This is a genomic window from Streptomyces rimosus, assembly GCF_008704655.1.
Lineage (GTDB): Bacteria > Actinomycetota > Actinomycetes > Streptomycetales > Streptomycetaceae > Streptomyces > Streptomyces rimosus.
In genome coordinates this window covers 2,582,831-2,813,516 of record NZ_CP023688.1, presented here as the reverse complement: position 1 = coordinate 2,813,516, position 230,686 = coordinate 2,582,831, and the positions used below count along the sequence as shown (strand labels likewise).

Here is a 230,686-nt window from a genome sequence, read left to right as displayed (position 1 = left end):
CGGCGAGTTCGCCGCGGTCGGACAGGACGTGCGCGGCCTCTCCTCGACCCTGCGCGCCAAGAAGTCGTGGTTCTTCGCCGCGGACTGCGTGGTCTGCCTGGGCGCCGGCATCACTTCCCGCGACGGCGTGCCCGCCGAGACGGTCGTGGACAACCGCAACCTGGGCCCGGACGGGGCGCCCGTACTGACCGTGGACGGCGTACGGCGGTCCGCGGAGCCCGGTCGGCGGCTGTCCTTCCCGCGCGCCCGCTGGATCCACCTCGCCGGGCACGGCGGATACGTCTTCCCCCGCCTCCCCGGCGGCGCCGACCAGGTTCCGTACGCGCTGCGCGACACCCGGACCGGAGCCTGGAGCGACATCAACACCGGCGGCTCGCCCGAACCCTTCACCCGCCGCTACCTGACCCTCTGGCTCGACCACGGCACCGACCCGGCGGACGCCGCGTACGCGTACCTGCTGATGCCCGGCGCGGGGCCGCGCGCCCTGGCCGCACGGGCCGCCGACCGCCGCTGGCTGACCGTCCTGGCCAACACCGGCGAGCGGCAGGCGGTCGCGGTCCCGTCGCTCGGCCTGACCGCCGCGAACTTCTGGCAGGCCGGTTCGGCGGGCGGCCTGACCGTCTCGGCGCCCGCGAGCGTCCTGCTGCGCGAGCGCCCGGCGCACGCCGCGCAGGGCAGGCACGGCGGGCGGACGGCGTCACTGTGCGTGGCCGAGCCGCCGCGTACCGGCAAGCCGTTCGAGGTGGTCTGGGACCGCCCGGTCCGCGCCGTGCTCGCCGCCGACCCCTCCGTCACGGTCCTCGCGATCACGCCGGCGCTACGGCTGCGCGTCACCCCGGGCACCGCCTGCACCACCCACACCTGTACGGTCGCCCCGCGCTGACCGGCCGTTCTCCCTGATCAAGGCAGGTTCCGGGGTGCGGCCGTGCCCCGCCGGGGCGTGGTCAAGCATCGGAGGACCACAACGTCGCCCGGGCGCGCTTTGTCGGGCCCATACATACCGACCGGGCCTTCCGGCGTGCCCATCAGGCCGGATGCGGGCCACGTACAGGCGGCTTCTGTTCTGCTTGCCCACCAAATCGCTTCCGACGTTGTACGAAACCGACATCGGTTCCGAGGGCCCGGGCCACGTACCGTCGATACATGACCACTGTCGAAGATGTGCCCGCCGAGGCGAACGATGCCCGCGGGCGGGTCGCCGAGCTGCACGCCATCCGTGAGCAGGCCCGGCGCGGCCCCAGCGAACGGGCGACCGAGGCGCAGCACGCCAAGGGCAAGCTCACCGCGCGTGAGCGGATCGAGCTGCTGTTGGACGAGGGCTCCTTCCGGGAGGTCGAGCCGCTGCGCCGGCACCGGGCGACCGGGTTCGGCCTGGAGGCGAAGAAGCCCTACACCGACGGTGTGATCACCGGCTGGGGTCTGGTGCACGGGCGGACGGTGTTCGTCTACGCGCATGACTTCCGTATCTTCGGCGGGGCGCTGGGCGAGGCCCACGCCACCAAGATCCACAAGATCATGGACATGGCCATCGCGGCGGGTGCGCCGCTGGTGTCGCTGAACGACGGGGCCGGGGCGCGCATCCAGGAGGGTGTCTCGGCGCTGGCCGGCTACGGCGGCATCTTCCAGCGCAACACCAAGGCGTCGGGCGTGATCCCGCAGATCTCGGTGATGCTCGGCCCGTGCGCGGGCGGCGCGGCCTACAGCCCGGCGCTGACGGACTTCGTGTTCATGGTCCGCGAGACCTCGCAGATGTTCATCACCGGCCCGGACGTGGTGCGCGCGGTGACCGGCGAGGAGATCACCCAGAACGGACTGGGCGGTGCGGATGTGCACGCCGAGACCTCCGGGGTGTGCCACTTCGCCTACGACGACGAGCAGACGTGCCTGGAGGAGGTGCGCTTCCTGCTGTCGCTGCTGCCGCAGAACAACCGGGAGCAGCCGCCGTCGGTGGCCTGTGAGGACCCCGCCGACCGCAGCGGCGACGCGCTGCTGGACCTGGTGCCGGCGGACGGCAACCGGCCCTACGACATGCGGGCGGTGATCGAGGAGCTGGTCGACGACGGCGAGTTCCTGGAGGTCCACGAGCGCTGGGCCACCAACATCATCGTGGCGCTGGCCCGGCTGGACGGCGAGGTCGTCGGCCTGATCGCCAATCAGCCGCAGTCGCTGGCCGGGGTGCTGGACATCGAGGCGTCCGAGAAGGCCGCCCGCTTCGTGCAGATGTGCGACGCGTTCAACATCCCGATCGTCACGCTGCTGGACGTGCCGGGCTTTTTGCCGGGTGTGGACCAGGAGCACGGCGGCATCATCCGGCATGGCGCCAAGCTGCTGTACGCGTACTGCAACGCCACGGTGCCGCGGATCTCGGTGGTGCTGCGCAAGGCGTACGGCGGTGCGTACATCGTCATGGACTCGCAGTCCATCGGCGCGGACCTGACCTACGCCTGGCCGACCAACGAGATCGCCGTGATGGGCGCCGAGGGCGCGGCCAACGTGATCTTCCGTAAGCAGATCGCGGAGGCGGACGATCCGGAGGCGATGCGGGCCCGGATGGTCAAGGAGTACAAGTCCGAGCTGATGCATCCGTACTACGCGGCCGAGCGCGGTCTGGTCGACGACGTGATCGACCCCGCCGAGACCCGCGAGGTGCTCATCCGCTCGCTGGAGATGCTGCGCAACAAGCACGCCGACCTGCCCGCCCGCAAGCACGGCAACCCGCCCCAGTAGGGGCGGACGGCGACCACCGATACCGACCGGACCTTTCGCAGACCGGAGAAGATGTGACCACTCCCGTTCAGACCAGCCCCATCCGCGTGGAGAAGGGTGACGCCAGCGAGGAGGAGCTGGCGGCGCTGACCGCCGTCCTGCTCGCCCGCGCCGCGCACCGGCCCGCCGCGGTCCCGGGCCGCCGGCGCGCCACCAGCGCCCGCTGGCGCCGCCTGGAGCGCCAGCACGGCTTCCAGGGCGCCGGCAGCTGGCAGCGCTGAACAACGGCCGACGCCTCGGGCCCGGTACTCCCCGCGAGTACCGGGCCCGAGGCGTCGGCCGTCCGCTTTGTTCGCCCCTTTCGCTCCGTTGCTGCGACGGCCGAATCAAGGCGTAGGTTCGCACCGACTCCGGTGCCGGGAGCTGTCCATTCGGTGATCCCCGTGCTGACATGCGCTCGTCATGGCGCTCCCGGCGTCCCCGTACCGCCGACCCGGGAGCGGTCCCCGGACGACCGGAAGGAAGACCCATGTTCCGCACCCTGGGTGCCGGCGCCGCCGCGGCATCGCTGCTGATCCTCGCCGGCGCGGCGTCCCCCGCCTCCGCTCAGGCATCCCGGATCGGCGACGCGCCGCCGGACGGCAAGATCACGATCAATGTCGCCACCGTCAACGGCTCCGGCTGCCGCCCCGGCAGCGCCGCGGTCGCCGTCGCGCCCGACAACACCGCGTTCACCGTGACGTACAGCGAATACCTCGCCCAGGCGGGCAAGGACAGCAGACCCACGGACTCCCGCAAGAACTGCCAGATCGCCCTGAACGTCCAGGTGCCGCAGGGCTTCACCTACGCCATCGCCCGCGCCGACTACCGCGGCTACGCCCAGCTCGCGCCCGGCGCCATCGGCCTCCAGCAGGCGGGCTACTACTTCCAGGGCAGCGCCCAGACCGACCGCAAGAGCCACCGCTTCACCGGCCCGTACGACGCCAACTGGCAGAGCTCGGACGACACCGAGATCGACGCGCTGGTCTACGCCCCCTGCGGCGAGAAGCGCTACTTCAACATCAACACCGAGCTGCGGGTGGACGCCAAGGGCTCCGACCCCAAGCTGACCAGCTTCATGGCGATGGACTCCACGGACGGCAGCATCAACACCAAGTACCACTTCGCGTGGAAGCAGTGCCCCAAGCCGTAGCCGTCACGGAAGCCGGGCCCCGCCGCCGGGCCCGGCTTCCGCGTACGGCGGTGCGGGGGCAGCCGCGACGGCCGGGGCCACCGTGTCGCCGTCCCCGCCCTGCCCGGCGGTGGGCTCCGGCAGCTTCAGGTACAGCGTCAGGCCGGCGGAGAGCACGTACAGCGCGGCGAAGACGATCACGACGCCCGCCGGGCCGAACGGGCCGAGGAGGACGCTCACGATGGCCGGGCCGACGAAGGCCGCGCCGCCCGCGCCCAGGTTGAGCAGGGCCATAGCGCCGCCCTTGTTGTCCGGCGCGAGGGCCGGGATCAGCGCGGAGATCGGCACGAACCCGGCCAGCGTGATGCCGTAGAGCATGCCGACGGCGATGGCCACCCAGTAGTGCCCGCCGACGGCCTTCGGCACGAAGTAGAGGGTGAGGGTGGTGACCGCGCAGCCGAGGCCGCCGAAGGTGGCGATGGTGCGCCGCCAGCCGATCCGGTCGCCGATCGCCCCGAACAGCAGGTTGCACAGCACGTTGGTGCCGTAGATGACGGCCAGCAGGGTCAGCCAGCGGCCCTGCCCGAAGCCCAGCTCCTCGCCGAAGAACGTCGGCAGGAACACCAGGAAGCCGAACTCCGGCGCCGTGTTGATGACGCGCACCACACAGCCGACGGCGACCTTCGGGTGCGTCCAGGCGATGGACAGGCTGGACATCAGCGACTGCACGGGCCGCACCTCCGGCGGCGCGAGCCGGGCGAAGCCGGTGCGCTCGCGGACGCCGAGCAGACAGCAGACGCCGCCCAGGACGATGATGCCGAGCGCCACCCACAGGGTGCCGAACTGGCCGAACCACGGGTTGGTGGCGCCCGCGACGAGCGAGCCGAGGGTGGGCAGGCCGCCGGTGAAGGCCACGTAGAACCACCCGACCGCGGTGCCCATCCGGGCCGCCGGCGCGGTGGCGGTGATCCACACCAGGAAGCCGAAGGCGAAGAGCGGGTAGCCGAAGCCGCGCAGGCCGTAGAAGACCAGCATCAGCGGGTAGTTGCCCGGCCCCAGCGCCAGGACCAGGAAGAGCACGTCGAAGACGACCCACACGGCCAGGCCCAGCTGCATGACGCGGCGCGGGCCCCACAGGTCCGACAGCGCGCCGGAGAGCCAGGACGCGAGCATGACGGTCACGCCGTACGCGGTGATCACATACGAGGCGTGCACCTCGGTGCCCGCGCCGTGTCCGGCCATGTACGGGGCGATGAAACCGGATTCGACACCGTCACCGACCATGAACAGCAGCACGCCGAGGTAGCCGAGGACCAGTGGCCGGGGGATGCCCAGCCGGTCGGGGAGCGAGAGCTGCGGTGGGGCCATGGCTGCCTCCGGGCGGTGCGGTCCGATGTGATGCAGGCAGCATGAACCTTGTTAACTTCACATGCAAGGTGTGATGCGGGGGCTTCTCCAGGAGTTTCTTCGCAACGAGTGGGGGAGATTTGGCCAGGAGGGGTGACGGATATGTGATGCGGGTGTTAAATCCAACAAGGGACGAAACAAAGGAGTGAGCCCGATGACGACCACCCCAGCCGCCGGCCCCGGCCACGACCCCGGGACCTTCCGTGAGGACTGGCTGGAGGGCCTGGCCGACGCCTACGCCCGCACGGTGCGCCGGGTCCCGGACACCTACGGGGTCGTCGGGCGGCACGCGCCGCGCCCCGGCAAGGTCGCGGTCGTCATCGGCGGCGGCTCCGGGCACTACCCCGCCTTCGCCGGGCTGGTCGGCCCCGGCCTCGCCGACGCGGCGGCCGTCGGCGACGTCTTCGCCAGCCCCAGCGCCGAACAGGTCTACCGCACCGCGCGGGCCGCGGACGGCGGCGCGGGCGTGCTCTTCAGCTACGGCAACTACGCCGGCGACGTGATGCACTTCGGCCTCGCCGCGCGCCGCCTGGCCGCCGAGGGCGTCGACGTCCGTACGGTCCTGGTCACCGACGACGTGGCCAGCGGGCCGCCGCCGGTCGAAGGGCAGCCGGTCGACCCGTCCCGCGACCGGCGCGGGGTGGCCGGTGACTTCTTCGTCTTCAAGGTGGCGGGCGCGGCCGCCGAACGCGGCGACGACCTGGCGGGCGTGGCCCGGCTCGCGGCCCGCGCCAACGCGATGACCCGCACCTTCGGCGCCGCCTTCGCCGGCTGCACGCTGCCGGGCGCGAACGAGCCGCTGTTCACCGTCGACGCCGGAACGACCGAACTCGGCATGGGCATACACGGCGAACCCGGCCTGCGCACCACCCGCCACCTCACCGCGTCCGAACTCGCCGACGCGCTCGTCGACAACCTCCTGCGCGAACTCCCGGAGCCGCCCGCCGGGGGAGACGGGCGCGTCGCCGTCCTCCTCAACGGCCTCGGCCGCACCAAGTACGAGGAGATGTTCGTCGTCTACCGCCAGGTCAACCGCCGGCTGCGCGCCGCCGGACTGCACCCGCACCGCCCCGAGGTCGGCGAGTTCGTCACGTCCTTCGACATGGCGGGCGTCTCGCTGTCCGTGATGCTCCTGGACGACGAACTCGCCGAGCTGTACGACGCGCCCTGCGACACCCCGGCGTTCCGCAGCGTGCCGGGGCGCCACGACGACCAGCGGCCTGCGGAGTCCGTACCCGCCGCATCGGCCGCCCCCGTCCGTACGACCCCTGCCACCGACCTGCCGGCCACCGCCGCCCTCCAGGCCGCACTCGACCTGATCGCCGCCAACGAGGACGAACTCGGCCGGCTGGACGCCGTCGCCGGGGACGGCGACCACGGCATCGGGATCGTACGGGGCCTGCGCGCCGCCGTCGCCGCGGCCCGCGCGTCCGAACCGGGACCGGCCGCCGACCCCCGCTCGGCAGGCGCCGCGCTGCTCGCCGCCGGCCTCGCCCTGGCCGACGCCTCGGGCGGCGCGTCCGGGGCCCTGTACGGCACGCTGCTGGCCGAGACCGGCGCCGTACTCGCCAAGGCGGACACCTACTCCACCGCACTGCTCGCGGACGCCGCCGAGGCCGCGCAGCGGGCCGTCTCGGACCTGGGCGGCGCGCAGGTGGGCGACAAGACGATGCTCGACGCGCTGGACCCGTTCCGTACCGAACTCCACGCCCGCGCCGCCGAACCCCTCCCCGGCGCCTGGAAGGCCGCCGCCCAGTCCGCCACCCGCGCCGCCTCGGCCACCGCCGGCCTCACCCCCTCCCGTGGCCGCGCGGCCCGCATGGGCACCCTCGGACACGGCCATCCGGACGCCGGGGCGGTGTCGCTGTCGCTGCTGGTGACGGCGGTTGGCGATTATCTGAACGGTTAGCGCGCCCACACCCAAAAACCCCCGCACTCGAGGTGCGGGGGTTGTCGCGTCGAGGGGCCGGTCAGCGCAGGCGGGCCATGAGGGCGTGTTCGACGAGGGTGATGAGGGCGCTCTTGGCTTCGCTGCGGTGGCGGGCGTCGGTGGTGATGATCGGTGCGTCGGGGCCGATCTGGAGTGCTTCGCGTACTTCGTCGGGGGTGTAGGGCTGGTGTCCGTCGAAGCCGTTGAGGGCGATGACGAAGGGCAGGCCGCTGTTTTCGAAGTAGTCGACGGCGGGGAAGCAGTCGGCGAGGCGGCGGGTGTCGACCAGGACGACGGCGCCGATGGCGCCGCGGACGAGGTCGTCCCACATGAACCAGAAGCGGTCCTGGCCGGGGGTGCCGAACAGGTACAGGATCAGGTCCTGGTCCAGCGTGATGCGGCCGAAGTCCATCGCCACCGTGGTGGTGGTCTTGTCCGGCGCGTGCGTGAGGTCGTCGATGCCGGCCGACGCCGAGGTCATCACGGCTTCGGTGCGCAGCGGGTTGATCTCTGAGACGGCCCCGACGAACGTGGTCTTGCCCACGCCGAAGCCGCCCGCCACCACGATCTTCGCGGAGGTGGTGGAGCGGGCTGCACCGCTAGAGCTTGCGAAGTCCACTGAGCACCCTTTCGAGCAGTGTCACATCTGGCTGTCCGCCGGCGGTCTCGTCCCCGCCGGGCTGATGGATGGCGACGAGTCCGGCCTCCGCCAGGTCGGCGACGAGGATTCGGGCGACGCCGAGGGGGATGGAGAGGAGGGCCGAGATCTCGGCCACTGACTTGATCTCGCGGCAGAGGTGGCAGATGCGCTGGTGCTCCGGCAGTTGGCCCTGCAGCCGGGCGGGATCGGCGGTCGTGCTGACCAGTGCCTCGATGGCGAGCTGGTAGCGCGGCCGGGTCCGGCCCCCGGTCATCGCGTACGGGCGCACAAGCGGGTTGTGCGCGCCCCCCGTGGGGGCCGACGGCCCGTTGCGCCGCTGCCGGGGCGGTACCGGCTGGACGCGCGGTGCCCGCGGCTGCTCGTACGGCGACGGCTCGTACGGCTGCCGGGAGTCGTACGGCCGCTGCTGGTACGGCTGCTGGGGCTGCGGCGGCTGCTGCTGCCGACGGCTGGGCGCGGAAGGAAAGTTGAAGGGGTTGTGCCGGTGCTCGCCCTGGGGCCCGGACTGCTGTCCGGAGCCGTACGGGTATCCGCTCGGGGGCGTTGCCACGTCTCCTCCTTCAACTTGCCAATCTGACGCCGGTCGCGCCACCGCACCCTACGGCGCGGTGGCGGGAAACGCACTGCCTGTCTGCTAGTTGAGAAGGCTGCCCTGCAGTTCCGCGCGCAGGTCCGGTGTGAGCACCGTGCCCGCGCGGTCGACCAGCAGGGCCATCTCGTAACCGACGAGGCCGATGTCGCACTCCGGGTGCGCCAGTACGGCCAGCGACGATCCGTCGGAGACGGACATGATGAAGAGGAAGCCGCGCTCCATCTCCACCACGGTCTGATTGACGCTCCCGCCTTCGAAGATGCGGGAGGCGCCGGAGGTCAGCGAGGTGAGGCCGGAGGCCACCGCCGCCAACTGATCGGCTCTGTCCCGAGGGAAGCCCTCGGACATGGCGAGGAGGAGACCGTCCGCGGAGACCACGACCGTGTGGGACACACCGGGGGTGTTGTCCACGAAGTTGGTGATCAACCAGTTCAGGTTCTGCGCCGCCTGGCTCATCGGGCTCACACTAACGCTCCTGATCGTAGGTGCTGCCGGGGCCGAAGCCCTGTTGGTCATTCTGGGGGACCTCCTGGTCCGTGCCCACGTTGCGTCCCTGCTGGACCCCGCGCCGCAGGTTGCTCAGCCGGCCGCGGACGTCCTCCGGAGCGCGGGAGACCTGCGGGCCGCCCTGCGGGCTCTGCTCCGCCGTGCCCTCGACCAGGTTGGCCTTGGGCACCCGCCGGGGCAGACCGGAGGAAGTGACTCCGCCCGCCTTCGGCTCGCGCAGCCGCTCCGCCCGCTGCCAGCGCTCGTCGTTGGCCGAGCGCCACTCGGAGCCGTCCGAACCGGACTCCGGCGCGTTCCCCTGCGGGGCGGCCGCCGGGTCCTCCTGGGCCCGGGGCCTGGAGGACGCCTCCTCGAACGGCTGCCACTGCTGCTGAGCCTGCGGCTGGCCGGCTCCGCGGCGCGGAAGGCCGGCGTCGGTCAGCGACGGGGCGTCGTTCGGGGTGGGATCCGGACGCTCGAATGCTACGCGGTCCGGGCTGTCCGCGGGAGCGGCCGACGGATTCCGGTCCGATTCCGTTTCCGGGCCCGAATAGCCGGTGTACGCTCCGTTTTCGGGCCAGTCGTCCCGCGGCCGCGTCTCGTACGGCACGTACGGCTGCTGGCCGGCGGCCTCGTCGCGACCGACTTCGGCAAGTCCCTGGCCCAGCGGCTGCCCGGCGTCGTACGCCCCGTGCCCAGGTTCCGCATACGGCTGTCCCGGCTGGTTCCCGTACCCCGCGCCACCGTGCTGCGCCGGGTCCTGGAACAGCTGTGCCGACGGATCCTGGTACGGCTGTCCCGACAGGTCCTGGTACGGCTGCTGCGCGGGATCGTGCGCCCGGTTCTGGGCGCCCGCGCCACCGGCCTGCGCCTCCAGCGCCGCCCGGCGCTCCTCGCGCAGCAGCGAGCGGTTGACCGGGTCGAGCGGCGTGGCGCCGCCCTGCTGCCCGAAACCGGACTCGTCGAAGCCGAGTTCCGCGGCCGAGCGGCCGTCGCCGGCGTATCCGCCCTGCTCGTGCTCGGGGACGATCCGGGAGACCGTGAAGTCGTCGTCGTAGCCCTCCTCGCCGCCACCGCCGTGGGTGATGGCCTCGGGGAGCATGACGAGGGAGGTGGTGCCGGCCTGCTCGCCGGACGGGCGCAGCTGGACGCGGATGCCGTGCCGGTCGGCGAGGCGGCCGACCACGAACAGGCCCATGCGCTGGGAGACCGAGGCGTCCACGGTCGGCGGGTTGGCCAGCTTGTGGTTGATGTCCGCGAAGTCCTCGGGGGTCAGCCCGATGCCCTTGTCGTGGATCTCGATCATGACCCGGCCGTCCGGCAGCCGGGTGGCGGCGACCCGCACCTTGGTCTGCGGCGAGGAGAACGTGGTGGCGTTCTCCAGTAGCTCGGAGAGCAGGTGCACGAGGTCGGTCACGGCGGTGCCGTGGATGTCGCCGTCCGGCACGCCGGACAGCTCTATTCGCTCGTACGACTCGACCTCGGAGGTCGCCGCGCGCAGCACGTCGATCAGCGGCACCGGCTGGTTCCAGCGCTGGCCCGGCTCCTCGCCCGCGAGAATGAGGAGGTTCTCGCCGTTGCGCCGCATACGGGTGGCCAGGTGGTCCATCCGGAAGAGGTTCTCCAGCTGGTCCGGGTCGGCCTCGTTGTTCTCCAGCTCGGTGATCAGGGTGAGCTGGCGCTCGATCAGGCCCTGGTTGCGCTGCGAGAGGTTGGTGAAGATCGCGTTGACGTTGCCGCGCAGCAGCGCCTGCTCGGCGGCGAGCCGGACCGCCTCCCGGTGCACCTGGTCGAAGGCGCGGGCCACCTCGCCGATCTCGTCGGTGGTGTGGATCGGGATGGGCTGTACGCGGGTGTCCACGCGGCCCGGGTCCGTACGGGAGAGCTGGTCGACCAGGCTCGGCAGCCGCTGCTCGGCGATGCCGAAGGCCGCCGTGCGCAGCCGGCTCATGTTCCGGCTCATCCGCCGCGCCATCATGCCCGCCACCAGGAAGGCGATGACCAGCGCGGCGATCACGATCGCGGAGTCGACGAAGGTGGACCGCTGGGCGTCCGAGGAGATCGCGGCCGCCTCGTCCACCGCCTTGTCGGCGAGGTCCTTCTCGATGGCCCGGTACATGTCGAACGTGCCGGTGGCCGCGGTGAACCAGCTCTCCGGCGTGATGCCCTGCGCCGCGAGCTGCTGCGGCGAGGCGCCGGAGGCGATGGCGTTCACCATCGCGTCGAAGGCCGGCGGCGCCTTGAACGGCCGGCCCGCGGTCTCCGCGCGCTCGCGCGCCTTGGCGACCTCCTGCGCGCCCCGCTGCTTGAGCTTGGCCGCGTCGTCCTTCAGCCGCTGGACGTCCTCGGGGGTACCGCCGGAGGTGTATTCGCCGATGGCGATGTTCTCCAGGTACTTGTACGAGGCGAACGCGGTCAGCTGCTTCTTGTGCTCCTTGCCGCCCTGCGGGGACGCCGGGTCGACCAGCAGGTGGGTGCCGATGGAGCGGGTGAGCGACTCGGCGGCCTTGGCCAGCGAGACGGCGTAGACCGTGCGGCCGTAGGAGGTGATGTTGCCGGTGCCCAGGCCCAGCTCGTTGGCGAACTCCATCAGCGGGTGCTGGATGGCGACGTAGCCCTCTTCGGTCTGCACACCGGGCAGCTGCGGGGTGTAGGCGGCCTCGCGCAGCTTCTGCAGGCCCGGCTCGGCCTTCTGGAAGGCGGCCAGGCGGCGCTTGAGGCCGTCCTTGTCGGGCATCTCCTTGACCGCGGCGTGGAACGCCTGCGCCGCGGTGTCGGTCGCCGTGCGTGCCTCGCGTACGGCCGCGTCGTCGCGCTTGCCGGAGAGCAGCGGCTCGGCGGTGCGGTCGCGCTCGTCGATGATGGCGTGGCTGTAGGCGGCGGCGGCCCGTACCAGCTTCGCGGTGTTCTCGGCGTCCCGGGCTTCCTGCCAGGTCTCGACCGAGCTGTTGACGCGCAGGCCGCCGAAGACCAGGGCGACGAGTACGGGGATGAGCAGGATCGCGTTGAGCCGGGTGGCCACGCGCCAGTTGCGCGGGCGGAACCGTCCGCCGCTCACCGGGGCGGTGGCGACCTGGCTCTCGGCCGTGCCGGGGGCCGGCGCCGCGCTGTGCGACGGTGGCGTGAAGTTGCCCCGCCGCGGTTCCTGCGGCTCGGGGCTCGACCTGCTTCGCCTCACTCGACCAACAACCTCTCGGCGCCGGCACCGCGCTCTTTTGCACCGTGCCGTTTTCTTCGGGGCCTTACTACTCCGGAGTTCAGCGAATTTCAGCACGTCAGGACCGTGCGTTCCAAACACTGGGCAAAAGCGGAGCAACGCGCTGAGCGGCGCAGATAAAAGGGGCGTTAAGGGCGAGCGGCGGCAAAAGGCGAGAGAAATGTGCGCACAGCGGAGCCGCGTGTGCGCGCCGGGTGTCCGCGGCGGGCGAATTCTCTGTCGAAACGTTATGAACGCGCGGGGCGGCGTGGCCAAGGACACAGATCCCGTGACGGCGTACGGGAACCGGTGTGCGCCCGCGACCTTTCCGGCGCCCGGGGGCGCCGGTCCGGTCTTCTCGTCGCCCGGGGCAACTTACCCGTGGGCGAGGCGACTTCGGAAGGTCACTTCAGGCGGGCCATGAGGGCGTGTTCGACGAGGGTGATGAGGGCGCTCTTGGCTTCGCTGCGGTGGCGTGCGTCGGTGGTGATGATCGGTGCATCGGGGCCGATCTGGAGTGCTTCGCGTACTTCGTCGGGGGTGTAGGGCTGGTGTCCGTCGAAGCCGTTGAGGGCGATGACGAAGGGCAGGCCGCTGTTTTCGAAGTAGTCGACGGCGGGGAAGCAGTCGGCGAGGCGGCGGGTGTCGACCAGGACGACGGCGCCGATGGCGCCGCGGACGAGGTCGTCCCACATGAACCAGAAGCGGTCCTGGCCGGGGGTGCCGAACAGGTACAGGATCAGGTCCTGGTCCAGCGTGATGCGGCCGAAGTCCATCGCCACGGTCGTCGTGGTCTTGTCCTGGACATGGCTCAGGTCGTCGATCCCCGCCGAGGCGGAGGTCATCACGGCCTCCGTACGCAGCGGGTTGATCTCCGAGACGGCCCCGACGAACGTGGTCTTGCCCACGCCGAAGCCGCCCGCCACCACGATCTTCGCGGAGGTGGTGGACCCGCCGCCCTGACCGGTGGCGGGCCCGGCTCCGTCAGAGCTTGCGAAGTCCACTGAGCACCCTTTCCAGCAGCGTCACGTCGGGCGTACCGCCGGCCTCGGTGCTGCCGCCCGGCTGGTGGATCGCCACCATGCCGGCCTCCGCCAGGTCCGCGACCAGGATCCGGGCCACTCCCAGCGGGATGTGCAGCAGCGCCGAGACCTCGGCGACCGACTTCACCTCGCGGGTCAGGTGGCAGATGCGCTGGTGCTCCGGCAGCAGGCCGGGCAGCTGGGACGGGTCGGCGGTCGTGCTGACCAGCGCCTCGATGGCGAGCTGGTAGCGCGGCCGGGTCCGTCCCCCGGTCATGGCGTACGGGCGGACCAGCGGCTGGTCACCTTCGCCCCCGTACGGCGCTTGGCTGTAGGCGCCGTACGGGCCGGGCGAGGCAGGTGGCGGGGTCATGGGGTCCTCCGGACGGGACAACTGACTGTCGTCGGGTTGGGCCGGTGGGGGGTGCGGCACGGTGGGCGGTGGGTCGGGTCGTGACGTTCGGCGGGACTCAGTGCAGCAGGCTGCCCTGGAGCTCGGCGCGCAGGTCCGGTGTGAGCACCGTGCCTGCGCGGTCGACCAGCAGGGCCATCTCGTAACCGACGAGGCCGATGTCGCACTCCGGGTGCGCCAGTACGGCCAGCGACGATCCGTCCGAGATGGACATGATGAAGAGGAAACCGCGCTCCATCTCCACCACGGTCTGGTTGACCGCGCCGCCCTCGAAGATGCGGGACGCACCGGAGGTCAGCGAGGTCAGCCCGGACGCCACCGCGGCCAGCTGGTCGGCCCGGTCGCGCGGGAAGCCCTCGGACATGGCGAGGAGCAGTCCGTCCGCGGAGACCACCACCGTGTGGGACACCCCGGGGGTGTTGTCCACGAAGTTGGTGATCAACCAGTTCAGATTCTGCGCCGCCTGGCTCATCGGACTCAACTAACGCTCCTGCTGGTGAGTGGGGTCGACAACGCCGTGGTTGCCGGTGGAGGCGTTCTCCTCGGCCCGGTAACGGCCTTGCTGGATACCCCGGCGAAGGTTGGTCAGACGGCCGCGTACGTCGTCGGGCGCACGCGAGACCTGCGGACCGGTCTGGTTCGACTGCTGCTGCGCGGTGCCGGCGACCAGGTTGGCGCGCGGCACGCGGCGGGGCAGCCCGGAGGTGGTGACGCCGCCCGCGGCGGGCTGGCGGATCTGCTCCGCCTGCCGCCAGCGCTCGTCGTTGGGCGAGGCGCGCCACTGGCCGCGGTCGTCGGCGCCGGCCCCGTTCAGGCTCAGGCCCGCGCCGGACGTACCGCCGGACGCGGCACCGGTCGCGGCGCCGGGCTCGCGGCGCGGCAGCGGCGGTGCCTCGGAGTGCTCCGCCGTCGGGGCCGCCGGCTCGTCACCGGCCTGCTGCGGCACGGAGGCGCCGGACGCCGGGTGGCTGAACCAGTTCGACTCGATGGTGTCGAAGATCGGCGTACGGCCGTCGCCCGGACCGGCCGGCGAACCGCCGCCGAGCAGGTCGCCGGAGCCGTCGGCCGGGCGCTCCCGCTCCTGGGGCGGCATCGCGAACTCGCCGGTGCCCTGCGGCGACCCGCTCTGCAGGTCGGCGGGCAGGGCGAACTCGCCGGTGGTCCCGGCGCCCTGCTGCTGCGGCGCGCCGCCGAAGGCGCTGCCCGCGTTGGCGTCGTACCCGTTGTTCTCGTACGAGCGGTCGCCGAACCCGGCCTCCGGGCGGGCGAACTGCCCGGTGTCGCCGGGACCCTGCGGGGACTCGCTGCGCAGGTCGGCGGGGAGTGCGTACTCACCGGTGGTCTGCTCGCCGTGCTGCGGAGCGCCGGTACCGAAGGCGTCCGGCCGCGCGAACTCGCCGGTGTCGCCGGGGCCGCGGCCCTGCGTACCGCCGACGGCGGGCGGCGGGGCGTCGAAGTCGGGACGGGCGAACTCGGCCGTGTCGCCGGGGCCGCCGGCCGCCGGCCGGGCGAAGGCGCCGGTCTCCGGCTCCTCGTGGCCCCGCGGCCGGTCCTGCTCCTGGCGGGGCGCCATCGGCCAGTCGTCCGCGGCGCCGCGCTCGCGGCGGGCGCCCCAGCTCGTGGTGCCGGGCTGCGGGGCGTCACCCGCGTCGGCACCGCCGGTCAGCTCCGCCGCCGCGCCGCGCTGCGGCAGCTGCGGGCGCTCGTCGTGGCGGGGCGCGCCGGTGGGTGGCGCGACCGTCGGCATCTGGGAGGTGTCACCGGCACCCGCGCCCGCGTTCGCGCCGGCCGGCGCGCCACGGGTCGGCAGCGCCGGACGCCCGTCGCCCATCTGACCAGTGTTGGGAGTGCTCTTCGCGGGGCCCGCGGGCGGGTTGCCCGTACGGCCGCCCGGGGCGCCGAACGCGCCGGCACCCGGACCGCCCTGGCCACCGGGGCCGCCCGGACCGCCGCGGCCCGGCAGCGCCGGACGCGCGCCGCCCGCGCCGACCTGGCCGCGCGGCTGGAGGCCGGCGAGGCGGTTGGCGGAGGCGTTCGGGGTGCTGGGCTTGCCCTCGCCGTGCCCGGCGCCCGGACCGCCCTTGCCCGGCTGCGGCTTCTTGCCGCCCTGGGCGACATCGACCGGCAGCATGACCAGCGCCGTCGTACCGCCCGAGTCGGACGGCCGCAGCTGGATACGGATGCCGTGCCGCAGCGACAGGCGGCCGACCACGAACAGACCCATGCGGCGGGAGACCGAGACGTCCACCGTCGGCGGGCTGGCCAGCCGCTCGTTGATCGCGGACAGGTCCTCGGGCGACAGGCCGATGCCGGTGTCGTGGATCTCGACCAGGACGCGGCCGTCGGGCAGCGCGTGACCGGTCACCTTGACCTTGGTCTGCGGCGAGGAGAAGGAGGTGGCGTTCTCCAGCAGCTCGGCGAGGAGGTGGACGAGGTCGTTGACGACCCGGCCGGCGACCTCGGTCTGCGGGACAGCGCTCAGTTCGATGCGCTCGTACTGCTCCACCTCGGAGGCGGCGGCACGCAGCACGTCGACCAGCGGGACCGGGCGCGTCCAGCGGCGGCCCGGCTCCTCGCCCGCGAGGACGAGGAGGTTTTCGCCGTTACGGCGCATACGGGTCGCGAGGTGGTCCAGCTTGAACAGCGAGGACAGCTGGTCCGGGTCGGCCTCGCGGGACTCCAGTTCGGAGATCAGCGACAGCTGGCGCTGGATCAGGCCCTGGCTGCGGCGCGAGAGGTTGGTGAACATCGCGTTGACGTTGCCCCGCAGCAGCGCCTGCTCGGACGCCAGCCGGACGGCTTCGCGGTGCACGTCGTCGAACGCCGCGGCCACCTTGCCGATCTCGTCGCGGCTGTGCACGCCGACCGACTCCACGGAGGTGTCCACGTCCTGCGGGTCCGACTCGGACAGCTGCTTGACCAGCTCGGGCAGGCGCTCCTGGGAGACCTTCTGCGCGGTGTCCTGGAGGCGGCGCAGCGAGCGCACCATGGACCGGGACACGACGAACGCGCCGACCAGCGAGATGCCGAGGACCAGCAGGATCAGCGCACCGTTGATGATCGCTTCGCGCGTCGCGTCGTTGCGCAGCTCGCGGGATGTCTGCTCCATCTGCGAGAGCAGCGAGCTCTCGATCTTCGACATCTCTTCGATCTTGACGGTGTCGGTGTCGTACCAGTCGAGGTACTTGTAGTCCTCACTGCGGATGCCGTTGTCGCTGGCAAACGCCCGGTGCGCGAAGGCGACGGCCGCCTTGATGTCGTCGTTGTTGCCGTCCAGGCCCTTGGTGAGGTCGCTGGCGCCCTCGGAGATCTGGGAGAAGCGGTCACGGGCCGCCTTCTCGTTGTCCTCGGCGGTACGGCCGGCCAGCCGGTCGTTGGAGGACAGCTGCGCGCCGCCCTTGTGCGCGAGACCGGCGCTGACGATGGCGCGCTGCATCGACGCGTACTCCTTGGCGGAGGAGAACGCCGCCAGCGCACGGGTCGAGCGGATCATCTCGGGGTTGCTGGTCGCCTGCGCCATGTCCTGGGACAGCGCGAGCAGCGAAGTGATCAGCTGGTTGTAGCTGCTGACCGTACGGGCCGAGTTGTCGGCGTCCTTGTACGCGTTGTTGCGGATCTCGTTGAGCGTGTTGAGCTGACGCCCGATGTCCAGCAGGGTCGCCTGCACGCCGGCCATCGCCGGGTCGTCGCGCTGGACGCTGCCGGTGGCCTTGTTGAACGCCAGCTTGGCGCGGTCGGTGGCCTCGCGCGGCGCGACGACGTTGGCGTCGTCCTTGATGTTGCCGCTGCCCGCGATCGGACCGGCCGACTTGTCCCGCTCGACCTGGAGCGCACTGGCCAGCTCGGTGGCCTGCCGCGTCATCTCGGTGAGCAGCTGCATCTTGTCGAGCTGGTCGATGTTCTCCAGCGACGTGTTGATGCGCATGCCGCCCAGCGTGGTCGCGGCGATGACGGGGAGCGCCAGCAGGGAGACCAGGCGGGTGCTGATGCGCCAGTTGCGCATGGCGATGCGCGCCCCGGGGCCGCTCGGCTCCTTGGCGTCCTTGGCCGGCTTGGGCGCGGCGCCGTCGGCGGAGTCGCCGCCGGCCGCCGGGCCGGTGCGCGGGCCATGCTGGGGCGAGGAGGCGCGGTCGCTTCCGCCGCGCAGCTCCGGGTCCGCCGCAGCTTCCCCTTGGCCCTGGCGGGCCTGGGGAGACCCATCCCTCTTGAAACGTCCCTGCACTAGCGTCGCAACCTCTGGACCAGGCGTCCCTCCGCGTCAACGGCGGGACGGTTGTCGAGTCGTAGGGGACCGGAGCCCCCGTTTGGCGGTCGTGAGTGACCGGCGAGCTGCCCTCTCTGGCCGAGAGAGCGGCACCACCGCGCGGCGCTTCGCTGCGCCCCCTGCGCGCCGTCCGGCGGATACCTGCGGCGGTCCGTGGAATTCCAGCACAGTGCCGGATCTCCAACAAGGGCGGTGCGGCCCCATGGGACATGCGTGACGCAATGTACGGGACACGTCACCGCACGTAGAGAGTGACGCGGCCGATAACGGACTTATGCCCGCGAGTCGCTCACGCGTGCCCCCTGTCCCAGGTGCGGTGATCGGGAGCGGAACGTGGGCTTCAATCCAGCAATGTCCGTTTCGCCCGTGGATGTTGATCATGAGAAATGCGGCATTTGTCACACACTTCGTGAGCAAACTCACAGGCGCCCTGTCGACTTTCCCGAAGCGCCGCGGGGAATAGCGCGCATAGCCTGACGCTTTACACAGTTGCCCGAAATGACAAGGCCGCAATCCCGGAACTTTCCCGGACGGCCCTGTTTCCCGACGTCCCTACGCGAGGCCGAAGCAGTGAAGACCACGATGATGTTCCGCAACATAGCCAACCCGCGGCGCACCACCCTCGCGCATCTCAAGGATGCCGACGAGCTGCAGAGCGCCACGGCCGAGGCGCCGGAGCACGCCGTCGAACTGCCCACGCAGACCGCCAACCCGCGCCGCACCGTCCTGAAGGTCGCCCCCGCGCCGCACACCGTTCCCGCGCAGGCCGCCGCGCCGGAAACGGCCGTGGACGCGGCCGTGTGACAAAGGGGACGCGGGCCGGCCGCGCCCCCGCGATAGCCTGGAGTGTCAACTCCGGCCAGTGATCAATGAGGGGCAGCGGCAACCCGTGCGCATCGCCAGATTCTCCATCGACGGCAACGTCGGCTTCGGCGTCCTCGACGGCGACGAGATCGACGTCATCAAGGGACACCCTTTCGCCGAATTCGAGCGCTCGGGCCACAAGGTCCCCTTGGACAAGGTCCGCCTGCTGCCCCCGGTCCTGCCCAACAAGGTCGTCGCGGTCGGCCGCAACTACGCCGCCCACGCCCGTGAGCTGGGCAACGAGGTCCCGGATGTGCCGGTCACCTTCTTCAAGCCCTCCACCTCGGTGATCGGCCCCGGCGACCCGGTGCTCTACCCCTCCTTCTCCCAGGAGGTCCACCACGAGGCCGAGCTCGCCGTCGTCATCGGCCGGATGTGCCGCGAGGTCCCGCGCGAGCGCGTCAAGGACGTCATCCTCGGCTACACCTGCGCCAACGACATCACCGCGCGCGACGTACAGCAGCGCGAGTCCCAGTGGGCGCGGGCCAAGGGCTTCGACACCTCCTGCCCGCTCGGCCCCTGGGTCGAGACGGAGCTGGACCCGGGCGACCTGACGATCATGTGCACCGTCAACGGCGAACAACGTCAGCTCGGCCGCACGAGCGAGATGGTCCGCTCCGTCGAAGACCTGATCGTGCACATCACCGAGGCGATGACGCTGCTCCCCGGCGACGTCGTCCTCACGGGCACCCCGGCCGGGGTCGGCCCCCTCCAGGACGGCGACGAGGTCGCCGTCCACATCGAAGGCATCGGCACTCTCACCAACAAGGTGATCAAGCGTGGCTAACGCGACCCCCGTCCGCGTCCGTTTCTGTCCCTCCCCGACCGGCAACCCCCACGTGGGCCTGGTCCGCACCGCCCTGTTCAACTGGGCCTTCGCCCGGCACACCCAGGGCACCATGGTCTTCCGCATCGAGGACACCGACGCGGCCCGTGACTCCGAGGAGTCCTACAACCAGCTGCTCGACTCGATGCGCTGGCTGGGCCTGGACTGGGACGAGGGCCCCGAGATCGGCGGCCCCCACGCGCCGTACCGGCAGTCCCAGCGCATGGACCTCTACAAGGACGTCGCGCAGAAGCTGCTCGACGCCGGCCACGCCTACAAGTGCTACTGCTCCACCGAGGAGCTGGACGCCCGCCGCGAGGCCGCCCGCGCGGCCGGCAAGCCCTCCGGGTACGACGGCAAGTGCCGCGCGCTGACCGCCGACGAGATCACCGCGTACGAGGCCGAGGGCCGCGAGCCGATCGTCCGCTTCCGGATGCCGGACGAGCCGATCACCTTCACCGACCTGGTCCGCGGCGAGCTGACCTTCACCCCGGAGAACGTGCCCGACTACGGCATCCTCCGCGCCAACGGTGCCCCCCTCTACACGCTCGTCAACCCGGTCGACGACGCCCTGATGGAGATCACCCACGTCCTGCGCGGCGAGGACCTGCTGTCCTCCACCCCCCGCCAGGTGGCCCTGTACAAGGCCCTGATCGACCTGGGCATCGCCAAGTCGATCCCCCTCTTCGGCCACCTCCCGTACGTCATGGGCGAGGGCAACAAGAAGCTCTCCAAGCGCGACCCGCAGGCGTCCCTCAACCTCTACCGCGAGCGCGGTTTCCTCCCCGAGGGCCTCCTGAACTACCTCTCCCTCCTCGGCTGGTCCTTCTCCGCCGACCAGGACGTCTTCTCCATCGACGAGATGGTCGCGGCCTTCGACATCGCCGACGTCAACGCCAACCCGGCCCGCTTCGACCTGAAGAAGGCCGAGGCGATCAACGCCGACCACATCCGCCGCCTGGACGTGAAGGCGTTCGCCGAGGCCTGCCGCCCCTGGCTCCAGGCCCCCCACGCCAACTGGGACCCGGCCGACTTCGACGAGGCCGCCTGGCAGGCCATCGCCCCCCACGCGCAGACCCGCCTGACGGTCCTCTCCGACATCACCGCCAACGTCGACTTCCTGTTCCGCAAGGAGCCGGTCGAGGACGAGGCGTCCTGGAACAAGGCGATGAAGGGCGACCCGGTGGCCCTGCTCACCACCGCCCGCGAAAAGCTCTCGGCCGCCGACTGGTCCAGCGCCGAATCCCTCAAGCAGGCCGTCCTGGCGGCAGGCGAGGAACACGGCCTCAAGCTCGGCAAGGCCCAGGCCCCGGTCCGCGTGGCCGTAACCGGCCGCACCGTCGGCCTCCCGCTCTTCGAGTCCCTGGAAATCCTGGGCAAGGAGCGGACGCTGGCGCGCATCGACGCGGCGCTGGCGAAGCTGGGCGCGTAACGCGCGGCTTGTGCCGTACGCCGAAGGGGCGGCCACCGGGTGCCGGTGGTCGCCCCTTCGTATGTGGCGGGGCTGGATCACGCGGTCACCAGATCGATGACGTTGATCACGACGTGCCTGTTGGACACCACGTACTGGACGAAGCCTCCCTCGAACGTGGCCGACCAGCTGTCGTCCCGATGCCTTTTGGCGGGCGCGCCGAACGGATTCAGGCTGAGCCGTTTCTCCAACTCCTCCAAAGAGGCCCGCTGCGCGGCGCCCAGGGCCGCCTTGCACCGTGCGGCGCGGTCCGCGTACCTGATCACGTAAGCGGTCATGGGCACCTGCCGACGTCGATGGGACGGTTCTCGGCGTCGTACGCGTTGCCCTCGGCGTCCCGGAAGACCATGCCTTCCGTGTCCCCTCCCGCCAGGCGCTTGGCCATCTGCTCCACCTGATCCAGGTAGCCGGGCGTCGCGCACGCGCACGCGAAGGGGAACCATTTGTCGACGACCCGGTCCAGCTCCGCACGATCGAAATCCGCCGCCGCGCTGAGCCAGTCCTGCTCGAAGTACTGCAGCCAGTCCGGGCGCCGCTGCAACGCCGTGCGGATGGCGTCCGGAGTCCGCTCGCAGGCGGCCCGATCCACTTCGATCTCTCTGTCCATGGCCGGCGACCTCCGGTACGTGTAGGCAAGGCGGGACCCACGGTAGGCGGCGGTGGGGCACGCATCCGGGAGATCCGGGCTTCCGTGTCCCGACGGACGCGTCATGACCGGCGACGACCGAACCGTTCCGTTCCGCCCGTCGCCCTCAGGCCCCCGGCCATACGACGCTCCCCACCACGCCCGGCCGCAACGAGGCGAACCGTGCCGCGCGCTCCGGCGCCGTCACCGACATCCGGAACCCGCAGCTCACGGCGGCCACATCCGCCCGCCCGTCCTCATAGGCGAGCCCCCACGCAGCAACCCGCGCGTCCCGCAGCCCGCCGACGTCGTACTCCTCGACAACGGCGAAGAGACGGGGCGCGCTGGCGTCGACCAGGTCTTGGACCTCTTGGGCGAACCCCTCGGGAGGGTCGGGGAGGGGTGGGGGTGGGGATACGGTGGCCATGTGAAGTCTCCTAGCTGTTAGCGGAGTTGGCGTCTGGTATAGCTATATCTGAAAGCGCATAGGTCTATGCGGAATCGGCGGAAGGTATCCGTATTTCACTCGTGTGAGGGATAGAGGAGAGCGGTCTGTGGCTGCAACTGGACCGCCGACGCTGCGCCAGCGTCGGCTGGGTATCGAACTGCGTCGACTGCGTGAACGAGCGGGCATGAGTTCGACGGACGCCGCCGCAATGATCGGTATCCAACAAGCACGCATGAGCATGATCGAGGCTGGTCGGCATGGAGTCAGCGCCGACCGTGTGCGTGCGATGGCGCGTGGTTACTCCTGCGACGACGGCGACTTGGTCGAGGCTTTGGTGTCCATGACGGGGCGCCGTGAGCGGGGCTGGTGGGACGAGTACCGGGAGCTACTGCCCGCATCTGTTGTCGAAGTGGCGGAGTTCGAGCACCATGCTTCCGCGATCCGTGTGGCGGTGGTGGCGTCGATGCCGGGGCTGCTGCAGACGTCCGAGCACGCCCGAGCCATGTTCCGGCGCCGTGTGCCCACGCTCCGCCCTCATGAGGTAGAGCATCGGGCGACCTTCCGCATGAAGCGACAGGCGGTTCTGTATGACGATCCGCCGAAGCCGTACACCGCTGTGGTCCACGAGGCGGCACTGCGGTTGGAGTATGCCGGTGCCGACATCTCTCGACAGCAGCTCCTCTACCTCGTCGAGATGAGCGAGCGGCCCAATGTGTCCGTCCTGGTCATCCCCTTCGGCGCGAACGACTTCCCCGCCGTCGGGCAGCCGATCACCTACGCGGCCGGCCCAATCCCGCAGCTCAGCACGGTCGCTCTGGATGCTGACCATGGCTGCGAACACCTCACCGCGGAGGCGCAACTCGACCGCTACCGCGCAGTGTTGGACCGGATGGAAGAGGCCGCGCTTCCGCAAGGAAAGAGTCGCGACTTCATTCGCCGAATCGCCAAGAACATCTGAGAAGGGCAGAGACATGTACGCATGGCAGAAGTCATCGTTCAGCACCGACGCCGTCAACTGCGTCAACATCGCCGCCGCCCCCGACGGCACCGTGCGCCTCCGGGAGAGCGACGATCCACAAGTGGTCCTGTCGGCCACCCGCGACGGGCTGGCCGCGTTCCTGGCGGCGATCAAGGAGAGCGGTGTGGGGCGAACTGCGAGGGGGTGAAGCCCGACACGTCCCGCCTGACCTGGCAGAAGTCCTCGTACAGCAACGAGGGCGGGGACTGCATATACGTCGCCGCCGCGCCCGACGGCACCGTACGCCTCCGGGAGAGCGATGACCCGGAGGTGATCGTGTCGGCCACCCGTCACGGGTTGACTGCGTTCCTGGCGGTGACCAAGGAGAGCGGCGTGGAACGGACGATGAAGGGGTGGAGCCCAGCATGTCACGCCTGACCTGGCAGAAGTCCTCGTACAGCAACGCGGCGGTGAACTGCGTGAACATCGCTGTCGCACCTGGCGGCACCGTATGCCTCCGGGAGAGCGACGACCCGGAGGTGATCCTGTCGACCACCCGTGAGGGCCTGGCCGGGCTCGTGGCGGCGATCAAGAGGAGGTGAGGCGCAGCATGAACTGGCAGAAGTCCTCGTACAGCAACGAGGGCGTCAACTGCGTGGACATCGCCGCCGCCCCCGACGGCACCCTCCGCCTCCGCGAGAGCGATGCCCCGGAGACGGTCCTGCCGGTCACCCGCGACGGCCTCGCCGCATTCCTGGTCGCGATCAAAGGGCATGGGGCGCGCCCGCCCGTACGTAACCGCTGAGCCCGACCGGGGCCCGGTAAGCCGACCGCCGGCCCCGGACCCCCACGCCACCCCCGGCGCGCCCGCGCGCCCCCGTCTCAGCAGACTTCGACGCGCTTGTACTTGCCCCAGTCGCTGTGGTGTCGGTAGCTCGCGCCGTGCCTCAGCGTGTGGCAGTCGAAGGGGCCGAACGAGCCGACCACGCGGACGCGCATCGTGCGGCCGCAGGTGTTCTCTACGCGGGCTTCCCAGTAGCGGCCCACCACGGTGAAGACGTTGCGCTTGACGCAGGCGGGCGCCGTTCCGTTCGCGGAGGCCGGGGCGGCGGTCACCAGGCTGCCGAGGCCCAGGCCGGCCACGGCCATCCCCACCACGGCGGCACGCTTCATATCGATCACTGGCCGATCACTCCCCGTTGTAACGCGGCGGAGCGCGGACCGCGCCCCGCAGGGCGACAGGATGCCATGACCTTGACGTGCGCAGGGCAAAAGCGAAGGTCCCGCGCGGTTCGCCCCGGTACGGTCGATGCCATGACCATCGATGCCGTCCTCTGGGACGTGGACGACACCCTCTTCGACTACACGGGTTCCGACCGCGCGGGGGCGCTGCGGCACATCGAGGCCGAGGGGCTGCTCGGGGCGTACGCGGACGCGGAGTGCGCGCTCGGGCGGTGGCGGGAGTGCATGGAGGTCGCCTTCGCCCGCTTCCTCGCGGGGGAGGTGGGATTTCTGGAGCATCGCCGGGAGCGGGCTCGGTCCTTCCTCGGGAAGCCGTTGAGTGATGACGAGGCCGATGCCTGGTTCGGGCGGTACGTCGCGCTCTACGAGGCGGCCTGGACGCTCTTCCCGGACTCCGTCCAGGCCCTCGAAGCGCTCGCCCCGCTGGCCCGGCAGGGCGTGCTGTCGAACTCCTCCGTCGCCAATCAGGACCGCAAGCTGCGGGCGCTGGGCATTCGTGATCACTTCGAGGTGGTGCTGTGCGCCGACGAGGTGGGGTACGCGAAGCCGGCGGCCGCGGCGTTCCGGGCGGCCTGTGATGCGCTGGTGCTGGCGCCCGAGCGGGTCGTCTACGTAGGGGACAAGCTGGACGTGGACGCCATCGGCGCCCGGGACGCCGGGCTGGGCGCGGTGTGGGTGGACCGGACCGGGGAGCGGGGCGAGGTGCCGGACGGCGTCACGCGGATCGGAGGGCTGGCCGAGCTGCCCGCGCTGGTGCGCGGCCTTATCGGTTTTGGAGCGTCGTCCACCTTCGGGTAATGTTCTTTCTGCGCCGCCCGGGCGGGCCGAAAGGCCGGGCCGGGAAGCGCAAGCCGAACAAGACTCCGCAGGGAGTTGCGTTTTGGTGGGCTATGGTGTAATTGGCAGCACGACTGATTCTGGTTCAGTTAGTCTAGGTTCGAGTCCTGGTAGCCCAGCAAGAGATCTTCTGAAGTTCTCTTGATCGCGCAGTGCAAGCCCCCGTTGTGTAGCGGCCTAGCACGCCGCCCTCTCAAGGCGGTAGCGCCGGTTCGAATCCGGTCGGGGGTACAGATCCTTTCTCTCCGTCGCCTTCGGGTCGCTCCCGGATGCGACGATGCAAGGATCGCTAGGGCCCCCGTTGTGTAGCGGCCTAGCACGCCGCCCTCTCAAGGCGGTAGCGCCGGTTCGAATCCGGTCGGGGGTACTGGTCTAAACCACCATGGGCTATGGTGTAATTGGCAGCACGAGTGATTCTGGTTCATTTAGTCTAGGTTCGAGTCCTGGTAGCCCAGCGCGAAACCGCAGGTCAACTGCGGTTCTGCAGAGCGAGCCCCCGTTGTGTAGCGGCCTAGCACGCCGCCCTCTCAAGGCGGTAGCGCCGGTTCGAATCCGGTCGGGGGTACGCATACGGAAGGCCCTTCCCGGCAGGGAGGGGCCTTTCCGCATGGGGCCGATGGCCCCGGCTCACGCGTCGCTGCCGAAGCGGCGGTGCGACTCCTCCGCCTCCGCGAGCCGCCGCAGGCTCAGCAGCACCGGCTCCAGCAGTACGGTCAGCGCCACCGCGGCCTCCACCTGCTCGGCCGGCGTCTCGTACTCCTCCACCAAGTCCAGGTCGGCGACGGCCAGTTCGCCCGCGATCCGGGCGTACGGCAGTACGTTCTCGACGGCGTGCGGATAGCCGAGCCGGGCCAGCGCGGCCAGGGCGTTCACCAGCATCCCGTACGCGGGGGAGGCCGGGCCCGTCTCCAGCCCGTACCGCCAGCCCAGGCGGTGCAGCAGCTCGTCCGCCGTCCGGCGCGCGGCGGCGGTCTCCGGGGTCTCCGTCTCGGGGCCCGGGTCGTGCGGCAGGGCCCAGACGGCCGCGCCGAGGCGCATGTGGTGGTCCAGCGACTCGTCCTCGACCGCGGCCAGGACCTCGCGCGCGGTGGCCACCGGCATCTTCCCGACCTGGACCAGCGCCCGCACCAGGCGCAGCCGGCGCAGATGGGCGTCCCCGTACTCGGCCGTGGTGGCGGTGATCCGCTCGCCCGGCGGAAGCAGCCGTTCCCGCAGGTAGTACTTGATCGTCGCGGTGGGCACCCCGCTGCGTTCGCTCAGTTCCGCCAGTCGCATCCCTTGCACCCTTCCTTGGAGAGTGTCACTATCCAACCATGGATAGTGCCGCTATCCAAAGAAGTGGAGAGGCAGGAGATCGCCATGGGGGACAAGGTCGTGCCGGGGAGCGCGGTGGCGGACGTCGACGGGGAAGTGGTCGTCTTCATGATCGGGATGCGCATCAACCGGCTGTGGGCGGTGCGCAGTTGGCTGCCGGCGCTGCTCGCGATGCCGCCCATGCTCAAGGAGCTGGCGGCCGATCGGAGTTCGGGGCTGCTCGGGTACCGGGCGCTGGGCGGCGGGTCGCGCCTCTTCGGCGTCGTCCAATACTGGGAGTCGCGGGAGAAGTTGTACGCGTACGCCTCCGACCCGGACCGGCGGCACCGCCCCGCGTGGGCGGCGTTCAACCGCCGCGCGCGGCGCGGCGGCGGGGGAGTCGGCATCTGGCACGAGACGTACGTCGTGCCGGCGGGCGCGTACAGCACGTTCTACAGCTCGATGCCGCCGACCGGGCTCGGCGCCGCGTACGGTGTCACGTCCGGCCGGCGTGGGGCGCACGGCGCCGCCGTGAGCGTGGCGTAGACGGGGTGCGATACGGCCGACCGGCCGGTGCGGGCGTCGTGCCCGCACCGGCCGGTCGGCGTTTTAGCAGGTCGGCAGGTGTCCCGGCAGCTCAGCCGGTACGGCGCAGCGCCTCGCTGAGCCGGGCGGCGGCGTCGATGACCGCCTGGGCGTGCATCCGGCCCGGGTGCCGGGTCAGCCGCTCGATCGGTCCGGAGACCGAGACGGCGGCGACCACGCGGTTCGAGGGGCCGCGTACGGGGGCGGAGACCGAGGCCACGCCCGGCTCGCGCTCGCCGATCGACTGGGCCCAGCCCCGGCGCCGTACGCCGGACAGGGCCGTGGCCGTGAAACGCGCGCCCTGGAGGCCGCGGTGCAGCCGCTCCGGCTCCTCCCAGGCCATCAGGATCTGCGCCGCCGAGCCGGCCTTCATGGGGAGCGTGGAGCCGACCGGGACGGTGTCCCGCAGTCCGGACAGCCGTTCCGCCGCGGCCACGCAGATGCGCATGTCGCCCTGGCGCCGGTAGAGCTGCGCGCTCTCGCCCGTCACATCGCGCAGGTGGGTGAGCACCGGTCCGGCCGTGGCCAGCAGGCGGTCCTCGCCGGCCGCCGCGGCCAGCTCGGAGAGCCGCGGGCCGAGGATGAACCGGCCCTGCATGTCCCTGGCCACCATCCGGTGGTGTTCCAGTGCCACGGCCAGCCGGTGGGCCGTGGGCCGTGCGAGCCCGGTCGCCGTGACCAGCCCGGCGAGGGTGGCCGGACCGGACTCCAGAGCGCTCAGTACCAGAGCTGCCTTGTCGAGAACGCCGACGCCGCTAGAGTTGTCCATGCAACGATACTCGCGTCTCACAGTGTGAAACGCAAGTTCAAAGTTCCGGCGAACCCGCCAATCTGTATCCACGGCCCCCGACCAGGGCCCGGCACGACGTCCGGTGCAGGGGGACGGGCGCTGCGCACACAGTCGAGTTGGGCCGGCGATGCGGCCGGCCGGAGGGAAAGCGATGGGACGGACACTCGCGGAGAAGGTCTGGGACGACCACGTCGTCCGGCGCGCGGAAGGCGAGCCCGACCTCCTCTTCATCGATCTGCACCTGCTGCACGAGGTCACCAGCCCGCAGGCGTTCGACGGCCTGCGCAAGGCCGGCCGCTCGGTGCGGCGCACCGACCTGACCATCGCCACCGAGGATCACAACACCCCCACCCTCGACATCGACAAGCCCATCGCCGACCCGGTCTCCCGCACCCAGCTGGAGACGCTGCGCAAGAACTGCGCGGACTTCGGGGTGCGGCTGCACCCGCTGGGCGACGTGGAGCAGGGAGTCGTCCACGTGGTGGGACCGCAGTTGGGACTGACCCAGCCGGGCACCACCGTGGTCTGCGGCGACAGCCACACCTCCACCCACGGCGCGTTCGGCGCGCTGGCCTTCGGCATCGGCACCAGCCAGGTCGAGCACGTGCTGGCCACCCAGACGCTGCCGATGGCGCCGTTCAGGACCATGGCCGTCACCGTCGAGGGCGAGCTGCCCGAGAGCGTCACCGCCAAGGACCTGATCCTGGCCGTCATCGCCCGGATCGGCACCGGCGGCGGCCAGGGCTATGTCATCGAGTACCGCGGCGAGGCCATCGAGAAGCTCTCGATGGAGGCCCGGATGACCATCTGCAACATGTCCATCGAGGCGGGCGCCCGGGCCGGGATGATCGCCCCCGACGAGACCACCTTCGCGTACCTGAAGGGGCGCCCGCACGCCCCCGAGGGTGCCGACTGGGACGCCGCCGTCGCGTACTGGAAGACGCTGCGCACCGACGACGACGCGGCCTTCGACCACGAGGTCGTCATCGACGCCGCGGAGCTGGCGCCGTTCGTCACCTGGGGCACCAACCCGGGGCAGGGCGCGCCGCTTTCGGAACGCGTCCCCGACCCCGCTTCGTACGAAGACGCATCGGAGCGTCACGCCGCCGAAAAGGCTCTGGAATACATGGGGTTGACGGCGGGTCAGGCGCTGCGCGACATCCGGGTGGACACCGTCTTCGTAGGTTCGTGCACCAACGGGCGGATCGAGGATCTGCGCTCCGCGGCCGAGGTCGTACGGGGCCGCCGGATCGCCGACGGGGTGCGGATGCTCGTCGTCCCCGGCTCGGTACGGGTCGCCCTCCAGGCGGTCGAGGAGGGGCTCGACAAGGTCTTCACCGAGGCCGGTGCCGAGTGGCGGCACGCCGGCTGCTCGATGTGCCTGGGCATGAACCCGGACCAGCTGGCCCCCGGCGAGCGCTCCGCCTCCACCTCCAACCGCAACTTCGAGGGACGGCAGGGCAAGGGCGGCCGCACCCACCTGGTCTCGCCCCAGGTCGCCGCCGCAACGGCGGTTCTCGGCCATCTCGCATCGCCGGCCGACCTGTCCGACGCCGACGTACGCACGCCCGCGGGAGTCTGAACCATGGAAGCTTTCACCACGCACACCGGCCGGGCCGTCCCGCTGCGCCGCAGCAACGTGGACACCGACCAGATCATCCCCGCGCACTGGCTCAAGAAGGTCACCCGCGACGGCTTCGAGGACGGGCTCTTCGAGGCGTGGCGCAAGGATCCGGAGTTCGTGCTGAACCAGGAGGCGTACCGCGGGGCGACGGTCCTGGTCGCCGGTCCCGACTTCGGCACCGGCTCCTCGCGCGAGCACGCGGTGTGGGCGCTGCAGAACTACGGCTTCAAGGCCGTCATCTCATCGCGTTTCGCGGACATCTTCCGGGGCAACTCGCTGAAGAACGGACTGCTGACCGTGGTGCTGCCGCAGGAGACCGTCGAGGCGCTGCAGAAGCTCGCCGAGGCGGACCCCGCGGCCGAGGTCACCGTCGACCTCGTCGGCCGGCAGGTCCGGGCACCGGGCATCACCGCAGGGTTCGAGCTGGACGAGAACGCGCGTTGGAGGCTGCTGGAGGGCCTGGACGACATCAGCCTCACTCTTCGGGAGGAGGAGGCCATCGCCCGGTACGAGGCGAACAGGCCGTCGTTCAAGCCGCGTACGGTAGTAGTCTGACCTCGGGTTTTTTGGCTCAAAGCCTTATTGCGTACGATGCGCCCCTTGCTGGTTGGCAGGGGGCGCATCGGCGTGTGGAGGCGTCTGTTGAGGCCCCGTGAAGCGACAACTCGCCGCAGATGGCACAATTAGCGCATGGAACGCGACGACCAACTCGAGCTCTACGGTCTCGTCGCCGACCGACTCAAGGACGCACACACACGAGTGCGGACACTGCAAGTCCCGGAGGGCGTACGCATGGCGCTGACCCGGAAGCTGCTCGTCATCACGGCGGCGGCGAAACACGATCTGGCGGACGCGGCAAGGCGTCTGGAGTGGTTCATGAACGACCTCGACGAGGGTCGCTTTCCCGAAGACGTGCACGCCGACGGAACTCCGTGAAGGTCGAGTTCGTTGCGGCACAAGGGTGATTAGCCCGTTTCGTGTTTGATTTGCGGTATATATCTGCCTAACGTGCGAAAAGGCTTGAACACTTTCGTTCCAGCAATGTCTCCGAAGGGGAAGACGTGAACAAGGCGCAGCTCGTAGAAGCCATTGCCGACAAGCTCGGCGGCCGTCAGAACGCCGCGGACGCGGTGGACGCGGTACTGGACGCAATCGTCCGTGCAGTTGTCTCCGGCGACCGCGTATCGGTCACCGGTTTCGGTTCGTTCGAGAAGGTGGACCGTCCGGCCCGCTACGCCCGCAACCCGCAGACGGGTGAGCGGGTCCGGGTCAAGAAGACCTCGGTGCCCCGTTTCCGTGCCGGTCAGGGCTTCAAGGACCTGGTCAGCGGCTCGAAGAAGCTCCCGAAGAACGACGTGGCCGTCAAGAAGGCCCCCAAGGGCAGCCTTTCCGGTGGTACTTCCACCCGCTCGACCGTGAAGAAGGCCGCGGCCAAGAAGGCCACCGCCAAGAAGACGGCGACGAAGACCACCGCCACCGCCAAGAAGGCCACGCCGGCGAAGAAGACGACGGCCGCGGCGAAGAAGGCCACGCCGGCGAAGAAGACCACCGCCACGGCGAAGAAGGCGACGGCCAAGAAGACCACGGCCACCGCCAAGAAGGCCACCACGGCCGCGAAGAAGGCCACCCCGGCCAAGAAGGCCACCACCACCGCCAAGAAGGCGACGGCCAAGAAGACCGCGCCCGCGACCAAGGCGACGGCGAAGAAGGCCCCGGCCAAGAAGACCACGGCCCGCAAGACCACCGCCAAGAAGACCACCGCCCGCAAGCGGTAATCAGCAGCGGCGACGCCACGCGTCGGGCCGGACTCCCCCCGGGGAGCCCGGCCCGCGGTGCGTCGTACCCGCGTGTCCAGGGCGCGTACCGGCGCCGTCCAGGGCGATCGGCCCGCGGGCGCCGTTTAGGGTGGCCCCATGCAGGCCACCGCGTACACCTACGACGCCCAGACCCGTTGCGGCAGCGTGCTGCTCGACGACGGCACGCCGCTGCCCTTCGACGCGGCAGCCTTCGACGCGGGCGGCCTGCGGCTGCTGCGGCCCGGTCAGCGGGTGCGCATCGAGGTCGAGGGCGAGGCCGGCAGCGGTACGGAAACCGACGGGCGCCGCATCGTGCTCGTCACGCTCCAGACGTTCTGACGCCTTCCAGGCCCGCGCGGTCCCGTATCCCCGGCACACAGCGGGCGGTGTACGGCCCCACGCCCAGTTCCAGCGCGGCCAGCAGATCCGCTCCGGTGTCCACGTCCCGGCGTACGGATTCGGTGCCCGGCAGCAGGATCTCGTGCGCCCCCGATTCGCGGTGCCGCGCCCGGGACGGCCCCCCGAAAGCGGGCGCCAATTCCACTCCGGGGGCCGCGGACAGCAGCGTCGTACCGATTTTCGCCGCATCCGCGAGAAATGCCCGGGGAAATGCGGCGGCGGCCGTCAGCACCCGGCTCAGTTCCCCCGGGCGCAACGCCGGGAGATCCGCGTTCAGCGCCGCCACGGCGGCCCCGGCGCGCCGTCGGCGCACCTGTGCCGCCCCATGGGCCAGCGCCGCGTTCAAGCCACGGCCCGGAACGTCCGCGAGGACGTGAGCGCCGAGGGCCGCGAGCCGTTCCCCGGCCGCCGGATCGTCCGTGACAACCGCCACATCCACGACGTCTTCGCAGGCCAGCACGGCCGTCACGGTGTCCAGCGCGAACGCCAGTGCCAACTGCGGCCGCAGCCGTTCCCCCACCGCCCCGGACAGCCTGCTCTTCGCCCGTACCAGGGGTTTCAGCGGGACGACCAGGCTCCATCCGGCGTCCGCTCCTTCACTTCGCATCGCCCTCATTCTCACCTGCCGTCACCGCCATCCGTGAGCGGCGGGGTTACGGTGTTCTCGACATAGCGGGTACCTGGGGCGACACTTGTGCGGCTGCCGGGTCGCAGCAGCTCAGCAGATCCCCACAAGGAGGGTGTCCCAGTGTCCCGCCGCAGAATCGGCTTCTGGTACCGCTTGGCCGCGGTCATCTGCAAACCGCCGCTCCTGGTTCTGTTCAAGCGGGACTGGCAGGGAATGGAGCACATTCCCGCCGACGGCGGATTTATCACCGTGGTCAACCACAACTCGTATCTGGACCCGCTGTCGTACGCGCACTACCAGTACAACACCGGCCGGGTCCCGCGATTCCTCGCCAAGTCCGGGCTCTTCAAGGGCGGCTTTGTCGGCGCGGTGATGCGCGGCACCGGCCAGATCCCCGTCTACCGGGAATCCGCCGACGCGGCGGTCGCCTTCCGCGCCGCCGTGGCCGCCATCAACAAGGGCGAATGCGTCGCCTTCTACCCCGAGGGCACCCTCACCCGCGACCCCGACCTGTGGCCCATGCAGGGCAAGACCGGGGCCGCCCGGGTGGCGTTGCTCACCAAGGCGCCGGTCGTCCCGGTGGCCCAGTGGGGCGCCAACGAGGTGATGCCGCCCTACGCCAAGGAGAAGAAGCTGCGCCTGTTCCCGCGCAAGACCCTGCGGGTCAAGGCGGGGGAGCCGGTCGACCTCAGCGAGTTCTACGGCAAGGAGCCGACCGCCGACGTGCTGCGCGCGGTGACCGAGAAGGTCATGGCCGCCGTCACCGAACTGCTGGCCGAACTGCGCGGCGAGCCGGCCCCTGCCGAGCCGTACGACCACCGCAAGGACGCCGTCCGGCGCAGCCGGGCCCGCCGCGAGCAGCAGAAGGCCGAGCGGGCGCGCCAGCTGGACGAGCGGGGCGTGAAACTGGACGACCAGGCACCGAAGACACAGGAGGATGAAGGCAAGTGACGCGCTGCGCCGTCTACGGCACGGGGTCCTGGGGCACCGCATTCGCGATGGTGCTCGGCGACGCGGGCTGCGAGGTGACGATGTGGGGCCGCAGAGCGGGCCTGGTCGACGCCATCAACACCGGCCGGACCAACCCCGACTACCTGCCGGACGCACAGCTGCCGGAGTCCGTACGGGCCACCACCGACCCCGCCGAGGCCGCGCGCGGCGCCGATTTCACCGTCCTGGCCGTCCCCTCCCAGACCCTGCGCGGCAACCTCGCCGAATGGGCACCGCTGCTGCCCGCCGACACCGTCCTGGTCTCCCTGATGAAGGGCGTCGAACTGGGCACCGCCAAGCGGATGAGCGAGGTCATCGAAGAGGTCGCCAAGGCGCCCGCCGAGCGCGTCGCGGTGCTGACCGGCCCCAACCTCGCCAAGGAGATCGCCGCCCGGCAGCCCGCCGCCGCGGTCGTCGCCTGCGCGGACGAGGCCGTCGCCCGGCGCCTCCAGGCCGCCTGCCACACCCCGTACTTCCGCCCGTACACCAACACCGACGTGGTCGGAGCGGAGCTGGGCGGCGCGGTCAAGAACGTCATCGCGCTGGCGGTCGGCATGGCCGGCGGCATGGGCCTGGGCGACAACGCCAAGGCCTCCCTGATCACCCGCGGCCTCGCCGAAACCACCCGGCTGGGCCTGGCGATGGGCGCCGACGCGCACACCTTCGCCGGGCTCGCCGGAATGGGCGACCTGGTCGCCACCTGCTCCTCGCCGCTCTCCCGCAACAACACCTTCGGGGCCAACCTCGGCCGCGGCATGTCGCTGGAGGAGACCATCGCGGTCACCAAGCAGACCGCCGAGGGCGTCAAGTCCTGCGAGTCGGTACTGGATCTGGCCCGCCGGCACGGCGTCGACATGCCGATCACCGAGACGGTCGTGGACATCGTCCACGAGGGCAAGCCGCCGCTGGTGGCCCTCAAGGAGCTGATGTCGCGCAGCGCCAAGCCCGAGCGCCACTGAGGCCCCGGCCCGTGCCCGGTGCCGCTGTGCCCCGGCCCGCGCCCGGCGCCCCGGCGGCTCCGGGCGTGCCGCACCGGCCCGCGGCATCGGCTCCCCCTGGGGCAGCAGGTACCCTCAACCCGATATGAGCAGCCAGACCCCTCCCCAGAAGCCCCGCGTCGCCGTCGTGTTCGGTGGCCGCAGCTCCGAGCACGCCGTCTCCGTGGTGACCGCGGGCGCCGTGCTCTCGGCCATCGACCGCGAGAAGTACGACGTGCTGCCCATCGGCATCACCGCCGAAGGCCGTTGGGCGCTGACCGCCGACGACCCCGCGCGGATGGTCATCACCGACCGGAAGCTGCCGAGCGTCGCGGAACTGGCCGAGACCGCCGAGGGGGCCGTCCAGCTCCCCGTGGACCCGACCAGCCGTGAGGTCGTCTACAGCGAACCCGGCTCGGTGCCCAAGGCGCTGGGCGGCGTCGACGTCGTCTTCCCCGTACTGCACGGCCCGTACGGCGAGGACGGCACGATCCAGGGCCTCCTGGAGCTCTCCGGCGTGCCCTACGTCGGCTCGGGCGTGCTCGCCTCGGCCGCCGGCATGGACAAGGAGTACATGAAGCGGGTGTTCGTCTCCTACGGGCTGCCGGTCGGCCCGTACGAGGTCGTCCGCCCCCGCGAGTGGGAGCAGCCCGACGGCGGCGCCGCCGCCCGCCGGCGGATCGTGGACTTCGCCGCCGAACACGGCTGGCCGATCTTCGTCAAGCCCGCCCGCGCCGGGTCCTCCATGGGCATCAGCAAGGTCGACGACATCTCCGGGCTGGACGCGGCCATCGAGGAGGCCCGCCGCCACGACCCGAAGATCCTGGTGGAGGCCCTGCTCACCGGCCGCGAGATCGAGTGCGGCGTGCTGGAGTTCGCGGACGGGCCGCGCGGCAGCCTCCCGGCCGAGATCCCGCCCGTCAGCGACCACACCTTCTACGACTTCGAGGCCAAGTACATCGACTCGGCCACCGGCCTGGTGCCCGCCCCGCTGACCGTGGAGCAGACCGCCGAGGTCCAGGAGCTGGCCGTCCGCGCCTTCGAGGCGCTGTCCTGCGAGGGCCTGGCCCGGGTGGACTTCTTCCTCCAGGACGACGGCACCTACGTCATCAACGAGATCAACACGATGCCCGGCTTCACGCCCATCTCGATGTACCCGCGGATGTGGCAGGAGAGCGGTGTGAGCTACCCGGAGCTGATCGACCGGCTGGTCCAGTCGGCCCTGCGGCGCCCGACGGGCCTGCGCTGAGGCGCCCGGAGCACAGGGACCGCGCCCGGCCGGAGGGCTCAGACTCCGGCCGGCACCGTCTTCTTGACCGCGGCCGCGAGGTCGGTCAGCACATCGACCTCGGGGGCGTACTTCTCGGGGACGCTCACCTCTACGTACGTCTTGCGCAGTACGGTCGTGAAGCGGTACCCCTCGTCCCCCTGCTTCTCGAAGAGCCACTCGACGCCGTTGACTTCCGCCGCGTCCGCACCGGGGTTGTAATGTTCACTTCCAGGTGTCAGCACGGCGGGCTTGTCCACCCCGCAGCGCAGCCGGACGGCGGGATCGCCCCACACGGCGGTGAAGTCCGAGACCGGATCGGCGGTGCCGCGCTCCAGCCCGTCCACGGTCCGCGGCAACTCCTCGTGGAGCGCCCGGCACTGCCGCGCGGACGCACCCTCGGGCGAGGGGGCGGCGACGGGGACCGAGGACGAGCAGCCCACCGCGGCGAAGGCCACGGTGAGCAGGGCCGGTACGAGCAGCCGGCGCGACGAGGAGATCACCCGGCCGAGCATACGGGGAGCTAGAGATGGACCACCGGGCAGGTCAGGGTGCGGGTGATGCCGTCCACCTGCTGGACCTTGGCGACCACGATGCGGCCGAGCTCGTCTACCGTCTCGGCCTGCGCCCGCACGATCACGTCGTACGGACCGGTGACGTCCTCGGCCTGGAGCACGCCGGGGATCTTGGCGATCACTTCCGCGACGGCCGACGCCTTGCCCACCTCGGTCTGGATCAGGATGTACGCCTGTACCACGGGACCTCCAGGGCGGCTTCGAGGATCATGTGGGAAGAAGGGACGCCACGGTACCGCGTCGGTGCGCGCGCCGGGGAGACCCGCGCCGCCGGGAACGCGTCGTGCGGTAGGACCAGGGGGAGCACGACGGCCGTCCGCCCGGGAGAAGCACGGGCCGGGCGCGCGGTGGTGGAGTACGGATCGGCAGCGCAGTACGGATCGTCCGTACGCGTCGGAAGGGCAGCAGCATGAAGGGCACCGTGGGCGAGCTGGGCGAGTTCGGGCTGATCAGGGAGCTGACCTCCCGGCTCACCGCCACCCCGGCCGTACGGATCGGGCCGGGCGACGACGCCGCGGTGATCACCGCGCCGGACCGCCGGGTCGTGGCCAGCACCGACGTCCTCCTCGAAGGGCGGCACTTCCGCCGCGACTGGTCCACCGCCTACGACGTGGGCCGCAAGGCCGCCGCGCAGAACCTGGCCGACATCGCCGCGATGGGCGCGGTGCCCACCGCCATCCTGCTCGGCCTGGTCGTCCCCGCCGAACTGCCCGCGACCTGGGCGAGCGAGCTGATGGACGGGCTGCGCGACGAGTGCCAGGTGGCGGGCGCCGCGGTGGTCGGCGGCGATGTGGTGCGCGGCGACACGATCACCGTCGCGATCACCGCCCTGGGCGACCTGCGCAACCAGGAGCCGGTCACCCGTTCCGGTGCCCAGCCCGGCGATGTGGTCGCCGTCACCGGCTGGCTGGGCTGGTCCGCTGCCGGATACGCGGTCCTCACCCGCGGCTTCCGCTCCCCGCGCGCCTTCGTGGAGGCGCACCGCCGCCCCGAGCCGCCGTACCACGCGGGCCCGGCGGCGGCCGGCCTCGGCGCCACCGCCATGACGGACGTCAGCGACGGCCTGGTCGCCGACCTCGGCCATATCGCCGAGGCCAGCAAGGTCCGTATCGACCTGCGCTCGGGCCAGATCGACATCCCCTCGCAGATGTCCGACATCGGTACGGCCGTCGGCGTGGACCCGATGCAGTGGGTGCTCAGCGGGGGCGAGGACCACGCGATCGTGGCGACGTTCCCGCCGGACGTGAAGCTGCCGGCCCGCTGGAAGGTGATCGGCGAGGTGCTGCACCCGTCGGCGCTGCCGCAGGTCACGGTGGACGGGGCGCCCTGGGTCAACGCGGGGTGGGACCACTTCGGCGGGGAGCCGGACGGCGAGCCGACCGGCCTCTGAGGGACCGTGGGCGGGCCCCGCGCGGGGCCCCGGTAGATTCGGCCGCATGCCTACACCTCCACGCGTCCTGACCGTCGCCGGGTCCGACTCCGGCGGCGGTGCGGGCATCCAGGCCGACCTGAAGACGATGCTGGCGCTCGGTACGCACGGCATGAGCGTGCTGACCGCCGTCACCGCGCAGAATTCACTCGGCGTGCAGGGCGCGTGGGAACTGCCCGCCGAAGCCGTACGGGCCCAGTTCCGCAGCGTCGTGGACGACATCGGCGTCCAGGCCGTCAAAACCGGCATGCTCTCGTCGCCGGAGCTGGTCGAGACGGTCGCGGACCTGCTCGCCGGGCTCTCCGCACCGGTCGTCGTGGACCCGGTCGGCGTCTCCAAGCACGGCGACGCGCTGCTCGCCGCCTCCGCCCTGGACGCGGTCCGCACGAAGCTGCTGCCCACGGCCACCCTCGCCACCCCCAACCTCGACGAGGTGGCCCAGCTGACGGGCGTACGGGTCCAGGAGGAGGCCGATATGCGGCGCGCCGCCGCCGCGGTCCTCGGCTTCGGGCCGCGCTGGGCACTGATCAAGGGCGGCCACCTGGAGGGCGACGCGGTCGACCTGCTCACCGACGGCGCCGAGGAGCACTGGCTGCGCGCGCCGCGGCACGACAACCGGCACACCCACGGCACCGGCTGCACGCTCGCCAGCGCCGTCGCCGCGCGGCTGGCCCGGGGGGACACCGTCCCGGAGGCCGTCGCGGCGGCCAAGGAGTACGTCACCGGCGCCATCGCGGGCGGCTTCCGCCTGGGCGCGGGGATCGGGCCGGTGGATCACGGGTGGCGGCTGCGGGGGTAGCGCCGTTCGCGGGGCTTCGCGCGCGTACGGCACGCGGGTACGGCAAAAAGCCGGTCCACCGAGGTGGACCGGCTTTCAGGCAACCGGCGGGGGCTGCGCTACGACTATGACGTCAGCGCGAGACCTTGCCGGCCTTGATGCACGAGGTGCAGACGTTGAGCCGCTTCGGCGTGCGCCCGATGACCGCGCGCACCGTCTGGATGTTGGGGTTCCAACGACGGTTGGTACGGCGGTGCGAGTGGGAAACGCTCTTGCCGAAGCCCGGCCCCTTGCCGCAGACGTCGCAGTTGGCAGCCACGGGTCACTCCAAAGACTTCAGATGCACTTACGGTGAAATCCCGACGAGCGGAGTGCATTGAACCGACCGGCTTCGCCAGGAGTAGGAATGGCCCGATTCGCATCGGGCAACCGGAGCAGCATACAACGACCGCTCCCGTGACACGAAACTACCACGATCGCCGCGGGCCCCGCCCCGGTGGACCGCCCCGACCGCGGCTACTGTGCGGTGGATCGCATGACCGAGCCGAGCCCGCCACGGGCCGCTGGCCGAGGAGGACGACGGTGCCGCACCCGCTCGACGCCGCTGCGGTACGCACCTGGTGCGCCCTGGCGCTCCAGGCCCTGGGGCGCGAACGCGAGCGGATCGACGCGATCAACGTCTACCCGGTGGCCGACGGCGACACCGGCACCAACCTCTACCTGACCGCGGAATCCGCGGCCCGCGCGGTCGAGGCCGCCTTCGACGGGCACGGCGCCTCGGGCACCGAACCTGGCCTGGCCGACGCCGTCGGCGCGATGGCGCACGGAGCCCTGATCGGCGCGCGCGGCAATTCCGGCACGATCCTCGCCCAGCTGCTGCGCGGCATGGCGGAGGTGCTGGGGGAGGGGAGCGTGGACGGGGATCCCGGCGCGGCGGCAGCGCTGAAGCGGGCGCTGCGGCGGGCCGCCGAGTCCACGTATGAGGCCGTGGCGCATCCGGTGGAGGGCACCGTCCTGACGGTCGCCACGGTGGCCGCCGAGGCGGCCGGGCGGGCCGACGGGAGTCCGGCGGCGGTGGCGCGGGCCGCTTACGAGGGCGCTCGTACGGCCCTGGAGGCCACGCCGGGCCAGCTGGCGGTCCTGGGCCGGGCGGGCGTCGTGGACGCGGGCGGCTGCGGCCTGGTCGCCGTGCTGGGCGCGCTGGCGGGGGCGCTGTCCGGGGAGGTGCCGACGGCGGCTATCGCGGTGCGGCCGGAGGCTTCCGTGCGGGCTTCCGTAGGGCCTGACGCCCCCGTACGGCCTGACGCCCCCGTACGGCTTGATGCCTCCGCGCCCGTGCCAGGCGGCTGCCCGGCCGCTGACGGGCACGCTCCGGAGCCGGAGGGGCCGCACGGCGGCGACGGCGGCCCGGACGGCCCCGCCTTCGAAGTGATCTACCTGCTGGAGGCCGACTACGACGCCGTGGCCCGGCTGCGCGCGCGGCTGGACGGCCTCGGGGACTCCCTGGTGGTGGTCGGCGGGGACGGCCTGTGGAACGTGCACGTCCACGTGGACGACGCCGGCGCCGCCGTCGAGGCGGGCATCGAGGCGGGCCGCCCGTACCGCATCCGCATCACCCACTTCGGGACGGCCGACGGGGGCCGGGCCGCGCGCCGCCGCGAGGCGGAGCCGGCGGCGCGCGCCGTGGTGGCCGTGGTGCCGGGCGACGGCCTGGCCGGGCTGTGCGCCGAGGCGGGCGCGACCGCGGTGACCGTACGCCCCGGAGAGCCGCCCGCCAGTGGCGAGCTGGTCCAGGCGATCCGGCAGGCGCACGCCCGCGAGGTGATGCTGCTGCCCAACGACCCCGAGCTGCAGCACACCGCGGCGGCCGCGGCCGAGCAGGCCCGTACCGAAGGCGTACGGGTCGCGCTGATCCCCACCCGCGCCGCCGTCCAGGGCATCGCCGCGCTGGCCGTGCACGAGCCCGCCCGCAGCTTCGACGAGGACGTGGTGGCCATGACCTCGGCCGCGGGCGCCACCCGCTACGCGGAGCTGGCCGTCGCGGAACGGCAGTCCTGGACGATGGCCGGCGTCTGCCAGGCCGGGGACGTGCTCGGCCTGATCGACGGGGACGTGGCGGTGATCGGCTCGGACCTGGCCGCGACCGCGGCGACCGTCCTGGACCGGATGCTCTCCGCCGGCGGGGAAATGGTGACGTTCGTTCTGGGCGCGGAATTCCCCGCCGCTCTCGCGGAACGCCTGGAAAAGCACGTACGGGAGCGCCACCTGGCCGTGGACACCGTCGTCTACGAAGGCGGGCAGCGCGGGGCGCCACTGCTCATCGGGGTCGAATGACCCCGGGCCGGAGCGGCGGAAACCGGCGGAGGTCCGGCGGAAAACCGGTGGAAACCTGGTGGAAAGCCGACGGGAAAACGGTGGGAAATCGGCGGGAAGAATCGGTTCGGCCCCGGCGTATTCCGGGGCGTGCCGCCCGCTGTCAGTGCCGTGGTGTGCAATGGACATGTGTCCGCGCTCGACGAACCCCTGAAGAAGATTCTCGGTGGCACCACCGCCAAGGTGATGGCCGAGCAGCTCGGCCTGAACACGGTCGGCGATCTGCTGCACCACTATCCGCGCAGATACGCGGAGCGCGGTGAGCTGACCCGCCTCTCCGACCTGCCGCTGGACGAACACGTCACGGTCGTCGCGCGCGTCGCCGACGCCCGGGTCCTGAAGTTCAACAACGGCCGCGGCCAGCGCCTGGAGGTGACCCTCACCGACGGCAGCGGCCGCCTCCAGCTCGTCTTCTTCGGCAAGGGCATCCACAAACCGCACAAGGAACTGCTGCCCGGCCGCCGCGCCATGTTCGCGGGCAAGGTCTCGGTCTTCAACCGCAAGCTGCAACTGGCCCACCCCGAATACGCGCTGCTGGACGGCGAGGACGGCGAGGCGGCCGTGGACGCCTTCGCGGGCCGGCTCATGCCGATCTACCCGGCCTGCCAGCAGATGGCCTCCTGGAAGATCGCCAAGGCGGTCGACGCGGTGCTGCCCAGCGCGCGCGAGGCGCTCGACCCGCTCCCCGAGGCGCTGCGCGCAGGCCGGGCCCTGCTGCCGCTCCCGGAGGCCCTGGAGAAGGTCCACCGGCCGCGCACGAAGGCCGACATCGAGGACGCGCGCTCGCGCCTGAAGTGGGACGAGGCGTTCGTCCTCCAGGTGGCGCTGGCCCGCCGCCGGATGGCCGAGACCCAACTCCCCGCCACGCCTCGCCCGTTGACACCCGGCGGGTTGCTCGACGCCTTCGACGCGAAGCTGCCCTTCACGCTCACCGAAGGCCAGCAGAAGGTCAGCCGCGAGATCTTCGACGACCTGGCCACCGACCACCCGATGCACCGCCTCCTCCAGGGCGAGGTCGGTTCCGGCAAGACGATGGTCGCCCTGCGCGCCATGCTCGCCGTCGTGGACACCGGCGGCCAGGCGGCGATGCTCGCGCCCACCGAGGTGCTGGCCCAGCAGCACCATCGGTCCATCACGGAAATGATGGGGGAGTTGGCCGAGGGAGGGATGTTGGGCGGCGCCGAGCAGGGCACCAAAGTGGTGCTGCTGACGGGCTCGATGGGCGCCGCCGCCCGCCGCCAGGCGCTGCTGGACCTCGTCACGGGCGAGGCCGGGATCGTCATCGGCACCCACGCCCTCATCGAGGACAAGGTCCAGTTCCACGACCTGGGCCTGGTGGTGGTCGACGAACAGCACCGCTTCGGCGTCGAGCAGCGCGACGCGCTGCGCGGCAAGGGCAAGCAGCCGCCGCACCTGCTGGTCATGACGGCCACCCCCATTCCGCGTACGGTCGCGATGACCGTCTTCGGCGACCTGGAGACGTCCGTACTGGACCAGCTCCCCGCCGGCCGCTCGCCCATCGCCAGCCACGTCGTGCCCGCCAAGGACAAGCCGCACTTCCTCGCGCGCGCCTGGGAGCGGGTGCGCGAGGAGGTCGAGGCCGGCCACCAGGCGTATGTGGTCTGCCCCCGGATCGGCGACGAGGAGGACGCGCCGAAGGGCAAGGGCACCAAGAAGAAGTCCGGGGAGTCCGGGGGAGAGGCCGCCGCGGGCGACGACAAACGGCCCCCGCTGGCCGTCCTGGAGGTCGCCGACCAGCTCGCGAAGGGCCCCCTCGCCGGGCTGCGCGTCGAGGTGCTGCACGGCCGGATGCACCCGGACGACAAGGACGCGGTGATGCGCCGGTTCGCGGCCGGCGAGGTGGACGCGCTGGTGGCGACCACCGTCATCGAGGTCGGCGTGAACGTCCCCAACGCCACTGCCATGGTGATCATGGACGCGGACCGCTTCGGCGTCTCCCAGCTGCACCAGCTGCGCGGCCGGGTCGGCCGCGGATCAGCGCCCGGCCTGTGCCTGCTGGTCAGCGAGATGCCCGAGGCCAGCCCCGCACGCGCCCGGCTCGCCGCCGTGGCCGGCACCCTCGACGGCTTCGAACTGTCCCGTATCGACCTGGAGCAGCGCCGCGAGGGCGACGTCCTCGGCCAGGCCCAGTCCGGCGTCCGCACATCCCTGCGGATGCTCGCCGTCATCGAGGACGAACAGGTCATCGAGGCCGCCCGCGAGGAGGCCACCGCGCTGGTCACCACCGACCCCGAACTGACCGGCTACCCGGAACTGCGTACGGCCCTCCAGGCCCTGCTGGACGCGGAGCGGGAGCAGTATTTGGACAAGGGGTGAGGGCCCGGCCCGGGCGCTGGGCGGCGGGTGGCGCGGGCCCTGGGCCGGCTCCTGGGGCACCCGTCCCCGGTCCGTGTACCGGTTTCCACACGGGCTCCAAGCCCCGGCCCCGGGCGGCGCGGCCCCGGGCCCCGCGCCGGCTCCCAGCACGACCCGCCCCCTGGCCCTGTACCGGCTCCCGGCGTGCCCCGCCCCCGATCCCCGCACCCCGGCCCCCCGGCGCGCCCCGCCCCGGCCCCCTCCGCCCCCGTACGGACCGGACCCAGCCCTCAAGACCACCCCACCCCCAGCCGGCGCGGCCCCCGCCCCCGTGACGCCATATCGTGGGGGAGTGGCCCGCGCAGGCGGGCCGCTTCCATCCGCAGCGCGAAGGACCTAGCACCATGACCCGCGTGATCGCCGGCACGGCCGGCGGCCGGCGCCTGGCCGTGCCTCCCGGCAACGGCACCCGTCCGACCTCCGACCGGGCGCGCGAGGGCCTGTTCTCCACCTGGGAGTCGCTGGACGGGCCGCTGGCCGGCGCCCGGGTGCTGGACCTGTACGCGGGGTCCGGCGCCGTGGGCCTGGAGGCGCTGTCCCGTGGCGCCGCGCACGTCCTGCTGGTCGAGGCCGACGCCCGCGCCGTACGCACCATCCGCGACAACGTCCGCACCCTCGGGATGCCCGGCGCGGAGGTCCGGCCCGGCAAGGCCGAACAGATCGTCGCGGGCGCGGCCCCGGCCGACCCGTACGACGTGCTCTTCCTCGACCCGCCGTACGCCGTCACCGACGACGATCTTGGGGAGATCCTGCTCACACTCCGCCAGGGGGGCTGGTGTGCCGAGGAGGCACTCGTCACCGTGGAGCGGAGCACCAGAGGCGGTCCGTTCCCCTGGCCGGACGGTTTCGCACCCATCCGGTCCCGGCGCTACGGCGAGGGAACGCTTTGGTACGGTCGCGCCGCTTCGACGTGCGACAACGCGTCATGACCGGACCGGAGAGCGAGGAAACTCACGTGCGCCGCGCAGTCTGTCCGGGGTCGTTCGACCCCATCACCAACGGGCACCTGGACATCATTGCCCGGGCCTCCAGGCTCTACGACGTCGTCCACGTCACCGTGATGATCAACAAGGCCAAGCAGGGCCTGTTCTCGATCGACGAGCGGATCGACCTGATCCGCCGCGCCACCGCCGAGTACGGCAACGTCGAGGTCGAGTCCTTCCACGGCCTGCTCGTCGACTTCTGCAAGCAGCGTGACATTCCGGCCATCGTCAAGGGGCTGCGCGCGGTCAGCGACTTCGACTACGAGCTCCAGATGGCGCAGATGAACAACGGCCTCTCCGGCGTCGAGACCCTCTTCATCCCCACCAGCCCCACCTACAGCTTCCTCTCCTCCAGCCTGGTCAAGGAGGTCGCGGCCTGGGGCGGCGACGTCTCCCACCTGGTGCCGCCCTTCGTCCTGGAAGAGCTGACCGCGCGGCTGGGCGCCAAGTGATCCGCTGACGCCTCGTCAGCAGGTGTCGGTGCGGGGCTCTGTGGACGTACAGTCGTCCCCGTTCCGTCGTACCGACCCGGAGAGTGGCGAGTCCAAGGTGGACGTGCAGAAAAAGCTCGACGAGATCGTCAGGACCGTCGGCAGCGCCCGGTCCGTGCCCATGTCGGCCTCGTGCGTGGTCAACCGCGCCGAGCTGCTCGCCATGCTGGAGGAGGTGCGCTCCGCCCTGCCCGGGTCGCTCGCCGAGGCCCAGGAGCTGCTCGGCGGCCGCGAGCAGATGGTCGAGGAGGCCCGCGCCGAGGCGGAGCGGATCATCGAGTCCGCCAACGCCCACCGCGGCTCGCTGATCTCCGACACCGAGGTCGCCCGGCAGTCCCAGGCCGAGGCCGACCGCATCCTGGCCGAGGCCCGCCGCGAGGCCGAGGAGATCCGCGCCGAGGCCGACGACTACGTGGACAGCAAACTGGCCAACTTCGAGGTCGTCCTCACCAAGACCATCGGCTCGGTCGACCGCGGCCGCGAGAAGCTGCTCGGCCGCGCGCCGGGCGAGGGCGGCCACGCGGACGAGGACGGCATCCAGGTTCCCGAGCCCACCGCCGACCCGCAGACCCTCAGGGAGCGCGCCGACCGGTACGTGGACGCCAAATTCGGCGCCTTCGAGGCCGTACTGACCAAGACCCTGGAGGCGGTCGGCCGCGGGCGGCTCAAGCTCCAGGGCGCCCGGCCGGCGGACGAGCTGGGCGGCCTCGCCGCGCAGCCCGACGGCCGGCACCCGGGCCACACCGGCGACGCCGAGTACCTCGCCGGCCTCGCCGAGCTGGCCGACCCCGTACCCCCGCAGCCGCAGGCCCCGCCGCAGCCCACCGTGCCGCCCCAGGCGCAGCCCGACCCCCAGCAGGGGTACTACACCGACCCGGCCTACCAGCAGCAGGACGCCTACGGCTATCCGCAGGCCCCGTACGCGCAGCAGGACCCGTACGGCTACGGCTGGACGGACCCGCAGGCCCAGCAGCAGCACCAGCAGCCCTACGACCCGAACACGGGCTACCTCCAGCCGCAGGAGCAGGCCCAGGTCCCCGGGCAGGCCCCGGGCGGCCGGGCGCCGCAGCCCGCCGCGCTCGACGAGACCAGCCTCTTCGACACGAGCATGATCGATCTCGACCGGCTGCGACAGTACGAGGAGGGGCGGCAGTAGCGGATTGGGCCTATCGGGACCGTTCCAGTATCCTGGCTCTTCGGTCGCGTGTACGTCCGCGATCTCTGCTGCCCGCTTCGCCCCGGTGAACGGGCGGCCCGTACGTCAGCGTAGAAAGCAGGAAGCCATCAACGCCCGCCTCGACCACCGTTCCCCGCTCGTGTTCGACACGCGCGATCTGGGACGTCGTCCCGGCGCGCTGCAGCGGCTCTCCCGCACCGTCGAGGCCCCCCGGGACCTCGGCAACGAGGTCATCGGAGTGCCCGAGGGCGCGCCGGTGGAACTCGACTTCCGCCTGGAGTCCGTCATGGACGGGGTGCTTGTCACAGGTACCGGCCGTGCATCGGTCCAGGGGGAGTGCGTAAGGTGTCTGGAGCCGCTGGAGCGCGAGCTCGTAGCGGACTTCCAGGAGATGTTCTCCTACCCCGACGCCGACGCCAGGACCCGCACCGCGGAGCCCGGCGACGACGCCGAGGAAGAGGAGGACACTCTCTTCCTCGAGGACGACCTGTTCGACCTCGAACCCGTGCTGCGTGATGCGGTGGTGCTCGCACTGCCGATGCAGCCGGTGTGCCGGGACGACTGCCCGGGCCTGTGCTCCCAGTGCGGAGAGCGGCTCGCGGACGACCCGGACCACCACCACGACGCCGTCGACATCCGTTGGGCGGCACTGCAGGGACTCGCCACCGACCCGGACGGCGAGAAGGACGAAAACATGAGCGGCGACGGGCCTGATTCAGCGCGCGCCGCCGAGAAGCAGGAGAAGTAGCCGTGGCTGTTCCGAAGCGGAAGATGTCGCGCAGCAACACGCGCCACCGCCGGTCGCAGTGGAAGGCTGCGGTCCCCACCCTGGTGGCGTGCGAGCGCTGCCACGAGCCGAAGCAGCAGCACATCGCGTGCCCGAGCTGCGGCACCTACAACAAGCGACAGGTCCTCGAGGTCTGATCGGCTGGTGACAGGCTCTATGTCAGACGCCCATACGTCTCCCCGCAAGCGCGCGGCTGAAACGGCACCGGCGGACACGGCCTCGTCCCACACGCTTCTGGAAGGGCGGCTCGGGTACCACCTCGAGTCCGCCCTTCTGGTGCGTGCGCTGACGCACCGCTCGTACGCATATGAGAACGGCGGCCTGCCCACCAACGAGCGGCTGGAGTTCCTCGGGGACTCGGTGCTCGGCCTGGTGGTCACGGACACGCTGTACCGCACCCACCCCGACCTGCCCGAAGGCCAGCTGGCCAAGCTGCGGGCCGCGGTGGTCAACTCGCGGGCGCTCGCCGAGGTGGGCCGCGGCCTCGACCTCGGCGCCTTCATCCGCCTCGGCCGGGGCGAAGAGGGCACCGGCGGCCGCAACAAGGCATCCATCCTGGCCGACACCCTGGAAGCGGTGATCGGCGCGGTCTATCTCGACCAGGGTCTCGACGCGGCGGCCGAGCTGGTGCACCGGCTCTTCGACCCGCTCATCGAGAAGTCCGCCGGTCTCGGCGCCGGCCTGGACTGGAAGACCAGCCTCCAGGAGCTGACCGCGACCGAAGGTCTCGGCGTGCCGGAGTACATGGTCAGCGAGACCGGTCCGGACCACGAGAAGACCTTCACTGCTGCTGCCCGCGTCGGTGGTGTCTCGTACGGCACCGGCACCGGCCGCAGCAAGAAGGAAGCCGAACAGCAGGCGGCCGAGTCCGCCTGGCGGGCGATCCGCGCGGCGGCGGACGAAGCGGCCGAGCGGGCCGTGGACGCGCCGCCGGCCGGTGAGCCGGTGGTTCCCCCGGCCGGGGAACCACCCGTCGTCGGCTGAGGTTCACGCACTGCCGGTCGTCCGTCCTGTGGGGTTTCCCCGCACGAAGGGCGGCCGGATAGTGCTATACGGGGCCGTGCGTGCGCTGCACGGGTTCGCCGGGGCTCGTGCTGTACGGGCTCGTGGGGCGTTCGCGTGCGCCTGCCCGGGCCCCTGCGCGCCCCGGTGCAGGGCGCGCCGCCGTACCCTTCCGCACCATCCGTACCGCGTCCGCCGTTCGCGCGGACGCTCCCTGACGAGGAGAGCCGTGCCCGAGCTGCCCGAGGTCGAGGTCGTACGCCGCGGACTGGAGCGTTGGGTACGGGGGCGAACCGTCGCCGAGGTCGAGGTGCGGCACCCGCGCGCGGTCCGCCGGCACACCGCGGGCGCCGTGGACTTCGCCACACGCCTGAAGGGGCAGCGCATCGGCGAGGCCCGGCGGCGCGGCAAGTACCTGTGGCTGCCGGTCACCGACGGCCTGTCCGTCCTGGCCCACCTGGGCATGAGCGGACAGCTCCTGGTCCAGCCGCAGGACGCCCCGGACGAGAAGCACCTGCGGATCCGCTTCACCTTCGACGACGACGCCGGCACCGAACTGCGCTTCGTCGACCAGCGGACCTTCGGCGGACTGTCGCTGCACGACGCGGTGCCCGGCGACCCCGAGGGGCTGCCCGACGTCATCGCCCACATCGCGCGCGACCCGCTCGACCCGGCCTTCGACGACGCCGCCTTCCACGAGGCGCTGCGCCGCCGCCGCACCACCGTCAAGCGCGCGCTGCTGGACCAGTCGCTGATCAGCGGTGTCGGCAACATCTACGCCGACGAGGCCCTGTGGCGCTCCCGGCTGCACTACGACCGGCCGACCGCCACCTTCACCCGCCCCCGTACCGCCGAGCTGCTCGGGCACATCCGGGACGTGATGAGCGCGGCGCTCGCCGTCGGCGGCACCAGCTTCGACAGCCTCTACGTGAACGTCAACGGGGAGTCGGGCTACTTCGAACGGTCGCTGGACGCCTACGGGCGCGAGGACGAGCCCTGCCGCCGCTGCGGCACGGCGATGCGCCGCCGCCCCTGGATGAACCGGTCCAGCTACTTCTGCCCGCGCTGCCAGCGGCCGCCGCGGCCGTAGTGGGGCTTTAGCAGCAGGGCTTTATAGGGGGCGTTGTGTCTACTGCGGGGGGCCGGCCTCAGGCGTCCGCGCGCGCCGAGTCGTACTGCTCCCGTGCCGCCAGCACTGCCGGCATCCGGCTTTCCACCAGGTCGATGAGCCCCAGCAGCCGCTCGGCCACCTCCCGCCCCAACGGGGTCAGTTCGTAGTCCACCCGCGGCGGGTTGGTCTGCTGGGCCTCGCGGCGCACCAGTCCGTCGCGCTCCAGGGCGTGCAGCGTCTGCGACAGCATCTTCTCGCTGACGCCGTCCACCCGCCGCCGCAGCTCGTTGAAGCGGAACGTGCCGTCGTGCAGCGCGCCCAGCGTCAGGCTGCCCCAGCGGTCGGTGACGTGCTTGAGCGTGTCGCGGGACGGACACGTCCGCGCGAAGACGTCGAACGCCACGTCCGTCGCCAGGTCCGTCCCGACGTCCGGGACCTGCGACACCTGCTGCAAGCTGCCCTGATGCGTCATACCACCAGCGTACTCCCGCACAGCGCTCACCAGCCCATTGCGCTTTCTAGAAGTTAGTGCTTTCCTTTGGTTAGTTGACCGCGCCGCTCGGCGTGGCACGAACGTCAGGAGTTCCGCCATGACCACGCCCGCCCCGTCCGCTTCTTCCGCCGCCTCTCCTTCCCCCGCTTCTCCGGCCGTTGCCGTCCCGCCCGTCGTCGCCGTCGCCTACCACTCGGGGTTCGGCCACACCGCGGTGCTCGCCGAGGCGGTGCGCGACGGTGCCGCCGATGCCGGGGCGACCGTCCACCTGGTCAAGGTCGATGAGATCACCGAGGAGCAGTGGGGCCTGCTCGACGCCGCCGACGCGATCGTCTTCGGCTCGCCGACCTACATGGGCACCGCGTCCGGCGCCTTCCATGTCTTCGCCGAGGCCACCTCGAAGCGCTGGGCGACCCGCGCCTGGCAGGACAAGCTCGCGGCGGGCTTCACCAACTCCGGCTCCAAGAGCGGCGACAAGCTGCACACCCTGCAGTTCTTCACCGTGCTGGCCGCCCAGCACGGCATGCACTGGGTCAGCCTCGGCCTGCTGCCCGGCTGGAACTCCTCCACCGCTTCGGAGAACGACCTCAACCGTCTCGGCATCTTCCTGGGCGCCGGCGCGCAGACCGACAGTGACCGTGGTCCGGACGGCGTCCACAAGGCCGACATAGCCACCGCCGACCACCTCGGCCGCCGGGTCGCCGCCCAGGCCGCGGTCTACGCCGCCGGCCGAGCCGCGGTCGCCGCCTGATCCGCCACCCGCCGGTGCCGGGCGCCCGCGGGCGAGGTTCGCGCCCGGCCCGCGCGCCCCGTTCCGCGCGTGCCACTCGTACGCGGGGACCTGTACACGCCGACCCACCCGCATACGCGTGCTTTCGTACGGATGGAGATGCGACCCTGTAGCCAGGGGGCCATACCTTCGGAGGTTGGGATCCGATGGCGACGAGCATGCATCTGGTCTGGAGCTCGACGGCGCCCGGCAGCGTCGTGTACGAGACACACGCGATCGAGGTGGTCGAAGAAGGCGGCGTACACGGAGAGGTGGTCAGCGAGCGGCACGAGGTCACCGTGCGCAGCCGCGCCCACGCGGAGGAGATCGCCGCCGAGCACGACTACGAGCTCTACCGCGACGGGCCGGAGTGGGAGAGCCTGCCCGAGTCCGCGGAGGACTGACCCGCCGCCGGACACCCGGCCGGAGAGGTCGGCCCGCGGCTGCCCGCCCCGGCCGGAGAAGGACGGTCCGCCGCTGCCTGCCCAGGCCGGATCAGAACCCGAAGTCCTGCGTCCACCAAGGGCCGCCGGAGCCGAAGTGGGCGCCGACTCCCAGGGTCTTGTACTCACAGTTGAGGATGTTGGCGCGGTGCCCGGAGCTGTGCATCCAGGTGTCCATCACCGCGCGGGCGTCGGCCTGGCCGCGGGCTATGTTCTCGCCGCCGAGACCGTCTATGCCCGCGGCCTTGGCCCGGTCCCACGGGCTGCGGCCGTCCGGGTCGGTGTGGTCGAAGAAGTCGCGGCGTGCCATGTCGGCACTGAAGTCGCGGGCCAGATCGCCCAGTTGGCGGTCGGCGGTCAGCGGGGAGCAGCCGGCCTTGGCGCGCTCCTGGTTGACCAGCGTCAGCACCTGGGATTCGGCGGTCGCGGGCTTGGCGCCCGGCGCGGCGGTGGCGCTCGCGGTGCTTTTCGGGGGCGCGGCGGAGGACGGGACCGTACGGCCCGGCCGTTCCGTACGGTCCCGGTCGGCGCCGGTGCCGGTGCCCGCGCCGGGGCCACTGCTGGTGTCGGGGGGCTCGGAGGGCTGCCGGGAGGTTTGGGGAGCCGACGGGGTGGCGGCGGGTGTGGGGCGTTCCCGCTCCGGGATACCGGGGCGGTCCTCGCCGCGGCTGGCCTGGCCGGTGCCGCGGTCCGAGGGCGTCACGGACGCCGCGTCGCGCGTCGGCGCGGTCGGCAGGGAGCCCGCGCGTACGCGTTCCCCGGCACCGCCGTTGCCGCTCCAGTCGTACTGGCTGCCGCCGGGCAGCAGCCCCGAGGCGACGGCGACGGCACCCATCGCCACGGCGGCCGAGGCGCCGAGCAGTCCGGTGCGCACCGGAGCGGTGCGCCGGTCGCGCGCGGAGCGGTGGCCGCGGTGGCGGCCGGCGGACGCGGGGTGCGCGGCGGCCGGGGTCCCGGTTCGTTCCGCGGCTCCGGATTCAGCGGCTCCGGCGGCTTCGGGCGATGCGGGAGCGGAGCGTCGATGGCGGCCCATCCACTGCCTTCCTTCTGTCCACACGAGCGTCAACGAGCCTCACCCGTAAGGGTGAGCCCGTTGCCGGGCGACTGTACGCCATGCCGTGCGGGGCGGATGTGCTCGCCGGGCAATTGGCCGGTTAACGTGCAGACATGAACGAAGATGTCCGCCTGACGGCCTGGGTGCGCGGCCGGGTCCAAGGTGTCGGCTTCCGGTGGTTCACCCGGGCCAACGCCCTGCGCATCGGCGGCCTTGCCGGTTTCGCCTCCAACCTCGGCGACGGCCGGGTGCAGGTCGTCGCCGAGGGTGCGCGCGAGCGCTGCGAAGAGCTTCTGGAGTGGCTGCGGAACGGCGACACGCCCGGGCGTGTCGAAGGGGTGACTGAGATCTGGGACACTCCGCGCGGCGGTTACGACGGCTTCGCGATCCGCTGACCCGCTGCGGCGCCGGGGATACGCGAACCGGCCCGCGGGTCGGTTTCGCGTGTCCCCGTCACATGCACAATGCAGTCATGACCTGGTGGTTGCCAACTGGGCCGACCCATGGAAGGCTGCCGCTGTAAGGATGATCTCCACGCCCCCGAGGCGCTTTTCTGGGGAGCCGGTCCGGCGTTGCCGTGACCGTGGGCTCCCGGGCGCCCAAGGATACGGGGCGTGATCGTGTTGACCCTCAAACCTTTTGGTGAGACTCTGGAAGCCCCGCGCACCTTAGCTGTTTGGCATTGAGCTCGCAGGATAATGACAAGCACCGCGGGTGCGAATCCCTCACGACCCACACCGCTTCGGTCGGTCACTCAGTGTGGAGGACCATCCATCATGGCAAAGGCGCTTCTCGGTTACGTCGGCGGCTCCGACCCCCGAGTCCTCTCCGAGATGCGACGGCTTCAGCAGCGCGTCCAGGACCTGGAATCCGAGCTCTTCCGGATGCAGGCCGAGAACGACATGCTGTCCGCTGCCGCACGTCACGACGACTCGATGCTGGAGAGCATCGACGTACCCCAGGCGGAGCCCGCGCTCACCTGACCCCATCCCCCGGGGCCGACGGGCTGTTCGCCAGCCGCTTGAGGCACCGCTAGCAAGATCTTCAAGGGACGCTTCGGCGTCCCTTCGTCGTTTGCGCCGTTTTCTCTTCCGTCCCGCGGCACCCTCATCGTCTGATGTGCCCTGCGCCTTCAGCGGCGAAACCGAAATCGAATAGGTGTGAGGGGAGCGGACGTACCGTCCGCGGCGCGCGGACCGCGCCGGACGCGCCTCCCGGACCGGTCGCCGACGGGCCCTCGTGCCGGGCGTTATCCGGCGGCGACCGGCCGGTAGAGTCCAACGGCGTGCATCTCAAGAGCCTGACACTGCGGGGATTCAAGTCCTTCGCCTCCGCCACGACACTGCGTTTCGAACCCGGCATCACCTGTGTCGTGGGCCCCAACGGCTCGGGCAAGTCCAATGTCGTCGACGCGCTGTCCTGGGTCATGGGCGAGCAGGGCGCCAAGTCGCTGCGCGGCGGCAAGATGGAGGACGTGATCTTCGCCGGGACCACCGGCCGGCCGCCGCTGGGCCGCGCCGAGGTCTCGCTGACCATCGACAACGCCGACGGCGCGCTGCCGATCGAGTACGCCGAGGTCACCATCACCCGCACGATGTTCCGCAACGGCGGCAGCGAGTACCAGATCAACGGCGACACCTGCCGCCTGCTGGACATCCAGGAGCTGCTGTCGGACTCCGGCATCGGCCGGGAGATGCACGTCATCGTCGGACAGGGCCAGCTCGACTCCGTCCTGCACGCCGACCCGATGGGCCGCCGCGCCTTCATCGAGGAGGCCGCCGGCGTCCTCAAGCACCGCAAGCGCAAGGAGAAGGCGCTGCGCAAGCTGGAGGCGATGAAGGCGAACCTGGCGCGGGTCCAGGACCTCACCGACGAGCTGCGCCGCCAGCTCAAGCCGCTGGGCCGGCAGGCCGCGGTGGCCCGCCGCGCCGCCGTCATCCAGGCCGACCTGCGCGACGCCCGGCTGCGGCTGCTCGCGGACGACCTGGTGACGCTGCGCGAGGCGCTGCGCGCGGAGATCGCCGACGAGGCCGCGCTCAAGCAGCGCAAGGACGCCGCCGAGGAACGGCTCAAGGAGGCTGCGCGACGCGAGGCCGCCCTGGAGGAAGAGGTGCGTACGCTCACGCCCCGGCTCCAGCGGGCCCAGCAGACGTACTACGAACTGTCGCAGCTCGCCGAACGGGTGCGCGGCACGGTCTCGCTGGCCGACGCACGGGTCAAGAGCGCGACGACCGCCCCGCCCGAGGAGCGGCGCGGCCGGGACCCGGAGGACCTGGAGCGGGAGGCGGCCCGGGTCCGCGAGCAGGAAGCCGAGTTGGAAGCCGCCCTGGAGGCGGCGAGCCGCGCGCTGGAGGACACCGCCGAGCACCGCGCCGAGCTGGAGCGGCAGCTCCAGGACGAGGAGCGGCGGCTGCGGGACGCGGCGCGCGCCCTGGCGGACCGGCGGGAGGGCCTGGCGCGGCTGCACGGGCAGGTCACCGCGGCGCGTGGCCGGGCCGCGTCCGCCCAGGCCGAGATCGGCCGGCTGGCCGCCGCCCGGGACGAGGCGCAGCAGCGCGCCGCACAGGCCCAGGAGCAGTACGAGGCGTTGAAGGCCGAGGTCGACGGGCTGGACGCGGGCGACGCCGACCTGTCGCGGCAGCACGACCACGCGAAGCGGGACCTGGCCGATGCGGAGGCCGCGCTGACCGCCGCCCGGGAGGCGCTGACGGCCGCGGAGCGGCAGCGCGCCGCGGTCTCGGCCCGGCACGACGCCCTGGCCCTCGGGCTGCGCCGCAAGGACGGGACCGGCGCGCTGCTCGGCTCGGCTGGCCGGTTGACCGGCCTGCTCGGCCCGGCCGCCGAGCTGCTGACCGTGGTGCCCGGCCACGAAGTGGCGGTGGCGGCGGCGCTCGGCGCGGCGGCGGACGCCGTGGCGGTGGCCGACCCGGCCACGGCAGCCGAAGCGATTCGCCTGCTCCGGAAGGAGGACGCGGGGCGTGCGGCCATGGTGCTGGGGGCGGGCCCGGTGTCCGAGGAGGTACGGACCCCGGACACCGGAGGCCCGCCCCTCGCGGCCGAACTGGTGCAAGGCCCCGAGGAGTTGCTGCGCTCCGTGCGGTGGCTGCTGCGGGACACCGTGGTCGTCGCCACGTTGGAGGACGCCGAGGAACTGGTGGCGTCCCGGCCGTATCTGACGGCCGTAACCTCCGAAGGCGACGTCCTCGGAGCGCATTTCGCGCAGGGCGGTTCGGCCGGCGCGCCGAGCCTGCTGGAGGTGCAGGCGTCCGTCGACGAGGCGGCGGCCGAGGCGGCCGAACTGGGCGAGCGTTGCGCCGAGCTGACAGCCGCTCAGGAAGCCGCCCGGCAGCGGCGCGACGCGTGCGCGGCACTGGCCGAGGAACTGGGGGAGCGGCGGACCGCGGCGGACCGCGAGAAGTCCCGGGTCGCGGGCGACCTGGGCCGCCTCGGCGGGCAGGCGCGCGGCGCCGCCGACGAGGCGGAGCGCTCGGCCGCCGCCGTGGCCAAGGCCGAGGAGGCGCTCGTCAGGGCGACCGAGGAGGCCGAGGAGCTGGCCGCGCGGCTGGAGGTGGCCGAGGAGGAGCCCGGCGACGAGGAGCCGGACACCTCCGTACGGGACCGGCTGGCCGCGGACGGCGCCAACGCGCGGCAGACGGAGATGGAGGCGCGCCTCCAGGTCCGTACGCACGAGGAGCGGGTCAAGGGGCTCGCGGGGCGGGCCGACGGCCTGGACCGGGCGGCGCGGGCCGAACGCGAGGCGCGCGCCCGGGCCGAGCAGCGGCGCGCGCGGGCCCGGCACGAGGCCGCGGTGGCCTCCGCGGTCGCCTCCGGGGCGCGGCAGCTGCTGGCGCATGTCGAGGTCTCGGTCGTCCGGGCCGAGGAGGAGCGGCTGGCCGCCGAGCTGGCCAAGCAGGAGCGCGAACAGGCCCTGGTGGCCGAGCGCAACGCGAGCCGGGAGCTGAAGGCGGAGCTGGACAAGCTCACCGACTCGGTGCACCGGGGCGAGGTGCTGGGCGCGGAGAAGCGCATGCGCATCGAGCAGCTGGAGGTAAAGGCGCTGGAGGAGCTGGGCGTGGAGCCCGCCGCGCTGGCCGCCGAGTACGGCCCCGACCAGCCCGTACCGCCGTCCCCCGCCGCGCAGGGCGAGGAGCTGCCCGAGGACCCGGAGCACCCGCGCAACCGGCCGGTGGCCTACGTGCGGGCCGAGCAGGAGAAGCGGCTCAAGGCCGCCGAGCGGGCGTATCAGCAGCTCGGGAAGGTGAACCCGCTCGCGCTGGAGGAGTTCGCCGCCCTGGAGGAGCGCCACCAGTTCCTCAGTGAGCAGCTTGAAGACTTGAAGAAGACCCGCGCCGACCTGCTCCGGGTGGTCAAGGAGGTCGACGAGCGCGTGGAGCAGGTCTTCACGGAGGCGTTCCGGGACACCGCGCGGGAGTTCGAGGGCGTCTTCGCGCGGCTGTTCCCGGGCGGCGAGGGGCGGCTCGTGCTGACCGACCCGGACAACATGCTCACCACCGGCCTGGACGTGGAGGCCCGCCCGCCGGGCAAGAAGGTCAAGCGGCTGTCGCTGCTGTCCGGCGGCGAGCGGTCGCTGACCGCGGTGGCCCTGCTGGTCTCGATCTTCAAGGCGCGCCCCAGCCCGTTCTACGTGATGGACGAGGTCGAGGCGGCGCTGGACGACACCAACCTGCAGCGGCTGATCGGGATCATGGAGGAGCTCCAGGAGAGCTCCCAGCTGATCGTGATCACGCACCAGAAGCGGACCATGGAGGTCGCCGACGCGCTGTACGGGGTGTCCATGCAGGGCGACGGAGTCTCGAAGGTCATCAGCCAGCGGCTGCGCTGAGCGCGGGGCGGGTAGCCGGCGCGGCGCCGGGTACTCGGTGTGACATACACGATTACTACGGCCCGCTACGGTTCATAACTTGAACGCATTGCCCCGGAAGTCGCGCCGAAACAAATTCATCACGACCTATTGACTTCGAAACTTGAAGGCATAGGGTCTGCAACGTTGCTTTTACCTTCAAGTGGTGGGTACCCCCAACCTATGCGCCACTGGAAGGGCCAGCCCCCTACGCCCGGCAGCGCAGCCGGGCACTGGAGTACACGTTGACCAGCACCGCGCCGCCGACGATTCCGGAGGGCCGCAAGGCCCAGCCGGACCACCTCGGCCACGTCATCTTCATCACCGCGGCTGCCGCGATGGGCGGCTTCCTCTTCGGCTACGACAGCTCCGTGATCAACGGCGCGGTCGAGGCGATCCGCGGCCGTTACGAGGTGGGCTCCGCGGGGCTCGCCCAGGTGATCGCCATCGCGCTGATCGGCTGCGCCATCGGTGCCGCCACGGCGGGCCGGATCGCCGACCGCATCGGCCGCATCCGGGTCATGCAGATCGCCGCGGCGCTGTTCACCGTCAGCGCGGTCGGCTCCGCGCTGCCGTTCGCCCTGTGGGACCTGGCCATGTGGCGCGTCCTGGGCGGCATCGCGATCGGTATGGCCTCGGTCATCGGCCCGGCCTACATCGCCGAGGTCGCGCCGCCCGCGTACCGGGGCCGGCTGGGCTCCTTCCAGCAGGCCGCGATCGTCATCGGCATCGCCGTCTCCCAGCTGGTGAACTGGGGCATCCTCAACCTCGCCGACGGCGACCAGCGCGGCAAGCTGGCGGGCCTGGAAGCCTGGCAGTGGATGCTCGGCGTGATGGTCGTGCCCGCCCTGCTCTACGGTCTGCTCTCGTTCGCGATCCCCGAGTCGCCCCGCTTCCTGATCTCCGTCGGCAAGACCGACAAGGCCAAGGAGGTGCTGGCCGAGGTCGAGGGCCAGGCCGTCGACCTGGATCACCGGGTCGCGGAGATCAAGGACGCGATGCGCCGGGAGCACAAGTCCAGCTTCAAGGACCTGCTCGGCGGCAAGGCCGGCTTCCTGCCGATCGTCTGGGTCGGTATCGGCCTGTCGGTCTTCCAGCAGCTCGTCGGCATCAACGTGGCGTTCTACTACTCCTCGACGCTGTGGCAGTCCGTCGGCATCAACCCGAGCAGCTCGTTCTTCTACAGCTTCACCACCTCGATCATCAACATCATCGGCACCGTGATCGCGATGATCTTCGTGGACAAGATCGGCCGCCGTCCGCTGGCGCTGATCGGCTCCGCCGGTATGGCCGTCTCGCTCGCCCTGGAGGCATGGGCCTTCGCGTCGAAGACGGGCGACACGCTGCCGACCGCGCAGGGCACCGTCGCCCTGATCGCCGCCCACTCCTTCGTGCTCTTCTTCGCCCTGTCCTGGGGTGTCGTGGTGTGGGTCTTCCTCGGCGAGATGTTCCCGAACAAGATCCGCGCCGCCGCGCTCGGTGTCGCCGCCTGCGCGCAGTGGATCGCCAACTGGGCCATCACGGCCAGCTTCCCGAGCCTTTCCGACTGGAACCTTTCGGGTACGTACGTGATCTACACGGTCTTCGCTCTGCTCTCGATCCCCTTCGTGCTGAAATTCGTGAAGGAGACCAAGGGCAAGGCGTTGGAGGAGATGGGCTAACACCCCCCGCCAGCCCTTCTCCTCAGTTGTGGGCAGCTGCCCCGGTCCGTCCTGCGGATCGGGGCAGCTCCTTCATTACGGGGGCTTTTCCGCGGCGCTCCCTTTTCCCGCCGCGCGGCGTTCCGTACCGCAATCGTGGAGCGGTGGACGCTTCAACCTTTTCCCGGGTGCCGCCCGCGCCCGCTCCGATCGTTCCCGGCGTGCCGCCTCAGCCGCCCGTCAGACGCGGAACCACCCGCTCCGCGAACAGGTGTACGGAACGCCAGCCTTCGTCCACCGGCATCCCGCCGCACAACGGATGCAGGATCAGCGACCCCGACGGCCCCGCTTCCGCGGCCAGCCGCACGCATTCCTCCGGCGTCACGATCTGGTAGATCCCCTCCTGGCGCAGCGCCTCGGCGTCCCCGGCGGCGGACCGCACGGCCGACCGGGCACCGGCGGCCTGCCAGGATGTGTACGTACGCGCCTCATGGAGCAGATGCGCGCCGTACAAGGCCCACGCCCGGTCCGGATCCTCGGACACATGCAGCAGACACGTCCGCTCGGCGGGCTGGAGCACCCAGCCCTCGGTCCCGTACGCGGCGCGCCGCGCGTGGTAGTAGGCCTCCAGCTCCGGCAGATGCGCGCTGGGGAACAGTGGCAGGCCCAGCCGCGCGGCCCGGCGCGCGGCGGCCCGGGAGGCGCCGCCGACCAGCAGGAGCGGGTGCGGCTGCGTGTACGGGCGCGGGGTGATCCGTACCGTACGGCCCCGATAGCGGAACGGTTCCCCCGTCCAGGCGGCCAGCAGCGTCTCCAGCACCTCGTCCTGGAGCTTGCCGCGCCACTGCCAGTCCCGGCCGTGCGCGGCGTACTCCTCGGGCCGGTAGCCGATGCCCGCGACGGTGACCAGCCGGCCCTCGCTCAGCAGGTCCAGTACGGCGATCTCCTCGGCCAGCCGCAGCGGGTCGTGCAGCGGCGTGATCAGCGCGGAGACGGTGACCGTGATCCGCCGGGTGGCGCCGAGGACGGCGCCGGCGAAGGCCAGCGGCGCGGGCATCCAGCCGTTGTCCGTGGCGTGGTGCTCCTCGGTCTGGACGGTGCTCAGGCCCCGCTCGTCGGCGAAGACGGCCATCTCCACGGCGGCCCGGTAGCGGGCGGCGAGCGAGGCGGGGGTGGGGGAGGGGTCGGCGAGATTGAAGCGCAGGACCGTTACGGGCATGGCGAACGTCCCCTTCACCGAGGGCCGTGGCCCGGTTGGCGAAGGGGACGTTAGCTGACGTCACATCAGGTGAGAAGGGTGCGGGGGCCGAATCAGCCGACCGGCGCAGGCTCCTTCTCCAGGGTGGCGGCGCCCGCGGGCACCGTCTCCTTCGGCTTCGGCAGCACCGCGAAGACCACCGCGGCGATCAGGATCGTGGCCGCCCAGCCCAGGCCGTGCTTGCCCGGCCAGGTCTCGGCCAGCGGACCGGTGAACCAGGTGACCTTGGTCAGGCACAGGCCCACCACCAGCGCCGCGCCCCAGGCGGTCAGCGCCTGCCAGCAGAAGCCGCCCGCGTACCAGTAGCGGCTGGTGCGTGTGGTGTCCATCAGGCTGTCGCCGTCGTAGCGGACCGCCATGTTCCGGCGGCGCGCCATGTCGACGGCGTACACGCCGATCCACGCGGAGAAGGACACCGCCAGCAGGGTCAGGAAGGTGATGAACTGGCCGATGAAGTCCTTGGCCACCAGCATCATGAACGCGCCGCCGACCAGGCTGATGATCGCGTTGATGCTCACCGCCAGGGCGCGCGGCAGCTTGACGCCCATGGTCTGCGCGGTGAAACCGGCCGAGTACATCGACAGGCTGTTGATCAGCAGCATCCCGACCAGCGCGGTGATCAGGTACGGCACCGCCAGCCAGGTCGGCAGCACCTCGCCGAGGAAGGACATCGGGTCGGTGTTCTGGTTGGCCAGGTCCGGCTTGGAGACGGCCATGATGCCGCCCATCAGCACCATCGGCACGAGCACCAGGGCCGCGCCGGAGATGGTGGTGCCGACGATCTTCTTGCCGGAGGCGGAGTGCGGCAGGTAGCGCGCGAAGTCCGGACCGGTGGGCACCCAGCTGATGCCGCCCGCCGCGATGGTGCCGATACCGGCGATCATCAGGGCGGTGCTGCCCGCCGACTGGGAGAAGATCTTCCCCCACGGCATCTCGGCGATCAGGTACACCAGCACCATGACGCTGAAGATGCTGAACAGGTACGTCGAGTACTTGTTGCAGATGTTCAGCGCCTTCCGGCCCATGCCGCTGACCAGGAACGTCGTGGCGACGAAGAGCAGCAGCGTGATGACGGTGAGGACGTTGTTGGCCTCGATGCCGAACAGCAGCTTCAGAACGGTGAGCACCGCGTACGCGCCGCTGACCGCGTTGATCGTCTCCCAGCCGAACCGGGCCACCCACAGGATCGCGCCGGGGAAGTAGTTGCCCCGCACACCGAAGGCGGCGCGGGAGAGCATCGCGCCCGGGGCGCCGCCCCACTTGCCGGAGACCGACAGCACACCGACCATGCCGAAGGAGACGACGGAGGCGATGGCGGCCACGATCAGGACCTGCCAGAAGTTCAGGCCGTTGGTGATCACCAGGGAGGCACCCATGGTGAGCAGCAGCACGCTGATGTTGGCGGCGACCCAGGTGGGGAAGAGCTCGCGGACGCGGCCGTGGCGTTCGTGGTCGGGGACGGGCTCGATGCCTCGTTGCTCGACGGCGCCTTCGGTTTCAGGAGCGGACAGGGTGTCCGTGGACGTGGTGCCCATGGTGCAGGTGTCTCCGTGCGGGTTCAGGCAGCGGCTGTGATGCCTGGCGAAGGGGAGGGGGTTGCCAGGACTCTACGCGCGTTGCGCAGCCGAGAGCTATCGTACTTTGATCCAACTTCGGTCATTGCGCCTTGTTGTGTCCACTGATGACCGGTGACCGTCCCCCATCTCGTCCGAGTATCCGGGCCGATCGGCCCTGGCGCAGGTCAGGCGGTGCGCCCGGCGCTGGGCGCGGGCGCTTCGACCACCGGCCCGCGCTGGGAGACACGGAAGTCCGCGAGCCGTGGAAACGCGTCCGCGTCGTCGGTCGGCGGTCGGATCCACGTCTCGTTGATCTCCCGCTTGAGCGCCTTGGCGAAACCTGCGGGCGCCTGCCGCAGCGCGCGCTCCCGGCCGGTCGTGGACGCTGCTCCAGTGCTTCCCAGGTCGAGGCAGGTCGTGTACGGGGCGGGCGCGAAGCGGGCCGGCGGCAGTCCGAGCAGCTCGGCCGCCACGTTGTGACCGGCGAACTTACCCTGCGGTACGGCGTGCTGGCAGCACTTACCTTGCGGTACTGCGCGGTGGCAGCTCTGCGTGACGGTACGGCCGTCCTCCGCCGGGCCCGCCGCGGTGTCCCCGGCCGCGTACACATCAGGCACACCGGCCACCCGCAGGTACGTGTCCGCCACGAGCCGCTCCAGCCCGTCGCATGCGGCGGGGATCTGCCGCCGCCAGCGGGTCGGCCGGTACGCCCCGCGGTCCACGCGGCCGTACGGGCGGCGATCTTCGAACCGTCGGAAAGGCGGGCGGTCTGCTCGCTCGCCCCTGGGGCACGATGACGCCGAGGCGGCGTTCGACGCCCAGCTCGTCCAGTGCGCGGACGATCACGGGTCGGGGCGGGGCGGGTCGGGCCGGGCCGGGCCGCGTCGCCGAGCCTCGTGCCGACCACCGGGGCGCGCTCGGCCGGGGCTACGCGCACCTCGTGCGGCGCACCGTGCGGCGGCGATGGCCCGTAGGCGGCCTCGGGGAACGCCGGGCGGACGAGCCGGCTGCCGGTGGCCAGCGCCGGACGCCCGTACGGGATCTCCGTACGGGCCCCGTCCGCGAGCGTGGCCGTGACACGGTGCCGCGCGGTGTCGACCGCGATGGCGGTGGCGCCGATCCGCCGTACGCCCGCCGGGCCGAGGGCCGGTCGAGGGGGCGCGCATCCGCCCTGGCCCCGGCTCGTACAGGCGCGGGCGCAGCACCAGGTCGGAGCCCGGGAGAGCAGGGCGACCGAGCGGTTCGCGCCATGCTCGCGCAGCAGCCGTACGGCACCGGCCGCGCACCAGGCCGGCGAACCCGCCGCCCAAAATCGGGACGTAAGACGTCCGGATTCCCCACCCCGGTGCCCCGAGGACGGACCCGCGGCGAATGAACCTGGATATGACGCATCCAGGTTCGGCGTGTGCGGTCCCGCACGGCGGGGTGTGACCGATACTGGACGGGTTATGGAAATCGTCATCCTTGCTGTAGTCATCGCTGTGGTCGCGCTCGGCGCGATCAGCGGGCTCGTCGTCAGCAGCCGCAGAAAGAAGCAGCAGCTGCCGCCGGCCCCGCCGACCACCCCGTCCGTCACCGCGCCTCCTGCGGAACCGCAGGTCGGTGAGGACGCCGAGACCCCCCGCGACGAAAGCCGTCGCACCATAGAGGAAGTCGACCTGCCGCCCGCCGAGGCGCCCGTCGAGGAGCCGGCGACCGAGGCGCCGCCCGCCCCCGCGGCACCCGAGGTGGAGGTCCCGGAGCCGACCGCCGGCCGCCTGGTGCGGCTGCGCGCCCGGCTCTCCCGCTCCCAGAACTCGCTGGGCAAGGGCCTGCTGACGCTGCTGTCCCGCGAGCACCTCGACGAGGACACCTGGGAGGAGATCGAGGACACCCTGCTCACCGCCGACGTGGGCGTCGCGCCCACGCAGGAGCTGGTCGAGCGGCTGCGCGAGCGAGTGAAGGTGCTCGGCACCCGTACCCCCGAGGAACTGCGCGGCCTGCTGCGCGAGGAACTGCTCAAGCTGATCGGCACGGACGCCGACCGCGCGGTCGCCACCGACAACGCGATCGGCAAGGACGGCCAGGAGATCCCCGGCGTCGTCATGGTCGTCGGCGTCAACGGCACCGGCAAGACCACCACCACCGGCAAGCTGGCCCGGGTCCTGGTCGCCGACGGCAAGTCGGTCGTCCTGGGCGCCGCGGACACCTTCCGCGCCGCAGCGGCCGACCAGCTCCAGACCTGGGGCGAGCGGGTCGGCGCCCGTACCGTCCGCGGCCCGGAGGGCGGCGACCCCGCCTCGATCGCCTTCGACGCGGTGAAGGAAGGTATCGCCGAAAGCGCCGACGTGGTCCTCATCGACACGGCGGGCCGTCTGCACACCAAGACCGGCCTGATGGACGAGCTGGGCAAGGTCAAGCGGGTCGTCGAGAAGCACGGCCCGGTCGGCGAGATCCTCCTCGTCCTGGACGCCACCACCGGCCAGAACGGCCTGGTGCAGGCCCGTGTCTTCGCTGAGGTCGTGGACATCACCGGCGTCGTGCTGACCAAGCTGGACGGCACGGCCAAGGGCGGCATCATCGTCGCGGTCCAGCGCGAACTGGGCGTACCGGTCAAGCTGGTCGGCCTCGGCGAGGGCGCGGACGATCTCGCGCCGTTCGAGCCGGAGGCTTTCGTGGACGCCCTGATCGGCGACTAGGCCGCATCGATGGCCTTACGGGCATGGTCGGCCTTACGGACAGGGTCCGGAAGGCCCGGAAGAAGAGCCCCGCAGCGCGCTTGTGCGCTGCGGGGCTTCTTTGTGGGTGGGGGAGCGGGGTGCGGGTTTGGGGCCGGGGCGGGGCTCCGGTAGGGGCCCCGAATTCCCTCCGTTACGCGGCCGACCGGTGACACACGTACGCGAGCGTGCCCAGCAGCAGCCGGGCCTGCGGCGGCTGCCCGGCCGTGTCCAGGGTGGGTGGGCGCAGCCACCGCATCGGGCCGAGCCCGCCGAGGTCGGACGGCGGCGCGGTGACGTGGTCGCCGGGGCCGCGCGAGCACAGGTCGAGGGCGGCGTCGTCCCAGCCCATCCGGTAGAGCAGGCCGGGCAGACCGGTGGCGGCGCCGGGCGCCACGAAGAACAGTGCGCGCCCCGTCGGCGTGGCGGCCACCGGGCCGAGCGGCAGCCCCATCCGCTCCAGCCGTACGAGCGCGCTGCGCCCCGCAGCCTCCGGCACTTCGAGCACGTCGAACGTCCGGCCCACCGGGAGCAGTACGGCCGCGCCGGGCGTCCTGGCCCATGCGGCGACGGCCTCTTCGAGCGTCGCGCCGGCCTTCAGGCCGTCCGCGAAGGGCAGCGGGTGGTCGCCGGGGGAGGGGCAGTCGTCCGCACCGCACGAACAGACCGTGCGCCCGCTGCCGGCGCGGGCCGCACGGGCGCCGGGCACCACGTCCCACCCCCACAGCCCCGTGTACTCCGCCACCGCCGTGCTCTCGGTCGAGCGGGCGCGACGCCGTGAACCGGACCGAATGTCGCGGATGCCGCCGATCGTGAAGCCCATGCCTCCTCCAACGGGTGGTGTCTGCCAGTGGTTACGTGCCGGAGCGCGTTCGTGACACTCGGTCAGGAAGGTGGCGGGGTTGTGGTGCAGTGTGATGCGGCGGGTGGTGCGACGCGCGACGCGCGCCTCCGCGTGCTCCTTTCCGTCCGTCCCCTCTCGACCTGTGTCAAGTCAATCGCGAGGACCGGTCGGGGAGTTCATTCAAAGGGGTGGCGAATGGTGGCGTTTAGCGGATCGCCCTCGCCGCGGGCGTGATCGTAGGATTACTTTCAGTGCACGACCTGGGGTGAAGTGCCGAGGGCGTGGTTATGCCGGGGGCAACGCACCGGCGGGTGAACCCTCCCGATTCGGGTTGGCCGGATTCCGTGTTCGGGTAGATCCACCCCGTACCGGTCGCCGCAACGGACGGCATCCTGTGGGAGATTCACGGGACACGGCCGCGACGCACAGCGGCAATATGGCCGTGCGGAGCGGTGCGGCGGCCCGGTGGGCCACGCGCACGGTGCCACGTACGGCGGTGGAGTGACGACCGGCGAAGTGTCACGAAGAGCAGCGACGACGAACAGCGGACGCCAGGACAAGCGACGGCAGGACGAGCGGCCCCGGACATACGGGCAGCGCGCGGCACCACAGCAGAGGCAGCACAAACGGAAACGAACGTACCGGCGCGATCCGTAGGACAAGCGGAAGAAGCGCGGCACGCGCGCGAGAAGCGCGGGGCGCGCACAGGCAGTGCAGGTCGAGCAGGAGAAGCAGGACGGAGCAGCGAACCGGCGCCGCGCAGGGAACCGGGGCCGGGCGGAGAACGAATACCGGGCAGCGAAACCAGGAACGGCCCGAAGAAGCGGCCGGCGCGAGAAGGAGACCCGGCGGAAGAGACGCGGACGAGGCGGTGCCGGTAAGCGGAAGAAGCGGCACCCGTTAGTACGGACAGCAGAAGACGAAGGCACAACGCCGGCAGGACCACCGGAACGAACAGCGGCAGCCGGACCGAGCAGTACCGGCACCGGAAACGGCACCACAACGAAGGGCGCGGCGGCGGAAGAAGACCGCCGCGGCCCCGGCGCGGCCGGGGCACCGACGGCGCGGCACATTCCGTACCGCACCGCTCGGGGCGGCGACCACGGCAGCCACACCGCACCGGCGCAGCGCGGCGCCAGGGCGGCAGCACCGTAAACAGCACACCAGTTCACGAAAACCGGAAGCAACGAAGAGCGGCGATGCGAAGCGATGACGCGACGCAGTGAAGCAAGGCAGCAATCGGAATGGGGGCGTTCCAGTGGGCGGCAGTGGCGGCACCGGCGCTGACAAGCGCCCCAACGAACCGTTGGGCTCATGGTTCGTGCGCAGCGGCTGGTCGAAGGGCGAGCTGGCACGACAGGTCAACCGGCGCGCACGCCAGATGGGCGCGCACCACATCAGCACCGACACCTCGCGCGTACGGCGCTGGCTGGACGGCGAGCAGCCGCGCGAGCCGATCCCGCGCATCCTCTCCGAGCTGTTCTCGGAACGGTTCGGCTGCGTGGTCGGCATCGAGGACCTCGGGCTGCGCTCGGCGCACCAGTCCCCTTCCGTGTCCGGCGTCGACCTGCCCTGGGCAGGCCCGCAGACGGTCTCCCTGATCAGCGAGTTCTCCCGCAGCGACCTGATGCTGGCGCGGCGCGGCTTCCTGGGCACCTCCCTGGCGCTGGCCGCCGGGCCCGCCCTCATCGAGCCGATGCAGCGCTGGCTGGTGCCGGTCTCCCCGGGCCAGGCGGCCGCCGCCCAGCAGGCCGCGCAGGAGCGCTCCCGGCGCTCCAACCGGCTGTCGAAACCGGAACTGGACCTGCTGGAGTCGACGACCGTGATGTTCCGCCAGTGGGACGCCCAGTGCGGTGGCGGCCTGCGCCGCAAGGCGGTGGTCGGCCAGCTCCACGAGGTCACCGACCTGCTCCAGGAACCGCAGAGCGAAGAAGTCTCCAAGCGGCTTTTCAAGGTCGCCGCCGAACTGGCCGAACTGGCCGGCTGGATGAGCTACGACATCGGACTGCAGCCCACAGCTCAGAAGTACTTCGTGCTCGCGCTGCACGCCTCCAAGGAAGCCGGCGACCGCCCGCTCGGCTCGTACATCCTCTCCAGCATGAGCCGCCAGATGATCCACCTCGACCGCCCCGACGACGCCCTGGAGCTCATCCACCTCGCGCAGTACGGCAGCCGCGAATCGGCTACGCCCCGCACCCAGGCGATGTTGTATGCGATGGAGGCGCGGGCGTACGCGAGCATGGGCCAGCCGGGCAAGGTCAAGCGGGCCGTGCGGATGGCCGAGGACACCTACTCCGACGTGGCGCCCGGCGAGCCCGAGCCGGACTGGATCCGCTTCTTCTCGGAGGCCGAGCTGAACGCGGAGAACGCCCACTCCTACCGCGACCTCGCCTACGTCGCCGGGCGCAGCCCCACGTACGCCTCCCTCGCCAATCCGGTGATGCAGCGGGCGGTGGAGCTCTTCGCCAAGGACGCGGAGCACCAGCGTTCCTACGCCCTCAACCTGATCGGGATGGCGACCGTGCACCTGCTCCAGAAGGAGCCGGAACAGTGCGCGGTCCTGGCGCAGCAGGCCATACCCCTGGCGAAGAAGGTCCGCTCGGAGCGGGTCAACACCCGGCTGCGCAAGACCGTGGACACCGCCGCGCGCAACTTCGAGAACGTCTCCGAGGTGATCCAGCTCAGCGAGGAACTGGCCGAGCAACTGCCGGAGACCGGCGCGGAGGCCGTCTGACAGCACTCCCACAGACCCCGGCCGCGGCCCGTCACCCCGTACAGCTCGACTCGGCTCCCCCACGCCAGGTCACATGGGTGATGGCCGCGGTCGGCTGTGTGAGTGGGGGGTGTGGGTGGGGTGGCTGGGGAATCGGCGTGTGGGTAGGGGCACGGTCCGGTGGCGTCTCGGCGTACGGGCGCGGTCCGGTCGGCGTCTCGGTGTACGGGTACGGGCACGGTCCGGTCGGGGTGGCTGGGGGCGGTGCCCGGAGTGGTCGTTTCGGCTGGTTGCTGAGGGGCGCCGGGCGTGGCGGGCCGATCTCGCTATTCACCGGGGCGTAACACTGACGCAGGCTTCGTCACCGGGGAGAAACACCGGTGGGTCATGGCCGAAACGGTGCTGCGAAAGCCTCGTGGCGAAAGTCGGCCCACCCGAACCCCACCCGCACGGGCCGCATCGACGACAGGAGGCGCCGATGCCCCCAGGCATCATGACGCTCGCAGCAGACAAGGCCACCCTGAGTCCGGCCAACACCGGATTCATGCTGATCTGCACCGCACTGGTGATGCTCATGACCCCCGCGCTCGCCTTCTTCTACGGCGGCATGGTCCGGGTCAAGAGCGTCCTGAACATGCTGATGATGAGCTTCATCAGCCTGGGCATCGTCACCGTCCTATGGGTCCTTTACGGCTTCGGGCTGGCCTTCGGCCAGGACAACGGCGGCTTCCTCGGCTGGACCGGCGACTTCGCCGGGCTCGGCGGCATCGGCCTGACCGAACTGTGGGGCACCACCACCATCCCGGTCTACGTCTTCGCGGTCTTCCAGCTGATGTTCGCGGTGATCACACCCGCGCTGATCAGCGGCGCCCTCGCGGACCGGGTGAAGTTCACCGCCTGGGCGCTGTTCATCGCCCTGTGGGCCACCGTCGTCTACTTCCCCGTCGCGCACTGGGTGTGGGCCGAGGGCGGCTGGCTCTTCGACCTGGGCGTCATCGACTTCGCCGGCGGCACGGCCGTCCACATCAACGCGGGCGCCGCGGCACTCGGCGTGATCCTCGTGGTCGGCAAGCGCATCGGTTTCAAGAAGGACCCGATGCGGCCGCACAGCCTGCCGCTGGTGATGCTCGGCGCCGGACTCCTGTGGTTCGGCTGGTTCGGCTTCAACGCGGGCTCCTGGCTCAACAACGACGACGGGGTGGGCGCGGTCGCCTTCGTCGACACCCAGGTCGCCACGGCCGCCGCGATGCTCGGCTGGCTCGGCTACGAAAAGCTGCGGCATGGCTCCTTCACCACCCTGGGCGCGGCGTCCGGCGCGGTGGCAGGACTGGTCGCGATCACTCCGGCGTGCGGCGCGGTCAGCCCGCTCGGCGCCATCGCGGTCGGCGTGATCGCCGGTGTGCTGTGCGCGATGGCGGTCGGGCTGAAGTACCGCTTCGGATACGACGACTCCCTCGACGTGGTGGGCGTCCACCTCGTCGGCGGCGTCGTCGGCTCCCTGCTCATCGGCCTGTTCGCGACCGGCGGCGTGCAGAGCGACGCCAAGGGCCTCTTCTACGGCGGCGGTCTCGAACAGCTGGGCAAGCAGGCCGTGGGCGTCGTCTGCGTCCTGTCGTACTCCTTGGTCGTCTCCTTCCTCCTGGCCAAGATCATCGACTGGGTGATGGGCTTCCGGGTCTCCGAGGACGAGGAGGTCGCGGGCGTCGACCAGGCCGCGCACGCGGAGACGGCGTACGACTTCGGCGGTACGGGCGGAGGCGCGGTGGCGCGCCCGGGAGCGGGGGCGGCCGCGGGCGGCGCTCCGTCCCACGGCGACGGCCCGGGCCGGTCGAAGCACCAGGACACGGCCGCGGCTTCCGGTAAGGCACCGGCCTCCGGAGAAACGTCGGCTTCCGGCAAGGAAAAGAGTGTGGACGCGTGAAGCTCATCACGGCAGTGATCAAGCCGTACCGGCTCGACGAGGTGAAGGAGGCCCTGCAGTCGTTCGGCGTACAGGGCCTGACCGTCACCGAGGCCAGCGGATACGGCCGGCAGCGCGGCCACACGGAGGTGTACCGGGGCGCGGAGTACACCGTCGACCTGGTGCCGAAGGTCCGCATCGAGGTGCTGGTGGACGACGCGGACGCCGCAGAACTGATGGACATCGTGGTCAAGGCGGCCCGCACCGGCAAGATCGGCGACGGAAAGGTGTGGAGCGTCCCCGTCGAGGAGGCGGTCCGCGTGCGCACGGGGGAGCGGGGGCCGGACGCGTTGTAGGGGTGGGGTGGCGGCGGGGCCGGGGCGGTACGCCGACGTCGCGTGGCCGCCGTCCGCAGGTGAAGGGGACCGCGAGGGAGGGGGCCGGACCAGGGGTGGGGCCCGAGGACCGACGCGACCAAGGAGCGCCTGAGTTGAGGGAGAGCGTGGAGAAGATGGCTGAGAGCGAGGGTGATAGGTCGGAGGGGGAAGGGGGAGCGTTTGGTGCCCGTATGGGCGCGGGCCCTGGCCCCGGTGCTGGTACTTCGGAGGCTGGCCGAGCCGGTACGGGTGCGGCGGCGGCCGACGGGGCCGGTGCCGACGCGACGACTGACGGGGAGGTGTCGCCTGGGCTCCTTGGTACCGAGGGCAGCTACCTCGGTACCGAGGAAGGTCGCGGTGGCGAGGGCGGTCGCACTGAGCTGAAGCCCGAACCCGACTTCGGCTCCGGCTACGGCCCCGAAGATGGTCGCTCCGACACCGTGCCCGGCCCCGGCCCCAAGGATGGCCGCCCCGGCTCCGGCTCCGAGGATGGTCGCCCTGACACCGAGCCCGGCTCCGGCCCCGAGGGTGGTCGCCCCGGTTCAGGCTCCGGCTCCGAGGATCGTCGCCCCGGTTCCGGCTCCGAGGATGGTCGCCCTGTCATCGAGCCCGGCTCCGGCCCCGAGGGTGGGCGCCCTGACACCGAGCCCGGCCCCGGCTTCGGCCCCGGCCCTGGCCCTGGCCCCGAGGATGGTCGTCCCGGCTCCGGCTCCGAGGATCGTCGCCCCGACACCGAGCCTGGCCCCGTCCCCAAAGGCGATCGCCATGGCACCAAAGGCGATCGCCCCGGCACCAACGGCGGCCACCATCCGGCCCCCGAAGGCAGCCGCCCCGCCCCCGAGAGCGGCTACTCTGCCGACCGGCTGCGGCTCCTCCAGGCCCCCGGGCCGGGTGGCCCCGAGCGCCGGTCCGCCCTCGCCCGCCTCACCGACGACTGGCTGGCCCGTCTCTTCCGCAGCGCGGCAGGCGGAGCCGAGGCCGGCTCCGGCCTCGCGCTCGTCGCCGTCGGTGGCTACGGCCGCGGTGAACTCTCCCCCCGCAGCGACCTCGACCTGCTCCTGCTGCACGACGGCAAAGCCGGTGCCCGTACGGTGGCCGCCCTCGCCGACCAGCTCTGGTACCCGGTCTGGGACCTGAACCTCGCCCTGGACCACTCGGTACGCACGCCCTCCGAAGCGCGCAAGGCCGCTCGCGATGACCTCAAGGTCCAACTCGGTCTCCTGGACGCCCGCCACCTGGCCGGTGACCCGAACCTGACGAGCGCCCTGCGCGGCACCGCCCTGGCCGACTGGCGTGAACAGGCCCCCAAACGCCTGCCGGAGCTGCACGAGATGTGCCGCGAACGCGCGTCCCGCCAGGGCGAGTTGCAGTACCTGCTGGAACCGGACCTGAAGGAGGCCAGGGGCGGGCTGCGGGACGCCACCGCACTCCGCGCGGTGGCCGCCTCCTGGCTGGCCGACGCGCCGCGCGAGGGCTTGGAGGCGGCCCACACCCGCCTGCTGGACGTCCGCGACGCCCTGCACCTGACGACCGGCCGCGCCACCGACCGGCTCGCACTCCAGGAACAGGACCAGGTGGCCGAGGCGCTCGGTGTGCTGGACGCGGACGTACTGCTGCGGCAGGTCTACGAATCCGCGCGCACCATCTCGTACGCGAGTGACATCACCTGGCGCGAAGTCGGGCGGGTGCTGCGGTCCCGCTCCGTCCGCCCCGTTCTGCGCGGACTGCTGAAGGGCCGTACGGCCGGTGGTGGTACGGGCCGGGGCGAACGGTCGCCGCTCGCCGAGGGCGTGGTCGAGCTGGACGGCGAAGCCGTACTGGCCCGTACGGCGCGACCCGAACACGACCCGGTCCTTCCACTGCGCGCCGCCGCTGCCGCGGCACAGGCCGGGCTGCCGCTGTCCCGGCACGCCGTACGCCGGCTGCGCACGGCCGCCACCACCCGCCCCCTGCCCGTGCCGTGGCCGGCCGAGGCGCGGGAACAACTGATCACCTTGCTGGGCGCGGGCGCCCAGACCGTCCCCGTATGGGAGGCGCTGGAGGCGGAGGGAATCGTCAGCCGGCTGCTGCCCGACTGGGAGCGGGTGCGCTGCCGGCCCCAGCGCAACGCCGTGCACCGGTGGACCGTGGACCGGCACCTGATCGAGACGGCCGTCCGCGCCTCGGCGCTCACCCGCCGCGTGCACCGCCCCGACCTCCTGCTGATCGCGGCCCTGCTGCACGACATCGGCAAGGGCTGGCCCGGCGACCACTCCGTCTCCGGCGAGACCATCGCCCGGGACATGGCGGCCCGGATCGGTTTCGACGCCCGCGACGTGGCGGTGATCGCCACGCTCGTACGGCATCATCTGCTGCTCATCGAGACCGCCACCCGCCGGGACCTGGGCGATCCGGCGACGGTGGAGGCGGTCGCGGACACGGTGGGCACCATCGGCACGCTGGAACTGCTGCACGCCCTCACCGAGGCCGACGCGCTGGCCACTGGCCCGGCGGCCTGGAGCACCTGGCGCGGGTCGCTCGTCGCGGACCTGGTGAAACGTGTCACGGCGCGACTGGCGGGAGAGGCCGTGCCGGAGGGGCGCACGATGGATGAGCCGACCGCCGAGCAGGAACGCCTGGCCGTCGAGGCGTGGCGCAGTGGCGGCCCGGTGCTGGCCCTGCACACACGGGCGGAGGGCCAGGGGGAAACGGAGTATGCCTCCAAGGCCGCTGGTGCGGACGGAGACGTCGTCGTGGATATGGGCACGGGGCCGGACGTCGCGCCCGAGCCGGAGCCGGTGGGCGTCGAGCTGCTGATGGCCGTACCGGATCAGCCCGGCGTGCTCCCCACCGCCGCGGGCGTCCTGGCCATGCACCGCCTCACCGTCCGCGCCGCCGACCTGCGCAGCGTGGACCCCATCGGCGAGGGCCCGGTCCTGCTGCTGAGCTGGCGGGTGGCCGCCGAATACGGCTCGCTCCCGCAGACCGTACGGCTCAGGGCGGACCTCGTACGGGCCCTGGACGGCTCGCTGGACGTACCGGCCCGGCTGGCGGAGCGCGAGCAGGCATACGCACGCCGCTCGCGTGGTGTGCAGGCCCCGCCGCCCCGGGTGACCGTCGCCCCCGGAAGCTCGCAGTCGGCAACCGTGATCGAGGTAAGGGCCCAGGACGCGCAGGGCCTGTTGCATCGCATCGGCCGCGCACTGGAGGCCGCGGGCGTCACCGTACGCAGCGCCCACGTGAGCACGCTGGGAGCGAACGCGGTGGATGCGTTCTATGTCACCACCGAGAAGGGCGAACCACTGCCGGACGCGGCGGCCACAGAGGTGGCCCAGGCGGTGGAGCGCGCATTGAAGCAGTGAGGCTTGCTTGTCCGAGGGATGCGGCGGACACGTGGTGGCCCTTTTCCGGGCGGGAGGGCTCGGTGGGTTGGGAGAGGCAGGCTCTGCTGATCGGCCTGCTTGGGCGGATCGGCTGGGGGCTGCCGCGGGAGAGCCCATCGAGCCTGAGGGCGGGGAGGCTCTCGGCGGCTGTACGGCCTTGGGCGGAGCCGGGGTCGGCGGCGGGCTCGGAGGCGGCGGGCGATTCGCCGAGGGGGTGGGGCCTGGGGGCGGGGTGGCCGGAGGGGCCACAGCTTTCACGGACGGGACGGTGCCCGGAGGAGCGGCGCCTGGAGGGGCGGGGTCTGGAGGGGCGGGGTCTGGAGGGGCGGCGCCCGGAGGGACGGGGCCTGGAGGGGCGGCGCCCCTTCGGGGGAGGGGCCCCGAGGCGTGAGGGTTCCTCGGAAGCGAGGGTTCCCCGAGGCGCGACGGCCCCCGTACGCGGCGTACGGCTCTGGCGTCGACAGGGGCCCCAGGCGCGAGGCCGCCTCCTGATGCGAGGCTCCCTGTCTCAAGAAAACCCGCTGCGTCAACGCGGCTCCCAGCCCCAACGAAGCTCTCTGCGCCGACGACGCTCCCCGCCCCAACGCCAACGCGGCTCCCCGCCCCAACGAGGCTCTTTGCGCCAACGCGGCTCCCAGCTCCAACAAAGCCCTCCGCACCACCAAGGCGAGCCGCGATCCCCGAGCGCCCTCCCGTTCTCGCCTTGCTTTCCGGTCTCGTCCCGCTACCCGATCTTGGGTCCCCTTCCAGACCTGGGCCCTCTTCCAGACCTGGGCTCCTTTCAAGGCCCGGGGCCCTGGTTCGGTCCAAGCCCGGACCCTCGGTTCGGCCCAGACCCGGACTCCTGGCTTGGACCAGACCCGGACTCCCGGCCCGCCCCAGGCCCGATCCCCCGCCTCAGCCGAAGCCCCCCTCCCCCCGAAAACCCCCACCAGCCCGCAGCCCCCCCCGCCCACCACCCCTCTCCCGCTCCAACCCCCTTCTCCGCCCCACCCTGCCCGCCCCGGCCCATCCATCCGGACCGTCCGCCCCCGACCACCCACTCCCCAGCCCCAGGAACCACCCCCGTCCCCGTCCCGTCTCCAAAGTCGGCACGGGCTGCCCGCCCACCCCACCCCCGTGAGACGGTGGAGGCGGTACCCGTGGCAGGCGTCCACGCCCTGTGCGGACCGCCCTCGCAGTCGCGCGCAGCCCCGTCCCGGCGGCCCTCCCCGGCGGGCAGGGACACGTTGCCTGCCCGTGCGGATACCCTAGAAGCCGACTTGACCCTGCCCCCGACCCCGAGGATCGACGACCGCCGTGTTCGATACGCTTTCCGACCGCTTGGCGAGTACTTTCAAAAACCTCCGGGGCAAAGGCCGCTTGAGCGAGGCGGACATCGACGCCACGGCGCGCGAGATCCGTATCGCCCTGCTGGAGGCCGACGTCGCGCTGCCCGTCGTCCGGGCCTTCATCAAGCAGGTCAAGGAGCGGGCGACCGGCGCCGAGGTCTCCCAGGCGCTCAACCCCGCCCAGCAGGTCATCAAGATCGTCAACGAGGAGCTCGTCGGCATCCTCGGCGGCGAGACCCGCCGGCTGCGGTTCGCCAAGAACCCCCCGACGGTCATCATGCTCGCCGGTCTGCAGGGTGCCGGTAAGACGACCCTCGCCGGAAAGCTCGGCGCCTGGCTCAAGCAGCAGGGCCACGCGCCGCTGCTCGTCGCCTGTGACCTCCAGCGCCCCAACGCCGTCAACCAGCTCTCGGTCGTCGCCGAGCGCGCCAACGTCGCGATCTTCGCGCCCGAGCCGGGCAACGGCGTCGGCGACCCGGTCAAGGTCGCTCAGGACTCGATCGAGTTCGCCCGTGCCAAGCAGCACGACGTGGTCATCGTCGACACCGCGGGCCGCCTCGGCATCGACCAGGAACTGATGCAGCAGGCCGCGGACATCCGCGACGCGGTCAAGCCGGACGAGGTCCTGTTCGTCGTCGACGCCATGATCGGCCAGGACGCGGTCAACACCGCTGAGGCGTTCCGCGACGGCGTCGGCTTCGACGGCGTCGTGCTCTCCAAGCTGGACGGCGACGCCCGCGGTGGTGCCGCGCTCTCCATCGCGCACGTCACCGGCAAGCAGATCATGTTCGCCTCCAACGGCGAGAAGCTGGACGACTTCGACGCGTTCCACCCGGACCGCATGGCGTCCCGCATCCTCGGCATGGGCGACATGCTCACGCTGATCGAGAAGGCGGAGCAGACCTTCAGCCAGCAAGAGGCCGAGAAGATGGCCTCCAAGCTGGCGAGCAGCAAGGGCAAGGACTTCACCCTCGACGACTTCCTGGCCCAGATGGAGCAGGTCCGCAAGATGGGCTCCATCTCCAAGCTGCTCGGCATGCTGCCCGGTATGGGGCAGATGAAGGAGCAGATCAACAACCTGGACGAGCGTGAGGTCGACCGTACGGCCGCGATCATCAAGTCGATGACGCCCGGCGAGCGCCAGGACCCGACGATCATCAACGGCTCGCGCCGGGCCCGTATCGCCAAGGGCTCCGGTGTCGATGTCAGCGCGGTCAAGAACCTGGTCGAGCGCTTCTTCGACGCCCGCAAGATGATGTCCAAGATGGCCCAGGGCGGCGGTATGCCGGGAATGCCCGGCATGCCCGGGATGCCGGGCATGGGCGGCGGTGCCAAGAAGAAGAAGCAGCAGAAGCAGGCCAAGGGCAAGCGCAAGAGCGGCAACCCCATGAAGCGGAAGGCTGAGGAGGAGGCCGCTGCCGCACGCCGCGAGGCCGCACAGTCCGGCAACCCGCTGGGCCTGCCGCAGGGCGACGACGCGAAGAACTTCGAACTCCCCGACGAGTTCAAGAAGTTCATGGGCTAGCGCTCCCTTCGGCTCCTGGTCGGCCCACGCCGCCCCGGGAACCGCACCCGGCGCCCAGCAGTCTGAACGAGCCCCTGGCCGGACCCCCGGTCGGGGGCTCGTCTGCGTACTCATCGCGGCACACCCGCCGATCCGCCCACCGGCCGCAGCAGAGGCGTGCCCTTCCCCAACTCGGCAGCTCGCAGCCCGAGCGCGGCCGCCGCCGTGGCGCCCACGTCCGCCAAGGTCCGGGCCGTCGGCAGACGGTCGAACCCCCTGGCCTCGAGGCGGTGGATCAGCACCGGTACGTACTCACGGGTGTGGTGAGCATGCCCGATGACCGGGTCGTTGCCGTGATCACCCGTAACGATCAAGCGATCGCCCGGCGAGGAAAGGAGCCCCAGCAGCCTGCCCAGTCCCGCATCGGCCTGCCGGAGCACGTCGGCGTAACGCGGGGCGTCCTGCTGGTGCCCCGCCAGATCCGTCTCCTGGACGTTGCTGACGATCAGGGCGGTGTCCGGCGCCCGGCGTACGGCGTCGAAGGTGAGCCCGAGCACCTCGGTGGTGCCGACGGCGGGGCAGCACAGTGCGGCGTCGCAGGCCAGGACGTCCGCGGCCTTGCCCACGAGAGTCACGGGGACACCGGCCCCGGCCGCCAGCTCCGGCAGCCGACGGGAATGATCGAGCGGCGCCCCGAGGTGCTGCACCGCCAGCCCGCCGTTCCGGTAGAAACCGCACGCCGGGGTGTCCAGCCCGACCGTGCCGAGGTCACCGTCGCGTACGAAGGTGTCCAGCGGGCCGTCGGCACGGCCGCCCACGGCGATCACCCGGGCGACGGGCGCCACCGAACGCACCACCCGTGCGATGTCGAGGATCTCCGTGAAGGGGCTGTCCTCCAGCAGGCCGGAGACGTTCCAGTTGACGCCCGGGTCCGCTTCGAGGTTGTCGTGGACGAGAATCCCCCCGCCCACGACCAGCAGGGGACGCCCGGCGAGCAACTCCGTACGGCGCCCGCTCGCCCGGAGGGCCGCCGCGACCTCGCCGAGATGGTCGGCGAGCCGGGCCACGGCCACCCGGCTGAAGTCGGCTCCCACCATCGTCTGGTGCCCGGCGTACGTATCGGCGCCCGGGTAGCCGAGCTCGGCACGGCCCCCGGCCACCGGGAGGGACGGCGTCGATGCGAGGTCCGGATGCGGGTGCACGAGACCGAGGCCGAAAGCTTCCAGGACGGGCAGCGGGAGCCGGCGACCGGTGGCCGCACGATGATCGTCGAGAAGGTGGCCCAGCGTATCGGCGGCAGCGTCACCGGGCCGCGAAACCGCCGCATCGGGCATCGCGCCGACCCCGAAGCCGTCGATGACGAGAATGACGATCCTGCTCATGGTCCACCCGCCCCTTTCCCGCCCGCGGCCTCCGGAAGCGGCCGGCCGAGCGCGTCGTAGCAGCCGGTCAACCGCGGGCTGCCGGCGCCAAGGCCGGCGACGACGGCGACGGTGCTACGGGTGACGAAGATCTGCGTACGGAACGCCAGGACGGCGGTGTCACCGGGACGGGCATCCCCGGAAGCCAGCAGTCGGTAGTAGTCGATGTTCTCGGCAGGAGCCGTCTGGACGGCGAGCCGGGCGCCGGTCCGGGGGATCAACGCCGACTTGACGCCGGAACGGGGGTAGAAGCCGCCGCCGTGGAGTGCGGGCCGACCGTCGGCGAGGAGGTGCGCGACCTCGGTGACGTATACATACGCGGGCCGCTCCGGCTGCTGCGGGTCGATGGCGTGCAGAGGGGTGGTGCCGGTGAGGGCGTGGCCGGGTTCGCCATGCGTGGCGCCCAGCCCCGCGAGCATGGGCAAGGTGGCCGCGCAGGTGACGCCGGGCGCGCTCAGCTTCAGTTCTGTGTGTCCGCGTTCGGTCAGCAAGGCTTGGGCCTGACGGGCCAGTTCGAAGGTGGCGGTGGGACGCGGCTGCCCAGACCCGGGTTCGCACTGGACGCACGGGAACGCGGTGGCTCCGGCCAGGCGGATGCCGGGCATTCGCTCCGCCTCGGCCGCGAAGCCCTCCAGACCACTGAGCGGCACGCCACCTTCCTGTCCCGGATGGACCGTGCCGGGCGCGCCCTCGATCCGTACCAGAACGTCCTGTACGCAGCCCAGTTTGTGCGCGGCATCCGAGACGGCACGGGCGTTGGCCAGATCGAATACGGTGACCGCCTCGGGGCACCAGGCAAGCATCTCGGGCAGCGCACGGTGGGGAGTCTGCACCAGGTGGCCCACATTTCCGGCCTGCGCGCCCGCCGCGTGCAGAGTGCGGGCTTCGCGCACGTCGATGGCGGCGAAACGGGGGAGATGCAGCGCGACGGCCTGGACCAGCTCGGGGTTGCGCCCGATCTGCTTGGCCACAAACCACAGGCCGAGGCCCTGCCGCCTCGCCGCCTTCGCCAGCAACGCGGCATTGGCCTCGACGGCGTCCAGATCCACGACGTACGTGTCGGGCTCCACCGCGCCGGTGCGGTGCAGCTCGGCTGCGCAGTCGACCAGCCGCAGGTTGCGTGCGAGAACGGTGTCGAGGAACACGGTGAGTCAGCCTCCTTCCTGTTGATCGCGGGAGCCGTGCGCGCTGTGCACGGGGCGTGGGGTGCTGGAGGAGGCGGCATCGGACACTGGCGTCGGCACGAGACCGCGTGCACGTACGGGAGCGGCGGCGGCCGGACGGCCGTTCCCGTCAACGTCGCGCAGATCGTGCAGGGCACGCCGGAGGATGTCGATCACCAGGTCCGCGCCCGCTCGCATCGGGTTGATCCGCACCGTCCAGTCGGCCAGCTCCGGCGCGTCCTCCAGGGCGGACCGGGACATCCGGTAGAAGAGCGGTGCGATCTCGTAGCGGGAGTTGGCGCCTACGGGGTACGGGGCGGCGCCGTACCGGGCTGCGGCGTCCGGCACCGCGCGGGCGACCGGCCGGTCCAGCCGGACCAGTAGACAACGGTCCTGGACATTGGCGATCCGCACCTCGGCGACCCCGGGCACCTCCCCCGCCGCCAGCCGCTCGGCGATCTCCGTACCCACCCTGGACTGCACCGACCACATCACCGGTACGTGGCTGAGCGCCCGCAGCGCATCCAGTGCCTGGTGGCCTTGCACCTGGCCGCCGCCGGAGTAGTTGGCGTCATGCACCCGCCCCACCAGATCCCGCGCTCCGACCACAAGGCCCACCCCCTCCGGGCCGTGCAGCTTGAACAGTGAGAAACAGGAAGCGTCCGCGCCCAGTTCCACACCGCATCGCGGCACCCGGAAGACCGCGTAGTTGTCGTCCACGATGGTGCGCACACCGGCGGCCCGGCAGGCGGCGAGCACCTCGCCCGGGTCGTGGGAATCCGCCACCCGCTGCCGGCTGTGCTGGACGAACGCCCACCGGAACCGTCCGGACGCCAGCGCCCGGTCCAATGCGGCACGGTCGTTGAAATCCGCCTCGACCGTCTCCACCCCCAGCCCGCGCAAGGTGACACCGGTGGTGCGGTAGACCGGCGCGCGGTGCACGAGCAGCGGATCGCCCGCATCGAGCACGGCGCCGAGCGCGGCCCGGATGGCGCCCGTGCCCGCGCCCTGCACCAGCGCCGCGGCCGGAGCTCCTAAGAACTCCGCGAGAACGGTCTCGACCCGCGCGGTGGTACGTGGACGCCCCAGCCCCGGCACCACCCCCGCATCCGCCTCAAAGAGCTGTCGGCCCTCAAAATGCCGGGCGACGCATTCCATCAGCCGGAACTGGTTCGCCACCGCGTCCTCCAACGCGACCGTCGGCAACGGAAACGTCCGGGGCAATCGCACGCTCATGTCGGCGCCTCCCTATCTGCCAAGCCGCTTTCCGGGAGCGGAACCGTGGCCCCGCGCCGAACCGGCTGCCCGGCCGCCCCATCCCCGCCCGTGAGGAAGCGCAACGGATTGCGGCGGGTCAGAAGATCGATCAGCTCGTCGTCGGCTCCGGCCATCCGTAGGCGCGGCAGAAACGACCGGAACAGATGCCCGTACCCATGACCGCCCTCGCCGACCAGATAGCTGTGCCGCGAGATGTCGCAGCTGAGCAGTACGCGGTCGGCGTGCCCGGCCTCCAGCAATGCGAGCAGCAGCCGCAGCCGGGTCGCGTCGCTCTGATAGCTCTCCTTCCCGACGGTGTCGAAGGCGACGTACGCGCCCGCCGCCGCCAGCTCCCGATGGACCGTGGCGTCGTCGAACAGATCCTGGTGACCGACACTGATTCGGCGCGGCTCCAGACCGGCCGCGGTCAGCACCTCCAACTGGGCGAGGCCGCCGCGCCCCAGCTGTGCGTGGGTGGCCAGCGACAGACCCGTGGCCACGGCGGCGCGGGCGGCCGCGGTGAGCGTACGGACCTCCGGCTCGCTCGGCCGGTCCCCGTGGCTGCCGACCTCCCCGATGACACCGGGGGAGGGCCCATCGGCGCCCATGCCGCCTTCGATCTCCTCGACCAGCCTGTCCGCCAGCTCCTCGACGCTCGCGCCCGCCACCTCGGCCGGATGGAAGGCTTCGTGATACCACCCGGTGCCTGCCACGACCGCGACCCCGGACGCCCAGGAAATACGAGCCAGCGCAGCGGGGTCCCGCCCCATGCCCCGACAGGTCAGCTCGACTACGAGCGACAGCCCGAACTGGCGACGCAGACCGGCCAGTTCGTCGGCCACCGCTAGGGCATGCCGGGCCGTCAGCGAAGCCGTACGGTCGGTGGGGCGGGAAAGGTCGAGGGCCAGGTGCTCGTGGGCGAGCACGGGGCCCCGCACGGCGGTTACGGACAGCGGGCCGGTGACGGTCCTCAGGAGAGAGTTCATGACGCGCTGCCTTCCCGGCGTACCCACACGCCTGCTCAGGTCTTGATCGGGGTGAAGAGGCCCAGCCAGTAGAAAACGTTGAGGACGATGCCGGTCACCACGACCGCGGCGGGTGCGGCAGCCATCCGGACCACCACCCGGCCCGTGGCCTCGTTCAGCAGGTAGAGGCCGCTGGCTATGAGAATCCCGAGCCCGCCGCCCATGGCATGGGCCGCCAACATGGAACCGAAGAGAATCGCCAGGTGCAGGGTGTCGCCGATGGCGCCGCGCAGATGCTCCGAGGAGTCGCGCACCGACGGCAGCCTGCCCAGCGCCTTGCCGATCCAGCTCAGCGCCAGCACCTCGGCGGCGAAGACCAGGGCACCGCAGACCAAGGCCGGCCAGGGGCTCGGCAGCAGATAGCCGATGGGGTAGACGAGGGTGAAGCCGACGATGCCGTACGCGCCGGAAGCCAGCGCGGTGGTGGCGATCAACGGAATGAACCCGAGGGACCGGTAGAGGTCGACCTGTGCGGCCTCCGCGTACTGCCCCTTGGCGACCAGGAAGCTGGTCGCCTCCCCGCCGCCGAACACATGTAGCTGGCTCAGCAGACAGATCCCCGCGCCCAGCACCATGAACAACGGCAGGTGTCGGCGCAGCCGGGCCGCACTGGCCCCGAACAACGACGCCATGGGATCCACGTCTTCGGACGGTCTGCCGGCCGTGACCACCGGGGCCTCTTCGCCTGTTGGTGACACCATGCCCGCGACGGCCCGCTCCGCCGCCCGGCGCTGCCTTACGTCCCTGGCCACCGCGAAGCCGATGAGGAGCAACACACCGACCGCCATGGCCGGCGCCCCCGCGAACACGTCGGGCCACACCTTCATCGTCAGCACGACCAGTGCCAGCTCCACCACACCGGCCAGGCCGCCGAGCAGCTTCCCGAACTGCTTGGTGATCGCCAGTACCGGAAACAGCGTGAAGAGAAAGAGGATTGGCGTCGCCATCTGTTGCAGGGCTGTCAGGAAGTCGACCGGGAGATCGTGCGCGAGGTTGTTGGCGCCCCTCAGACCGAACACGACCACGCCGCCCCATGCGCCGCCCAACAGCGGGGCGAGCCACTTCTTCGGCGCGAGGAGCCCCAAAATGTCGGTGGGCAGAAACAGCAGCCAGGGGTTGAGCACCCCGGAGGCGAGCGCCATCGGCGCGCCCAGCCCGAAGATGAACCCGGCGGAGAGTCCGAAGGACACCGCCGTGGTGGCGCTCCGGGTCGTACGGCCCTGGACGAAGTCGAGCAGGAAGGGCCGGACACCGTCGTTGAAGACGGCCAGTGCCAGGTGCGCGAGAAAGGCGGTCAGGGCGCACAGCGCTATGACGGCCAGTTGCTGCGCGAGCGAGAAGTCGAGCCCGGTGCTCGCGGCGAGGGCGGTGCTGCTCACGGGTCACTCCTTTGTGCCCTGGCATGTCATCGGAACGTACGGCTTGCGGGGCCGACGCCGGCCGGAACCCGCGGGGAGGCCGACGCGGTCAGGCTCGGGCGGTTATGGCCCCGACCAGCGCCGGCGTGATCACATCGACCTGGTCCACGGCGAAGCCGAACACTCTCTTGCCTTGGTCCAGCAAGGTGTTGATTTCTTCCCCGGAGGGGACGGAGCGGCCGAAGGTGTGACAGGTGGCGGCGCCCATCAGCCCGACCAGCACGCCCAGCGACGCCCCGGCCCCGGTCTGGCAGGTGCCCAGGAAGTAGTCGGCCCGGCCGGCCCGCAACAGTGCCACGGCATCCATGTCGTTGCTGACCGCGACCTCGACGCCGGGCGGCGCCAGCCGCCGTACCGCGTCCGCGACCTCGGTCTTGCCGACACCGCCGGTGAGGATGGTCGTCATGGTGTGTCCCTTCGCAGTACGGCGAAGTGCATCGCCAGGAAATTGAGCTCGGACTCGGGAAGCGGGACGCCGAGGGCGCGCTCGGCCCGTATGGAGACGGCACGGGCCCGCCGGACGGCTCGGGGATGGTCCGCCAGCTCCGCGGCAGCCACGTCATCGGTGCGGAATTCCTCCACCGGCTCGCCGTCCTGCAACCGGGTCAGCGCCATCAGCAGATGGCTGGTGAGCATGCCCGCGGAGTCCTCGGTGACCGCGCACCCCTCGGCGGCCAGTACTTCCAGTTCGGCCCGGACGAACGCGGCGACCTCGGGCCGTACCTGACCGCTCTCCACGAAGAGCTGGATCCGTCGCGCGAGCAAGGCTTCCATGACCGCCCCTCACCTCCCATCAGCCAACAGACAGGTCTTGTCTTCTCGAACCGCGTGCGAAACGCGGAGGTGTCACCGGCGATCGGGCCTGAGTGGTGCGGACAGGCCCAGTGCCGCAGCCGGACCGTGTGCCGGGCAGGCCCGGTGCCAAGAGCAGATGCGGAGTCGAGGGCAGACCTGGTGCCGTGGTCCGACCGGTGCCTCAGCTCTCACCGGGTCGGGCCGGGCGTGCGGCCTGGGCAACCCCGACCAGGTCCGGCCCCCTCGGCCGATCGGCAATCTCAGTAGGAAGGCATGCGCTCCCCTCGCAGCACCTCGGTCTGCAAGCTGGTGACCGCCTCCAGGTCGAGCGCCCCGCTCACCGCTGTCAGCGCCTCGCTGCCCTCCTTCCGGGCTATCAGTGCCGCGCTGGAACTACGGGGTGAGAAATCGCCGGTGATCTCGACGTCGAGCGGCAGCACATCCACCTCTCCGGCCAGCTGCCCTGGTACCTCGTCGAGGTTCCAGACAGTGGCGTCGGCGCGGTCCAGCGCGAACAGGTCGTACAACTGCATGAACGAACTCTCCAGCCAGGTCACGTCCGTCCGGCCCGCGAACGCCCGCTCGGCCAGGGCCCGTTGATCTTCCGATGTGTTGTCCACCGCGACCCGCAGACCCTCGCTGTCGGGCTGGACGCCGTGCCGCAGCAGCAGCCCGTGGGCTCCGGCGTAGGTGGCCGGCCCAAGATCAGCGATCAAGTCGATCGGATGCTGCTCCATCAGTGCGTCGGCGGCGAAGCGGGACAGCACCGCCAGGTCGACCTTCCCGTCCAGCAGAGCTCCCACGCGGGTCGCCGCACCGCGCATGAAGGTGATCGCGAAAGGCGCGCCGGTCTTCTCGAACGCGCCGCGCAAGCCGGTCGCCAGGCCCTCGCGACGACGCGAGTGGGGCAACGGCATCGCGGCGAGGACGGTGCCCAGCCCCGCGAGGCGCCACAGTATGGCGCGGTCGGCACGGACCAGGAAGGTGCCGAGATGTCCGCGGGCCACCGTGTCCATCGCCCCTGATTCCTCCAGGAGTTGGAGCGCGGCCTGCACCGTGCCGTTGCCGACCCCGAGCTCCGCGGCCAGGTCGCGTACGCGGGGGAGTCGTGCGCCCTCGCCCTCGGTGGGCTGATTGATCAGGAGGGCGGCGAGCCGTCGGGCGGCGTGTCCGTTGCGGGTCAGGAACCGTTCGTCGATGCTGTTCATGGAAATGACAGTAACCAGAATTCTGGATATTGGGTATCGCTCGCGAGGGTGAACGAGTGAGGCGCCGCGGTGACGCGCTCGGCGTGCTCGCGGCTTGGGGAAGAGGCGGAGGCGGAAGAGAGGTGTGTCGCCACATTTCGCCGCATCGATCGCCCGCGCCGCGCGCCGTAACGGCGTAAGGATGGATGCGGAGCGCGGCACGGGCAGCATGCGGCACGGCGTGGGCCGGCCGTTCCGGAAGCCCGCGCCACGGCGGGCGAAGCCTCGGCCGGAGTGGGGCGAACCGTACGGACAGTGGCGGGTCTCGGAGATCAGGGTGTCAGGTCATCGGCAGGATCGGCGGGATGGGCAGGACCGGCAGCGTCGGCGGGAACCGCGGAAGTCACGTGCGGGCGATGAGATAGCGGAACACATTCGGCATCCAGACCGTGCCGTCCGGACGCTGGTGCGGATGCAGCGCCTCGCTCAGCTCCTTCTCCACCTGGGCCTGGTCGGTGACCTCCAGCGCCGCGTCGAACAGCCCCGTGGACAGCAGCCCGCGTACCGCGCTCGGCAGGTCGCCGTAGCCGAACGGGCAAGCCACCCGCCCCGAACCATCGGGCCGCAGCCCCACCCTGCCGGCCAGTTCCTCAAGGTCGTCCCGGCCGCTGGGCCGCCAGCCGCCCGCCGTGCGCAAGGGATCGGCCAGCCGCTGGGCCACCCGCAGCACGCTCGCCGTGGCGCACCTCTCCACCGGCCCCCAGCCGCCCAGCACCACGGGACTGCCGCGTTCCGTGAGCCCGGCCGCCGTCACCAGGGAAGCGGTCAGGCCCTCGATACTGCTGACGCAGCCCACCGGGTGAAAGGCCGTCACGATGTTGAACGCGCCGCCGCCGGGGTCCGCCGTCCGCTCCGGGCCGCCGCACGCCAGCACGGTGGCGCGCGTCGCGCTGGCCCGGGCCTCACGCGCGGGGTCGGGCGCCAGCCGTTCCCGCGCGAGATCCAGTCGTTGCTCGTCCAGGTCCACGCCGCAGACCTGCGCGCCGCGGGCGGCGGCGATCAGCAGCGCGAGCCCGGAACCACAGCCCAGGCCCAGCAGTTTGGTGTGCGGCCCGACATCCATCCGGTCGTAGACGGCCTCGTACAGCGGCACCAGCATCCGTTCCTGGATCTCGGCCCAGTCACGGGCGCGAGTGCAGGGGTCGGCCGGTGCGATGGAGCCGTACGAACCGGGAGAGCCGGACTGCCGGAGGTGATGCCGTACGAGCGTGGGTGTCATCGAAAGCGCCCCAATCCGCCGAGAACCCGAAGCTGTCAGTGATCGATCGCCCCCGTGCCCCGCCCCTGTGTTCGCGTCGTGCGCCCCCGCATTCCAGACAACTCCCCATCCGTGCCAGAGTCCAGGGGTGCGCCGGGGTTGTCTCCCGCGCGCCCCTCAGTGCGCCGGGGTGCTTTTCGGGACGGCGATGCAAACTGTCGCGCCCGTACCACGTGCGTCAGAGCGAAGGCACCCGAGCTCACATCTCAGGCGGACGGTATTTCCCGCGGACAACAGGCGTTTCGGGCCGTCGGCGTACTGCGGTGGCGGGCGTCCCGGCAGGGTCGTGAGCGGAGACGGCGGCGCGTACCCCGGGTCCGGTGCCCGCGGAGAGGCTCACCGGGGCGGCGGTCGGACCGGGTGCGCGCTCCGGCAGGACCCGCCCGCGGAGCGCACCCGCCGGGTGTACGACAGCCGTACCGTGTCTGCAAACAGACGGCGGGGCGGTGCCGGGCGCGAACGCGCCTCCCGATAGCATCGCGATCGTCGCGCACGCCGCCGAGTCCCACCGGGCTCCACCGGTGCCACGCCGCGACCCATGGGCCACGGATGCCCCGGCGCGTACACATCTCTTACGCGCCGGGGCGTACGCGCGGGTACGCCCCGGCTTGCCACCCGACGCGCGCCTTCTCCGCAGTTCTGCGCACACGCCGTCCTCGAAACCCATGACCAGAAACTGACCGGTACGTGCAAATTATTTGAGATGCCCCGTAATCGGAACACTGGATGGGCCCGGCTCGTTGTCACGACGTGAGCACGACACCGCCTGTTCTCGCCGCCGAGCTGGCGCTCGCGTGGGCCGACATTCAACGGCACCACCCCGAGCTGCCGGATCTGGCCGCGCCCGAGTCCTTGATCGGGGAGTCGTCGTCCGCCTGTGGCGCCGAGCTCTCCTTCGAACGGCTGCTGCATGAGGCAGTCCACGGCATCGCCGCCGCCCGCGGCGTCCGCGACACCTCACGCGCAGGCCGCTACCACAACCGTCGATTCCTCGCGATCGCCGAGGAGTTGGGCCTCGACCACGTGGACGAGCCGCACCCGAGCAGCGGCTTCTCGCTGGTCACGCTCAACCCCGAGGCCCGGAGGCGCTACCGTCCCACCATCGAGCGGCTCGCCAGAGCCCTCAAGGCGCACTCCGCCGCGACCACGGCCGACAGCGCCCGCAGCTTCCGGGGGCCGGCCGCGCGGCACGGCTCGTCCGGTGGCGGGGTCCGCGTCAAGGCTGTCTGTGATTGCGGCAGGAATGTCCGGGTCGTCCCGTCCGTGCTGGCGCAGGCGCCCATCGTCTGCGGCGGCTGCGGCAAGCCGTTCCGGATTCCCGAGGTGGCCGCGGTCGGCTGACCTGGAGTGGTGTGGCACAATGGCTAGCTGTACTCGACAGTCGCACAGGACCCCTCTCTCCTCCGGCTGGCGCGTCCATCGGGCACTCCGAGTACCGCAACCCCACGTGGCATCCCGTTGTGCCCAACCACGTCAAGACCAGGAGACACCACTCCCGTGGCAGTCAAGATCAAGCTGAAGCGTCTGGGCAAGATCCGCGCGCCTCACTACCGCATCATCATCGCCGACTCCCGTACCCGCCGTGACGGCCGGGCCATCGAGGAGATCGGTCTGTACCACCCGGTGCAGAACCCCTCGCGCATCGAGGTCGACTCCGAGCGTGTCCAGTACTGGCTGGGTGTCGGCGCGCAGCCGACCGAGCCCGTTCTGGCCATCCTCAAGGTCACCGGCGACTGGCAGAAGTTCAAGGGCCTGCCGGCCCCGGCGCCGATGAAGGTCGCGGAGCCGAAGGCTGACAAGAGCGCCCTGTTCGAGGCCCTGGCCAAGGACGCCGGCGACGAGCCGAAGGGTGAGGCGATCACCCCGAAGGCGAAGAAGGCTGACAAGAAGGCGGACGAGGCCGAGGCCGAGTCCACCTCCGAGTCGACCGAGTCCTGATCATGCTCGAGGAGGCCCTCGAGCACCTCGTAAAGGGCATCGTCGACAACCCCGACGACGTGCAGGTCGCCTCGCGCACCCTGCGCCGCGGGCGCGTGCTGGAGGTCCGGGTCCACCCCGACGACCTCGGCAAGGTGATCGGCCGCAACGGCCGCACCGCGCGTGCCCTGCGGACGGTCGTAGGCGCCATCGGCGGGCGTGGCATCCGGGTCGACCTCGTCGACGTGGACCAGGTCCGCTGAGCAGAACCGGGGCAGGCCCCGGATCAGGCAGTACCGGCACGGGCCGGGGAGGGCTACGGCTCACCCCGGCCCGTTGTCATAGGCATCTGCGACGATGCCTGTATGACCGAAATCACCGATCGATGAACCACGACGGCGAGCACCGCCACCGCACCAGCGGCGGCGGCCGCCGCGAAGAGGGGCCACTGTGCAGCTGGTAGTCGCGCGGATCGGCCGCGCCCACGGCATCAAGGGCGAGGTCACCGTCGAGGTGCGGACCGACGAGCCGGAACTGCGGCTCGCGCCCGGCGCCGTACTCGCCACGGACCCGCCCACCACCGGCCCGCTCACCATCGAGACCGGCCGGGTGCACAGCGGGCGCCTGCTGCTGCGCTTCGAGGGCGTCCACGACCGTACGGGCGCCGAGGCGCTGCGCAACACGCTGCTGATCGCGGAGGTCGACCCCGAAGAGGTCCCCGAGGACCCCGAAGAGTTCTACGACCACCAGCTCATCGACCTCGACGTGGTCACCACCGACGGCACACCCGTCGGGCGCATCGCCGAGATCTCCCACCTGCCCTATCAGGACCTGCTGATCGTCCGCCGCCCGGACGGCGGCGAGATCATGATCCCGTTCGTCTCGGAGATCGTGCCGGAGATCGACCTGGCGGAGCAGAAGGCGGTCGTCGACCCGCCGGTCGGCCTGCTCGACGACCGCCAGGCCGAGGTGGCCTCGGCCCGTGACGCGGGCGAGGACGTGTGATGCGGCTCGACATCATCACGATCTTCCCGGAGTACCTGGAACCGCTCAACGTCTCCCTGGTCGGCAAGGCACGCGCCCGCGGCCAGCTGGACGTGCGCATCCACGACCTGCGGGACTGGGCCCACGACAAGCACAACACCGTCGACGACACCCCGTACGGCGGCGGCCCCGGCATGGTCATGAAGCCCGAGCCGTGGGGCGAGGCGCTGGACTCGGTCATCGACTCCCAAGAGGGCGAGCCGGTCATCGTCGTCCCCACGCCGAGCGGCCGGCCCTTCACCCAGCAGCTCGCCGTCGAGCTCTCCGAGAAGCCCTGGCTGGTCTTCACCCCGGCGCGCTACGAGGGCATCGACCGCCGCGTCATCGAGGAGTACGGCGACCGCGTCGACGTCCGCGAGGTCTCCATCGGCGACTACGTCCTCGCGGGCGGCGAGGCCCCGGTGCTGGTCATGGTCGAGGCCATCGCCCGGCTGCTGCCCGGCGTGCTGGGCAATTCGGCCTCCCACCAGGACGACTCCTTCGCACCCGGCGCGATGGCGGACCTCCTGGAGGGGCCGGTTTACACGAAGCCGCCCGAGTGGCGCGGCCGCGGCATCCCCGAGGTGCTGCTCAGCGGCCACCACGGCAAGATCGCCCGCTGGCGCCGCGACGAGGCGTTCCGCCGTACCGACCGCAACCGCCCCGACCTCATCGAGCGCGCCGACCCGGCCGCCTTCGACAAGAAGGACCGCGAAACCCTCTCGATCCTGGGCTGGGCCGAGGGAACGGACGGTCGATTTGGGCGTACGCACGACGCCGTGGAAGAATAGGCCGCTGCTGTGTGCGTCCGGCGCGCGCCCCTGCCACAGGGGGAACGACGCCCGCCCGGCGGAACGGCAACCTCATCGTCATTTCCGGTTCCGTTGATGACCTGTGGCATCAACGAAGAAAGCAGTGGGTCATGAACCTCCTCGACTCCGTCGACTCCGCGTCGCTGCGCAGCGACATCCCGGCCTTCCGCCCGGGTGACACCGTCAACGTCCACGTGCGCGTCATCGAGGGCAACCGCTCCCGTGTGCAGCAGTTCAAGGGCGTTGTCATCCGCCGCCAGGGCGCCGGCGTGCGCGAGACCTTCACGGTCCGCAAGGTCAGCTTCTCCGTCGGCGTCGAGCGCACCTTCCCCGTGCACACCCCGATCGTCGAGAAGATCGAGCTGGTGACCCGCGGTGACGTGCGTCGCGCCAAGCTGTACTACCTCCGTGAGCTGCGCGGCAAGGCCGCGAAGATCAAGGAGAAGCGCGACAGCTGAACAGACGTCCGGCGTCCTGGACCGGCCGGATAGGCTCAGGGTCCGATGGACACCGACGCACAGCTTTCGGAGCGCGACCGCTCTCCGGCCCCCGCGCAGGGGCCGGAGCAGGGGTCGCGCTCCGCGTGTTTTTCCGCACGCCCCTCCTCCGAAAAGGAGGCCGAGGCAGAACGGCCCGCCTCTGAGGAGCAGCCGGCCCAGGACGCGGCTGCCCAGGAAGAGGCCGCGCGCCGCCGGGCGCCCCGCCTCCGGCGGCTCGCATCCCGGCCGGCGGCGGTCCTGGTGGCTCTGTGGCACCGGCCCGTCCTGTTGCTGGCGGTCTGCGTGACGTTCGTACTGCTGCTCAGCGCCTTCGTCGTACAGCCCTTCCTGATCCCCAGCTCGTCCATGGAGAACACTCTGCGGATCGGCGACCGGGTGCTGGTGAACAAGCTGGCGTACCGCTTCGGCGGCGAGCCGCGCCGGGGCGACGTGATCGTCTTCGACGGCACCGGTTCGTTCCTGCGGGACGAACCGTCGGAGAACCCGGTCACCGGGCTGATCAGAGGAGCGGGCGCGGCGCTGGGCCTGGCCGAGCCCCCGGCCACCGACTACATCAAGCGCGTCATCGGCGTCGGCGGGGACCGGGTGACCTGCTGCGACAAACGCGGGCGGATCAAGGTGAACGGCGAGCCGGTGGCCGAGGGCTATCTCTATCCGGGGGACGCGCCGTCCTCCGACGCGTTCGACATCGTGGTGCCGGAGGGGAAACTGTGGGTCATGGGAGACCATCGCGGCAGATCACGTGACTCACGGGACCACCTCGGCGAACCGGGCGGGGGCACCGTTCCGGTCGGCAAGGTGATCGGCCGCGCCGACTGGATCGCCTGGCCGGTGGGCCACTGGACGACCCTGCACCGCCCGCCTGCCTTCGACGGCATACCGGGCCCGGCAGGCAGCCATGGGTAACCGGGGGCGGCCCAAACGCGGGCAGCGAGGGGTTACGGAGGCGGATGCGGGCGCGGTGGGCGCCGAGGGGGCGTACGGGGAGGGTTCGTACGGGACGTACGAGGCTGGAGCGCACGGGAGGTACGACGAGTACGCCGACGGGCCGAACGGAAGGTACGACGGGTACGCGGACGGGCCGTACGGAACCGGGGGGCACGGGGCCGGGGCGTATGCAGGCGGAGGCGCAGGGGGTGACGCCGGCGGAGCGTACGGCCTCGGGACCGCGGAGAACGACGGTGACCCCGGCGTCGTCACACGTACGATCAAGCCCGCCAGAGGAGGGCGCGCCGAGCGGCGGCGCCAGGCGCGCCGCATCAAACGCCGCAGGCGTCGCTCCTACCTCAAGGAAATACCGATCCTCATCGGCGTGGCCCTGGCCATCGCGCTGGTGCTCAAGACCTTTCTCGTTCAGGCGTTCGTGATTCCCTCGGGCTCGATGGAGCAGACCATCCGGATCGGCGACCGGGTGCTGGTCGACAAGCTGACCCCCTGGTTCGGCTCCGAGCCCGAGCGCGGTGACGTGGTCGTCTTCAAGGACCCCGGGGGCTGGCTCAAGGGCGAGCAGGTCAAGCCCGCCGACGACCCCGTCGTGGTCAAGCAGATCAAGGAATTCCTGACCTTCATCGGACTGCTTCCGTCCGCCGACGAGCAGGATCTGATCAAGCGGGTGGTGGGCGTCGGGGGTGACACGGTCAAGTGCTGCGACAAGCAGGGGCGCGTCACGGTCAACGGCACGCCCCTGGACGAACCGTACATACATCCGGGCAATCCGCCCTCGCAGTTCACCTTCGAGGTCAAGGTTCCCGCCGGGCGGATCTTCGTGATGGGCGACCACCGCTCCAATTCGGCGGACTCGCGGTATCACCTGGACGAGCCGTACCGTGGGACGATCTCGGTCGACAGCGTGGTGGGCCGGGCGGTGGTCATCGCCTGGCCGGTGGGGCACTGGCGCCGCCTGGAGGAGCCGGAGACCTACGCGACCGTACGCGACGCGCCGGGTGCGAGGGCGACGTCGGGGCACGTGCCGCATAGGGTGTCCTCCGACAGTTTGTCCGTACTCCCGACCCCTGCGGAACTCCCGCTCGTTATGGGAGTGGTGGGCCTGCACCGACGATCGGGCGGGCGGTGGCGTGGAGTAAGGAGTGGATGTGGGGGACTTGGCGGTCGGCGCACGGTCCGGAACCGAAGAGCCCGAAGAGCCGGCAGGGAGCGGTGAGTCCTCACAGGCCGCCGCATCCGGCGGACCGGCGCGGTCGGCGGGACCCGGACAGCCGGCGGGCCCCGGGCAGCCGCCCGGTCCGGGAGTCTCGATGGACAAGGAACAGTCGGGGGACGAGGAGGAGAGCGGCAGCGTGAAGAAGGGCAAGAAGCCGCGTGCCTTCTGGAAAGAGCTGCCGATTCTCATCGGAATCGCGCTGGTCCTGGCGCTGGTCATCAAGACGTTCCTGGTGCAGGCGTTCTCCATCCCGTCGGACTCGATGCAGGACACCCTGCAGCGCGGTGACCGGGTCCTGGTGGACAAGCTCACCCCCTGGTTCGGTTCGGAGCCGGAGCGCGGCGAGGTCGTCGTCTTCCACGACCCGGGCGGCTGGCTGAACGAGGTGTCCACCCCCGAGCCCAACGCGCTGCAGCAGGTCCTCAGCTTCATCGGCCTGATGCCGTCGGCGGAGGAGAAGGACCTGATCAAGCGGGTCATCGCGGTCGGCGGCGACACGGTGGAGTGCCACGGCAACGGCCCGGTCAAGGTCAACGGCACGCCGCTGAAGGAGGACTCGTACCTCTTCCCCGGCAACACGCCCTGCGGCGACAAGAACATCGACAAGTTGACGGTGCCCAAGGGCAGCATCTGGGTCATGGGCGACCACCGCCAGGATTCCCTCGACTCGCGCTACCACACGAACCTCAAGGGCAACGGCACGGTCGAGACCAAGCAGGTCGTGGGCCGCGCCTTCACGATCGCCTGGCCGATCAACCGCTGGTCGTGGCTGTCGGTGCCGGACACGTTCGACCAGCCCGCGCTGAACAAGGCCATGGCGGCGACCCCGGCGGCGCTGGGATTCGTGGGCGCGGTGCCGATCGTGCTGTGGCGGCGGCGCAGGCGGGCCGCTCGGGCCGAGGCGCAGACGTCGGACTGAACGGGTGACCGGGCGCGTACGAGGTGCGCGGTCCGGTAGTCGGCTGAACTCGAACACCGGGTACGCATCCGCGCGTACCCGGTGTTTCGCTGTCTGGACGGCTCATGCTGCTGACTGGGGAACGTACCCCCGGGTAGGGTGCCGTCGCAGATCTTCGACGCGGGTCGGGCTCGCGGGGCGGGAGCTGGGATGAGCAGCAGAGGGCGGACGGGCGACGACCGCGGCCGTACGACGGGCAGTGTGCTGTCCGGAGTGGTCATGGCCGTCGGCTGTGTGCTGTTCCTGGGCGGCTTCGTATGGGGAGCGCTGACCTACCGCCCCTACACGGTGCCGACCGATTCGATGGCACCGACGATCGGGGTGGGGGACCGGGTTCTGGCCGAGCAGGTGGACGGCGCGGAGGTGCGGCGGGGCGACGTCGTGGTCTTCCGGGACTCCGTCTGGGGCGATCTGCCGATGGTCAAGCGGGTCGTCGGGGTCGGCGGTGACACGGTCGCCTGCTGCAGTAAGGATGGACGGCTGACGATCAACGGCAAGCCCGTCGAAGAACCGTATCTCCACGCCAAGGGCCCGGCCTCGCCGACCGGCTTCAGCTCGAAGGTCCCGGTGGGCCAGCTCTTCCTGCTCGGCGACCACCGCAACGACTCGCTGGACTCCCGTACACACCTCCAGGACGCCGATCACGGCACGGTTTCGCGCACCGCGGTGGATGCCCGGGTGGACGCCCGGGCGTGGCCGCTCGGCAGCATGGGCATGGTGGAACGCCCGACCGGGTTCGCGGCGATGCCCGGCGGGACATCGCAGCCCGGCCCGGTAAAGATCATCGTCGGCGCGGTCATCCTCGGCGCGGTCATGATCCTGGGCGGCGCGGCGTACGGGCCGGTGGCGCGACGCAGGAGGCGGAGGAGTGGCTGAGGTGACGGAAGAGGCGAGCGGGGTGTCGGAGCGGGGCGCAGGGGGCGAGAGTGTGCCAGATGGGGAAGTAGCCGCTGGTGGGGGTATTGCCTCGGCAGAGGTCCCTGCCGAGGGAGCTGGGGCGAACGGGGGATGCTCGGGCACGGGTCCCCTGCCGACGGAGGTACGGCAGGTCTCACGCGTGGTGTTGCTCGACCCGGACAACCGGGTCCTACTGCTGCACGGCTACGAGCCGGGCGATCCGTCCAGTACGTGGTGGTTCACTCCGGGGGGCGGCCTGGAGGGTACGGAGACCCGCGAGGAGGCGGCCCGCAGGGAGCTGGCCGAGGAGACCGGGATCACCGACGTGGAGCTGGGCCCGGTGCTGTGGAAACGGCACTGCTCGTTCCCTTTCGACGGGCGGCGCTGGGATCAGGACGAGTGGTACTACCTGGGCCGTACGCATTGGACTGCAACCGAGATGTCGGGGCAGACAGATCTTGAGCGGCGCAGCGTCTCGGGACTGAGGTGGTGGACTTCGGAAGAACTTTCCGCGTCGCATGAGACGGTGTATCCGACGACATTCGCCGAGCTGCTGCGCAGGCTGCTCGACGAGGGGCCCCCTGGCGCGCCGGTGCTGCTGGCTACCGAGAGCGTCTGACGCACAATGGGGGGACGCACGGCTGAAGGGGATCTGCGATGAGCGCCGAGGACCTCGAAAAGTACGAGACCGAGATGGAGCTGAAGCTCTACCGGGAGTACCGCGATGTCGTCGGGCTGTTCAAGTACGTGATCGAGACTGAGCGCCGCTTCTACCTCACGAATGACTACGAGATGCAGGTGCACTCCGTGCAGGGCGAGGTCTTCTTCGAGGTCTCGATGGCGGACGCCTGGGTCTGGGACATGTACCGACCGGCTCGCTTCGTGAAGCAGGTCCGGGTGTTGACGTTCAAGGACGTGAACATCGAAGAGCTGAACAAGAGCGATCTGGACCTTCCGGGTAGCTGAGACGGGGGCGGGGCCTGGCCGGCCGGGGCCTGGTCGCCTCCGCCGTGCTGCTGCCTCTACCCCCTGTCGTGGCCTCCCATCCCGAATGGCGTCTTCCGTCACCGGGGCGAGTGACGGAGTTTTCCACAACCGGCTGGTTGTCCACCAAGATCCAATAAGTCTGGGCTGAAGCGTCACAGTCGGTGCCGGAGGTGGTGCCGAGTGAACGCCACGAACAATCCCACCCATGACCCCGCGCACATCGCTGCGAACGGGGGAGAGCCCCAGGTAACCGCAGGCGGAGGCGGGCGCGGCAGCCCGGAGGAGGACCGGCCGGCCCCTGCCGCGTCACGGGTCCGGGGCGCCCGAACGATCATGAGCCGCGGGAGCGGCCCCCCGTGCGCTCAGAGGAGCCTCGTAGGCCCCCAAGCCCGGCGTCGGCCCCGACGCCTTGCCATCGAGGTCCCCGACCCCAGTGCTCCACGCGTCACCAGCGCGCGGCGGGCGCTCGGGCGGTACGGCGAAGACCTGGCCGCACGGCACCTCACCGCCGTCGGTATGCGCATCCTCGACCGGAACTGGCGCTGCCAGGAGGGCGAGGTCGACATCGTGGCCGCCGACGGTGACGCGCTGGTGCTCTGCGAGGTCAAGGCCCGCCGAGCGGGAGCGTACGAACACCCGATGGCCGCCGTACGCCCCGAGAAGGCCGCCCGTCTCCGCCGCCTGGCCGAACGCTGGCTGGAACAGCACGGCGGTCCGCCGCCCGGCGGAGTGCGCATCGATGTGATCGGCGTGGTCCTGCCCTCGCGCGGCGCCCCGCTCGTGGAGCACGTACGGGGGGTGACCTGAGATGGGATTCGCCCGGACGTGCTCGGTCGCGCTGGTCGGGGTCGAGGGTGTGGTCGTGGAGGTCCAGGCTGACCTGGAACCGGGGGTGGCGGCCTTCACCCTGGTCGGACTGCCCGACAAGAGCTTGATCGAATCGCGTGACAGGGTGCGGGCCGCCGTGGTCAACTCCGGCAGCGAGTGGCCGCAGAAGAAGCTCACGGTCGGGCTCAGCCCGGCATCGGTCCCCAAGAGCGGAAGCGGATTCGATCTCGCGGTGGCCTGTGCGGTCCTCGGCGCCGCGGAGCGTATCGACCCGCGCGAGCTGGCCGACCTCGTCATGATCGGCGAACTGGGGCTGGACGGCCGTGTCCGGCCGGTGCGGGGAGTGCTTCCGGCGGTCCTGGCCGCGGCCGACGCGGGCTATCGCCAGGTCGTCGTGCCGGAGAGGGCGGTGGCCGAAGCGTCGCTCGTCCCGGGAGTTGCGGTTCTCGGTGTCCGCAGCCTCCGACAGCTGATCGCCGTGCTCACCGACGAGCCGGTACCGGAAGAGGAGGACACAGATCCGGCGGCCGAGGGGCGCCCGGACCCGCTGCTGGCGGGGCTGGCCGTGCCCGGCAGCGGCATCGGCGCGGAGCGCATGCAGGGGGACCGGGTACCGGACCTCTCGGACGTCGCCGGACAGCACGGTGCTAGAAGAGCCCTGGAAGTGGCGGCAGCCGGACGCCACCACATCTTCTTCATGGGCCCACCGGGAGCCGGAAAGACCCTCTTGGCCGAACGGCTGCCCGGCCTTCTGCCTCGTCTCTCCCCGAAAGAGTCCCTGGAGGTGACGGCGGTGCATTCGGTGGCCGGTGCGTTGCCGCCGGGGCAACCATTGGTGGATCGCCCGCCGTACTGCGCGCCGCACCACAGCGCGACGATGGCCTCACTCGTGGGCGGCGGCAGCGGCCTGCCCCGTCCGGGAGCCGTGTCGCTGGCGCACAACGGCGTACTTTTCATCGACGAGGCCGCGGAATGTAACGCCCGCGTTCTGGACGCACTGCGACAGCCGCTCGAATGCGGATATGTCGTGGTCGCACGGGCCGCCGGGATGATGCGGATGCCGGCGAAGTTCCTGCTCGCCCTGGCAGCGAATCCCTGTCCTTGCGGACGCCACGGCACGCTCGGCGGCGGCTGCGAATGCCGTCCATCCACGATCCGGCGTTACCGGGCTCGCTTGTCGGGCCCGCTGATGGACCGCGTCGATCTTCGGGTGATGGTCGAGCCGGTGGCGCGTTCCGAATTGCTCGCGCCTACTCAGGGAGCCGAATCCACCGCCGAAGTGGCCGAACGCGTACGAACCGCCCGCGATCGCGCCACCGTCCGCTTCGCCGACACGCCGTGGAACACCAACAGCGAGGTTCCGGGGCACGAACTACGAACCCGCTGGCGAGTGGCCCCCGGCGCCACGGCCCAAGCAGAACGAGACCTGGAAACGGGCCTGCTGACGGCCCGCGGCATGGACCGCGTACTCCGCGTCGCCTGGACCTCCGCCGACTTGGCCGGCCGCGACTGCCCCACGGCAGAAGACATCAATTGGGCGCTGGAATTGCGCACGGGGATCAGGAGGGGGGTGGCGGTGGTGGCGGGGTGAGGTGCGCCTGAGCGAGTTGGGCGGAGCTGGCTGGGACTGCTTCGCGGAGCTTGGCCAGGGCGGAGGCGAAGGCGGAGAGGCCGGTGGACTGCGTCTGGAGTGGTCTGGCGCTGAGTTTGCCTCGCTCTGCCTCGCCCACGCGGTAGGAAGCGGTTCGGGGCTTGGCGGGGCGGGGGCGTGATTGACGGGAGGTTGTGCGCCTGCCTGCCAGCGGTCTGAGGAGGCTGGTGCTCTGCGACCGGGGGCTGGTGTGCGGCCGGGCTTCTGCTGACTTCCGGCGGTCCGCGTGCGGTGGGGCGGCGCCCTGCCCTGCGGGATGTGCGGCTGCGTCGGAAGCGCGGAGCGCGAGGCGCGCTGAGCTGGTTGGAGGGGGGACAGCCAGGGAGCGGGCTGGAGCGGAATGGAATGGGGCGGGTGGCGTGGGGTGGGTGGGCGGGGGGAGGGAGAAGGGGCAGTTCGAGGGCGTAGGAACTCGACTCACCTACATCGGCACGCGATCCAGGCCGCGCCTCCATGCCAGGCCAGCCCCGGTCCGGGCCGAGCAAGGGTGGCAGCGCCCATGCTCCACGCCGTAGCGCCAGTCAGAAAGGTGCCAGCGGGCTGGCGACGGGCGCCAGGTCGGCAGCGCGCGACTCAATTACCACTTTCGGCTACACAGCGCTGCCCCGAGTGGCGTGGGAGCGCGAACGGAGAGGAGCAGGGACATGCGGGGGAACGAGGGCTTCTGGGCGACGAGCAAGGGAGTGGAAGCACATGCGTGAAGTGGGAGAGGAGGAGAGGAAGGCGCGCGCGGCGTTGACGCGCATCGTCGAGCCTGGAGACGAGACGGTGGGGCGTTGGTTACGACGGACGACGCCTGTACAGCTCGTACAGTCCCTGGTCGGCGAGCGGGAGATGCCGACGGGGGTGTCGGAGGAGAAGTTCGAGGGGCTACGCCTGCGGGCGACCCGGCTGGACGTGGTGAACAAGCCGGCCGAGGATCTCGCAGCCGTCGCCGCGCTCGGCGGCCGGTTCGTGTGTCCCGGGGACGATGAGTGGCCGCAGCAATTGGAAGACTTGGAGGACGGCAGACCGATCGGCCTGTGGGTACGCGGAAGGGCGAACCTACGGTTGTGGGCGCTGCGATCCGTGGCGGTCGTCGGCTCCAGGGCCTGCACCGAGTACGGCGCGCATATGGCGGCCACGCTGGGCGCGAGCCTGGCCGACCGGGGTTGGACCGTGGTGTCCGGAGCCGCGTACGGAGTGGACGGAGCAGCCCACAGAGGCGCCCTGGCCGCGGAAGGCGCCACAGTCGCGGTACTCGCCTCCGGCGTCGACCATGCCTACCCACGGGGACACACCGAGTTGATCGGGCGGGTGGCGGAACAGGGGTTGGTGATCGCGGAGTTGCCGCCGGGTGACCACCCCACCCGGAGCCGATTCATCCTGCGGAACCGACTTATCGCGGCCCTCACCAGGGGAACGGTTGTCGTGGAGGCCGAACTGCGCAGCGGATCGCTGGTCACCGCGCGGCGGGCGGCGGGGCTGGGCCGGTTCACCATGGGGGTGCCAGGACCGGTCACCAGCGGGCTGTCGGCCGGTGTTCACCAATTGCTGCGGGGCGAAGCCGTCGTGGTCACCAACGCTGCCGAGATCATCGAGCTGGTCGGCAGCATCGGCGATCTCGCCCCCGTCCAGCGCGGCCCTGTGCTCGCCCGCGATCTGCTGGACCCGGTGGCGAGTCGGGTGCTCGAAGCGGTCCCCGCGCGGGGCGGTGCGGACTTGCGACGACTGGCGCGGGATTCGGGAATGGCAGAGGAAGTGACGCAAGGCAAGCTCTTCGAGTTGCAGTCGCTGGGGTTCGTTCAAAGGGGTGGAGCTGTCTGGGAGTTGGCGCGGATGTCCACAGCCGCTTCGACTGGCCGGCAAGGGGGCCCTTGACCTGGGCGAACGAGTGAAAGGGGGGAGAGGAGCGACCGCAGAATCCGGGTGTGTCGTGCTTCCGTTCGTGGCGCTCCTTGACGGGCTGCGTCATCGCTGGACGGTGGCGGAGCCCGTCGGCCGCCGACACGCCGGACGGGTGGCGAGGTCGCGTACGGGGGAGCGTGCGCCGGGCGCTCGTAACGCTGCTGCCACCCCCTTGGGAGTGGAATCGGTGCCGCCTCCTGTAACCCAGGGGTGCGGGCAGCGGAACGTATCTGCGCACTCCCGAACGACCCTTCATCGCGCATCGCAACACTGCAGTCACGCTACGCTCACGAGTAATCCCACCCTCACGCACGTGTTCCCCAGTGTTTCGGCAGAACGGCTCAAGGCGACGAATGCCCCAGCACACCTCCGGGTCCGACCGCGCGGCCGCGCCCCCCGCCGCGCGCGGTAGCGTGCGCCCCGCCGCGCCCACCTCACTGGAGGAGCTGTGGCGCGCTTATAAGACCTCGGGCGACGGGCGGCTGCGCGAGCAGCTGATCCTGCACTACTCACCCCTGGTGAAGTACGTCGCCGGCCGGGTCAGTGTCGGCCTGCCGCCCAACGTCGAGCAGGCCGACTTCGTGTCCTCCGGGGTCTTCGGGCTCATCGACGCCATCGAGAAGTTCGAACCCGAGCGTTCGATCAAGTTCGAGACGTACGCCATCACCCGCATCCGGGGCGCGATGATCGACGAACTGCGGGCGCTGGACTGGATTCCGCGGTCCGTACGGCAGAAGGCCAGGGCGGTCGAGCGCGCGTACGCCACCCTGGAGGCCAAACTCCGGCGTACTCCGTCCGAAGCCGAGGTGGCGTCGGAGATGGGTATCGCGCTGGAGGAACTCCACGGGGTGTTCAGCCAGTTGTCGCTGGCCAATGTCGTCGCCCTTGAGGAGCTGCTGCATGCCGGCGGCGAGGGGGGCGATCGGCTGAGCCTGATGGACACGCTGGAGGACACGGCTGCCGACAATCCGGTCGAGGTGGCCGAGGATCGCGAGCTGCGGCGGCTGCTGGCCCGTGCCATCAACACGCTTCCCGAACGGGAGAAGACCGTCGTCACGCTCTATTACTACGAGGGCCTCACGCTCGCCGAAATCGGCAACGTCCTGGGCGTCACGGAGAGCCGGGTCAGTCAGATCCACACCAAATCCGTCTTGCAGTTGCGTGCGAAGCTGGCTGATGTGGGGCGCTGAGCTGGGGGCGTGAGGTTCGGCGGTGGTGTTTTTGCGGCTGTGGTGTTGCGGGCGGGCACGTTCAATCGAGAGATGGTGGGGGCGGCTGGTGTGGTCCGCGACCGTATTGGTCTGGCCGGGGTGTGAGACGGGTTGCGACTGGGCTGACCGTCCGCACCTGGTTACCGGTTTGCAGCCGGCCGCACTTTTGCCCGGCCGCTCGGTTGGCCTTTCATTCGCCCCTTCTCTGTCCCTCTCCCCCCGCCCACCCGCCGCCACCTCTACCAGCACTCGCTGAGGTCTTCTGCTTCCGTACGCAGCGTCTGACCTCGTCCACCGCATGCGAGCACCGTCGCGCTCGCGTCCGCAGGCCGGGCTGTGACCCACGAGCGCTCCCGACACCCCGCGGGTGAGCCCGTCGACCTGCCCGGCTCCAGCACGCGACGCGGTTCGTCCGGTCACCGCACCTCGCCCCACCCGGCGACCACACCCGGCTCTCGCGATCAGCCCCGTGCACTGCCCATCGCACTCGGCAGCGCGCCACGCGCTCCCACCGGATGGCCGGCTCTCGGCGCACGCCGAGACGGGCTCGGCCTCGGTGCCGGCGTCCATTCCGCAAGGGCAGCCCCGCCCCATTGCGCCAGCCACCAGCCCACGGCCCCACTCACCGCTCCCACCATGCGCAGGCCCACACGCCTGGAGCAGCGCATCCACCGTCCGGCCTCTCGCCGTGGGCTCCTGTCGAAACGGTGAAGCCCCCTCATCGCCGCGTTCGCCTCACCTCCGTGTGCGTTGTTCAGCCCAGGTTCTGGGCGCGTCGGCATGGACACATCGTGATGCGGAGTGCCGTGCCAGGCGTGCCATCCGTACAGTGGTGACGTGCCCAGGATTCGAGCGGCCTCAGTGGCCGAGCACAGGACGATGCAGCGTGGCGCCCTTCTGGACGCTGCCCGCACCCTGCTGTCCGAAGGCGGGACCGAGGCGTTGACCTTCCCCGCCCTCGCCGAGCGCACGGGACTCGCGCGCTCCTCCGTCTACGAGTACTTCCGGTCCCGCGCGGCTGTCGTCGAGGAGCTGTGTGCTGTCGACTTCCCCGTGTGGGCGGCTGAGGTCGAGGCGGCGATGGACCGGGTCGAGACGCCTGAGGACAAGATCGAGGCTTACGTACGCCAACAGCTCGCGTTGGTCGGTGACCGCCGGCACCGGGCCGTGGTCGCGATCTCGGCAGGTGAGCTGGACGCCGGTGCGCGGGAGAAGATCCGGGCAGCGCACGGCGGACTCATCGCGATGATCGTGGAGGCCTTGGCCGGCCTCGGTCACGAGCAGCCGCGTCTCGCCGCCATGCTGCTTCAGGGGGTCGTCGACGCCGCGGTTCGCCGTATCGAGCTCGGTGCCGCGGAAGATCCGACTCAGATCACGGAGGCTGCGGTCGCCATGGTCCTGGGGGGCGTACGAGGCTGATCGGCGCAGCAAGCGTTGATCAGCTGGTCGGCCTCCGGTACAGGCTCATGGCCCCTGGCCACGACGTCTGAGCCGTGGCCGCCTGCCCTGTCCGCCCACAGCTTGCCTGCCCACCGCCTCCCGGCCCGGGCCCCCTCTCATGGTTCTCCCGCCATCGTTCTCCCGCCCTGACGCGGACGGCGTCAGGCTTTGCGCGTCGGCGCTCTGCTTGCCGGTCGCTGGTTTCCGGTTGCCAAGCCTCCAACGTCGCTTCGCCTGCAACGTCGCCGTTGAGCGCGTCTGCACCACGCGCGCAGACTTCCTCGCAGATCCCGTACCCCGCGAGTAAGACGGCGATGATCCGTCGCGCTGCCCCGATTCATCCCTCGGCTCCCGTACGACCGGGACCGGGACCGGGAGAAGCCGCGATGGCGCGGAGTGCCGTATCGACGGCGGGAGCAGGGAGAGCGGGTCCAGGTAGAGCTTGCCGCGGAGCAGGCCCCAGTGCAGGCATGGGGCGGAGCAGTGGAAAGGGCCTGGGGCGATGGTGGCTACTGGTTGGCCCGCGGTGACGTGATCGCCCTTTCGGACGGTGGGGTGGACCGGTTCGTACGTGGTACGAAGCGGTGGCGTTCCGGACCCCGACACCTCGATGGACAGGACGCCCTTGCCCGCTACCTTGCCGGCGAAGAGGACGCGGCCCGGGGCGGCGGCTCGTACCGTCGCGTTCTCGGCCGCCAGGAGGTCTACACCCCGATGGCCGGGCGCCCACGGGGCGGGTGGAGGCTCCCAGCCGCGCGCGACAGTGGGCCGCGCGCCGGCCGGCCCGACGACCGGCCACGCACGTTCGCCGACCGTTGCAGGCGGCGGGCGGCCCGGTCCGGAATCGGCGGAGCCGTCGTGCGCCGGTGCCGGTCGGCGCTGGAGGAACCTTGTCGCCTCCTCAGGGCCCGGTGACCCGGCTCCTGCCCCGGTGAGGAGCCCACCGGATGCTGCCGCCCCGGCGAGCAGCACGGCCAATGCCGCGCCCGCCGCGCACCAAGGCAGGAGGCGGACGGTGGAGGGACAGGTCCGCGCATGCCCACCCACCCGTCTGCGGCTCCTGCCCGCCGACCTCCGGTGAGTGGTGCGTGCGGGCTCGAAGATCGCCCGGTGGGGGCTCGGCTGTTGAGGGACACGTCGCAGGCCACATACGCGGCGTACAGCGGGCGCCAGCCGCCCCGCGATCGCCCTGGGCACCGGCCGCCACGCGGTCATGGTGCGTACTGACTCGGAAACGGTTCGGATTCGTGAGTACATGCCGCGACGGTGACGTGTTCCGTCCCAGCTAGGGGATCTTGAACCGGATCAGTGGATTACCGACGGGTTGTGTACAACCCCGTCACCCGTCCGATACCGCACCCACGCCCCATCCTGCGCGCCCAGGCCCCACGCCCCCACGCCCCGCCCCACGAGCCCAACCTCCTCCCCTCAAATCGACCCTCCACCCTCGCAATCTGCCCCCGCCCCCACATGGCCGAAAGGAGCGTGTCGCCCGCCCCTTCGGCGGTCCCGTACACTTCTTGTGGCGATCCGGGTCACCGGGTCGACTTCGCACGCCCCGCCACCGGCGCAACAGTCCCTTTTCGGGCAGCACGGTGGCCGCGCCCCTCGGTCCTCGGAAGACCCGCAAGGTCTCTTCCCCGGCAGAGCGCGCCGGGGCGTCAGGCACCGCGGCCGACCGGCCGCAGTGGAACCGAGTAACACGAGGAGTACGGCCATGGCCGTCGTCACGATGCGGGAGCTGCTGGAGAGCGGCGTCCACTTCGGGCACCAGACCCGCCGTTGGAACCCGAAGATGAAGCGCTTCATCTTCACGGAGCGCAACGGCATCTACATCATCGACCTGCTCCAGTCGCTGTCGTACATCGACCGCGCCTACGAGTTCGTCAAGGAGACCGTCGCCCACGGCGGCTCGGTGATGTTCGTCGGCACCAAGAAGCAGGCCCAGGAGGCCATTGCCGAGCAGGCGACCCGCGTGGGCATGCCTTACGTGAACCAGCGCTGGCTCGGCGGCATGCTGACCAACTTCTCGACCGTCTACAAGCGCCTGCAGCGCCTGAAGGAGCTCGAGCAGATCGACTTCGAGGATGTGGCCGCCTCCGGCCTCACCAAGAAGGAGCTCCTGGTTCTCTCCCGCGAGAAGGCCAAGCTGGAGAAGACCCTCGGTGGTATCCGCGAGATGCAGAAGGTGCCCAGCGCCGTCTGGATCGTGGACACCAAGAAGGAGCACATCGCCGTCGGCGAGGCGCGCAAGCTTAACATCCCGGTCGTGGCGATCCTGGACACGAACTGCGACCCGGACGAGGTCGACTACAAGATCCCGGGCAACGACGACGCGATCCGCTCCGTCACCCTGCTCACCCGCGTGATCGCCGACGCCGTCGCCGAGGGCCTCATCGCCCGCTCCGGCGCCGCCACCGGCGACCAGAAGCCGGGCGAGAAGGCCGGCGAGCCGCTCGCCGAGTGGGAGCGCGACCTGCTCGAGGGTGACAAGAAGGCCGACTCCGAGGACGCCGCCAAGGCCGAGGACAAGCCCGCCGAGGCCCCCGCCGCCGAGGCTGCCCCCGAGGCCGAGAAGCCGGCCGCCGAGCAGGCCTGACGCCGCACGACTGGTTGATGACGGCGGGGGAGAGCGCCTAGGCGCTGCCCCCGCCGTCCACCCGTAGATCTTTCGACTGTCGAGATTTCGAGAAGAGATTCACAGACCATGGCGAACTACACCGCCGCGGACGTCAAGAAGCTCCGTGAGCTGACCGGCGCCGGCATGATGGACTGCAAGAAGGCCCTGGACGAGGCCGAGGGCAGCGTCGACAAGGCCGTGGAGATCCTCCGCGTCAAGGGCCAGAAGGGCGTCGCCAAGCGCGAGGGCCGTTCGGCCGAGAACGGCGCCGTCGTCTCCCTCATCTCCGAGGACAAGACCTCCGGCGTCCTGCTGGAGCTGAAGTGCGAGACGGACTTCGTCGCCAAGGGTGACAAGTTCCTGACCGTCGCCAATGCGCTGGCCGCGCACGTCGCCAAGACTTCCCCGGCCGACATCGAGGCGCTGCTCGCCTCCGAGATCGAGGCCGGCAAGACCGTCCAGGCGTACGTCGACGAGGCCAACGCCACCCTCGGCGAGAAGATCGTCCTGGACCGCTTCGCGCAGTTCTCCGGTGGCTACGTGGCCGCCTACATGCACCGCACCATGCCCGACCTCCCGCCGCAGGTCGGCGTCCTGGTCGAGCTGGACAAGGAGAACGCCGAGGTCGCCAAGGACGTCGCGCAGCACATCGCCGCGTTCGCGCCGAAGTACCTCACCCGTGAGGACGTCCCGGCCGACATCGTCGAGAACGAGCGCCGCGTCGCCGAGGCCACCTCGCGCGAGGAGGGCAAGCCCGAGGCCGCCCTCCCGAAGATCGTCGAGGGTCGCGTCAACGGCTTCTTCAAGGAGAACACGCTGCTGGCGCAGCCCTTCGCGAAGGACAACAAGAAGTCCGTCGAGAAGGTCCTGAACGAGGCCGGTGTCTCGCTGAAGCGCTTCGCGCGCATCCGCGTCGGCGCCTGAGCCCAGCCGTGGGCCTTGTCGCCAAGGCCAGCGAATGACCTACGGCCCCGCTAGGGTCGTACGCAGTCGGCCGCGTACCGGCCGGCCGCAGATGTGACGAGGAGGCCATTGCCGTACAGGGATCTGAACCAGACCCCCGGCAATGGCCTTCTTCGTATGTGCACGAGGAGAGCGTGATGAATCAGGGTGCCGACGGCGCGGACACAGCCCACAAAGCCGACAGCGAAGGGAAGGGACGCTTCCTGCTGAAGCTGTCGGGCGAAGCGTTCGCCGGCGGCGGCGGACTGGGTGTCGACCCCGATGTCGTGCACGCCATCGCTCGCGAGATCGCGGCCGTGGTCCGGGACGGCTACGAGATCGCCATCGTGATCGGCGGCGGCAATTTCTTCCGCGGCGCCGAGCTCCAGCAGCGCGGCATGGACCGGGCCCGCTCCGACTATATGGGCATGCTCGGCACGGTCATGAACTGCCTGGCCCTCCAGGACTTCCTGGAGAAGGAGGGCATCGACTGCCGCGTCCAGACCGCCATCACCATGGGGCAGGTCGCGGAGCCCTACATTCCGCTGCGCGCCGTGCGGCACATGGAAAAGGGCCGCGTGGTCATCTTCGGGGCCGGCATGGGTATGCCGTACTTCTCCACCGACACCACCGCCGCCCAGCGCGCCCTGGAGGTCGGTGCCGAGGCCATGCTGATGGGCAAGAACGGGGTGGACGGGGTCTACGACGCCGACCCCAAGAAGTTCCCGGACGCGGTGAAGTTCGACGCTCTCGAATACGGCGAGGTCATCACCCGCGACCTCAAGGTCGCCGACGCCACCGCCATCACGCTCTGCCGTGACAACAAGCTTCCGATCCTCGTCTTCGAGCTGCTCGCCGAGGGCAACATCGCGCGCGCGGTGAAGGGTGAGAAGATCGGCACGCTCGTCAGCGATCAGGGCACCCGGGCCTGACGGCCCCAACTGCCGTATTGCCGTACGGGCAGCGCGCCGTACGGGCGGCAACCCCGGGTCGGGGGAAGACCCCGGCACGGGGATGGACAACTGCCTGCCGGTCGGACACCGTGCAGGAGAAGACGCGCGGCAGGGGCGAGGCTCTGCTTCTTACCGAAAAGACCAGGAGCAAGTGGTGATCGAAGAGATCCTCCTCGAGGCCGAGGAGAAGATGGAGAAGGCCGTCGTGGTCGCCAAGGAGGACTTCGCCGCGATTCGCACCGGGCGTGCGCACCCGGCGATGTTCAACAAGATCGTGGCGGACTACTACGGTGCCATGACGCCGATCAACCAGCTGGCGTCGTTCTCGGTGCCCGAACCGCGGATGGCCGTGGTGACCCCGTTCGACAAGAGCGCCCTGCGCAACATCGAGCAGGCGATCCGGGACTCCGACCTGGGCGTCAACCCGAGCAACGACGGCCACATCATCCGTGTGAACTTCCCGGAGCTCACCGAGGAGCGCCGCCGGGAGTTCATCAAGGTCGCCAAGAACAAGGCCGAGGACTCGAAGATCTCGATCCGCAGCATCCGGCGCAAGGCCAAGGAAGCCCTCGACAAGCTCGTCAAGGACAAGGAGTCCGGCGAGGACGAGGTGCGCCGGGCGGAGAAGGAGCTCGACGACACCACCGCGAAGTACGTCGCGCAGGTGGACGAGCTCCTCAAGCACAAGGAATCCGAGCTCCTCGAGGTCTGATGAACGAGTCATCCTGGGGGGCCCCGCCTGGCGTCGGCCGAGCCGGTCAATGGGGACCACCCGACCAGGGACCCGTCGGTTCGGCGGGTCCCGCGCATGACTGGGGCGCGGCGGCGCAGACTCGCCCCATGCCCATCGTGCCCGACGCAGGCGGACACCAGGACGACGACCGGAATCCTCTGGACGACGACCGGGACCACCGGGACGACCCGGGGGCCGCTCGGCTGAGCGGCCCCCTGTTCCGCGATGAACAGCCGCAGGAGCCCATGCCCACCTCTTTGCCGGGGTCCGACAGCTCGGAGCAGCCCCACAAACCGCAGAAGAAGAGCGCGGGACGCAATCTCCGGGCCGCCATAGGCGTCGGCCTCGGCCTCGGCGCCGTCATCCTGTTCTCGCTCTTCGTCTACAAGCCGCTGTTCGTGGGCGTGATAGTCATCGCGGTGGTCGTGGGCCTGTGGGAGCTGACCTCGCGGCTGTCGGAACGCAAGGACATCAAGGTGCCGCTGGTGCCGCTCGCGCTCGGCGGTACGGCGATGGTGGTCGCCGGCTACGTGCGCGGCGCGGAAGGCGCCTGGGTGGCGATGGCGCTCACCGCGCTCGCCGTCCTGGTGTGGCGCATGACCGAGGCTCCCGAGAACTATCTGCGGGACGTCACGGCGGGCGTCTTCGCGACGTTCTACGTGCCCTTCTTGGCGACGTTCGTGGCGATGATGCTCGCCGCCGACGACGGACCGCAGCGCGTCCTGACGTTCCTGCTGCTGACCGTTGTCAGCGACACGGGCGCGTACGCGGTCGGCTGGCGCTTCGGCAAGCACAAGCTCGCGCCGCGCATCAGCCCCGGCAAGACCCGCGAGGGCCTGTTCGGCGCGGTGCTGTTCGCCATGGTCGCGGGCGCGCTGAGCATGGAGCTGATCATCGACAACGGGGCCTGGTGGCAGGGCCTGCTGCTGGGCATCGCGGTCGCCGCCAGCGCGACGCTCGGCGACCTCGGCGAGTCCATGATCAAGCGGGACCTCGGCATCAAGGACATGGGCACGCTGCTGCCCGGCCATGGCGGCATCATGGACCGCCTGGACTCCCTCCTGCCGACCGCCCCGATCGTCTGGCTGCTGTACGTCATCTTCGTCGGCTCCGGCTGACCAGCGGTTTCCCGTACGTACGAGGGGCCCGCCACACCGAGTGGCGGGCCTTTTCGTACGCCTGGACCGGCCCCGATCCGCGTCGGCGATCGTCACTTCGTACGTCTGCGACACTGGAAGAACCATGCCTAAGCCCGGAGAACTCACTTTCGTCGCGCCGCGCGGGGCCAAGAAGCCCCCGCGGCACCTTGCTGATCTCACCCCCGCCGAACGGCGCGAAGCCGTGGCCGCGGCCGGTGAGAAGCCGTTCCGCGCCAAGCAGCTGTCGCAGCACTACTTCGCGCGGTACGCGCACGACCCGGCGGAGTGGACCGACATCCCGGCCGCGGCGCGCGAGAAGCTGGCGGCGGAGCTGCTGCCCGAGCTGATGAGTGTGGTGCGCCACATCTCCTGTGACGACGACACCACGCGCAAGACGCTGTGGAAGCTGCACGACGGCACCCTCGTGGAGTCCGTGCTGATGCGCTACCCGGACCGGGTCACGATGTGCATCTCGTCGCAGGCCGGATGCGGCATGAACTGCCCGTTCTGCGCGACGGGGCAGGCGGGGCTGGACCGGAACCTGTCCACCGCCGAGATTGTTCACCAGATCGTCGACGGCATGCGTGCGCTGCGTGACGGCGAGGTTCCGGGTGGTCCGGCCCGGCTGTCCAACATCGTCTTCATGGGCATGGGCGAGCCGCTGGCGAACTACAAGCGGGTCGTGGGGGCGATCCGCCGGCTGACCGACCCCGAGCCCGACGGCGTGGGGCTGTCCCAGCGGGGCATCACGGTCTCTACGGTCGGCCTCGTCCCGGCGATGCTGCGGTTCGCGGACGAAGGTTTCAAGTGCCGGCTCGCGGTGTCGCTGCACGCCCCCGACGACGAGCTGCGCGACACGCTCGTGCCGGTCAACACGCGCTGGAAGGTGCGTGAGGTGCTGGACGCGGCCTGGGAGTACGCCGAGAAGTCCGGCCGCCGGATCTCGATCGAGTACGCCCTGATCCGGGACATCAACGACCAGGCGTGGCGCGGCGACCTGCTGGGCCGCCTGCTCAAGGGCAAGCGCGTCCACGTGAACCTGATCCCGCTGAACCCGACCCCCGGCTCGAAGTGGACCGCCTCGCGCCCCGAGGACGAGAAGGCGTTCGTCGAGGCCATCGCCGCGCACGGCGTGCCGGTGACCGTCCGTGACACGCGCGGGCAGGAGATCGACGGCGCCTGCGGGCAGCTCGCCGCCGCGGAGCGCTGAGCGCCCGCTGGTACTGTGTGATCGAACAAATGCACATTCCGACAGGGGAGCGCCACAGCGCTGAGAGTGCGGCAGTGTCACGGACCGAGCGTCACGGACACCGGGTGCCGCAGACCCTTGAACCTCGCCCGGGTCATTCCGGGTAGGAAGTTCGGTCGTCACTCATGCTGTTGCGCCCCACCCGGCCTTCGTCCGACGAAGCGGCGGGTGGGGCCGCGTCTCTTCCTGGCCAGCCAGGAGGAAAACCAGTGAGCACCACCAGAAGGACCACCGTCGTCGCGCTGGCCGTCGCGGCCGGCCTGACGGCGCTCGTCGCCTGCGGCTCGGGCGGCGGCGGGAAGAGCACAGATCCCAAGACGGTCACGCTCGTCAGCCACGACTCCTTCAATGCCTCCAAGTCCGTGCTGGAGGAGTTCACGAAGCAGACCGGCTACAAGGTCAACGTGCTCAAGGGCGGGGACGCGGGCAAGGCCGTCAACCAGGCGATCCTGTCGAAGGACAACCCCCAGGGCGACGTCTTCTTCGGCATCGACAACACGCTGTTGTCGCGGGGGCTGAAGGCGGGGATCTTCAGCCCGTACCAGGCCAAGGGGCTGGAGAGGGTCCCCGAGGAGCTTCAGCTCGACAAGGCGGAGCACCGGGTGACACCGGTGGACTACGGCGACACCTGCGTCAACTACGACCGCGCCTACTTCGCCGAGCACAAGATCGCGCCGCCCCGGACCTTCGACGACCTGCTCAAGCCTGAGTACAAGGGGCTGCTGGTCACCGAGAACTCCGCCACGTCGTCGCCCGGGCTGGCCTTCCAGCTCGGCACCATCGCCAAGTACGGCGAGTCCGGCTGGCAGGACTACTGGAAGAAGCTCAAGGCCAACGGCGTGGAGGTCGTGGACGGCTGGGAGCAGGCGTACAACGAGCGCTTCTCGGGTTCGGCAGCCGGCAAGGGCAAGGGTGACAAGCCCCTGGTGGTCTCGTACGCCTCCAGCCCGCCCGTCGAGGTGCTCGGCAAGAAGCCCGAGCCCAAGGAGGCGCCGACCGGCGTCGCGACCGGCACCTGCTTCCGGCAGACCGAGTTCGCGGGTCTGCTGAAGGGCGCCGGGAACGAGAAGGGCGGCAAGGCGCTGCTGGACTTCCTGCTGAGCAAGAAGTTCCAGGAGGACGTGCCGCTCCAGATGTTCGTCAACCCGGCGCGTACGGACGCCAAGGTGCCGGAGCTGTTCACCAAGTACGGCGAGAAGATCGACAAGCCGGGGACGGTGGCCCCGGAGGCGATCACTGAGAACCGCGAAAAGTGGATCAAGCAGTGGTCCTCGCTCGTCCTGAAGTGACCGGCCGCGCGGGGCGGGCGCGCACGTCGCGGCGTACGGCCTCGCGGCTGGCGCTGATGGTACTGCCGCTCGCCTTCTTCGCACTCTTCTTCGCCTATCCCGTCGTCGCGATCGTCGGACGGGGGCTGAAGGACGGCGGACAGTGGCAGCTGGCCCGGGCCGGGGAGGTGCTCTCTGACCCGGACGTGCTGCACGTCCTGTGGTTCACCGTCTGGCAGGCGGCGGCCTCGACCGGGCTCACGCTCCTGATTGCGCTCCCCGGCGCGTATGTCTTCGCACGCTTCGAATTCCCCGGAAAGAAGCTGCTGCGGTCCGTCGTCGCGGTGCCGTTCGTCCTGCCGACAGTGGTCGTCGGTTCGGCATTCCTGGCGCTGGTCGGGCGTGGCGGAGTGCTGGACGACCTGTGGGGCGTACGGCTGGACACATCCGTATGGGCGATCCTGCTGGCGCACGTGTTCTTCAACTACGCCGTGGTCGTACGGACCGTCGCCGGTCTCTGGAGCCAGCTCGACCCGCGGCAGGAGGAAGCCGCCCGGGTGCTGGGGGCCTCCCGCTGGCAGGCATGGCGCCGGGTGACGCTGCCCGCCCTCGCACCGGCCGTCGCGGCCGCCGCGCTGATGGTCTTCCTCTTCACCTTCACCTCCTTCGGGGTGGTGCAGATCCTGGGCGGGCCGACGTTCTCCACGCTCGAAGTGGAGATCTACCGGCAGACCGCCGACTTCCTGGACCTCCCCACGGCCGCCGTCCTCACGCTGCTGCAGTTCGCCGCCGTACTGGCCCTGCTGGCCCTGCACGCCTGGACCGTACGGCGGCGGGAGGCCACCCTCACACTGGTCGACCCCACGCAGACGGCACGGCGCCCCCGGGGCATGGGGCAGTGGGCGCTGCTGTGGGGCACGCTCGTCGTGATCACGCTGCTGTTGGTGGTGCCGCTGGCCGTACTGATCGAACGGTCCTTCGCCGGGCCGGATGGCTACGGGCTCACGTTCTACCGGGCGCTGCAGTCCGCCGCCTCCACGGACAGCACCTTCGCCGTCGCCCCGCTGAACGCCCTGTGGAACTCGCTCGCCTACGGGGCTGCCGCCACGCTGATCGCCCTGGTGGTGGGCGGCCTGGCGGCGGCCGCGCTGACGAGGCGGGGCGGCAGGCTGGTGCGGGGGTTCGACGCGCTCTTGATGCTGCCGCTCGGAGTTTCCGCCGTGACCGTGGGCTTCGGCTTTCTGATCACTCTCGACAAGCCGCCGCTCGATCTGCGGTCGTCCTGGTGGCTGGTACCGCTGGCACAGGCGCTGGTCGGGGTGCCCTTCGTCGTACGCACCATGCTGCCCGTGCTGCGCGCGGTGGACGAGCGGCTGCGGGAGGCCGCGGCGGTGCTCGGGGCCTCGCCGTGGCGGGTGTGGCGCGAGGTCGACCTGCCACTGGTACGGCGGGCGCTGCTGATCGCCGCGGGCTTCGCCTTCGCCGTGTCGCTGGGAGAGTTCGGCGCGACGGTCTTCATCGCCCGGCCGGACAACCCGACCCTCCCGGTCGCCGTGGCGCGGCTGCTGGGGCGCGCCGGGGAACTCAACTACGGGCAGGCGATGGCCCTGTCGACGATCTTGATGGTGGTGTGCGCGGGCGCTCTGCTGACGCTGGAGCGCGTCCGCACCGATCAGGCCGGAGAGTTTTAGATGGCGGAACACGCTGACACGGTGGCGGACAAGGCACTGCTGCGCCTGGAGGACGTCACCGTCCGCTTCCGGGACGGGCAGCCGCCGGCCCTGGACGCGGTGGACCTGAGCGTCGCCGCGCAGGAGATCGTCTGTGTGCTGGGGCCCAGCGGCAGCGGCAAGTCCACTCTGCTGCGGGTCGTGGCGGGACTGCAGGCCGCCGACGCGGGACGGGTGTTCCTGGAAGGCCGCGACCAGTCGGGCGTCCCCACGCACCGACGTGGCGTCGGGCTGATGTTCCAGGACCACCAGCTCTTCCCGCAGCGAGACGTCGGCGGCAATGTGGCCTTCGGCCTGCGCATGCACGGGGCGCCCCGCGCCGTGCAGGACCGTACGGTGACCGAACTCCTGGACCTCGTCGGCCTGCCTGGCGCCCAGCGGCGCGCCGTGGCGGCCCTCTCAGGCGGCGAACAGCAGCGCGTGGCGCTGGCCCGCGCCCTCGCGCCCCGGCCCCGGCTGCTGATGCTGGACGAGCCTCTCGGCCAGCTCGACCGCGGCCTGCGCGAGCGCCTGGTGGTGGAGCTACGGCGGGTCTTCGGCGAGTTGGGTACGACCGTGCTGGCCGTGACGCACGACCAGGGCGAGGCGTTCGCGCTGGCCGACCGGGTGGTGATCATGCAGGAGGGCCGCATCGCGCAGAGCGGCACACCGCTGGAGGTCTGGCAGCGCCCCGCCACCGAGTTCGTCGCCCGCTTCCTCGGCTTCGACAACGTGGTGACGGCGACCGTACGGGGCGAATCGGCCGACACCCCATGGGGCAAGCTCCCCGTCCCGGAGGGGACGCCGGACGGGGCGTGCCGCCTGCTCGTACGTCCGGCCGGCGTACGGCTCACGAGCGCCACGCAGGGCCTGCCCTGCACCGTCACGGCCCGCACCTTCCGCGGCACCCACGTCACACTCCTTCTCCAGCCCGAAGACGGCCCACAACTGGAGGCGGCATGCGCGCTGCGCGACGCCCCGGAGGACGGGGCGAGGGTGGGCGTCGCATTCCTTGCCGAGGAGGTTGTGGTTCTGGAGCGCTGAGGGGCGTCCCTATGAGGAAGAGGAACTGGCGCGGGGCGCTCGCCATGGGGCGCCCCGCCCCATGGCGAGCGCCCCGGCGTCAGCTTCCAGCGGCGGCCCTGTCCGGTGCCCGCGTGTCGTCCTCGGTGGCTTTCGCGGCCCCGGCCGCGTGCACGGGGGCCGACGAGCCGTCGTCGGGCGCCGTACCCGTACCTTCGGCGCCGCCCTCCGGCTCGCCGAACCAGGCGACCGCGACGGCACCGGCCACCGCGACGACGAACCCGAGTATGGCCATCCAGGCGAAGCCCGGACGGGAGGAGTCGCCGAGCCACAGCACCCCGAGGATGCCGGGGACCACCGTCTCGCCCACCACCAGCGCCGCCGTGGCGCCGTTGACCGAACCGATCTGGAGGGCCACCGTGTGCAGGTACATGCCGCCGACGCCGGCGACGAGGATGGCGTAGAGCGCCGGGTCGGCCAGGAGCGTGGGCAGGTGGAACGGGTCGATGCCGTTCAGTACGCGTACGCCGACGCCGAGCGCGCCGAAGCCCAGGCCGGACAGCAGGCCGGCGAGGATCGCGGCGCGGCTGCCGAGCAGCCGGACGATCAGCGTGCCGCCGCCGATCACCAGGACCGAGGCGACCAGGAGCCACCAGTGGGTGGCGGTCGAGGCGTCACCGCCGCCCTCCGGGCCCGCGGCGGTGGCCAGGAGGACCAGCGCCGTGCAGACCACGCCGATGGAGACCCACTCGCGCGCGTTCAGCCGGATGCCGAGCAGTTTGATGCTGAGCACGGCGGTGATCACGAGGTTGGCGCTGATGACGGTCTGCGAGAGGAACAGCGGCAGCAGTCGGGCGGCCAGCGCGCCGAGCCCGAACCCTATGAAGTCCAGCACCGTGCCGACCAAGAACTCCCACGTCACGGCGGCTTTGGCGGTGGACGAGAGGCTGGGGCCGCCGTGCTGGGTGAGGCCGGTCGTGGACGCGGCGGCCGCTTCCCGACGCGCGGACTTGCGCGATCCCACCGCTTGCAGGACCGACCCCGTGCCGTAGCAGGCCGAGGCCGCTACCGCCGTCAGAAGACCGATGAGCACCAAGAACTCCGTTCACGCACTGCCTGGATTTACCAGTTCATTACCTGGCTAGGCAGACGTGGATTCGGGGGCGGGAGTTGCCTCGGGCGCGCCATCAGATGGCGCGGGGCTGATCGGACGGGGCGCCGTCCACGAGGGCGGCCAGCGCGTCCGGCGCCTCTTCCACCGAGTCGACCAGAGCGATCTTCGCGGACATGGGGCGCTCGGCGGCGAGTGCCCGCAGCAGTGGCCAGGCGGGCAGCTTCTCGGTCCAGTGGGTGCGGTCGACGAGGACCATGGGGGTCGGTTCGCCCCGCGACCCGTAGTAGTTCGGGGTGGCGTTGTCGAAGATCTCCTGTACGGTCCCCGCCGCGCCGGGCAGGAAGACGACTCCCGCGTTGGAGCGCGCCAGGAGGCCGTCCTCGCGGATCGCGTTGACGAAGTACTTGGCGATGTGGGCCGCGAAGGCGTTGGGCGGCTCGTGGCCGTAGAACCAGGTGGGGATGCCGACCGAAGCGCCGCCGTCCGGCCACCGTTCGCGTACCTCGAAGGCGGCCCGCGCCCAGTCGGTCACCGAAGGGGTGAAGTGCGGCACCTTGGCGAGGAGGGCCAGGCTCTCGTCGAGCATGGCGTCGTCGAAGGGGGCGGCGTACGCGCCGAGGTTCGCGGCCTCCATGGCGCCCGGGCCGCCGCCTGTGGCGACCGTCAGGCCCGCGCGGGCGAGCCGCCGTCCGAGCCGGGCCGCGCCTTCGTACGCACCGGACCCGCGTTCCAGCGCGTGCCCGCCCATGACCCCGACGACGCGGGCGCCGGTGAGGTGCTCGTCCAGGGCGTCCGAGATGGCGTCGTCGTGGATGCTGCGCAGCATCGAGGCGAAGACGTCGCCGTCCGACATGGTGCGCTGGTACCAGTCGTAGGCCAGGGCGTCGGGGGTGGCGGAGTAGCCGGCGTCGGTGGCGAGGGACTCGAAGAGCTCGTCGGGGGAGTAGAGGCTGCCGCGGTACGGGTCGAAGGGCAGGTCCGGTATCGGCGGGAAGACCAGCGCGCCGCCTGCCCGGACGCTCGCGGCGGCCTCCGGCTCCATGCGGCAGCCGAGGAAGACGGCCTCGGAGGTCGGCGTACCGAGCAGCGCGGTGGTGCGGCCGGTCAGGTCGACGGACTGGACGCGGTAGCCGGAAAGGGTGCCTGTCTCCAGTACGCGGTCGAATTCGGCGAGCGTCTCGATCTCGCGGTCGGCGCCGTGGCGTTGGGACCGCTCGATGGGGCGGTGGGGCGCGGGGGGCTCGGGGTTCGGCTGCACGGTCGTCATCGTAGGCGGGCGGCGCATGGAGCCGGGCGGGGGCTGGTGGAGTGCGGCTCAGTGGAGCAGGGGAAGCGCCGCCAGTTCCGCGATGGCCCAGGTCAAAGGGCCGAGGACGACGAGGAGGGCCAGGACGCGCAGGACGGAGGCGCGGAAGAGGACGGAGCGCGGGGTGCCGAGACGGCGGAGCGCGGCGGTGGTGTGGGTACGGGCCCAGCGGGCTTCGAGGGCCGCCGTCAGGGCGCTGGCCGTGACGCAGGCCAGGACGAGGGCCGCACCCAGGCCGGTGAGCGGACCGAACGGGCGGGTGGGGGCCGCTTCGTACACCTTCACCGCCGCGTACGCGCCGGAGGCGACGGCGCAGAGTACGCCCAGGGGACGGCCGATGCGCCGGGACTCCTCCTGGAGTACGCGGCCGGCGAGCAGGCGGATGGCCCCGGGGCGCCCGGCGGCCAGGAGACGGCCGGACAGCCGCGCCAGGCCGGGGCCGGCCAGGACGAGGCCGAGTGTGGACAGCGCCCAGCCCGCCAGGACCCCCGGCGGGCTGCCGATGAGGCGTCCGGGCAACGGGAGGAGCGTGTCGGCGTTGGCGGGGCCCCGGCTGACGTAGGTCTCCAGGGCGAGCCCGGCCGCCGTCAGCGCCATGCCCCAGGGGAGCGCGGCGGGCACGGCGGAGGCGGTGCTGTGGGTGTCCATGGCGGTCAGGGGCTCGCCGGCACCGGCGCCGGCGGAAGCTCCCGTACGGCGTCCGGCGCCACGGGCGTTCCTGCGAGGGCGCAGGACGACCGCGGTGGCGGTGGCCGCCGTCACCGGTACGACGGCGAGGAGCATCAGCGCACCGGCGAGCGGAAGGGAGTGGCCCGCGCCGAGGAGTTGGGCGGCGGAGTCGGCGGCGGTCGCATCGACGAGGTCGCCGCGCACCATGAGGAAGGCGAGCAGCGCGACGAAGCTGCCCAGCACGCACGACACGGCCGTGGAGGTGGCGGCGATCACCGTCAGCCGTACGGGGCCCAGTCCGGCAGCGGACATGCCCCGTTGGGGGCGGCAGGCGGGGTCCGTGCGCGCCGCGGACACCGCGAGCTGGATGGTGGCCGCGACCGGGACGGCGCACCACAGGAGGCGTACGAACGAGTCGGCGGCCGTCGCCGGGTGGGCCGCGGCGTGGCCGAGCGCGGCCAGCAGGAGGAAGCCGGTGCCGCCGGACGCGGCGGCGACGAGCAGGCGGCGCAGCAGGACGAGGGGGTGGGCCCCACGGGCTAGACGGAGAGCGAGCACTCTGCCCTGCTTTCCTTGTCGGGGGCGGGGGCCTTGGCGCCGGTACGGCGGCCGTCGAGGAGTGCCACGGTACGGTCCGCGAGGGTGTCGGCCTCGGGCTCGTGGGTGGCGAGGACGACCGTGATCTCGTGCGAGCGGGCGGCCGTGGTGATGGTGCGCAGGACCTGCGCGGCGTCCGCACGGTGCAGGGGCGCCGTGGGCTCGTCGGCGAACAGGACCTGCGGCGCGCAGGCCAGGGCGCGGGCGATGGCGATGCGCTGGCGCTGCGACTGGTCGAGCCGGCCCGGGCGTTGGCGGGCGCACATGCCCACGTCCAGACGCTCCAGCCACTCGCACGCGGTCTGCTTGGCGGCGCGGTGGCCGGTACCGCGCAGGAGCAGCGGGAGGGCGGCGTTCTCCCAGGCGGTCAGTTCGGGGACGAGGTGGGGTTCGGTGTCCACCCAGCCGAAGCGGTCCAGGCGCAGCCGTTCCCGGCCGGCCGGTGAGAGCGTGTGCACTGGTGAACTGTTGAACCAGATTTCGCCGCTGTCCGGCGCAAGTTGGCCGGAAAGACACCGCAGGAGGGTCGTCTTGCCGCAGCCGCGGGGCCCCGTGACGGCGAGGATCTCGCCCTCGCGGACACCGAGGGAGACCCCCGTCAGCGCGGGGGAGCCGGCGTATGTGTGGTGCAGGCCGCGCGCCCAGAGAACGTCGTTGTCAGGTGGGGCCACCATCTGCGCACCTCATGCTCGTCGCGTCCGATCGTTCCCCCGACCGGGTGAACGACCATGGAGGGTATCGGTCACTGGCACGGTAAGGAGTGGCGACCCTCGGTATTCGGCGCTCGGCGCGCACCACGGCCCAGGTTCACTCAAATGGAGGCTTATATGAAGAATCTGGGTGGAGGGGCGGAGAAGAAGGGCTGAAGGGGGCAGCACGGGGCCGGGAGGGGGCGCGGCCGCGGGCTGCGGGGCGGGCCGCGCCCACCCGGCAGGCGCGCAAGCCCGTACGCCCACGAACCCGCTCGCTCCACGGGCGGGCGCGCGAGCCGAGGAAGCCGCTCGCACGGCTGGTGGGCGTACGCCTACGGGGCTCACGCCGGTACTGCGAGAGGGGCGCACGGGGCCGCACCCCCGAACGCCCCTCACCTCACGAAGTACGCCTCACAGCTTGCCCCATGCCTCCTCCAGCGTCCCCCGCAGTATCTGCTCGATCTCGTCGAAGACCGGCTGGTCGGCGATGAGCGGCGGGGCGAGCTGGATCACCGGGTCGCCGCGGTCGTCGGCGCGGCAGTACAGGCCGTTGTCGTACAGGGCCTTGGAGAGGAAGCCGTACAGGACGCGTTCGGTCTCCTCCTCGTTGAAGGACTCCTTGGTGGTCTTGTCCTTGACGAGTTCGATGCCGTAGAAGAAGCCGTTGCCGCGGACGTCGCCGACGATGGGCAGGTCGTGGAGCTTCTTCAGGGTGGAGAAGAAAGCTTCTTCCTTGTCCAGTACGTGCTGGTTGAGGTTCTCGCGCTCGAAGATGTCGAGGTTGGCGCAGGCGACGGCGGCGGAGACCGGGTGGCCGCCGAAGGTGTAGCCGTGCAGGAAGGTGTTGTCGCCCTTGTAGAACGGCTCGGCCAGCCGGTCGGAGATGACGCACGCGCCGATGGGGGAGTAGCCCGAGGTCATGCCCTTGGCACAGGTGATCATGTCGGGTATGTAGCCGAACTTGTCGCAGGCGAACATCGTGCCCAGGCGGCCGAAGGCGCAGATGACCTCGTCCGAGACGAGCAGCACGTCGTGGCGGTCGCAGATCTCGCGGACGCGCTGGAAGTAGCCGGGCGGGGGCGGGAAGCAGCCGCCCGCGTTCTGCACCGGCTCCAGGAAGACGGCGGCGACGGTGTCCGGGCCCTCGAAGAGGATCTGCTGCTCGATCTGGTCGGCGGCCCAGCGGCCGAACGCCTCCGGGTCGTCGCCGAAGAGCGGCGCGCGGTAGATGTTGGTGTTCGGGACCTTGTGCGCGCCGGGGACCAGCGGCTCGAACGGGGCCTTAAGGCCCGGCAGGCCGGTGATGGACAACGCGCCCTGCGGGGTGCCGTGGTAGGCCACCGCGCGCGAAATGACCTTGTGCTTGGTGGGCTTGCCGGTGAGCTTGAAGTACTGCTTCGCCAGCTTCCACGCGGTCTCGACGGCCTCACCGCCGCCGGTGGTGAAGAAGACCTTGTTCAGGTCGCCCGGCGCATGGTGCGCGAGCCGCTCGGCGAGCTCCACGGCCTTGGGGTGGGCGTACGACCAGATGGGGAAGAACGCCAGGTCCTGCGCCTGCTTGAGCGCGGTCTCGGCGAGTTCGGCGCGGCCGTGCCCGGCCTGTACGACGAACAGGCCGGCCAGGCCGTCGATGTAGCGCTTGCCCTTGTCGTCGTAGATGTTGGTGCCCTCGCCGCGCACGATCGTCGGCACGGGGGCGTTCTCGTACGACGACATGCGGGTGAAGTGCATCCACAGGTGGTCGTAGGCCGTCTTCGAGAGGTCAGCGGTCATGGCTATCTGGTTCCCCAGGTGTAGGTCTGCTTGCGGAGCTTGAGATAGACGAAGCTCTCCGTGGTCCGGACGCCGGGCAGCGTGCGGATGCGCTTGTTGATCATTTCCAGCAGGTGGTCGTCGTCCTCGCAGACGATCTCGATGAGGAGGTCGAAGGAGCCCGCGGTCATGACGACGTACTCGACCTCCTCCATGGCCGTCAGGGCGTCGGCCACCGGGTCGAGGTCGCCCTCGACGTTGATCCCGACCATCGCCTGCCGCCGGAAGCCGACCGTGAGGGGGTCGGTGACCGCGACGATCTGCATCACGCCTTGGTCGAGCAGTTTCTGTACGCGTTGCCGCACCGCCGCCTCGGACAGGCCCACGGCCTTGCCGATCGCGGCGTACGGACGGCGGCCGTCCTCCTGGAGCTGCTCGATGATCGCCAGGGAGACGGAGTCGATCGACTGGGTGCCGTTTCTGTCACGAGTGGCCACAGCCCTCACTGTGCACGAGCCTCGTCAGTCCCGCAACCCCGATTCAATGAAATCGGTTGCCCAGAGAAGTCGACGCCACTGATTTCGTCGTTCATCCGTTGTGGGTATGTCGAAAACGTTGCCTCCCTGGCTAGGGTGGGCATCTCAACCAATGGACACCTGACAGGAGGGGTCGCTCGTGACCACCGAACTGCGTCGGCTGCGCAACTACATCGACGGGGAGTTCCGGGACGCCGCCGACGGGCGGACCACGGAGGTGGTCAACCCGGCCACGGGTGAGGCGTACGCCACCGCTCCGCTGTCCGCCGCCGCGGACGTGGACGCGGCGATGGCCGCCGCCGAGGCCGCGTTCCCCGCCTGGCGCGACCTGGTGCCGGCCGAGCGCCAGAAGGTACTGCTCAAGATCGCCGACCGCTTCGAGGAGCGGGCCGAGGAGCTGATCGCCGCCGAGTCGGAGAACTGCGGCAAGCCGATCGCGCTCGTGCGCTCGGAGGAGATCCCGCCGATGGTGGACCAGATCCGCTTCTTCGCGGGGGCCGCCCGGATGCTGGAGGGCCGCGCGGCGGGCGAGTACATGGACGGCTTCACGTCCATCATCCGCCGCGAGCCGGTCGGCGTCTGCGCGCAGGTCGCGCCGTGGAACTACCCGATGATGATGGCGGTGTGGAAGTTCGCCCCGGCGCTGGCCGCGGGCAACACCGTCGTCCTCAAGCCCTCCGACACCACCCCCGCCTCCACCGTGCTGATCGCCGAGATCATCGGCGGCGTGCTGGACGAGCTGGGCCACAGCCGCGGCGTGTTCAACGTCATCTGCGGCGACCGCGACACCGGCCGCCTGATGGTCGAGCACCCGACCCCGGCGATGGCCTCCATCACCGGCTCCGTACGGGCCGGCATGCAGGTCGCCGAGTCCGCCTCCAAGGACCTCAAGCGGGTCCACCTGGAGCTGGGCGGCAAGGCCCCGGTCGTGGTCTTCGAGGACACCGACATCGCCAAGGCCGTCGAGGACATCTCGGTGGCGGGCTACTTCAACGCCGGCCAGGACTGTACGGCCGCGACCCGCGTGCTCGTCCACGAGTCCATCCACGACGAGTTCGTGACCGCGCTCGCCAAGGCCGCCGCCGACACCAAGACCGGCCCGGTCGACGACGAGGACGTGCTCTACGGGCCGCTGAACAACGCCAACCAGCTGGCGCAGGTCAAGCGCTTCATCGACGGCCTGCCCGCGCACGCCAAGATCGAGGCGGGCGGCCACCAGGTCGGCGAGAAGGGCTACTTCTACGCGCCCACCGTCGTCTCCGGCCTCAAGCAGGACGACGAGATCATCCAGAAGGAGGTCTTCGGGCCGGTCATCACCGTCCAGTCCTTCCGGGACGAGGACCAGGCCGTCGAGTGGTCCAACGGCGTGGAGTACGCGCTGGCGTCCTCGGTGTGGACCAAGGACCACGCGCGCGCCATGCGGATGTCCAAGAAGCTGGACTTCGGGTGCGTGTGGATCAACACCCACATCCCGCTGGTCGCCGAGATGCCGCACGGCGGCTTCAAGAAGTCCGGTTACGGCAAGGACCTGTCGGGCTACGGCTTCGAGGACTACACGCGCGTCAAGCACGTGATGACGTCGCTGGACGGCTGAGCCCGCCCCGCCGGATGACGGGGCCCCGCATGGTGCCCCGCCGCCCGGCACACCGTCGTGGGCGGCGGCCCGGCAGCCGACGTTCTGCCGGGTTGCCGTCGCCGCCCCCGGCGCGTGAGAGTGCTCGCCATGCCTGAACTTTCGCGGCGTTCGCTGCTACGGAGCACCGTCGGTACGGGAGCGGCCGGGGCCCTGGCCCTGCTGGCGGCCGGATGCGGGGTGCCCGCCGCGTACGTCGCCCCGGCCGACCGCGGCGCCCCCGACCGCTCGGCCCGGGACCGGCGCCTGACCTTCGCCAACTGGCCGCTCTACATCGACGTGGACGAGCGGGACCCGCGGCGGCGGCCGACGCTGGAGGCGTTCGAGAAGCACACCGGCATCTCCGTGACGTACACCGAAGAGATCAACGACAACGACGAATTCTTCGGCAAGATCAGCCCCGCGCTGATGAACCACCAGCCCACGGGGCGCGACCTGATCGTCATCAGCGACTGGATGTGCGGCCGGTACGTACGCCTCGGCTGGGTGCAGGAGATGGACCGCGCGCGGCAGCCGAACGTCGCGCGCCACCTCGACCCGCTGCTGCGCGCCCCGCACTTCGACCCGGGGCGCAGGCACTCCGTGCCGTGGCAGTCGGGCATCACCGGCATCGCGTACAACCGCAGGAAGCTCGGACGGGAGATCCAGCACACCGCGGACCTGTGGAAGGACGATCTGCGCGGGCGGGTGACGCTGCTGTCCGGGATGGACGAGTCCTTCGCGATGCTCATGCAGGGCGACGGTGTGGACATCACACGCTGGAAAGAGGACGACTTCTATCGGATGACGGACCGCATCCGCCGTCTGGTGGCGAAGAAGCACATCCGGCGCTTCACCGGCAACGACTACATCAAGGACCTCGCCTCGGGCGACGTGCTCGCGGCGCAGGCGTACTCGGGCGATGTCATCCAGCTCAAGGAGGACAACCCGGACATCGAGTTCGTGGTGCCGCAGGAAGGCGCCGAACTGTGGGCGGAGAGCCTGATGATCCCCGACCGCGCCGAGCACAAGCGCAACGCGGAACGGCTGATCGACTTCTACTACCGGCCGGAGATCGCCGCCGAACTGGCCGTCTGGGTCAACTACGTCTGCCCCGTGCCGGCCGCGCGGGACGTCCTCGCCTCCTCCAAGGACGAGGAACGCGCCGCGCTGGCCGAGGACCCGCTCGTCTTCCCGGACGACTCCCTGCGCAAGCGCCTGGCCATAGCCCGTGACATCACCTCCAAGGAACGCCCGGCGTTCGCCAAGGAGTGGAACGGGATCGTCGGGCTGTGAGGCGGCGGGCCGGCGCGTGGGTCAGCCCGGCATGCCCCGCGCGACGGATTCCTCCAGTGCCGTACGCAGCGCCCCGTACGTAGGGGCCAGCCGCCGCAGTCCGGCTTCCAGCGCGCGGTCGTCTCCCGAGACGACGGGGCGTTGCAGGCCGCCGACCATGCGGGACTGCTCGGCCAGAAGGGCGGCCGGGGTACCGAGGTTCAGTGAGGCGAGGCAGGCCGCCGCGTCGTTGAGGCGGCGGGCGCCGAGGCGGATGGCGAAGACGCTGAGCAGGTCGCGGATCTCCGGGGACAGGCCCTTGGCCACCTGGTCCGCCAGCGCTTCGGCGGCGGCCGTGCCGCCGAGCGACCCCGGCGGCATGGGCAGGTCGTCGCGTCCGGCCAGCCACCGTACGGCGTCGGGCAGCGACCGTCGCAGGGCCTTGGCCGGGTCGGCTGCCCGCTCCTGCACGAAGGCGGAGCGCATCACGTACGGGGCGTCCGTGTACGTGACCGACTCCGCGCGCCATGCGGCGGCGAAGGCCGGGGCGGACAGCGTCGCGTACGGGTGTCCGTGCGGGTCGTGGAGGAGGACGGTGCCGTCCTCGACCGCCAGCACCACTACGTAGTGATCGGCGCCGACCGCGGTGCCGGAGCCGGGCTGGTACAGCAGCAGGCCCATCTCCACCGGGCCGACCAGAACGGGGCCCTCCGCGCAGTCGGCCCCGAGCCGCGCCAGCGCCTCGTCCTGGGTGCCGCCCGCGCTGCGTACACAGCGCAGACCGAGCGCTGACACGGCGGCGTCCAGACCGGTTTCCGGGTCCCAGCCGTACGGGTCGAACCACGGCAGGGTGCCACCGACGAGCTGCATGCCGAAGGGCGAGCCGGTGAGGGTTTCGATGACGGCGGGGGATGGGGCGGCGTCGGGGCCGAGCACCATGGCCAGGGAATGGCTGTAGCAGTACGGGCCGGAGCCGGTGTAGGTGAGCATGCTTGTCCTCGGGTGCGGGTGCGGGTGCGGGTGCGGGTGCGGGCGGCGTCTGCCGGGTGGTGTTCACCAGTGCACGGTCTGACACGGTGACAAGGTCAAGTGGCGACGGTAAGTGACTGGTTGCGAGCGGTTTTTGGGCCGTGGTTAGCCCGTGGCCCCCTCATGGGCGGCCTTTGCCGCCGTGCCAGACTCACCGCTCATGTCGCAGAAAACACAGGACCTGAGCCCCGCCGTCACGTTCGGACTGCTCGCCGCCTGGGCGTTGCATGACGCGGAGGAGGTGGCCTTCGGGCCGCGGTGGATCCGGGACCACCTGCCGGAGCTGCGGAAGCGGTTCCCTGGTGCGCCTGAACGGCTCTGGCGGGCGCTGGAAGGCGTCGACCAGCGGGAGTTCACGGTCGCGGTGGGCGCCATGGCGGTGATCGTGGCCGCCGCCTCGGTGCGCGGACACCGCACCGGCGGCCGCTCGGCCTTCTTCCAGGGCGCCGTGGACGGATTCGGGCTGCACGGCCTCATGCACCTCGCGCAGGCCGCCGCCGTACGCGGCTACACCCCCGGCTCGGCCACCTCGCCGTTCATCGTCGTCCCGTACGCGCTGTGGGCGCGCGGGCGGCTACGGCGCGCCGGGCGGCTCCGGCCGACGGACGCACGGGGCGTGGCGAGCGGGCTGACTGCCGCCGGGGCGGCCACCGTGCTGTCTCACCTCGTGGCGCGGCGGCTGGTGCGGCACTGAGGCGCACGGGGCCGGTACGCCTCAGAGCACCGCGCGGACGGCGGCCACCCGGTTGGTCGTGACGGCGTCGACGCCCGCGCGCTTGAGGCGGCGCGTGGCGCGGGGCGTGTCGATGGTCCAGGCGGCGAACAAGTAACCGTCGCCGTGGGCTCGTTCGACCAGCTCCCTGGTCACCAGACCGAAGTGGTAGTTGAGCCAGCGGGGACGGACGCGGGCCAGCAGTTCGGGACGGGGCGGGGCCGTACGGCACCAGGAGAGGGCGAGTTCGGCGGCCGGGTCGGCGGCGCGGACGGCGAGCATGGACAGGCCGCCACCGCAGTAGTACGTACGGGCCTCGGCGTCGGACTCGCGGACCTCGGTGACGGCGGCCGCCGCGGCCGCGGGGTCAGGGAGGTCGATCAGGGCGCGGGCGGACGGGTACTTGGCCGTGAGCGCGAGGGCGTCGCGCAGAGTCGGAACGCCGCCCGCGGTGAGCTCGGCGACCAGGCCGTACGTGAGTGAGGCCAGCGAACGGTCGTGGCCCCACAGGCGTTCCAGCGTGGCGTCGTGCAGCAGCACCGGGACGCGGTCGGCGGTCAGCCGTACGTCGATCTCGACCGCGTCCGCGCCCGCTTCGAGCGCGGCGCGCAGCGAGGCGAGAGTGTTTTCGCGCGCCTCGTACGGGGCGCCGCGATGGCCGATGACCGCCACCTGTCCGCGCGTGGGAATCGGGTCCGTCAGCCGGGCAGCCGGCGGTGCCTGCCCGGCCGGCGTGCGCTCCGCCGGGGCGGGCACTGGCGCCGGATCCGCTGCGCGCCGTGCGGGCCTCATCGCGGCCACGCCGCCGTGTAGTCGTCGATCTCGGCGGTCAGCGCGGCCTTCGCGGCGGAGTCCATGAAGGACGCCTCGACGGCGTTCTTCGCCAGGGCGGCTACCCCGGCCGCGTCGAGATCCAGCAGGCGCGCGGCCACGCCGTACTCCACGCACAGGTCCGTACCGAACATCGGCGGGTCGTCACTGTTGATCGTCACCAGCACACCCGCGTCGACCATTTGCTTCAGCGGATGCTCGTCGAGGGTGCGCACGGCGCGGGTGGCGATGTTCGAGGTCGGGCAGACCTCCAGCGGGATACGGTGCTCGGCGAGGTGGGCCAGCAGCTTCGGGTCCTGGGCGGAGCTGGTGCCGTGGCCGATCCGCTCGGCACGCAACTCGGTCAGCGCGTCCCAGACGGTCTGCGGGCCGGTGGTCTCCCCGGCGTGCGGAACGGAGTGCAGGCCGGCGGCGATCGCCCGGTCGAAGTACGGCTTGAACTGCCCGCGCGGCACGCCGATCTCCGGGCCGCCGAGCCCGAAGGAAACCAGGCCCTCCGGCCGCAGGTCACAGGCGATACGCGTGGTCTCCTCGGCGGCCGTCAACCCCGCCTCGCCCGGAATGTCGAAGCACCAGCGCAGCACCACGCCCAGCTCGGTCTCCGCGGCCTTGCGCGCGTCCTCGATGGCTTCGACGAAGGCGGCGTCCGGGATACCGCGGCGGGTGGAGCTGTACGGGGTGACGGTCAGTTCGGCGTAGCGGATGTTCTGCCGCGCCATGTCCCGGGCCACCTCGTACGTCAGCAGCCGCACGTCCTGCGCGTCGCGGATCAGATCCACGACGGAGAGGTAGACCTGGATGAAGTGCGCGAAGTCCCGGAAGGTGAAGTAGTCGGTGAGCGCCTCCGGGTCGGTGGGGACCGCGGAGTCCGGGTGGCGGGCGGCCAGCTCGGCGACGATACGCGGGGACGCCGATCCGACGTGGTGGACGTGCAGCTCGGCCTTGGGCAGTCCGGCGATGAAGGCGTCGAGATCGGACAACGGGTCCTCCTGGTCGAGGGGCGAGCTGGCGTGCCGCGGACGGGAATCATCGTAGGCGGGGAGCGCCATGCGGAACGGCGCAGGTCTTAGCATGGGCGCAAGCGAAACGTGGGGCGAATGTGGGGGTGTCGATGTCCGGCAGTCAGCAGCCCGAACCGCGCGAGGCGTGGGCGCCGGCGGGGGGCCGGGAGGCGTCGGGCGCGACGAGGTCGGCTGCGCCGAAGTCGGGCGTGTCGAGGCCGGGTGGGCCAGCGGCGGACGTGCCGGAACCCACTGCCGCCGTGGCCGGGGCAGCGGCGCAGCCCGAATTGCGTGAGCCGTGGGCGCCGGTGGAGGGGCGGGAGGCGTCGGCTGGGACCGGGACGGCGGTGACGGAGACGGCCGTGTCTACGGCGGGTGTGTCGGAGCCAGCCGTGCCGAAGCGGGGCGCATCGACGTCGGACGTGCCGGACCCCATCGCCGCTGCGGGGGCTGCGGCGCAGCCTGAACCGCACGGCGTGTGGGCGCCGCCGGAGGGTGGGAAGTCGTCGGCCGCAACCGAGATGACTGTGTCGGATCCGACGGTGACCGAGTCGGTTATGTCGACGGCGGGCGCGTCGACGGCAGATGTGCCGGAACCCGCCGTCGCCGGTGCTGTGGCGCAGCCTGAACCTGGCGACCCGTGGGCGCCTCCGGGGAGCCGCCGGCCGTCGGCCGTGTCCGGGGTGGTCATGTCGAAGTCGGCCGCGACCAGGACGGCGGCGCCGAAGCAGGGTGGGTCGACCGCAGACGTGTCGGAACCCACAGACACCGGGACCGCCCCGCAGTCCGAACCTCGCGACCCGTGGGCGCCGCCGGGGGACCACCGGCCGTCGGCCGCGACCGGGACGGTCACGCCGAAGTCGGCCGCGACCAAGACGGCGGCGCCGAAGCAGGGTGGACCGACCGCAGAGATGCCGGACCCCGCCACCACCGAGACCGCCCCACAGTCCGAACCGCACGACCCGTGGGCGCCCCCGGAGGACCGCCAACCGTCGGCCGCGACCAGAACGGTCACGCCGAAGTCAGCCGCGACCAGAACGGCCGCACCGACGACGGCCATCCCGAATACGTCCACCCCAACCGCGAACCTGCCCGCCCCCAACGGAACCGCACCCAACCCCCCAGCTGGCCGGTACGACGTCCCCCCGCCGCCACCCGCGCCAGGCTCGGCAGGGGCCTACGCGCCGCCCGGGTCCGGTACTCCGCCGATATCTGGGGCCGGGGCGGACGGGCAGCGGGGCGCAGCCCCGAACGGCAGCGGCGGGCGGCCGGACGGTGACGGCGGCTTCCCTCCGGCGGACGGCAACGGCGGTTTCCCGTCGGGCACCGCGCCCTTTCCCCACGGCGCCTCCACGTCTCCGTACGGTGGTTCCGCCCCCGGCGGCTGGGGCCCGGGCGGCCAGCTGGGGCAGCACGTGCCGCCCGCCTACCAGCCCTACTGGATGCCGATCGCGTTGAACAACGGGTTCGGTACCGCCGCTCTCGTTCTCGGGATCGTGGGTACTGTCCTCTTCTTCACCGTGGCTTTCGGGCTCCTCCTCGGTTTGCTCGCGATCATTTTTGGTGCCATCGGGCGCAGCAAGGCGGACCGGGGCGAGGCGGACAACGGCGGGAGTGCGCTGGCCGGATTGATCATGGGCGGTGTGGCGATGCTGCTGAGCGTGCTCATGGTCTGCTACGTCGTGGTGGCCAACGCGACCTATGTGGACGACGACCCGTGGGGCCCCGGCTACTCCGACGATTCGGGCTTCGGCGACCCGACTTCCGGCGGTTCCGGCTCCGGCACCGATGACGACGGCGCAGATACGGACCGCGGTCCTGACGACGACGGCCCGGGCACGTACGAAGCCGCGCCCGCCCCCGGCCCCCGTACGGCCTCCGACTCCCGTACGTACGAAGCCGCGCCCGCGTCCGCCGTACCTGGGCCGACCGCCATCCCGGACCTCCGGAACCTCCCGGCGGCCCGTACCGGCACCCAGACCATCGTCCTCACCCAGCTCTGAAGCCCGCCCCGGCCCAGCAGCCCTAAGCCCCCAGCCGCTGCCGAGCCTCCATCAGCGCGAACCCCAGCAAGTTCAAGCCCTGCCACCGCGCCGGATCCTGCGCGCGCTCGTCGTCGGCGGCCAGTCCGATTCCCCATATGCGGTCCAGCGGGCTGGCTTCCACCAGGACGCGGGAGCCCGTCCCCAGGAGATACGCGCGCAGGGCGTCGTCCTGGCCGAACTTGTGCACATTGCCCTCGACGACGTACGCGAAGCGGTGCCGCTCCCACAGCGCGCCGTCGAAGCCGCGTACCGTGCGGCCCGCGTCCTTGGCCTGCTTGGGGTGGACGGCGGCTATCGCTCGCCGCTCCGCTTCCGCGTCCTCGAACAGCCGGGCCTTGCAGGCCATCATCCAGTGCTCGGCGGTGGCGTACCGCACGCCGTCGACCGTGAACGGCGACGGCCACCACTGGCTGAAGCAGCTCGCGCCCAGTTCGCCGTCGCGGCGAGGTGTGTGGCCCCAGAAATAGACGTATTTGTACTGCTCGCCGGCGGCCGTCCGCGCGGTCAGCTCCTCCACCGAGCGTGGCCCGTCCGCCGTCGGTACGGCCGCTGCCGACGCGGCCCCGGCCGTGTCCGCCGCGCCGCTGTGTGGCTCGTTCATCCCCCTGCCCCCCGTGCTGTCGTGCATCATGCCGGGATTCTGTCAGCGGGCACTGACAACGTGTCGGGGTGCCGTACGACGGAAATCGCAGAATCCGTCGCGTAACCAAAAGGCAACAACGGAATCCCTTGTTGGGGCCCTGCTCCTCTGTCACGATCAGCCATCAATTCCGGAAAGAGCTACGCCTGGGGTGCCGCTGAGCGGCCCCGGCGTCCGGCGGAGGAGAGCACCATGATCCAGCGATTCGACGTGCGGGACCGATTCGCCGAGGGCGCCCAGTACCTCGCCGGCGGCCTCCGGGACGGCAGCTCCGGCCGCACCCAGTACGTGGTCGATGCGGCCACCGGCGAGCAGGTGTACGGCTACCGGCTGGCCTCGACGGCGGACGTGGACGCGGCGGTGGACGCCGCGGCGCGCGCCTTCCCCGCGTGGGCCGGGGCGACCCCGGGCGAGCGCTCCGACGCCCTGCACCGGTTCGCCACCGTCCTCGGCGAGCGGGCCGGAGAGCTGGCCTACGCGGAGTCGCTCCAGTGCGGCAAGCCCATCAAGCTCAGTGCGGAGTTCGACGTACCGGGGTCGGTCGACAACGCGGCCTTCTTCGCGGGCGCCGCCCGGCACCTGGAGGGGCGTTCGGCGGGGGAGTACAGCCCGGACCACACCTCGGTGATCCGCCGCGAGCCCATCGGCGTCATCGGCTCCATCGCGCCCTGGAACTACCCGCTCCAGATGGCTGCCTGGAAGGTGTTGCCAGCCATCGCGGCAGGCAACACGGTCGTCCTCAAGCCCGCCGAGATCACCCCGTTGACCTCACTGATGTTCGCGCAGGCGGCGACCGAGGCGGGCATCCCGGACGGCGTGCTCAACATCGTCTCCGGCGCGGGCCGGGAGGCCGGTGAGCACCTGGTGGCCCACCCGGGCGTCGCCATGGCCTCCTTCACCGGTTCGACGGCGGTCGGCAAGCGGGTCGCCGAGATCGCCACCAGTACCGTCAAGCGGATGCATCTCGAACTCGGCGGCAAGGCCCCGTTCGTGGTCTTCGACGACGCCGACCTGGAGGCCGCGGTGCACGGGGCGGTGGCCGGCGCACTGATCAACACCGGGCAGGACTGCACCGCCGCCACCCGCGCCTATGTGCAGCGGCCGCTCTACGACGCCTTCGTCGGCGGCGTGGCCGACCTGATGGCGACCGTACGGCTCGGCGATCCGTTCGACCCGGCCACCGATCTAGGCCCGCTGATCTCGTACACCCAGCGCGACCGGGTCGCCGGGTTCGTCGACCGGGCCCGGTCGTACGCCACCGTCGTCACGGGCGGCGCGGTGCCGCAGGGCGAGCTGGCGAAGGGCGCGTACTACCTGCCCACGTTGATCACGGGCGCCGCGCAGGACAGCGAGGTGGTCCAGAGCGAGATTTTCGGGCCGGTGCTGGTTGTGCTGCCCTTCGACAGCGACGACGAGGGGATCGCGCTGGCCAACGACACCCCGTACGGCCTGGCGGCCTCCGCATGGAGCCGGGACGTCTACCGCACCGGCCGCGCCACCCGCGAGATCAAGGCGGGCTGTGTCTGGGTCAACGACCACATCCCGATCCTCAGCGAGATGCCGCACGGCGGCTACAAGGCCAGTGGCTTCGGCAAGGACATGTCCGCCTATTCCTTCGAGGAGTACACGCAGGTCAAGCACGTCATGTTCGACAACACCGGCACCGCCAGGAAGGACTGGCACCGGACCGTCTTCGGGGACCGCACCTGAGAGCGGGGCGGCAGTCGCCGCACACGGCCGCACCGGCTGACCACCGGGCTCATCCTGAAAGGGCACCGCGTATGGAGGACACCCAGCAGCCCGGGAGCCTGTCCGCGCCCGAGCTCGCCGCCGTACGGCGCAGCCTCACCGACGGCCGGATGGCCATGACCCGGCGGTCGCTGCTGCGCGCGGGCGGGGCGGGCGCGCTGGCGCTCGGCGGTCTCGGCGCGCTGTCGGCCTGCGGCATTCCGCCCGCGGGCCGTACGGACGCGGGGCGGTCGGTGGACCGCTCCGGGCAGGAGAAACGTGTCAGCTTCTCCAACTGGACGGAGTACCTGGACGTCAGCGACGACGGCAAGCGCCGGCCGACGCTCGACGCCTTCACCCGGCGCACCGGAATAGCGGTGAAATACACCGAGGACGTCAACGACAACGACGAATTCTTCGGCAAGATCCAGGCGCAGCTGGCGGCCGGGCAGGACACCGGCCGGGACCTGATCGTGCTCACCGACTGGATGTGCGCGCGGATGATCGGGCTCGGCTGGGTGCAGAAACTGGACGCCGCGTCCCTGCCCCATGCGCGCGCCAATCTCTCGGAACAGTTCCGCGATCCGGACTGGGACCCGGGGCGCGCCCATTCCTATCCCTGGACGGGAATCCCGGCCGTCATCGCGTACAACGTGAAGGCCACCGGCGGGCGTACGGTCGATTCCGTCAGCCAATTGCTGGACGACCCGAAGCTCAAGGGCCGGGTCGGATTCCTGTCGGAAATGCGGGACAGTGTCGGGCTGACCCTGCTGGACATGGGAAAGCGCCCCGAGGACTGTACGGCGGACGATTTCGACGCCGCGATCGCCCGGCTCCAGAAGGGCGTGGACAGCAAGCAGATCCGGCGCTTCACCGGCAACGACTACATCAACGACCTGAGCAAGGGCGATCTCGCGGCGTGCGTGGCCTGGGCCGGGGACGTGGTCCAGCTCCAGCACGACAACCCGGACATCAAATACGCCGTGCCGCGCGCGGGTTACATGACGTCCACGGACAATCTGCTGGTTCCTGATCAGGCCCGCCACAAGAAGAACGCCGAACGCCTCATCGACTACTGCTACGAGCCGAAGGTGGCGGCGCGGATCGCGGCGTACATCAACTATGTGTGCCCGGTCGACGGCGTACGCGAGGAACTGGCGAAGATCGACCGGGACCTGGCGGACAACCCGCTGATCCTCCCGGACCGGGAGATGGCCGCCCGGTCGCATTCCTTCCGTGCTCTGCACGGCGAGGAGAGCAAGGACTTCGCCCGGAAATTCGCCGATCTCACGGGTGCCTGAGACCGTAACGCCCGGCCACGCACCGGCCCCGACCGCCCTCCGACCCACGGGACCACCCATGACACAGACCTCCGGTGGCGACGTCCGCCTCTCCGGGATCAGCAAGACCTACGGCTCCTTCACCGCCGTCCACCCGCTCGACCTGACGGTCCCGGCCGGCTCCTTCTTCGCGCTGCTGGGCGCCTCCGGCTGCGGCAAGACCACCACCCTGCGCATGATCGCGGGCCTGGAGGACCCGTCCACCGGGACCGTCGAGCTGGACGGGAAGGACGTCACCGCGCTGCCCCCGTACAAGCGCCCGGTCAACACCGTCTTCCAGAACTACGCCCTGTTCCCGCACCTGGACATCTACGAGAACATCGCGTTCGGTTTGCGCCGCCGGGGAATCAAATCCGTGAAGAAGCAGGTCGAGGAGATGCTCGACCTGGTCGAACTCGGTCCCATGGCGCGCCGTAAACCGCAGCAGCTCTCCGGCGGCCAGCAGCAGCGCGTCGCGGTCGCCCGCGCGCTGATCAACCACCCGCGGGTGCTCCTCCTGGACGAGCCGCTGGGCGCCCTCGACCTCAAACTGCGCCGCCAGATGCAGCTCGAACTCAAGCGCATCCAGACCGAGGTCGGCATCACCTTCGTGCACGTCACCCACGACCAGGAGGAGGCCCTGACGATGGCCGACACGGTCGCGGTGATGAACGGCGGGCGCGTAGAGCAGCTCGGCGCGCCCGCCGACCTGTACGAGAACCCGGCCACCACCTTTGTCGCTAACTTCCTGGGCACCTCCAACCTCATCGAGGCCGAGGTGGTGGCGGCCGGCGGCGACGACCTGCTGCTCACCGCCGGGGAGACCAAGCTGCGGCTGCCCGCCGGGCGATGTCGCACCACGGTCCGCACCGGTGGCAAGGTCCTGGCGGGCGTACGGCCCGAGAAGATCAGCCTCGCGCACGCCGACGACGCGGGCGGCGTCGCCGAGGGCCGCAACCGGCTGACGGGGCGCATCCGGGACGCCGGTTTCCTCGGCGTCAGCACGCAGTACGTGATCGAGTCCCCGGGTGCCGGGCGCCTCGCCGTCTACGAGCAGAACGTCGAGCGCGACCCCCGCCTGGTGCCCGGCGCCGAGGTGATCCTCCACTGGAGCCCCGCGCACACCTTCGGCCTGGACGCCGCCCAGGACATCGAGGCCGGCGCGGACACCGGCGAGGAGGCGGCATGACGACGACCGCCGAAGCGCCGCCGCCCGCCGCCCCCGAGGACGCACCGAAGGCCCGCGGGCGCGCGACGCGCAAGCGCCTCGTGCCGTACTGGCTGCTGCTCCCCGGCATCCTCTGGCTGGTCGTCTTCTTCGCCGCACCGCTGGTCTACCAGGCGTCCACGTCCGTACAGACCGGCTCCCTCGAAGAGGGCTTCAAGCTCACCTGGCACTTCGCCACCTACTGGGACGCGCTGGGGGAGTACTGGCCCCAGTTCCTGCGCTCGGTCGGCTACGCGGCCACCGCGACGGCGCTCTGCCTGGTGCTGGGCTACCCGCTCGCGTACCTCATCGCCTTCAAGGCGGGCCGCTGGCGCAACGTCGTGATGATCCTGGTCGTCGCCCCGTTCTTCACCAGCTTCCTGATCCGCACGCTGGCCTGGAAGACGATCCTGGCGGACGGCGGCCCGGTGGTCGGCGTACTGAACTCGCTGCACGTCCTGGACGTGACGAGCTGGCTGGGGCTGACCGAGGGGCAGCGGCTGCTGGCCACGCCGCTGGCAGTGGTGTGCGGCCTGACGTACAACTTCCTGCCGTTCATGGTGCTGCCGCTGTACACCTCGCTGGAGCGCATCGACCCGCGGCTGCACGAGGCCGCCGGCGACCTGTACGCCCGCCCCGTCACCACCTTCCGCCGGGTGACGTTTCCGCTGTCCATGCCGGGCGTGGTGGCCGGCACGCTGCTGACCTTCATTCCGGCCGCCGGTGACTACATCAACGCCGAACTGCTCGGCTCCACCGACCAGAAGATGATCGGCAACGTCATCCAGTCGCAGTTCCTGCGCGTCCTGGACTACCCGACGGCCGCCGCGCTCTCCTTCATCCTCATGGCGGCCATCCTCGCCATGGTCACCATCTACATCCGCAAGTCCGGGACGGAGGGCCTGGTGTGAGGGCCGTACTCCGGTGGCTGCGCCGCCACCTAGTCGTGCTCGCGGGCCTGGCCACGCTCGCGTACCTGCTGCTGCCCAACCTCGTCGTGCTGGTCTTCTCGTTCAACAAGCCCAACGGGCGCTTCAACTACGAGTGGCAGCGCTTCGCCACGGACGCCTGGACCGACCCGTGCGGCGTCGCCGACCTGTGCGGCTCGCTGGGCCTGAGCCTGCAGATCGCCGTCTGGTCGACGGTCGGCGCGACCGTCCTCGGCACCATGATCGCGTTCGCCCTGGCCCGCTACCGCTTCCGCGCCCGGCCCGCCGTCAACACCCTGATCTTCCTGCCGATGGCGATGCCCGAGGTGGTGATGGCCGCCTCGCTGGCCACCCTGTTCCTCAACATGGGCATCCGGTTCGGCTTCTGGACGATCCTGATCGCGCACGTCATGTTCTGCCTGAGCTTTGTCGTCACGGCGGTCAAGGCCCGCGTCATGAGCATGGACCCGCGCCTGGAACAGGCGGCCCAGGACCTCTACGCCTCGCCCGCGCAGACGTTCCTGCGCGTGACCCTGCCGATCGCCGCGCCCGGCATCGCGGCCGGCGCGCTGCTCTCCTTCGCGCTGTCCTTCGACGACTTCATCATCACCAACTTCAACGCCGGCTCGACTGTGACGTTCCCCATGTTCGTCTGGGGATCGGCGCAGCGTGGCACACCCGTTCAGATCAATGTCATCGGAACGGCGATGTTCCTGATCGCCGTGCTCTGCGTCCTGGGGGCACAGCTGCTCTCCGGACGCCGGAAGAGGAGCTGAGAACCATGGCACGAGCTGCCATGACCACCCCCGTCCACGCCCTCGCGGACGCCGCCCCGATCTCCTTCTGGCTGGACGACGAGAACCGTCCGGCCGCCCTCCCCGCCCTCGTCGGCGACGAGCACACCGACCTGCTCGTCGTCGGCGGCGGCTACTCGGGCCTGTGGACCGCCCTGATCGCCAAGGAACGCGACCCCGCACGCGACGTCGTCCTCGTCGAGGGCCAGGAGGTCGGCTGGGCCGCCTCCGGCCGCAACGGCGGCTTCTGCGCCGCCTCCCTGACCCACGGCCTCGGCAACGGCCTGGACCGCTGGCCGGGCGAGCTGAGGAAACTCGAAGAACTCGGCGCCCGCAACCTCGACGCCATCGAGGACACCATCGCCCGCCACGGCATCGACTGCGCCTTCGAGCGCACCGGCGAGATCGACGTCGCCACCGAACCCCACCAGGTCGCCGAGCTGAAGGAGAGCGCCCAACAGGCCGAACGGCTGGGCCTGACCGGCATCGAGTACCTCGACCGCGAGGCGCTGCGCGCGCAGGTCGACTCGCCGACCTTCCTGGCCGGCCTCTGGAACCGTACGGGCGTCGCCATGCTCCACCCCGCGCGGCTGGCCTGGGGCCTGAAGAAGGCGTGCCAGGACCTCGGCGTACGGATCTACGAGCACACCCCCGCCACCGCCCTGGCCGCCGACGGCCTCGGCATGGCGGCCCGCACGCCGTACGGCCGGGTCTTCGCCCGCCGGGTCGCGCTGGGTACCAACGTCTTCCCGTCCCTGGTGCGCCGCGTGCGCCCCTACGTCGTCCCGGTCTACGACCACGCGCTGATGACCGAGCCGCTGTCGGACGGGCAGCTGGCCGCCATCGGGTGGCGGGGCCGCCAGGGCCTGTCGGACAGCAACCACCACTTCCACTACTTCCGCCTGACCACCGACCACTGCATCCTGTGGGGCGGCTACGACGCCGTCTACCGCTTCGGCGCGTCGGTCCGCGCCGAGTACGACCACCGCCCGGCCACGTACGAGAAGCTGGCCCGGCACTTCTTCCAGTGCTTCCCGCAGCTGGCGGGGCTGCGCTTCACCCACGCATGGGGCGGCGCCATCGATACCTGCTCGCGCTTCTCGGCCTTCTTCGGCACCGCGCACGCCGGACGGGTCGCCTACGCGGCCGGCTACACGGGGCTGGGCGTGGGCGCCACCCGCTTCGGCGCGGAGGTCATGCTCGACTTCCTGGCGGGCGAGCGCACGGAGCGCACCGAGCTGGAGATGGTCCGTACGAAGCCGCTGCCGTTCCCGCCGGAGCCGCTGCGCTGGGCCGGGATCGGCCTCACGCAGTGGTCCATGACGAGGGCCGACACCCACGGCGGGCGCCGCAACCTGTGGCTGCGGGCGATGGACAGGGCCGGGCTCGGCTTCGACAGCTGACCGCACCGGCCGTACGGCGGGCGCGATTCCCCGGCGCGTCGGTCCCCTCGCGGGCGCGCTCGTACCTCCTCGGGCGCGCCCGCCGTCCAAAGCCCCCGTACGCGCCACTCCACGCCCCCCGCTGCTTCCGTCCACCGCGAAAAACCCCGGCAAACCCGTGTAAGGATGCCGCCGCCGCGGTCTCTCACCGGGCGGACAGCGGTCCGAGCGGACCGCGGAAGCGAGGGGACATGGACGCCGCGGGGGCTAAAAACGCAGTGGAGTGGCTGGTGACGGCGGCAGCGGACCCCGACGCCTGCCGGTGGGAGTGGGAGCGCAACCCCCTCGGGGTCGCGCTCCTCCCGGCCGGCCGGCTCTGGGACGTACTGATCGTGCCCGGCGCGCTGGGACGCCCGACGCTGGACGTGCTGACGCGGGTGACGGAGCGGCCGGGGCCGGTGCTCGGGGACTTCGGGGACGCCCGTACGGGCTTCTTCGTGCCGCCGGGCACGGCCGCGCGCTGGCTGGGCACCGGGGTGCGCGGCGCGGGGAGCGGCAGCTGGATCGTGGTTCCCTATCCGGGCCGGGCGACGGGCGGCGTGCGCTGGCTCGTCATCCCCGACGGCACGGGGCGGCTCACCGAACCGGCGGTGCTCGAACTGGCGATGCACGAGGCCGCCGCCTCACTCGCGACCGGGCCGTGAGAGGGACACGAACCGGCCATTCACGGCGCCGCGCTGAGTCGTGCGGGTCCGGCATCCGTGATTCCGGACGGGGGCCGTTCGCAGGGGCTCCCCGATTGGGCCGGGCGCAGGGGGCGCCCGGTGCCCGCATCAGGTGCCGCATTTCCAGGGGGGAAGAGTTGTGCGCACGTCGGAACACGTTCTCGGGAGGCTCGGCGTCGAGCCGGAGACGGAAACGGTCTACCGGGCCCTGCTGGCCCGGCCGTACGCCACGCCGGCCACTTTGGCGGACCATACGGGAATGACCGGGCGGGAAGTCGAACGGGCCTTGGGCCGCCTGGCCGAACTGGCGCTGGTACGCCCTTCGGCGGAGCACTCCGGCCGGCTGTACGCGGTTAGCCCGCGGCTGGGCATGGATATCCTGCTCGCCCGGCAGCAGGCCGAACTCGCCGCGCAACAGCAGCGTGTGGAGGAAAGCCGGGCCGCCGCCGCCCGGCTCGTCTCCGAATTCGCCGTGCCCCAGCAATCCGCCGCCGACCACGGCGTGCTCCGGCTGGCCGGCGCCGACCGGATATCCGACCACCTGGCGGAAATGGGCGCGGCCGCCGAAGAGGAATTGCAGGTGTTCGCGGGCGGGCCGCCCGGCACGTTGCCCGAACTGCCGCCGCTGCGGCCGCTGTACGAGAAGCTGCTGGCCCGTGGAATGCGTGTGCGCACCGTCTGCCTGGACAGCGCCCGGCACGATCCGGCGGCCGTGGCCCACGCCGAGTGGCTGGCGTCGGCGGGGGCGGAAGTCCGTACGGCCGCCGTGCTGCCCACCCGTATGGTCGTCGTGGACCGCCGCTCCGCGCTCGTCTGCGCCTCCGCCGAGGACACCGCGCAGACTGCCGTCTCCGTACGGGTGCACGGCGTGGTCACCGCGCTGAGCACGCTGTTCGACGCTGTGTGGGCAGCGGCCGAGCGGCTGGGGCCGCCGCCGTCCCGGCGCGCGGCGGACGGCTTCACCCGGCAGCATCTGGCCGCGCTGCAACTGCTCGCCGAGGGGCACACGGACGCCACCGTCGCCCGGCGGCTGGGTGTCTCGGCCCGTACGGCCCGCCGGATCGCGACCGACGCGATGGCGGGCATGAAGGCGCGCAGTCGGTTCCAGGCAGGCGTGCTCGCCGCCCAGTTGGGGTATCTCCCGGCATCCTCCGCCTGACGCGCCGCACCGCACGAGCAGGGAATGTCCGGCCGGTCCACCACGACCGGCCGGAATTCCGCGCGCCTTTCACTGGCGGCCGGCGTGTGGACCGAAAGGGACATGGCCGGTTCGGTCCACCGGCAGCCCCTTCTTTCGTACGGCGGGCGCGCCGACACTCCTTTGGCATGAAGGCTCTGGTGCTGTCCGGCGGAACGGGAACCCGACTCCGCCCTTTCACGTATGCGATGCCCAAGCAACTGATCCCCGTCGCGGGCAAGCCGGTACTGCGGCATGTCCTGGAAAACCTGCGGGAGCTGGGCGTCACGGATATCGGCATTGTCGTCGACGCACGGGACCGGCGCATCGCGGCGGCTCTCGGAGACGGCGCGGACCTCGGCGTACGGCTCACCTTTCTCCACCAGGAGCAGCCGCTGGGGCTGGCGCATTGCGTGGTCCTCGGCCGGGATTTCCTGGGCGCCGAGAATTTCGTGCTCCACCTCGGTGACAATGTGCTGCCCGAGGGGATCGGCGCGCTCGCCGCGCGATTCGCCGCCCGCCGCCCCGCCGCACAGCTGGTCGTCCAGAAGGTGCCCGACCCGCGCCGCTTCGGCGTCGCGGAGCTGGACGCGGACGGCGCCGTGCTGCGGGTGACGGAGAAGCCGGACCGGCCGCGCAGTGATCTCGCGCTGGTCGGCGTCTACTTCTTCACCGCCGAGGTGCACCGTGCGGTGGCCGCCATCGCGCCGGGCCGCCGCGGCGAACTGGAGATCACCGACGCCGTGCAGTGGCTGATCGACGCGGGCGCGGAGGTCCGGGCGGGGGAGTACGGCGGCTACTGGCGCGACATCGGGTGCGCCGAGGACGTGCTCGCCTGCAACCGCAGGCTCCTGGAGGGCATCCGGCCCGCGCTGGCGGGCGGCGTGGACGCCGCGAGTCGGCTCACCGGGCCCGTCGTGATCGAGGCCGGTGCCCGGGTGACCGGATCGGTGATCGAGGGACCGGTCCTGATCGGCGCGGGCACCGTCGTCGAGGACAGCCACGTCGGCCCGTACACCGCCCTGGGGCGCGACTGCGTTCTGCGCCATGCCGGGATCGCGGACTCCGTCACCCTCGACGGCGTGACGATCGACCGGGTCGGCGGCCTGACCGGCTCGCTGATCGGCCGTGCCGCCCGCATCGGCCGGGCCCGCCCCGGCGACGGGCGGCACCGGCTGCTGGTGGGCGACGACACCCGGATCGAGGTGGCGGCGTGAGGCTCCTGGTCACCGGCGGCGCCGGGTTCATCGGCTCGCACTACGTCCGTACGCTCCTGGACGGCGGCTTCGGGGAGCGGCCCGACGCGGACACCCGCGTCACCGTCCTGGACCTGCTCACCTACGCGGGCAACCGCGCCAACCTGCCCGCGCACCACCCCCGCATGGAGTTCGTACGCGGCGACATCGGCGACCTGTCGCTGCTGCTGGCGCTGCTGCCCGGCCACGACGCCGTGGTGCACTTCGCGGCCGAGACGCATGTCGACCGCTCGCTCGCCCCGGACGCCGCGCCCGAGTTCGTACGGACCAACGTCCTCGGCACCCAGACGCTCCTCGACGCCTGCTTGCGCACCGGTGTCGGCCGCATGGTGCAGATTTCCACCGACGAGGTCTACGGCTCGATCGCGCACGGCGCGTGGACCGAGGCGCAGCCGCCCGCGCCGCGCTCGCCGTACGCGGCGTCCAAGGCGGGCGCCGACCTGCTCGTGCTGGCCTGCCACCACACCCACGGGCTGAACGTGTCGATCACCCGCTGCTGCAACAACTACGGCCCGTACCAGCACCCCGAAAAGCTCATCCCGCGCTTCGTGACCCGCCTCCTGGAGGGCCGCGAACTGCCCCTATACGGCGACGGGCGCCACGTCCGCGAATGGCTGCACGTGGACGACCACTGCCGCGCCGTGCACCGGGTCCTCCACCGCGGCAGGGCCGGCGAGATCTACCACGTCGGCGGCGGCAGCCCGCGCACCAACCTCGCGCTGACGGGGCAGCTGCTGCGGCTGTGCGGCGCCGAGTGGTCCAGCGTCCGCCGCGTGCCCGACCGCAAGGGCCACGACCGGCGCTACGCGCTCGACGCCACCAAGATCCGTACGGAGCTGGGCCACGCGCCGCGCACCGGCTTCGACCGCGGCCTGGCCGACACCGTGGCCTGGTACCGCGACCACCCCGACTGGTGGAAGGAGACGGCACACCGATGACCATCCGTGTGTGGGACTACCTGGCCGAGTACGCGGCGGAGCGGGCGGACCTGCTCGACGCCGTGGACACGGTCTTCCGCTCCGGGCAGCTGGTGCTCGGCGCGAGCGTCCGCGGCTTCGAGGCCGAGTACGCCGCGTGGCACGACGCCGCCCACTGCGTCGGCGTCGACAACGGAACCAACGCCGTCACCCTCGCCCTCCAGGCCCTCGGCATCCGCCCCGGCGACGAGGTCGTCACGGTCTCCAACACCGCGGCGCCCACCGTGCTCGCCATCGACGCGGCCGGCGCCGTCCCCGTCTTCGTGGACGTGCGCCCCGATACGTACCTGATGGACACCGGGCAGCTCGCGGCGGCCGTGACGGGCCGCACCCGGGCCCTGCTCCCGGTGCACCTGTACGGGCAGTGCGTGGACATGGCGCCGCTCCGCGCCGTCGCCGACGCGCACGGGCTGGCCGTCCTGGAGGACTGCGCGCAGGCCCATGGCGCGCGGCACCACGGCCGCCTGGCGGGAACCCTGGGCGACGCCGCGGCCTTCTCCTTCTACCCGACCAAGGTCCTCGGCACCTACGGCGATGGCGGCGCGGTGCTCACTTCGGATGCCGAGGTCGACGCGGCGCTGCGGCAGCTGCGGTACTACGGCATGCGCGAGCGCTACTACGTCGTCCGCACGCCGGGCCACAACAGCCGCCTGGACGAGCTGCACGCCGAGATCCTGCGCCGCAAACTCCGCCGCCTGAACCGCTACATCGCCGCCCGCCGCGCGGTGGCCCGGCGCTACGAACAGGCACTCGCGGGCAGCGGCCTGGTGCTGCCCGCCACGGCCCCGGGCAACGACCACGTGTACTACGTCTACGTCGTCCGCCACCCCGAACGGGACCGCATCCTGCGACTCCTGGAGGAGCGGTACGACATCGCGCTCAACATCAGTTATCCGTGGCCGGTGCACACCATGTCCGGCTTCGCGCACCTCGGATACGGCAGCGGAGCGCTGCCCATCACCGAGGCACTGGCCGGTGAGATCTTCTCGCTGCCCATGTACCCGTCGCTGCCACGGGGCGTGCAGGACAAGGTGATCGGTGCGCTGCTCGACGTGCTGGGAGGGCTGTGATGGCCGCATCCGTGTCAACGGCGGTGCCCGCGCCCGTCGCCGGCCGCGTGGTCGACGGTGCGCTCGGCCGCTGGTTCGCCGAGGCCGGCGAGCGCACGTACACCCGTGCCCGGCGCATCCCGCTGGACGCCCTGGAGGGCTGGCACACCGACGCGCACACGGGCGATCTCGTCCATGACCGGGGCAGCTTCTTCAGCGTCGGGGGCCTGGACGTGACGGCGCCGGACGGCCCCGTGCCGCGCTGGGCGCAGCCCGTCCTGCACCAGCCGGAGACCGGCATCCTCGGGCTGCTGGTCAAGGACTTCGGCGGGGTGCCGCACTATCTGATGCAGGCCAAACCCGAACCGGGCAACGCGGGGGGCCTCCAGCTCGCCCCCACCGTGCAGGCCACCCGCTCCAATTTCACCCGTGCGCACGGCGGGCTGTCCGTGCCCTACCTGCGTCACTTCCGCAGCCCGTCGCCGCGTGCGTTGATCGCGGACGTACGCCAGTCGGAACAGGGGGCGTGGTTCTACCGCAAGCGCAACCGCAACATGATCGTGCGCACGACGGAGGACGTGCCGGTGCTGCCGGGGCACCGGTGGATGACGCTGCCGCAGATCCACGGGCTGCTCGCGGCCGGTGACGTGGTGAACATGGACGCCCGGAGCGTGCTCGCCTGCCTGCCCCCGCGGCGCGGCCCGGCGGGCCGCCCCCGCCACACGGGGCGGGAGATCTTGCGCTGGCTCACCGACGTCCGCAGCCGGCCCGGCCTGCGCACCCGCACCGTACCGCTGCGCGGGCTGCCGGGCTGGCACCGCACGGGGCACGCGATCCGCCATGACGACGGCCGCTTCTTCGAGATCATCGCGGTCGAGGTACGGGCGGGCGGCCGCGAGGTACGGCGCTGGACGCAGCCCATGCTGCGCCCGTGCGGCACCGGCGTCATCGCTTTCCTCCACACCCGCATCGACGGCGTGCCCCACGTCCTCGTGCATGCCGCCGCCGAGCCGGGCAGCGTGGACGCCGCCGAGCTGACCGCGACGGTGTGCTGCACCCCGCAGAACTACGCGGGGCTGCCGCCCGCGGCCCGCCCGCGCTTCCTGGACGAGGTACAGCACGCGCCACCGGACCGAGTGCTCTTCGACGCGCTCCTCTCGGAGGAGGGCGGCCGCTTCCACCACGCGCTCAACCGCTACCGGATCGTGGCAGTCGACGGGCCCCGTGCGTACGAGGCGGCGGGAGACTACCGCTGGGTGACGGAGCGTCAGCTCTACGCGCTGCTGTGCCACAGCCACTACGTCACCGTCCAGGCACGCACTCTGCTCACCTGCCTGCGCAGTCTGTCCGGATCGGAGGCAGCCTGATGACCGGAACGGCGTGCCGGGTCTGCGCGGCGCCGCTGCGTACCTTCCTCGACCTCGGGGACCACCCGCTGTCCTCGGCCTTCCTGACGCCCGCCGAGGCCCTGGACGGGGCGGGGGACACGGTCCGCTACCGCCTCGCTGCCGGACAGTGTGAGCGCTGCGCCTTGGTCCAGCTCACGGGCGACGTGCCGTACGAACGCCGCCCGCACCAGGGGTACCCGTACCACTCGTCCGGCTCCGCCGTGATACGCGAGCATTTCCGTGCGGCCGGGCTGCACCTCCTGCGTACCGAACTGCGCGGCGCACGGGGCGCCCTGGCCGTCGAGATCGGCCGTACGGACGGCGTGGTGCTCCGGACCCTGGCGGACGCCGGGGTGCGCCCGCTGGCCTTCGAGCCGTCCGGACGGTGCGGATACGGGGCGGCGCGGGTGCGCCCCGACTTCCTGACCGCCGCGTCCGCGCGTGAGGCCGTCGCCGCCGAGGGCCGTGCCCGGGTCGTGTACGCCGCCAACACCGTGTGCGATATCGCCGACCTGCCGGGCCTGTTCGCGGGTCTGGACGAACTCCTCACTGCCGACGGCGCTTTCGTCTTCGAGGACCCGTACCTCGGCGAGATCGTCCGGCGCACCGCCTTCGACCAGTTCTACGACGAGCACCGCTGGTACTTCACCGCGACCTCCGTGCGCGCCCTGGCCGAGCGGTACGGATTCCGGCTCACCGGCGTCGAACGGCTGCCCGTGCACGGCGGCCAGCTCCGCTACGTCCTCACCCGGGCCGGACGCCGCAGGCCCGCCCCGGAGGTGGCCGAGGTCCTGGCGGAGGAGGAAGCCCGCGGGCTGACGGCCCCCGCGACCCTGGACGCCTTCGCAGGCCGGGTGGAGCGCGTACGCGGCGACTTGGTGGCGCTGCTCGAAGCGCTGCGCGCCGCGGGCCGTACGGTGGCGGGCTACGGGGCCACGGCGAAGAGCTGCACCGTGGCCACGTACTGCGGCCTGGGCCCGTACCTGGTCCCCTACGTCTGCGACAGCACCCCGGCCAAACAGGGCAGGGTGACTCCCGGCGCCCATATCCCCGTCCGCCCGCCCGCGGCCTTCGCCGCCCCCTATCCGGACTACGCGCTGCTGTTCGCGTGGAACCACGCCGACGAGATCATGGCCAAAGAGCAGGCGTTCCGGGCCGCGGGCGGGCGGTGGATCCTGTACGTACCGGAGGTACGCGTGGTGTGAGGGCCGGGCACGGCGGCCGTCAGCCCGCCAGCTTCTCCAGTCGCGGCACGATCGCCGCCGGGGAGGGCAGGGCCGCCGTCTCGTCCCGTACTTCGGCCGCCGCGGCCAGCAGGGCGTCGTCCGTCAGCAGGTGGCGCAGCAGGTCCGCGTCCACCGCCTCCGGAGAACTGACCATGGCGACGCCCCGTGCGCGCAGAATGCGGGCCACCTCGTAGTCGTCGGCGCCGCCCGGCAGCACCAGATGCCGTACGCCCGCGCCGAGACCGGCCAGCGTGGTGCCGTTGCCGCCGTGGTGGATCATCGCGGTGCAGGTCGCCAGCAGCGCGGTGAGCGGCAGCCAGCCCTCGGCCCGTACGTTGGCGGGCAGGGGCCCCAGCTCGGCGGGGCCGGCGTCGCCGAGCGCCAGGACGAACTCGGCGTCCACCGCGCCGGCCGCGCGCACCACCGTACGCAGCTCGCCGACGCCGCTCAGCTGCGGGCGCAGCGTGCCGAGCGTGACCGCGACGCGGGGCCGGGCCGGGCGCTCCAGCAGCCAGGGCGGCAGCATGGCGCCAGTGGTGTAGGGCAGCGCCCGCATGGGCCAGCCGCCCAGATCGTACGTGGCGATGCTGGGCGGGCGGGTGTCGATCGTCGCCGCGGGCGGGGGCGGTGGCCCGTCCAGGCCGTACTGCCGGTACACGGCGGCCAGCCACGGCCCGAAGCGGCTGCTGATCTGCCGGAAGTGGTGGCAGCTGATGGTGTGCTCGACGGCCGGTACGCCGAGCAGCGCGGCCACGAGAGGCCCGGCGCCCTGGAGTTCGGTGTACAGGACGAGATCGGGCCGCCAGGCCGTGGCGACCTCGACGGTCCGCTCGACGGTGGCCTCGGAAGTCCTGGCGAACAGTTCGGCGGCCAGCGTGACGGCTTCGGGCGAGTCCGTACGGAACCGGTCGAAGGTCATGCCGCGTTCGGCCAGCAGCCGCCCGAAGATCTCCTCGGTGTCGGCGGTGGGGGAGGAGTCGAAGGCGTGCAGTCCGGCGCGCGCCACGTGTGCGCATGAGGCGCCGGGGACGGCGAACAGCACGTCGTGCCCCGCGGCGCGCAGCGCGTGCGCCAGCGCGATCGGCGGGAAGACGTGCCCCGCTCCATGGGACGTGGTCACCAGGACGCGCATGGCTTAGCCCTCCCTCGTGAGTACCGGCCGCCCCTCGGCGGCGACGGCCCCGCGCAGCGCGGCGGCCACCCTGCGGACGTCGCGGTCGCCGAGCCCCGGATGCAGCGGCAGGCACAGCGTCTCCGCGGCGGCCCGCTCCGCGCCCGGCAGGGCGGGGCCGCCGGTCCCGAACGCGGGCACCTTGTGCAGCGGCGCGTAACGGAAGGTCGTGTAGATGCCGTCCCGGAGCAGCGCGGCGGCCACCCGGTCGCGCAGACCGGCCGCCATCTGCACCCAGTAGAAGAAGTACGAGGACGTGTGCCCGGCGGGCAGCGGGGGCGGCAGGCGCAGCGCGTCGCAGCCGGCCAGCTCCCGGTCGTACAGTTCGACGATCTCGCTGCGGCGGGCCAGGAACGCGGGCAGCCGGTCCAGCTGTACCGTGCCGATCGCCGCGGTCAGGTCGTTGCCGAGCTCCCGGCGCCCCGGCTCCGGAACGTCCAGCTCCCACCAGCGGGACGACACCCGCGCATGCCCCAGGCCGGATGGCTGGACCAGGCCGTGGTACGCCAACCGGCGCGCCCGTACGGCCAGTTCGGCGTCGCGTACGTACAGCATGCCGCCGTCGCCGGTGGTCAGCACCTTGGCCGCGTCGAAGCTCCACATCGCCAGATCGCCGAAAGTGCCGACCGCCCGGCCGTCCGCGCGTGAGGCCACCGAGCAGGCGCAGTCCTCGATCAGGGTGCGGCCCGCCGCGCGGCAGCGGGCGGCGATGCGCGCGATGTCGCCGGGGTAGCCGCCGTAGTGCAGCACCACCACCGCCTTGGTACGGGGCGTGACGGCGGCCTCGATGTCCTCCGCGCTCGGGTTCAGGGTGCGGGCGTCCACGTCGCAGAAGACGGGGCGGCCGCCGGCCCGTACGACCGCGTTGGCGGCGGCCACGAAGCTGGGCGAGGGCAGTATCACCTCGTCGCCGGGCCGCAGGCCGAGAAGTTCGGTGGCGAGGAAGAGGCCCGCCGTGCCCGAGTTGAGGAACAGTACATGCTCCGGGCGCACTCCGACGTGCGCGGCGAAGGCGGCCTCGAAGGCGGCGCTGCGCGGCCCGTGGCCGAGCCAGCGGTCCGCGAACACCGCCGCCACGGCGGCCAGTTCCGCGTCCCCGGCCTGCGGCTGGAAGAGGTCGATCATGTCGTGGTCCTCACATCCTCGAAGGGGCGGGTGCCTGGGGCGAGTCTGGGGCGGTGCCTGGGGCCCGGGAAGCGGGCGGCGCGGGACCGAAGCGGCCATGGACGGTTCGGTCCGGCGGCGGTGTCTTCCGCGCACGGGGCGGCGGCGGAAGGGTCACATCTGTCAGCGAGATGTCACTCGAAGATGGAAAGCTCTTGAAACCTCAAGTACTGTCGCTGTCCCGTGCCCGGCCGACCGGCCCGGCACACCGCTGTCCCGGAGAGGAACCATGACGTCCCAAGCCGTCCCCGCGTCCGGCCCGGCCACCGCCGCCGCCTTAGACGACACCCGGTCCTGGACCCTGGCCGAACCCGGCCCCTTCGGCGTCCTGATCACCCCGGCCGAGCCCGGCACCCCGGTCACCGCCGTCCCCGTGCCGTGGCTGCGCGACCTGGCCCGCCGCCACCATCTCGTCGCCCTGCGGGGCTTCACCCCGCCCGCCGACGCCACGGCCCTCGACGCCTACGCGCGCACCTGGGGCGAGGTGATGGAATGGCCGTTCGGCACGGTTTTCGACGTACGCGCCCACCAGGACCCCGAGGACCACGTCTTCGACACCGGCTTCATGCCGCTGCACTGGGACGGAATGTACGTCGAGCACGTACCCGAGTTCCAGATCTTCCACTGCGTCGCGGCCCCCGAGGCGGCCGAGGGCGGCGGCACGCTCTTCTGCGACACCACCCGTGTCCTCGCCGACGCCGACCCGGAGACCCTGGAGCGCTGGCGCGGACTCACCCTGAGCTACCGCAACGCCAAGGTCTCGCACTACGGCGGACTCGTCGTCTCGCCGCTGATCGAGCCGCACCCCGACGCCGGGTTCCCGGTGATGCGGTTCCTGGAACCGGTGCCGGACGGCGAGCACATCATCAACGAGCCGGACGTGGGCATCAACGGCCTGACGGGCGAGGCGGAGGCCGCCGAACTGGCCGCCATCCGCGACGCCGCGTACGACCCCCGGCATGTGTACGTGCACGCCTGGCAGCAGGACGACATCGTCATCGCCGACAACTACACCCTGCTGCACACTCGTGTGCCCTACCGCCGCGGACTGCCCCGCCACCTGCGCCGTGTCCACGTCCTGGGCGATCCCCCGCTGCGCAGCTACGTCCACGACCAGCAGAGCGCCACCGGGACCGACACCCAGCGGGGGACGGCATGACCGTGACGTACGAGCAGCACGCCGAGCGCCCGGCGCAGGGGGAGGACGAGGGTGACGCCGCGTACGAAGCCGCCACGCGGCAGTACTGCGCACAGATCCTGGAACTGCTGCTGCCGCACCGCCGCCCCGTCGGTGCCCCGGACGAGGCGGCGGCCGGGGACGGCGGCCCGCACGACGGCCACCGGCCGGAGGAGTGCTTCGCCGAACAGCTCGCCCAGCTGCGCGACTTCGTCGCCCGCCGCGAGCCGGTGCTGCTGACCCTGCCGGCGTTCCCCTGCAAGTCGCCCAACCCCGCCAAGGTCGCCGGCCACCTGCCGGACCTCGGAGAACTGCTCTCGCTGCGCTTCCTGGACGACCTGTGCGTCGCGATCGGCGCCGTCTACCCGCCCGGCGCCCGGCTGCTGATCTGCTCGGACGGCCATGTCTTCGGCGACCTCATACGCGTCCCGGACGCGCACATCGACGCGTACGGCAAGGCGCTGCGCGACATGATCGAGGCGACCGGCCTGAAGCACATCGACACCTTCGGGCTGGACCAGGTCTACGAGGACCGCACCTACGACGAAAAACGCGCTCTCCTGGAGCGGGACCACGCGCAGAGCCTGGAGGAACTGCGGGACGAGGTACGGGGCGGCGGCCCGGCGCTCAGCCACTACCGGGGCACCATCCGCTTCCTCGTCGAGGACACCGCAAACTGGACCGGCTCGAAGGCGCAGTTGCAGCGCGAATGCCGCGGGCGCGCGTACGGCGTGCTGCGGCGCAGCCGGGCATGGGGCGAGCTGATCGCCCACCACTACCCGCGCAACGTGCGGCTGTCCATCCACCCCCAGCCCTGCGGCGCGGCGAAGTTCGGGATCGCGCTGCTGGAGGCGGCGGACAACTGGCTCACGCCCTGGCACGCCGTCGTCGTGCAGACCGGCACGGACCGCTTCCGGCTGATGAAGCGGCACGAGGCGGAGCGGGTGGGGATACCGGCGGGCCCGAGCTGGCGGCCGAGCCACTACATCGCGTCGGAGCTGTTCGACGTGGCTAGCTGACTGTCCGGCTGGTGCGGGTGGGCGGCCCACCGCCCGCATACCGCCGTGCAGACCGTGAGCAGCACCCCGGCCAGGCACCAACTGGCCAGCACATCCAGCGGCCAGTGATAGCCGCGGCGCACCAGGCCGATGCCGACCGCCAGATTGAGCAGCCCCACGCCGATGACTGCGACAGCGGCCGGCATCGGACTGCGCGGGTGTTCGCGCAGCGCGGTGAGCAGCAGGGCGACCGATCCGTACGCGACCGCCGCCGTCGCCGCGTGCCCCGAAGGGAAGAAGCCGGTGTGCGCGCCGCCGGCCATCTCGGGCGGCCCCGGGCGGGCCAGCCAGACCTTCAACGGGACCACCAGCGCGGGCACCACCGCCATGGTCAGTACGGCGGCCAGCGGCGCCAACCACCAGCGCGGCGCGGCTGCCCGCCTGCCGCGCCAGGCCGCATGCAGCGCCGCGAGCGCGAGCACCGGCAGCGCGACGACCGTGTTGCCGAGGTCGGCGAAAAACTCCGCGAGCGAGGCGGGCATGGCGCTGTGGACCAGTGTGCGGCCGAGGCGTTCGTCCAGCGCGCACAGCGGACCGCCGGAGGCCACCTGCCAGGCGAGGACCGTGAAGAGCACGGCGCACAGAACGGCGGGGAGAAGGCCGCGCCGGAGGAAGAAGGCCGGCCGCCTCGGAACAGGGGGGGTGGTTCCGAGGCGGCCGCGCTGACCGGAGCGCCGCGCGCCCCGGGGGGTTTGGGGCGGGCGGCCGTCCGATCGGTGAGGATGCCCGGGGCGCGGGGCCCCGGATGTGTGCGCGAAGGCACGGCCTGGCCGAAGCCGGGGAAGCCCCGGCCGGGCGTCGCTCACGGCTTCCCGTGAGCGGGGTGTATCTCTCATCTGCAGAAACCGTACGGCAGGGAGGCGGGGCCGGACAGCCGGATCACCCGGCCACCATCGGCCCCGCACACATTCTTCACGTCCTGCCGCCGATCACGGTGGGTCACACCGTCGCGAGCGCACTCTCGATGATGTTCAGGCCCTCGTTCAGCAGGTCCTCGCCGATGACCAGCGGCGGCAGGAAGCGCAGCACGTTGCCGTACGTGCCGGTGGTCAGCACCAGCAGACCCTCCTGGTGGCAGGCCGCGGCCAGCGCCGCGGTCGCCTTCGGGTTCGGCTCCTTGGAACCGGACTCCACGATCTCGATGGCGATCATCGCGCCCCGGCCGCGGACCTCGCCGATAATGTCGTGCTTGTCCGCCATCGCCTGCAGACGCGGCTTCATGATCTCGCCGATCCGGCGGGCCTTCGCGTTCAGGTCCAGCTCGCGCATCGTCTCGATGGCGCCGAGCGCCGCCGCACAGGCCACCGGGTTACCGCCGTAGGTGCCGCCCAGGCCGCCCGCGTGCGCCGCATCCATGATCTCGGCGCGGCCGGTGACGGCCGCCAGCGGCAGACCGCCCGCGATGCCCTTCGCGGTCGTGATCAGGTCCGGGACGATGTTCTCGTCCTCGCACGCGAACCACTGGCCGGTACGGCAGAAGCCGGACTGGATCTCGTCCGCGACGAAGACGATGCCGTTCTCCTTCGCGAAGTCCGCGATGGCGGGCAGGAAGCCCTTGGCCGGCTCGATGAAGCCGCCCTCGCCGAGCACCGGCTCGATGATGATCGCGGCCACGTTCTCCGCGCCGATCTGCTTGGTGATCTGCGAGATGGCCTGGTCGGCGGCCTCCTTGGCGCAGTTCTCCGGGCCGGTCAGCCAGCGGTAGGGGTAGGCCAGCGGCACCCGGTAGACCTCCGGGGCGAACGGGCCGAAGCCGTGCTTGTACGGCATGTTCTTCGCGGTCAGCGCCATCGTCAGGTTCGTCCGGCCGTGGTAGCCGTGGTCGAAGACGACGACCGCCTGGCGCTTGGTGTACGCACGGGCGATCTTGACGGCGTTCTCCACGGCCTCGGCGCCCGAGTTGAACAGCGCCGACTTCTTGGCGTGGTCGCCCGGGGTCAGCTCGGCCAGCTGCTCACAGACCTCCACGTACGGCTCGTACGGCGTGACCATCACACAGGTGTGGGTGAAGTCCGCGAGCTGCGCGGTGGCGCGGCGCACCACGGCCTCGGCGCTGTTGCCGACCGAGGTGACGGCGATGCCCGAACCGAAGTCGATGAAGGAGTTGCCGTCGACGTCCTCCAGGATGCCGCCGCCCGCGCGCTTGGCGAAGACGGGCAGCACCGCCCCGACGCCGCCGGCCACGGTGGCCTGCTTGCGCGCCCACAGCTCCTGGGACTTCGGGCCGGGGATCGCGGTGACGACGCGACGCTCCTGGGGGAGGGCGGGGCCTCCGGACAGTTCGGTCATGGCAGTCTCCTGGGGTGGAACGGGACGTTCTGAAGGGTTGTGCTCGCAGGCTAGGGGGCGGAGCGGGACGTCGGCATGTTCCGTTCGGGAGAAGTACGCGTGTTGCGTTGTCCGCACCGGACATAGCGGCGGGGTGCGGCCAGTAGATTGAGCGGCGGCGTACGCAGCGAACAGCAGGGTGCGCGGGCGGGGCACTCCGCCCCGCGCCCGCACGTCTCAAGGGGGACGAGGGGCACCGGATGGACACCGAGGGCACGCAGCACGACGCACCGCACACCCGCACCGACCACCACGTACCCCGCCCCGCGGCGCCACCGGTCCCGCCCGCCCCGCCGTCGGCCCCGTCCGCCCGGCCGTCCCCCGGCATCCCGCCGGTGCCGTCGGCCCCGCCCGCCTTCGAGGACGGCGCGTTCCTGCGCTGGCTGCGCGCGCCGCGCCGGGCCGCCGCGCCCGGCATCTGGACGTACGGGCACGTCCCCCGGCCCGCCGAGAACCCCGACCGGGTGCCCACCCGGCAGCTCGTCACCGGCGCGCTGATCTCGTTCCTGTGCGGCTGGCTGCTGTGGTCCCTGCTGTGGAACGGCTACCTCGGCCCGTACTGGCTCTACCCGCTGCTGCTCCTGACGCCGGACTCCTGGCGCTCGGCCGGCGGCGACAAGATGATCTTCGTTACGCTGACGTACCTCTACTACGCGCTCGTCCTGGCCGTCCTCGTGCTGGTCTTCGGACGGCTCGGACGCTGGCGGGAGCTGGGGCGGCGCCTGCTGGGGCCCGTACTGCGCCGCGCCAGGGAACAGCGGCCCGACGCCGTACCGGAGCCGGAGGCGGACCGCGCGCAATGGCCCGCCCTGCGCGCGGGCGGCGCACCGGACGCCGCCGACAAGCTCGCCGCCGAGGCCCTGGCCGGCCGCATGAACGACGTGGACGTGTCCCGCATCGAACGCGCCTGGCACTCCGTGCGCTCCGGCAAGAACTCCCTCGCCTCCTTCACCGACACCGTCCTGCGGCACGGCGCCGCCGCCTGCGCCCACCCCTCAGGCCTGCGCGACCTGCCCGCCCGCGCCGCCCACCACGACCTGCTCGCCCAGCAGGTGCGCATCGGCACCGCCACCGACCACCCGCGCAACCCGCACGCCCACCGTGGCGCCGGCTGCGCCCTCGACCCGGCGCTGCTGGGCACCTCGCTGCTCGCCGTCGGCCCGCCCGGCTGCGGCAAGACCACCCGCGTGGTGCGCCCCGTCGTGGAGGCCATGTGCCTCCAGGCGCTGGCCGGGCGCGGCGCGGTGGTCGCCGTCGGCGCGGCCGGCTCCGCCCTCGGCCCGGACGACGCGTTCGACGCGGTCGTACGGATCGGCGCCCCCGAACCGGACTGCGACATCGACCTGTACGGCGGCACCACCGACCCCGACGAGGCGGCCGGCATCCTCGCCGAAGCGCTCGTGGGCGACCTGGCCGCCACCCTGCCCGGCGGCGACAGCCGGCGCGCCGCGACCGCGCTGGGCCAGCTCCTCGGCCCGTACCGCGCCGCGCACGGCCGCTTCCCGTCCGTACCCGAACTGCGCGAACTCCTCGACGGCTCGGCGACGGCGCTGGACGCGCTGCGCGACGCGCTGGAGGCCGCCGGGGCGCAGCCGCTGCTGCGCGAACTCGACGCCCGCGCGCGGCAGTCCGGCCGCCCCGGCGACATCGGCGACCTCCTCGCCGACCGCGTCGCCCTCCTCGACCGCCCCGCCTTCGCGCCGTACTTCGACCCCGAAGGCGGCGACCGCCAGATCTCCCTGCGTGCGCTCGACCACCCGCTCCGGGTCCGTATCGACCTGCCCGAACGCGGCCACGCGGAGGCGTCGCGCATCCTGGCCCGGCTGGTGCTGGCCCAGTTCACCGAGTGCGCGGCGGCCCGTACCGACCGCTCGCTCTTCGCCTGCCTGGTCCTCGACGACGCGGCGCACACCGTCACCGCCGAGTCGCTGCGCGGCCTCCAGCGGCTGCGCGCCGCCAACGCGGGCGTCCTGCTGACCCTGCGCTCCCTCGACGACGTACCCGAGTCGCTGCGCAGCGCGCTGCTCGGCGCGGTGGGCTGCCGGATGGCGTTCGCGGGCGTGACGACGTGGGACGGGGCGCGGTTCGCCGAGGTATGGGGCAAGGAGTGGGTCGAGACGCGCGATGTGACGGACCGGCAGATCATCGCTGAGGGCGCCGCGATGAAGGCGTTCCACATCTTCCGGCACTTGGTCACCGGCAAGGCCGCCACCGCCAAGGCCGTCACCGTCCGCACCGTCGAACGCGAACGCTGGTCCGCCTCCGACCTGGCCAACTCGGTGCCGCCGGGGCACGCGGTGCTGTCGGTGACGTCGGTGCGGGGGGAGCACGCGCCGCCGGTGCTGGTGGATCTGCGGGGGTGAGGAGGGTCTTCGGGGCCGGTATCCGGTGTCCGGCGTCCGGCGGAGGTCGACCGGCAGGCGCGCCGGGTCAGGCGCGATCCGTCGCCTTGGACTTCGATGCCGGACGGTGGGCTTCCGCGGTGCGCTGCCGTACGGTGCGCCGCCGCACGGTGCGTTCCCGTACGGTGCGCCGCCTTGCCGCCGGTGAACGGATCGAAGTCGCCGCGGTCGGCCGTCTCGCCGAGCCGCGTCAGAGCCCGCCCCGTTCCTCCCGCCGTGCGGCCCCATGCGGCGCGGAATCGACCGGGTCCTCCCGCACCACGCCCGTCGCCGTGATCTCCACCAGCTGCCCCGGATAACCGAGCACGGTGACGCCCACGAGCGTGGACGTATGCGGGCCCGTGGAGAGGGCCGAGGCGCGGACCTCTTCCCAGGCGGTGGAGAGCGCCTCGGTGGTGGTGGCGGCCACGTACACCGTGCTGGCGATCACCCGGTCCAGGCCGCTGCCGGCCGCCTCCAGCTGGGTGGCGAGGTTGCCGAGTACCTGGCGGGTCTGGGTGGCGACGTCGCCGGGGCCGACGAGGTTGCCGTCCGCGTCGAGCGGCACCGCGCCCGCGGTGAAGACCAGGCGCTCACCTGCCTCGACGACGGCGGCGTGCGAGTAGCGCGGGGGCGGGAACAGGCCGGGCACGGTCGTGAAGCGGGCCATCGGGGCTCCTTCGGACGGCGTCTGCGTGGTGCCGGATCGGTCGGTGCCGATCAGCTCACGGCGGGGCCGGGTGCGTCCACCGGTTTTCCCCGGCCGGGACCGGCCCGGCCACCGTCTGTACGGGGCCGCCCCGCCCGCCACCCGCACGGGGCCGTCGGCGCGGTGGGCGACGGCGCGCACGCCGACCGCGTCCGCCCGCCACCCGTACGGGGCCGCCCCGCCCCGTACGGCCCTATCCCCGAACGAACCCACCCCCGCACCCTTCCGCTGAGGCAGAATCGGGAGCGACCGTTCATACGGGACGGCGAAGATCACCGACCGTCACCGCACCGCCCGCCCCGCCGACGCCCCCGAAGGTCCCATGCCGCACACGCTCGCCTCCCTGGTCCACCACTCCGCGCTCAAGCTGACGGTGCTCGCGGGCGCGGACCGGCTGGCCACCCCCGTGCGCTGGGCGCACGCCAGCGAGTTGATCGACCCGGTGCCGTACATGGAAGGCGGTGAGCTGCTGCTCATCACCGCCCTCAAGCTGGACGCCGAGGACCCGGAGACCGCCCGCAGGTATGTGCGGCGGGTCGCGGGCGCCGGTGTCGTCGGGCTCGGCTTCGCGGTCGGCGTCAACTACGAGGACGTGCCCCAGGCGCTGGTCACCGCCGCCGAGGAGGAGGCGCTGCCGCTGCTGGGCGTGCCCCGCAGCACCCCGTTCATCGCCATCAGCAAGGCCGTTTCCGCCGCGGTCGCCGCCGACCAGTACCGCGCGGTGACCGAGGGCTTCGAGGCGCAGCGCGAGCTGACCCGGGCGGCGCTCGGTGCCGAGGGCCCGGCCGAGCTGCTGGCCCGGCTCGCCGCGCACCTCAAGGGCTGGGCCGCGCTGTACGACGCGTCCGGCGCGGTGGTCGCGGCGGCCCCCGACTGGGCGGCCCGCCGTGCCGCCCGGCTCGGCGACGACGTGGGGCGGCTGCGCGAGCGCCCCGCCCCCGCCAGCTCCGTGGTCAGCGAGGCGGCCGGTGACGACCGGGTGGAGCTGCAGTCGCTGGGCACCGGCCGCCGCGCCCGCGGCGTGCTCGCGGTCGGCACGGGCGCGCCCCTGGGCACCGCCGAGCGCTTCGCCGTGCACTCCGCCGTCGCCCTGCTGACCCTGACCACCGAGCGCTCCCGCGCCCTTCAGGAGGCGGAGCAGCGGCTCGGCGCCGCGGTGCTGCGCATGCTGCTGGCGGGCGAGCCGGACCACGCGCGGGCGGTCGCGGGCCGGCTGTACGGCGGGCTTCTGGATGCCCCGTTCCGGGTGGTGGTGGCCGAATCGGTCGCTGCGGACGGCGCGGACGGCGCGGAGTCCGCGGGCGGCCCGCCCGCCCTGGACGCACTCGCCGACGCCATGGAGTCGGCGGCGGCCCGCACCGGCGAGGCGGTGCTGGCCGTGCCGGAGGGCGGCAGGCTGGTCGTCCTGGCCGCCGACGGCGGGGCCGCCGCCGAGGCGTGCGCTGAGCATGCCGCGACGGCCGAGGCCCGGTTCGGCGGGCAGCCGCTGCCCCGTGGGCGCGCGGCGCGCGCGGAGGCGGGGCGCTCCGGCGAGGGCCTGGCCATCGGCCTGTCCGCGCCCTCCGGGCCGCGGGACGCCGCGCACGCCTACCGCCAGGCGGAACAGGCCCTCTCCGTCGCCCGCCGCCGAGGCCGGGTGCTCGTCGAGCACGAGGACGTGGCGGCCGGGTCGGTCCTGCCGCTGCTCGCCGACGACGCCGTACGGGCCTTCGCGGACGGCCTGCTGCGCGCCCTGCACGAGCATGACGCCACCGGCCGCGGCGACCTCGTCGCCTCCCTGCGGGCCTGGCTGTCCCGGCACGGCCAGTGGGACGCGGCAGCCGCCGACCTGGGCGTGCACCGGCACACGCTGCGTTACCGGATGCGGCGGGTGGAGGAGATCCTGGGGCGCTCGCTGGACGACCCGGACGTGCGCATGGAGCTGTGGCTGGCGCTGAAGACGACGGCGGCGGTCACGGAACCGTACGGGGGCGGCACCACGTAGCGCGGGGCGGCGGCCCATGCGGCGCGGGGCGGTGGCTCGTATGGCGCGGGGCGGCCTGTGTGGTGCGGAGCGGTGGCCCGTGTGGCGCGGGGCGGCCTGCGTGGCGCGGAGCGGTGGCCTGTGTGGCGCGGGGCGGTGGCTCGCGTGGCGCAGGGGTGGCCCGCATGGCGCGGGGCGGCCCATGTAGCGCCGGGCGGCGCCCCGTACGCCAATGCGGCAAGCCGCGCCGTACGACTACTACGTGCCGGACAAACGCTCCGGCCGTACCCCGCCCCTACGGTGGACCCAGGCCCCCGCGGGGCCGTCCGTACCACCCCCACTTCGGAAGGGCCGGGACCCACTGTGACTTCTCCCACCGCCTTTTGGCTCGCCGGTCGCCAGGCCACCGGCGAGGACACCTTCGCCGTCACCTCCCCCTGGGACGGCCGTCTCGTCGGCACGGTGAGCGTTCCCACCGAGGCGCAGGTCGAGGAGGCCGTCGCGGCCTCCGTCGCCGTACAGGCCGAGCTGTCCGCAACCCCCGCGCACGTACGCGCGGCGGCCCTGGACCATGTGCAGCGGCGCCTGGTGGAGCGCACGGAGGAGATCGCCCGGCTGATCTCCGCCGAGAACGGCAAGCCCATGAAGTGGGCCCGCGGCGAAGTGGGCCGGGCCGTGTCCGTCTTCCGGTTCGCGGCCGAGGAGGCCCGCCGCTTCAACGGCGGCGAGGCGCAGCGTCTGGACACCGACGCGGGCGGCGCCGGCCGGCTCGCGCTGACCCGCCGCTTCCCGCGCGGCACGGTGCTGGGCATCGCGCCCTTCAACTTCCCGCTCAACCTCTGCGCCCACAAGATCGCCCCGGCGATCGCGGCGGGCGTGCCGATCATCCTCAAGCCCGCCCCGGCCACCCCGCTGTCCGGCCTGATCCTCGGCGAGCTGCTGGCCGAGACCGACCTGCCGGCCGGCTCCTGGTCGATCCTGCCGGTGTCCAACGACCGGATGCCCGCGCTGGTCCAGGACGAGCGGCTGCCGGTGATCTCCTTCACCGGGTCCGAGAAGGTCGGCTACGCGATCATGGACTCGGTGCCGCGCAAGCACTGCACCCTCGAACTGGGCGGCAACGGGGCGGCCGTGGTGCTGGCCGACTTCGCCTCCGAGGCCGACCTGGACTGGGCGGCGCAGCGCATCGCCACCTTCTCCAACTACCAGGGCGGCCAGTCCTGCATCTCGGTGCAGCGGGTGATCGCCGACGCGTCCGTCTACGACCGGCTGGTGCCGAAGATCGTGGCCGCCGTCAACGCGCAGGTCACCGGCGACCCGTCGGACGACGAGACCGAGGTCGGCCCGCTGGTCAGCGAGGACGCCGCCAAGCGCGTCGAGGCGTGGGTGGACGAGGCCGTCGGCGCGGGCGCGAAGCTGCTCGCGGGCGGCAAGCGGGACGGCGCCTCCTACGCCCCGACCGTCCTGGAGGGCGTGCCGGCCGGTGTGACGCTGGCCTGCGAGGAGGTCTTCGGACCGGTCCTCAGCCTGACGAAGGTGGACGGCGAGGAAGCGGCGTTCGCCGCCGTCAACGACTCCAAGTACGGCCTCCAGGCGGGCGTGTTCACGCACGACGTGCAGGCCGCCTTCCGGGCGCACCGGGAGCTGGAGGTCGGCGGCGTGATCATCGGCGATGTGCCCTCCTACCGCGCGGACCAGATGCCGTACGGCGGCGCCAAGCAGTCCGGCGTGGGGCGCGAGGGCGTGCGCTTCGCGATGGAGGACTACACGTACGAGCGGGTGCTGGTCCTCACGGGGCTGGACCTTTAGAAGCCGGCCTCGGGAAGACGAGCAGCGCGCTCCGGGACCGCGTCCCGGAGCGCGCTGCCTCCCCCGTTCCCCCGTGGCGGCGCCGTGGTGCGGTGTCGCTCTGCGACCGTACGCGCGCCCCGTGCGCCGGGGCGTCCCGTCACGGGTGGAAAAGCGCGCGTGACTTCCGTGGTAGCTCCCGGCCGGACGTACAACTTCCGCGGTAGCCGGACCGCCTCCTCCGGTTCGATGCCCCGCCGTGCCGCCCGGGTTACGCTGCGGCCGTGCGCAGGGGCGGGGTGGCCGGGGTGGTGCGACGGTGGGTGCGGAAACCCTCGCCGTTCGCTCTGGACACGGCCGTCGCCGCGGCCTTCGCGACCGTGTCGCTGCTGCTCGGCCACGACAACGCGCCCGCCGGCTGGCACCGTCTGGACGGCCTCGGCTCCGTACTGACCTGCCTGATCAACCTGCTGCTCGTGGCCCGCAGGCGGGCCCCCGTCGCGGTGTGCCTGAGTGTCTTCCTCCTGTGGTTCGCCTACATCGCGCTGGACTACTGGCCCGTCGTCAACAGCCTCGCGGGCCTGATGGCGCTCTACACCGTCGCCTCCCACCGCCCCCCGCGCGTCGCCGCGGGCTGCTCCGTGCTGCTGGCCGCGCTGTGGAACTTCGCCGGTACGACGGGCAACGAGAGCGCCTGGCCGACCACGCTCGGGCAGAGCGTGCTGTACACGGTCATCCTGTGCTGGTTCGGCAACGTCGCCCGCACCTCCGCCGAACGCAACGTCCGGCTCACCGAGATGGCCGGGCAACTGCGTCGCGAGAAGGAGGAGAACGCCCGGCGCGCCGTCGCCGACGAACGGGTGCGCATCGCCCGCGAACTGCACGACGTGGTCGCCCACCACATGTCCGTGATCTCCGTACAGGCCGGGCTGGCCGGGTACGTCTTCGCCTCCGACCCGGACACCGCCCGGCGCGCACTCGGCACCATCGCCGGGACCAGCGGCGAGGCGCTGGAGGAGATGCGGCGGCTGCTGGCCGTCCTGCGCGTGGACCCGCGGGAGATGGCGGGCGGCCCGGCCGCCGTGGACCGCTCGGAAACGGGCGAAGGCGAGGACGCCGCGGCCTACGAACCGGCGCCGGGCCTCGACCGGATCGGCGGGGTCGTCGAGCGGGTACGGGCCGCGGGGCTGCCGGCCGAGCTGCGGACGACGGGGGAGCGGCGGCCGTACGCGCCGGGGCTGGAACAGTGCGCCTACCGCGTCGTGCAGGAAGCGCTGACCAACGCCCTCAAGCACGCACGGGGCGCCCGCGTCGTGGTGCTCGTCCACCACGGCGCCGAACGCCTCACGGTCGAGGTGCGCGACGACGGCGGCCCGCCCGCGGAAGCCGCCGCTCCACCGGCGACTTCCGGCCATGTATCGACCGGACACGGGTTGATAGGGATGCGCGAGCGGGCCAGGATTTACGGCGGCAGTCTGCGGGCCGGGCCTCTCCCGGGCGGCGGCTTCCAGGTGCGGCTCACCCTGCCCGTCCACCCCGGGGCGGGGCCGGCACCGCCTCGGAAAGGGACGACAGAGCATGATCAGGGTGCTGGTGGCCGATGACCAGGTCCTCATCCGGGCCGGCGTCGCCGCCCTGCTGCGGGCCGCGCCCGACGTCGAGGTGGTGGCCGAGGCGTCGGACGGCGAGGAGGCGGTCCGGCTGGCCGCCGAACACCGCCCCGATGTGATCCTGATGGACATCCGGATGCCCGGCGTCAGCGGCATCACCGCCACCGAGCGCATCCTGCGCGGCGCGGCCGAGGCGGGCGAGCCGGCCCCGCGCGTCGTGGTGCTGACCACCTTCGACCTGGACGAGTACGTCTACGCGGCGCTGCGCGCCGGAGCCAGCGGCTTCCTGCTGAAGGACACCCCGCCGCAGCGGCTGCTCTCGGCCCTCGCCACCGTCGCGGGCGGCGACATGCTCTTCGCGCCGAGCGTCACCCGCAGGCTGGTCGAGGCGTACGCGCGCCAGCGCGACGAACCGGGCCGGGAGGCGGCGGACGGGCCCGAGACCCTCCAGGCGCTCACCGCCCGCGAGCTGGAGGTGCTGCGGCACACCGCCAAGGGCCTGTCCAACCCCGAGATCGCGGCCCGGCTGGTGATCAGCGAGGCCACGGTCAAGACGCATCTGAACCGGACGATGGCCAAGCTGGGGCTGTGCAGCCGCGCCCAGGCCGTGGTGCTGGCGTACGAGACGGGGCTGGTCACGCCGGGCGCCCGCTGAGGCGGGCGGGGCGGGAGGGGCGCCGTCCGCCCCGTTCCGTGCCGCGGAGTCTGGTGCAAGTCGAACGGAACGGGTACAGACTCACAAGTAGCACTGACCGGTAGCCGGACGGCGGCGGGAGCGCCGTACGCACACCGGCCCGGCGCCGACCGGTACGGAACGCCGGATTCCGTGACCGCGGGGCGCCCGGTCCCCACCGACCCACTCCGTGACCCGACTCCGCGGCGAGGTGAGCCCCTCATGACCGCTCCATCCACCCGCAATGTGTCCGAGCGCGAGGCCCGGCAGGTCGCCGAGGCCGCCCGGGAGCAGGACTGGCGCAAGCCCAGCTTCGCCAAGGAACTGTTCCTGGGCCGCTTCCGGCTCGACCTCATCCATCCGCACCCCACCCCCGCCACCGAGGACGCCCAGCGCGGTGAGGAGTTCCTCGCCAAGCTCCGCGACTTCTGCGAGACGAAGATCGACGGCGCCCGCATCGAACGCGAGGCGCAGATCCCCGACGAGACCATCGACGGTCTCAAGGAGATCGGCGCGCTCGGTATGAAGATCGACACCAAGTACGGCGGCCTCGGCCTCACGCAGGTCTACTACAACAAGGCGCTCGCCCTCGTCGGCTCCGCCAACCCCGCCATCGGCGCGCTGCTCTCCGCGCATCAGTCGATCGGCGTACCGCAGCCGCTGAAACTGTTCGGCACCCAGGAGCAGAAGGACACCTTCCTGCCGCGCTGCGCCCGGACGGACATCTCGGCGTTCCTGCTCACCGAGCCGGACGTGGGCTCCGACCCGGCCCGGCTGGCGACCATGGCGGTGCCCGACGGCGAGGACTACGTCCTGGACGGCGTCAAGCTGTGGACCACCAACGGGGTCGTCGCCGACCTCCTCGTGGTCATGGCGCGCGTCCCGAAGAGCGAGGGCCACAAGGGCGGCATCACAGCGTTCGTCGTGGAGGCCGCCGCCGAGGGCGTCACCGTCGAGAACCGCAACGCCTTCATGGGCCTGCGCGGCATCGAGAACGGCGTCACCCGCTTCCACCGCGTACGGGTGCCCGCCGCGAACCGCATCGGACCCGAGGGCGCCGGCCTGAAGATCGCGCTGACCACGCTCAACACCGGCCGCCTCTCGCTGCCCGCCATGTGCGTCGGCGCCGGCAAGTGGTGTCTGAAGATCGCCCGTGAGTGGTCCGCGGCCCGTGAGCAGTGGGGCAAGCCGATCGCCGAGCACGAGGCGGTCGGTTCCAAGATCTCCTTCATCGCGGCCACCACCTTCGCGCTGGAGGCCGTGGTCGACCTGTCCTCCCAGATGGCGGACGAGGACCGCAACGACATCCGCATCGAGGCGGCACTGGCCAAGCTGTACGGCTCCGAGATGGGCTGGCTGATGGCCGACGAACTCGTACAGATCCGCGGCGGCCGGGGCTTCGAGACCGCGGCCTCCCTCGCGGCCCGCGGCGAGCGCGCCGTGCCCGCCGAGCAGATCCTGCGCGATCTGCGCATCAACCGGATCTTCGAGGGCTCCTCGGAGATCATGCACCTGCTCATCGCCCGCGAGGCGGTGGACGCGCACCTGTCCGTGGCCGGTGACCTCATCGACCCCGAGAAGTCGCTCGGCGACAAGGGCAGGGCCGCCGCCAAGGCCGGTACGTTCTACGCCCGCTGGCTGCCCAAGCTGGTCGCCGGGCCCGGTCAACTACCGCGTACGTACACGGAGTTCGGGGAACTCGCCGGGCACCTGCGGTACGTGGAGCGGGCAGCGCGCAAGCTGGCCCGGTCCACCTTCTACGCCATGTCCCGCTGGCAGGGCCGGATGGAGACCAAACAGGGCTTCCTCGGCCGGATCGTGGACATCGGCGCCGAACTGTTCGCCATGAGCGCGGCCGTCGTACGGGCCGAGCACCTGCGCGCCACCGACGACCACGGCCGCGAGGCGCACCAGCTCGCCGACGTGTTCTGCCGGCAGGCCCGCATCCGCGTGGACGAGCTCTTCGGGCGGCTGTGGACCAACACCGACGACCTGGACCGCAAGGTCGTCTCGGGCGTGCTGACCGGTACGTACGCCTGGCTGGAGGAGGGCGTCGTGGACCCGAGCGGCGACGGCCCCTGGATCGCCGACGCGACACCCGGACCGTCGGCCAAGGAGAACGTCCACCGGCCGATCCGCTGAGCCGGACGGGGCGCGCTTCAGCGGAGGGTTCTAGAGGAACTGCCAGGTGAAGCGCGCTCCCGCGAAGTTGCGCGCGGCCAGGTCCGCCCGGGATATCAGCCAGTACAGGGTGCCCTGGTGGACCCACTCCATCCGGGCCCGGTCGTCGCTGTCGATCTGGGCGAGCAGCACCCAGTCGTCCGGGTCCTCGTCCGCACCGAGGAAGTCGCAGTCCAAGCCGCCCTGTATGGGTATGGGGTAGCCGCCCACGCGGTGCCATATCTTGGGTGAGAGGTCGATCAAGGCGTCGTCGAAGGCGTCCACCCACTCCGGAAGCTCGTCACCGGGTGAGGCACCCACCAGATCCCCCAGCCAGAACTCCTCGCGGTCGGGCCACGTCATCTCCGGCTCGGCCGACAGCGGGACACGGCGGTACGGCTCTTCGAGGCCCCCGGGAACCCGGCGCTCGGCGACGGGCGTGCCCTCGGGTACGTACACGACGCGGGCGCCCCGCTGCCCCTCCGGGCCGAGGCCGGGCACGCCGTCGCCCTGCCCGGGGCCGTAGGACACGAAGAACAGCAGCGTGCCGTCCTCGGGCAGGGGTATGTCCAGGTCCGCGCCGGCCAGTGCGGACAGCGACAGCGAAGCGACGAACGTGAGCGGTCCGTTCCCCTCCCACACCGGCCACGGCACGTCGTCCGGCAGCTCGGGACGGCCGCCCAGATACCCCACGGGCGGCCCGGCGAGCGGGGCGCGGCGGTCGTCCGGGCGGGTCAGGCGCACCGCCGGACGCAGCAGCGCCGTCCAGCGCTCCGCCGCGCCGGCGGGCATGAGCTCGGCGGCCAGCCGCGCGGGCGGGGACATCGTTCGTTCCATGGCCGTACGGTCCCACGACCCACTGACAATCCCCTGCGGCTCACGGCCCCGTCCGGACCGGCAACAATGGTCCCCATGACGGACACCCTCGCTGACCCGCATCTGCGCTTCGTCCCCGCCCCGCTCACCGGCGACGGCGACGGGCCGCGCGACATCGTGATCCTCGGCTCGACCGGCTCCATCGGCACCCAGGCCATCGACCTGGTGCTGCGCAACCCCGACCGCTTCCGGGTGACCGCGCTGTCCGCGGCCGGCGGCCGGGTGGAGCTGCTGGCCGAGCAGGCGCACCAGCTGCGGGTCCGTACGGTGGCGGTGGCCCGCGAGGACGCGGTGCCGGCGCTGCGCGAGGCGCTGTCCGCGCGGTACGGGGCGGGGGAGCGGCTGCCGGAGATCCTCGCCGGGCCCGACGCGGCCACCGAGGTCGCCGCCCTGGACTGCCACACCGTCCTCAACGGCATCACCGGCTCCATCGGCCTCGCGCCCACCCTCGCCGCCCTGAAGGCGGGCCGCTCGCTGGCGCTCGCCAACAAGGAGTCGCTGATCGTCGGCGGGCCGCTGGTGAAGGCCCAGGCGCGCCCCGGCCAGATCGTGCCCGTCGACTCCGAGCACTCCGCGCTCTTCCAGGGCCTGCTGGGCGGCCCCCGCAGCGAGGTGCGCAAGCTCGTCGTCACCGCCTCCGGCGGGCCGTTCCGCGGCCGTACGAAGGCGGAGCTGGCGTCCGTCACGCCGGAGCAGGCGCTCGCCCACCCCACCTGGGCGATGGGCCCGGTCATCACCGTCAACTCCGCGACCCTGGTCAACAAGGGCCTGGAGGTCATCGAGGCGCACCTGCTGTACGACGTGCCCTTCGACCGCATCGAGGTCGTCGTCCATCCGCAGTCCTACATCCACTCGATGGTGGAGTTCACCGACGGATCCACCCTGGCCCAGGCCAGCCCGCCCGACATGCGCATGCCGATCGCGCTCGGAATCGGCTGGCCGGACCGGGTCCCGGACGCCGCCCCGGGCATCGACTGGACCAGGGCCCACCAGTGGGACTTCTTGCCCCTGGACACCGAGGCGTTCCCGTCCGTGCCGCTGGCCTGCCACGTCGGCGATCTGGGCGGCACCGCGCCGGCCGTCTTCAACGCGGCCAACGAGGAATGCGTCGATGCTTTCCTCAAGGGCGGGCTGCCGTTCACAGGGATTGTCGATACGGTCGCCGAAGTGGTCGCGAGGCACGGCACGCCCGACAGGGGAACCTCCCTGACGGTCGCGGACGTCTTGCAGGCGGAAACCTGGGCGCGCGCCCGCGCCCGTGAGCTGGCCGCCCGAGCGGCCCGTACGACATCGGAGGCTCGCGCATGACGACCTGGATGACCGTTTTGGGCATAGTCGTCTTCGTCGTCGGCCTGCTCTTCTCGATCGCCTGGCACGAGCTGGGCCATCTGTCCACGGCCAAGATGTTCGGCATCCGGGTGCCGCAGTACATGGTCGGCTTCGGGCCGACGCTGTTCTCCCGGCGCAAGGGCGACACCGAGTACGGCATCAAGGCCATACCGCTCGGCGGCTACATCCGCATGATCGGGATGTTCCCGCCGGGGGAGGACGGCGCCATCACCGCCCGCTCCACCTCCCCCTGGCGCGGCATGATCGAGGACGCCCGTTCGGCGGCCTTCGAAGAGCTGCAGCCGGGTGACGAGAAGCGCCTGTTCTACACGCGCAAGCCCTGGAAGCGCGTCATCGTGATGTTCGCCGGGCCGTTCATGAACCTGATCCTCGCGGTCGTGATCTTCATGGGCGTGCTGATGGGCTTCGGCATCAACACCCAGACCACCCAGGTCGGCTCGGTCTCGGACTGCGTGATAGCGGCTTCCGCCAAGACCGACAAGTGCACCAAGGGTGCCAAGGACTCCCCGGCCAAGGCCGCGGGGCTGCGGGCCGGCGACAAGATCGTCGACTTCAACGGCAAGCCCGTACCGGACTGGGGCAGCCTCCAGCAGAGCATCCGGGACACCACGGGCCCCGCGACGATCACCGTCGAGCGGGACGGCAAGCGGCAGCAGCTGCACGCGAACCTGATCGAGAACAAGGTCGCCAAGACCGACGGGCACGGCTCCTACGTGCCGGGCGAGTACGTCACCGCCGGCTTCCTCGGCTTCACCCCGGCCACCGGCATCGTCCAGCAGTCCTTCGGGCAGTCCGTGGACCGCATGGGCAACATGGTCGAACAGGGTGTCCAGTCCCTGGTCAACCTGCCCGCCAAGGTCCCCGACCTGTGGGACGCCGCCTTCAACGGCGGCGAGCGCAAGCAGGACTCCCCGATGGGCGTGGTCGGCGCGGCCCGGGTCGGCGGCGAGGTCTTCTCGCTGAACATCCCGCCGGAGCAGCGGGTGGCGACCATGCTCTTCCTGGTCGCCGGGTTCAACCTGTCCCTCTTCCTGTTCAACATGCTCCCGCTGCTGCCGCTGGACGGCGGCCACATCGCGGGCGCCCTGTGGGAGTCGGTCCGCCGCGCGTTCGCCCGGGTCTTCCGCCGCCCCGACCCCGGCCCCTTCGACGTGGCCAAGCTCATGCCGGTCGCCTACGTGGTCGCCGGGATCTTCATCTGCTTCACGCTGCTGGTCCTGGTGGCCGATGTGGTGAATCCGGTGAAGCTGACATAGGTACCGGGGCGGTATCCCCGCCCCGGCCGTTTCAAACCGCGCACACGGGTGCTCCGCCGCCTCCCAACGGGGGGCGGGAGGGGTTCGATGTGCCCACGGCAACGGCCGTGCCGTAATCTCGAAGACCGGAGCCCGCCGATCTCGGGACCTAGATCCACACCTTGGGGTTGCTCGCCAGATGACTGCCATTTCACTGGGAATGCCGGACGTACCGACCAAGCTGGCCGACCGCCGGGTCAGCCGCCAGATCCAGGTCGGTCCGGTCGCCGTGGGCGGGGACGCACCGGTCTCGGTGCAGTCGATGACGACCACGCGTACGTCCGACATCGGTGCCACGCTGCAGCAGATCGCCGAGCTGACGGCCTCCGGCTGCCAGATCGTCCGGGTCGCCTGCCCGACCCAGGACGACGCGGACGCGCTGCCGGTCATCGCCCGCAAGTCGCAGATCCCGGTCATCGCCGACATCCACTTCCAGCCGAAGTACGTCTTCGCCGCGATCGACGCCGGCTGCGCCGCGGTCCGGGTCAACCCCGGCAACATCAAGCAGTTCGACGACAAGGTCAAGGAGATCGCCAAGGCGGCCTCCGACGCGGGCACCCCCATCCGGATCGGCGTGAACGCCGGCTCCCTCGACCGCCGTCTGCTCCAGAAGTACGGCAAGGCCACCCCCGAGGCGCTGGTGGAGTCGGCGCTGTGGGAGTGCTCGCTGTTCGAGGAGCACGGTTTCCGGGACATCAAGATCTCGGTCAAGCACAACGACCCGGTCGTCATGGTCAACGCCTACCGCCAGCTCGCCGCGCAGTGCGACTACCCGCTGCACCTCGGTGTGACCGAGGCCGGTCCGGCCTTCCAGGGCACGATCAAGTCGGCCGTCGCCTTCGGCGCCCTGCTCAGCGAGGGCATCGGCGACACCATCCGCGTCTCCCTGTCGGCCCCGCCGGCCGAGGAGGTCAAGGTGGGCCTGCAGATCCTGGAGTCGCTGAACCTGCGCCCGCGCCGCCTGGAGATCGTCTCCTGCCCGTCCTGCGGCCGCGCCCAGGTGGACGTGTACAAGCTCGCCGACGAGGTCACCGCGGGCCTGGAGGGCATGGAGGTGCCGCTGCGCGTCGCGGTCATGGGCTGCGTCGTCAACGGCCCCGGCGAGGCCCGTGAGGCTGACCTCGGTGTAGCCTCCGGCAACGGCAAGGGCCAGATCTTCGTGAAGGGCGAGGTCATCAAGACCGTGCCGGAATCGAAGATCGTCGAGACCCTCATCGAAGAGGCCATGAAGATCGCCGAGCAGATGGAGAAGGACGGCGTGACGTCCGGCGAGCCCACCATCTCCGTCGCCGGCTGACGCCCGCACCGCCTCCGGCGCCCCGCGCGCCCCACGAGCCCCGCCACCGGCCCACACCGGTGGCGGGGCTCCGTGCGTAAATCGTGCCGGGAGCGGTACCCGGAACGGATCCGCTGCCCGCGCCGCCGGGGAGGTAAAGTTCCAGGACCCGCAGTTGCCTGGCCTCCCAGGCCCGTAAAGGTGAGGCTTTCCGACACGTGCTGACCACCACGACCACCAAGGTTCTGGAGCCCGGGGAGCTCGACGACGCGCTCGCGGTGCTGGACCGCGACCCCGTCGCCAACGCGTTCGTCGCCGCGCGCGTGCAGGTCGCCGGGCTCGACCCGTGGCGGCTCGGCGGCGAGATGTGGGGCTGGTACGCCGACGGCCGCCTGGAATCGCTGTGCTACGCGGGCGCCAACCTCGTCCCCGTCTGCGCCACCCCCGAGGCGGTGCGCGGCTTCGCCGAGCGGGCCCGCCGCCAGGGCCGCCGCTGCTCCTCCATCGTCGGCCCGGCCGGACCCACCGCCGAACTGTGGTCCCTCCTGGAGCCGGCCTGGGGCCCGGCCCGCGAGGTGCGCGCCCAGCAGCCGCTGATGGTCACGTCCTCCTTCGCCAGCGAGGTCGAGCCGGACCCGTACGTCCGGCGCATCGGCAAGCACGAGATGGATCTGATCATGCCCGCGTGCGTGGCGATGTTCACCGAGGAGGTCGGCATCTCGCCGCTGGCCGGCGACGGCGGACTGCTCTACCAGGCGCGCGTCGCCGAGCTGGTCGGCGCCGGGCGGTCGTTCGCCCGGGTCGACGACGGCAAGGTCGTCTTCAAGGCCGAGATCGGCGCCGCCACGCCACGGGCCTGCCAGATCCAGGGCGTCTGGGTCGCGCCCGAGTACCGCGGCAAGGGCCTCTCCGAGACGGGCATGGCCGCGGTGCTGCGCTACGCCCTCACCGAGGTCGCGCCGGTCGCCTCGCTGTACGTGAACGACTTCAACACGGCGGCGCGCGCCGCGTACCGGCGGGTCGGCTTCCAGGAGACCGGCGCCTTCATGAGCGTGCTCTTCTGACCCGCCCGCGCCCCGTGCGGCCGGATGCCGCCGCACTCCGGCCGTCCTGCCGATCGTCTTACGCCCCGGCGCCTTGTACGCTCCCGACCATGGATGACGTCGCGGTCGGCCCCCTGGATCTCGCTGTCCGCGTGGACGACGCGCTCGCCGTACAGGCGCTCGCGTTCGGCCTCACCGACGACGAGATCGGCGTCCGCCGCCACATCGTCCTGCGCCATCTGACCAGCCCCGGCGCCCGCGCCCTCGGCGCCACGACGCCCGGCGGGCGGCTGGTCGGCTTCGTCTACGGCATGCCCAACAGCCGTACGCACTGGTGGTCCACGGTCGTCGAGCCGTATCTGCGCGCCCGCGGCCTGGACCACTGGCTCGACGACTCCTTCGTGATCACCGAACTGCATGTGCTGCCCGCCTTCCAGAACCGGCGCATCGGCCGCGAACTGATCACCCGCATCACCGACGGGGCCACCGAACCGCGCAGCATCCTGTCCGCCATCGACACCGACAGCCCGGCCCGCGGCCTCTACCGCGCCCTCGGCTACCAGGACCTGGCCCGCCGCGTGCTGTTCCCGAGCGCCCCGCTCCCGTACGCGGTCATGGGCGCGCCGCTGCCGCTCAAGCGTTGACGGGGCCGGTCGTACGGAACCCGCGGCGCGGATCCCATTTCCATGGGGCGTGCCCCTCCGGATAACCTCGCGGAAGTCACCTTTCTTACGCAGGAGAATCACCATGGCCCAGGTCCAGCGCATGTCCCGATTGATGATCAAGACGCTGCGCGACGACCCGGCCGACGCCGAGACCGCCAGCCACAAGCTGCTCGTGCGCGCCGGCTACGTCCGCCGCACCGCCGCCGGCATCTGGACCTGGCTGCCGCTGGGCAAGAAGGTGCTGGAGAACGTCTCGCGGATCGTGCGCGAGGAGATGGACGCCATCGGCGCCCAGGAGGTCCTGCTCCCCGCGCTGCTGCCCAAGGAGCCCTACGAGACCTCCCAGCGCTGGGAGGAGTACGGCGACCTGCTGTTCCGCCTCAAGGACCGCAAGGGCGCCGAGTACCTGCTCGGGCCCACCCACGAGGAGATCTTCACCCTCACGGTCAAGGACCAGTGCACGTCCTACAAGGACCTGCCGGTGATGCTGTACCAGATCCAGACCAAGTACCGGGACGAGGCGCGCCCCCGCTCCGGCGTGCTGCGCGGCCGCGAGTTCCAGATGAAGGACTCGTACAGCTTCGACACCAGCGACGAGGGCCTGGCGGAGTCCTACCGCCTGCACCGCGAGGCGTACCAGAAGATCTTCCAGCGCCTCGGTCTGGACTACCGCATCGTCTCCGCCGTCTCCGGCGCCATGGGCGGCTCGGCCTCCGAGGAGTTCCTGGCCCCCGCCGCGGCCGGCGAGGACACCTTCGTGGACTGCCCGGCCTGCGACTACGCGGCCAACACCGAGGCCGTCACGGTCAAGGTCGAGCCCTCGGACGCCTCCGGCGCCGGCGCCATGGAGGAGCTGGACACCCCGGACACCCCGACCATCGAGACGCTGGCCGAGCACCTGGGCATCCCCGCCTCCGCCACCCTGAAGAACCTCCTCGTCAAGGTGGACGGCGAGATCGTCGCGGTGGGCGTCCCCGGCGACCGCGAGGTGGACCTCGGCAAGCTGGGCGAGCACCTGGCCCCGGCCACGGTCGAGCTGGTCACCGCCGAAGACTTCACCGACCGCCCGGACCTGGTCCGCGGCTACGTCGGTCCGCAGGGCCTGGCGGGCAAGTCCTTCAAGTACCTCGCCGACCCGCGCGTCGCCCCCGGCACCGTCTGGGTGACCGGCGCCAACAAGGACGGCAAGCACACCCGCAACGTCGTCGCGGGCCGGGACTTCGAGGTCGACGAGTACCTGGACGTCGTCGTGGTCGAGCCGGGCGACCCCTGCCCCCAGTGCGGCGCCGGCCTGCGCATCGACCGGGCGATCGAAATCGGCCACATCTTCCAGCTGGGCCGCAAGTACGCGGACGCCTTCGAGCTGGACGTGCTCGGCCAGAACGGCAAGCCGGTGCGGGTCACGATGGGCTCGTACGGCATCGGCGTCTCCCGCGCCGTCGCCGCCCTCGCCGAGCAGACCCACGACGAGTCCGGCCTGTGCTGGCCGCGCGAGGTGGCCCCGGCCGACGTGCACGTGGTCGCCGCGGGCAAGGCCAAGCAGACCGAGCTGGCCCTGGAGGTCGGCGACAAGCTGGGCGCCGCGGGGCTGCGCGTCCTGGTGGACGACCGGGCCGGCGTCTCGCCGGGCGTGAAGTTCACCGACGCCGAGCTGCTGGGCGTCCCGACGATCCTGGTCGCGGGCCGCCGCGCCGCCGAGGGCGTCGTCGAGCTGAAGGACCGCCGTACGGGCGAGCGCGAGGAGCTGACGGTCGAGGAGGCCGTGGCCCGGCTGAGCGCCTGACGGACGAAGCGCGGTCACGGGGCCGGGCGGGGCCGGGAAACCGGAGCCGCCCGGCCCCGGTCGTTTTCCGGACGGCGGCCGTGCCGCTCCTGGACGGCCGCGGTGCCGCTCCCAGGGGCAGCGGTGCCGCTCCCGGATGGCAGCCGTGCTGCCCCAGGCAGCAGCTGCGTTGCCCCCAGAGGGCAGTCCTGCCGCCCCTACAGCCAGGTGGCGAACTCCAGCAGTAGCTCACCGCGCTGCCCGTCCCCGCCCGGCGCCGTCAGTTCGCGCACCCCCGCGTCCACCGCGCGGTACAGCGTCCAACTGCGCAGCCGGTCCCGGTCCACGTCCAGGGAGTCCGCCAGTTTGGCCACCCGGCGGCGGGCCGCTGACGCGGCCCCCGAACCGGCCGCCAGATCCTCGAAGCGGTCCAGCACCAGCCAGGCCAGGTCGTACGCCCGCTCGCCCACCACCGGCGACGGGCCGACCGCCAGCCACGGCGCCCGCTCCCCGGCCAGCACCTTGCCCTGCCGGAACGCGCCGTGCAGCAGCACCTCCTCGGACGCGTCGGCGGGCAGCGCCCGGCGCAGCTCCAGGCACTCGTCCAGCAGCGGCCCCGCGGCCTGCGTCGTGGCCCCACGGGTCCGCAGTTCCTCGACGGCCTCCTCCGTACGGCCCGCCAGCGACGCGAAGGGATGGCCCTCGGCCGGTGCCACCCACAGCCGCCGCACCGTGCCCGCCGCCTCCAGCAGGGCCTTCGCCTCCGGGAGCGAGCGCAGGGTGACCGAGCCCCCCAGCCGCTCCAGGAGCAGCGCACCGCTGTCCGCATCGGCGCACAGCAGCCGTGCCGCGCCCCAGCCGTCCCACTGCTCCAGCGCCGCGCCCTCGTGCGCCGCCCTGCATGGTGCCGGGAGTTTCAGCGCCGCCGGGGTGCCGTCGGCCTGCCGTACGTACGCGAGCAGGCTGCTGCGCCCGCCCGGCTCGTGCACCCGCTCCAGCGTCAGCTCCCAGGCGTCCAGCCGCTGCTGTACGAGGCCGGGCAGCGCGTCGAGCCAGGCACCGGCCGGGCCGTCCGGATCGCCGCCGAGCGCGCTCACCAGCCGTTGCGGCGGTTCGATGGGTGCCGTAGCCATGCCTGTGCTGTCCCTTTCGGTGGAGGTGCTGAACGCGGTGGGCCCGGGGCCTCCTGTCCGCCCGAAGGACGGGAAGCCGACGACAGGTCCCGGGCGCGGGCGGTGCGTCAGTGCCCGGCCGCAGCGGCGCCGGACGGGGCACCGGTGCCCCGGGCCCGCTCCGGGAGCCCAGGGAAGGCTACGCCGCTGCCGCGCCAGCGCACCGCCCGCACCGCGGCCTCGCGCAGCGCCCCGGCCGCGTCCCGGCGCCGCGCCGCGCCACCGGCCCGTACGAGATCGGCGTACACGGCCGCCACCCGGTCCTCCAGCTCCGCCGCCAGCCGCACGGCGGCCGCCGCGTCCGGCACCGGGAAGGGCAGCTCGTACGCGGCCGCCGCGGCCTGCGGCGTGCCGCCCAGATCCCGTACGCCGCGCCGGAGCTCGTCACGGCGCGCGCGGTGGGCGTCGTACCCCTCCCGTGCTTCCTTGCGCCGGTCGGCGCCGATCCGGCCGCCGACCACGCCGTAGCCGTAGACGGCGGCGTGCTCGGCCGCCAGCGCCGCCTGGAGCGCCTTCAACTCGGCCCCGTGCGCGCCGTCGGCCGTCGCCTCCGAGCGCGCCGCCCTGGATGTCAGCATCGCCGTACCCCTTCCGCGGCCGGGCCCGGACCCGGCCTGTCGCCCGTGATGAGTGCCACCGCCGCCGCGGCGCGCCTCACGCGCCGTCCTCCGTGAGCAGGTACGCGTGCGCCGCGCCCGCCGCCGCCACCGACGCCAGCAGCCTGGCCAGCTCCGGCGGCGCGCTCACCAGGGCCGCGGCCCGGGCGTCGGCGGTACGCCGCTCCGCCGCCGCGAGGTCCGCGCGCGCCTGCTTCTCGTCCGGCGGCACGGCGGGGGAGGCGGGAGCGGAGGCCGTGGCCGAAGCGGACGGTGCGGCCGAGGCGCCCGCACGGGGCGCCGTGGACGGGGCGGACGGGGCGGGGGAGGCCCCGCCGAACGCCGCCGCGTGGCGGGCCACTTCGGCGCGCAGCGGCCGCAGGCGCTCGCCCAGCCCGGGGTGCGCGGCGAGCGTCGCGTCGTAGTGGGCGAGCAGCGCGGCGCTGTCCCGCGCGGCCTGCCCGCGCAGCCGGGCCTCCGCCGCCGCGTCCGCCTCCTGCCTGCTCCCGCCGGGCCCGGAATCCTCCGAGCAGCCGGTGAGCAGCAGTGCCGCCCCGCCGAGCACGGAGCCGGCCAGCAAGGTCCTCCTGCGCGTGAGCGCGACGTTGTGCACGTGTGACTTCCCGGGGTCTTCGGTGGGGGCGTCCGTAGTGATCACCGCAGGCGAGCGTATCCGTGCTCCGCCACCGAATCGTCAGTACCCCGCCGGAACAGCTAGGCTTTGACCCGACACGCGACCTTCCCACAACAGCACACGCGGCCGAGGAGTCACCCGGATGAGCACCACCCAGAGCGAGAGGCTGCGCGGACTGCTTGAACCGCTGGTCGCCGCGCGAGACCTGGATCTGGAAGAGATCGAGGTGACACCGGCCGGAAAGCGTCGTGTGCTGAGGATCGTGGTCGACTCCGACGACGGCGTGCAGCTCGACGAGTGCGCCGAGCTCAGCCGCGAGGCGTCGCAGGTGCTGGACGACACCGACGCCATGGGCGGCGCCCCGTACACGCTGGAGGTCACCTCCCCCGGAGCCGACCGCCCGCTGACCGAGCCGCGGCACTACCGCCGCGCCGTCGGCCGCCTCGTCAAGGCTCAACTCCACGAGGGCGGCGAGCTGGTGGCCCGCATCATCGCCGTGGACGACGAGGGCCTGGACCTGGAGGTTCCGGGCGTCAAGGGGCGCAAGCCCACCGCCCGCCGGGTCGCCTTCGCCGAGATCGCCAAGGCGCGCGTGGAGATCGAGTTCAACCGCAAGCAGGACAAGGGGCGCGACGACAGCGCCGAGCAGAACGACGAGAGCCAGGAGGAGGCGTAGCCGTGGACATCGACATGAGTGCCCTGCGGGGTCTGGTACGGGAGAAGGAGATCTCGTTCGACCTGCTGGTCGCCGCGATCGAGTCGGCCCTCCTCATCGCGTACCACCGCACCGAGGGAAGCCGCCGCCACGCGCGGGTGGAGCTCGACCGCGACACCGGCCATGTGACGGTGTGGGCCAAGGAGGACCCGGCCGACCTCGAAGAGGGCGCCGAGCCCCGTGAGTTCGACGACACCCCGTCGGGTTTCGGCCGGATCGCGGCGACCACCGCCAAGCAGGTCATCCTGCAGCGGCTGCGGGACGCCGAGGAGGAGATCACCTTCGGCGAGTACGCCGGACGGGAGGGCGACGTCGTGATGGGCGTCGTCCAGCAGGGCCGGGACCCGAAGAACGTCCTGGTCGACATCGGCAAGCTGGAGGCCATCCTGCCGGTGCAGGAGCAGGTCCCCGGCGAGGAGTACACGCACGGCACGCGCCTGCGCTCGTACGTGGTCCGGGTCGTCAAGGGCGTGCGCGGCCCGTCCGTGACGCTCTCGCGCACCCACCCCAATCTGGTGAAGAAGCTCTTCGCCATGGAGGTGCCGGAGATCGCCGACGGTTCGGTGGAGATCGCGGCCATCGCCCGTGAGGCGGGTCACCGCACCAAGATCGCCGTCCGGTCCACCCGCTCCGGGCTGAACGCCAAGGGCGCCTGCATCGGCCCGATGGGCGGCCGGGTGCGCGCGGTCATGGCCGAGCTGCACGGCGAGAAGATCGACATCGTCGACTGGTCGGACGACCCGGCCGAGCTGGTGGCGCACGCTCTGTCGCCCGCCCGGGTCAGCAAGGTCGAGGTGGTCGACCTGGCGGCGCGCTCCGCCCGGGTGACCGTCCCCGACTACCAGCTGTCGTTGGCCATCGGCAAGGAAGGGCAGAACGCCCGCCTCGCCGCCCGGCTCACCGGCTGGCGGATCGACATCCGCCCGGACACCGACCAGGGCGGCGACCAGGGGTGATCCCGAGCCGTCGGCGGGCACGGGGCATCACCCGCGCCCACCGGCGGTCCGGAGCACGTCAGGATGCGGCCGCAGCCGAAAATCGGTGGCGGTCCGCCGGAATTTTGAGCGACCGTTCGGGCATTACCCCGTAGGGGTGAGTCCGTCACGGGGAGGTAGACTTAAGCAGTGTCTGGCCGGACGCATGCCCGCGCATGCCCTGAGCGCACCTGTGTGGGGTGCCGGGAGCGAGCGGCCAAGGGCGATCTGCTGCGCATCGTGGCGATCGAGGGCGAGTGTGTCCCCGATCCTCGCGGTACGCTGCCCGGCCGGGGTGCTTATGTGCACCCGACACGGGTCTGTCTCGACCTGGCGGTCCGCCGCCGGGTCTTCCCCCGGGCCTTCCGGGGCCGGGGACCGTTCGATGCGACGGCCTTGCGCCGCTTCGTCGAACGGGCGCATGTTGATCAAGCCGCACCGGTTGATCAGGCAACACCGTAAGAAAGCACAGCGCACGGAAAACCGTGCGGTCAGGTACCTCGCGAGTCGGAAGTAGGTCGAGATTGCGATGAGCACTCGATGAGTACGCGATGAGTACGCCCATGAAGTAGCGACGGTCCGGTGGACACCCGGACCTAGAAGGAGCGAAGTGGCTAAGGTCCGGGTATACGAACTCGCCAAGGAGTTCGGAGTGGAGAGCAAGGTCGTCATGGCCAAGCTCCAAGAACTTGGTGAATTCGTCCGTTCGGCGTCCTCGACGATCGAGGCGCCGGTTGTTCGTAAGCTGACCGACGCTTTCCAGGCGGGCAACGGCAACGGCCGTGCCGCCGGCAAGCCCGCGGCGCCGCGCAAGGCCGCCGCGAAGCCGGCCGCGCCGTCTCCGGCGCAGGCCGCACGTCCCGCCGCCCCGAAGCCGGGTGGCGCACCCAAGCCGGGCCCTGCGGCTCCGGCGCCGGCCGCCCCCGAGGCGCCCAAGACCCAGGCCCCGGCGGCTCCCGCCGAGGCCCCGAAGTCGGCCCCGGGTCCGCGCCCCACGCCGGGCCCCAAGGCCCCGGCGCCCAAGCCTGCGCCGGCCGCGCCCGCGCAGCCCGAGTTCCAGGCCCCGCCGTCGGCTCCGGCCCCGAAGCCCGGCACCCCCGGTCCGCGTCCGGCCCGTCCGCAGGGCGGCCAGGGCGGCCAGGGCCGTGGCAACGCGCCGCGTCCCGGCGGCGAGCGTCCGGGCCCGCGCCCCGGCGGCAACCGTCCGTCCGGTCCGCGTCCGGGCAACAACCCCTTCACCTCCGGCGGCTCGACCGGCATGGCCCGCCCGCAGGCCCCCCGCCCCGGCGGCGCGCCGCGCCCCGGCGGCCAGGGTGCCCCCGGCGGCCCGCGCCCGCAGGGCGGCCAGGGTGGCCAGGGCGGTCCCCGTCCGCAGGCTCCGGGCGGCGCCCGTCCGACCCCGGGCGGCATGCCCCGTCCGCAGGGTGCGGGCCAGGGCGGCCCGCGTCCCGGCGGCGGTAACCGCCCCAACCCGGGCATGATGCCGAAGAGCCCTGCTGCCGGCCCGCGTCCGGGCCCCGGCGGCGGTCGTCCCGGCGGTGCCGGTCGTCCCGGTGGCGGCGGTCGCCCGGGTGGCGGCGGCGGCTTCGCCGGTCGTCCCGGTGGCGGCGGTGGCCGTCCGGGCGGTGGCGGCGGCTTCGCCGGCCGTCCCGGTGGCGGCGGTCCCGGTGGTGGCGGCGGCTTCGGCGGTCGTCCCGGCTTCGGCGGCCGTCCGGGTGGTCCCGGTGGCCGTGGCGGCACGCAGGGTGCCTTCGGCCGTCCCGGCGGCCCCGCGCGCCGCGGTCGCAAGTCGAAGCGGCAGCGCCGTCAGGAGTACGAGGCCATGCAGGCCCCGTCGGTGGGCGGCGTCATGCTGCCCCGCGGCAACGGTGCGACGGTCCGCCTGTCGCGCGGTGCCTCGCTGACCGACTTCGCCGAGAAGATCAACGCCAACCCGGCGTCGCTCGTCCAGGTCATGCTGAACCTGGGTGAGATGGTCACCGCGACGCAGTCCGTCTCCGACGAGACGCTGCACCTCCTCGGCGAGGAGATGAACTACGTCGTCGAGATCGTCAGCCCGGAGGAGGAGGACCGCGAGCTGCTCGAGTCCTTCGACATCGAGTTCGGCGAGAACGAGGGCGGCGAGGAGATGCTCGTCTCCCGTCCGCCGGTGGTGACCGTCATGGGTCACGTCGACCACGGTAAGACCCGGCTGCTCGACGCGATCCGCAAGACGAACGTCATCGCGGGCGAGGCCGGCGGCATCACCCAGCACATCGGTGCCTACCAGGTCGCGACCGAGGTCAACGACGAAGAGCGGCGCATCACCTTCATCGACACCCCGGGTCACGAGGCGTTCACCGCCATGCGTGCCCGCGGTGCCAAGTCGACCGACATCGCGATCCTCGTGGTGGCGGCCAACGACGGTGTGATGCCGCAGACGATCGAGGCCCTGAACCACGCCAAGGCGGCCGACGTGCCGATCGTGGTCGCGGTCAACAAGATCGACGTCGAGGGCGCCGACCCGACCAAGGTGCGCGGTCAGCTGACCGAGTACGGCCTGGTGGCCGAGGAGTACGGCGGCGACACGATGTTCGTCGACATCTCCGCCCGCCAGGGCCAGAACATCGACCAGCTGCTGGAGGCCGTGGTCCTGACCGCGGACGCCGCTCTGGACCTGCGCGCCAACCCGGAGCAGGACGCCCAGGGCATCGCGATCGAGGCCCACCTCGACCGCGGCCGCGGCGCCGTGGCGACCGTCCTGGTCCAGCGCGGCACGCTGCGCGTCGGTGACACGATGGTGGCCGGCGACGCGTACGGCCGTGTCCGGGCGATGCTCGACGACAAGGGCAACAACGTCGAGGAAGCGGGTCCGTCGACCCCCGTCCTGGTCCTGGGTCTGACCAACGTCCCGGGCGCCGGCGACAACTTCCTGGTCGTCGACGAGGACCGTACGGCCCGCCAGATCGCCGAGAAGCGCGCCGCCCGTGAGCGCAACGCCGCGTTCGCCAAGCGCACCCGCCGGGTGTCGCTGGAGGACCTGGACAAGGTGCTCAAGGCCGGCGAGGTCCAGCAGCTCAACCTCATCATCAAGGGCGACGCGTCCGGTTCGGTCGAGGCCCTGGAGTCCTCGCTGCTCCAGCTCGACGTCGGCGAAGAGGTCGACATCCGGGTCCTGCACCGCGGCGTCGGTGCGGTCACGGAGTCCGACATCAACCTGGCGTCCGGCTCCGACGCGATCGTGATCGGCTTCAACGTCCGGGCCGAGGGCCGCGCGACGCAGATGGCCGAGCGCGAGGGCGTGGACGTGCGCTACTACTCGGTCATCTACCAGGCGATCGAGGAGATCGAGGCGGCCCTCAAGGGCATGCTCAAGCCGGAGTACGAAGAGGTCGAGCTCGGTACGGCGGAGATCCGCGAGGTCTTCAAGTCGTCCAAGCTGGGCAACATCGCGGGTGTTCTCATCCGCTCCGGCGAGGTCAAGCGCAACACCAAGGCCCGCCTGGTCCGCGACGGCAAGGTCATCGCGGAGAACCTCAACATCGAGGGTCTGCGCCGCTTCAAGGACGACGTCACCGAGATCCGCGAAGGCTTCGAGGGCGGTATCAACCTCGGCAACTTCAACGACATCAAGGTCGACGACGTCATCGCGACGTACGAGATGCGCGAGAAGCCGCGCGGCTGATCGCAGGCATCACTGCCCGCGAAGCCCGGTCCGCCAGTGGTGGGCCGGGTGGCGGGCGGGCCGGGGCCGGTCGGCGGATATTTCCGTCGATCGGCCCCGGCCGTTGCGTGTACGGTTCGAATGGCTCGTACATCTGGCATCTAGTGCCCCACGGGTGGCCTTACCCGCACCGCATGTACGTAGGGACGCTGTCCTTCGACCTCCTCCTCGGCGACGTACGGTCGCTGAAGGAGAAGCGCTCCGTCGTCCGCCCGATCGTCGCCGAACTGCACCGCAAGTACGCGGTCAGCGTGGCGGAGGTCGGCGACCAGGACCTCCACCGCCGGGCCCGGATCGGGCTGGCGATGGTGTCCGGGGACCCGGGGCACCTCACAGACGTACTGGACCGCTGCGAGCGCATGGTCGCCGCACGGCCCGAAGTGGAGCTGCTGTCGGTACGACGGCGGCTCCACGGCGACGATGACGACTGAGCGGGTCGTCGGCGCCACGAGCACCATGGTGAAAGACACAGAAGGAGACGGACCAGTGGCCGACAATGCGCGGGCGAAGAAGCTGGCGGACCTCATCCGGGAGGTGGTCGCCCAGAAGCTGCAGCGCGGCATCAAGGACCCGCGCCTGGGTTCGCACGTGACCATCACGGACACCCGGGTCACCGGCGACCTGCGGGAGGCGACGGTCTTCTACACGGTCTACGGCGACGACGAGGACCGGGCCAGCGCGGCGGCCGGACTGGAGAGCGCCAAGGGCATCCTGCGCTCCGAGGTCGGCCGGGCGGCGGGCGTGAAGTTCACGCCGACCCTGACGTTCGTCGCGGACGCGCTGCCGGAGAACGCCAAGACGATCGAGGACCTGCTCGACAAGGCGCGGGCCTCGGACGCCAAGGTGCGCGAGGCGTCCTCGGGCGCCGCGTACGCCGGCGAGGCGGACCCGTACCGCAAGCCGGGCGACGAGGACGAGGACACCACGGCGTAATGAAGCGGGAGAACACCGGCGCGCGGCGCGTGGAGCGCACCCGCGCCAAGCAGGGGGCGCCGGACGGCCTGGTCATCGTCGACAAGCCGGCCGGCTTCACCTCGCACGACGTGGTGGCCAAGATGCGGGGCATGGCCCGCACCCGCCGCGTGGGGCACGCCGGCACGCTCGACCCGATGGCGACCGGCGTGCTCGTCCTGGGCATCGAGCGCGCCACGAAGCTGCTCGGCCACCTCGCGCTGACCGAGAAGGAGTACGTCGGCACCATCCGCCTGGGGCAGACCTCGGTCACCGATGACGCCGAGGGTGAGATCACCGCGTCCAAGGCGGCGCACGGCCTGGACCGGGCGGCGATCGACGCGGGTGTGGCCACGCTGACCGGCGAGATCATGCAGGTCCCGTCCAAGGTCAGCGCCATCAAGATCGACGGGAAGCGGTCCTACGCGCGGGTGCGCAAGGGCGAGGACGTGGAGATACCGGCCCGGCCGGTGACGGTCTCCTCGTTCGTGGTGTACTCCGCCGAGGAGACCGAGGCCGAGGACGGCACGCCGGTCACCGACCTGCTGGTCTCGGTGGAGTGCTCCTCCGGTACGTACATCCGGGCGCTGGCCCGCGACCTGGGGGACGCGCTCGGCGTCGGCGGCCACCTGACCGCGCTGCGGCGCACCCGGGTCGGCCCGTACAAGCTCGACCGGGCCCGCACCCTGGAGCAGCTGCAGGAATCCGTGGACGACGAGGCGGGCGGCGGGCTGCCGGTCATGCCGATCGGCGAGGCGGCGGCCGCGGCCTTCCCGCGCTGGGACGTCACGGTGGACCAGGCGCGGCTGCTCACCAACGGGGTGCGCATCCCGATGCCGCGGTTCGACGGGGCGGCGGGCCGGCCCGCCGCGGCGTTCGCGCCGGACGGGACGTTCCTGGCGCTGCTGGAGAACCAGGGCGGCCGGGCGAAGAGCCTGGCGGTCTTCGCGCCGTAACGGGGGCACGGGGCAGTACGACGGGCGGCGCCATGCCCGCATGGCGCCGCCCGTCGCCGTACCACCGCGGCGGGGCCCCTGGGGCGCGTGCGGTGCGCCGTGCTCCGGCGCGCGGGTGAATCGGCGGCCGTGGCGGCCGGACGGGCGCCGCCGGGTGCCGCACTCCACAGAAGCGAGGCGACCCTTCCCGCGAACCGGTGCACGGGGCATGGCAGTCTTAGACCTGCGTAAGGCCGAGGGTGCCCGGATCCGACCGGGTTCTTCCGGCGCAGTGACGGACGAGAGTTCTGGCGAGGAGCGGGCACAGTGCAGCGCTGGCGTGGCTTGGAGGACATCCCCGAGGGCTGGGGACGCAGCGTCGTCACCATCGGCTCCTACGACGGCGTGCACCGCGGGCACCAGCTGATCATCGGGAAGACGGTGGCACGCGCCCGGGAGCTGGGCGTACCGGCCGTGGTGGTCACCTTCGACCCGCACCCCAGCGAGGTGGTGCGGCCGGGCACCCACCCGCCGCTGCTGGCCCCGCACGAGCGGCGCGCTGAGCTGATGGCGGGCCTCGGCGTGGACGCCGTGCTGATCCTGCCGTTCACCAAGGAGTTCTCGAAGCTGGCCCCGGCCGACTTCGTGGTCAAGGTCCTGGTCGACAAGCTGCACGCGAAGCTGGTCGTCGAGGGGCCGAACTTCCGCTTCGGGCACAAGGCGGCGGGCACCGTGGACACGCTCGCCGAGCTGGGCGGCACCTATGACTACGAGGTCGAGGTGGTGGACCTGTTCGAGCGGGGCACGGCGGGCGGCGGCGAGCCGTTCTCCTCGACCCTGACCCGCCGGCTGGTCGCCGAGGGCGACGTCGCGGGCGCGGCGGAGGTCCTGGGGCGGCCGCACCGCGTCGAGGGCGTGGTCGTACGCGGCGCCCAGCGCGGCCGGGAGCTCGGCTACCCGACGGCGAACGTGGAGACCCTGCCGCACACCGCCATCCCGGCGGACGGCGTGTACGCGGGCTATCTGCACGCGGCCGGCGAGAAGATGCCCGCCGCCATCTCCGTCGGCACCAACCCGCAGTTCGACGGCACCGCCCGCACCGTCGAGGCGTACGCCATCGACCGCGTCGGGCTGGACCTGTACGGCCTGCACGTCGCGGTCGACTTCACCGCGTACATCCGCGGCCAGGAGAAGTTCGAGACGCTCGACGGGCTGCTGGAGCGGATGGCGGTGGACGTGAAGGAAGCGCGCGAGCTGATCGCTTCGGCGGAGGACTGACGGGCGGCAGGCTGCGGCGTCCGCTCGCGCGGGCGCCTGGACATACTGGATGAGGCCCGGCACTTGGGTAAGTGCCGGGCCTCGTCGCGTGCGCCGCGGGGCCCCGGTCGTCCGGGGCCCCGCGGCAGGCGCTGCTACTGGGGCGGAGGCTGCTGCGTCCAGCCCGGCTGGAGGCCGGGCTGACCGGGTGTCTGCGGCGCGTCCGGAGGCGGCTGCTGCCAGCCGGCCGGCGGCTGCTGGGCCTGGGGTTGCTGGGGCTGCTGCTGAGGCTGCTGGGTCCATCCGCCCTGCTGCGGCGGGTACCCGACAGGCGGCTGGCCCTGCGCTTCCTGGCCCGGCTGCGCGTAACCCTGCTGGCCGTACTGCTGGTGCCCGTACTGCTGGGCGTTCGGGTCGCCCGGCATCTGCTGCTGGGCGGCGGGGTCGTTCCATACGCCCTGCGCCTGCTGGGCCCGGGAGAAGTCCTCGGCGACCAGCGCGGCCAGGTTGAAGTACGCCTCGCGGGTCTTCGGGCGCATCATGTCCAGGTCGACCTCGGCACCGGCGGCCAGATGCTCGTCGAAGGGGACCACGACCACACCGCGGCACCGGGTCTCGAAGTGCGACACGATGTCGTCGATCTTGATCATCTTGCCGGTCTCGCGGACCCCGGAGATCACCGTGATGCCGCGCTGGACCAGGTCGGCGTAGCCGTGCGCGGACAGCCAGTCCAGCGTGGTGCTGGCGCTGCTCGCGCCGTCCACCGACGGCGTGGAGATGATGATCAGCTGGTCGGCGAGGTCCAGCACCCCGCGCATGGCGCTGTAGAGCAGGCCCGTACCCGAGTCGGTGAGGATGATCGGGTACTGCTTGCCGAGGACGTCGATCGCCCGCCGGTAGTCGTCGTCGTTGAACGTCGTCGAGACGGCCGGGTCCACGTCGTTGGCCAGGATCTCCAGGCCGGACGGCGCCTGCGAGGTGAACCGGCGGATGTCCATGTAGCTGTGCAGCTGCGGGATCGCCTGTACCAGGTCACGGATGGTCGCGCCGGTCTCGCGGCGGACCCGGCGGCCGAGCGTGCCGGCGTCCGGGTTCGCGTCGATGGCCAGGATCTTGTCCTGGCGTTCGGCGGCGAGCGTGGCGCCCAGCGAGGTCGTCGTCGTGGTCTTGCCGACGCCGCCCTTGAGGCTGATGACCGCGATCCGGTAGCAGGAGAGCACCGGCGTACGGATCAGCTCCAGCTTGCGCTGGCGCTCCTGCTCCTCCTTCTTCGCACCCAGCTTGAAGCGCGAGGGCTGCGCCTTGGCGCTCGACTTCTTCTTGGGCTGGTTGCGCAGCAGCCGGTCAGAGGTCAGCTCGACGGCCGCGCTGTAGCCCAGGGGCGCGCCGGGAGCGGCCCGCTGCTGCGGCTGCTGCTGGCCCGGCTGCGAGTACTGGGCGTAGTTGGCAGCGGCGTTGGGGTCGGCGCCCTGGACGGGGGTGGGGGTTTGCGGCTGCTGCGGCTGCTGCTGCGGGGCCAGGGGCTGGGCCTGCTGAGGCTGTGGGGCCTGCGGCGGTTGTGCCTGCGGCTGTTGGGGCTGCTGGACCTGCTGGGGCTGTGCCTGCTGCTGGGGGTAGCCGGGGTACTGCTGTTGCTGCTGCTGGGCGGGAGCGCCCTGCTGCGGGTAGCCCTGGGCGGCCTGCGGGTAGCCGTAACCACCCTGCTGCTGCGGATAGCCGTACGCAGGCTGCGGCTGAGCCTGCTGCGGTGCCTGCTGCTGAGGCTGGGCCTGCGGGTAGCCGTAACCGCCTTGCGCGGCAGCGGAATTGGGGTCGGCCTGCTGCGGCACCGGGGCGCCCTGCTGGGGCTGCTGCGGATACCCGTACGCGGGCTGCGGGTAGCCGTAAGCGGCCTGCTGGGCCTGATGCGGCGCCTGCTGCTGCGGCTGGGGCTGTTGGGCCTGCGGCTGCTGCTGCGGGTAGCCGGCCTGCTGCTGGTACTGCTGCTGGGGCTGTGCTTGCGCATACCCCTGCTGCTGGGTCTGCGGAGCCTGTTGCTGGTACGGCTGCTGCTGGGCCTGAGCCGTATGCGGATCCGCAGGCTGGTACTCCGGAGGCAGCGGCGGCAGGTTCGCAGGCGCACCTGCCTGCTGCCCGGCGGCAGCGCCCCAAGGCGCACCCTGCTGCGGCTGTGCCTGCTGTGCGTACGGGGGCTGCTGGGGGGCGTCCTGCTGGGGCGCGGCCTCAGGCTGCGGCTGGGCTTCCTGCTGCGGCTGGACTTCCGGCCGCTGAGGGGCCGGCGGCTGCCCATCCGGCGCGGACTGCTGCTGTACAGGTACCTGCTGCGCAGGTGCCGGCTGTACGGGCGCCTGCTGTACGGGCATCTGCTGTGCGGCGACCGGCGCTTCGGGCTCCGGAGCGGGCTGAGGTGTGAACTCCGCAGGGGGCGCTTCGGCTTCGGCGGGGGCGCCGGACTGCGCCGCGGCATCCGCCTGCAGCCCGTCGGCGGCCGGTGCTTCCTCGACCAGGGCGGCCTCCACCGGGGCGGGCGCGGGGGCCGGTTCGGGCTCCGGGTCGTCGTCCCACAGCGACGCCGACGGGTCGACGCCGACGCCGGACCGTACGTTCCCAGAGGAAGGCGCGTCGGACGACGGCGCCTCCGCGGGCTCCGGGGACTCGGCGGGCGCCTCCGGCGCCGCTTCGGCCACGGGCGCGGGCGGCACCGGGGGAGCCACCGGAGCCGTCGGCTCGGGCGCGGGCGCTACGGGCGCGGACGCGACCGGCGGCGTGGTGGGCGCGGGCGCCGCGGGGCCTTCGGCGGCGCCGTCGGGCCGCAGCGTCGGGAACCCGGGCGGCGCGGCAGGCGGCGCCGAGGCGTCCTGCTGGGGCTGCTGCGGGGCGGCCTGGGCGGGCCCCGCCTGGGGCGGCCCGGTCAGCGGCGCGCCGGTGGGCGGCGGGGCAGGCGTGGCGGCAGGAGGTGTCGAAGCGGCGGGCGCCGTCGTGGCGCCGCCGCTGCTGTCGTTGCTCGAGTACCAGGCCGGAGCCGCAAAATCGATCTTGAATTCACCCGTCAGATCGAACTCGGACTGGTCGTCGTCAGGATCGTTCCCGTCCGGACGGAAAGCCTCCTGCTCCCTCACTGTGCCTCCTGGTGTACTGAAACGCACCTGAACGGCAGGACCGGATACAGGCGGATCAATCGGATGTAGCGGACGTCGGAACACACCACCCCGGGTTGCGCCAACACTAACTGTCTCCATCCCCGTATCGGCAGCCGTCGGTGTGCCCCTGCGGCTCTCCAATACAGCCTAATCAACAGTCGGCCTCGAACGGCAGTCGATGTCATCTCGTCTTGGCAACCCACCGGCGCACCGATGGGCGCATCCGCCGGCCCGTCATTCGCCGCCGGTCCGAACCGGCTCGGTCACGCGGCCGTACGTACGACAACGCACGGGGCGCGGGCCCGCGGCCGCCCCATGCGGGGCCCGCGGACGCCCGCGCCGTGCGTGCGTCGTGCCGGGCCGTCAGTCCATCCGCCGCGGTTGGCCGAGCAGCTGCGTCTCCGCTTCGGTGGGCTGCGTCATCACGAACTCGTGGCTGTCCCGCGTGCACCAGAGCATCGCGTTGTCGCTGAGCGTCGGCAGCACCTGTCCTATCTGCGCGGGCAGCCGCATGGTGCGCGTCACCACCTCGGCCTCCTCCGGCGACAGCCGCTGCAGGCACACCAGGTCGGCGCGGGCCAGCATCTGCGGAGATCGCGGCCCCAGGAACGGCAGCACGGTCAGGACGGTCTGCCAGGGGCTCGGCGCCAGCTGGTTGCGCGGCGGGCGCGCGCCCATGTCCCGTACGACCAGGACGGGGCTGGAGACCGACGGCCCCTGCGGCGCGATCTGCCGTACCTCGTGGACCGAGACGCACTGCTGCCCGCCACCCGCGGCCTGCGCCATCTGCCCCCAGGCGGGCGGCCGCGCGGTCTCGACGGCGACCCGCGCGCCGGTGGCGACCGTACGCAGCGCCAGCACCTGCGCCAGCCACATGCTGCCCACCAGCGCCACCTCGAGCGGGTTGGGCCGCAGCAGGCTCAGCACCGCGGGCTGGTTCTGCGGGTCGATGCCGACGATGACGCCGTCCTCGGCGACCGGCAGGGTCAGCGACCCCAGCGACTCGGCGGTGAGCACGTGCGGACTGCGCCGTGGGCCGCGCAGGCCGAAACCGGGCTGCGGGCGCGGCCCCGTGGGCGCCGCCTGCCGCTCGTCGGGACGGGGCTCGTGCGAGAGCCGCGGCCCGCCCCCCGCGGGCGCGCCGCCGATGGGGGGATTGCGCCAGCCGTCGCTGCTCGGGGTGGCGCGGGGCTGGTAGGTGGGCGTCGCCATCAGCGGGTACCTCCGAGGGGGAGCGTGGCCAGCAGGCCGGGGAGCTGCTCACGGTCCAGCCGTACGAGACCGACCTTCACGGAGCCGGAACGGCGCTCCAACTCGCTCTGCGCGGCGGTCAACTCGTTCTCGCTGCGGGTCGAGAGGCGGACGTAGCCCGAGATGGCGGGCGCCCGGCCGCTGCCGTGCGAGGCGGTCAGCGCGAAGGTGCTCGCCATCGCCGGGGTGCTGTTGAGCAGCTGGACGATGCCCGCCAGCGGCGTGCCGCCCTGGCCGAGCTGGGGCCAGCGGCCGATCCAGTACGTGGTGTGCCAGCGGTCGTCGCAGCGCATGGCGCGCACCGTCTCCTGGGTGCGCCGTGCGGCGCGGCCGTCGCGGCCCATGGCGCCGTTCGCGGCCCGCGGGCTGACGCACACCGCGGTGCCGACCGCCGCGACCACCTCGCGCTCGGCGAGCACCTTGGCCCGTACACCGTGCGCGGAGAGCCGGCTGACGAGCTGGTCGGCGGCGCGCAGCAGCGACCGCTGCGCCCCGTCGATGCCGCCGCCGCGCGCCTCGATGGCCTCCGCGCACAGCTCCGGGTCCAGCTTGAGCGCGATCCAGGTCAGCTGCAGGGCCGGGGTCTTCGTCTGCGCCTGGAGCGGCGCGTAGGAGCGGGCGGCGACGGCCTGCTCGGGCAGGTGCGGGGCGGGCGCGGGCTGGGTGTACTGCACGAACTGCACCGATTCGAGGTGAATGTCCTCCACGTCCAGCGCGGTGTGCAGCACGTCCATCGGCAGCGGACGGCTGCCGCTCTGCGGGCGCAGCGGCTCGTCGCGGCCCTCCACCTGGACGATGGCGGTCAGGAACGTACCGTCACCGACAAAGCCGATCGCCCGCTGCTCCGCGTCGGTGTACTCGTACGTACGCAGCGCGGGGTCGCACTCCACGAGCGGCGCGAACGCCGGGTCGACACCGACGGTGCCGCCGGCCGAACCACCCTGCTTGGCGCGGCGCTTCATCGCCCGCACCGTCGTGATCCACTCCGGCAGCGGAATGCGCCGGCGCCGTCCGAGGGCGAAGACGACGAGGACCGCCGCCACCACCGCGGCGACGGTCAGGGCGACGGGATGGATCGCCCACCCCACCAGCACCAGCGCCGCGGCGATCTCGATGATCGCGAGCTGCTGCACACGGACGCCGCCGATGCTGCCGGCCTGCGCGCGCAACCGGGGCACCACCGGGCCGGCCGGCCGGTCCGCGCCACCACCCCGGCTCCCATTTCCTCCATTGCCCGGAGCTATACCGTTTTGGCCCGCATTTCCCGCGTATTGCGGCGCGGCGGAAGGCTGTTGCTGCTGTTGCCGTCCATTGCGGCGTCGAGCCCTGGTGGCGCTGGACATCCCCCGGCCTGCTCCTCTACTGATGATGTGGCTCCGAGCATTGTGCCTCTGAGCGGTATGTCTTCCCGGCCTCAGTACCGTTGTCGAGACTGGTGCGCCGGAAGGTGGCACCCGTACCGTACGGGTCGATCGACACACGGCATAGTAGAGGGCGCTGCGGCCTCAGTGCCGGGGGCGGTCCACGGTGGATCCGACAGGCGGGGAGAGAAAGCAACAATGGCATCACGTCGGGACGAGCTGAATGCGTATTCGTTCGCTCGAAAGCGGACGACTGCGGCATTTCTGAAGCCGCTGCCGAACGGCTCGATCGAGAGTGCGCCGCGACCGCTCAAGGCCGTGCTCCCGAGCATCCTGCTCGGCCTGGTCGTCACCGTGGGCTTCGGCGCCTGCGGCATCCTCAAGCCGGTCGCCCCGAAGGGCTGGGACACGCCCGCACAAAACGTCATCGTCGGCGACAAGTCCACCACCCGGTATGTCGTCCTGAACAGCAAGGGCGAAAACGGCAGCACCCAGAAACTCCTGCACCCGATCCTCAACCTGGCCTCCGCCAAACTCCTTCTGGACCCGAAGAAGTTTCAGGTCGTAAAGGTGAAGGAAGAGGAACTCGACGGAAAAATCCCGCACGGCCCCGCGATCGGAATCCCGTACGCCCCCGACCGCCTCCCCACCGAGAAGGAGGCCGGCACCCCGAAGGTCTGGGCGGTCTGCGACCGCCCGGGCAGCGGCGAGAACAGCAAGTCGCAGCAGGCGGTGTTCGTCCTGGGCGGCAAGGACAAGGCGCGGGTGGAGAACCAGGGGAAGCTGGATCTGCACCAGGCGCTGTACGTGGAGAACCCCGAGGGCGAGAAGTTCCTGGTCGACAACAACGGCGTGGCCTTCGCCTTCGACGCGACCAAGGGCCAGCCGGGCGTCACACCGGCGCTGAAGGAACAGGCGAACGCCAAGCTGCGCCAGGTCATCTTCGGGGACGCGCAGCCGCAGAAGGTGTCGTCCGAATGGATGAACACCCTCATCAAGAGCCCGGTGCCGCTCGTTATGCCCCGCATTCCCGGCGCCGGCCGCCCCGCGCCCGTCAAGGGCGTGCCCGCCAAGTACAGCGTCATCGGCAACATCCTCCAGACCAACGCCGGCGACAAGTACGTCGTCCTGCCCGACGGCCTGGTGAAGGTGTCGAACTTCATGGCCAAGCTCCTGCTGGAGGGGCCGAACGCCACGGACGTCAACAAGGACGGCTCGAAGCTGACGCCGCACACGGTCTCCACGTCCGCCATCGACCCCAAGCGTGACGAGAACGGACAGGTCGTCCAGTACCTGTCCGATCAGCCGGGCACCGACCTGTGGCCCTCCGAGGCGGTGACCATGGCGAACGCGGCCGCCACCAAGCAGAACTCCGGCCTCGGCGACCAGAAGTCCGGCGCCGACGTCGCCTGCAGCGTCTACCACGGCAGCAACGTCGAGTACGCCAACGGCGCGGGCAAGCGCCTGGGCTTCGAAGGCGGCGTGCCCAAGATGTCGACCTGGGTCGGCAAGGACTACCCGGCCAACATCGCCGCGGGTTCGTCCTCATATGTCACCCCCGGCAGCGGTCTGCTCTACCAGCAGGTGTCCGGCACCGCGAAGACCGGCTCGCTGTTCCTGGTGACCGACACCGGCCTGCGCTACTCGATTCCCCGGAACAACGACAGCGCCAACAAGGCGGGCAACGCCGAGAAGGAACAGGACCAGGCGCAGGTCCACCTCGGGTACGAAAGCGTCCACCCGCCGACGGTCGACAAGGCGTGGTCGCAACTGCTCTCCGAAGGCCCCGAGCTGAACACACAGAGCGCGAAGAAGCCGCAGAGCTCCTGATCGGGACGAAAGCGGCCCCCGGCGCTTATGCCGCCCGCTGCCTGACGCCGGTCACCACGGATCGGCGTCAGGCCCTCGCCCCTCCACGGCTCTCTCCCCAGATCTCCGCACCATCTCCCCTTCGCTTCCTCCCACCCCTTGCTCTCTTCTTGATCTCATCCCCCTTCCCTCCTCCCTCTGACCGAAAGAAATACTTCTGTCCGTTTCCATCGAATCGGCATTCCGTACCGGTCAGTTGGCATTGTTGTGATCCCGTCACAACCTCCCACCCGCTGTTGGGAACAGGCGTATGGAGTGGTTAAAGTGGCGGAAGGCGTCAGCAGGAGATGCCGACCGGGGGGCCTCTTCAGCGACGGACCCCGGCACGACGTACGAGTCTCATGGGGGACGTTGACTTATGGCAGGTCAGCAGTTCACAACCACTGAGGAGGAGATGGTCGCATTCAGCGGCCGTATCGCCTCCGTCAACCAGTCGATCCAGGGCGAGATCACTCGTCTGAACGGGGTCGTCGAGGGCATCACGTCTGGGTGGAAGGGTGCTGCGGCCTCCTCGTACCACCAGCTGCAGTCTCAGGTCAACGATGACGCCAAGCGCCTGAACCAGCTGCTGAACGAGATCAAGGAAGCGATCGACGCCACCACGAAGAACTACGTGGCCTCGGAAGAGGAGCAGGCCCAGTCGATGTCCCACGTCTCCGCGCAGGCCTCGCCCTTCGGATGACGGGACCGCGCCGCCCGCCGCGGCGCGCCCACTTCGCCGCAGCGCACCCCGGCCCACCGCCTCGGCGGCTCTGGGCCGGCCGTTCTGCCGCGGCGTGTGAATCGACCAGATCAACTCCCTGAGGAGACCCAATGTCCGGCCAGATCCTCGTCAATTTCGCGACGATCTCCCAGGCCGCCTCCGACGTGCGCGGAACGGCCAACAACATCCGTACCCAGCTCGACGACCTCGAGTCGGGCGTCAAGAAGATCGCCGCCAGCTGGGAAGGTTCCGCGCAGGAGGGCTACCAGGCCCGGCAGCGCGAGTGGGACCAGCGCGCCGCTTCCCTGCACTCGACCTTGGAAGCCATCGCCAAGGCCCTGGACCAGGCCGCTCAGAACTACCAGAGCACCGAGTCCAAGAACGCTCAGATCTGGAGCTGACCCGTCGCTGTCCACAGACAGCCACGGCACAACGGCTGAGCAGCCACGAAGGCTCGCACAGTGGTGAATGAGGGCGGGCGCGCTGCACCAGTGCGCCCGCCCTTACGCGGTCCGGCCGACCTCGCCCGTTCCCACGCGCCTTCTCGTACGCCCCCCCCCGCGCGTCCCCCATTCCTTCACCCTCCCCTCGACTCCTCCTCCGCACCTCCACCGAATCCGCCACACATGGAGAGCAGACAACCCGTGGGACCTCGTGCCAATGGCCACCGAGCCGCCCACCGCCGTCGAGCGGCGGTGGCCCTGGCCGGTGCGGTCTGCGCCGTCGGCCTGACCGCGACCACCGCCGCCCCGGCTCTCGCGGACACGAACGTGCCGCTGAACAACGGGCAGTGCAACTTCGGTGCCGACAACATCAAAGAAACCCCGTGGTCGCTCCAGCGCCTGCTCACCAAGCAGATGTGGGCGTACGGAAAGGGCGAAGGGGTCAAGGTCGCCGTCATCGACACGGGCGTCGACGCCGGCAACAAGCAGGTGAAACCGGCACTGGCCTCCGCCGGCCAGAGCTTCACCGGCGGCAAGGCCACCGAGGACCAGGTCGGCCACGGGACCAAGGTCGCCGGCATCATCGCCGCCCAGCAGGTCCCCGACTCGGGCTTCTACGGCATCGCACCCGGCGCGAAGATCCTCCCGCTCCAGCAGACGGACAAGGAAAAGGGCGGCACCGCCGAAAACCTCGCCAAGGCCATAGACGCCGCCGTCAAGGCGGGCGTCGACATCATCAACATCTCCCAGGGCACGGCGGCGGACCCGAGGTTCCTCCCCACCCTCCGGCAGGCGGTCGACAAGGCCGAGCAGGCCGGCGTCCTGATCGTCGCCTCGGCGGGCAACGGCGGCGCGGACGGCGGCGAGAAGGAGATGTACCCCGCCGCGTTCCCCAACAGCAACGTCATGGCCGTCGCGGCATCCGACCGCAACAACGAGCGCGCGCCCTTCTCACAGGCCGGCTCCTTCGTCGACATCGCCGCTCCCGGCGTGGACATGGTCTCCACCGTTCCCAAGGGCGGCAACTGCGTCGACCAGGGCACCAGCTTCGCCGCCCCCTACGCCGCCGGCGCCGCGGCCCTCCTCATCGGCCGCAACAAGGCCCAACACCAGGAGTGGAAGCCGAGCGAGGTCATCTGGCACCTGGAGAAGACCGCCGAACGCGTACGCAAGAACCGCGACCACAACATCGGCTGGGGCGTCGTCGACCCGGTAGCGGCCCTGAACGACAACACCAAGCCCACCGCCGAACCCAAGCCGGACACCAACTCCAACCCGGCCGGCACCGGCGCCAACATCCAGCCTGCCGTCCTCACCATCGGCGAAAGCCCCGAGGAACGGCAGACCCGCATCGCCATCTACATCATCGGCGGCGGCGCACTGGCCGTCGCCGCGGTCGTCGGCACCTCGATCGCACTGCGCGACTGGCGCCGCAAGACCGGAATCAGAACACACGGGGAGGCCTGAGCATGGGCAGGAATCAAGAGTATGGCGTCGATCTGGACGCGTTGGATCAGGTGGTGAAGGAGCTGAACCATGTCCTGAAGGAGATGGGTACCGCTCAGAACCACTCGAAGAACAGCACGTACTTGCCGCAGGGCGCGTTGGGCGAAAATTTCAAAGAGGCGCCGGAGCTTTACCACGCTCACGACAAGATGAAAACGCAAATCGAGGGCCTGGTCGACCTGATCGAGAAGTTGGTCAACCAGTTCGGCGAGAAGTCGCACAAGACTCGGGGTGCCTACCAGGACGCCGAGGCCGAGAACAAGGTCACGATGGGCTGACGACGCCTCGCGGTAATGACACACATAGAACTTTCCGAGCGGGAATGGGGGACGGCAAATGGCCTCAGACGGATCTGGTTTCAAGCCGGCGGAGATCAAGGTGCCGAAGGGGTACGACACGGACGGCAAGACGGCGTCGTCCGGTGACAACAGGGAAACGCCGCACGAAATCGGGCAGAGCCGTCCTCAGTTCACCCAGCAGCGACTCAACGCGCTGAAGCAGATGGTGCAAAACGCCAGCCCGGATACGGTCGCAGACGTCGCTAACGGCTGGAAGAAGGTCCGGGTCTCGCTGGTTGGCGAGGACTGGAGCAGCGGAATCAAGAAGCAGTTCGACGATGCCGTGACCAAGGTTCTCCAGTCCTGGCACGGTGCGAGTGCCGACGCGTTCGCCAGGGCCGCACAAAAGATCAGCAACAACTTCGCAGCCTGCGCTCCGTACCCCCACAACACGGGGCACATCATGGAGCAGATCAGTGAGCGCCTCAGCACTGTCAAGAAGCTGGTGGAGGGCGTTGAAGAACCAACATGGTGGGAGCGGAAAGCCGACCGGATTGGCGACTTCGCCCAGTCCGGCACCGGGAAAGCGGCTGCCATCGGCGGCGTTGTCCCCGGTGGGCAGATTGCGGCCGGAATTGGCGCGAAGATCTTCGGAGCGGGCGACGGCCGTGACGATTCCGGCCTGAATGCTGCTCTTGCCAACCCCAAGACCAGCATCTACGACGCCATGAATGCGAACCGCACCAACCTGTCGGTTGACAGGGAGCGAGAGCTCGAAGCTGCGCATTACATGGAGCAGCTGGCGACCGTCTACCGTGTTGGCAGCGCGTCGCTTAAAAAGTCCGGGGCCATCGTCGACAAGGACGACAACATCACACCACACGACCCAGGCCCAGGTGGTAGTGGTCCCTTGCCTGGAATCGGTGGATTCGGGCCGACGCCTTCCGCGCCAAAGCCGGGAACCGGCGGAGCCAAGGTTCCGGGGCTCAAGGGCGGCGGTTATCAAACGCCTACTCCCCTGGAACCGCCGCGTCCGAAGGGCATCAACGGCGGTATCGGAACTTCGCCGACGCCTGGGCCGAAGCCGCCGAATATCGGCACAGGGCTCGATGGCCTTGGCGGTGGCGGCAAGAATGGCCTGGGTCCGGGGGGCGGAACTGGCCTCGGCGGTGGCGGATTGGGAGGCGGTGGTCTTCCCGGTGGAGGCGGAAGCCTGGGTTCCATCGGTGGAGGCGGGCCCTCTGGCGGTGCGCCCGGAATGATCGGCGGCATCGGCGGGACCGGTGGTGGCGCGGCCAAGGGCGGCGGCGCAGCCAAGGGGGCCGGAACCGGAGCCGGAGCGCGTGGCACCGGTCGAGCCGGTGGCACGCCGGGCATGGGCGGTGCGGCTGGTGCCGCAGGCCGCGGCGCCGGCGGTAAGGGTGCGGCCGGTCGCGGTGGCCCTCTCGCCCGTCAGAAGGGCGGGGTCGTGGGCGGCGCCGGCAAGAAGTCCGGAGCCGGAGCCCAGGGTGGTTCGGGTTTGCACCGAAGCCGGGGCGGCACGCAGCAGGGCGCCAAGGAAGGGCGGCGCCCGATGGGTGGAGCGCCGGGTGCACATGGCGCGAAGGGCAAGGACAAGGACCAGAACAACGGGCAGCGTCCTGACTACCTCGTGGAGGACGAGGAGACCTGGACGACGCAGCGTAACGTGGCTCCGAGGGTCATCGAGTAGAAGTCGATGACCGCGGTCGAGTAACCGGTAGTGAAGCGTGATGGGGCCCGCAGTCCCCGCAAGCGGGCCCCATCTTGTCAGGAAAGGGTGTTTCGAGATGAGACTTGCGCGAACGCTCCGCACGGTGGGAGGTGCCGTGCTGGCGGGAGCGATGCTCTTCGGCACCGCGCCGGTTGCTGCTGCGGATGAGACCAGGGACGCGCAGTGGCCGCTGACCTCGTTTCTGTCCGATCAAGTGTGGCAGAAGTCGACAGGCAAGGGCGTCACGGTTGCGGTAATCGACAGCGCTATCAACGGCCAGCACCCTGACTTGCAAGGGAACGTTCTTCAGGGCAAGAGCTTCATCGAAGGCCAGCGCGCTGATCAAGAAAGCACCGTGGACCATGGCACGAGCATGGCTTCGATCATCGCGGGCCACGGACATGGCCCGGGGAATTCAGCCGGAGTGAAGGGGCTGGCTCCTGACGCCAAGATCCTTCCTGTTGCTCTTCCTGTGACCGGGGAGACTGTAGACAGCACTGACCTGGGGCCGGCGATTCGCTATGCCGTTGACGCCGGGGCATCCGTCATCAACATGTCGATTGTGCCCAGTAGTATTTCGTCGTCGGAGGAAGAAGCGATTGCGTATGCCTTCAAGAAGAACGTCCTGCTGGTAGCAGGTTCCGGCAATGAGGGTATGCGGCTTGGCTCTTTGGCTTCCTCACCCGGTGTCGTCGCAGTGGGCGCTGTGGGAGAAAACGGGCGAGTGTGGGAGGATTCCAACCACGGCTCGGCGTTGATGCTGACTGCTCCCGGTATTCATATCAGGTCAGCAGCTGCCTCGAGGCAATACCGGCAGGCAACGGGCACTTCGGACTCGACCGCCTACGTTTCGGCTGCCGCAGCTCTGCTGCGCTCCAAGTTTCCTGACCTCACCGCTGGTCAGATCGCCAACAGGTTGGTGAAGACCGCAGGCATGCCTCCGGGCATGGAAAGCAAGAACCTGCCCGACCCCTACTACGGTTATGGATTCATTCGTCCCCTTCGGGCTCTGACGCAAGACATCCCAGCCGGGTCGAAGAACGGTCCGTTGAAGGCTCCCGAAGTGCAACCGTCCACCGGAACGGGCGGCGCGAATGCCGCGAGTGGCGGCAGCCAGCAGGCTGGTGACAAGAAGGACGACGGTCTGAGCATCGGTGTTGTTGTCGGTATTGCCGCGGGTGTCCTGATCGTCGTCGTGATCATCGTTGTGGTGGTCGTCAGCCGTCAGAAGAACCGTCGCAACGGGCCGCCGCCTGGTGGTCCTGGTGGCTGGGGCGGTCCAGGTGGCTCTGGAGGGGCTCCCTACCCCCCGAACGCCTATCAGCAGCAGGCGGGCCCTCCCGGCGCGTACCCGTCGTACCCGCCGCAGCAGCCCCCGCCGCCGCAGTAGACGCTCAGCGCTCGCGTTAGGCGGGCGGAGTGATGTACGCAGTGGCTCAAGGCCCGTAGTCCGTGTGACTGCGGGCTTTGTGTTTTCGGAACGCCGGTTGTGCGTTAGCCCTCACAAGAGAGGTTTCAAGAGGTGAGCGTTAAGCAGGTGCTGCGTGCGGTGAGCGGCGCAGTTTTGGTGGGAGCGCTGGTCATCGGCACCGCGCCGGCTGCTTCGGCGGATTACATTCGGGACGGGCAGTGGTCGCTCGGGGCCTTCGGCGCCGACAAGATCCGCCAGCAGTCCACAGGTAAGAACGTCACCGTGGCGGTCATCGACAGCGGAGTCAACGGGGACCACCCCGACCTCAAGGGGAATGTACTTCCTGGAAAAAGTTTCGCCCCTGGGGGCGGTACTGCTGACCACGAGGATTCCGACGACCACGGGACGGCGATGGCAGCACTGATCGCCGGGCACGGACATGGGCCCAGCCAGGCTGACGGAATTATGGGCTTGGCGCCGGATGCGAAAATCCTGCCGGTCAAGACACAGACTTCCGAGGACACTCTGTCCGGACAAGGCTTTGCGGCTCCGCTCCGCTACGCGGTAGACTAAGGAGCCAAGGTTGTCAATATGTCGTTCGGGCAGGGGCAGATCGGCGACGACGAGAAAAACGCAATCAATTATGCCCTGCAAAAGGATGTATTGCTAGTCGCTGGTACGGGAAATGACGGGGAATCGACGCCCCAGTATCCCGCTGCTGCGCCAGGGGTCCTGGCGGTCGGCGCAGTGACGAAGAACAATCAAGTGTGGGAGAACTCGAACTACGGTCCGCATATCCGCCTCCTCGCCCCCGGCGAAGGTATCTACTCCGCCGGTCTCGGGTCCAAGTACCGTCAGGCCGACGGGACGTCCGACGCCACGGCCTACGTGTCGGCTGCGGCCGCGCTCGTGCGCTCCAAGTTTCCGGACCTTACTGCCGGCCAGGTGGCCAACCGTCTGACGAAGACGGCGATTACTCCTGACGGCAAGTCCGGTATCAGCACGCCGAGTCCCAAGTACGGCTACGGCACCATCCGCCCGTATCGCGCGCTGACCGAGAACATTCCGGCCGGCTCCAAGTACGGGCCGCTCAAGGCTCCTGAGGTGCAGGATCCGACGTCGGCGGGTCATGACGGGGCCGCTGCCGGCGAAGCCGGTGAGCAGAAGGCGAGTGGGAGTGGCGGTATCGGGATTCCGCCTATCGTGATCATCGGTCTTGTACTGGTCGTGATCGTGGTGCTGCTCGTGGTCGTCATCGTTGTGGTTCGGCGGAAGAAGAACAACGGTGGTCCGCCGTCCGGTGGTCCTGGTGGTTACGGCGGTCCCGGTGGCAGCGTCGGCTACCCGCCGCACCAGCCCGGCCCGTACCAGCAGCAGCCGAGCCCGTACGGTTCGTACCCGTCGGCTCCGCCCGCTCAGCCTCCCGGGCAGTAGCCGCGGCAAGAGAAGTCGGCGAGAAGCCAACGAGCAGTCAGCGAGAAGGGGCCCGCAGCCTGATGCGGGCCCCTTCGGCATGTTTGGGCGGGGCGGAGCGGCACAGCGGTGTGTTTTGTCAGTGGTGTGATAGTCGTTCGCTCGGATGAGTGGTGGTGGATTTTTGGCGGTGTTGGTTCTGTTGTTGTCGGTTTTTGCTGGGGTGGGGATCAGTTGGTGGGTGGGGTGGGGTCGGGAGTGCTCGGTTTGTGGTGGGGGTGGGCGCGGGGTCTGTCTCGGTGGCGCGTGAGTGTGGGCGATAAAGGTTTCTTCGGGGTGTGTGGTTGAAGTGGCGGGGGTGGTGAGGGGCGCGATTGCTGCGGGGGTGGGGGCCTGGAAGGCTCGCGGCATCTTGAGCCGCTGGCGAGTGTGATGTCTGTTGATGCGGCGAGGCTGATCGCGAGTGGGGGTTTTGGTGAGTGGTGCGTTCGATGTCGATTCGGATGGGCTTCGGTGTCAGGGGCGAGAGTTCGCTGAGATCGGGGTGGAGTTCGGGGTTGCCTCTAAACGGTTGCAGGCGACGTTGAAGGGGCTGGGGGAGCCGTGGCGTGGGGCAGAATTCGCCGAGACCTTCGCGATGATTTACGAGCCGGTTCGGGACGGCATGTTCAAGTCCATGGACTCGCTCGGGAAACGGATGGAGGGGGTGGGGGAGAAGCTGCAGGAAATGGCGAGGGGGTATGAGGCGGCGGAGCGGGGTGGGGTGCATTGCGTCGGGCAGGTGTCGCGTTCGTACTCTTCGCCTTGGGGGTAGTGGTGGCGGGGCGCGTCCCGAGGGGCGGTGACCGTGGCGCTGACGTTGCCCGGTGAGGTCGTGTGGGTGCTCGATCTGCTCGGGTACTCCTGGCCCGAGGCTGACGAGGACAAGCTCATGGAGTGCGGGCGGGCCTGGCTGGAGTTCGCGGCTCAGGTCGGACGGACCGATGGGCGGGGCGGATCAGTCGTACGAGAGGTTGTGTCCGCCAACTCGGGTGAGGCGGTGAGCCGCTTTTCGGAGACTTGGGAAGACTTTTCCGGCGGGGTGGGCGCTTACCTTCCTGATGCGCAGATCGCGGCCGATGTAATCGGGATGGCTTTCGAAGTGGCGGCCGCTGCGGTTTTCGCGGCCAAGGTCGAGGTGATCGTGCAGCTTGTCGTGCTGGCTGTTGAGCTCATCTCGGCGCAGGCTGCCGCTCCGTTCACGCTTGGGCTTTCCGAGGTGGGCGCACTAGGGGTGACTCAGGCCACCCGGCTCGTGGTGAGACGGCTCTTGGACACGCTGAAGCGGGAGGTTGTCGAGGCGATTACCAAGGCGATGGCGGAAGCCGCCGAGAAGGGTGTGAAGGAGATCGCCTCGGACTTCGTGAGGAAGCAGGTCAAGGACTTCGCGACGGATTATGCGAAGAAGATCGTCAGGGATGTCGTTGTCGATCCCGTCAAGGAGAAGGCGACGGACATCGTGACCGGGGCCGGGCAGGACATCGTCCAGCAAGGTGTCGAGAGCCACTTCGGTGCTCGTGATGGCGTCGATCTGGGGGACACGCTGGACGGCGCCAAGGAGGAATTCGGGAAGCAGTTCGGTGCGGTCGAAGGTGGGGCGTTCAAGCCCGGTGAGTATGTCGTCGGAGCGCCGAGTGGTGGCGGGGAGAGGGAGGGCGGCTTGGCCGGCCTTCTCGACCCTGCAACTCATCGGGATCGGCTGGTCGACGGGGCTACGGACGCGGGCAACGACGCGCTGGCGACGAAGGCGAGGGAGGGCCTTCGGCGCGGGAGGGCAGAGGCGGATGAGGGAGGGCCGGATGAGGGAGTGGGAGATGCTGAGGGGGTGGGGGAGGGGAGAGGGGTGCAAAGGGGCGGAGGCGCGGGAGGTCGTGGTGCTGAGGACGTGCGCGCTGTCTTTGGCTGATGGTGCGGCATTGGCGTCGGCATGGCGGATGGGGTGACGGCGCGCGGCGCTCGTACTTCGGTCACTCAGGCCGATTCGAGTGCGAATGGCGGGCATCTGGGGCGGGGCTCGTAGAGGGTGCGCAGCAACGCCCGCAGGGGCGGCTGCTCAAACCCGACTCTCGTACGGGCGGCGGCATGAGGGGACACGCGCGGGGCGAAGAGCGAAAGGCGAGGGGATGGGTGCGGGGTGCGGACCGGCGAGCGAGGGGATGGGTACGGGGCGGCGGGCGCGGGGCGTGCCGCGGTACTCGCGGCTCCGGCCACCCCCTCCGCGTCCTCGATTCGAGTTCCCGATCGGCTGATGACTGAGGGGGTGCGGCTGGTGCGGCCGGTGCGGCGACACCGGCCACGTGGTCGCGGGTTGGGCGCCAGTTCCACGGACAACGACCGCCCCATGCAAACAGCTGGCACCGGCCGTTCCGGATCCCCGCGGCGGCGCCCCGCAGCCGACTGCCCCCGCTCAAACCCCCATCCCAGCCCCCTCACCCAAACACAGCCCGCACAGAATCCTTCGCACCGTCCGTTACGTCCTGATGGCGCGTGGCGGCGCCGCCGGTTCGGTTGTCGACGTGTTTCTGGGCCGAGTCGAGGCCGCGGTTGGTGAGGTCTTCCTTGGCATGGTCGACGTAGGTCTGGGGGTCGGCCAGGCTCTGGGCGCCTTCCTTGAGGCCGTCGACGTATTCGCCGGCCTTTTCCTTGCCGATGTCGGCGGTTTCGCCCCAGTCCATGCCGTCGCGGGCGCCGAAATGGTTCTCGATGCCCTGCTGGGCGACGTTCTGCCCCATCTCCGTGGCGGCTTCGGTGGCCTTTGCTTTGCCCTCTTCGACGACCTTGTCCTTGACGGTCTCCTTGACCGTGTCCTTGACCGTCTTCTTGGCGTAGTCCAGCGCCAGCTGGCGGGCTTCCTTGGACACGGCCTTCTTCGCCATCTTCTTGATGGCGTCCATCGTCGCGTGTTCCATGGCCTTGGTGGCGGCCTGGACGACCTCTTGTTTGATCTTGTTCAGGATTTCGCGGACGGCGATGCGGGTGAGCTGTGTGGCGCCCGCCGCGCCGGCTTCGGAAAGGCCGAACGTGAACGGGGCGGCGGCCTGTGCGGCGATGAGTTCCACAGCGAGCACGACGAGCTGGGCGATGATCGCGATCTTGCCGGTGAGTACGGCGATGGCCGCCGTGTCGAAGGCCAGGGCGATGACTTCGGCGGCCAGTTGGGCATCGCGCAGGTAATGGTCGGATCCGGAGCTGCCGGAGAAAGCGCCCCATTCCTTGGTGAATCCTTCGACCGCTTCGCCCGTATTGGCCGCGACCACCTCATTTGCTGCCGACCCGCCCTGCGAGGCCGCCTGCTCGACCTGGGTGGCGAAGGTGCGCCAGGTTTCGGCGCATTTGAAGAGCGCGTCCTCGTCGGCCTCCGGCCAGTCGTATCCGAGGAGTCCGAGGACCCAGGCGACCTCGCTCGGCAGTGTCAGTGACACAGTGATCGTCCCCCGTGCGGTAGCAGCCGTGCGCGGCTGGAGTGTCGTTCTTGAGCTTGGCGTTGGTGCGGATCAGGGCGTGGCGAGGGGCGGGCGCGGGCAGCGGGCCCCAGGCGGGGGCGGGAGCGGCTGGCCGGGTGGGCCGTGCGGGGCGGCCTCGTGCGGCCCGTACGGTGCGGGCTGCCCGTCAGTCGGGTGCCTCAAATGGCGGGACGCTGGACCGAGCTGACGACGTGCACGCCCTGTTCGTCGGACGCTGCGTACGTTCGGGCCATGCCCTGGAGTTTGTCGCCGATGTCTTCGAGGCGTTCGCCCAGGGAATCCATTGACTCGAACATGCCGTCGCGGATCGGTGTGTAGATGGTGTCGAAGACGGCGCCGAAGTCCGCGTCCTCCCAGGGCTTTCCGAGGCCCTCCAGGTCGTCCTTCAGTTTCTTGGCCGCCTTGGCGAACTCCGTGCCGATGTTCACGAACGCGTGACCCTGTGTGCGCAGCACGTCGGGATCTACGTCGAATGCCTTGTCCGCCATCACAGCCCCCGTCATTGCCCTGTCATTCGTGCTTGGCGCGTTTCACTCTCGACACGTCCAGCGTGGCCACTTTATGCGCTCTTAACGCAGGCATGTCAAGGCGGCCCATGGGGGCGGCCGCCGGGTTGACGGCGGCGCTCAGCGAGGGGACAGCGGTGGTGAAAGTGGGGACAACGGGGCGTTGATGAAGGGTGGTTGGAGGGCGAGGGGTTCGGTGAATCCGCTCGAATGCGGATCGAAATTTGGGGGATTGCCCGGGGTGGGTGTTGATGGCCGTCGGAATGCGGGGCGGGAGGGGAGTGGTGCGGACGGGGAAAGAGGTGGTTAAGTTTCGGTACCTGCCCGGTCAAGCGGTGGTGCGCCTCGGAGTACGCGGCGCACAGGCCGCATGGGGCGGCCACCGTGCGCCCTGCCCGGTCGTACGGATGGCGCGGATCACCGGCCCACCCGGCCTCGCGTTCCGTCCGGTCGCCCCGGCTTCGCGGTCGATCCTGCCACCCCGGCCATGCAACCGTCCGGTGGTCCGGCCCCTGTCCCCGGCTCACCGTCCGGTCCGCGGCTCCGGCCGTACCAGCACCGAGCAGCCGCCCCAACTGCCCCGCACTCATGAACTGTCCTCCACAGCAACACGGTGCCTCCATGCCAACGCAGCCCTTCACACGTCCGCGCTCCCCGGCCCGATGGCGCTCTTCCGCGGGCAGGGTCGTCGGTGCCGGTCTCGTCCTTGCCGGGGTGTTCTTCGGCGGGGTGACTGCCGCGGACATGGGTTACCCCAACGGCCACAAGGGCGACGCCGGCACGCTGACCGTCCGGGAGTGCCGTACGCAGTTCGAGCACGTCGGGTCGTCCCGGCACCGGCACGCGCGGCCCGTCGACACCTGTACGGGCACCTTCCGCGCCGACCGGGGCGGCGCAGTCGTGGAGGACGCGACGGTCGAGACCCCGGCCAAATTCGAGCCGGGCACGGAACTGGGGATCCAGAAGACGGACTACAGGTTCGTCATGATCGACGAGCAGTGGATCTGGCGGAGCCTGGCGATCGTCTGTGTCGCGGTGTGTGCGGTCGTGGCGGGTCTGTTCTGCCTGCTGACCGGATTCGGCGGTCGCCGCGGCCCGGGGTTCCGGGAGGCATGGCGCCGTGTGCCTGGGGGAGTGGTGGTCCGTTACGTCCTGGTCGGGGTCGGCGGGCTGGCCGCTCTCGGTGCCGGAGCCGCGCTGCTGGTGGACGGGATCGTCCGATGAGGTCTGCGACAGATCGCCGCGGGCTGCCGGCCTCGCTCGGGGTGCTGCGCCGGGGGCTGGCGGCGGTGACCAGCCGCCGTAACGCCGCCCGCTACGTGCTGGGGTGCGCCGTCGGGCTCGTCCTGCTGGTGCTGGGGGTGATGGTCGGTGTGATCTCGGCCAAGCAGGCGGCTCTCGCCGCCGGGGTCGCGGGTACCCACGGCACGTACACGGTCGAGGAGTGTCACGAGCGCTACCCGGCCGCCGGCAGCCGCCATGCGGGCAGAACGATCAGCTGCACCGGCGCCTTCCACCCCGCTCGGAACGGCGACAGCGATGACCGCGGCAGCGCCTCCGGTACCGGCGGTGTCAATCCATTCGGTACCTTCCACCCCGACGCGGTGTACCCGCCGGGTACCCGGGTCCCCGTCCAGGCCGGGGACGGAGGAACGTACGTGGCCGCCGGGTGGAAGTATGCCTGGGGCAACCTCGCCGGGGTGGCGGTCGCGCTGCCGATGCTCGCGGCAGGCGCGTTCTGCCTGCTGACCGGCTTCGGCGCGCGCTGGGGGCGTTCGTTCGCGGACAGCTGGGAGGGGCTGCCCGGCGGGTTCGTGCTGCGCCCGCTGCTGCTGTCCGTCGCCGGGATGGGCATCCTTGGTGCAGCCGTCTTTCTCTTTTTGCAGCATTACGGGTGACACTGCGGGCCGCCTGGCCGACCGGGCGGGTGCGTACGGGCCGTAGGCTCGGGCACGTCGCAGAAGCCCGTACACCCGGCACGCGTCGGCATGTTCCGCATGCCGCTGCGCGCTTCGCTCGTCCCGCTCCTCCGCACGCCCCTGGAAAGGATCGCTGACCATGGCAGCACAGTCGGAACACACCAGGTCAGGCGCGTCCCATGCGTCCAGTGGGAACAACGTGCCGGGTGTGCGGGACGGGGTGAACCGTGGTCTGGGGCGGCTGATCGGTGTCGGTGTTTCCCTGGCCGGGCTCCTGCTGATCGCGGTCGGCGTCTACGTGGGCCCGTATTCGGTGTGGGTGGACGGCAGCCCCGGCAAGATCACGGTGGAGGCGTGCGCCACCGACTACCACTACGCGAACAAGCAGCACTCCGGGAACCGTACGCGCGACATCCAGTGCTACGGCACGTTCCGTTCGGACGACGGCCGGACCAAGGACCTGAACGCCAGCGTCGACTCCTGGCACAAGTTCAAGGAGGGCGACCTGATCGAGGTCCGCCAGGTCGGCCGCTCCAGCTATGTGCAGCACAGCTGGAACCGGCTCGCCAACGGGGTGCTGTGCCTCTGCGGCGGCCTGGTCGTCCTGGTCCTCGGCGTGCTCTGCACCGTGACCGGCTACCGGTTCCGGGGCGCCCCGTCCTTCGACGACGCCTGGCGGTCGGTCGGTGCCGGGGTGCTGCGGACGCTGATGGTGGGCGTGATGGCCGCGGGGCTGATCGGCGCGGTGCTGTCCGGGGCGGTGCTCTTCTTCACGTAGCGGAGCGAACGCCTCCGGACCCAAGTGAACTGTTCCGGAACGAAGTGAACTGTCCCGAAGCGGTACGGGGTGTTCCGTAGTGGTCGGGGAAGTTCCGTACGGTGCCACGTGCGCCGCCCGGGAGCCCCTACGAACCCGAACAGCCGTCCCGTACCATTCCCGCTCATGGACGCACCCGCCGATGAACAGCCCCTGCCCGGCCGCCTCGGGAAGCTGACGCCCCGTCAGGCCCGCCGGGTGCGCATCGTCCTGGCCTCCGTGCTCATGGCGGCGATGGCCGTGGTGCTCGTGGTGCGTCTCGCGAGCCGCACGTCGGTCCTGGTCGTGGGGGTGTACGGGGCCGCGCTGATCCTGTGCGGGATCGTGATCGAGCTGAGCCGGAACGGGCGTACGCGGCTGGGCAGCTGGCTGCTGGGTGTCGGGCTGGCGGCGGCCCTCGCCGCAGACTGGCTGCTGTTGCCCTGAGCGGACGGCCGCCGACCGGAACGCATGCGTGGTGTTCCGGTCGGCGGTGACGAAAGCGGCCAGGGCAAGCCGTGAACGGTCAGAACAGGCCGTGCCACATCTGCTCGACGATCAGAGACCACCAGTTCTTGTCGCTGTCCAGGGACCACGCGTCGATCGCGACCAACTGCTCCTGGAAGGCGGCGACCGCCGCCCCCGCCGCGCGCGGGTCCATGCCCCGCATCTGCTGCCGGGTGGTCGTCAGCAGGACCAGCGACCGCAGGAACGCGGCGAGGGAGGCGTTGACGAGCCGGCCGCCGCCCGTGGACGGCTGGACCGCCCACACGGCGCCGATCAGGGCCTGGCTGTCCTCCGGTGCCGTGCACTGGACGGTGATCACATAGCTGCCGTCCGTGCCGATACGGACATGGCCCGCCAGGTTGCCGAGCGTCTCCTCGGTGGCCTCGGTGCCGATCGCGCGCAGATGCGTCGCCGCGTCCGTGAACAGGCCGCCGGCCGGCGCCCGGTCCGGCTGGTCGGCGGTGAAGAAGTACGGCACCTCCACGGGCAGCCCGGCCCAGGTCAGCGTCTTCTTGGCGGCCTCGGGCAGCCGGGTGTTCGCGATGTCGTCGGCGTCCGGACGCAGCACGCCCTGCGGGCCGAAGACCTCGGCGAGCTGCTTGCCGAGCGCCACGTCCCGAACGGGCTCGGCGCGCGGCACGCTGTCGGGCGACGGGACCGGCAGGCGGTGCGGGCGCGGCGGCGGCTGCTGTCCGGCGAGCTGGTGCATCATCTCGACGTGCCGCAGCAGCCCGGCGACGCCCTCGGCGCGCTGCTCGGGCGCCATGCCGTAGCCCTCGGTGCAGGAGAACCGGGCGTTCGGGAAGGCGCGGAAGACGAAGTCGCCCGTATAGCCGCCGGGGAGCAGCGCCGGGCGGAGGTCGGTGTGGACGGCGCTCACGTCCTCGCCGCGTACGCCGATGCGCCGCAGCTCGTCCGCGAGTTGGTACTCGGCGGGCGGCAGGCCGGGGCCGGAGACCCGCACGAGGTTGGTCTCCTCACCGCTCGCCGGGTCGCGGTAGGTGGCGACGGCGGTGTTGCCGGGGCCGGTGACCGGCGGCTCGGCGGGGGCCGGGGCGCCGCCCGCGCCGTGCTTCTGCTGGTACATCCGTACGACCTCGTCGACCGGTACGGACGGCCAGACCGTCAGCTCACCGCTGGCCCGGTCGACGACGCCGCAGGCGGCCCCCACCTCGGCCGGCGGCCGGCGCTGACCGGTCACCGGATCGACCTCGGGCGGCGGCGGAACGGCCCACACCACCCAGCCGAGGTCGAACTCCTGCATGCCGACCTGGCGCGGCGGGCCCTGGTGCCCCTCGGGGTTGAGCCAGCGGTCGGCGGTGGCCTGGGCCTGCGCCTGGGTGATCACGAACGGTCTCCTTCGCGGCCGTGCGGGCCGGCGGGGGTGTCGGCTGGGTGGACGGGGTCGGAGGGCGCGGCGGGAGCCGGTACGGAGACGCCGGGCGCGGCGGTGTCCGTGGCGGCGGCGCCCCCTGCCGGTTCCGGCAGGGATACCGGCTCCGGCAGCGGTATCCGCAACGCCTTCACGCCGCGCGCCGTGGCGACGACGAGCACGCCGTCGGGCGACAGGTCGGCTCCCGTGAAGGGAGTGTCGCTGATCAGGGCGGCCACCACCGTCCGACGTCGCCGGTCCCACACCCGGACGTAGTCGGCACCGCGGCTCAGCGCGAGCGGTGCGGCAGCCCGTATGTCCTCCGACGGGCGCAGGATCAGCGCCGGGTCGGCGTCCACGTATCCCGGGCTCAGCAGCGGGTGGACGAGTACGGCGGTGCCGCCCGTCCCCGCGTCGCCGGCCGGGACCGTACGCGAGCCAGGGGTGCCCTCGGGGACGAGGACGACGGCGACCGGCAGCGCGGGGGAGGCCGGGGCACCCGCATCGCTCTCCTGGCCGCCGTCCGCGGGACCCGCGGTCCCCGCCCCGTCGGCCGGAGCCTGCGGCAGGCTGCCGACCGTGACGTCGGTGGCGCCGGGCAATGGCTCGCTCCACAGGGTGCGCCACGGCAGGTCCAGGTCGAGCGCGTGCAGAGCGTCGGCGTATGGACCGAGGCCGTCCTCGACGAAGGCCGTCTCCAGGAGCGCGGCGCGCATGCCGACCGGCGCCTGGGAGCGGGTGAGGAGCGGGGCCGTGCGCAGGTACGTACGGGCCGGAGCGCCCAGGGCGTCGTAAGGGACGGCCTCGACGGCCGCCCGCAGCGTCACCGGGTCGGCGTGCGCGAACAGGGCGGGGTCGGTGAGCAGTTGTGGCAGCAGACCGGCGGCCAGGGTGTGCGCGGCGAGGTGGTCGCGGACGTACGGGTCGGCCCGGGACCAGTCCTGCTGCGGTACGGCTTCCAGCAGCGCCATGGCGATACGGGTCTGCGCGTCCCGCACGTCGGCCAGACCCGCCCGTATGGCGTCGGCGACACCGGGGTGGACGAGACGCAGCAGCGTACGACTGCCGACGGCCTCACCGTCCTGCTCCGCAGGCGCGCCCTGCGCCGGCATCTCCACCGGCTCCACGAACGGGCCTGCGAGCAGCATCCCGTCCGCGATCTCACGGCTCATGTCGCGCCCGGCGACGGCGTTCGCCAGGGCGCCCCACAGCTCGATGGGCAGTCCGTCCCCCTCGGCGAGGGCCGGCGGGGTCAGCATCAGTCGCAGCGTCTGCGGGTCGGCGCCGAGCCGCCGAGCGTGCCAGTCCAGGGCCTCGCCTGCGTTTCCCGGCAGCAGCGAGGTGTCGGCCGGGTCGAAGCCCTCGGGCCGCATGAGGATGCACTGCACGGCGAGCTGCGCGGTCAGCCGGCTGCCGTTGGCGCGCTCCGCGATGGCCTCGGCGAGCGCCCGGCGCGCGCTTGGATCTTCGGTGTACGGCAGTGCCGGGGCCCCGAACCTCGGGTCGAGCGACGTTTCGACCTGGAGGACCAGCCCCGCCGGGTCGGCCCAGCGTGGCTCGTCCAGATCGATGACCTGGCCCTGCCCGGCAGGCAGCGACTCGATCACCTCCGCGGCCAGCTCCCGCGGCACGTCGGCGAGCAGATGGACGGTCCCGGTCGCCGCGAGCGGCTTCAGTACGTCCCGCACCAGACGGGCGGGTTCATCGGCGGCACGCACCGGCCCGGCCCGGTCGACGTCCGGAACGACGACCATGACCGGGTCACCGGCGGCGAGTTCGGGGACGATGTCGGCGGTGCGGGTGGCGTCCAGGCCGTAGTGGTCGGCGAGGGTCCACAGGAGCTGGTCCGAGGTGAGCCCCCGGGGATCCGGCACGGCGGGCGCGGGCAGGTCCGGCGGCACGATCGTCGGGTCCAGGTCGTCCAGCGGCAGCCGCTTGCGGTACTCCGGGTCGCACAGCATGAGGAAGCCGGTCATCAGGCGCGAACGGCCGCTGCCGGGGCTCCCGGTGAGCACGACGACGCGCGGCGCGCCGGGCCACTGCATGCGCCACGCGGCGAGCGCGCGCAGCACGGCGGTACGGCCGCCGATGTGCGGGTGGGGCGCATATCCCACCGCACCGCCGCGCTCCTCGTCCGAGGCGTTCATGAATTCCTCGTCCCCCATGAATTCTTCGCCCTTTACCGTCGTGGATCGGCGTATGTGCCGACCGGCCGTCCTGCTGTGCCGATCTTCGCCGATCGTGTTGCTCCCGTTGTCCGCGCCGCGTCCGCCGCCCGCGCGATTCCTGCTTCCCGCGCCGCTTCGGACGCCTGCGCGTTCCGTGCTTCCCTTGCCCCGCTGCTCCCCGTGCCCCCGTCCTCGGTTCTCCGACTCGGGCCGATCCTACGATCCGGCACTGACACCGCCGCCGTCGCCCGCGGAGCCCCAGGTCAGCCGGTGGGCGGCGGACCGAAACCGCCCTGCGGCGGCGGGTAACCACCGGGTGCCGGAGGGCCTGCGGGCGGAGGTCCTGCGGGCCCCGGATAGCCGCCCGGCGCCGGGCCGACCGGAGGCTGCTGGTACCCGCCGTATCCGCCAGGCATCGGCGCACCGGGCACCGGCCCGCCGGGCATTGGTGCGCCAGGCCCCGCCGCACCAGGCACCGGCCCGCCCGGCTTCCCGTACGCGGGAGCGCCCGCGAACCCCGGTGCCCCGGGAACCGCGTAGCCCGGCAGACCCGGCCCCGGCATCCCGGGCATTCCCGGCCGGGTCGGCTCCCCGCGCCGCCCCATCAGTGCGAGCACCGCGATCGAACCGACCAGATGCACCAGCATCTGCGCCCGGCTCAGCAGCGCCCCGAAGGGCGCGAAGTCACCCAGGGCGAAGAGCGTTCCCGTACGGAGGTAGGCGCACATGTCCAGGAAGCTGACCGGCAGCACCACCAGCGCCGTGCCGATGGCGAAGCCGCGCGCGGAGACCCGGCGGGTGGCGGCCAGCAGTGCGCCGACCGCGGCCAGCGGCAGGAAGGTCGCCCAGACCCAGCCGGGCGCCAGTCCCAGCAGGCTGACGAGCAGGCCACGGCCGGTGAAGATGACGTCCAGCGGGACTCCGTCCCCGCTGCCGAGGGACTGCGCCATGACGTAGCAGATCCAGATCACCCAGAGCAGCGCGGACGCGCCCAGCGCGATGGCGGACACCGGGCCCGCCGGCGCGGCGGGGCGCGTCGGGGGCGGACCGGCGTCTGCCCCAGGCCGCGGCCAGGTGCGCATGCCGGCCAGCAGTACGACGGCCGCGATGAGCGTCAGCGGCACCAGCGCACCCGACGAGAGGAAGACTGCCCCGAAGGTCGAGTCGCTGCTGTAGCCGCCCTCCAGGCCGACGAACCAGCGGTTGGTCGAGGTGTGGCTGCCGGTGCTGACGATGGCCTGTACGCGCAGGGAGAGCGTCAGCACCGTCGCCACCGCCAGCAGGCCGCCGGCCACCCGCCTCCCGGCGAACGCGGTGACCACGGCGGCTCCCTGCACCAGGGCGAGACCCACCTCGTACGGAGTCGAGACCGGATAGCCGTCGTCCGTGACGCCACCGGAGCCCGGACCACGGCCGCCGCTCACCGAAGTGCCGCCGGTCCACAAATCCCACAGCGGGCCGGGACCGGTCGATACAAGATCGTGTCCCAGCCAGTACAGGGTGTGCAGAAGGAAAAGCAGGCACAAGGCGCCCGCCGTGATCCGCGCGCCCTTACTGAGCACCCGAATTTGTGGCATTTTGCTCCGCTCTCTCCCGCGTGCGCTTCTCCGGCACGCGACCGCGCACGATAGCAATGCCGGTCGAGAACTCGATGCGAACCGGCAAGTGCCGTTCGGAGTCGATCGGATACCGGCGTACGCGATCATTCGTCGGCCGTGCGGCGGACGAGCGGGAATACAAGGTGTGAATCGGGGCCGAAGCCGTCGAAGGTGTCGCAAGCCCGTACCCGAGAGGAATCCCGTGCACGGCGTACGGGCCGCCGTGCACGGGAGCAAAAGGCGCGCGCCCGGCTTGGAACAGCCGGGATCGCGGCTCAGTTGCGGTGGCTGGCGCCGCCCCGGCCGCCCCGCCGTCCGGTCACGATGGCGCCCGAGGGGCCGTCGCGCTCGGCGCGTTCCTGGGCCTCCTGCTCCTCCTGCTCCTTCTGCCACTTCGCGAACTGCTCGCGGGACGCCTCCCGCTCGGCCTGGGTCTGGTTCTCGGCCGCCCGCCGCATTTCGTTCATGCGGTCGCCGATCGCGCCCATGTACTCCTCGGACTGGATGGCGTCCTTCATGCCGATCCGCCCGGAGAGCACCTCCTGGGCCATCTCCTGGAGCTTTCCGCCGACATTGGGGTTGGTGGCCAGCGTCTGCAGGGCCTTGCGCAGCCGGTGCGCCTGTTCGCGATCCTGGGCCACGTCCATCAGATCCTCTTCCTGGATCTGCCGCTCATTGCCCGCGCCGCTCATACCGCTCATGTCTTCTGCCCCCGGTGAACTCGGTGGTACAGCAACCGCGTGTGCTGCACCGGCGTCAAGAGTCTAATGACGGATCCGAACGGCTCGTCAAGGAGGGTTGTTGGCATTGCGGGATATTGGTCCCTTTTTCCTTCCGCCGTACTGCCGTCCCGCCGCTTCGGCCGCGGCGGTCGGCCGCTATCGGGTGTGCTAGACCTGGGGCCTTGTCCGGCAGGTCGCCGCGCCATTCGAGCCGCGTCATTCGAGCTGCGCCAAACAATTCGGGGAGAAATGATGTCAGACGAGGTCCGGATCAGTACCGAGGAGCTGCACAAGCTCGGTACGCAGTTCGAGATATCCGCGGACGACCTGGGCCGGCAGCTGACCGCTTTCAGACGGCGCACCGACGCCGAGGCGCTGAGCGACGGGTTCGGCTCGCGGGCGGCGGCCGGTCCGTACCTGGAGCTGTACGAACAGGCCGAGCGCGCCCTCGAACAGCTGCGAGAGCGGCTGGCGGAGGTGGCCGGCGGCATCAGGGAGACCGCCGTGGCCACCGACGCGGCCGAGGCGGAGCTGGTCGAGACGATCCGGGAGGTCCGGTGACCGAGCGGCGCAATCCCCAGGCCCTGCACGAGGCGGCGGCCGGCTGGCGGGACATGGGCAAGCACCTGGACGGCCTCGTACGGGGCCTGGACCGGCACGTGGGCGAGGCCGCCGCGGCCAACTGGCAGGGGCCGGCGGGCGAGGCGTTCGCGGCGGAGTGGCACCGCCTCAAGCGGTCCGTCGACGAGACGCTGCCGGTCTTCGAACTGGCCGCCGCCGACCTGGAGAACGCCGCCGCCCAGGACAAGGAGGCGCACGCGGGCGCGGGCTCCGGCGCTCACGACTCCGCACCGGCTCCCTCCCAGGACGACGGTGCCCAGTCGTCCGGTACGCAGACCGCGTACGGCTTCATGGCCCTGGGCCAGCTCGCCACGTCGCTCGGCGGCGCCTTCCGCGGCAAGGGTGGCAAGGGCGGCGGCCAGGGGCAGCGGCCCCCGCTCACGGCCCGGTGGGAGACCTCCCACGCGCCCGCGGGGCCCGACCCCTTCGGCCCGCCACGGGACGGTGACGCGAAGAGCGCGCGGGGCGGCGCGGGCGTGGCCAAGGGCGTACGTACGGGAGAGCCCGCGGCAGACGGGGGCGCCTCCGGCGCCACGCCGGGGACGGCGGCCAAGCCGTCCGGGTCCGCGGCCCCCGCCGATCCGGCGGCTCCGGGCGCCAAGCCCACCAAGGCTCCCGGCGAGAAGCCCAGCGGAACCGGAGCGGCGGGCAAGGCCACGGACGCCCCGCAGCCCGCCCCCGGAGGCGACGCCGGCAAGCAGCCCGACAACGCGGCCAAGGAACCCGACGTCCGCCGCCACGGCGCCTTCGGCTGAGCCCGTCGCGCCGCCACACGGCCCCGTAGCGACCCTCCAACGCCGGTGGGGCGCCCCTCCCGAAGGAGAGGCGCCCCACCATGCTTTGTGCGTGGAGCGGCCCGTCCAGCCGCTCCTCGCCTCCGTCAGCCATCCGGTCTGCGCCGCCACGCGGCCCCGTAGCGGCCCCGCAACGCCGATGGGGCGCCCTCCCGAGGAGAGTTGCCCCACCGGCCTTTGCGTGGGGCGGCCCGTCCAGCCGCCCCACGCCTCCGTCAGCCGCTGTGCGCCGGCAGCCACCCGGTCTGTACCAGCTGCGCCCCGCGCTTGCGCGTGATGAACTGCGCACGGCCCGGCGTCAGGCTGGTCGCCTTGATGTTGCCCATCAGCGGACCCTCGCCCGGGTCGCCCGAAAGGATCAGACCCTGGGCGCCCAGCTCCTTCGTACGCTGCATCACCGGCTCGAACGAGGACCGCCCCGCACCCGACGAGCTGCGCGCCAGGATCAGGCGCAGGCCCAGGTCGCGGGCGAACGGCAGGTACTCCAGCAGCGGCTGCAGCGGGTTGCCGCTGCTGGTCGCCACCAGGTCGTAGTCGTCCACGATCACGAACGCGTCCGGCAGGTCGTACCAGCTGCGGTTGCGCAGCTGCTCCGGCGTGACGTCCGGCCCCGGCATCCGGCGGCCCAGGGAACCGGCGAGCCCGGTGATGACCTCCTGGAGCTGCGGTCCCGCGGCGCAGTACTTGTACATGTGGCTCTCGGGGATCTCCCCGAGCAGCGCGCGCCGGTAGTCGGAGACCACCATGAGCGCCTTGTCGGAGGAGTAGCGCTCCGAGATCTGCTTGGCGATCAGACGCAGCAGCGAGGACTTGCCGGACTCGCTCTCGCCGTAGATGACCAGCAGCGGGTCGGTCTCGAAGTCGATGAACGCCGGGGACAGCGTCGTCTCGTCGACACCGATCGCGATGCCGTGCTCCGGGTAGTCGCCGCCCTTGGGCAGGTCGCTCGCCGGGAGCAGCGTCGGCAGCATCCGCACCTTCGGGGCGGGCTCGCCCTGCCAGTGCTCCTTGACGGTGGCCACCAGGTGCGCCATGCCGTCGCTGAGGCTCTCCGCCTCCTGGACGCCGTCGATACGGGGCAGCGCCGCCAGGTAGTCCAGCTTCTCGGGGGACAAACCGCGGCCGGGGCGGCCCATCGGCACGTTCTCCGCGCGCTTGCGGTCGAACTCCGACTCCATCGGGTCGCCGAGCCGCAGTTCCACGCGGTTGAGCAGCTGGTCGCGCAGCGCCGGCCGCACCTCGGTGTACCGGGAGGCGCCGAGGATCAGGTGGATGCCGAAGCCCAGACCGCGGCTGGCGATGTCCAGGATGACCGGGTCGAGCTGCTCGTAGTCGGTCTTGAACGTGCCCCAGCCGTCGATGATGAGGAAGACGTCGCCCCACTTCTGGTCCGGGTAGGAACCGGCGGCGCGCCGCTGGCGGTACGTCCCCATGGAGTCGATGCTGTTGGCGCGGAAGAACTCCTCGCGCTCGTTGAGGATGCCGACGACCTCGGCGACCGTACGGCGCACCTTCTCGGCGTCCAGGCGGGAGGCGACTCCGCCGACGTGCGGCAGCTCCTCCATGGCCAGCATGCCGCCGCCACCGAAGTCGAGGCAGTAGAACTGCACCTCGGCCGGGGTGTGGGTGAGCGCGAAGCCCGCCATGGCGGACCGGATCAGCGTCGACTTGCCGGACTGCGGACCACCGACGACCAGGCCGTGACCGGCGCCCGCGGAGAAGTCCAGGTACATCACGTCACGCCGCTGCTCGAACGGCTTGTCCACGAGCGCGACCGGCACGACCAGCTTGCCGAGCGCCGTGTACTCCGGGGCGTGCACGCCCCGCTCGGGCGTGACCGCGAGCGCCGGGAGCAGCTGGTTGACGGTGGGGGACTCGTCCAGCGGCGGCAGCCACACCTGGTGCGCCGGCGGACCCTGGCCCTGCATCCGCTGGACGATCACGTCCAGGACGGTGTCGGCGAGCGCGTCGTCCTGCTGGTCGGCGAGCGACGGCTCCTCGGCGACGATCTCCTCGACGATCGGCGCCAGCACCGGCGACGCGGTGAACGGCACCGGCATCCGGTTCGTCCGGCCGCCCCCGCCGCCTCCGGTGGCCCCGGGCCCGCGGTACGGGCCGGAGACGTACGCGGCCTTGAACTGCACCATCGTTTCGGTGTCGTACTTCAGGATGCCGGAACCCGGGACGTTGGGCAGGTGGTAGGCGTCCGGGACGCCGATCGCCGTACGGGACTCGGCCGCGGAGAACGTCCGCAGACCCAGCCGGTACGACAGGAACGTGTCCAGGCCGCGCAGCTTGCCCTCTTCCAGGCGCTGCGAGGCGAGCAGCATGTGCACACCCATCGAACGGCCGATCCGGCCGATCTGGATGAACATGTCGATGAAGTCCGGCTTGGCGGTCAGCAGCTCGGAGAACTCGTCGAGCACCATCACCAGCGAGGGCAGCGGGTCCAGCGGGGCGCCGGCCGCGCGGGCCTTCTCGTAGTCGGTGATGTTGGCGTAGTTGCCCGCCGAGCGCAGCAGTTCCTGACGGCGCTGCAGCTCACCGGTGATCGAGTCGCGCATGCGGTCGATCAGGCTGACGTCGTCGGCCAGGTTGGTGATGACCGCCGCCACGTGCGGCATGTCGGACATACCGGTGAAGGTGGCGCCGCCCTTGAAGTCCGCGAGGATGAAGTTGAGCGTCTCCGAGGAGTGGGTGACGGCCAGCGCGAGCACCAGGGTGCGCAGCACCTCGGACTTGCCGGAACCGGTCGCGCCGACGCACAGGCCGTGCGGGCCCATGCCCTCCTGCGACGCCTCCTTGATGTCCAGCATGACGGGCTGGCCGTCCCGGTCGACACCGATCGGCACGCGCAGCCGCTCGTGCAGCGTGCGCGGGCGCCAGGTGCGCGAGACGTCCACCGCACCGGCGTCGCCGATGTTCATCAGGTCCGTGAAGTCCAAGTTGGACAGCAGCGGCTCCTCGCCGTCGGCGCCCGAACCGGCCCGCAGCGGCGCGAGCTGGCGCGCCAGCGCCTCCGCCTCGGCGACCGACAGGGTGTCCACGGTGCCGTTGTAGACCGCGCCGCTCGCCGACTCCAGCACCAGCTTGCCCGGCCACACCTGTACGGCCAGGCCGCCGCGGATCTCGTCCAGCTCGCCCGGCACGATCTCCAGGATCGTCACGCCCTGGAGGCCCTCGGCCCCGGCGATCACCGAGTCCACCGGCACGTCGCCGGCGTCCAGCACGACCACGACGTGCGGGGTGTCGGTGACCGGCGTGCCCTGCGGGTTGAACCGGCCGCGGCCCTCCAGCTCGTCGGCCAGCAGTTCCTCGATCTCGCCGAGGTCACCGACCACCAGCCGCCGGGTGCCGGCGCCGTCGGTGGTCTTGTCCTGGACGTGCGGCAGCCACTTGGTCCACTCCCACTCGGCCTGCGCGCCCGGCGCGGCCACCACGGCCACCACCAGGTCCTCCGGCGAGTGCAGCGTGCACAGCTGCGCGAGGATGGCGCGCGCCGACCCGTACACGGTGTCCGGTTCGCCCGAGATCGTCAGGTGGTAGAAGGCGCGCAGCGAGACCGCGAGCGGCAGCGAGTCCAAATGCCCGTGCTTGTCGAGGAATTCCTTCATCGCGTGCGCGGTGAGCGGTTCCAGCTCGTCGACCGGCGCGGTCTCCGGGGCCTTCAGGGGCGTCGCCAGCTGCTGCGGGCCGAGTCCCATCCGTACCTGTGCGAAGTCGGCATCCGAAGCCCGGCGTTCCCAAACGCGTTTGCCCTCGGCCACGATCGACCACAATTGGCCCGGATCGGGATGGACGAAAAGCTGTGCGTCACGCTGTTTGCGTGCGGTGCGCCGTACTTCCTTTCGCTTCTGCGCCAGGTATTTGAGGTAATCCTGACGCTCCTGGAGCATTTGCCCGGAAGGCCCTTGCCGGGCCTTGACGATCTGGACAATAGCCATCGCGAGGGTGGAAACCACCATCACGCCGCCCATGATCTTCATGAACGGCTGGGTGCCCATGAACAAGAATCCCGCCGAACCCGCCATGCCCATCATCGGCATGAGGTTCATCAGCATGTTGTCCTCGCCCTCGCGAGGCAGCTCCGGGGGAGCTTCGAGCGTCAACTCCTCACTGGGGATTTCGGGTGGAAGCGCGCGGGGCGGGCGCTTGACGATGACAACGCTCACCGAGGCATCAGTCCTTCATGCATCTCGCAGTCTCGGACCGCCCCCGTTGGTTCGACGGTCCCCCGGACCAAGTCCATGGCCCGACGCAGGCGTTGATCCTACTGTTAACGGTCAAGTGCCGGGGCGGGTGGGGCGGCGGCCTAATTGGGGGGTACGCTGACGCCTCGCGAGCGCGCCCAAGGCCCCGTAACGACGTCCCGATATATAAGGCACGGTGGCGGCGCCCCTATATATAAGGCACGCACGCGACAAACTGCCCAACGGATAGGGGGAACCGCCAGGTGAGCACGACTACAGGCACCGGCTTCTGCCGGGTCACAGTCGCCGCGCCGGACGCACGGATCGACGTGGCACTGCCCGAGGATGTCGCACTCGTCGATATTTATCCGGAGATCCTGCGGCTCTCCGGCCAGTCCCAGGCGGAGGGCGCCCCCACCGGTTACCACCTGGTGCGCCGGGACGGCACGGTCCTGGACGCCGGCCAGTCCCTCGCGCAGCAGCGCATCCTCGACGGTGACCTGCTCCTGCTGCGGCCGTTCGCCGAGTCGCTGCCGCTGCCCGTCTTCGACGACGTCTCGGACGCCGTCGCCTCCGCGGTCAAGCGCAACCGCAACCGCTGGAGCGACGACCTGATGAACATCGTCGGCCTCACCGCCGGCGTGCTGCTGCTCGTCATGATGGCGTTCGCGCTGTGGTTCTCGAACCCGGTCGACCGCGACATGCACCGCCTGCCCGGCATCATCGCGGGCGTCACCGGCATCGTCCTGGTCGCCCTGTCCGGCGTACGGGCCCGGGTCTACGACGACCACGCCTCCTCCATCGCGCTGGGCCTGGCCTCGCTGCCGCACCTGCTGCTCGCCGGTTCCGGCATCATGCCGGTGGCCGACGGCGAGGGCCCGGGGCGCCTGCAGTTCCTGGTCGGCTGTGTGACCGTACTGATCGCGTCGGTGCTGCTCGTGGTGCTGCTGCCGCGCGGCGACGCGCCCTTCGTGGCCGCCGCCTTCCTGGCCAGCATCGGCACCCTCGCGGTCTTCGCGTCCATCCTCACCGAGGCCGAGCCGCGCGAGGTCGCCGCGGTCACCGCCGTCGTCGCCATCGCCGTCGTCGCCTGGCTCCCCAGCCTGTCCTCGCGCTTCGCCCGGCTGCCCATCGGCTACAAGTCCCCGGACCAGATCGCCAAGGGTCCGCACGACGGGGACCAGGACGCGATGACCGAGTCGGTCGACTTCATCAAGATCGGCAATCAGGCCAAGCGCGGCCACGAACTGCTGCTCGGCCTGGTCGCGGGCTGCTCCGCCCTGGTCGTCGGCGCGGCCGGCGTCGTCCTCGGCTTCTCCGACAACGTCTGGGCGCAGTTGCTCGCGCTGGCCGCGGGCATCACGATCATGCTGCGCGCCCGGCTCTTCGACTACACCGCGCAGGTCGCCTGCCTGACGGTGGCCGGCATCCTGACGGTCGTGCTGCTCATCCTGGGCATCTCGCTGCACCCGCCGGTCGACATCCTCGCCGACCTCGCGCGCTTCGGTGACTCCGGGCCGCTCAACATCCGTACGGTCTGGTTCTCCGCCAGCATCGCGGCGGGCGCCGCCGTCCTGGTCGGCGTGGGCCTGGTCGTCCCGAAGAAGGGCGTCACCCCCTTCTGGGGCCGCGTCTTCGACATCTTCGACGGCGTCGTCCTGCTGTCGCTGGTACCGCTGTGCCTGGCGGTGCTGGACGTGTACGGCACCGTGCGCGGCCTGACCAGCTCCTCGTAGCCCCGTACTCTCGTAGGAGCCCGGAAAGCTCCTCGTACGGGTGACATCCGCACCACGCGGGGTCACCCGTCCGCACGGCCCCCTGACCGAACGGTCAGGGGGCCGCCGTGCAGCTGGTACTCTGTGTGATGGCCTAGACCGAGTAATCAAAGATTCCCTGTGAAGACGATCCAGGGGCGCTCGCAGGCCCGGAACACCCCAAGGAGTACGCGTGTCGCTCGACGCCGCTACGAAGAAGCAGATCATGGCCGAGTTCGCCACGAAGGAAGGCGACACCGGCTCCCCCGAGGTCCAGGTCGCGATGCTTTCCCGCCGCATCTCGGACCTGACCGAGCACCTCAAGGTCCACAAGCACGACCACCACTCCCGCCGTGGTCTGCTGCTGCTCGTCGGCCAGCGCCGCCGCCTGCTGCAGTACCTGGCGAAGAAGGACATCACGCGCTTCCGCGCGCTGGTCGAGCGCCTGGGCATCCGCCGCGGCGCGGCGGGCGCCAAGTAGGACGACGTGAAGGGAGCGGTTCCCACACCCGGGGGCCGCTCCCTTTGCCGTACGCACCGGACGTCCGGTCCACTGCCTGGTGGACCCGGACTTTGTAGTCTGGTCCCATAACGCCATAGCGAACGAGGTGGGGCGCCCTTCAGCCGCCGGTCCTCGGTAGTGGCCCCCGGATGGCACGCGGACGACCGCGCGGCCCCGTATCCGGGTGCTTCGATCGAAGACCGGCCCGCAATTCCGGCGCTCCACCGACGAAGGTCCGCAGCCACACGGGCGGCGGACGCAGACGAGGAGATATCCCTGGTGGAGAACGAGACCCACTACGCCGAGGCCGTCATCGACAACGGCTCCTTCGGCACCCGCACCATCCGCTTCGAGACGGGCCGCCTGGCCAAGCAGGCCGCCGGCTCCGCCGTCGCGTACCTGGACGACGACACCATGGTGCTGTCGGCCACCACCGCTTCGAAGAACCCCAAGGACCAGCTGGACTTCTTCCCGCTGACCGTGGACGTCGAGGAGCGGATGTACGCTGCCGGGAAGATCCCCGGCTCCTTCTTCCGCCGTGAGGGCCGGCCGTCCGAGGACGCGATCCTCACCTGCCGCCTGATCGACCGGCCGCTGCGCCCCTCCTTCAAGAAGGGCCTGCGCAACGAGATCCAGATCGTCGAGACGATCATGGCGCTCAACCCCGACCACCTCTACGATGTGGTCGCCATCAACGCCGCCTCCTGCTCCACGCAGCTGGCCGGCCTGCCCTTCTCCGGCCCGATCGGCGGCACCCGCGTCGCCCTGATCAACGGCCAGTGGGTCGCCTTCCCGACCCACACCGAGCTGGAGAACGCGGTCTTCGACATGGTCGTGGCCGGCCGTGTCCTCCCGGACGGCGACGTCGCGATCATGATGGTCGAGGCCGAGGCCACCGAGAAGACCATCCAGCTGGTCAAGGACGGCGCCGAGGCCCCCACCGAGGAGGTCGTCGCCGCCGGTCTGGAGGCCGCCAAGCCCTTCATCAAGGTGCTGTGCCGGGCCCAGTCGGACCTGGCCGCCAAGGCCGCTAAGCCGGTCGGCGAGTTCCCGATCTTCCTCGACTTCCAGGACGACGTCCTGGAGGCGCTGACCAAGGCCGTCAAGGGCGAGCTGGCCCAGGCCCTGACCATCGCCGGCAAGCAGGAGCGCGAGGCCGAGCTGGACCGCGTCAAGGCGCTGGCCGCCGAGAAGCTGCTGCCGGAGTTCGAGGGCCGCGAGAAGGAGATCTCCGCCGCCTACCGCGCGCTGACCAAGAGCCTGGTGCGCGAGCGCGTCATCAAGGAGAAGGTCCGCATCGACGGCCGTGGCGTGACGGACATCCGTACGCTCGCCGCCGAGGTCGAGGCCATCCCGCGGGTGCACGGCTCGGCCCTGTTCGAGCGTGGCGAGACCCAGATCCTGGGCGTCACCACCCTGAACATGCTCCGCATGGAGCAGCAGCTGGACACCCTCTCCCCGGTGACCCGCAAGCGCTACATGCACAACTACAACTTCCCGCCGTACTCGGTCGGCGAGACCGGCCGCGTGGGCTCGCCCAAGCGCCGCGAGATCGGCCACGGCGCGCTCGCCGAGCGCGCCATCGTGCCGGTGCTGCCGACGCGCGAGGAGTTCCCGTACGCCATCCGCCAGGTCTCCGAGGCGCTGGGCTCCAACGGCTCGACCTCGATGGGCTCGGTCTGCGCCTCGACGATGTCGCTGCTGAACGCCGGTGTGCCGCTCAAGGCCCCGGTCGCCGGCATCGCCATGGGCCTGATCTCCGAGGAGATCGACGGCAAGACGCACTACGTCGCCCTCACCGACATCCTCGGTGCGGAGGACGCGTTCGGCGACATGGACTTCAAGGTCGCCGGTACGAAGCAGTTCGTCACCGCCCTGCAGCTGGACACCAAGCTGGACGGCATCCCGGCGTCCGTGCTGGCCGCGGCCCTCAAGCAGGCCCGCGACGCCCGTCTGCACATCCTGGACGTGATGAACGAGGCGATCGACGTTCCGGACGAGATGTCCCCGAACGCGCCGCGCATCATCACCGTCAAGATCCCGGTGGACAAGATCGGTGAGGTCATCGGCCCCAAGGGCAAGATGATCAACCAGATCCAGGAGGACACCGGCGCCGACATCACGATCGAGGACGACGGCACCATCTACATCGGTGCCGCCGACGGCCCGGCCGCCGAGGCCGCCCGCGCCACGATCAACGGCATCGCCAACCCGACCATGCCGGAGGTCGGCGAGCGCTACCTGGGCACGGTCGTCAAGACCACCACCTTCGGTGCGTTCGTCTCCCTGCTCCCGGGCAAGGACGGTCTGCTGCACATCTCGCAGATCCGCAAGCTGGCCGGCGGCAAGCGCGTCGAGAACGTCGAGGACGTGCTCGCCGTGGGCGCCAAGGTCCAGGTGGAGATCGCCGAGATCGACCAGCGCGGCAAGCTGTCGCTGGCTCCGGTCATCGAGGGCGAGGACGAGGCGAAGGACGACGCCGCCAAGTGACGTCCCGTAGCTCACGGACGACGGCCCGCACCTCTTCGGAGGGGCGGGCCGTCGCCCGTACCCAAACGCTTCTCAAGGGCACCGCCGGCGCCGGTACGGTCCGCAAGACGGTCCTGCCCGGCGGCCTGCGCGTGGTCACCGAGACCCTGCCCTCCGTACGCTCCGTGACCTTCGGCATCTGGGCGCACGTCGGCTCCCGCGACGAGACCCCTTCGCTGAACGGCGCCACCCACTACCTGGAGCACCTGCTCTTCAAGGGCACCAGGAAGCGCAGCGCGCTGGACATCTCCGCCGCCATCGACGAGGTCGGCGGCGAGATGAACGCCTTCACGGCGAAGGAGTACACCTGCTACTACGCGCGGGTGCTGGACACCGACCTGCCGCTCGCCATCGACGTGGTCTGCGACATGCTGACCGGCTCGCTCATCGAGCCGGAGGACGTCGAGGCCGAGCGCGGCGTGATCCTCGAAGAGATCGCCATGACCGAGGACGACCCGGGCGACTGCGTGCACGACCTGTTCGCGCACACCATGCTCGGCGACACCCCCCTCGGCCGCCCCGTGCTCGGCTCCGTGGACACGGTCAACGCCCTCACCCCCGAGCGCATCCGCCGCTTCTACAAGAAGCACTACGACCCGACCCGCCTGGTCGTCGCCGCCGCCGGCAACGTCGACCACGCCAAGGTCGTCCGCATGGTGCGCGCCGCCTTCGAGAAGGCCGGCGCCCTCGACCGTACGGACGCCACCCCGACGGCCCCGCGCGACGGCTCCCGCAGGATCCGTACGGCCGGCCGCGTGGAACTGCTCAACCGCAAGTCCGAGCAGGCCCATGTGATCCTCGGCGTGCCGGGCCTGGCCCGCACCGACGAGCGCCGCTGGGCGATGGGCGTGCTGAACACGGCCCTCGGCGGCGGCATGAGCTCCCGCCTCTTCCAGGAGGTACGGGAGAAGCGCGGCCTGGCCTACAGCGTGTACTCGTACACCTCCGGCTACGCCGACTGCGGCCTGTTCGGCGTGTACGCGGGCTGCCGCCCCAGCCAGGTCGACGACGTACTGAAGATCTGCCGCGACCAGCTCGACCAGGTCGCGTCCGAGGGCCTGACCGACGACGAGATCCGCCGCGCGATAGGACAGCTGCGCGGTTCGACGGTCCTGGGCCTGGAGGACACCGGCGCGCTGATGAACCGCATCGGCAAGAGCGAGCTGTGCTGGGGCGCCCAGATGTCCGTCGACGACATGCTGGCGCGGATAGCGGCGGTCACCCCGGACGAGGTCCGGGAGCTGGCACGCGATGTACTGGGGCAGCGTCCCTCGCTGTCCGTGATCGGCCCGCTGAAGGACCGGCAGGCGCAGCGGCTGCACGACGCGGTCGCCTGACCTGACTGTTAGACGTACCAGGGCTAAGAGGAAGAGAGCGGGAAACGATGAGCAAGCTGCGCGTGGCGGTCATCGGCGCCAAGGGGCGCATCGGCTCCGAAGCCGTACGGGCGGTCGAGGCCGCCGAGGACATGGAGCTGGTCGCCGCCCTCGGGCGGGGCGACACGCTGGAGACCCTGACCGAGGCCGGGGCGCAGGTGGCGGTCGAGCTGACCCACCCCGACGCGGTCATGGACAACCTGGAGTTCTGCGTCCGCAACGGCATCCACGGCGTCGTCGGCACCACCGGCTGGACCGACGAGCGCCTGGCGCGGCTGCGTGGGTGGCTCGACGCGTCGCCCCGTACGGGCGTGCTCATCGCCCCGAACTTCTCCATCGGCGCGGTGCTGACCATGCGGTTCGCCCAGCAGGCGGCCCGGTTCTTCGAGTCGGCCGAGGTCATCGAGCTGCACCACCCGAACAAGGCCGACGCGCCCTCGGGCACCGCGGCCCGTACGGCCAAGCTGATCGCCGAGGCCCGCGCCGCCGCGGACTGCCCGCCGCAGCCGGACGCCACGAGCAGCGCGCTGGACGGCGCACGGGGCGCGGACGTGGACGGCGTCCCCGTGCACTCCGTACGGCTGCGCGGCCTCCTGGCCCACCAGGAGGTGCTGCTCGGCGGGGTGGGGGAGACCCTCACCATCCGCCACGACTCGCTCCACCACAGCAGCTTCATGCCGGGCATCCTGCTCGGCGCGCGCCGCGTGGTGGCCACTCCCGGCCTGACCGTGGGCCTGGAGAACTTCCTCGACCTGGACTGACGGGGCCCGACGGTGCGAGCAAAGATCACCTACTGCGTCCTCGCGGCGGTCCTGGTCGTCTACTTCGTCCTCGTCGGCAGCCGCGGCGTCCTGCTCATCGAGCAGGGCACCGCGCTGACCGTCGCGTTCGGCGTGGCCGTCCTGATCCTGCCGTTCATCGGGCTGTGGTTCCTCTGGCACACCACCCAGTTCGCGCGCAAGGCCGGCCGCCTGGCGCGCGAACTGGAGGCCGAGGGCGGGCTGCCGGTCGACGAGCTGAAGCGCACCCCGGGCGGCCGTATCGACCGGGACTCCGCCGACGAGGTCTTCGACCGGCGGCGCGCCGAGACCGAGCGGGCGCCGGAGGACTGGCGCACCTGGTTCCGGCTGGCGGTCGCCTACCACGACGCCCGGGACACACCGCGGGCCCGCAAGGCGATGCAGCGGGCCATCGCGCTGCACGACGGCAAGCCGGTACGGGCCTGAGGCGTACGGGCGCGACCCGCGACGTACGGGCGGGTCGCCGACCGGGGCCGGTTCCGCACCAGGGACCGGCCCCGGCGCGCGTCTACCGGCGGTACTCCGCCGCCCACGCCTCCAGCACGTCGGCGGCCCGCTCGAACGCCTCGGGCCGCCCCATGAAGTCCCCGTTGTGGTCCGTGACGAGCGTACGCAGCGTGGCGCCGCCCCGCCGCTCGACGACCAGCGCCTGGCCCTGCACCGTCCGCGGCAGCCCCAGCCAGCGCACCGGGCGCTGGACGGTACGGACGGCGGCCACCTCGCTCCAGCGCAGCGTCGTCGTGCGCAGCAGCTCCACCTGCCGCAGGCCGTGGGCGCTGACCCACACGCCCACCCGCAGGAAGCGCACCGACAGCGCGATGATCACAAGCGCGACACCGGTGCAGACCGCGGCGGCGGGCAGCGCGCCCGCGGCGACGATGATCACGGCGGACAGCAGGACGAACGAGGCCAGCAGCAGAAACAGGGCCGCCGTCCCCACCCGCCCGGGGCCCGGACGGTAGGGACGGCGCCAGTGGTCGGGCCCGGCATGGGGCAGCGGGGCCGCATCGACGGCCTGGTCGTCGAGGTCGCGGTCGGCCGTCAGGAAGGTCAGGGGCACGGCGGGTCCTCACTCCAGGGCACGCGGACGAAGGCTGTGACCGGTGAGGTTATCGGGACTTACGTGCCGGAACCACTTCGTGCCGGGCGGCACGCGCGACGCGCACGCGTGGACCGCCCGGCCGGATCAGCGGCCGTGCGCCGCCTCGGACTGGTGGGTGCCGACACCGGCGGTCTCCTGCTGGAGGGCCGGAACGCCGAACAGCAGGGCGCCGGCGAGACCGCCGACGACCGTCAGGCCGATCAGTGAGCGGCCCGCGAGCTGGGCACGACTGACGCGTTCTCGGGGCGGGGGCGCGACATTGCTGCGGAACCGATCGGCCTCGGCGACGAAGGCGAACGGCACGGGCTCTCGCCGGCGGAACATGAGCGGGCTCTCCTTGGAACCTCGAAGTGGGCACTGTCACAGGGTTAGACGACTGTCGCGTCCGTTTGGTGCCCGTTTTCCGCAACTTCTGTGAAAAATATCGCGCAGAGTTCGAGCCGGACGAAACAGTGTCCGTTTTTGTACGGTACGCGGTATCCCGCCGCAATCCCTGGACTGTCGGTGGCGGGCCGTAGGCTGGGGCGCGCCACGTGGAATGAACGGAAGGAACCGCTGGTGTCCCCTACCCCCGCCGAGAGCGTCGAAAGCTCCGAAGGCACGGCCCCGAGCTTCCGGAGCGAGGTGACGGTCGAGCTGGTCAAGCACAGCGCCGCGGACAGCGACGTGCTGTGGGCGGCCCGCGTCTCCACCGCCGGCGAGCAGTCGCTGGAGGAGCTGCAGAAGGACCCCGAGCGCTCCAAGGGCCTGATCAACTTCCTGATGCGGGACCGGCACGGCAGCCCCTTCGAGCACAACTCGATGACCTTCTTCATCAGCGCGCCGATCTTCGTCTTCCGCGAGTTCATGCGGCACCGCGTCGGCTGGTCGTACAACGAGGAGTCGGGCCGCTACCGCCGGCTGGAGCCGACGTTCTACGTCCCCTCCGAGTCGCGCAAGCTGGTCCAGCAGGGCCGCCCCGGCAAGTACGAGTTCGTCGAGGGCACCCCCGAGCAGCACGCGCTGACCACCAAGACCATGGAGGACTCCTACCGCCAGGCGTACGCCGCCTATCAGGAGATGCTGGCCGCCGGTGTGGCCCGCGAGGTCGCCCGCTCGGTCCTGCCCGTGGGCCTGTTCTCCTCCATGTACGCGACCTGCAACGCCCGTTCGCTCATGCACTTCCTGGGGCTGCGCACGCAGCACGAGCTGGCTGCCGTGCCGTCCTTCCCGCAGCGCGAGATCGAGATGGTCGGCGAGCGGATGGAGGCCCACTGGGCGCGCCTGATGCCGCTCACTTACGCCGCGTTCAACGCCAACGGCCGTATCGCCCCGTAAGGCACCGGTCCCCGCGGCGGCCCGCCGGACCGCTCTGCGGGGCGGCCGCCGTCCGCCGGAGCCGTACCGGACCGCACAGACGTGCCAGGTGTCCGTATTGCGGCATTTTGAGAAGTTCATCTACGCTGAAGAAACGGACCCGGCACTGCTTGAACCCCCGAGCAAGCAGTGCCGGAGTCCACATCCCGGCTCCCCAGGGGCGCGACCCGAGGTGCGCTACGAGTAGCGTGGGACCCATGGCTCCGACTTCCACACCGCAGACCCCCTTCGGGCGGGTGCTGACCGCCATGGTCACGCCGTTCACGGCGGATGGCGCTCTCGATCTCGACGGCGCGCAGCAGCTCGCCGCGCACCTGGTGGACTCCGGCAATGACGGTCTCATCGTCAACGGCACCACCGGCGAGTCCCCGACCACCAGCGATGCGGAAAAAGCCCAGCTGGTCCGGGCCGTCGTGGACGCGGTCGGAGACCGGGCCTTCGTCGTTGCCGGAGCCGGCACCAACGACACCGACCACAGCCTGGAGCTGGCCCGCGCCGCGCGCGACGCCGGCGCGCACGGCCTGCTCGCCGTGACGCCGTACTACAGCAAGCCCCCGCAGGAAGGTCTCTTCCGGCATTTCACCGCCATCGCGGACGCCACCGACCTGCCGGTCATGCTCTACGACATCCCCGGCCGCAGCGGCGTCCCGATCAACACCGAGACGATGGTGCGCCTGGCCGAGCACCCGCGCATCGTCGCCAACAAGGACGCCAAGGGCGACCTCGGCCGTGCCAGCTGGGCCATCGCCCGCTCCGGCCTCGCCTGGTACAGCGGCGACGACATGCTCAACCTCCCGCTGCTGTCCGTGGGCGCCGTCGGCTTCGTCTCGGTCGTGGGCCATGTCGTCACCCCGGAGCTGCGCGCGCTGCTCGACGCCCACCTGCACGGTGACGTCACCAAGGCCACCGAGATCCACCAGAAGCTGCTGCCGGTCTTCACCGGCATGTTCCGCACCCAGGGCGTGATCACGACCAAGGCCGCGCTCGGACTCCAGGGCCTGCCGGCCGGTCCGCTGCGCCTGCCGCTCGTGGAGCTCTCCCCGGACGAGACGGAGCAGCTCAAGCGCGATCTCGCCGCCGGCGGGGTACATCTGTAGCCACAGACTTCACAACTGAATACGGAAAACAACCGCCAAACCGCAAGTGCACGAATGTCATGCGCGCCACGTGTGCCCCAGGGCGACGTGGCGCGTGTGGTGAGGAGAGTCTTTTGAGTCATCCGCATCCTGAGCTCGGCGCGCCGCCGAAGCTTCCCAAGGGCGGCCTGCGCGTCACCCCGCTCGGCGGCCTGGGCGAGATCGGCCGCAACATGACCGTCTTCGAATACGGCGGCCGGCTGCTGATCGTCGACTGCGGAGTGCTTTTCCCGGAGGAGGAGCAGCCCGGAATCGACCTGATCCTGCCGGACTTCTCGTCCATCAGGGACCGCCTCGACGACATCGACGGCATCGTGCTCACGCACGGCCACGAGGACCACATCGGCGGCGTCCCCTACCTGCTGCGCGAGAAGCCGGACATCCCGCTGATCGGCTCCAAGCTGACCCTCGCCCTCATCGAGGCCAAGCTCCAGGAGCATCGCATCCGGCCGTACACGCTGGAGGTCAAGGAAGGCGACCGGGAGGCCCTCGGCCCCTTCGACTGCGAATTCGTCGCGGTCAACCACTCCATCCCGGACGCCCTCGCGGTCGCGATCCGCACCCCCGCGGGCATGGTCGTGCACACCGGCGACTTCAAGATGGACCAGCTCCCGCTGGACCGCCGCCTGACCGACCTGCCGACATTCGCGAAGCTCGGCGAGGAGGGCATCGACCTCCTGCTGTCGGACTCCACGAACGCCGAGGTCCCGGGCTTCGTACCGCCCGAGCGCGACATCTCCAACGTGCTGCGCACGGTCTTCGCGAGCGCGCAGAAGCGCATCATCGTGGCCAGCTTCGCCAGCCATGTGCACCGCATCCAGCAGATCCTGGACGCGGCCCACGAGTACGGCCGCCGGGTCGCCTTCGTCGGCCGCTCGATGGTCCGCAACATGGGCATCGCCCGCGACCTGGGCTATCTGAAGGTTCCGGGGGGACTCGTCGTCGACGTCAAGACCCTCGACGACCTGCCGGACGACGAGATCGTGCTGGTCTGCACGGGCTCCCAGGGCGAGCCGATGGCGGCCCTGTCCCGGATGGCCAACCGCGACCACCAGATTCGCATCGTCCCCGGCGACACGGTGATCCTGGCGTCGTCGCTCATCCCCGGCAACGAGAACGCGGTCTACCGCGTCATCAACGGCCTGACCCGGTGGGGCGCCAACGTCGTCCACAAGGGCAACGCCAAGGTGCACGTCTCGGGCCACGCCTCGGCGGGCGAGCTGCTGTACTTCTACAACATCTGCAAGCCGAAGAACCTCATGCCGGTGCACGGCGAATGGCGCCATCTGCGCGCCAACGCCGAGCTGGGCGCGCTGACCGGCGTGCCCAAGGACCGGATCGTCATCGCCGAGGACGGCGTGGTCGTCGACCTGGTCGGCGGCGTCGCCAAGATCGTCGGCAAGGTCCAGGCGGGTTACGTGTACGTCGACGGCCTCTCGGTCGGCGATGTCACCGAGTCCTCTCTCAAGGACCGCCGCATCCTGGGTGACGAGGGCATCATCTCGGTGTTCCTGGTCGTGGACTCCAGTACGGGCAAAATCGTCGGCGGTCCGCACATCCAGGCCCGCGGCTCCGGCATCGACGACTCGGACTTCGCCGCCGTGATCCCCAAGATCGACGAGTCCCTGGCGAAGGCCGCCCAGGACGGCGTGGCGGAGCCCCACCAGCTCCAGCAGCTGGTCCGCCGCGCGGTCGGCAAGTGGGTCTCCGACAACTTCCGCCGGCGCCCGATGATCCTTCCGGTCGTCGTCGAGGTCTGATCCTCACCGGCGCGCGTACACCCGTACGGGGAGCGGGGCAACCGGATTTGCATCCGGGCGCCCCGCTCCAGTACGTTTACGGCTCCGCTCGAAGGGGAACCCCGGTACGTCAAGGCGTCCGGCGGGCGTCCCCGACCGGTGCGGAATTCCGGCCCGGAGTAATCTGATAAAGTCGGAATCAGCCGAAAGGTAAAACCCCGCCGACGGGGAATCGGAAACGAAATCGGTTCGGAAACGGACTGCGAATCGGATCTGATAGAGTCGGAAAGGCCGGAAAGCGAAAGCCGGACGGCCATCCCGCTCCAGCAGGGAGCCGGAAACGGAAAGCGGAAACGCCGAACGGATCTGGTAAGGTTGGAACCGCGCAGAAGCCGACAGGCCGAAACGCACCGGCGGAAATCAGAACCGCGAGGATCTGATAGAGTCGGAAACGCAAGACCGAAGGGAAGCGCCCGGAGGGCCCGGTGAAACGGGACCAAAGGAAGCGTCCGTTCCTTGAGAACTCAACAGCGTGCCAAAAGTCAACGCCAGATATGTTGATACCCCGTCCACCGGCATCACGCCGGAGGATGAGGTTCCTTTGAAAAGCCCACCGGCACCCTAGCGGTGCGGGTGGCACACACAGCGAGGACGCTGTGAACGGGAAGCCTATTCCGCTTCCTGTTCCGCTCCCGTGTGTGTGACCGGGATAGCCCGGAAACATTCACGGAGAGTTTGATCCTGGCTCAGGACGAACGCTGGCGGCGTGCTTAACACATGCAAGTCGAACGATGAAGCCCTTCGGGGTGGATTAGTGGCGAACGGGTGAGTAACACGTGGGCAATCTGCCCTGCACTCTGGGACAAGCCCTGGAAACGGGGTCTAATACCGGATATGACACACGACTGCATGGTCTGTGTGTGGAAAGCTCCGGCGGTGCAGGATGAGCCCGCGGCCTATCAGCTTGTTGGTGGGGTAATGGCCTACCAAGGCGACGACGGGTAGCCGGCCTGAGAGGGCGACCGGCCACACTGGGACTGAGACACGGCCCAGACTCCTACGGGAGGCAGCAGTGGGGAATATTGCACAATGGGCGCAAGCCTGATGCAGCGACGCCGCGTGAGGGATGACGGCCTTCGGGTTGTAAACCTCTTTCAGCAGGGAAGAAGCGCAAGTGACGGTACCTGCAGAAGAAGCGCCGGCTAACTACGTGCCAGCAGCCGCGGTAATACGTAGGGCGCAAGCGTTGTCCGGAATTATTGGGCGTAAAGAGCTCGTAGGCGGCTTGTCGCGTCGGATGTGAAAGCCCGGGGCTTAACCCCGGGTCTGCATTCGATACGGGCAGGCTAGAGTTCGGTAGGGGAGATCGGAATTCCTGGTGTAGCGGTGAAATGCGCAGATATCAGGAGGAACACCGGTGGCGAAGGCGGATCTCTGGGCCGATACTGACGCTGAGGAGCGAAAGCGTGGGGAGCGAACAGGATTAGATACCCTGGTAGTCCACGCCGTAAACGTTGGGAACTAGGTGTGGGCGACATTCCACGTCGTCCGTGCCGCAGCTAACGCATTAAGTTCCCCGCCTGGGGAGTACGGCCGCAAGGCTAAAACTCAAAGGAATTGACGGGGGCCCGCACAAGCGGCGGAGCATGTGGCTTAATTCGACGCAACGCGAAGAACCTTACCAAGGCTTGACATACACCGGAAACCTCTGGAGACAGGGGCCCCCTTGTGGTCGGTGTACAGGTGGTGCATGGCTGTCGTCAGCTCGTGTCGTGAGATGTTGGGTTAAGTCCCGCAACGAGCGCAACCCTTGTTCTGTGTTGCCAGCATGCCTTTCGGGGTGATGGGGACTCACAGGAGACTGCCGGGGTCAACTCGGAGGAAGGTGGGGACGACGTCAAGTCATCATGCCCCTTATGTCTTGGGCTGCACACGTGCTACAATGGCCGGTACAATGAGCTGCGATACCGCGAGGTGGAGCGAATCTCAAAAAGCCGGTCTCAGTTCGGATTGGGGTCTGCAACTCGACCCCATGAAGTCGGAGTCGCTAGTAATCGCAGATCAGCATTGCTGCGGTGAATACGTTCCCGGGCCTTGTACACACCGCCCGTCACGTCACGAAAGTCGGTAACACCCGAAGCCGGTGGCCCAACCCCTTGTGGGAGGGAATCGTCGAAGGTGGGACTGGCGATTGGGACGAAGTCGTAACAAGGTAGCCGTACCGGAAGGTGCGGCTGGATCACCTCCTTTCTAAGGAGCTTCTAGGCAGCCGCAAGGTTGTCCAGAGCCACTACGTCGGCGAATGTTCGACGGTGGTTTGCTCATGGGTGGAACGTTGACTACTCGGCAAGTTCAGTTTCTTCTCTGTCAGTACTGCTTCGGCGTGGAACGCAGTGGGGTGAGGGACTTGTCGGGCACGCTGTTGGGTGTCTGAGGGCACGGGCTTGAGCCTGTTCCTTCAAACGCCGGCCCCGGTAAAGGCCTGCTTCGGCGGGTTGTGACGGGTGGCTGGTCGTTGCTTGAGAACTGCACAGTGGACGCGAGCATCTGTGGCCAAGTTTTTAAGGGCGCACGGTGGATGCCTTGGCACCAGGAACCGATGAAGGACGTGGGAGGCCGCGATAGGCCCCGGGGAGCTGTCAACCGAGCTTTGATCCGGGGGTGTCCGAATGGGGAAACCCGGCAGTCGTCATGGGCTGTCACCCGTACCTGAACTCATAGGGTATGTGGAGGGAACGCGGGGAAGTGAAACATCTCAGTACCCGCAGGAAGAGAAAACAACCGTGATTCCGGGAGTAGTGGTGAGCGAAACCGGATGAGGCCAAACCAGTCACGTGTGATACCCGGCAGGGGTTGCGTGGTTGGGGTTGTGGGAGTTCTCTTGATCGGTCTGCCGGCCGGTCGGTGAGTCAGAAACCGTTGATGTAGGCGAAGGACATGCGAAAGGTCCGGCGTAGAGGGTAAGACCCCCGTAGCTGAAACATTAGCGGCTCGCTTGAGAACCACCCAAGTAGCACGGGGCCCGTGAAATCCCGTGTGAATCTGGCGGGACCACCCGTTAAGCCTAAATATTCCCTGGTGACCGATAGCGGATAGTACCGTGAGGGAATGGTGAAAAGTACCGCGGGAGCGGAGTGAAATAGTACCTGAAACCGTGTGCCTACAAGCCGTGGGAGCGTCGCGCAGAGAACTTGTTCTTTGCGTCGTGACTGCGTGCCTTTTGAAGAATGAGCCTGCGAGTTTGCGGTATGTTGCGAGGTTAACCCGTGTGGGGAAGCCGTAGCGAAAGCGAGTCCGAAGAGGGCGATACAGTAGCGTGCCCAAGACCCGAAGCGGAGTGATCTAGCCATGGGCAGGTTGAAGCGGAGGTAAGACTTCGTGGAGGACCGAACC

200 protein-coding genes, 5 tRNA genes, 2 rRNA genes and 1 pseudogene (2 of these 208 cut by a window edge) are annotated in these 230,686 nt (G+C 71.2%); 142 read left to right on the top strand and 66 right to left on the bottom strand.

Features of this window, described 5'->3' with window-relative positions:
* From CP984_RS11430 to CP984_RS11415, 4 genes are all read left to right on the top strand, one after another.
* On the top strand, positions 1–883 hold the final stretch of the coding sequence (locus CP984_RS11430) for a polysaccharide lyase 8 family protein (RefSeq protein ID WP_003985216.1). Its footprint begins 1,562 nt before the window's first position; only the last 883 of its 2,445 coding nucleotides appear in the window; its start codon lies off the left edge, out of view; it ends in the stop codon at positions 881–883.
* A 260-nt stretch (positions 884–1,143) separates the two neighbouring features.
* Positions 1,144–2,727, top strand: a complete 1,584-nt coding sequence (locus tag CP984_RS11425) for an acyl-CoA carboxylase subunit beta (protein ID WP_030179102.1) — start codon at positions 1,144–1,146, stop codon at positions 2,725–2,727.
* Positions 2,728–2,780: 53 nt separating this feature from the next.
* Positions 2,781–2,987 (top strand): acyl-CoA carboxylase epsilon subunit, encoded by a 207-nt coding sequence (locus CP984_RS11420; protein WP_030179106.1) that lies wholly within the window; start codon positions 2,781–2,783, stop codon positions 2,985–2,987.
* Between the two features lie 248 nt (positions 2,988–3,235).
* Positions 3,236–3,898 (top strand): DUF4360 domain-containing protein, encoded by a 663-nt coding sequence (locus tag CP984_RS11415; protein WP_003986426.1) that lies wholly within the window; start codon positions 3,236–3,238, stop codon positions 3,896–3,898.
* Positions 3,899–3,901: 3 nt separating this feature from the next.
* Here the strand turns inward: CP984_RS11415 and CP984_RS11410 are convergent, their stop codons facing one another.
* Positions 3,902–5,245 carry an MFS transporter gene (locus CP984_RS11410; protein WP_003986425.1) on the bottom strand — a complete coding sequence of 448 codons (1,344 nt, stop codon included), beginning with the start codon at positions 5,243–5,245 and terminating at the stop codon, positions 3,902–3,904.
* Between the two features lie 193 nt (positions 5,246–5,438).
* Between CP984_RS11410 and CP984_RS11405 the strand changes: the two genes are divergently transcribed.
* The gene (locus CP984_RS11405; protein ID WP_003986424.1) at positions 5,439–7,193 is read left to right on the top strand and encodes a dihydroxyacetone kinase family protein; all 1,755 of its coding nucleotides are present in this window, start codon (positions 5,439–5,441) and stop codon (positions 7,191–7,193) included.
* Positions 7,194–7,254: 61 nt separating this feature from the next.
* Here CP984_RS11405 and CP984_RS11400 read toward each other — a convergent pair whose 3' ends face one another.
* From CP984_RS11400 to CP984_RS11365, 8 genes are all read right to left on the bottom strand, one after another.
* Entirely contained in the window at positions 7,255–7,833 is a 579-nt protein-coding gene (locus tag CP984_RS11400; RefSeq protein ID WP_073447656.1) for a GTP-binding protein, read from the bottom strand.
* Complete coding sequence (locus CP984_RS11395; protein ID WP_003986422.1) at positions 7,814–8,425, bottom strand: DUF742 domain-containing protein; 612 nt, start codon at positions 8,423–8,425, stop codon at positions 7,814–7,816. The genes CP984_RS11400 and CP984_RS11395 overlap by 20 nt, the downstream gene beginning before the upstream one ends.
* Before the next feature lie 84 nt (positions 8,426–8,509).
* The gene (locus CP984_RS11390) at positions 8,510–8,923 is read right to left on the bottom strand and encodes a roadblock/LC7 domain-containing protein (protein WP_018087204.1); all 414 of its coding nucleotides are present in this window, start codon (positions 8,921–8,923) and stop codon (positions 8,510–8,512) included.
* A 10-nt stretch (positions 8,924–8,933) separates the two neighbouring features.
* The gene (locus tag CP984_RS11385; RefSeq protein WP_003986419.1) at positions 8,934–12,131 is read right to left on the bottom strand and encodes a sensor histidine kinase; all 3,198 of its coding nucleotides are present in this window, start codon (positions 12,129–12,131) and stop codon (positions 8,934–8,936) included.
* A gap of 422 nt (positions 12,132–12,553) precedes the next feature.
* Complete coding sequence (locus CP984_RS11380) at positions 12,554–13,153, bottom strand: GTP-binding protein (protein WP_003986418.1); 600 nt, start codon at positions 13,151–13,153, stop codon at positions 12,554–12,556.
* On the bottom strand, positions 13,134–13,544 hold the full coding sequence (locus CP984_RS11375; protein WP_003986417.1) for a DUF742 domain-containing protein: 411 nt from the start codon (positions 13,542–13,544) through the stop codon (positions 13,134–13,136). Before CP984_RS11375 ends, CP984_RS11380 begins: the two co-directional genes overlap by 20 nt.
* 97 nt (positions 13,545–13,641) lie before the next feature.
* Positions 13,642–14,055, bottom strand: a complete 414-nt coding sequence (locus CP984_RS11370; protein ID WP_030184937.1) for a roadblock/LC7 domain-containing protein — start codon at positions 14,053–14,055, stop codon at positions 13,642–13,644.
* Positions 14,056–14,064: 9 nt separating this feature from the next.
* Positions 14,065–17,805, bottom strand: a complete 3,741-nt coding sequence (locus tag CP984_RS11365) for a nitrate- and nitrite sensing domain-containing protein (protein WP_030191499.1) — start codon at positions 17,803–17,805, stop codon at positions 14,065–14,067.
* Positions 17,806–18,417: 612 nt separating this feature from the next.
* Between CP984_RS11365 and CP984_RS11360 the strand changes: the two genes are divergently transcribed.
* The 3 genes from CP984_RS11360 to gltX all read left to right on the top strand — a co-directional run bounded on the left by CP984_RS11360 (position 18,418) and on the right by gltX (position 20,969).
* Positions 18,418–18,651, top strand: a complete 234-nt coding sequence (locus tag CP984_RS11360) for a hypothetical protein (RefSeq protein WP_003984723.1) — start codon at positions 18,418–18,420, stop codon at positions 18,649–18,651.
* Between the two features lie 85 nt (positions 18,652–18,736).
* Entirely contained in the window at positions 18,737–19,498 is a 762-nt protein-coding gene (locus CP984_RS11355; protein ID WP_003984722.1) for a fumarylacetoacetate hydrolase family protein, read from the top strand.
* Entirely contained in the window at positions 19,491–20,969 is a 1,479-nt protein-coding gene (gltX, locus tag CP984_RS11350) for a glutamate--tRNA ligase (protein WP_003984721.1), read from the top strand. Before CP984_RS11355 ends, gltX begins: the two co-directional genes overlap by 8 nt.
* A 77-nt stretch (positions 20,970–21,046) precedes the next feature.
* Here the strand turns inward: gltX and CP984_RS11345 are convergent, their stop codons facing one another.
* The 3 genes from CP984_RS11345 to CP984_RS11335 form a co-directional block, all read right to left on the bottom strand.
* Positions 21,047–21,286 carry a hypothetical protein gene (locus tag CP984_RS11345; protein WP_003984720.1) on the bottom strand — a complete coding sequence of 80 codons (240 nt, stop codon included), beginning with the start codon at positions 21,284–21,286 and terminating at the stop codon, positions 21,047–21,049.
* The gene (locus CP984_RS11340; protein ID WP_003984719.1) at positions 21,283–21,615 is read right to left on the bottom strand and encodes a DUF6247 family protein; all 333 of its coding nucleotides are present in this window, start codon (positions 21,613–21,615) and stop codon (positions 21,283–21,285) included. The genes CP984_RS11345 and CP984_RS11340 overlap by 4 nt, the downstream gene beginning before the upstream one ends.
* Before the next feature lie 145 nt (positions 21,616–21,760).
* Positions 21,761–22,060, bottom strand: a complete 300-nt coding sequence (locus tag CP984_RS11335; protein WP_003984718.1) for a hypothetical protein — start codon at positions 22,058–22,060, stop codon at positions 21,761–21,763.
* Between the two features lie 127 nt (positions 22,061–22,187).
* Here CP984_RS11335 and CP984_RS11330 point away from each other — a divergent pair, with 127 nt between their 5' ends.
* From CP984_RS11330 to CP984_RS11310, 5 genes are read left to right on the top strand one after another with little or no spacing between them, the layout of a single operon-like run.
* Complete coding sequence (locus CP984_RS11330; RefSeq protein WP_063604428.1) at positions 22,188–23,039, top strand: helix-turn-helix domain-containing protein; 852 nt, start codon at positions 22,188–22,190, stop codon at positions 23,037–23,039.
* Positions 23,040–23,052: 13 nt separating this feature from the next.
* Positions 23,053–23,247 carry a DUF397 domain-containing protein gene (locus tag CP984_RS11325; RefSeq protein WP_003984716.1) on the top strand — a complete coding sequence of 65 codons (195 nt, stop codon included), beginning with the start codon at positions 23,053–23,055 and terminating at the stop codon, positions 23,245–23,247.
* Entirely contained in the window at positions 23,244–23,477 is a 234-nt protein-coding gene (locus CP984_RS11320) for a DUF397 domain-containing protein (protein ID WP_306464395.1), read from the top strand. The genes CP984_RS11325 and CP984_RS11320 overlap by 4 nt, the downstream gene beginning before the upstream one ends.
* Positions 23,465–23,641 carry a DUF397 domain-containing protein gene (locus CP984_RS11315; RefSeq protein WP_059110729.1) on the top strand — a complete coding sequence of 59 codons (177 nt, stop codon included), beginning with the start codon at positions 23,465–23,467 and terminating at the stop codon, positions 23,639–23,641. The genes CP984_RS11320 and CP984_RS11315 overlap by 13 nt, the downstream gene beginning before the upstream one ends.
* 8 nt (positions 23,642–23,649) lie before the next feature.
* Positions 23,650–23,844: a DUF397 domain-containing protein gene (locus CP984_RS11310; RefSeq protein WP_003984714.1), complete on the top strand. Its 195-nt coding sequence runs from the start codon at positions 23,650–23,652 to the stop codon at positions 23,842–23,844.
* Between the two features lie 77 nt (positions 23,845–23,921).
* Here the strand turns inward: CP984_RS11310 and CP984_RS11305 are convergent, their stop codons facing one another.
* Positions 23,922–24,221 (bottom strand): hypothetical protein, encoded by a 300-nt coding sequence (locus tag CP984_RS11305; protein WP_129820990.1) that lies wholly within the window; start codon positions 24,219–24,221, stop codon positions 23,922–23,924.
* 132 nt (positions 24,222–24,353) lie between these two features.
* Between CP984_RS11305 and CP984_RS11300 the strand changes: the two genes are divergently transcribed.
* The 6 genes from CP984_RS11300 (at position 24,354) to CP984_RS11275 (ending at position 25,683) form a co-directional block, all read left to right on the top strand.
* Positions 24,354–25,079 carry an HAD family hydrolase gene (locus CP984_RS11300; protein WP_030184945.1) on the top strand — a complete coding sequence of 242 codons (726 nt, stop codon included), beginning with the start codon at positions 24,354–24,356 and terminating at the stop codon, positions 25,077–25,079.
* Between the two features lie 86 nt (positions 25,080–25,165).
* A tRNA-Gln gene (locus CP984_RS11295) sits at positions 25,166–25,237 on the top strand.
* Positions 25,238–25,276: 39 nt separating this feature from the next.
* A tRNA-Glu gene (locus CP984_RS11290) sits at positions 25,277–25,349 on the top strand.
* 63 nt (positions 25,350–25,412) lie between these two features.
* Positions 25,413–25,485: transfer RNA gene (locus tag CP984_RS11285), tRNA-Glu, on the top strand.
* Positions 25,486–25,501: 16 nt separating this feature from the next.
* Positions 25,502–25,573: transfer RNA gene (locus tag CP984_RS11280), tRNA-Gln, on the top strand.
* Between the two features lie 37 nt (positions 25,574–25,610).
* Positions 25,611–25,683 (top strand) — tRNA-Glu (locus CP984_RS11275).
* 62 nt (positions 25,684–25,745) lie between these two features.
* On the opposite strand, the gene CP984_RS11270 is transcribed toward CP984_RS11275, so the two are convergent.
* The gene (locus tag CP984_RS11270) at positions 25,746–26,393 is read right to left on the bottom strand and encodes a MerR family transcriptional regulator (protein ID WP_003984711.1); all 648 of its coding nucleotides are present in this window, start codon (positions 26,391–26,393) and stop codon (positions 25,746–25,748) included.
* A gap of 84 nt (positions 26,394–26,477) precedes the next feature.
* Between CP984_RS11270 and CP984_RS11265 the strand changes: the two genes are divergently transcribed.
* Entirely contained in the window at positions 26,478–26,957 is a 480-nt protein-coding gene (locus CP984_RS11265) for a DUF4188 domain-containing protein (protein WP_003984710.1), read from the top strand.
* Positions 26,958–27,048: 91 nt separating this feature from the next.
* On the opposite strand, the gene ndgR is transcribed toward CP984_RS11265, so the two are convergent.
* The gene (ndgR, locus tag CP984_RS11260) at positions 27,049–27,765 is read right to left on the bottom strand and encodes an IclR family transcriptional regulator NdgR (RefSeq protein ID WP_003984709.1); all 717 of its coding nucleotides are present in this window, start codon (positions 27,763–27,765) and stop codon (positions 27,049–27,051) included.
* Positions 27,766–27,937: 172 nt separating this feature from the next.
* Here ndgR and leuC point away from each other — a divergent pair, with 172 nt between their 5' ends.
* From leuC to CP984_RS11235, 5 genes are all read left to right on the top strand, one after another.
* Entirely contained in the window at positions 27,938–29,368 is a 1,431-nt protein-coding gene (gene leuC, locus CP984_RS11255; protein ID WP_003984708.1) for a 3-isopropylmalate dehydratase large subunit, read from the top strand.
* A 3-nt stretch (positions 29,369–29,371) separates the two neighbouring features.
* Positions 29,372–29,965: a 3-isopropylmalate dehydratase small subunit gene (gene leuD / locus CP984_RS11250; RefSeq protein WP_003984707.1), complete on the top strand. Its 594-nt coding sequence runs from the start codon at positions 29,372–29,374 to the stop codon at positions 29,963–29,965.
* Between the two features lie 135 nt (positions 29,966–30,100).
* Entirely contained in the window at positions 30,101–30,346 is a 246-nt protein-coding gene (locus CP984_RS11245; protein WP_003984706.1) for an SCO5555 family protein, read from the top strand.
* Between the two features lie 125 nt (positions 30,347–30,471).
* Complete coding sequence (locus tag CP984_RS11240) at positions 30,472–31,185, top strand: HU family DNA-binding protein (RefSeq protein ID WP_003984705.1); 714 nt, start codon at positions 30,472–30,474, stop codon at positions 31,183–31,185.
* A gap of 138 nt (positions 31,186–31,323) precedes the next feature.
* Positions 31,324–31,545 (top strand): hypothetical protein, encoded by a 222-nt coding sequence (locus CP984_RS11235; RefSeq protein WP_003984704.1) that lies wholly within the window; start codon positions 31,324–31,326, stop codon positions 31,543–31,545.
* Here CP984_RS11235 and cofC read toward each other — a convergent pair.
* Complete coding sequence (gene cofC, locus CP984_RS11230; RefSeq protein WP_043979971.1) at positions 31,526–32,212, bottom strand: 2-phospho-L-lactate guanylyltransferase; 687 nt, start codon at positions 32,210–32,212, stop codon at positions 31,526–31,528. The genes CP984_RS11235 and cofC overlap by 20 nt on opposite strands.
* A gap of 141 nt (positions 32,213–32,353) precedes the next feature.
* Here cofC and CP984_RS11225 point away from each other — a divergent pair, with 141 nt between their 5' ends.
* From CP984_RS11225 to CP984_RS11215, 3 genes are all read left to right on the top strand, one after another.
* The gene (locus CP984_RS11225; RefSeq protein ID WP_003984702.1) at positions 32,354–33,184 is read left to right on the top strand and encodes a lysophospholipid acyltransferase family protein; all 831 of its coding nucleotides are present in this window, start codon (positions 32,354–32,356) and stop codon (positions 33,182–33,184) included.
* Positions 33,181–34,182, top strand: coding sequence for an NAD(P)H-dependent glycerol-3-phosphate dehydrogenase (locus tag CP984_RS11220; protein ID WP_003984701.1), 1,002 nt, complete (start codon positions 33,181–33,183; stop codon positions 34,180–34,182). Before CP984_RS11225 ends, CP984_RS11220 begins: the two co-directional genes overlap by 4 nt.
* 124 nt (positions 34,183–34,306) lie before the next feature.
* Complete coding sequence (locus tag CP984_RS11215; RefSeq protein ID WP_003984700.1) at positions 34,307–35,449, top strand: D-alanine--D-alanine ligase family protein; 1,143 nt, start codon at positions 34,307–34,309, stop codon at positions 35,447–35,449.
* Positions 35,450–35,487: 38 nt separating this feature from the next.
* On the opposite strand, the gene CP984_RS11210 is transcribed toward CP984_RS11215, so the two are convergent.
* Positions 35,488–35,982: a DUF3515 domain-containing protein gene (locus CP984_RS11210; RefSeq protein WP_003984699.1), complete on the bottom strand. Its 495-nt coding sequence runs from the start codon at positions 35,980–35,982 to the stop codon at positions 35,488–35,490.
* A gap of 8 nt (positions 35,983–35,990) precedes the next feature.
* Entirely contained in the window at positions 35,991–36,224 is a 234-nt protein-coding gene (locus tag CP984_RS11205) for an Lrp/AsnC family transcriptional regulator (protein ID WP_003984698.1), read from the bottom strand.
* Positions 36,225–36,451: 227 nt separating this feature from the next.
* Here CP984_RS11205 and CP984_RS11200 point away from each other — a divergent pair, with 227 nt between their 5' ends.
* Entirely contained in the window at positions 36,452–37,432 is a 981-nt protein-coding gene (locus tag CP984_RS11200; protein ID WP_003984697.1) for a thiamine-phosphate kinase, read from the top strand.
* Between the two features lie 46 nt (positions 37,433–37,478).
* A complete protein-coding gene (gene thiD / locus CP984_RS11195) occupies positions 37,479–38,270 on the top strand; it encodes a bifunctional hydroxymethylpyrimidine kinase/phosphomethylpyrimidine kinase (RefSeq protein WP_003984696.1) in 792 nt (263 codons plus the stop codon).
* 112 nt (positions 38,271–38,382) lie between these two features.
* On the opposite strand, the gene rpmB is transcribed toward thiD, so the two are convergent.
* Positions 38,383–38,568, bottom strand: coding sequence for a 50S ribosomal protein L28 (gene rpmB, locus CP984_RS11190; protein WP_003984695.1), 186 nt, complete (start codon positions 38,566–38,568; stop codon positions 38,383–38,385).
* A 263-nt stretch (positions 38,569–38,831) separates the two neighbouring features.
* Between rpmB and CP984_RS11185 the strand changes: the two genes are divergently transcribed.
* The 9 genes from CP984_RS11185 to mutM all read left to right on the top strand — a co-directional run bounded on the left by CP984_RS11185 (position 38,832) and on the right by mutM (position 48,528).
* A complete protein-coding gene (locus CP984_RS11185; RefSeq protein WP_030184970.1) occupies positions 38,832–40,583 on the top strand; it encodes a DAK2 domain-containing protein in 1,752 nt (583 codons plus the stop codon).
* Positions 40,584–40,751: 168 nt separating this feature from the next.
* Entirely contained in the window at positions 40,752–42,959 is a 2,208-nt protein-coding gene (gene recG, locus CP984_RS11180) for an ATP-dependent DNA helicase RecG (RefSeq protein WP_003986643.1), read from the top strand.
* Between the two features lie 383 nt (positions 42,960–43,342).
* Positions 43,343–43,927 carry a 16S rRNA (guanine(966)-N(2))-methyltransferase RsmD gene (gene rsmD, locus CP984_RS11175; RefSeq protein ID WP_030185809.1) on the top strand — a complete coding sequence of 195 codons (585 nt, stop codon included), beginning with the start codon at positions 43,343–43,345 and terminating at the stop codon, positions 43,925–43,927.
* Positions 43,924–44,433 (top strand): pantetheine-phosphate adenylyltransferase, encoded by a 510-nt coding sequence (gene coaD / locus CP984_RS11170; RefSeq protein ID WP_030185812.1) that lies wholly within the window; start codon positions 43,924–43,926, stop codon positions 44,431–44,433. The genes rsmD and coaD overlap by 4 nt, the downstream gene beginning before the upstream one ends.
* Positions 44,434–44,530: 97 nt before the next feature.
* Positions 44,531–45,628 carry an ATP synthase F0 subunit B gene (locus CP984_RS11165; RefSeq protein ID WP_030185815.1) on the top strand — a complete coding sequence of 366 codons (1,098 nt, stop codon included), beginning with the start codon at positions 44,531–44,533 and terminating at the stop codon, positions 45,626–45,628.
* 85 nt (positions 45,629–45,713) lie between these two features.
* Complete coding sequence (locus CP984_RS11160; RefSeq protein WP_003986646.1) at positions 45,714–46,397, top strand: YceD family protein; 684 nt, start codon at positions 45,714–45,716, stop codon at positions 46,395–46,397.
* Positions 46,398–46,399: 2 nt separating this feature from the next.
* Positions 46,400–46,573 (top strand): 50S ribosomal protein L32, encoded by a 174-nt coding sequence (gene rpmF, locus CP984_RS11155; RefSeq protein ID WP_003951102.1) that lies wholly within the window; start codon positions 46,400–46,402, stop codon positions 46,571–46,573.
* 19 nt (positions 46,574–46,592) lie between these two features.
* On the top strand, positions 46,593–47,420 hold the full coding sequence (gene rnc, locus CP984_RS11150; protein WP_003986647.1) for a ribonuclease III: 828 nt from the start codon (positions 46,593–46,595) through the stop codon (positions 47,418–47,420).
* Positions 47,421–47,667: 247 nt separating this feature from the next.
* Positions 47,668–48,528, top strand: a complete 861-nt coding sequence (mutM, locus tag CP984_RS11145; protein ID WP_003986648.1) for a bifunctional DNA-formamidopyrimidine glycosylase/DNA-(apurinic or apyrimidinic site) lyase — start codon at positions 47,668–47,670, stop codon at positions 48,526–48,528.
* Positions 48,529–48,586: 58 nt separating this feature from the next.
* Here the strand turns inward: mutM and CP984_RS11140 are convergent, their stop codons facing one another.
* Positions 48,587–49,021, bottom strand: coding sequence for a winged helix-turn-helix transcriptional regulator (locus tag CP984_RS11140; RefSeq protein ID WP_003986649.1), 435 nt, complete (start codon positions 49,019–49,021; stop codon positions 48,587–48,589).
* Between the two features lie 118 nt (positions 49,022–49,139).
* Between CP984_RS11140 and CP984_RS11135 the strand changes: the two genes are divergently transcribed.
* Complete coding sequence (locus CP984_RS11135) at positions 49,140–49,793, top strand: flavodoxin family protein (protein ID WP_129820989.1); 654 nt, start codon at positions 49,140–49,142, stop codon at positions 49,791–49,793.
* A gap of 185 nt (positions 49,794–49,978) precedes the next feature.
* On the top strand, positions 49,979–50,215 hold the full coding sequence (locus tag CP984_RS11130) for a hypothetical protein (RefSeq protein ID WP_003987226.1): 237 nt from the start codon (positions 49,979–49,981) through the stop codon (positions 50,213–50,215).
* A 91-nt stretch (positions 50,216–50,306) separates the two neighbouring features.
* Here CP984_RS11130 and CP984_RS11125 read toward each other — a convergent pair whose 3' ends face one another.
* Positions 50,307–51,287 carry a CAP domain-containing protein gene (locus tag CP984_RS11125; RefSeq protein WP_003987227.1) on the bottom strand — a complete coding sequence of 327 codons (981 nt, stop codon included), beginning with the start codon at positions 51,285–51,287 and terminating at the stop codon, positions 50,307–50,309.
* Positions 51,288–51,421: 134 nt separating this feature from the next.
* Here CP984_RS11125 and CP984_RS11120 point away from each other — a divergent pair, with 134 nt between their 5' ends.
* The 4 genes from CP984_RS11120 (at position 51,422) to CP984_RS11105 (ending at position 57,830) form a co-directional block, all read left to right on the top strand.
* Entirely contained in the window at positions 51,422–51,703 is a 282-nt protein-coding gene (locus CP984_RS11120; RefSeq protein WP_003987228.1) for an acylphosphatase, read from the top strand.
* Between the two features lie 381 nt (positions 51,704–52,084).
* Positions 52,085–52,291 (top strand): hypothetical protein, encoded by a 207-nt coding sequence (locus tag CP984_RS11115; protein WP_003987229.1) that lies wholly within the window; start codon positions 52,085–52,087, stop codon positions 52,289–52,291.
* A 302-nt stretch (positions 52,292–52,593) separates the two neighbouring features.
* Complete coding sequence (gene smc, locus CP984_RS11110; RefSeq protein WP_030185435.1) at positions 52,594–56,151, top strand: chromosome segregation protein SMC; 3,558 nt, start codon at positions 52,594–52,596, stop codon at positions 56,149–56,151.
* Between the two features lie 263 nt (positions 56,152–56,414).
* Positions 56,415–57,830 (top strand): sugar porter family MFS transporter, encoded by a 1,416-nt coding sequence (locus CP984_RS11105; protein WP_003987013.1) that lies wholly within the window; start codon positions 56,415–56,417, stop codon positions 57,828–57,830.
* 208 nt (positions 57,831–58,038) lie between these two features.
* On the opposite strand, the gene CP984_RS11100 is transcribed toward CP984_RS11105, so the two are convergent.
* The 3 genes from CP984_RS11100 to CP984_RS41240 all read right to left on the bottom strand — a co-directional run bounded on the left by CP984_RS11100 (position 58,039) and on the right by CP984_RS41240 (position 61,270).
* The gene (locus tag CP984_RS11100; protein WP_003987014.1) at positions 58,039–59,028 is read right to left on the bottom strand and encodes an LLM class flavin-dependent oxidoreductase; all 990 of its coding nucleotides are present in this window, start codon (positions 59,026–59,028) and stop codon (positions 58,039–58,041) included.
* 92 nt (positions 59,029–59,120) lie between these two features.
* A complete protein-coding gene (locus CP984_RS11095; RefSeq protein ID WP_003987015.1) occupies positions 59,121–60,602 on the bottom strand; it encodes a purine-cytosine permease family protein in 1,482 nt (493 codons plus the stop codon).
* 206 nt (positions 60,603–60,808) lie between these two features.
* On the bottom strand, positions 60,809–61,270 hold the full coding sequence (locus CP984_RS41240; RefSeq protein ID WP_157849572.1) for an NAD(P)/FAD-dependent oxidoreductase: 462 nt from the start codon (positions 61,268–61,270) through the stop codon (positions 60,809–60,811).
* Positions 61,271–62,071: 801 nt separating this feature from the next.
* Between CP984_RS41240 and ftsY the strand changes: the two genes are divergently transcribed.
* Positions 62,072–63,301, top strand: coding sequence for a signal recognition particle-docking protein FtsY (ftsY, locus tag CP984_RS11085; RefSeq protein WP_003980248.1), 1,230 nt, complete (start codon positions 62,072–62,074; stop codon positions 63,299–63,301).
* Positions 63,302–63,473: 172 nt separating this feature from the next.
* Here ftsY and CP984_RS11080 read toward each other — a convergent pair whose 3' ends face one another.
* Positions 63,474–64,142 carry a bifunctional DNA primase/polymerase gene (locus CP984_RS11080; RefSeq protein ID WP_003980247.1) on the bottom strand — a complete coding sequence of 223 codons (669 nt, stop codon included), beginning with the start codon at positions 64,140–64,142 and terminating at the stop codon, positions 63,474–63,476.
* A gap of 1,279 nt (positions 64,143–65,421) precedes the next feature.
* Here CP984_RS11080 and nsdA point away from each other — a divergent pair.
* The 5 genes from nsdA (at position 65,422) to ffh (ending at position 75,371) form a co-directional block, all read left to right on the top strand.
* Positions 65,422–66,897, top strand: a complete 1,476-nt coding sequence (nsdA, locus tag CP984_RS11075; protein WP_003980246.1) for a transcriptional repressor NsdA — start codon at positions 65,422–65,424, stop codon at positions 66,895–66,897.
* Between the two features lie 457 nt (positions 66,898–67,354).
* Entirely contained in the window at positions 67,355–68,797 is a 1,443-nt protein-coding gene (locus tag CP984_RS11070; RefSeq protein WP_030185427.1) for an ammonium transporter, read from the top strand.
* On the top strand, positions 68,794–69,132 hold the full coding sequence (locus CP984_RS11065; RefSeq protein WP_003980244.1) for a P-II family nitrogen regulator: 339 nt from the start codon (positions 68,794–68,796) through the stop codon (positions 69,130–69,132). Before CP984_RS11070 ends, CP984_RS11065 begins: the two co-directional genes overlap by 4 nt.
* An 884-nt stretch (positions 69,133–70,016) precedes the next feature.
* Positions 70,017–72,494, top strand: coding sequence for a [protein-PII] uridylyltransferase (locus CP984_RS11060; protein ID WP_043979999.1), 2,478 nt, complete (start codon positions 70,017–70,019; stop codon positions 72,492–72,494).
* Positions 72,495–73,814: 1,320 nt separating this feature from the next.
* Positions 73,815–75,371, top strand: coding sequence for a signal recognition particle protein (gene ffh, locus CP984_RS11055; RefSeq protein ID WP_003980241.1), 1,557 nt, complete (start codon positions 73,815–73,817; stop codon positions 75,369–75,371).
* Between the two features lie 110 nt (positions 75,372–75,481).
* On the opposite strand, the gene CP984_RS11050 is transcribed toward ffh, so the two are convergent.
* The 9 genes from CP984_RS11050 to CP984_RS11010 form a co-directional block, all read right to left on the bottom strand.
* Positions 75,482–76,732, bottom strand: a complete 1,251-nt coding sequence (locus tag CP984_RS11050; RefSeq protein ID WP_003980240.1) for a phosphopentomutase — start codon at positions 76,730–76,732, stop codon at positions 75,482–75,484.
* The gene (locus tag CP984_RS11045) at positions 76,729–77,916 is read right to left on the bottom strand and encodes an alanine racemase (RefSeq protein WP_003980239.1); all 1,188 of its coding nucleotides are present in this window, start codon (positions 77,914–77,916) and stop codon (positions 76,729–76,731) included. Before CP984_RS11045 ends, CP984_RS11050 begins: the two co-directional genes overlap by 4 nt.
* Before the next feature lie 6 nt (positions 77,917–77,922).
* A complete protein-coding gene (locus CP984_RS11040) occupies positions 77,923–79,170 on the bottom strand; it encodes an aminotransferase class V-fold PLP-dependent enzyme (RefSeq protein WP_050498953.1) in 1,248 nt (415 codons plus the stop codon).
* Positions 79,167–80,177 carry a phosphotriesterase family protein gene (locus CP984_RS11035; protein ID WP_003980237.1) on the bottom strand — a complete coding sequence of 337 codons (1,011 nt, stop codon included), beginning with the start codon at positions 80,175–80,177 and terminating at the stop codon, positions 79,167–79,169. Before CP984_RS11035 ends, CP984_RS11040 begins: the two co-directional genes overlap by 4 nt.
* A gap of 35 nt (positions 80,178–80,212) precedes the next feature.
* Complete coding sequence (locus CP984_RS11030; protein WP_003980236.1) at positions 80,213–81,595, bottom strand: YhfT family protein; 1,383 nt, start codon at positions 81,593–81,595, stop codon at positions 80,213–80,215.
* Between the two features lie 88 nt (positions 81,596–81,683).
* Complete coding sequence (locus CP984_RS11025; RefSeq protein ID WP_003980235.1) at positions 81,684–82,040, bottom strand: DUF2620 family protein; 357 nt, start codon at positions 82,038–82,040, stop codon at positions 81,684–81,686.
* Positions 82,037–82,408: a PRD domain-containing protein gene (locus tag CP984_RS11020; protein ID WP_003980234.1), complete on the bottom strand. Its 372-nt coding sequence runs from the start codon at positions 82,406–82,408 to the stop codon at positions 82,037–82,039. The genes CP984_RS11025 and CP984_RS11020 overlap by 4 nt, the downstream gene beginning before the upstream one ends.
* 281 nt (positions 82,409–82,689) lie before the next feature.
* The gene (yhfZ, locus tag CP984_RS11015; protein ID WP_003980233.1) at positions 82,690–83,637 is read right to left on the bottom strand and encodes a GntR family transcriptional regulator YhfZ; all 948 of its coding nucleotides are present in this window, start codon (positions 83,635–83,637) and stop codon (positions 82,690–82,692) included.
* A 382-nt stretch (positions 83,638–84,019) separates the two neighbouring features.
* Positions 84,020–84,895, bottom strand: coding sequence for a methyltransferase domain-containing protein (locus CP984_RS11010; protein WP_003980232.1), 876 nt, complete (start codon positions 84,893–84,895; stop codon positions 84,020–84,022).
* A gap of 789 nt (positions 84,896–85,684) precedes the next feature.
* Here CP984_RS11010 and CP984_RS11000 point away from each other — a divergent pair.
* From CP984_RS11000 to CP984_RS10915, 17 genes are all read left to right on the top strand, one after another.
* The gene (locus CP984_RS11000) at positions 85,685–86,275 is read left to right on the top strand and encodes a hypothetical protein (RefSeq protein ID WP_003980231.1); all 591 of its coding nucleotides are present in this window, start codon (positions 85,685–85,687) and stop codon (positions 86,273–86,275) included.
* A 156-nt stretch (positions 86,276–86,431) separates the two neighbouring features.
* On the top strand, positions 86,432–86,872 hold the full coding sequence (gene rpsP, locus CP984_RS10995) for a 30S ribosomal protein S16 (RefSeq protein WP_003980230.1): 441 nt from the start codon (positions 86,432–86,434) through the stop codon (positions 86,870–86,872).
* Between the two features lie 2 nt (positions 86,873–86,874).
* Positions 86,875–87,114 carry an RNA-binding protein gene (locus tag CP984_RS10990; RefSeq protein WP_003980229.1) on the top strand — a complete coding sequence of 80 codons (240 nt, stop codon included), beginning with the start codon at positions 86,875–86,877 and terminating at the stop codon, positions 87,112–87,114.
* A gap of 187 nt (positions 87,115–87,301) precedes the next feature.
* Complete coding sequence (gene rimM, locus CP984_RS10985; protein WP_003980228.1) at positions 87,302–87,856, top strand: ribosome maturation factor RimM; 555 nt, start codon at positions 87,302–87,304, stop codon at positions 87,854–87,856.
* The gene (trmD, locus tag CP984_RS10980; RefSeq protein WP_003980227.1) at positions 87,856–88,665 is read left to right on the top strand and encodes a tRNA (guanosine(37)-N1)-methyltransferase TrmD; all 810 of its coding nucleotides are present in this window, start codon (positions 87,856–87,858) and stop codon (positions 88,663–88,665) included. Before rimM ends, trmD begins: the two co-directional genes overlap by 1 nt.
* A gap of 131 nt (positions 88,666–88,796) precedes the next feature.
* Positions 88,797–89,144, top strand: coding sequence for a 50S ribosomal protein L19 (rplS, locus tag CP984_RS10975; RefSeq protein WP_003980226.1), 348 nt, complete (start codon positions 88,797–88,799; stop codon positions 89,142–89,144).
* A gap of 45 nt (positions 89,145–89,189) precedes the next feature.
* Positions 89,190–90,092: a signal peptidase I gene (gene lepB, locus CP984_RS10965; protein WP_003980225.1), complete on the top strand. Its 903-nt coding sequence runs from the start codon at positions 89,190–89,192 to the stop codon at positions 90,090–90,092.
* Positions 90,093–90,147: 55 nt separating this feature from the next.
* On the top strand, positions 90,148–91,347 hold the full coding sequence (gene lepB, locus CP984_RS10960) for a signal peptidase I (RefSeq protein WP_003980224.1): 1,200 nt from the start codon (positions 90,148–90,150) through the stop codon (positions 91,345–91,347).
* On the top strand, positions 91,289–92,266 hold the full coding sequence (gene lepB, locus CP984_RS10955) for a signal peptidase I (RefSeq protein ID WP_030656872.1): 978 nt from the start codon (positions 91,289–91,291) through the stop codon (positions 92,264–92,266). Before lepB (CP984_RS10960) ends, lepB (CP984_RS10955) begins: the two co-directional genes overlap by 59 nt.
* 189 nt (positions 92,267–92,455) lie before the next feature.
* Complete coding sequence (gene lepB / locus CP984_RS10950; protein WP_030185452.1) at positions 92,456–93,181, top strand: signal peptidase I; 726 nt, start codon at positions 92,456–92,458, stop codon at positions 93,179–93,181.
* A 151-nt stretch (positions 93,182–93,332) separates the two neighbouring features.
* Positions 93,333–93,821, top strand: coding sequence for an NUDIX hydrolase (locus tag CP984_RS10945; RefSeq protein WP_030185454.1), 489 nt, complete (start codon positions 93,333–93,335; stop codon positions 93,819–93,821).
* A gap of 38 nt (positions 93,822–93,859) precedes the next feature.
* Complete coding sequence (locus tag CP984_RS10940; protein ID WP_003980220.1) at positions 93,860–94,168, top strand: DUF2469 domain-containing protein; 309 nt, start codon at positions 93,860–93,862, stop codon at positions 94,166–94,168.
* A 435-nt stretch (positions 94,169–94,603) separates the two neighbouring features.
* Complete coding sequence (locus CP984_RS10935) at positions 94,604–94,996, top strand: YraN family protein (protein ID WP_043979297.1); 393 nt, start codon at positions 94,604–94,606, stop codon at positions 94,994–94,996.
* Between the two features lies 1 nt (position 94,997).
* A complete protein-coding gene (locus tag CP984_RS10930; protein WP_003980218.1) occupies positions 94,998–96,608 on the top strand; it encodes a YifB family Mg chelatase-like AAA ATPase in 1,611 nt (536 codons plus the stop codon).
* 753 nt (positions 96,609–97,361) lie between these two features.
* The gene (dprA, locus tag CP984_RS10925) at positions 97,362–98,528 is read left to right on the top strand and encodes a DNA-processing protein DprA (protein ID WP_003980217.1); all 1,167 of its coding nucleotides are present in this window, start codon (positions 97,362–97,364) and stop codon (positions 98,526–98,528) included.
* Positions 98,529–98,908: 380 nt separating this feature from the next.
* Complete coding sequence (gene whiG / locus CP984_RS10920) at positions 98,909–99,745, top strand: RNA polymerase sigma factor WhiG (protein WP_030182336.1); 837 nt, start codon at positions 98,909–98,911, stop codon at positions 99,743–99,745.
* Between the two features lie 900 nt (positions 99,746–100,645).
* Positions 100,646–101,185: a TetR/AcrR family transcriptional regulator gene (locus CP984_RS10915; protein WP_003980216.1), complete on the top strand. Its 540-nt coding sequence runs from the start codon at positions 100,646–100,648 to the stop codon at positions 101,183–101,185.
* 45 nt (positions 101,186–101,230) lie between these two features.
* Here CP984_RS10915 and CP984_RS43005 read toward each other — a convergent pair whose 3' ends face one another.
* Positions 101,231–102,421 (bottom strand): M23 family metallopeptidase, encoded by a 1,191-nt coding sequence (locus CP984_RS43005; RefSeq protein ID WP_078575584.1) that lies wholly within the window; start codon positions 102,419–102,421, stop codon positions 101,231–101,233.
* Between the two features lie 502 nt (positions 102,422–102,923).
* Between CP984_RS43005 and rpsB the strand changes: the two genes are divergently transcribed.
* The 9 genes from rpsB (at position 102,924) to CP984_RS10865 (ending at position 112,863) form a co-directional block, all read left to right on the top strand.
* On the top strand, positions 102,924–103,805 hold the full coding sequence (rpsB, locus tag CP984_RS10905) for a 30S ribosomal protein S2 (protein ID WP_003980214.1): 882 nt from the start codon (positions 102,924–102,926) through the stop codon (positions 103,803–103,805).
* A gap of 108 nt (positions 103,806–103,913) precedes the next feature.
* Positions 103,914–104,750 carry a translation elongation factor Ts gene (tsf, locus tag CP984_RS10900; protein ID WP_003980213.1) on the top strand — a complete coding sequence of 279 codons (837 nt, stop codon included), beginning with the start codon at positions 103,914–103,916 and terminating at the stop codon, positions 104,748–104,750.
* A gap of 176 nt (positions 104,751–104,926) precedes the next feature.
* A complete protein-coding gene (gene pyrH, locus CP984_RS10895) occupies positions 104,927–105,700 on the top strand; it encodes a UMP kinase (RefSeq protein ID WP_003980212.1) in 774 nt (257 codons plus the stop codon).
* A gap of 175 nt (positions 105,701–105,875) precedes the next feature.
* Positions 105,876–106,433: a ribosome recycling factor gene (gene frr, locus CP984_RS10890; protein WP_003980211.1), complete on the top strand. Its 558-nt coding sequence runs from the start codon at positions 105,876–105,878 to the stop codon at positions 106,431–106,433.
* A complete protein-coding gene (locus tag CP984_RS10885; RefSeq protein ID WP_078586917.1) occupies positions 106,433–107,572 on the top strand; it encodes a phosphatidate cytidylyltransferase in 1,140 nt (379 codons plus the stop codon). The genes frr and CP984_RS10885 overlap by 1 nt, the downstream gene beginning before the upstream one ends.
* 124 nt (positions 107,573–107,696) lie before the next feature.
* A complete protein-coding gene (rlmN, locus tag CP984_RS10880; RefSeq protein WP_003980209.1) occupies positions 107,697–108,803 on the top strand; it encodes a 23S rRNA (adenine(2503)-C(2))-methyltransferase RlmN in 1,107 nt (368 codons plus the stop codon).
* Positions 108,804–109,051: 248 nt separating this feature from the next.
* Entirely contained in the window at positions 109,052–110,131 is a 1,080-nt protein-coding gene (locus CP984_RS10875) for a thiamine ABC transporter substrate-binding protein (protein WP_003980208.1), read from the top strand.
* A 56-nt stretch (positions 110,132–110,187) separates the two neighbouring features.
* Positions 110,188–111,801, top strand: a complete 1,614-nt coding sequence (locus CP984_RS10870; protein WP_030182331.1) for an ABC transporter permease — start codon at positions 110,188–110,190, stop codon at positions 111,799–111,801.
* A complete protein-coding gene (locus CP984_RS10865; RefSeq protein ID WP_003980206.1) occupies positions 111,802–112,863 on the top strand; it encodes an ABC transporter ATP-binding protein in 1,062 nt (353 codons plus the stop codon). It begins immediately after the preceding gene.
* 79 nt (positions 112,864–112,942) lie between these two features.
* On the opposite strand, the gene CP984_RS10860 is transcribed toward CP984_RS10865, so the two are convergent.
* The 6 genes from CP984_RS10860 to CP984_RS10835 form a co-directional block, all read right to left on the bottom strand.
* Entirely contained in the window at positions 112,943–113,935 is a 993-nt protein-coding gene (locus CP984_RS10860) for a DMT family protein (RefSeq protein ID WP_003980205.1), read from the bottom strand.
* A gap of 94 nt (positions 113,936–114,029) precedes the next feature.
* The gene (locus CP984_RS10855) at positions 114,030–115,214 is read right to left on the bottom strand and encodes an LOG family protein (protein WP_003980204.1); all 1,185 of its coding nucleotides are present in this window, start codon (positions 115,212–115,214) and stop codon (positions 114,030–114,032) included.
* A 57-nt stretch (positions 115,215–115,271) separates the two neighbouring features.
* Complete coding sequence (locus CP984_RS10850) at positions 115,272–116,489, bottom strand: hypothetical protein (protein ID WP_003980203.1); 1,218 nt, start codon at positions 116,487–116,489, stop codon at positions 115,272–115,274.
* Positions 116,471–117,202, bottom strand: a complete 732-nt coding sequence (locus CP984_RS10845; RefSeq protein ID WP_003980202.1) for an ABC transporter ATP-binding protein — start codon at positions 117,200–117,202, stop codon at positions 116,471–116,473. The genes CP984_RS10850 and CP984_RS10845 overlap by 19 nt, the downstream gene beginning before the upstream one ends.
* A 429-nt stretch (positions 117,203–117,631) precedes the next feature.
* Positions 117,632–118,993: an aspartate aminotransferase family protein gene (locus CP984_RS10840; protein ID WP_030182325.1), complete on the bottom strand. Its 1,362-nt coding sequence runs from the start codon at positions 118,991–118,993 to the stop codon at positions 117,632–117,634.
* 2 nt (positions 118,994–118,995) lie between these two features.
* Entirely contained in the window at positions 118,996–119,469 is a 474-nt protein-coding gene (locus tag CP984_RS10835; protein ID WP_003980199.1) for an Lrp/AsnC family transcriptional regulator, read from the bottom strand.
* A gap of 178 nt (positions 119,470–119,647) precedes the next feature.
* On the opposite strand from CP984_RS10835, the gene CP984_RS10830 reads away from it, so the two are divergent.
* Entirely contained in the window at positions 119,648–121,102 is a 1,455-nt protein-coding gene (locus tag CP984_RS10830) for a gamma-aminobutyraldehyde dehydrogenase (protein WP_003980197.1), read from the top strand.
* Positions 121,103–121,231: 129 nt separating this feature from the next.
* Positions 121,232–122,416: a polyamine ABC transporter substrate-binding protein gene (locus CP984_RS10825; protein ID WP_003980196.1), complete on the top strand. Its 1,185-nt coding sequence runs from the start codon at positions 121,232–121,234 to the stop codon at positions 122,414–122,416.
* 21 nt (positions 122,417–122,437) lie between these two features.
* Here CP984_RS10825 and CP984_RS10820 read toward each other — a convergent pair whose 3' ends face one another.
* Positions 122,438–123,385, bottom strand: coding sequence for a hypothetical protein (locus CP984_RS10820; protein ID WP_003980195.1), 948 nt, complete (start codon positions 123,383–123,385; stop codon positions 122,438–122,440).
* A 199-nt stretch (positions 123,386–123,584) separates the two neighbouring features.
* On the opposite strand from CP984_RS10820, the gene CP984_RS10815 reads away from it, so the two are divergent.
* The gene (locus tag CP984_RS10815) at positions 123,585–124,118 is read left to right on the top strand and encodes an HXXEE domain-containing protein (RefSeq protein WP_003980194.1); all 534 of its coding nucleotides are present in this window, start codon (positions 123,585–123,587) and stop codon (positions 124,116–124,118) included.
* Between the two features lie 21 nt (positions 124,119–124,139).
* Here the strand turns inward: CP984_RS10815 and CP984_RS10810 are convergent, their stop codons facing one another.
* Positions 124,140–124,892, bottom strand: coding sequence for a glycerophosphodiester phosphodiesterase (locus tag CP984_RS10810; protein WP_003980193.1), 753 nt, complete (start codon positions 124,890–124,892; stop codon positions 124,140–124,142).
* Positions 124,893–124,924: 32 nt separating this feature from the next.
* Positions 124,925–126,016, bottom strand: coding sequence for an adenosine deaminase (locus CP984_RS10805; RefSeq protein WP_371282716.1), 1,092 nt, complete (start codon positions 126,014–126,016; stop codon positions 124,925–124,927).
* Between the two features lie 1,394 nt (positions 126,017–127,410).
* On the opposite strand from CP984_RS10805, the gene CP984_RS41235 reads away from it, so the two are divergent.
* Positions 127,411–127,971 carry a DUF4190 domain-containing protein gene (locus tag CP984_RS41235; RefSeq protein ID WP_050498903.1) on the top strand — a complete coding sequence of 187 codons (561 nt, stop codon included), beginning with the start codon at positions 127,411–127,413 and terminating at the stop codon, positions 127,969–127,971.
* A gap of 22 nt (positions 127,972–127,993) precedes the next feature.
* Here the strand turns inward: CP984_RS41235 and CP984_RS10795 are convergent, their stop codons facing one another.
* Positions 127,994–128,614, bottom strand: coding sequence for an NADAR family protein (locus CP984_RS10795; RefSeq protein WP_003980189.1), 621 nt, complete (start codon positions 128,612–128,614; stop codon positions 127,994–127,996).
* 231 nt (positions 128,615–128,845) lie between these two features.
* On the opposite strand from CP984_RS10795, the gene CP984_RS10790 reads away from it, so the two are divergent.
* From CP984_RS10790 to CP984_RS10730, 13 genes are all read left to right on the top strand, one after another.
* Positions 128,846–130,363 carry a gamma-aminobutyraldehyde dehydrogenase gene (locus CP984_RS10790; RefSeq protein ID WP_003980188.1) on the top strand — a complete coding sequence of 506 codons (1,518 nt, stop codon included), beginning with the start codon at positions 128,846–128,848 and terminating at the stop codon, positions 130,361–130,363.
* 71 nt (positions 130,364–130,434) lie between these two features.
* The gene (locus CP984_RS10785; protein ID WP_003980187.1) at positions 130,435–131,682 is read left to right on the top strand and encodes a polyamine ABC transporter substrate-binding protein; all 1,248 of its coding nucleotides are present in this window, start codon (positions 130,435–130,437) and stop codon (positions 131,680–131,682) included.
* A gap of 58 nt (positions 131,683–131,740) precedes the next feature.
* Positions 131,741–132,889: an ABC transporter ATP-binding protein gene (locus tag CP984_RS10780; RefSeq protein WP_003980186.1), complete on the top strand. Its 1,149-nt coding sequence runs from the start codon at positions 131,741–131,743 to the stop codon at positions 132,887–132,889.
* Positions 132,886–133,818, top strand: a complete 933-nt coding sequence (locus CP984_RS10775; protein ID WP_003980185.1) for an ABC transporter permease — start codon at positions 132,886–132,888, stop codon at positions 133,816–133,818. Before CP984_RS10780 ends, CP984_RS10775 begins: the two co-directional genes overlap by 4 nt.
* Positions 133,815–134,612 (top strand): ABC transporter permease, encoded by a 798-nt coding sequence (locus CP984_RS10770; RefSeq protein WP_003980184.1) that lies wholly within the window; start codon positions 133,815–133,817, stop codon positions 134,610–134,612. Before CP984_RS10775 ends, CP984_RS10770 begins: the two co-directional genes overlap by 4 nt.
* A 5-nt stretch (positions 134,613–134,617) precedes the next feature.
* Positions 134,618–136,033: an NAD(P)/FAD-dependent oxidoreductase gene (locus tag CP984_RS10765; RefSeq protein ID WP_030182306.1), complete on the top strand. Its 1,416-nt coding sequence runs from the start codon at positions 134,618–134,620 to the stop codon at positions 136,031–136,033.
* Between the two features lie 230 nt (positions 136,034–136,263).
* Positions 136,264–136,716: a bifunctional DNA primase/polymerase gene (locus CP984_RS10760; RefSeq protein ID WP_030182305.1), complete on the top strand. Its 453-nt coding sequence runs from the start codon at positions 136,264–136,266 to the stop codon at positions 136,714–136,716.
* A gap of 280 nt (positions 136,717–136,996) precedes the next feature.
* Positions 136,997–137,896, top strand: a complete 900-nt coding sequence (locus tag CP984_RS10755) for a helix-turn-helix domain-containing protein (protein ID WP_086026195.1) — start codon at positions 136,997–136,999, stop codon at positions 137,894–137,896.
* Between the two features lie 167 nt (positions 137,897–138,063).
* The gene (locus CP984_RS10750; RefSeq protein ID WP_003980180.1) at positions 138,064–139,131 is read left to right on the top strand and encodes a glucose-1-phosphate thymidylyltransferase; all 1,068 of its coding nucleotides are present in this window, start codon (positions 138,064–138,066) and stop codon (positions 139,129–139,131) included.
* Positions 139,128–140,108, top strand: a complete 981-nt coding sequence (rfbB, locus tag CP984_RS10745) for a dTDP-glucose 4,6-dehydratase (protein WP_003980179.1) — start codon at positions 139,128–139,130, stop codon at positions 140,106–140,108. Before CP984_RS10750 ends, rfbB begins: the two co-directional genes overlap by 4 nt.
* The gene (locus CP984_RS10740) at positions 140,105–141,217 is read left to right on the top strand and encodes a DegT/DnrJ/EryC1/StrS family aminotransferase (protein ID WP_003980178.1); all 1,113 of its coding nucleotides are present in this window, start codon (positions 140,105–140,107) and stop codon (positions 141,215–141,217) included. The genes rfbB and CP984_RS10740 overlap by 4 nt, the downstream gene beginning before the upstream one ends.
* Positions 141,217–142,563, top strand: coding sequence for an NDP-hexose 2,3-dehydratase family protein (locus CP984_RS10735; protein WP_050498902.1), 1,347 nt, complete (start codon positions 141,217–141,219; stop codon positions 142,561–142,563). Before CP984_RS10740 ends, CP984_RS10735 begins: the two co-directional genes overlap by 1 nt.
* A complete protein-coding gene (locus tag CP984_RS10730; RefSeq protein ID WP_003980174.1) occupies positions 142,563–143,789 on the top strand; it encodes a class I SAM-dependent methyltransferase in 1,227 nt (408 codons plus the stop codon). The genes CP984_RS10735 and CP984_RS10730 overlap by 1 nt, the downstream gene beginning before the upstream one ends.
* 19 nt (positions 143,790–143,808) lie before the next feature.
* On the opposite strand, the gene CP984_RS10725 is transcribed toward CP984_RS10730, so the two are convergent.
* Positions 143,809–144,942, bottom strand: a complete 1,134-nt coding sequence (locus tag CP984_RS10725; protein ID WP_003980173.1) for a nucleotide disphospho-sugar-binding domain-containing protein — start codon at positions 144,940–144,942, stop codon at positions 143,809–143,811.
* A 3-nt stretch (positions 144,943–144,945) separates the two neighbouring features.
* Complete coding sequence (locus tag CP984_RS10720; protein WP_003980172.1) at positions 144,946–146,106, bottom strand: DegT/DnrJ/EryC1/StrS aminotransferase family protein; 1,161 nt, start codon at positions 146,104–146,106, stop codon at positions 144,946–144,948.
* A 268-nt stretch (positions 146,107–146,374) separates the two neighbouring features.
* Here CP984_RS10720 and CP984_RS10715 point away from each other — a divergent pair, with 268 nt between their 5' ends.
* Positions 146,375–147,304, top strand: a complete 930-nt coding sequence (locus CP984_RS10715) for a TauD/TfdA dioxygenase family protein (protein WP_003980171.1) — start codon at positions 146,375–146,377, stop codon at positions 147,302–147,304.
* Positions 147,301–148,341: an L-tyrosine/L-tryptophan isonitrile synthase family protein gene (locus tag CP984_RS10710; protein WP_003980170.1), complete on the top strand. Its 1,041-nt coding sequence runs from the start codon at positions 147,301–147,303 to the stop codon at positions 148,339–148,341. The genes CP984_RS10715 and CP984_RS10710 overlap by 4 nt, the downstream gene beginning before the upstream one ends.
* Here the strand turns inward: CP984_RS10710 and CP984_RS10705 are convergent.
* Together CP984_RS10705 and gabT are read right to left on the bottom strand one after the other, a co-directional pair.
* Positions 148,305–148,955: a phosphatase PAP2 family protein gene (locus CP984_RS10705; RefSeq protein ID WP_003980169.1), complete on the bottom strand. Its 651-nt coding sequence runs from the start codon at positions 148,953–148,955 to the stop codon at positions 148,305–148,307. The genes CP984_RS10710 and CP984_RS10705 overlap by 37 nt on opposite strands.
* Before the next feature lie 364 nt (positions 148,956–149,319).
* The gene (gene gabT / locus CP984_RS10700) at positions 149,320–150,669 is read right to left on the bottom strand and encodes a 4-aminobutyrate--2-oxoglutarate transaminase (RefSeq protein ID WP_003980168.1); all 1,350 of its coding nucleotides are present in this window, start codon (positions 150,667–150,669) and stop codon (positions 149,320–149,322) included.
* A 239-nt stretch (positions 150,670–150,908) separates the two neighbouring features.
* Between gabT and CP984_RS10695 the strand changes: the two genes are divergently transcribed.
* On the top strand, positions 150,909–153,071 hold the full coding sequence (locus CP984_RS10695; protein ID WP_003980167.1) for a type IV secretory system conjugative DNA transfer family protein: 2,163 nt from the start codon (positions 150,909–150,911) through the stop codon (positions 153,069–153,071).
* Positions 153,072–153,300: 229 nt separating this feature from the next.
* Here the strand turns inward: CP984_RS10695 and CP984_RS10690 are convergent, their stop codons facing one another.
* On the bottom strand, positions 153,301–153,759 hold the full coding sequence (locus tag CP984_RS10690) for a RidA family protein (protein WP_043979291.1): 459 nt from the start codon (positions 153,757–153,759) through the stop codon (positions 153,301–153,303).
* A 361-nt stretch (positions 153,760–154,120) separates the two neighbouring features.
* Here CP984_RS10690 and CP984_RS10685 point away from each other — a divergent pair, with 361 nt between their 5' ends.
* The 5 genes from CP984_RS10685 to CP984_RS10665 all read left to right on the top strand — a co-directional run bounded on the left by CP984_RS10685 (position 154,121) and on the right by CP984_RS10665 (position 161,974).
* Positions 154,121–155,782, top strand: a complete 1,662-nt coding sequence (locus CP984_RS10685; RefSeq protein WP_030182295.1) for a PucR family transcriptional regulator — start codon at positions 154,121–154,123, stop codon at positions 155,780–155,782.
* A gap of 342 nt (positions 155,783–156,124) precedes the next feature.
* Positions 156,125–157,570 (top strand): aldehyde dehydrogenase family protein, encoded by a 1,446-nt coding sequence (locus tag CP984_RS10680; protein ID WP_003985887.1) that lies wholly within the window; start codon positions 156,125–156,127, stop codon positions 157,568–157,570.
* Between the two features lie 263 nt (positions 157,571–157,833).
* Positions 157,834–159,153, top strand: coding sequence for a sensor histidine kinase (locus CP984_RS10675; RefSeq protein WP_226048643.1), 1,320 nt, complete (start codon positions 157,834–157,836; stop codon positions 159,151–159,153).
* Positions 159,128–159,814, top strand: coding sequence for a response regulator (locus tag CP984_RS10670; RefSeq protein ID WP_030182293.1), 687 nt, complete (start codon positions 159,128–159,130; stop codon positions 159,812–159,814). Before CP984_RS10675 ends, CP984_RS10670 begins: the two co-directional genes overlap by 26 nt.
* Before the next feature lie 240 nt (positions 159,815–160,054).
* On the top strand, positions 160,055–161,974 hold the full coding sequence (locus CP984_RS10665; RefSeq protein ID WP_003985890.1) for an acyl-CoA dehydrogenase family protein: 1,920 nt from the start codon (positions 160,055–160,057) through the stop codon (positions 161,972–161,974).
* Positions 161,975–162,004: 30 nt separating this feature from the next.
* On the opposite strand, the gene CP984_RS10660 is transcribed toward CP984_RS10665, so the two are convergent.
* Positions 162,005–162,829: a YwqG family protein gene (locus CP984_RS10660; protein ID WP_030182291.1), complete on the bottom strand. Its 825-nt coding sequence runs from the start codon at positions 162,827–162,829 to the stop codon at positions 162,005–162,007.
* 75 nt (positions 162,830–162,904) lie between these two features.
* Between CP984_RS10660 and dxr the strand changes: the two genes are divergently transcribed.
* The 6 genes from dxr to CP984_RS10630 all read left to right on the top strand — a co-directional run bounded on the left by dxr (position 162,905) and on the right by CP984_RS10630 (position 170,280).
* Positions 162,905–164,176 carry a 1-deoxy-D-xylulose-5-phosphate reductoisomerase gene (dxr, locus tag CP984_RS10655; RefSeq protein WP_003985892.1) on the top strand — a complete coding sequence of 424 codons (1,272 nt, stop codon included), beginning with the start codon at positions 162,905–162,907 and terminating at the stop codon, positions 164,174–164,176.
* A complete protein-coding gene (locus CP984_RS10650; protein WP_003985893.1) occupies positions 164,173–165,474 on the top strand; it encodes a M50 family metallopeptidase in 1,302 nt (433 codons plus the stop codon). Before dxr ends, CP984_RS10650 begins: the two co-directional genes overlap by 4 nt.
* A gap of 178 nt (positions 165,475–165,652) precedes the next feature.
* A complete protein-coding gene (gene ispG, locus CP984_RS10645; protein ID WP_003985894.1) occupies positions 165,653–166,810 on the top strand; it encodes a flavodoxin-dependent (E)-4-hydroxy-3-methylbut-2-enyl-diphosphate synthase in 1,158 nt (385 codons plus the stop codon).
* A gap of 197 nt (positions 166,811–167,007) precedes the next feature.
* Entirely contained in the window at positions 167,008–167,853 is an 846-nt protein-coding gene (locus CP984_RS10640; protein ID WP_003985895.1) for a GNAT family N-acetyltransferase, read from the top strand.
* Positions 167,854–167,942: 89 nt separating this feature from the next.
* Positions 167,943–168,476, top strand: coding sequence for a GNAT family N-acetyltransferase (locus CP984_RS10635; RefSeq protein ID WP_003985896.1), 534 nt, complete (start codon positions 167,943–167,945; stop codon positions 168,474–168,476).
* A 103-nt stretch (positions 168,477–168,579) separates the two neighbouring features.
* Complete coding sequence (locus CP984_RS10630; protein WP_003985897.1) at positions 168,580–170,280, top strand: proline--tRNA ligase; 1,701 nt, start codon at positions 168,580–168,582, stop codon at positions 170,278–170,280.
* Positions 170,281–170,477: 197 nt separating this feature from the next.
* Here CP984_RS10630 and CP984_RS10625 read toward each other — a convergent pair whose 3' ends face one another.
* From CP984_RS10625 to CP984_RS10615, 3 genes are all read right to left on the bottom strand, one after another.
* Complete coding sequence (locus CP984_RS10625; protein ID WP_003985898.1) at positions 170,478–171,392, bottom strand: aminoglycoside phosphotransferase family protein; 915 nt, start codon at positions 171,390–171,392, stop codon at positions 170,478–170,480.
* A gap of 107 nt (positions 171,393–171,499) precedes the next feature.
* Positions 171,500–172,009 (bottom strand): ferritin-like domain-containing protein, encoded by a 510-nt coding sequence (locus tag CP984_RS10620; protein WP_043979269.1) that lies wholly within the window; start codon positions 172,007–172,009, stop codon positions 171,500–171,502.
* A gap of 76 nt (positions 172,010–172,085) precedes the next feature.
* Entirely contained in the window at positions 172,086–172,685 is a 600-nt protein-coding gene (locus CP984_RS10615; protein ID WP_226048642.1) for a hypothetical protein, read from the bottom strand.
* 118 nt (positions 172,686–172,803) lie between these two features.
* Between CP984_RS10615 and rimP the strand changes: the two genes are divergently transcribed.
* From rimP to CP984_RS10575, 8 genes are all read left to right on the top strand, one after another.
* Complete coding sequence (rimP, locus tag CP984_RS10610; protein ID WP_003987418.1) at positions 172,804–173,337, top strand: ribosome maturation factor RimP; 534 nt, start codon at positions 172,804–172,806, stop codon at positions 173,335–173,337.
* A 2-nt stretch (positions 173,338–173,339) separates the two neighbouring features.
* Positions 173,340–174,332 (top strand): transcription termination factor NusA, encoded by a 993-nt coding sequence (gene nusA / locus CP984_RS10605; RefSeq protein WP_003987417.1) that lies wholly within the window; start codon positions 173,340–173,342, stop codon positions 174,330–174,332.
* A gap of 168 nt (positions 174,333–174,500) precedes the next feature.
* Positions 174,501–174,812 carry a YlxR family protein gene (locus CP984_RS10600; protein ID WP_003987416.1) on the top strand — a complete coding sequence of 104 codons (312 nt, stop codon included), beginning with the start codon at positions 174,501–174,503 and terminating at the stop codon, positions 174,810–174,812.
* A 148-nt stretch (positions 174,813–174,960) separates the two neighbouring features.
* Positions 174,961–178,014 (top strand): translation initiation factor IF-2, encoded by a 3,054-nt coding sequence (gene infB, locus CP984_RS10595; RefSeq protein ID WP_030182285.1) that lies wholly within the window; start codon positions 174,961–174,963, stop codon positions 178,012–178,014.
* Between the two features lie 173 nt (positions 178,015–178,187).
* Positions 178,188–178,484, top strand: coding sequence for a DUF503 domain-containing protein (locus CP984_RS10590; RefSeq protein ID WP_003986978.1), 297 nt, complete (start codon positions 178,188–178,190; stop codon positions 178,482–178,484).
* Positions 178,485–178,539: 55 nt separating this feature from the next.
* Positions 178,540–178,986 (top strand): 30S ribosome-binding factor RbfA, encoded by a 447-nt coding sequence (gene rbfA, locus CP984_RS10585; protein WP_003986979.1) that lies wholly within the window; start codon positions 178,540–178,542, stop codon positions 178,984–178,986.
* A complete protein-coding gene (gene truB / locus CP984_RS10580; protein WP_003986980.1) occupies positions 178,986–179,960 on the top strand; it encodes a tRNA pseudouridine(55) synthase TruB in 975 nt (324 codons plus the stop codon). Before rbfA ends, truB begins: the two co-directional genes overlap by 1 nt.
* 306 nt (positions 179,961–180,266) lie before the next feature.
* On the top strand, positions 180,267–181,217 hold the full coding sequence (locus CP984_RS10575) for a bifunctional riboflavin kinase/FAD synthetase (protein WP_003986981.1): 951 nt from the start codon (positions 180,267–180,269) through the stop codon (positions 181,215–181,217).
* A gap of 134 nt (positions 181,218–181,351) precedes the next feature.
* Here the strand turns inward: CP984_RS10575 and CP984_RS10570 are convergent, their stop codons facing one another.
* The 3 genes from CP984_RS10570 to eccE form a co-directional block, all read right to left on the bottom strand.
* Positions 181,352–184,315, bottom strand: coding sequence for an SCO5717 family growth-regulating ATPase (locus tag CP984_RS10570; RefSeq protein WP_030182281.1), 2,964 nt, complete (start codon positions 184,313–184,315; stop codon positions 181,352–181,354).
* Positions 184,316–184,699: 384 nt separating this feature from the next.
* Complete coding sequence (locus CP984_RS10565) at positions 184,700–185,548, bottom strand: hypothetical protein (RefSeq protein WP_030182280.1); 849 nt, start codon at positions 185,546–185,548, stop codon at positions 184,700–184,702.
* Positions 185,548–186,756, bottom strand: coding sequence for a type VII secretion protein EccE (gene eccE, locus CP984_RS10560; protein WP_003982689.1), 1,209 nt, complete (start codon positions 186,754–186,756; stop codon positions 185,548–185,550). The genes CP984_RS10565 and eccE overlap by 1 nt, the downstream gene beginning before the upstream one ends.
* Positions 186,757–187,146: 390 nt before the next feature.
* Between eccE and eccB the strand changes: the two genes are divergently transcribed.
* The 9 genes and pseudogenes from eccB (at position 187,147) to CP984_RS10510 (ending at position 198,248) form a co-directional block, all read left to right on the top strand.
* On the top strand, positions 187,147–188,778 hold the full coding sequence (eccB, locus tag CP984_RS10555) for a type VII secretion protein EccB (protein WP_030182278.1): 1,632 nt from the start codon (positions 187,147–187,149) through the stop codon (positions 188,776–188,778).
* Positions 188,779–189,175: 397 nt separating this feature from the next.
* Entirely contained in the window at positions 189,176–189,499 is a 324-nt protein-coding gene (locus CP984_RS10550; protein ID WP_030182276.1) for a WXG100 family type VII secretion target, read from the top strand.
* Between the two features lie 131 nt (positions 189,500–189,630).
* Entirely contained in the window at positions 189,631–189,921 is a 291-nt protein-coding gene (locus CP984_RS10545) for a WXG100 family type VII secretion target (protein ID WP_003982686.1), read from the top strand.
* 243 nt (positions 189,922–190,164) lie between these two features.
* Positions 190,165–191,430, top strand: coding sequence for a type VII secretion-associated serine protease mycosin (gene mycP, locus CP984_RS10540; RefSeq protein WP_030182273.1), 1,266 nt, complete (start codon positions 190,165–190,167; stop codon positions 191,428–191,430).
* Positions 191,431–191,432: 2 nt separating this feature from the next.
* On the top strand, positions 191,433–191,747 hold the full coding sequence (locus CP984_RS10535) for a hypothetical protein (RefSeq protein WP_003982684.1): 315 nt from the start codon (positions 191,433–191,435) through the stop codon (positions 191,745–191,747).
* A gap of 58 nt (positions 191,748–191,805) precedes the next feature.
* Entirely contained in the window at positions 191,806–193,458 is a 1,653-nt protein-coding gene (locus CP984_RS10530) for a hypothetical protein (RefSeq protein WP_129820739.1), read from the top strand.
* Positions 193,459–193,594: 136 nt separating this feature from the next.
* Positions 193,595–194,869 (top strand): S8 family serine peptidase, encoded by a 1,275-nt coding sequence (locus CP984_RS10525; protein ID WP_226048641.1) that lies wholly within the window; start codon positions 193,595–193,597, stop codon positions 194,867–194,869.
* 132 nt (positions 194,870–195,001) lie between these two features.
* Positions 195,002–196,324 (top strand): annotated as a pseudogene (locus CP984_RS10520) (S8 family serine peptidase).
* 826 nt (positions 196,325–197,150) lie between these two features.
* Entirely contained in the window at positions 197,151–198,248 is a 1,098-nt protein-coding gene (locus CP984_RS10510; RefSeq protein ID WP_129820741.1) for a WXG100-like domain-containing protein, read from the top strand.
* Between the two features lie 523 nt (positions 198,249–198,771).
* Here the strand turns inward: CP984_RS10510 and CP984_RS10505 are convergent.
* On the bottom strand, positions 198,772–199,764 hold the full coding sequence (locus tag CP984_RS10505) for a WXG100-like domain-containing protein (protein ID WP_003982678.1): 993 nt from the start codon (positions 199,762–199,764) through the stop codon (positions 198,772–198,774).
* A 200-nt stretch (positions 199,765–199,964) separates the two neighbouring features.
* A complete protein-coding gene (locus tag CP984_RS10500; protein ID WP_003982677.1) occupies positions 199,965–200,294 on the bottom strand; it encodes a WXG100 family type VII secretion target in 330 nt (109 codons plus the stop codon).
* Positions 200,295–200,933: 639 nt separating this feature from the next.
* Between CP984_RS10500 and CP984_RS10495 the strand changes: the two genes are divergently transcribed.
* From CP984_RS10495 to CP984_RS10480, 4 genes are all read left to right on the top strand, one after another.
* Positions 200,934–201,536 (top strand): hypothetical protein, encoded by a 603-nt coding sequence (locus CP984_RS10495; protein WP_129820742.1) that lies wholly within the window; start codon positions 200,934–200,936, stop codon positions 201,534–201,536.
* Complete coding sequence (locus CP984_RS10490; RefSeq protein ID WP_129820743.1) at positions 201,533–202,210, top strand: hypothetical protein; 678 nt, start codon at positions 201,533–201,535, stop codon at positions 202,208–202,210. The genes CP984_RS10495 and CP984_RS10490 overlap by 4 nt, the downstream gene beginning before the upstream one ends.
* A gap of 160 nt (positions 202,211–202,370) precedes the next feature.
* A complete protein-coding gene (locus CP984_RS10485) occupies positions 202,371–203,009 on the top strand; it encodes a hypothetical protein (RefSeq protein WP_125523308.1) in 639 nt (212 codons plus the stop codon).
* Positions 203,010–203,174: 165 nt separating this feature from the next.
* Positions 203,175–203,474, top strand: coding sequence for a hypothetical protein (locus tag CP984_RS10480; RefSeq protein ID WP_003982673.1), 300 nt, complete (start codon positions 203,175–203,177; stop codon positions 203,472–203,474).
* A 79-nt stretch (positions 203,475–203,553) separates the two neighbouring features.
* Here CP984_RS10480 and CP984_RS10475 read toward each other — a convergent pair whose 3' ends face one another.
* From CP984_RS10475 to CP984_RS10460, 4 genes are all read right to left on the bottom strand, one after another.
* Positions 203,554–204,882, bottom strand: coding sequence for an SUKH-4 family immunity protein (locus tag CP984_RS10475; protein WP_003982672.1), 1,329 nt, complete (start codon positions 204,880–204,882; stop codon positions 203,554–203,556).
* Positions 204,879–207,071, bottom strand: coding sequence for a hypothetical protein (locus CP984_RS10470; protein ID WP_003982671.1), 2,193 nt, complete (start codon positions 207,069–207,071; stop codon positions 204,879–204,881). The genes CP984_RS10475 and CP984_RS10470 overlap by 4 nt, the downstream gene beginning before the upstream one ends.
* Positions 207,072–207,337: 266 nt before the next feature.
* Positions 207,338–208,651, bottom strand: coding sequence for a hypothetical protein (locus tag CP984_RS10465; RefSeq protein WP_030182258.1), 1,314 nt, complete (start codon positions 208,649–208,651; stop codon positions 207,338–207,340).
* Between the two features lie 296 nt (positions 208,652–208,947).
* Entirely contained in the window at positions 208,948–209,373 is a 426-nt protein-coding gene (locus CP984_RS10460) for a hypothetical protein (protein WP_226048640.1), read from the bottom strand.
* Positions 209,374–209,646: 273 nt separating this feature from the next.
* Between CP984_RS10460 and CP984_RS10455 the strand changes: the two genes are divergently transcribed.
* On the top strand, positions 209,647–209,955 hold the full coding sequence (locus CP984_RS10455) for a hypothetical protein (protein ID WP_030373858.1): 309 nt from the start codon (positions 209,647–209,649) through the stop codon (positions 209,953–209,955).
* Complete coding sequence (locus CP984_RS10450; protein ID WP_003982667.1) at positions 209,952–210,770, top strand: WXG100 family type VII secretion target; 819 nt, start codon at positions 209,952–209,954, stop codon at positions 210,768–210,770. Before CP984_RS10455 ends, CP984_RS10450 begins: the two co-directional genes overlap by 4 nt.
* A gap of 254 nt (positions 210,771–211,024) precedes the next feature.
* Here the strand turns inward: CP984_RS10450 and CP984_RS10445 are convergent, their stop codons facing one another.
* Positions 211,025–214,981 (bottom strand): type VII secretion protein EccC, encoded by a 3,957-nt coding sequence (locus tag CP984_RS10445; RefSeq protein ID WP_003982666.1) that lies wholly within the window; start codon positions 214,979–214,981, stop codon positions 211,025–211,027.
* A gap of 281 nt (positions 214,982–215,262) precedes the next feature.
* Here CP984_RS10445 and eccD point away from each other — a divergent pair, with 281 nt between their 5' ends.
* The 6 genes from eccD to CP984_RS10415 all read left to right on the top strand — a co-directional run bounded on the left by eccD (position 215,263) and on the right by CP984_RS10415 (position 222,386).
* The gene (gene eccD, locus CP984_RS10440) at positions 215,263–216,735 is read left to right on the top strand and encodes a type VII secretion integral membrane protein EccD (RefSeq protein ID WP_003982665.1); all 1,473 of its coding nucleotides are present in this window, start codon (positions 215,263–215,265) and stop codon (positions 216,733–216,735) included.
* A gap of 211 nt (positions 216,736–216,946) precedes the next feature.
* Entirely contained in the window at positions 216,947–217,234 is a 288-nt protein-coding gene (gene rpsO, locus CP984_RS10435; RefSeq protein WP_003982664.1) for a 30S ribosomal protein S15, read from the top strand.
* A gap of 300 nt (positions 217,235–217,534) precedes the next feature.
* On the top strand, positions 217,535–219,745 hold the full coding sequence (locus CP984_RS10430) for a polyribonucleotide nucleotidyltransferase (RefSeq protein ID WP_003982663.1): 2,211 nt from the start codon (positions 217,535–217,537) through the stop codon (positions 219,743–219,745).
* On the top strand, positions 219,742–221,121 hold the full coding sequence (locus CP984_RS10425; RefSeq protein ID WP_003982662.1) for a M16 family metallopeptidase: 1,380 nt from the start codon (positions 219,742–219,744) through the stop codon (positions 221,119–221,121). The genes CP984_RS10430 and CP984_RS10425 overlap by 4 nt, the downstream gene beginning before the upstream one ends.
* 47 nt (positions 221,122–221,168) lie before the next feature.
* Positions 221,169–221,921 carry a 4-hydroxy-tetrahydrodipicolinate reductase gene (dapB, locus tag CP984_RS10420; protein WP_003982660.1) on the top strand — a complete coding sequence of 251 codons (753 nt, stop codon included), beginning with the start codon at positions 221,169–221,171 and terminating at the stop codon, positions 221,919–221,921.
* Positions 221,922–221,933: 12 nt separating this feature from the next.
* Positions 221,934–222,386, top strand: coding sequence for a tetratricopeptide repeat protein (locus CP984_RS10415; protein WP_003982659.1), 453 nt, complete (start codon positions 221,934–221,936; stop codon positions 222,384–222,386).
* 82 nt (positions 222,387–222,468) lie between these two features.
* Here the strand turns inward: CP984_RS10415 and CP984_RS10410 are convergent, their stop codons facing one another.
* The gene (locus CP984_RS10410; protein ID WP_003982658.1) at positions 222,469–223,020 is read right to left on the bottom strand and encodes a PH domain-containing protein; all 552 of its coding nucleotides are present in this window, start codon (positions 223,018–223,020) and stop codon (positions 222,469–222,471) included.
* Positions 223,021–223,146: 126 nt separating this feature from the next.
* Positions 223,147–223,386: a hypothetical protein gene (locus CP984_RS10405; protein ID WP_003982657.1), complete on the bottom strand. Its 240-nt coding sequence runs from the start codon at positions 223,384–223,386 to the stop codon at positions 223,147–223,149.
* A 234-nt stretch (positions 223,387–223,620) separates the two neighbouring features.
* On the opposite strand from CP984_RS10405, the gene thyX reads away from it, so the two are divergent.
* The 5 genes from thyX to CP984_RS10375 all read left to right on the top strand — a co-directional run.
* The gene (gene thyX / locus CP984_RS10400) at positions 223,621–224,379 is read left to right on the top strand and encodes an FAD-dependent thymidylate synthase (RefSeq protein WP_003982656.1); all 759 of its coding nucleotides are present in this window, start codon (positions 223,621–223,623) and stop codon (positions 224,377–224,379) included.
* Between the two features lie 236 nt (positions 224,380–224,615).
* Positions 224,616–225,515: a 4-hydroxy-tetrahydrodipicolinate synthase gene (dapA, locus tag CP984_RS10395; RefSeq protein WP_003982655.1), complete on the top strand. Its 900-nt coding sequence runs from the start codon at positions 224,616–224,618 to the stop codon at positions 225,513–225,515.
* A 113-nt stretch (positions 225,516–225,628) separates the two neighbouring features.
* Positions 225,629–227,314, top strand: a complete 1,686-nt coding sequence (locus CP984_RS10390; RefSeq protein ID WP_003982654.1) for a ribonuclease J — start codon at positions 225,629–225,631, stop codon at positions 227,312–227,314.
* 702 nt (positions 227,315–228,016) lie between these two features.
* Positions 228,017–229,543, top strand: a 16S ribosomal RNA gene (locus CP984_RS10380).
* Positions 229,544–229,844: 301 nt separating this feature from the next.
* A 23S ribosomal RNA gene (locus CP984_RS10375) occupies positions 229,845–230,686 on the top strand (it continues 2,281 nt past the right edge of the window).
* The 16S and 23S rRNA genes sit together here, the layout of an rRNA operon.

Coding starts and splice junctions, on each gene's coding strand:
- ispG (WP_003985894.1), top strand. CDS start 165,653: ATGACTGCCATTTCACTGGGAATGCCGGACGTACCGACCAAGCTGGCC.
- CP984_RS11310 (WP_003984714.1), top strand. CDS start 23,650: ATGAACTGGCAGAAGTCCTCGTACAGCAACGAGGGCGTCAACTGCGTG.
- CP984_RS10405 (WP_003982657.1), bottom strand. CDS start 223,386: ATGTTCCGCCGGCGAGAGCCCGTGCCGTTCGCCTTCGTCGCCGAGGCC.
- CP984_RS11270 (WP_003984711.1), bottom strand. CDS start 26,393: ATGCGACTGGCGGAACTGAGCGAACGCAGCGGGGTGCCCACCGCGACG.
- CP984_RS10715 (WP_003980171.1), top strand. CDS start 146,375: ATGACGTCCCAAGCCGTCCCCGCGTCCGGCCCGGCCACCGCCGCCGCC.
- CP984_RS10840 (WP_030182325.1), bottom strand. CDS start 118,993: ATGACCGCTGACCTCTCGAAGACGGCCTACGACCACCTGTGGATGCAC.
- CP984_RS11325 (WP_003984716.1), top strand. CDS start 23,053: ATGTACGCATGGCAGAAGTCATCGTTCAGCACCGACGCCGTCAACTGC.
- rnc (WP_003986647.1), top strand. CDS start 46,593: ATGTCAGACGCCCATACGTCTCCCCGCAAGCGCGCGGCTGAAACGGCA.
- CP984_RS10795 (WP_003980189.1), bottom strand. CDS start 128,614: ATGAACGAGCCACACAGCGGCGCGGCGGACACGGCCGGGGCCGCGTCG.
- ndgR (WP_003984709.1), bottom strand. CDS start 27,765: ATGGACAACTCTAGCGGCGTCGGCGTTCTCGACAAGGCAGCTCTGGTA.
- dapB (WP_003982660.1), top strand. CDS start 221,169: ATGAGCAAGCTGCGCGTGGCGGTCATCGGCGCCAAGGGGCGCATCGGC.
- pyrH (WP_003980212.1), top strand. CDS start 104,927: ATGAATCAGGGTGCCGACGGCGCGGACACAGCCCACAAAGCCGACAGC.
- leuC (WP_003984708.1), top strand. CDS start 27,938: ATGGGACGGACACTCGCGGAGAAGGTCTGGGACGACCACGTCGTCCGG.
- rsmD (WP_030185809.1), top strand. CDS start 43,343: ATGACCCGCGTGATCGCCGGCACGGCCGGCGGCCGGCGCCTGGCCGTG.
- CP984_RS11245 (WP_003984706.1), top strand. CDS start 30,101: ATGGAACGCGACGACCAACTCGAGCTCTACGGTCTCGTCGCCGACCGA.
- CP984_RS11010 (WP_003980232.1), bottom strand. CDS start 84,895: ATGACACCCACGCTCGTACGGCATCACCTCCGGCAGTCCGGCTCTCCC.
- yhfZ (WP_003980233.1), bottom strand. CDS start 83,637: ATGAACAGCATCGACGAACGGTTCCTGACCCGCAACGGACACGCCGCC.
- CP984_RS10885 (WP_078586917.1), top strand. CDS start 106,433: ATGAACGAGTCATCCTGGGGGGCCCCGCCTGGCGTCGGCCGAGCCGGT.
- CP984_RS11390 (WP_018087204.1), bottom strand. CDS start 8,923: ATGAGCCAGGCGGCGCAGAACCTGAACTGGTTGATCACCAACTTCGTG.
- CP984_RS10590 (WP_003986978.1), top strand. CDS start 178,188: ATGTACGTAGGGACGCTGTCCTTCGACCTCCTCCTCGGCGACGTACGG.
- CP984_RS11140 (WP_003986649.1), bottom strand. CDS start 49,021: ATGACGCATCAGGGCAGCTTGCAGCAGGTGTCGCAGGTCCCGGACGTC.
- CP984_RS10690 (WP_043979291.1), bottom strand. CDS start 153,759: ATGGCCCGCTTCACGACCGTGCCCGGCCTGTTCCCGCCCCCGCGCTAC.
- CP984_RS10785 (WP_003980187.1), top strand. CDS start 130,435: ATGGAGGACACCCAGCAGCCCGGGAGCCTGTCCGCGCCCGAGCTCGCC.
- gabT (WP_003980168.1), bottom strand. CDS start 150,669: ATGACCGAACTGTCCGGAGGCCCCGCCCTCCCCCAGGAGCGTCGCGTC.
- CP984_RS10750 (WP_003980180.1), top strand. CDS start 138,064: ATGAAGGCTCTGGTGCTGTCCGGCGGAACGGGAACCCGACTCCGCCCT.
- CP984_RS11025 (WP_003980235.1), bottom strand. CDS start 82,040: ATGACGACCATCCTCACCGGCGGTGTCGGCAAGACCGAGGTCGCGGAC.
- CP984_RS11345 (WP_003984720.1), bottom strand. CDS start 21,286: ATGACCGCTTACGTGATCAGGTACGCGGACCGCGCCGCACGGTGCAAG.
- CP984_RS10765 (WP_030182306.1), top strand. CDS start 134,618: ATGGCACGAGCTGCCATGACCACCCCCGTCCACGCCCTCGCGGACGCC.
- CP984_RS11265 (WP_003984710.1), top strand. CDS start 26,478: ATGGGGGACAAGGTCGTGCCGGGGAGCGCGGTGGCGGACGTCGACGGG.
- rlmN (WP_003980209.1), top strand. CDS start 107,697: ATGCCTAAGCCCGGAGAACTCACTTTCGTCGCGCCGCGCGGGGCCAAG.
- CP984_RS11100 (WP_003987014.1), bottom strand. CDS start 59,028: ATGCCCGTAACGGTCCTGCGCTTCAATCTCGCCGACCCCTCCCCCACC.
- CP984_RS10630 (WP_003985897.1), top strand. CDS start 168,580: ATGGCCCAGGTCCAGCGCATGTCCCGATTGATGATCAAGACGCTGCGC.
- CP984_RS10755 (WP_086026195.1), top strand. CDS start 136,997: ATGACCGGGCGGGAAGTCGAACGGGCCTTGGGCCGCCTGGCCGAACTG.
- CP984_RS10665 (WP_003985890.1), top strand. CDS start 160,055: ATGACCGCTCCATCCACCCGCAATGTGTCCGAGCGCGAGGCCCGGCAG.
- CP984_RS10635 (WP_003985896.1), top strand. CDS start 167,943: ATGGATGACGTCGCGGTCGGCCCCCTGGATCTCGCTGTCCGCGTGGAC.
- CP984_RS11040 (WP_050498953.1), bottom strand. CDS start 79,170: ATGAGCGTGCGATTGCCCCGGACGTTTCCGTTGCCGACGGTCGCGTTG.
- CP984_RS10710 (WP_003980170.1), top strand. CDS start 147,301: ATGACCGTGACGTACGAGCAGCACGCCGAGCGCCCGGCGCAGGGGGAG.
- CP984_RS10805 (WP_371282716.1), bottom strand. CDS start 126,016: ATGGCGCTCCCCGCCTACGATGATTCCCGTCCGCGGCACGCCAGCTCG.
- CP984_RS11235 (WP_003984704.1), top strand. CDS start 31,324: ATGCAGGCCACCGCGTACACCTACGACGCCCAGACCCGTTGCGGCAGC.
- CP984_RS11120 (WP_003987228.1), top strand. CDS start 51,422: ATGAACGAAGATGTCCGCCTGACGGCCTGGGTGCGCGGCCGGGTCCAA.
- cofC (WP_043979971.1), bottom strand. CDS start 32,212: ATGCGAAGTGAAGGAGCGGACGCCGGATGGAGCCTGGTCGTCCCGCTG.
- CP984_RS11200 (WP_003984697.1), top strand. CDS start 36,452: ATGAAGGGCACCGTGGGCGAGCTGGGCGAGTTCGGGCTGATCAGGGAG.
- CP984_RS10780 (WP_003980186.1), top strand. CDS start 131,741: ATGACACAGACCTCCGGTGGCGACGTCCGCCTCTCCGGGATCAGCAAG.
- CP984_RS11370 (WP_030184937.1), bottom strand. CDS start 14,055: ATGAGCCAGGCGGCGCAGAATCTGAACTGGTTGATCACCAACTTCGTG.
- CP984_RS10625 (WP_003985898.1), bottom strand. CDS start 171,392: ATGGCTACGGCACCCATCGAACCGCCGCAACGGCTGGTGAGCGCGCTC.
- CP984_RS43005 (WP_078575584.1), bottom strand. CDS start 102,421: ATGACCGCGTGGCGGCCGGTGCCCAGGGCGATCGCGGGGCGGCTGGCG.
- CP984_RS11095 (WP_003987015.1), bottom strand. CDS start 60,602: ATGGGCACCACGTCCACGGACACCCTGTCCGCTCCTGAAACCGAAGGC.
- CP984_RS11315 (WP_059110729.1), top strand. CDS start 23,465: ATGTCACGCCTGACCTGGCAGAAGTCCTCGTACAGCAACGCGGCGGTG.
- CP984_RS10940 (WP_003980220.1), top strand. CDS start 93,860: ATGAGCGCCGAGGACCTCGAAAAGTACGAGACCGAGATGGAGCTGAAG.
- CP984_RS10485 (WP_125523308.1), top strand. CDS start 202,371: ATGGCAGCACAGTCGGAACACACCAGGTCAGGCGCGTCCCATGCGTCC.
- CP984_RS10725 (WP_003980173.1), bottom strand. CDS start 144,942: ATGCGCGTCCTGGTGACCACGTCCCATGGAGCGGGGCACGTCTTCCCG.
- CP984_RS10790 (WP_003980188.1), top strand. CDS start 128,846: ATGATCCAGCGATTCGACGTGCGGGACCGATTCGCCGAGGGCGCCCAG.
- CP984_RS10740 (WP_003980178.1), top strand. CDS start 140,105: ATGACCATCCGTGTGTGGGACTACCTGGCCGAGTACGCGGCGGAGCGG.
- CP984_RS11070 (WP_030185427.1), top strand. CDS start 67,355: ATGCCCCCAGGCATCATGACGCTCGCAGCAGACAAGGCCACCCTGAGT.
- CP984_RS10465 (WP_030182258.1), bottom strand. CDS start 208,651: ATGCCACAAATTCGGGTGCTCAGTAAGGGCGCGCGGATCACGGCGGGC.
- lepB (WP_003980225.1), top strand. CDS start 89,190: ATGGACACCGACGCACAGCTTTCGGAGCGCGACCGCTCTCCGGCCCCC.
- leuD (WP_003984707.1), top strand. CDS start 29,372: ATGGAAGCTTTCACCACGCACACCGGCCGGGCCGTCCCGCTGCGCCGC.
- CP984_RS10545 (WP_003982686.1), top strand. CDS start 189,631: ATGTCCGGCCAGATCCTCGTCAATTTCGCGACGATCTCCCAGGCCGCC.
- trmD (WP_003980227.1), top strand. CDS start 87,856: ATGCGGCTCGACATCATCACGATCTTCCCGGAGTACCTGGAACCGCTC.
- CP984_RS11125 (WP_003987227.1), bottom strand. CDS start 51,287: ATGGGCCGCCATCGACGCTCCGCTCCCGCATCGCCCGAAGCCGCCGGA.
- CP984_RS10930 (WP_003980218.1), top strand. CDS start 94,998: ATGGGATTCGCCCGGACGTGCTCGGTCGCGCTGGTCGGGGTCGAGGGT.
- eccB (WP_030182278.1), top strand. CDS start 187,147: ATGGCATCACGTCGGGACGAGCTGAATGCGTATTCGTTCGCTCGAAAG.
- CP984_RS11115 (WP_003987229.1), top strand. CDS start 52,085: ATGGCAAAGGCGCTTCTCGGTTACGTCGGCGGCTCCGACCCCCGAGTC.
- CP984_RS10990 (WP_003980229.1), top strand. CDS start 86,875: ATGCTCGAGGAGGCCCTCGAGCACCTCGTAAAGGGCATCGTCGACAAC.
- CP984_RS10695 (WP_003980167.1), top strand. CDS start 150,909: ATGGACACCGAGGGCACGCAGCACGACGCACCGCACACCCGCACCGAC.
- CP984_RS10455 (WP_030373858.1), top strand. CDS start 209,647: ATGTCAGACGAGGTCCGGATCAGTACCGAGGAGCTGCACAAGCTCGGT.
- CP984_RS11405 (WP_003986424.1), top strand. CDS start 5,439: ATGACGACCACCCCAGCCGCCGGCCCCGGCCACGACCCCGGGACCTTC.
- CP984_RS10470 (WP_003982671.1), bottom strand. CDS start 207,071: ATGGGGGACGAGGAATTCATGAACGCCTCGGACGAGGAGCGCGGCGGT.
- CP984_RS10815 (WP_003980194.1), top strand. CDS start 123,585: ATGTCGCAGAAAACACAGGACCTGAGCCCCGCCGTCACGTTCGGACTG.
- CP984_RS11210 (WP_003984699.1), bottom strand. CDS start 35,982: ATGCTCGGCCGGGTGATCTCCTCGTCGCGCCGGCTGCTCGTACCGGCC.
- CP984_RS11340 (WP_003984719.1), bottom strand. CDS start 21,615: ATGGACAGAGAGATCGAAGTGGATCGGGCCGCCTGCGAGCGGACTCCG.
- CP984_RS10735 (WP_050498902.1), top strand. CDS start 141,217: ATGGCCGCATCCGTGTCAACGGCGGTGCCCGCGCCCGTCGCCGGCCGC.
- CP984_RS11215 (WP_003984700.1), top strand. CDS start 34,307: ATGAGCAGCCAGACCCCTCCCCAGAAGCCCCGCGTCGCCGTCGTGTTC.
- CP984_RS10670 (WP_030182293.1), top strand. CDS start 159,128: ATGATCAGGGTGCTGGTGGCCGATGACCAGGTCCTCATCCGGGCCGGC.
- CP984_RS10535 (WP_003982684.1), top strand. CDS start 191,433: ATGGGCAGGAATCAAGAGTATGGCGTCGATCTGGACGCGTTGGATCAG.
- CP984_RS11035 (WP_003980237.1), bottom strand. CDS start 80,177: ATGAACTCTCTCCTGAGGACCGTCACCGGCCCGCTGTCCGTAACCGCC.
- truB (WP_003986980.1), top strand. CDS start 178,986: ATGAAGCGGGAGAACACCGGCGCGCGGCGCGTGGAGCGCACCCGCGCC.
- rplS (WP_003980226.1), top strand. CDS start 88,797: ATGAACCTCCTCGACTCCGTCGACTCCGCGTCGCTGCGCAGCGACATC.
- tsf (WP_003980213.1), top strand. CDS start 103,914: ATGGCGAACTACACCGCCGCGGACGTCAAGAAGCTCCGTGAGCTGACC.
- CP984_RS10565 (WP_030182280.1), bottom strand. CDS start 185,548: ATGGCGACGCCCACCTACCAGCCCCGCGCCACCCCGAGCAGCGACGGC.
- CP984_RS10490 (WP_129820743.1), top strand. CDS start 201,533: ATGAGGTCTGCGACAGATCGCCGCGGGCTGCCGGCCTCGCTCGGGGTG.
- CP984_RS41235 (WP_050498903.1), top strand. CDS start 127,411: ATGCCGATCGCGTTGAACAACGGGTTCGGTACCGCCGCTCTCGTTCTC.
- dapA (WP_003982655.1), top strand. CDS start 224,616: ATGGCTCCGACTTCCACACCGCAGACCCCCTTCGGGCGGGTGCTGACC.
- CP984_RS11415 (WP_003986426.1), top strand. CDS start 3,236: ATGTTCCGCACCCTGGGTGCCGGCGCCGCCGCGGCATCGCTGCTGATC.
- CP984_RS10550 (WP_030182276.1), top strand. CDS start 189,176: ATGGCAGGTCAGCAGTTCACAACCACTGAGGAGGAGATGGTCGCATTC.
- rpsB (WP_003980214.1), top strand. CDS start 102,924: ATGGCCGTCGTCACGATGCGGGAGCTGCTGGAGAGCGGCGTCCACTTC.
- CP984_RS11425 (WP_030179102.1), top strand. CDS start 1,144: ATGACCACTGTCGAAGATGTGCCCGCCGAGGCGAACGATGCCCGCGGG.
- CP984_RS11410 (WP_003986425.1), bottom strand. CDS start 5,245: ATGGCCCCACCGCAGCTCTCGCTCCCCGACCGGCTGGGCATCCCCCGG.
- dprA (WP_003980217.1), top strand. CDS start 97,362: ATGCGTGAAGTGGGAGAGGAGGAGAGGAAGGCGCGCGCGGCGTTGACG.
- lepB (WP_030185452.1), top strand. CDS start 92,456: ATGAGCAGCAGAGGGCGGACGGGCGACGACCGCGGCCGTACGACGGGC.
- CP984_RS11135 (WP_129820989.1), top strand. CDS start 49,140: ATGACCACGCCCGCCCCGTCCGCTTCTTCCGCCGCCTCTCCTTCCCCC.
- rimP (WP_003987418.1), top strand. CDS start 172,804: ATGAGCACCACCCAGAGCGAGAGGCTGCGCGGACTGCTTGAACCGCTG.
- thiD (WP_003984696.1), top strand. CDS start 37,479: ATGCCTACACCTCCACGCGTCCTGACCGTCGCCGGGTCCGACTCCGGC.
- dxr (WP_003985892.1), top strand. CDS start 162,905: ATGACGGACACCCTCGCTGACCCGCATCTGCGCTTCGTCCCCGCCCCG.
- coaD (WP_030185812.1), top strand. CDS start 43,924: ATGACCGGACCGGAGAGCGAGGAAACTCACGTGCGCCGCGCAGTCTGT.
- CP984_RS10730 (WP_003980174.1), top strand. CDS start 142,563: ATGACCGGAACGGCGTGCCGGGTCTGCGCGGCGCCGCTGCGTACCTTC.
- CP984_RS11130 (WP_003987226.1), top strand. CDS start 49,979: ATGGCGACGAGCATGCATCTGGTCTGGAGCTCGACGGCGCCCGGCAGC.
- CP984_RS10865 (WP_003980206.1), top strand. CDS start 111,802: ATGGCGGAACACGCTGACACGGTGGCGGACAAGGCACTGCTGCGCCTG.
- CP984_RS10495 (WP_129820742.1), top strand. CDS start 200,934: ATGCCAACGCAGCCCTTCACACGTCCGCGCTCCCCGGCCCGATGGCGC.
- CP984_RS10720 (WP_003980172.1), bottom strand. CDS start 146,106: ATGATCGACCTCTTCCAGCCGCAGGCCGGGGACGCGGAACTGGCCGCC.
- CP984_RS10915 (WP_003980216.1), top strand. CDS start 100,646: ATGCAGCGTGGCGCCCTTCTGGACGCTGCCCGCACCCTGCTGTCCGAA.
- CP984_RS10530 (WP_129820739.1), top strand. CDS start 191,806: ATGGCCTCAGACGGATCTGGTTTCAAGCCGGCGGAGATCAAGGTGCCG.
- ftsY (WP_003980248.1), top strand. CDS start 62,072: ATGGAAATCGTCATCCTTGCTGTAGTCATCGCTGTGGTCGCGCTCGGC.
- CP984_RS11020 (WP_003980234.1), bottom strand. CDS start 82,408: ATGGAAGCCTTGCTCGCGCGACGGATCCAGCTCTTCGTGGAGAGCGGT.
- CP984_RS10650 (WP_003985893.1), top strand. CDS start 164,173: ATGACGACCTGGATGACCGTTTTGGGCATAGTCGTCTTCGTCGTCGGC.
- CP984_RS10460 (WP_226048640.1), bottom strand. CDS start 209,373: ATGAGCGGTATGAGCGGCGCGGGCAATGAGCGGCAGATCCAGGAAGAG.
- CP984_RS10870 (WP_030182331.1), top strand. CDS start 110,188: ATGGTACTGCCGCTCGCCTTCTTCGCACTCTTCTTCGCCTATCCCGTC.
- CP984_RS10825 (WP_003980196.1), top strand. CDS start 121,232: ATGCCTGAACTTTCGCGGCGTTCGCTGCTACGGAGCACCGTCGGTACG.
- CP984_RS11080 (WP_003980247.1), bottom strand. CDS start 64,142: ATGGGCTTCACGATCGGCGGCATCCGCGACATTCGGTCCGGTTCACGG.
- CP984_RS10775 (WP_003980185.1), top strand. CDS start 132,886: ATGACGACGACCGCCGAAGCGCCGCCGCCCGCCGCCCCCGAGGACGCA.
- CP984_RS11335 (WP_003984718.1), bottom strand. CDS start 22,060: ATGGCCACCGTATCCCCACCCCCACCCCTCCCCGACCCTCCCGAGGGG.
- CP984_RS11375 (WP_003986417.1), bottom strand. CDS start 13,544: ATGACCCCGCCACCTGCCTCGCCCGGCCCGTACGGCGCCTACAGCCAA.
- CP984_RS10660 (WP_030182291.1), bottom strand. CDS start 162,829: ATGGAACGAACGATGTCCCCGCCCGCGCGGCTGGCCGCCGAGCTCATG.
- CP984_RS10500 (WP_003982677.1), bottom strand. CDS start 200,294: ATGGCGGACAAGGCATTCGACGTAGATCCCGACGTGCTGCGCACACAG.
- CP984_RS10845 (WP_003980202.1), bottom strand. CDS start 117,202: ATGGTGGCCCCACCTGACAACGACGTTCTCTGGGCGCGCGGCCTGCAC.
- CP984_RS10760 (WP_030182305.1), top strand. CDS start 136,264: ATGGACGCCGCGGGGGCTAAAAACGCAGTGGAGTGGCTGGTGACGGCG.
- CP984_RS10620 (WP_043979269.1), bottom strand. CDS start 172,009: ATGCTGACATCCAGGGCGGCGCGCTCGGAGGCGACGGCCGACGGCGCG.
- whiG (WP_030182336.1), top strand. CDS start 98,909: ATGCCCCAGCACACCTCCGGGTCCGACCGCGCGGCCGCGCCCCCCGCC.
- CP984_RS10480 (WP_003982673.1), top strand. CDS start 203,175: ATGGACGCACCCGCCGATGAACAGCCCCTGCCCGGCCGCCTCGGGAAG.
- CP984_RS10820 (WP_003980195.1), bottom strand. CDS start 123,385: ATGCTCACCTACACCGGCTCCGGCCCGTACTGCTACAGCCATTCCCTG.
- CP984_RS11050 (WP_003980240.1), bottom strand. CDS start 76,732: ATGAGCAGGATCGTCATTCTCGTCATCGACGGCTTCGGGGTCGGCGCG.
- CP984_RS11300 (WP_030184945.1), top strand. CDS start 24,354: ATGACCATCGATGCCGTCCTCTGGGACGTGGACGACACCCTCTTCGAC.
- CP984_RS10685 (WP_030182295.1), top strand. CDS start 154,121: ATGCCGCACACGCTCGCCTCCCTGGTCCACCACTCCGCGCTCAAGCTG.